This window comes from Paraburkholderia tagetis, from assembly GCF_022213065.1.
In the GTDB taxonomy this organism is placed as follows: domain Bacteria; phylum Pseudomonadota; class Gammaproteobacteria; order Burkholderiales; family Burkholderiaceae; genus Paraburkholderia; species Paraburkholderia tagetis.
The window spans coordinates 57,672-288,357 of record NZ_JAKLJA010000001.1; the positions used below are offsets into that span (position 1 = coordinate 57,672).

The 230,686-nt window shown below is 63.1% G+C and carries 197 protein-coding genes and 4 pseudogenes (2 of these 201 only partly in view); 107 read left to right on the top strand and 94 right to left on the bottom strand.

The features are described 5' to 3' along the window. From L5014_RS00225 to L5014_RS00235, 3 genes are all read left to right on the top strand, one after another. Window positions 1-290 carry the end of a LysR family transcriptional regulator gene (locus L5014_RS00225; protein WP_238461581.1) on the top strand. 712 nt of this gene lie to the left of the window's left edge, so the window shows 290 of its 1,002 coding nt (coding positions 713-1,002); its start codon lies off the left edge, out of view; its stop codon occupies window positions 288-290. Further along, window positions 268-1,683 carry an aspartate ammonia-lyase gene (locus tag L5014_RS00230; protein WP_238461582.1) on the top strand — a complete coding sequence of 472 codons (1,416 nt, stop codon included), beginning with the start codon at window positions 268-270 and terminating at the stop codon, window positions 1,681-1,683. Before L5014_RS00225 ends, L5014_RS00230 begins: the two co-directional genes overlap by 23 nt. A 64-nt stretch (window positions 1,684-1,747) precedes the next feature. Next, the gene (locus L5014_RS00235; RefSeq protein ID WP_238461583.1) at window positions 1,748-2,251 is read left to right on the top strand and encodes a prolyl-tRNA synthetase associated domain-containing protein; all 504 of its coding nucleotides are present in this window, start codon (window positions 1,748-1,750) and stop codon (window positions 2,249-2,251) included. A gap of 179 nt (window positions 2,252-2,430) precedes the next feature. On the opposite strand, the gene L5014_RS00240 is transcribed toward L5014_RS00235, so the two are convergent. Then, window positions 2,431-3,468 (bottom strand): acyl-CoA dehydrogenase family protein, encoded by a 1,038-nt coding sequence (locus L5014_RS00240; RefSeq protein WP_238461584.1) that lies wholly within the window; start codon window positions 3,466-3,468, stop codon window positions 2,431-2,433. A 715-nt stretch (window positions 3,469-4,183) separates the two neighbouring features. Between L5014_RS00240 and L5014_RS00245 the strand changes: the two genes are divergently transcribed. From L5014_RS00245 to L5014_RS00275, 7 genes are all read left to right on the top strand, one after another. Further along, a complete protein-coding gene (locus L5014_RS00245; protein WP_238461585.1) occupies window positions 4,184-5,431 on the top strand; it encodes an ABC transporter substrate-binding protein in 1,248 nt (415 codons plus the stop codon). Window positions 5,432-5,596: 165 nt separating this feature from the next. After that, entirely contained in the window at window positions 5,597-6,847 is a 1,251-nt protein-coding gene (locus tag L5014_RS00250; RefSeq protein WP_238461586.1) for an ABC transporter substrate-binding protein, read from the top strand. Between the two features lie 67 nt (window positions 6,848-6,914). Further along, window positions 6,915-7,787: a branched-chain amino acid ABC transporter permease gene (locus L5014_RS00255; protein ID WP_238461587.1), complete on the top strand. Its 873-nt coding sequence runs from the start codon at window positions 6,915-6,917 to the stop codon at window positions 7,785-7,787. 5 nt (window positions 7,788-7,792) lie between these two features. Continuing rightward, window positions 7,793-8,794 (top strand): branched-chain amino acid ABC transporter permease, encoded by a 1,002-nt coding sequence (locus tag L5014_RS00260; RefSeq protein ID WP_238461588.1) that lies wholly within the window; start codon window positions 7,793-7,795, stop codon window positions 8,792-8,794. Continuing rightward, window positions 8,781-9,521 (top strand): ABC transporter ATP-binding protein, encoded by a 741-nt coding sequence (locus L5014_RS00265; protein ID WP_238461589.1) that lies wholly within the window; start codon window positions 8,781-8,783, stop codon window positions 9,519-9,521. Before L5014_RS00260 ends, L5014_RS00265 begins: the two co-directional genes overlap by 14 nt. Then, entirely contained in the window at window positions 9,514-10,215 is a 702-nt protein-coding gene (locus L5014_RS00270; RefSeq protein ID WP_238461590.1) for an ABC transporter ATP-binding protein, read from the top strand. Before L5014_RS00265 ends, L5014_RS00270 begins: the two co-directional genes overlap by 8 nt. A gap of 270 nt (window positions 10,216-10,485) precedes the next feature. Then, complete coding sequence (locus L5014_RS00275) at window positions 10,486-11,130, top strand: FMN-binding negative transcriptional regulator (RefSeq protein WP_238461591.1); 645 nt, start codon at window positions 10,486-10,488, stop codon at window positions 11,128-11,130. Window positions 11,131-11,182: 52 nt separating this feature from the next. On the opposite strand, the gene L5014_RS00280 is transcribed toward L5014_RS00275, so the two are convergent. Together L5014_RS00280 and sbcD are read right to left on the bottom strand one after the other, a co-directional pair. Then, window positions 11,183-14,707 carry an AAA family ATPase gene (locus L5014_RS00280; protein WP_238461592.1) on the bottom strand — a complete coding sequence of 1,175 codons (3,525 nt, stop codon included), beginning with the start codon at window positions 14,705-14,707 and terminating at the stop codon, window positions 11,183-11,185. Continuing rightward, window positions 14,704-15,957, bottom strand: coding sequence for an exonuclease subunit SbcD (gene sbcD / locus L5014_RS00285; RefSeq protein ID WP_238461593.1), 1,254 nt, complete (start codon window positions 15,955-15,957; stop codon window positions 14,704-14,706). The genes L5014_RS00280 and sbcD overlap by 4 nt, the downstream gene beginning before the upstream one ends. 300 nt (window positions 15,958-16,257) lie before the next feature. Here sbcD and L5014_RS00290 point away from each other — a divergent pair, with 300 nt between their 5' ends. Beyond that, entirely contained in the window at window positions 16,258-17,292 is a 1,035-nt protein-coding gene (locus L5014_RS00290; RefSeq protein ID WP_238461594.1) for an IclR family transcriptional regulator, read from the top strand. Window positions 17,293-17,390: 98 nt separating this feature from the next. Here L5014_RS00290 and L5014_RS00295 read toward each other — a convergent pair whose 3' ends face one another. Continuing rightward, window positions 17,391-18,464, bottom strand: a complete 1,074-nt coding sequence (locus L5014_RS00295) for a porin (RefSeq protein ID WP_238461595.1) — start codon at window positions 18,462-18,464, stop codon at window positions 17,391-17,393. Between the two features lie 450 nt (window positions 18,465-18,914). Here L5014_RS00295 and L5014_RS00300 point away from each other — a divergent pair, with 450 nt between their 5' ends. From L5014_RS00300 to L5014_RS00370, 15 genes are all read left to right on the top strand, one after another. Next, window positions 18,915-19,229, top strand: coding sequence for a non-heme iron oxygenase ferredoxin subunit (locus L5014_RS00300; protein ID WP_238461596.1), 315 nt, complete (start codon window positions 18,915-18,917; stop codon window positions 19,227-19,229). A 1-nt stretch (window position 19,230) separates the two neighbouring features. Further along, the gene (locus L5014_RS00305; protein WP_238461597.1) at window positions 19,231-19,542 is read left to right on the top strand and encodes a recombinase-like helix-turn-helix domain-containing protein; all 312 of its coding nucleotides are present in this window, start codon (window positions 19,231-19,233) and stop codon (window positions 19,540-19,542) included. Window positions 19,543-19,586: 44 nt separating this feature from the next. Further along, window positions 19,587-20,672, top strand: a complete 1,086-nt coding sequence (locus L5014_RS00310; protein ID WP_238461598.1) for an aromatic ring-hydroxylating dioxygenase subunit alpha — start codon at window positions 19,587-19,589, stop codon at window positions 20,670-20,672. Further along, window positions 20,665-21,441 (top strand): SDR family oxidoreductase, encoded by a 777-nt coding sequence (locus tag L5014_RS00315; RefSeq protein ID WP_238461599.1) that lies wholly within the window; start codon window positions 20,665-20,667, stop codon window positions 21,439-21,441. The genes L5014_RS00310 and L5014_RS00315 overlap by 8 nt, the downstream gene beginning before the upstream one ends. A 41-nt stretch (window positions 21,442-21,482) precedes the next feature. Then, window positions 21,483-22,019: a cupin domain-containing protein gene (locus L5014_RS00320; RefSeq protein ID WP_238461600.1), complete on the top strand. Its 537-nt coding sequence runs from the start codon at window positions 21,483-21,485 to the stop codon at window positions 22,017-22,019. Between the two features lie 51 nt (window positions 22,020-22,070). Next, window positions 22,071-22,961 (top strand): alpha/beta fold hydrolase, encoded by an 891-nt coding sequence (locus L5014_RS00325; protein WP_238461601.1) that lies wholly within the window; start codon window positions 22,071-22,073, stop codon window positions 22,959-22,961. 19 nt (window positions 22,962-22,980) lie between these two features. Beyond that, on the top strand, window positions 22,981-23,856 hold the full coding sequence (locus tag L5014_RS00330; RefSeq protein WP_238461602.1) for an IclR family transcriptional regulator: 876 nt from the start codon (window positions 22,981-22,983) through the stop codon (window positions 23,854-23,856). Beyond that, window positions 23,853-24,680, top strand: coding sequence for an SDR family oxidoreductase (locus L5014_RS00335; protein WP_238461603.1), 828 nt, complete (start codon window positions 23,853-23,855; stop codon window positions 24,678-24,680). Before L5014_RS00330 ends, L5014_RS00335 begins: the two co-directional genes overlap by 4 nt. Then, window positions 24,673-26,331 (top strand): thiamine pyrophosphate-binding protein, encoded by a 1,659-nt coding sequence (locus L5014_RS00340; protein WP_238461604.1) that lies wholly within the window; start codon window positions 24,673-24,675, stop codon window positions 26,329-26,331. Before L5014_RS00335 ends, L5014_RS00340 begins: the two co-directional genes overlap by 8 nt. Next, a complete protein-coding gene (locus L5014_RS00345) occupies window positions 26,324-27,154 on the top strand; it encodes an aspartate dehydrogenase (RefSeq protein ID WP_238461605.1) in 831 nt (276 codons plus the stop codon). The genes L5014_RS00340 and L5014_RS00345 overlap by 8 nt, the downstream gene beginning before the upstream one ends. A 79-nt stretch (window positions 27,155-27,233) precedes the next feature. Next, entirely contained in the window at window positions 27,234-28,739 is a 1,506-nt protein-coding gene (locus tag L5014_RS00350) for an aldehyde dehydrogenase (RefSeq protein WP_238461606.1), read from the top strand. Between the two features lie 23 nt (window positions 28,740-28,762). Further along, window positions 28,763-29,725: a VOC family protein gene (locus L5014_RS00355; RefSeq protein WP_238461607.1), complete on the top strand. Its 963-nt coding sequence runs from the start codon at window positions 28,763-28,765 to the stop codon at window positions 29,723-29,725. Further along, window positions 29,722-30,978 carry an NAD(P)/FAD-dependent oxidoreductase gene (locus L5014_RS00360; protein WP_238461608.1) on the top strand — a complete coding sequence of 419 codons (1,257 nt, stop codon included), beginning with the start codon at window positions 29,722-29,724 and terminating at the stop codon, window positions 30,976-30,978. The genes L5014_RS00355 and L5014_RS00360 overlap by 4 nt, the downstream gene beginning before the upstream one ends. Before the next feature lie 40 nt (window positions 30,979-31,018). Further along, on the top strand, window positions 31,019-32,434 hold the full coding sequence (locus tag L5014_RS00365) for an MFS transporter (RefSeq protein WP_238461609.1): 1,416 nt from the start codon (window positions 31,019-31,021) through the stop codon (window positions 32,432-32,434). Window positions 32,435-32,673: 239 nt separating this feature from the next. After that, window positions 32,674-33,645, top strand: a complete 972-nt coding sequence (locus L5014_RS00370) for a helix-turn-helix transcriptional regulator (RefSeq protein WP_238461610.1) — start codon at window positions 32,674-32,676, stop codon at window positions 33,643-33,645. A 5-nt stretch (window positions 33,646-33,650) separates the two neighbouring features. Here L5014_RS00370 and L5014_RS00375 read toward each other — a convergent pair whose 3' ends face one another. The 7 genes from L5014_RS00375 to L5014_RS00405 form a co-directional block, all read right to left on the bottom strand. Continuing rightward, complete coding sequence (locus tag L5014_RS00375; protein WP_238461611.1) at window positions 33,651-34,433, bottom strand: alpha/beta fold hydrolase; 783 nt, start codon at window positions 34,431-34,433, stop codon at window positions 33,651-33,653. 76 nt (window positions 34,434-34,509) lie between these two features. Continuing rightward, window positions 34,510-36,555 (bottom strand): hypothetical protein, encoded by a 2,046-nt coding sequence (locus L5014_RS00380; protein ID WP_238461612.1) that lies wholly within the window; start codon window positions 36,553-36,555, stop codon window positions 34,510-34,512. Between the two features lie 278 nt (window positions 36,556-36,833). Beyond that, window positions 36,834-37,955: an alkene reductase gene (locus L5014_RS00385; RefSeq protein WP_238461613.1), complete on the bottom strand. Its 1,122-nt coding sequence runs from the start codon at window positions 37,953-37,955 to the stop codon at window positions 36,834-36,836. 723 nt (window positions 37,956-38,678) lie between these two features. Next, the gene (gene dkgB, locus L5014_RS00390; RefSeq protein ID WP_238461614.1) at window positions 38,679-39,485 is read right to left on the bottom strand and encodes a 2,5-didehydrogluconate reductase DkgB; all 807 of its coding nucleotides are present in this window, start codon (window positions 39,483-39,485) and stop codon (window positions 38,679-38,681) included. 106 nt (window positions 39,486-39,591) lie between these two features. Beyond that, on the bottom strand, window positions 39,592-40,830 hold the full coding sequence (locus L5014_RS00395) for an MFS transporter (RefSeq protein ID WP_238461615.1): 1,239 nt from the start codon (window positions 40,828-40,830) through the stop codon (window positions 39,592-39,594). Next, window positions 40,827-41,771, bottom strand: a complete 945-nt coding sequence (locus L5014_RS00400) for an LLM class oxidoreductase (RefSeq protein ID WP_238461616.1) — start codon at window positions 41,769-41,771, stop codon at window positions 40,827-40,829. Before L5014_RS00400 ends, L5014_RS00395 begins: the two co-directional genes overlap by 4 nt. A gap of 27 nt (window positions 41,772-41,798) precedes the next feature. Further along, entirely contained in the window at window positions 41,799-42,122 is a 324-nt protein-coding gene (locus L5014_RS00405) for a MoaF-related domain-containing protein (RefSeq protein WP_238461617.1), read from the bottom strand. 110 nt (window positions 42,123-42,232) lie between these two features. On the opposite strand from L5014_RS00405, the gene L5014_RS00410 reads away from it, so the two are divergent. The 5 genes from L5014_RS00410 to L5014_RS00430 all read left to right on the top strand — a co-directional run bounded on the left by L5014_RS00410 (window position 42,233) and on the right by L5014_RS00430 (window position 45,691). Beyond that, the gene (locus L5014_RS00410) at window positions 42,233-43,135 is read left to right on the top strand and encodes a LysR family transcriptional regulator (protein WP_238461618.1); all 903 of its coding nucleotides are present in this window, start codon (window positions 42,233-42,235) and stop codon (window positions 43,133-43,135) included. A 251-nt stretch (window positions 43,136-43,386) separates the two neighbouring features. After that, window positions 43,387-43,611, top strand: coding sequence for a hypothetical protein (locus L5014_RS00415; protein WP_238461619.1), 225 nt, complete (start codon window positions 43,387-43,389; stop codon window positions 43,609-43,611). A 24-nt stretch (window positions 43,612-43,635) separates the two neighbouring features. Beyond that, a complete protein-coding gene (gspG, locus tag L5014_RS00420; RefSeq protein ID WP_238462102.1) occupies window positions 43,636-44,022 on the top strand; it encodes a type II secretion system major pseudopilin GspG in 387 nt (128 codons plus the stop codon). A gap of 217 nt (window positions 44,023-44,239) precedes the next feature. Next, complete coding sequence (locus tag L5014_RS00425; protein ID WP_238461620.1) at window positions 44,240-44,509, top strand: hypothetical protein; 270 nt, start codon at window positions 44,240-44,242, stop codon at window positions 44,507-44,509. Window positions 44,510-44,641: 132 nt separating this feature from the next. Continuing rightward, on the top strand, window positions 44,642-45,691 hold the full coding sequence (locus L5014_RS00430; RefSeq protein ID WP_274389196.1) for a LysR family transcriptional regulator: 1,050 nt from the start codon (window positions 44,642-44,644) through the stop codon (window positions 45,689-45,691). Between the two features lie 8 nt (window positions 45,692-45,699). Here the strand turns inward: L5014_RS00430 and L5014_RS00435 are convergent, their stop codons facing one another. The 3 genes from L5014_RS00435 to L5014_RS00445 form a co-directional block, all read right to left on the bottom strand. Beyond that, window positions 45,700-46,875, bottom strand: a complete 1,176-nt coding sequence (locus L5014_RS00435) for a porin (protein ID WP_238461622.1) — start codon at window positions 46,873-46,875, stop codon at window positions 45,700-45,702. 245 nt (window positions 46,876-47,120) lie between these two features. Further along, window positions 47,121-48,323 carry a porin gene (locus tag L5014_RS00440; protein ID WP_238461623.1) on the bottom strand — a complete coding sequence of 401 codons (1,203 nt, stop codon included), beginning with the start codon at window positions 48,321-48,323 and terminating at the stop codon, window positions 47,121-47,123. Between the two features lie 316 nt (window positions 48,324-48,639). Next, on the bottom strand, window positions 48,640-48,951 hold the full coding sequence (locus L5014_RS00445) for a DUF4148 domain-containing protein (protein ID WP_238461624.1): 312 nt from the start codon (window positions 48,949-48,951) through the stop codon (window positions 48,640-48,642). 413 nt (window positions 48,952-49,364) lie between these two features. Here L5014_RS00445 and L5014_RS00450 point away from each other — a divergent pair, with 413 nt between their 5' ends. The 3 genes from L5014_RS00450 to L5014_RS00460 all read left to right on the top strand — a co-directional run bounded on the left by L5014_RS00450 (window position 49,365) and on the right by L5014_RS00460 (window position 53,044). Next, entirely contained in the window at window positions 49,365-50,390 is a 1,026-nt protein-coding gene (locus L5014_RS00450; RefSeq protein ID WP_238461625.1) for a LysR family transcriptional regulator, read from the top strand. 204 nt (window positions 50,391-50,594) lie between these two features. After that, entirely contained in the window at window positions 50,595-51,752 is a 1,158-nt protein-coding gene (locus tag L5014_RS00455) for a porin (protein ID WP_238461626.1), read from the top strand. A gap of 143 nt (window positions 51,753-51,895) precedes the next feature. Further along, the gene (locus tag L5014_RS00460) at window positions 51,896-53,044 is read left to right on the top strand and encodes a porin (RefSeq protein WP_238461627.1); all 1,149 of its coding nucleotides are present in this window, start codon (window positions 51,896-51,898) and stop codon (window positions 53,042-53,044) included. A gap of 91 nt (window positions 53,045-53,135) precedes the next feature. Here the strand turns inward: L5014_RS00460 and cynR (L5014_RS00465) are convergent, their stop codons facing one another. Together cynR (L5014_RS00465) and L5014_RS00470 are read right to left on the bottom strand one after the other, a co-directional pair. Continuing rightward, the gene (gene cynR, locus L5014_RS00465; RefSeq protein WP_238461628.1) at window positions 53,136-54,083 is read right to left on the bottom strand and encodes a transcriptional regulator CynR; all 948 of its coding nucleotides are present in this window, start codon (window positions 54,081-54,083) and stop codon (window positions 53,136-53,138) included. A gap of 115 nt (window positions 54,084-54,198) precedes the next feature. Then, on the bottom strand, window positions 54,199-54,423 hold the full coding sequence (locus tag L5014_RS00470) for a DUF1656 domain-containing protein (protein ID WP_238461629.1): 225 nt from the start codon (window positions 54,421-54,423) through the stop codon (window positions 54,199-54,201). A gap of 490 nt (window positions 54,424-54,913) precedes the next feature. Here L5014_RS00470 and L5014_RS00475 point away from each other — a divergent pair, with 490 nt between their 5' ends. Then, on the top strand, window positions 54,914-55,282 hold the full coding sequence (locus L5014_RS00475; RefSeq protein WP_238461630.1) for a hypothetical protein: 369 nt from the start codon (window positions 54,914-54,916) through the stop codon (window positions 55,280-55,282). Then, complete coding sequence (locus tag L5014_RS00480) at window positions 55,279-55,671, top strand: hypothetical protein (protein WP_238461631.1); 393 nt, start codon at window positions 55,279-55,281, stop codon at window positions 55,669-55,671. Before L5014_RS00475 ends, L5014_RS00480 begins: the two co-directional genes overlap by 4 nt. A gap of 136 nt (window positions 55,672-55,807) precedes the next feature. Here L5014_RS00480 and L5014_RS00485 read toward each other — a convergent pair whose 3' ends face one another. The 6 genes from L5014_RS00485 to L5014_RS00510 all read right to left on the bottom strand — a co-directional run bounded on the left by L5014_RS00485 (window position 55,808) and on the right by L5014_RS00510 (window position 63,704). Next, window positions 55,808-56,953 (bottom strand): porin, encoded by a 1,146-nt coding sequence (locus L5014_RS00485; RefSeq protein WP_274389176.1) that lies wholly within the window; start codon window positions 56,951-56,953, stop codon window positions 55,808-55,810. A 295-nt stretch (window positions 56,954-57,248) separates the two neighbouring features. Beyond that, entirely contained in the window at window positions 57,249-59,060 is a 1,812-nt protein-coding gene (locus L5014_RS00490) for an alkaline phosphatase D family protein (protein ID WP_238461632.1), read from the bottom strand. 232 nt (window positions 59,061-59,292) lie between these two features. Further along, entirely contained in the window at window positions 59,293-60,408 is a 1,116-nt protein-coding gene (locus tag L5014_RS00495) for a succinylglutamate desuccinylase/aspartoacylase family protein (RefSeq protein ID WP_238461633.1), read from the bottom strand. Between the two features lie 119 nt (window positions 60,409-60,527). Further along, entirely contained in the window at window positions 60,528-61,304 is a 777-nt protein-coding gene (locus tag L5014_RS00500) for an ABC transporter substrate-binding protein (protein ID WP_238461634.1), read from the bottom strand. 314 nt (window positions 61,305-61,618) lie between these two features. Further along, window positions 61,619-62,497, bottom strand: coding sequence for a MurR/RpiR family transcriptional regulator (locus L5014_RS00505; RefSeq protein WP_238461635.1), 879 nt, complete (start codon window positions 62,495-62,497; stop codon window positions 61,619-61,621). A 448-nt stretch (window positions 62,498-62,945) separates the two neighbouring features. Further along, on the bottom strand, window positions 62,946-63,704 hold the full coding sequence (locus tag L5014_RS00510) for an ABC transporter substrate-binding protein (RefSeq protein WP_238461636.1): 759 nt from the start codon (window positions 63,702-63,704) through the stop codon (window positions 62,946-62,948). Window positions 63,705-63,991: 287 nt separating this feature from the next. Between L5014_RS00510 and hutC the strand changes: the two genes are divergently transcribed. Further along, on the top strand, window positions 63,992-64,729 hold the full coding sequence (gene hutC / locus L5014_RS00515) for a histidine utilization repressor (RefSeq protein WP_238461637.1): 738 nt from the start codon (window positions 63,992-63,994) through the stop codon (window positions 64,727-64,729). Between the two features lie 9 nt (window positions 64,730-64,738). Here hutC and L5014_RS00520 read toward each other — a convergent pair whose 3' ends face one another. Continuing rightward, window positions 64,739-65,590: a phytanoyl-CoA dioxygenase family protein gene (locus tag L5014_RS00520; protein ID WP_238461638.1), complete on the bottom strand. Its 852-nt coding sequence runs from the start codon at window positions 65,588-65,590 to the stop codon at window positions 64,739-64,741. Between the two features lie 23 nt (window positions 65,591-65,613). Next, window positions 65,614-66,399 carry an ABC transporter substrate-binding protein gene (locus tag L5014_RS00525; protein ID WP_238461639.1) on the bottom strand — a complete coding sequence of 262 codons (786 nt, stop codon included), beginning with the start codon at window positions 66,397-66,399 and terminating at the stop codon, window positions 65,614-65,616. A 742-nt stretch (window positions 66,400-67,141) separates the two neighbouring features. Here L5014_RS00525 and L5014_RS00530 point away from each other — a divergent pair. Then, a complete protein-coding gene (locus L5014_RS00530) occupies window positions 67,142-67,882 on the top strand; it encodes a 3-ketoacyl-ACP reductase (protein ID WP_238461640.1) in 741 nt (246 codons plus the stop codon). A gap of 170 nt (window positions 67,883-68,052) precedes the next feature. Further along, window positions 68,053-69,288 (top strand): Zn-dependent hydrolase, encoded by a 1,236-nt coding sequence (locus L5014_RS00535; protein WP_238461641.1) that lies wholly within the window; start codon window positions 68,053-68,055, stop codon window positions 69,286-69,288. A gap of 227 nt (window positions 69,289-69,515) precedes the next feature. Here the strand turns inward: L5014_RS00535 and L5014_RS00540 are convergent, their stop codons facing one another. Then, window positions 69,516-70,628, bottom strand: coding sequence for a malate/lactate/ureidoglycolate dehydrogenase (locus L5014_RS00540; RefSeq protein ID WP_238461642.1), 1,113 nt, complete (start codon window positions 70,626-70,628; stop codon window positions 69,516-69,518). Window positions 70,629-70,825: 197 nt separating this feature from the next. Beyond that, window positions 70,826-71,743 carry a LysR substrate-binding domain-containing protein gene (locus L5014_RS00545; RefSeq protein WP_238461643.1) on the bottom strand — a complete coding sequence of 306 codons (918 nt, stop codon included), beginning with the start codon at window positions 71,741-71,743 and terminating at the stop codon, window positions 70,826-70,828. A gap of 118 nt (window positions 71,744-71,861) precedes the next feature. Between L5014_RS00545 and L5014_RS00550 the strand changes: the two genes are divergently transcribed. Next, complete coding sequence (locus tag L5014_RS00550) at window positions 71,862-72,944, top strand: tartrate dehydrogenase (protein WP_238461644.1); 1,083 nt, start codon at window positions 71,862-71,864, stop codon at window positions 72,942-72,944. A 64-nt stretch (window positions 72,945-73,008) separates the two neighbouring features. Continuing rightward, window positions 73,009-74,319 (top strand): MFS transporter, encoded by a 1,311-nt coding sequence (locus L5014_RS00555; protein WP_238461645.1) that lies wholly within the window; start codon window positions 73,009-73,011, stop codon window positions 74,317-74,319. Window positions 74,320-74,398: 79 nt separating this feature from the next. Here L5014_RS00555 and L5014_RS00560 read toward each other — a convergent pair whose 3' ends face one another. The 9 genes from L5014_RS00560 to L5014_RS00600 all read right to left on the bottom strand — a co-directional run bounded on the left by L5014_RS00560 (window position 74,399) and on the right by L5014_RS00600 (window position 86,351). Next, on the bottom strand, window positions 74,399-75,106 hold the full coding sequence (locus tag L5014_RS00560) for a DUF2894 domain-containing protein (protein WP_238462104.1): 708 nt from the start codon (window positions 75,104-75,106) through the stop codon (window positions 74,399-74,401). Next, a complete protein-coding gene (locus L5014_RS00565) occupies window positions 75,099-75,764 on the bottom strand; it encodes an OmpA family protein (RefSeq protein WP_238461646.1) in 666 nt (221 codons plus the stop codon). The genes L5014_RS00560 and L5014_RS00565 overlap by 8 nt, the downstream gene beginning before the upstream one ends. Next, window positions 75,761-78,622, bottom strand: a complete 2,862-nt coding sequence (locus tag L5014_RS00570; RefSeq protein ID WP_238461647.1) for a DUF802 domain-containing protein — start codon at window positions 78,620-78,622, stop codon at window positions 75,761-75,763. Before L5014_RS00570 ends, L5014_RS00565 begins: the two co-directional genes overlap by 4 nt. A 20-nt stretch (window positions 78,623-78,642) precedes the next feature. Continuing rightward, window positions 78,643-79,536, bottom strand: coding sequence for a DUF3348 domain-containing protein (locus tag L5014_RS00575; RefSeq protein WP_238461648.1), 894 nt, complete (start codon window positions 79,534-79,536; stop codon window positions 78,643-78,645). 240 nt (window positions 79,537-79,776) lie between these two features. Further along, window positions 79,777-80,628, bottom strand: a complete 852-nt coding sequence (locus tag L5014_RS00580; protein WP_238461649.1) for a carbohydrate ABC transporter permease — start codon at window positions 80,626-80,628, stop codon at window positions 79,777-79,779. A gap of 35 nt (window positions 80,629-80,663) precedes the next feature. Continuing rightward, entirely contained in the window at window positions 80,664-81,605 is a 942-nt protein-coding gene (locus tag L5014_RS00585; protein ID WP_238462105.1) for a carbohydrate ABC transporter permease, read from the bottom strand. A gap of 157 nt (window positions 81,606-81,762) precedes the next feature. Further along, a complete protein-coding gene (locus L5014_RS00590) occupies window positions 81,763-83,016 on the bottom strand; it encodes an ABC transporter substrate-binding protein (protein ID WP_238461650.1) in 1,254 nt (417 codons plus the stop codon). Between the two features lie 51 nt (window positions 83,017-83,067). Further along, entirely contained in the window at window positions 83,068-85,122 is a 2,055-nt protein-coding gene (locus tag L5014_RS00595) for a beta-galactosidase (protein ID WP_238461651.1), read from the bottom strand. Window positions 85,123-85,166: 44 nt separating this feature from the next. Beyond that, the gene (locus L5014_RS00600; RefSeq protein ID WP_238461652.1) at window positions 85,167-86,351 is read right to left on the bottom strand and encodes an ABC transporter ATP-binding protein; all 1,185 of its coding nucleotides are present in this window, start codon (window positions 86,349-86,351) and stop codon (window positions 85,167-85,169) included. 203 nt (window positions 86,352-86,554) lie between these two features. On the opposite strand from L5014_RS00600, the gene L5014_RS00605 reads away from it, so the two are divergent. After that, window positions 86,555-87,583 (top strand): LacI family DNA-binding transcriptional regulator, encoded by a 1,029-nt coding sequence (locus tag L5014_RS00605; protein ID WP_238461653.1) that lies wholly within the window; start codon window positions 86,555-86,557, stop codon window positions 87,581-87,583. A gap of 46 nt (window positions 87,584-87,629) precedes the next feature. Here L5014_RS00605 and L5014_RS38750 read toward each other — a convergent pair whose 3' ends face one another. Further along, window positions 87,630-88,454, bottom strand: a complete 825-nt coding sequence (locus L5014_RS38750; protein ID WP_338019251.1) for a TetR/AcrR family transcriptional regulator — start codon at window positions 88,452-88,454, stop codon at window positions 87,630-87,632. 52 nt (window positions 88,455-88,506) lie between these two features. On the opposite strand from L5014_RS38750, the gene shc reads away from it, so the two are divergent. The 3 genes from shc (at window position 88,507) to L5014_RS00625 (ending at window position 91,770) form a co-directional block, all read left to right on the top strand. Then, a complete protein-coding gene (gene shc, locus L5014_RS00615; protein ID WP_420799998.1) occupies window positions 88,507-90,582 on the top strand; it encodes a squalene--hopene cyclase in 2,076 nt (691 codons plus the stop codon). A gap of 400 nt (window positions 90,583-90,982) precedes the next feature. Next, the gene (locus L5014_RS00620; RefSeq protein WP_238461655.1) at window positions 90,983-91,513 is read left to right on the top strand and encodes a hypothetical protein; all 531 of its coding nucleotides are present in this window, start codon (window positions 90,983-90,985) and stop codon (window positions 91,511-91,513) included. After that, the gene (locus L5014_RS00625) at window positions 91,504-91,770 is read left to right on the top strand and encodes a hypothetical protein (RefSeq protein ID WP_238461656.1); all 267 of its coding nucleotides are present in this window, start codon (window positions 91,504-91,506) and stop codon (window positions 91,768-91,770) included. Before L5014_RS00620 ends, L5014_RS00625 begins: the two co-directional genes overlap by 10 nt. Window positions 91,771-91,926: 156 nt before the next feature. On the opposite strand, the gene L5014_RS00630 is transcribed toward L5014_RS00625, so the two are convergent. From L5014_RS00630 to chrA, 3 genes are all read right to left on the bottom strand, one after another. After that, window positions 91,927-93,216, bottom strand: a complete 1,290-nt coding sequence (locus L5014_RS00630) for a hypothetical protein (RefSeq protein WP_238461657.1) — start codon at window positions 93,214-93,216, stop codon at window positions 91,927-91,929. Window positions 93,217-93,232: 16 nt separating this feature from the next. Continuing rightward, on the bottom strand, window positions 93,233-94,051 hold the full coding sequence (locus L5014_RS00635) for a peptidoglycan-binding protein (RefSeq protein ID WP_238461658.1): 819 nt from the start codon (window positions 94,049-94,051) through the stop codon (window positions 93,233-93,235). Between the two features lie 852 nt (window positions 94,052-94,903). Beyond that, window positions 94,904-96,133 carry a chromate efflux transporter gene (gene chrA, locus L5014_RS00640; RefSeq protein ID WP_238461659.1) on the bottom strand — a complete coding sequence of 410 codons (1,230 nt, stop codon included), beginning with the start codon at window positions 96,131-96,133 and terminating at the stop codon, window positions 94,904-94,906. A 281-nt stretch (window positions 96,134-96,414) separates the two neighbouring features. On the opposite strand from chrA, the gene L5014_RS00645 reads away from it, so the two are divergent. From L5014_RS00645 to L5014_RS00655, 3 genes are all read left to right on the top strand, one after another. Then, window positions 96,415-97,059, top strand: a complete 645-nt coding sequence (locus tag L5014_RS00645) for a histidine phosphatase family protein (RefSeq protein WP_238461660.1) — start codon at window positions 96,415-96,417, stop codon at window positions 97,057-97,059. Between the two features lie 100 nt (window positions 97,060-97,159). Further along, window positions 97,160-97,645: a MerR family transcriptional regulator gene (locus L5014_RS00650; RefSeq protein WP_238461661.1), complete on the top strand. Its 486-nt coding sequence runs from the start codon at window positions 97,160-97,162 to the stop codon at window positions 97,643-97,645. Beyond that, window positions 97,629-98,009 carry a carboxymuconolactone decarboxylase family protein gene (locus L5014_RS00655; protein ID WP_238461662.1) on the top strand — a complete coding sequence of 127 codons (381 nt, stop codon included), beginning with the start codon at window positions 97,629-97,631 and terminating at the stop codon, window positions 98,007-98,009. The genes L5014_RS00650 and L5014_RS00655 overlap by 17 nt, the downstream gene beginning before the upstream one ends. Before the next feature lie 148 nt (window positions 98,010-98,157). On the opposite strand, the gene L5014_RS00660 is transcribed toward L5014_RS00655, so the two are convergent. After that, window positions 98,158-98,694, bottom strand: coding sequence for a hypothetical protein (locus tag L5014_RS00660; protein ID WP_238461663.1), 537 nt, complete (start codon window positions 98,692-98,694; stop codon window positions 98,158-98,160). Between the two features lie 500 nt (window positions 98,695-99,194). Here L5014_RS00660 and L5014_RS00665 point away from each other — a divergent pair, with 500 nt between their 5' ends. Next, window positions 99,195-100,592: an MFS transporter gene (locus tag L5014_RS00665; RefSeq protein ID WP_238461664.1), complete on the top strand. Its 1,398-nt coding sequence runs from the start codon at window positions 99,195-99,197 to the stop codon at window positions 100,590-100,592. Between the two features lie 267 nt (window positions 100,593-100,859). Beyond that, window positions 100,860-102,194, top strand: a complete 1,335-nt coding sequence (gene argG / locus L5014_RS00670; protein ID WP_238461665.1) for an argininosuccinate synthase — start codon at window positions 100,860-100,862, stop codon at window positions 102,192-102,194. 143 nt (window positions 102,195-102,337) lie between these two features. Here argG and L5014_RS00675 read toward each other — a convergent pair whose 3' ends face one another. The 14 genes and pseudogenes from L5014_RS00675 to L5014_RS00740 form a co-directional block, all read right to left on the bottom strand. Further along, complete coding sequence (locus L5014_RS00675) at window positions 102,338-102,850, bottom strand: dirigent protein (protein WP_238461666.1); 513 nt, start codon at window positions 102,848-102,850, stop codon at window positions 102,338-102,340. A gap of 46 nt (window positions 102,851-102,896) precedes the next feature. After that, window positions 102,897-105,779: an Hsp70 family protein gene (locus L5014_RS00680; RefSeq protein ID WP_238462107.1), complete on the bottom strand. Its 2,883-nt coding sequence runs from the start codon at window positions 105,777-105,779 to the stop codon at window positions 102,897-102,899. A 37-nt stretch (window positions 105,780-105,816) separates the two neighbouring features. Beyond that, complete coding sequence (locus L5014_RS00685; RefSeq protein WP_238461667.1) at window positions 105,817-107,670, bottom strand: Hsp70 family protein; 1,854 nt, start codon at window positions 107,668-107,670, stop codon at window positions 105,817-105,819. After that, window positions 107,667-108,266: a DUF2760 domain-containing protein gene (locus tag L5014_RS00690; protein ID WP_238461668.1), complete on the bottom strand. Its 600-nt coding sequence runs from the start codon at window positions 108,264-108,266 to the stop codon at window positions 107,667-107,669. Before L5014_RS00690 ends, L5014_RS00685 begins: the two co-directional genes overlap by 4 nt. Window positions 108,267-108,531: 265 nt before the next feature. Further along, window positions 108,532-108,861, bottom strand: coding sequence for a hypothetical protein (locus L5014_RS00695; RefSeq protein WP_238461669.1), 330 nt, complete (start codon window positions 108,859-108,861; stop codon window positions 108,532-108,534). Then, window positions 108,858-109,466: a hotdog family protein gene (locus L5014_RS00700; RefSeq protein WP_238461670.1), complete on the bottom strand. Its 609-nt coding sequence runs from the start codon at window positions 109,464-109,466 to the stop codon at window positions 108,858-108,860. Before L5014_RS00700 ends, L5014_RS00695 begins: the two co-directional genes overlap by 4 nt. Further along, window positions 109,463-110,332, bottom strand: coding sequence for a beta-ketoacyl synthase chain length factor (locus L5014_RS00705; RefSeq protein ID WP_238461671.1), 870 nt, complete (start codon window positions 110,330-110,332; stop codon window positions 109,463-109,465). Before L5014_RS00705 ends, L5014_RS00700 begins: the two co-directional genes overlap by 4 nt. Continuing rightward, entirely contained in the window at window positions 110,329-111,561 is a 1,233-nt protein-coding gene (locus L5014_RS00710; protein WP_238461672.1) for a beta-ketoacyl-[acyl-carrier-protein] synthase family protein, read from the bottom strand. Before L5014_RS00710 ends, L5014_RS00705 begins: the two co-directional genes overlap by 4 nt. Before the next feature lie 97 nt (window positions 111,562-111,658). After that, a complete protein-coding gene (locus L5014_RS00715; protein WP_420799990.1) occupies window positions 111,659-112,789 on the bottom strand; it encodes a polysaccharide deacetylase family protein in 1,131 nt (376 codons plus the stop codon). Between the two features lie 113 nt (window positions 112,790-112,902). Continuing rightward, window positions 112,903-115,734, bottom strand: a pseudogene (locus tag L5014_RS00720) (MMPL family transporter); the annotation flags it as partial. 25 nt (window positions 115,735-115,759) lie between these two features. Then, window positions 115,760-116,380 carry an outer membrane lipoprotein carrier protein LolA gene (locus L5014_RS00725; RefSeq protein WP_274389202.1) on the bottom strand — a complete coding sequence of 207 codons (621 nt, stop codon included), beginning with the start codon at window positions 116,378-116,380 and terminating at the stop codon, window positions 115,760-115,762. Window positions 116,381-116,871: 491 nt separating this feature from the next. Beyond that, window positions 116,872-117,786: pseudogene (locus tag L5014_RS00730) on the bottom strand (LpxL/LpxP family acyltransferase); the annotation flags it as partial. After that, window positions 117,783-119,918, bottom strand: a complete 2,136-nt coding sequence (locus tag L5014_RS00735; RefSeq protein ID WP_238461673.1) for an ApeI family dehydratase — start codon at window positions 119,916-119,918, stop codon at window positions 117,783-117,785. The gene L5014_RS00735 and the pseudogene L5014_RS00730, both read right to left, overlap by 4 nt. 241 nt (window positions 119,919-120,159) lie before the next feature. After that, a pseudogene (locus L5014_RS00740) lies at window positions 120,160-120,789 on the bottom strand (COG4648 family protein); the annotation flags it as partial. 709 nt (window positions 120,790-121,498) lie between these two features. On the opposite strand from L5014_RS00740, the gene L5014_RS00745 reads away from it, so the two are divergent. The 14 genes from L5014_RS00745 (at window position 121,499) to L5014_RS00810 (ending at window position 139,064) form a co-directional block, all read left to right on the top strand. Next, window positions 121,499-121,759, top strand: a complete 261-nt coding sequence (locus tag L5014_RS00745; protein WP_238462109.1) for a phosphopantetheine-binding protein — start codon at window positions 121,499-121,501, stop codon at window positions 121,757-121,759. Window positions 121,760-121,979: 220 nt separating this feature from the next. Continuing rightward, window positions 121,980-122,696 (top strand): 3-oxoacyl-ACP reductase FabG, encoded by a 717-nt coding sequence (gene fabG / locus L5014_RS00750; protein WP_238461675.1) that lies wholly within the window; start codon window positions 121,980-121,982, stop codon window positions 122,694-122,696. 53 nt (window positions 122,697-122,749) lie between these two features. Beyond that, entirely contained in the window at window positions 122,750-124,081 is a 1,332-nt protein-coding gene (locus L5014_RS00755) for a chorismate transformation FkbO/Hyg5 family protein (protein ID WP_238461676.1), read from the top strand. A gap of 129 nt (window positions 124,082-124,210) precedes the next feature. Further along, on the top strand, window positions 124,211-124,990 hold the full coding sequence (locus L5014_RS00760) for a glycosyltransferase family 2 protein (protein WP_238461677.1): 780 nt from the start codon (window positions 124,211-124,213) through the stop codon (window positions 124,988-124,990). A 350-nt stretch (window positions 124,991-125,340) separates the two neighbouring features. Next, window positions 125,341-127,713 carry a DUF2345 domain-containing protein gene (locus L5014_RS00765; RefSeq protein ID WP_238461678.1) on the top strand — a complete coding sequence of 791 codons (2,373 nt, stop codon included), beginning with the start codon at window positions 125,341-125,343 and terminating at the stop codon, window positions 127,711-127,713. Window positions 127,714-127,786: 73 nt separating this feature from the next. Next, the gene (locus L5014_RS00770) at window positions 127,787-130,174 is read left to right on the top strand and encodes a lysozyme family protein (RefSeq protein ID WP_238461679.1); all 2,388 of its coding nucleotides are present in this window, start codon (window positions 127,787-127,789) and stop codon (window positions 130,172-130,174) included. Between the two features lie 3 nt (window positions 130,175-130,177). Beyond that, window positions 130,178-130,660 carry a hypothetical protein gene (locus L5014_RS00775; protein ID WP_238461680.1) on the top strand — a complete coding sequence of 161 codons (483 nt, stop codon included), beginning with the start codon at window positions 130,178-130,180 and terminating at the stop codon, window positions 130,658-130,660. Then, window positions 130,641-131,240 carry a hypothetical protein gene (locus L5014_RS00780; RefSeq protein ID WP_238461681.1) on the top strand — a complete coding sequence of 200 codons (600 nt, stop codon included), beginning with the start codon at window positions 130,641-130,643 and terminating at the stop codon, window positions 131,238-131,240. The genes L5014_RS00775 and L5014_RS00780 overlap by 20 nt, the downstream gene beginning before the upstream one ends. Further along, a complete protein-coding gene (locus L5014_RS00785; protein ID WP_238461682.1) occupies window positions 131,237-131,707 on the top strand; it encodes a hypothetical protein in 471 nt (156 codons plus the stop codon). The genes L5014_RS00780 and L5014_RS00785 overlap by 4 nt, the downstream gene beginning before the upstream one ends. 629 nt (window positions 131,708-132,336) lie before the next feature. Further along, window positions 132,337-132,993 (top strand): hypothetical protein, encoded by a 657-nt coding sequence (locus L5014_RS00790; RefSeq protein WP_238461683.1) that lies wholly within the window; start codon window positions 132,337-132,339, stop codon window positions 132,991-132,993. Continuing rightward, window positions 132,990-133,253, top strand: coding sequence for a PAAR domain-containing protein (locus tag L5014_RS00795; protein ID WP_238461684.1), 264 nt, complete (start codon window positions 132,990-132,992; stop codon window positions 133,251-133,253). The genes L5014_RS00790 and L5014_RS00795 overlap by 4 nt, the downstream gene beginning before the upstream one ends. Before the next feature lie 50 nt (window positions 133,254-133,303). Next, window positions 133,304-134,533 (top strand): hypothetical protein, encoded by a 1,230-nt coding sequence (locus tag L5014_RS00800; protein ID WP_238461685.1) that lies wholly within the window; start codon window positions 133,304-133,306, stop codon window positions 134,531-134,533. Continuing rightward, window positions 134,514-138,179 carry an ImcF-related family protein gene (locus L5014_RS00805; protein WP_238461686.1) on the top strand — a complete coding sequence of 1,222 codons (3,666 nt, stop codon included), beginning with the start codon at window positions 134,514-134,516 and terminating at the stop codon, window positions 138,177-138,179. The genes L5014_RS00800 and L5014_RS00805 overlap by 20 nt, the downstream gene beginning before the upstream one ends. Window positions 138,180-138,281: 102 nt before the next feature. Then, window positions 138,282-139,064 carry an alpha/beta fold hydrolase gene (locus tag L5014_RS00810; RefSeq protein WP_238461687.1) on the top strand — a complete coding sequence of 261 codons (783 nt, stop codon included), beginning with the start codon at window positions 138,282-138,284 and terminating at the stop codon, window positions 139,062-139,064. Between the two features lie 16 nt (window positions 139,065-139,080). Here L5014_RS00810 and cobA read toward each other — a convergent pair whose 3' ends face one another. Further along, a complete protein-coding gene (gene cobA / locus L5014_RS00815; protein WP_238461688.1) occupies window positions 139,081-139,863 on the bottom strand; it encodes a uroporphyrinogen-III C-methyltransferase in 783 nt (260 codons plus the stop codon). Window positions 139,864-140,414: 551 nt separating this feature from the next. Between cobA and nirB the strand changes: the two genes are divergently transcribed. Genes nirB through L5014_RS00830 form a run of 3 tightly spaced genes read left to right on the top strand, consistent with a single transcriptional unit; the run spans window position 140,415 to window position 147,666 of the window. Next, entirely contained in the window at window positions 140,415-143,009 is a 2,595-nt protein-coding gene (gene nirB, locus L5014_RS00820; protein ID WP_238462110.1) for a nitrite reductase large subunit NirB, read from the top strand. Window positions 143,010-143,045: 36 nt separating this feature from the next. After that, on the top strand, window positions 143,046-143,405 hold the full coding sequence (nirD, locus tag L5014_RS00825; protein WP_238461689.1) for a nitrite reductase small subunit NirD: 360 nt from the start codon (window positions 143,046-143,048) through the stop codon (window positions 143,403-143,405). A gap of 40 nt (window positions 143,406-143,445) precedes the next feature. Continuing rightward, the gene (locus tag L5014_RS00830; RefSeq protein ID WP_238461690.1) at window positions 143,446-147,666 is read left to right on the top strand and encodes a bifunctional nitrate reductase/sulfite reductase flavoprotein subunit alpha; all 4,221 of its coding nucleotides are present in this window, start codon (window positions 143,446-143,448) and stop codon (window positions 147,664-147,666) included. Here the strand turns inward: L5014_RS00830 and L5014_RS00835 are convergent. After that, a complete protein-coding gene (locus L5014_RS00835; RefSeq protein WP_238461691.1) occupies window positions 147,645-147,971 on the bottom strand; it encodes a hypothetical protein in 327 nt (108 codons plus the stop codon). The genes L5014_RS00830 and L5014_RS00835 overlap by 22 nt on opposite strands. A 49-nt stretch (window positions 147,972-148,020) precedes the next feature. Between L5014_RS00835 and cynR (L5014_RS00840) the strand changes: the two genes are divergently transcribed. Next, complete coding sequence (gene cynR, locus L5014_RS00840) at window positions 148,021-148,920, top strand: transcriptional regulator CynR (RefSeq protein WP_238461692.1); 900 nt, start codon at window positions 148,021-148,023, stop codon at window positions 148,918-148,920. 73 nt (window positions 148,921-148,993) lie between these two features. Here cynR (L5014_RS00840) and L5014_RS00845 read toward each other — a convergent pair whose 3' ends face one another. Next, complete coding sequence (locus tag L5014_RS00845) at window positions 148,994-149,218, bottom strand: hypothetical protein (protein WP_238461693.1); 225 nt, start codon at window positions 149,216-149,218, stop codon at window positions 148,994-148,996. A gap of 225 nt (window positions 149,219-149,443) precedes the next feature. Continuing rightward, entirely contained in the window at window positions 149,444-150,358 is a 915-nt protein-coding gene (lhpI, locus tag L5014_RS00850; RefSeq protein WP_238461694.1) for a bifunctional Delta(1)-pyrroline-2-carboxylate/Delta(1)-piperideine-2-carboxylate reductase, read from the bottom strand. 205 nt (window positions 150,359-150,563) lie between these two features. On the opposite strand from lhpI, the gene L5014_RS00855 reads away from it, so the two are divergent. Continuing rightward, window positions 150,564-151,313 carry a FadR/GntR family transcriptional regulator gene (locus tag L5014_RS00855; RefSeq protein ID WP_238461695.1) on the top strand — a complete coding sequence of 250 codons (750 nt, stop codon included), beginning with the start codon at window positions 150,564-150,566 and terminating at the stop codon, window positions 151,311-151,313. A gap of 109 nt (window positions 151,314-151,422) precedes the next feature. On the opposite strand, the gene lhpH is transcribed toward L5014_RS00855, so the two are convergent. The 7 genes and pseudogenes from lhpH to L5014_RS00890 form a co-directional block, all read right to left on the bottom strand. Next, window positions 151,423-152,430: a trans-3-hydroxy-L-proline dehydratase gene (gene lhpH, locus L5014_RS00860; protein WP_238461696.1), complete on the bottom strand. Its 1,008-nt coding sequence runs from the start codon at window positions 152,428-152,430 to the stop codon at window positions 151,423-151,425. A gap of 143 nt (window positions 152,431-152,573) precedes the next feature. Next, window positions 152,574-152,699: pseudogene (locus L5014_RS00865) on the bottom strand (branched-chain amino acid ABC transporter substrate-binding protein); the annotation flags it as partial. Between the two features lie 238 nt (window positions 152,700-152,937). Further along, the gene (locus L5014_RS00870) at window positions 152,938-153,234 is read right to left on the bottom strand and encodes a hypothetical protein (RefSeq protein WP_238461697.1); all 297 of its coding nucleotides are present in this window, start codon (window positions 153,232-153,234) and stop codon (window positions 152,938-152,940) included. Then, window positions 153,231-153,713 carry a DUF2778 domain-containing protein gene (locus tag L5014_RS00875; protein ID WP_238461698.1) on the bottom strand — a complete coding sequence of 161 codons (483 nt, stop codon included), beginning with the start codon at window positions 153,711-153,713 and terminating at the stop codon, window positions 153,231-153,233. Before L5014_RS00875 ends, L5014_RS00870 begins: the two co-directional genes overlap by 4 nt. A 12-nt stretch (window positions 153,714-153,725) precedes the next feature. Continuing rightward, window positions 153,726-154,208 carry an Hcp family type VI secretion system effector gene (locus L5014_RS00880; RefSeq protein WP_238461699.1) on the bottom strand — a complete coding sequence of 161 codons (483 nt, stop codon included), beginning with the start codon at window positions 154,206-154,208 and terminating at the stop codon, window positions 153,726-153,728. 12 nt (window positions 154,209-154,220) lie between these two features. Beyond that, window positions 154,221-154,421: a hypothetical protein gene (locus tag L5014_RS00885; protein ID WP_238461700.1), complete on the bottom strand. Its 201-nt coding sequence runs from the start codon at window positions 154,419-154,421 to the stop codon at window positions 154,221-154,223. A gap of 77 nt (window positions 154,422-154,498) precedes the next feature. Beyond that, window positions 154,499-156,742: an NADP-dependent isocitrate dehydrogenase gene (locus L5014_RS00890; protein ID WP_238461701.1), complete on the bottom strand. Its 2,244-nt coding sequence runs from the start codon at window positions 156,740-156,742 to the stop codon at window positions 154,499-154,501. 558 nt (window positions 156,743-157,300) lie between these two features. On the opposite strand from L5014_RS00890, the gene L5014_RS00895 reads away from it, so the two are divergent. The 8 genes from L5014_RS00895 to L5014_RS00930 all read left to right on the top strand — a co-directional run bounded on the left by L5014_RS00895 (window position 157,301) and on the right by L5014_RS00930 (window position 163,360). Beyond that, on the top strand, window positions 157,301-158,329 hold the full coding sequence (locus L5014_RS00895) for a helix-turn-helix domain-containing protein (protein WP_238461702.1): 1,029 nt from the start codon (window positions 157,301-157,303) through the stop codon (window positions 158,327-158,329). Window positions 158,330-158,490: 161 nt separating this feature from the next. Beyond that, on the top strand, window positions 158,491-158,790 hold the full coding sequence (locus L5014_RS00900; RefSeq protein ID WP_238461703.1) for a hypothetical protein: 300 nt from the start codon (window positions 158,491-158,493) through the stop codon (window positions 158,788-158,790). Further along, a complete protein-coding gene (locus L5014_RS00905; RefSeq protein WP_238461704.1) occupies window positions 158,787-158,996 on the top strand; it encodes a hypothetical protein in 210 nt (69 codons plus the stop codon). The genes L5014_RS00900 and L5014_RS00905 overlap by 4 nt, the downstream gene beginning before the upstream one ends. Before the next feature lie 302 nt (window positions 158,997-159,298). Continuing rightward, a complete protein-coding gene (locus L5014_RS00910; RefSeq protein WP_420799999.1) occupies window positions 159,299-160,624 on the top strand; it encodes an MFS transporter in 1,326 nt (441 codons plus the stop codon). A gap of 250 nt (window positions 160,625-160,874) precedes the next feature. Then, window positions 160,875-161,186 (top strand): BufA1 family periplasmic bufferin-type metallophore, encoded by a 312-nt coding sequence (bufA1, locus tag L5014_RS00915; protein WP_238461706.1) that lies wholly within the window; start codon window positions 160,875-160,877, stop codon window positions 161,184-161,186. Window positions 161,187-161,200: 14 nt separating this feature from the next. After that, entirely contained in the window at window positions 161,201-162,091 is an 891-nt protein-coding gene (gene bufB / locus L5014_RS00920; RefSeq protein ID WP_238461707.1) for an MNIO family bufferin maturase, read from the top strand. Then, the gene (locus L5014_RS00925) at window positions 162,063-162,875 is read left to right on the top strand and encodes an HvfC/BufC N-terminal domain-containing protein (RefSeq protein WP_238461708.1); all 813 of its coding nucleotides are present in this window, start codon (window positions 162,063-162,065) and stop codon (window positions 162,873-162,875) included. Before bufB ends, L5014_RS00925 begins: the two co-directional genes overlap by 29 nt. Next, entirely contained in the window at window positions 162,872-163,360 is a 489-nt protein-coding gene (locus L5014_RS00930; protein WP_420799991.1) for a DoxX family protein, read from the top strand. The genes L5014_RS00925 and L5014_RS00930 overlap by 4 nt, the downstream gene beginning before the upstream one ends. Here the strand turns inward: L5014_RS00930 and L5014_RS00935 are convergent. The 8 genes from L5014_RS00935 to L5014_RS00970 all read right to left on the bottom strand — a co-directional run bounded on the left by L5014_RS00935 (window position 163,357) and on the right by L5014_RS00970 (window position 172,320). Next, the gene (locus L5014_RS00935) at window positions 163,357-164,877 is read right to left on the bottom strand and encodes an ATP-binding cassette domain-containing protein (RefSeq protein ID WP_238461709.1); all 1,521 of its coding nucleotides are present in this window, start codon (window positions 164,875-164,877) and stop codon (window positions 163,357-163,359) included. The two genes, L5014_RS00930 and L5014_RS00935, sit on opposite strands and share 4 nt — an antisense overlap. Further along, complete coding sequence (locus L5014_RS00940; RefSeq protein WP_238461710.1) at window positions 164,874-165,800, bottom strand: branched-chain amino acid ABC transporter permease; 927 nt, start codon at window positions 165,798-165,800, stop codon at window positions 164,874-164,876. The genes L5014_RS00935 and L5014_RS00940 overlap by 4 nt, the downstream gene beginning before the upstream one ends. Before the next feature lie 14 nt (window positions 165,801-165,814). After that, window positions 165,815-166,690 (bottom strand): branched-chain amino acid ABC transporter permease, encoded by an 876-nt coding sequence (locus L5014_RS00945; RefSeq protein ID WP_238461711.1) that lies wholly within the window; start codon window positions 166,688-166,690, stop codon window positions 165,815-165,817. 188 nt (window positions 166,691-166,878) lie between these two features. Beyond that, window positions 166,879-168,150, bottom strand: a complete 1,272-nt coding sequence (locus L5014_RS00950) for an ABC transporter substrate-binding protein (protein WP_238462112.1) — start codon at window positions 168,148-168,150, stop codon at window positions 166,879-166,881. Window positions 168,151-168,341: 191 nt separating this feature from the next. After that, on the bottom strand, window positions 168,342-169,121 hold the full coding sequence (locus tag L5014_RS00955; RefSeq protein ID WP_238461712.1) for an ABC transporter substrate-binding protein: 780 nt from the start codon (window positions 169,119-169,121) through the stop codon (window positions 168,342-168,344). 67 nt (window positions 169,122-169,188) lie between these two features. Next, entirely contained in the window at window positions 169,189-170,343 is a 1,155-nt protein-coding gene (locus L5014_RS00960) for a pyridoxal phosphate-dependent aminotransferase (RefSeq protein WP_238461713.1), read from the bottom strand. Window positions 170,344-170,449: 106 nt separating this feature from the next. Beyond that, the gene (gene gcvA / locus L5014_RS00965; RefSeq protein ID WP_238461714.1) at window positions 170,450-171,328 is read right to left on the bottom strand and encodes a transcriptional regulator GcvA; all 879 of its coding nucleotides are present in this window, start codon (window positions 171,326-171,328) and stop codon (window positions 170,450-170,452) included. A 32-nt stretch (window positions 171,329-171,360) separates the two neighbouring features. Continuing rightward, entirely contained in the window at window positions 171,361-172,320 is a 960-nt protein-coding gene (locus L5014_RS00970) for a substrate-binding domain-containing protein (protein ID WP_238461715.1), read from the bottom strand. 367 nt (window positions 172,321-172,687) lie between these two features. On the opposite strand from L5014_RS00970, the gene L5014_RS00975 reads away from it, so the two are divergent. Continuing rightward, a complete protein-coding gene (locus tag L5014_RS00975; RefSeq protein WP_238461716.1) occupies window positions 172,688-172,903 on the top strand; it encodes a DUF3079 domain-containing protein in 216 nt (71 codons plus the stop codon). A 70-nt stretch (window positions 172,904-172,973) separates the two neighbouring features. Here L5014_RS00975 and L5014_RS00980 read toward each other — a convergent pair whose 3' ends face one another. Next, window positions 172,974-173,363, bottom strand: coding sequence for an SRPBCC family protein (locus tag L5014_RS00980; RefSeq protein ID WP_238461717.1), 390 nt, complete (start codon window positions 173,361-173,363; stop codon window positions 172,974-172,976). Between the two features lie 451 nt (window positions 173,364-173,814). On the opposite strand from L5014_RS00980, the gene L5014_RS00985 reads away from it, so the two are divergent. Further along, window positions 173,815-175,179 (top strand): NAD(P)/FAD-dependent oxidoreductase, encoded by a 1,365-nt coding sequence (locus L5014_RS00985; protein WP_238461718.1) that lies wholly within the window; start codon window positions 173,815-173,817, stop codon window positions 175,177-175,179. Between the two features lie 74 nt (window positions 175,180-175,253). On the opposite strand, the gene L5014_RS00990 is transcribed toward L5014_RS00985, so the two are convergent. Then, a complete protein-coding gene (locus L5014_RS00990) occupies window positions 175,254-176,081 on the bottom strand; it encodes a cupin domain-containing protein (RefSeq protein ID WP_238461719.1) in 828 nt (275 codons plus the stop codon). A 244-nt stretch (window positions 176,082-176,325) separates the two neighbouring features. On the opposite strand from L5014_RS00990, the gene L5014_RS00995 reads away from it, so the two are divergent. The 3 genes from L5014_RS00995 to L5014_RS01005 all read left to right on the top strand — a co-directional run bounded on the left by L5014_RS00995 (window position 176,326) and on the right by L5014_RS01005 (window position 181,623). Next, a complete protein-coding gene (locus tag L5014_RS00995; protein ID WP_238461720.1) occupies window positions 176,326-179,856 on the top strand; it encodes an adenylate/guanylate cyclase domain-containing protein in 3,531 nt (1,176 codons plus the stop codon). Window positions 179,857-179,879: 23 nt separating this feature from the next. Then, a complete protein-coding gene (locus L5014_RS01000) occupies window positions 179,880-180,941 on the top strand; it encodes a patatin-like phospholipase family protein (protein ID WP_238461721.1) in 1,062 nt (353 codons plus the stop codon). A 61-nt stretch (window positions 180,942-181,002) separates the two neighbouring features. Further along, window positions 181,003-181,623: an HD domain-containing protein gene (locus tag L5014_RS01005; RefSeq protein WP_238461722.1), complete on the top strand. Its 621-nt coding sequence runs from the start codon at window positions 181,003-181,005 to the stop codon at window positions 181,621-181,623. A 52-nt stretch (window positions 181,624-181,675) separates the two neighbouring features. Here the strand turns inward: L5014_RS01005 and L5014_RS01010 are convergent, their stop codons facing one another. Further along, entirely contained in the window at window positions 181,676-182,554 is an 879-nt protein-coding gene (locus L5014_RS01010) for a LysR family transcriptional regulator (RefSeq protein WP_238461723.1), read from the bottom strand. A gap of 177 nt (window positions 182,555-182,731) precedes the next feature. Here L5014_RS01010 and L5014_RS01015 point away from each other — a divergent pair, with 177 nt between their 5' ends. From L5014_RS01015 to L5014_RS01035, 5 genes are all read left to right on the top strand, one after another. Further along, window positions 182,732-183,508, top strand: a complete 777-nt coding sequence (locus tag L5014_RS01015) for a glucose 1-dehydrogenase (protein ID WP_238461724.1) — start codon at window positions 182,732-182,734, stop codon at window positions 183,506-183,508. Window positions 183,509-183,584: 76 nt separating this feature from the next. Beyond that, complete coding sequence (locus L5014_RS01020) at window positions 183,585-184,772, top strand: YncE family protein (RefSeq protein ID WP_238461725.1); 1,188 nt, start codon at window positions 183,585-183,587, stop codon at window positions 184,770-184,772. Window positions 184,773-184,900: 128 nt separating this feature from the next. Beyond that, a complete protein-coding gene (locus L5014_RS01025) occupies window positions 184,901-185,884 on the top strand; it encodes a 2-hydroxyacid dehydrogenase (RefSeq protein ID WP_238461726.1) in 984 nt (327 codons plus the stop codon). A 13-nt stretch (window positions 185,885-185,897) separates the two neighbouring features. Beyond that, window positions 185,898-186,749: a shikimate dehydrogenase family protein gene (locus L5014_RS01030; protein ID WP_238461727.1), complete on the top strand. Its 852-nt coding sequence runs from the start codon at window positions 185,898-185,900 to the stop codon at window positions 186,747-186,749. 111 nt (window positions 186,750-186,860) lie between these two features. Further along, the gene (locus tag L5014_RS01035; RefSeq protein WP_238461728.1) at window positions 186,861-188,291 is read left to right on the top strand and encodes an MFS transporter; all 1,431 of its coding nucleotides are present in this window, start codon (window positions 186,861-186,863) and stop codon (window positions 188,289-188,291) included. A 228-nt stretch (window positions 188,292-188,519) separates the two neighbouring features. Here L5014_RS01035 and pqqE read toward each other — a convergent pair whose 3' ends face one another. The 5 genes from pqqE to pqqA all read right to left on the bottom strand — a co-directional run bounded on the left by pqqE (window position 188,520) and on the right by pqqA (window position 191,840). After that, the gene (gene pqqE / locus L5014_RS01040; protein ID WP_238462113.1) at window positions 188,520-189,674 is read right to left on the bottom strand and encodes a pyrroloquinoline quinone biosynthesis protein PqqE; all 1,155 of its coding nucleotides are present in this window, start codon (window positions 189,672-189,674) and stop codon (window positions 188,520-188,522) included. 16 nt (window positions 189,675-189,690) lie between these two features. Further along, window positions 189,691-189,966, bottom strand: a complete 276-nt coding sequence (gene pqqD, locus L5014_RS01045; RefSeq protein ID WP_420800000.1) for a pyrroloquinoline quinone biosynthesis peptide chaperone PqqD — start codon at window positions 189,964-189,966, stop codon at window positions 189,691-189,693. Continuing rightward, window positions 189,966-190,715 carry a pyrroloquinoline-quinone synthase PqqC gene (gene pqqC, locus L5014_RS01050; RefSeq protein WP_238461730.1) on the bottom strand — a complete coding sequence of 250 codons (750 nt, stop codon included), beginning with the start codon at window positions 190,713-190,715 and terminating at the stop codon, window positions 189,966-189,968. The genes pqqD and pqqC overlap by 1 nt, the downstream gene beginning before the upstream one ends. A 51-nt stretch (window positions 190,716-190,766) precedes the next feature. Further along, window positions 190,767-191,678: a pyrroloquinoline quinone biosynthesis protein PqqB gene (gene pqqB, locus L5014_RS01055; protein ID WP_238461731.1), complete on the bottom strand. Its 912-nt coding sequence runs from the start codon at window positions 191,676-191,678 to the stop codon at window positions 190,767-190,769. Between the two features lie 90 nt (window positions 191,679-191,768). Continuing rightward, window positions 191,769-191,840 carry a pyrroloquinoline quinone precursor peptide PqqA gene (gene pqqA / locus L5014_RS01060; RefSeq protein WP_110385066.1) on the bottom strand — a complete coding sequence of 24 codons (72 nt, stop codon included), beginning with the start codon at window positions 191,838-191,840 and terminating at the stop codon, window positions 191,769-191,771. A gap of 461 nt (window positions 191,841-192,301) precedes the next feature. Here pqqA and L5014_RS01065 point away from each other — a divergent pair, with 461 nt between their 5' ends. Both L5014_RS01065 and L5014_RS01070 read left to right on the top strand, forming a co-directional pair. Next, entirely contained in the window at window positions 192,302-193,408 is a 1,107-nt protein-coding gene (locus L5014_RS01065) for a porin (RefSeq protein ID WP_238461732.1), read from the top strand. 200 nt (window positions 193,409-193,608) lie between these two features. Next, window positions 193,609-195,186 (top strand): outer membrane protein assembly factor BamB family protein, encoded by a 1,578-nt coding sequence (locus L5014_RS01070; protein ID WP_238461733.1) that lies wholly within the window; start codon window positions 193,609-193,611, stop codon window positions 195,184-195,186. Window positions 195,187-195,298: 112 nt separating this feature from the next. On the opposite strand, the gene L5014_RS01075 is transcribed toward L5014_RS01070, so the two are convergent. Both L5014_RS01075 and L5014_RS01080 read right to left on the bottom strand, forming a co-directional pair. Further along, window positions 195,299-196,672, bottom strand: coding sequence for an MFS transporter (locus tag L5014_RS01075; protein ID WP_238461734.1), 1,374 nt, complete (start codon window positions 196,670-196,672; stop codon window positions 195,299-195,301). A 9-nt stretch (window positions 196,673-196,681) separates the two neighbouring features. Then, window positions 196,682-197,194, bottom strand: coding sequence for a MarR family winged helix-turn-helix transcriptional regulator (locus L5014_RS01080; protein ID WP_238461735.1), 513 nt, complete (start codon window positions 197,192-197,194; stop codon window positions 196,682-196,684). Between the two features lie 297 nt (window positions 197,195-197,491). Here L5014_RS01080 and L5014_RS01085 point away from each other — a divergent pair, with 297 nt between their 5' ends. After that, a complete protein-coding gene (locus L5014_RS01085; protein WP_238461736.1) occupies window positions 197,492-198,673 on the top strand; it encodes a porin in 1,182 nt (393 codons plus the stop codon). A 118-nt stretch (window positions 198,674-198,791) separates the two neighbouring features. Here L5014_RS01085 and L5014_RS01090 read toward each other — a convergent pair whose 3' ends face one another. From L5014_RS01090 to L5014_RS01100, 3 genes are read right to left on the bottom strand one after another with little or no spacing between them, the layout of a single operon-like run. Next, window positions 198,792-199,784: an ABC transporter substrate-binding protein gene (locus L5014_RS01090; protein WP_238461737.1), complete on the bottom strand. Its 993-nt coding sequence runs from the start codon at window positions 199,782-199,784 to the stop codon at window positions 198,792-198,794. A gap of 17 nt (window positions 199,785-199,801) precedes the next feature. Next, window positions 199,802-200,737 (bottom strand): PDR/VanB family oxidoreductase, encoded by a 936-nt coding sequence (locus L5014_RS01095; protein ID WP_420799992.1) that lies wholly within the window; start codon window positions 200,735-200,737, stop codon window positions 199,802-199,804. Between the two features lie 18 nt (window positions 200,738-200,755). Then, a complete protein-coding gene (locus tag L5014_RS01100) occupies window positions 200,756-201,988 on the bottom strand; it encodes a Gfo/Idh/MocA family protein (RefSeq protein WP_238461739.1) in 1,233 nt (410 codons plus the stop codon). A gap of 216 nt (window positions 201,989-202,204) precedes the next feature. Between L5014_RS01100 and L5014_RS01105 the strand changes: the two genes are divergently transcribed. From L5014_RS01105 to L5014_RS01125, 5 genes are all read left to right on the top strand, one after another. Continuing rightward, a complete protein-coding gene (locus tag L5014_RS01105; protein WP_238461740.1) occupies window positions 202,205-203,497 on the top strand; it encodes an aromatic ring-hydroxylating dioxygenase subunit alpha in 1,293 nt (430 codons plus the stop codon). An 86-nt stretch (window positions 203,498-203,583) separates the two neighbouring features. Beyond that, a complete protein-coding gene (locus L5014_RS01110; RefSeq protein WP_238461741.1) occupies window positions 203,584-204,633 on the top strand; it encodes a Bug family tripartite tricarboxylate transporter substrate binding protein in 1,050 nt (349 codons plus the stop codon). A gap of 91 nt (window positions 204,634-204,724) precedes the next feature. Then, on the top strand, window positions 204,725-205,426 hold the full coding sequence (locus L5014_RS01115) for a class II aldolase/adducin family protein (protein ID WP_238461742.1): 702 nt from the start codon (window positions 204,725-204,727) through the stop codon (window positions 205,424-205,426). A 165-nt stretch (window positions 205,427-205,591) separates the two neighbouring features. Beyond that, window positions 205,592-207,640: a tripartite tricarboxylate transporter permease gene (locus L5014_RS01120; RefSeq protein WP_238461743.1), complete on the top strand. Its 2,049-nt coding sequence runs from the start codon at window positions 205,592-205,594 to the stop codon at window positions 207,638-207,640. An 18-nt stretch (window positions 207,641-207,658) separates the two neighbouring features. Continuing rightward, window positions 207,659-208,138 carry a bacteriohemerythrin gene (locus L5014_RS01125; protein WP_238461744.1) on the top strand — a complete coding sequence of 160 codons (480 nt, stop codon included), beginning with the start codon at window positions 207,659-207,661 and terminating at the stop codon, window positions 208,136-208,138. A gap of 102 nt (window positions 208,139-208,240) precedes the next feature. On the opposite strand, the gene L5014_RS01130 is transcribed toward L5014_RS01125, so the two are convergent. Continuing rightward, entirely contained in the window at window positions 208,241-209,209 is a 969-nt protein-coding gene (locus tag L5014_RS01130; RefSeq protein ID WP_238461745.1) for a PDR/VanB family oxidoreductase, read from the bottom strand. Window positions 209,210-209,447: 238 nt separating this feature from the next. On the opposite strand from L5014_RS01130, the gene L5014_RS01135 reads away from it, so the two are divergent. The 4 genes from L5014_RS01135 (at window position 209,448) to nadC (ending at window position 213,587) form a co-directional block, all read left to right on the top strand. Beyond that, window positions 209,448-210,788 (top strand): MFS transporter, encoded by a 1,341-nt coding sequence (locus tag L5014_RS01135; RefSeq protein WP_238461746.1) that lies wholly within the window; start codon window positions 209,448-209,450, stop codon window positions 210,786-210,788. Window positions 210,789-210,832: 44 nt separating this feature from the next. Next, entirely contained in the window at window positions 210,833-211,825 is a 993-nt protein-coding gene (locus tag L5014_RS01140) for an ABC transporter substrate-binding protein (protein ID WP_238461747.1), read from the top strand. Between the two features lie 171 nt (window positions 211,826-211,996). Beyond that, a complete protein-coding gene (locus L5014_RS01145) occupies window positions 211,997-212,587 on the top strand; it encodes a MarR family winged helix-turn-helix transcriptional regulator (protein ID WP_238461748.1) in 591 nt (196 codons plus the stop codon). Window positions 212,588-212,741: 154 nt separating this feature from the next. Further along, entirely contained in the window at window positions 212,742-213,587 is an 846-nt protein-coding gene (nadC, locus tag L5014_RS01150; protein WP_238461749.1) for a carboxylating nicotinate-nucleotide diphosphorylase, read from the top strand. A 66-nt stretch (window positions 213,588-213,653) separates the two neighbouring features. Here the strand turns inward: nadC and L5014_RS01155 are convergent, their stop codons facing one another. The 3 genes from L5014_RS01155 to L5014_RS01165 all read right to left on the bottom strand — a co-directional run bounded on the left by L5014_RS01155 (window position 213,654) and on the right by L5014_RS01165 (window position 217,307). Continuing rightward, window positions 213,654-214,829, bottom strand: coding sequence for a Gfo/Idh/MocA family protein (locus L5014_RS01155; protein WP_238461750.1), 1,176 nt, complete (start codon window positions 214,827-214,829; stop codon window positions 213,654-213,656). A 16-nt stretch (window positions 214,830-214,845) separates the two neighbouring features. Further along, a complete protein-coding gene (locus L5014_RS01160) occupies window positions 214,846-216,177 on the bottom strand; it encodes a Rieske 2Fe-2S domain-containing protein (protein WP_238461751.1) in 1,332 nt (443 codons plus the stop codon). Window positions 216,178-216,659: 482 nt separating this feature from the next. Beyond that, window positions 216,660-217,307 carry a LysE family translocator gene (locus L5014_RS01165; protein WP_238461752.1) on the bottom strand — a complete coding sequence of 216 codons (648 nt, stop codon included), beginning with the start codon at window positions 217,305-217,307 and terminating at the stop codon, window positions 216,660-216,662. Between the two features lie 485 nt (window positions 217,308-217,792). Between L5014_RS01165 and L5014_RS01170 the strand changes: the two genes are divergently transcribed. The 5 genes from L5014_RS01170 to L5014_RS01190 all read left to right on the top strand — a co-directional run bounded on the left by L5014_RS01170 (window position 217,793) and on the right by L5014_RS01190 (window position 221,750). After that, window positions 217,793-218,023: a hypothetical protein gene (locus L5014_RS01170; protein WP_238461753.1), complete on the top strand. Its 231-nt coding sequence runs from the start codon at window positions 217,793-217,795 to the stop codon at window positions 218,021-218,023. A 255-nt stretch (window positions 218,024-218,278) separates the two neighbouring features. Further along, window positions 218,279-219,358, top strand: a complete 1,080-nt coding sequence (locus tag L5014_RS01175) for a tartrate dehydrogenase (RefSeq protein WP_238461754.1) — start codon at window positions 218,279-218,281, stop codon at window positions 219,356-219,358. A 461-nt stretch (window positions 219,359-219,819) separates the two neighbouring features. After that, window positions 219,820-220,392, top strand: a complete 573-nt coding sequence (locus L5014_RS01180; protein ID WP_238461755.1) for a PAAR domain-containing protein — start codon at window positions 219,820-219,822, stop codon at window positions 220,390-220,392. Window positions 220,393-220,598: 206 nt separating this feature from the next. Further along, window positions 220,599-221,255, top strand: coding sequence for a M35 family metalloendopeptidase (locus L5014_RS01185; RefSeq protein WP_238461756.1), 657 nt, complete (start codon window positions 220,599-220,601; stop codon window positions 221,253-221,255). 9 nt (window positions 221,256-221,264) lie between these two features. Further along, a complete protein-coding gene (locus L5014_RS01190) occupies window positions 221,265-221,750 on the top strand; it encodes a hypothetical protein (protein ID WP_238461757.1) in 486 nt (161 codons plus the stop codon). Between the two features lie 91 nt (window positions 221,751-221,841). Here L5014_RS01190 and L5014_RS01195 read toward each other — a convergent pair whose 3' ends face one another. The 4 genes from L5014_RS01195 to L5014_RS01210 all read right to left on the bottom strand — a co-directional run bounded on the left by L5014_RS01195 (window position 221,842) and on the right by L5014_RS01210 (window position 226,927). Beyond that, window positions 221,842-222,912 (bottom strand): PAS domain-containing protein, encoded by a 1,071-nt coding sequence (locus L5014_RS01195; protein WP_238461758.1) that lies wholly within the window; start codon window positions 222,910-222,912, stop codon window positions 221,842-221,844. Window positions 222,913-223,197: 285 nt separating this feature from the next. Then, entirely contained in the window at window positions 223,198-224,160 is a 963-nt protein-coding gene (locus L5014_RS01200) for a PDR/VanB family oxidoreductase (protein WP_238461759.1), read from the bottom strand. 156 nt (window positions 224,161-224,316) lie between these two features. Next, window positions 224,317-225,777, bottom strand: coding sequence for an NAD-dependent succinate-semialdehyde dehydrogenase (locus tag L5014_RS01205; protein WP_238461760.1), 1,461 nt, complete (start codon window positions 225,775-225,777; stop codon window positions 224,317-224,319). A gap of 1 nt (window position 225,778) precedes the next feature. After that, the gene (locus L5014_RS01210; protein WP_238461761.1) at window positions 225,779-226,927 is read right to left on the bottom strand and encodes an aromatic ring-hydroxylating oxygenase subunit alpha; all 1,149 of its coding nucleotides are present in this window, start codon (window positions 226,925-226,927) and stop codon (window positions 225,779-225,781) included. A 399-nt stretch (window positions 226,928-227,326) separates the two neighbouring features. Between L5014_RS01210 and L5014_RS01215 the strand changes: the two genes are divergently transcribed. The 3 genes from L5014_RS01215 to L5014_RS01225 form a co-directional block, all read left to right on the top strand. Then, complete coding sequence (locus L5014_RS01215) at window positions 227,327-228,772, top strand: purine-cytosine permease family protein (RefSeq protein WP_238461762.1); 1,446 nt, start codon at window positions 227,327-227,329, stop codon at window positions 228,770-228,772. 79 nt (window positions 228,773-228,851) lie between these two features. Beyond that, a complete protein-coding gene (locus tag L5014_RS01220) occupies window positions 228,852-229,958 on the top strand; it encodes a porin (RefSeq protein ID WP_238462114.1) in 1,107 nt (368 codons plus the stop codon). A gap of 152 nt (window positions 229,959-230,110) precedes the next feature. After that, on the top strand, window positions 230,111-230,686 hold the 5' portion of the coding sequence (locus tag L5014_RS01225) for a LysR family transcriptional regulator (RefSeq protein WP_274389178.1). The gene runs 354 nt beyond the window's last position; 576 of the gene's 930 nt are visible here — the first part of the coding sequence; it begins with the start codon at window positions 230,111-230,113; its stop codon lies beyond the right edge, outside the window.

Below are 230,686 nucleotides of genomic sequence, written 5' to 3' on the forward strand. Positions count from 1 at the left end.
CCGAAGGCATCGGATGGGCCGTGACCTCGCCGATGTGTCTGCTTCAGGGGGCGGCTTATGCAAATCAGGTGGCCACCCACGTTGTCGACAGGCTGGGCCTTGAGCGGTCGCTGTATCTGGTCGCGCGTCGGGACGAATACAGCGCTTTTTTTGAGGACGCGTGCGATATCGCATCGGAAGTTATCGAAACGTCGTTCCTGCCAAGAGTGAAAAAATCACTCGGTCAGGGACTTGAACAACTCATCGATTTTGGAAGCAGGAAATCAAATGAACAGTCAAACCAGAGCTGAAACGCGTACGGAACGCGACTATGTGGGTGAAGTTGAAATCCCGGGTGAGAAATTGTATGGCGTCAACTCGGTAAGGGGTGTCGACAATCTGACGGTTTCACCGCTCACCATCGCGCACTATCCGGCGTTCCCGGTGGCCTTTGCTCAGTGCAAATGGGCGGCGGCGCTCGCGAACCGCGACACCGATGCCATCACGCCGGAACAATGCGATGCCATCAGTCAGGCATGCCAGGAAATTATCGCAGGCAAGTTTGGTGACTCCTTGATTGTCGATCTGCTCGAGGGCTCGGGTGGAACCTCCACGAACATGAACTTCAATGAGGTGATCGCCAATCGGGCGCAGCAGCTTTTGGGCCATGCGCCAGGCTCTTACGAGGTGATCCATCCCAACGACCATGTCAACCGCTCGCAGTCCACGAATGATGTGTATCCTGCCGCACTGAAGATTGCGACGTACGCGATGCTCGGACCGCTCATTGCGGAAGTAGAAAAGCTGGCGATCCAGTTCGAGGGGAAGGCCATCGAATTCGCCGACGTCCTCCACCTCGGTCGTACCTGTCTGCAGGATGCGCAGCCGATGCGCCTCGGTCAGGTTTTCGGCGGTTACGCTTCGCTTGCACGACGTCTGGCGGAAGAATTGACGACAGTGCGCGACAAACTGCGGACACTGCCGCTCGGTGGTACGGCGATTGGTACGGGTTTTGGTGCGCCCGCTGGATACCGATCCGCGGTCTACAGGCACCTCTCGGACATTGCGGGCATCGACTATGTCGCGCCGGCAAACCCGTTCGACGCGATGCAGAATATGGATGTGTTCTCGCGCGTTTCGGGCGAACTGCGCACCTGCGCGGTATCCCTCGCGAAGATTGCATCGGACCTGACGGTTCTGTCCTCCGGACCCGTCGGTGGCCTGGGGGAACTGCGCCTTCCCGAAGCGCAGGCAGGCTCTTCGATCATGCCGGGCAAGGTGAACCCTGTGCTGCCGATGGCCATGATCCAGCTAAGTTTCGCCGTTTGCGGCAATGATGTCACGGTGGCCCAGGCCGTCCAGTATGGCGAGCTCGAAATCAATCACTTCGAGCCTGTGGTGGCGTCCCGCGTGTTCGACAGCATCATGCTGCTGACCAACGGCATCGAGAGGTTCACGCAGAAGTGTGTTGCCGGCATCACCGCAGACGTCGCATGCAATGAGCGACACCTGATGGATTCAATGGCTGTGGCCACGGCACTCGTGCCCAAACTTGGATACGCTCGTGTCAGCAAGCTGGCGCGCCAGTCGGTTGCGGAAGGTCGGCCACTCGTGGAGATTCTCGACGAATCTGGCCTGTTGTCGCGCGAGGACACCCTGTCGGCAATCGACACGGCCTCGTACCCGGTTTTTGACCCGCGTTGACCGGTTCCATGCCGGCCGCGCAAGGTCACGGCCGGCCTTGGCAACATTCAGGAGTGGATGGGAAATGATACAAAGGGACGGGCTGCTCAGGCTGCTCGAGCAGCAAGACGTGCCGTTTGAATACGAATGCCATGAGCAGGTGCTCAACATGGCGCAATCCGGGGCGCTCGAGCTTTCTCTCGATGGGGCTCGCTGCAAGAATCTTCTGCTACAGGACAAGCAAGGCAGCTTATACCTCGTCGTCACAACCGCACATAAATCGCTGGACCTGTCCGCAGTTGCGAAAACGCTGAACAGCAAACGTCTGTCGTTCGCTTCGGCCGATCGCCTTTTCGATCAGCTTGGCGTGCGGCCTGGATCGTTGAGCCCACTCGCTCTGGTCAATGACCATGCCCATAATATTCACCTCGTGATCGACAAAGACCTGGCGCACGAACCGGTCTTTTTGTTTCATCCGCTAGATAGTGCGGCGACGATCGCGTTGTCGAGGCGAAATCTCGAAGATTTTCTGCAGCGCATTGATCACGCGCCGTCGTGGCACGCCCTCGAAGCGAGACAGGCGGCTTGAAGCGCCAACTCATGCTGGCCGTGATCGGGATGCCGGGAAGCGCAAATCCCAAGCGTCGCGAGCTACTAATTGTCGACATGCAGATCGGCCTGTTCAGTGATAGGCGCAGCCCTACGAAGGCTCGCGCATTCCCACGAACATCAATGCGTTGATCGCGAAGGCGCGCGCGTAGCCGGCGGCTAGTGCCGCAACGTCGTTGGTCGCGCACGCGAGAACGCCGACGGCATCGCGGCCTCATCAAGCGCATCGAGAATGCCCGCCACGCCTTCGGCTACCCCATTCCATCGATCAAGCGCACGCGTCCCAACAATCTCATCCCAGAAGGATTCCGAACCATATTGCAGGCGCTGCGCATGCAGCCGCCGCGTATAAAGCTGCAAGTCGAACTTCGCCGCGATACCCATCGCGCCCACGACGCCATGCGCCCCATTCGCAACGAGCGGCGCCGCTCGACTCGCGCGCGCCTTGGCAATCGCGCTGGCGAGGCGCTGCTGGCCGCTGCGATGCGCGGCGCAGCCCATCTGCGCGGCCATGCGCGTGGCCGTGACGTGCCCGGCCATTACGCTCAACTGCTGCTGCACGGCCTCGAGTTTGCCGGGTGAGCGACCGGATTGCTGGCGCTCGTTCACATAGCCGGTCGTCATGTCGAGCACGCGCTGCATTGCGCCCGCCATTGTGGCCGCGGTCACGAGCGCGCCCAACTCGGCGATGCCGCGCGCGGGCAACGCGTGCGCCGTGCGCGTGTCGAATCTCACAGCGGCGTCCAGCCCGTCGCCATGCTTTTCCACGCAAGCCGTATCCAGCGACACGAGATACGTGCCCGCCGCAGTCTCGACCACGATCGCGTCGGCCACTTGCCCATAGGGCACGAAGGCCATGTTTTGCGTGGAGCCGGCAATCGCCAGCGCGATGGGGCCGCGCGGCGCCTCCACCTGAGCGGCGGCCAGCAGATGGCGCGCGAGCATCGTGTGCGCGGCGGGCAGCGGCAAGGCGTGCTGGCCGAACGCGAACAGCACGCCTGCGGCCTCGGCGAGCGGCAAGTCCGCGCCGCCCTGTGCCTCGGGCACGAGCGCGTCCAGCAATCCGAGTGCTTCGAGTTGCCGCCAAAGTTCGCGGCCCGCGCGGCGGTTGTGCGCCGCTTCCACGCCGCGCACGAATTGCGGTGTGCAGAGGTCGGCGAGCACGGTTTGCGCCGAAGCGGTCAGCATGTCGTCCATGTGTGTGTCTCCCCCATGTTTTTTTCTTGCGGGAGGCTTACGCGCGTGTGATGTGCAGGCTCGCAAGCACCGCTGAAGTCCGTCCCGATTCTAGGATCGCGGTCAAGACGAAGCAACCTCAAAAAATCGGCGCTGCTGCGATTCGCACTTTGTATAAGGCCTGGTTTCGTTGATTCGCAAAGGGAAATCGCGCGAGGCGCCCGAATCTTCGGGGTATACGCCAAGGGGCGCAGGGGTATTTCCGGGTCGTTTCCGGGTTATTTCGATTTGCGCATTTATCCATTTCAGAATTGGCGACGGCTTTACCCGCGCTTCTCGTGGCGACACTCGCAGACTGGTTGCATCTGCAATTATTTCGCGGCAACTCGCGAATCCCGGGCGTGAGCGTCGAACGCAGTCGAGGGTTTTCCCGTAGCTATCCAGCGCGTTGGCCCCGTGCCGTTCAACTTCAGCGGCTAGGGGCAATTGCCGACTTTCACCGAGCCGAACGCCGGCTTCTCCGAAAACAAATTGTTGGGGTGGCGGCGCTCGACCACACTGGCACCTGTTCAAAAGCGGTAAACCCGGGCGCAGCAGGCGTTTCAGCAGACAGTTCGTCTGGCTGGCGCGGGACCTGGCGGCAGGCCGCCGGGTTCGCTGGCGAATGATTCGACATGCGAACTAAAACGAGGCTGTAAACCTTCATACAAAAGGCCCACGAGGCGACGGAGGAGACATGACCCGATTGAAGCCGCGCGCCACGCAGGCGCGCTGTGCCGCGCTTTCGCCGCGCCATCGCGCGGGCGGCGGCGTAGCAACCATGGCGCTTGCCGCCGCACTCGCCGCATCAGGCGGACTCTGCGCACCCACGCCAGCCCACGCGACCGAGTGGAAGGTGGGCGTCGAGCTACCGCTCACCGGGCCGCTCGCGCAGGCCGGCACGGAGATGTATCGCGGCCTTCAGGTGGCCGCCGACATGTTCAACCGGCGCCATCCGCAGGACAAGATCACGCTCGTCACCGTCGACGACGAGTCGAATCCCGCCAAGGCCGTGGCGGCCGTCGAGCAGCTTGCCTCGCAGCACGTGGTGGCCATCGCGGGCGCGGCCAATTCGAACTGCGCGGGTCCGGCCTCGGAAGCCGCGAGCAAGGCGGGTCTCGTCTACGTGACTTCGGGCGGCACCAGCGACGACATGGTCACGCGCGGCCTCAAGAACTTCTTCCGCGTGAGCAATACGCCCGGGTACACGTCGGGCATGGCGGGCCTGTTCGAGACGCTCGGCGTGAAGTCGGTGGCCATCGTCTATTCGACGAAGGACGCGACCAGCGACCTCGCGCGCCAACTGGACGCCGCGCTCAAGGCCAAGGGCGTGAAGACTTACCTGCATGCCTACGATCCGTCGATCAGCGACTTCAAGCCGCTCATCAACAAGGTGAAACTGCAGGACAAGCCCGATGCCATGGCGATGCTCGGCTATGAGAACGACTACGTGGGCATCCTGCGCGCCTCGCGCGTGCTCAAGCCCGAGCTCAAGGCGATTGCCGCGCCGTGGGCGTTCGCGAGCCCGAAGATGGCGCAGTCCTTCCCCGACCTCGTGCCTAACGTGTATGGCGCGACGGTGCTGGCATCGCCGGCCGATTACCGCTCGGCGGATCAGCGCGACTTCTCGGACACTTATCAACGGCTCTTCAAGACCGTCTCGAACTACCAGTCGCAGACCTCGTTCGTCTACGCGCAATTGCTCTTCGACGCCATCGCGAATGCGCAGAAGGCCGGCACCCTCGACAAGGGCGGCCTCGCCAACACCTTGCGCGCCACGCAGCGCGACGACACGTTCCTCGGCAAAGTGAGCTTCGATGCGCGCGGCGACAACCCGAACTACGTCGCGCACATGGGCCAGTTCGCCGCGAACGGCAAGCTCGCGCTCGTCTGGCCTGCGCAGTACGCCACCGCGAAGCCCACCTATCCGGGCGTGCCGTGGTGAGCCCCGGCGATTCAGGCCGCGCCTGAATTTCCCGGCACGCGAAGCGCGCACGAAGACGCACCGCGTGCAAATCGTATGAAGCTCACGAAGCTCACGAAGCGTGCCCTCGCCACGAAGGCGCGGTGCGTGCACCACAACACCTTAAAAGACGGTTTGGAGAACTCGATGTCCCTCGGCATTTCTCGCAACGCTGATTGCAGCAAGGGGCGTGCGTTCACGCGCGCGATGATCAACCTCGGCGCCTGTGCGCTCGCGCTGCTCGCCGCGACGCCGTCCGCGTTCGCTGACGTGCTGCCGGTGGGCGTGGAGTTGCCGCTCACGGGTTCGATGGCGCGCGCGGGCAATGCGCAACTCGAAGGCATCAAGGTGGCCGCCGACATGTTCAATCGTGGCAACGGCGGTGGCAACGGCGGTGGCAACGGCGGCGGCAACGGCAAGCACAAGGTCGCGCTCACCGTGATCGACGACGAAGCGCAGCCGGCCAAGGCCGTCTCCGCCGTCGAGAAACTCGCCTCGCAGGGCGTGCTCGCGATTACCGGCGGCTACGGCTCGAATTCGGTGAGCCCGGCCTCGGAGGCCGCCGACAAAGCCGGCCTTGTCTACATCACCTCTGGCGCGGTGGACAGCGCGATGACTTCGCGCGGCCTCAAGCACTTCTTCCGCATCGGACCCGCATCGGGTTATTCGAAGGCCGTGGTGGGGCAGCTCGATGCCATGGGCGTGAAGTCGGTGTCGATCGTCGTTTCGACGAAGCAGGCGCCCACCGACCTGAGCAACGACGTCTCCACGAAACTGCGCGCGCAGGGCGTGACGGTGACCGTGCACGCGTTCGAGCCCACCATGACGGACTTCAAGCCGCTCGTGAACAAGATCCGCCTGCAGGACAAGCCCGAAGTCATGCTGATGCTCGGCTACGAAAACGACTACATCGGCATCCTGCGCGCGGCCAAGGTCCTCAAGCCGCAATTGAAGGCCGTGATGGGCGCATGGTCGGTCGTCACGCCGAAGATGGTTTCGGATTTCCCGGACCTCGTGAACAACGTGATCGGTTGCGCGATGCTGCCGCATCCGGCGCAGTTCGGCAGCGCGCAAGGCAAGGCGTTCGTCGATGCCTATGTGGCCGCGTACAAGAAAGAGCCCGACTACGTGGCCGAATTCGCGTTCGTGCAGTCGATGCTGCTCTTCAACGCGATGGCGCGCGCCGCCGACGCCGGCACGCTCAAGAAGGACGGCATTGCCGCCGAGCTGCGCGCGAAGCCGCAAGACACGCTCATCGGCAAGGTGAGCTTCGCCGCCAATGGCGACAACCCGGCGTTCCTCAACAACATGGCGCAGATCCAGGGCGATCGCATCGTGCTCGTGTGGCCGAAGGAGCGCGCCACTGGCAAGCTCAACTATCCGGCGTTGCCATGGTGAGCGTGCGGCGTTCATCGCTGCATCTGTTGTATTCGTCGCAATCGTTGTTCTGGAAGAGGAGGTCGCGATGACCGAACTCATATTGCAATCGCTGTACTCGGGCGTGCTCGTGGGCGGTGCCTATGCACTGGTCGCGCTCGGGCTCGCGCTTGTGTTCGGTTCGATGCGCATCATCAATCTCGCGCACGGCGAGCTCGTGCTGCTGGCGGCCTATATCGCCTACACGTTCGAGACGCGCCTGAACCTCAATCCCGTGTTCGCGATTCCCGTGGCGATTCCGGTGGTGTGCGTGGCGGCTGTGGCCGCGTGGTATCTGGTGAGCCGCATCAAGAGCGACCGTGAGCTGAATTCGCTGATCCTCACTTACGGCATCGGCATCGTGCTGACCAACGCCGTGCTGCTGGGCTGGGGCGCCGACGTGCGCTCGACCGGCAACGCCTGGTTGCAGGACAGCGTGATGCTCGGCGATCTGCTCTCGATGCGCAGCGAAGTGCTCTCGTTCGGCATCAGCGTCGTGCTGATGCTCGCGCTCTGGTGGTGGCTCTCGCGCTCGTGGTATGGGCGCGCCGTGCGAGCCATTTCCAGCAACCGCGACGCCGCGCGCCTCATGGGCATCGATCCGCGCAAGACCGAGCTGGTGTCGTTCATCGTGGCGGGCGTGCTGGCTTCGTGCGCCGGTGTTTCCATCTACGCGTCGAGCGCCGTGCAGCCCGCGATTGGCGAGGCGCTTACCGTGAAGGCGTTCATCATCACTGTACTGGCGGGCGTGGGCTCGATCCCGGGCGTGCTGGCGGGCGCGATGCTGCTGGGCATTACCGAAGCGCTAACCGTGACGCTCGCGAGCTCCGCCTTGCAGGAGCTGGCCGGCATGGTGCTGTTTCTGATCGTGCTGTATGTGCTGCCCAACGGCCTGTTCGGCGTGGCGAAGAGAAGGGGGTAAGGCCGATGACGACGACCTTGAATCCGCAGGCGAGCCGCCCAGCGTGGCCCGCGTCGCGTCTTGCCGCGCTGGCCGCAACGCTGGCCGTGCTCTATGTGGGCGTGCCGCTCGTGCTGGGCCACAACCTCTATCTGATGAGTCTGGCCGTGGCCTCGCTCACGATTGCGGGTATCGCGCTCGCGTGGGCGCTGCTCGGCAACCTGGGCGGCATGGTGAGCTTCGGGCATAGCGCGTTCTTCGGCGTGGGCTCGTACATCTCGGCGCTGCTTACGCTGAAGGCGGGTTGGCCCGTGTTTCCCGCCATCGTGGCGGGCGGCGTGGGCGCGGCGGTCGCCTCGTTCGCCATGGCGCCGGCATTGCGCCTGAAGGGTCCGTATTTCGCGCTGGCCATCCTCGCCTATGCGCAGATCTTTCGCATCGTCGCCACCGAATGGTCGGGGCTCACGGGCGGGGCGAGCGGTCTCTCCAGCATTCCCTCGCTGCCGAAAGTGGCGGGCTTCGACTTCGGCAGCAAGAGCGGCGGCTACCTGGTCATCCTGACTATCGTGCTCGTATTCGCCGTGGTCTACGCGAAGCTACGCGGCTCGCACGTGGGGCTCGCGCTGCGCGCGATGCACGAATCGGAGGACGCCACGCGCGTGGTGGGCGTGAACAGCGTGATGCTCAAGCTCGCGATGCTGATGCTCTCCGCGCTCATGACGGGCCTCGTGGGCGCCTTCAACGCGCACTACATCAACTTCCTCGAACCCGATTACGCATTCAACGCGAGCTGGGCCGTGGTGCCCATCATCGCGGCGATCTGCGGCGGCTATCGCACGATACTCGGGCCGCTGGTAGGCGCGGTGTCGGTGTACCTGATCGATCAGCTCGTGCTCAAGAGCCTCTTGCCCACCGGCCATCAGATCGTGCTGGGCATGCTGCTCATCGCGATGATCATCGTGAGTCCCGCAGGCTTGACCGCGCTGCGACTGAAACGTATCCGGCGAGGTGTCTATGCAGCAGGCTGAAGCGAAAGCCGAATTGCAATTGCAGGACGTGTCGATACGCTTTGGCGGCATCACGGCGGTAAGCGGCGTCTCGCTCACGCTCGGCACGCACGACGTGGTGGGCCTCGTGGGCCCCAATGGCGCGGGCAAGACCACGCTCTTCAACGCGGTTTCTGGGCTCGTGCGCCCCAGCAGCGGCTCGATCCGCTTCGCGGGCGTGGACCTGCTCAAGACGCCGCTATACCGTCGCGCGCGACTGGGCATCGGGCGCACCTTCCAAGTGCCGCAGCCCATGCACGAACTCACGGTGCGCGAGAACCTCGTGGTCTCGCAACGCTTTGGCGCAGGCCACGTGGATGAAGCGCGCATCGACGAAATCCTCGATTTTCTGGGGCTCGCGGGCAAGGCCCAGCGCAACGCGGCCACCGAACTGGCGCTCACGGAGCTCAAGGCGCTCGAAGTGGCGAAGGCGCTGGCGACGGGGCCGAAACTGCTGTTGCTCGACGAGGTGCTGGGTGGGCTGGAGACGGCAACCAAGCGGCGCTTCATGAAAACGCTGATCGACGTGCACGAGCGTTATAGCGTAGGCATCCTGATCATCGAGCACGATATCGAAACGGTGATGAACCTGTGCCGGCGCGTGGCCGTGCTCAACTTCGGCAAGCTGATCGCCGATGGGCCGCCGACCGAGGTATTCCGCGATCCGGAAGTGGTGCGCAGCTATACGGGGGAGGCCGCCCATGCTTGATATCAACAACGTGCGCGCGGGCTACGGCGCCATCAACGTGCTCTGGGACGTGACGCTGAACGTGGCGAGCGGCGAGGTGACCACCATTGTGGGCCCGAACGGCGCGGGCAAGACCACGCTGCTGCGCGCGATCATGGGGCTTGTGCCGATCGAGCACGGCCAGATCGTTTTCGAGGGTGCGGCGCTCGCGGGCGTACCCACGTGGGACATGGCGCAGCGCGGCATAGCGATGGTGCCCGAGGGCCGCATGATTTTCCGCGACATGTCGATCGAGGAAAACCTCATGCTGGGCGCGTTCGCGAAGACGCGCCGCGCCGGGGCCGCCCGGCAGCTCGAAGAAGTCTACGCGCTCTTTCCGCTGCTCAAGGAGCGCCGCGCGCTGCCGGCGGGCACGCTCTCGGGCGGCCAGGCACAGATGCTTGCGCTCGGGCGCGGCCTGATGTCCACGCCGCAATTGATGCTGATCGACGAGCCGTCGCTCGGGCTCGCGCCCGTGATGGTGCAGGAGGTGTTCGCGATTCTCGAACGGCTGAAGGCGGCGGGCCGCACGATCGTGCTGGTCGAGCAGAACACCCATATGGCGCTGCGGCTCGCCGATCAGGTCTATCTGATGCAGGGCGGCAAGGTCACGTTCGCGGCGCGCGCGAAGGAGGTGGATGTCGAGGCGCTGCACGATATGTACTTTGCGCGCTGAGGCGCCGCCGACGCCGCGTGGACCAGGCGTGCCGGCGCGCGCCGGGCCGCACGCGTGCGTTCGTGTAAGATCGCCGGATTCGCGGGCGCCGCACGAATGCGAGCGGACGCCCGTCTGAAAGCGGCGCGGCCACGGACGCCGCCGCTGGTTCCCCGCCCATGCCCGGCGCTGGCTCTACAGCCCGGGTCGATTTGGCGCGACAATAATCCAATTATTGTCAGCGGCGCGCGACCCGTTCGCCGTTAGCGCGCATCCCTACCTGGAGCCAGCATGTACGTCCCAGCCCATTTCGACGAGTCCCGCCCCGAAGTCCTGCATGCGCTCATCGCGCAGCATCCGTTCGGCACGCTCGTCACGCACGGCGCGAGTGGCCTGGACGCCAATCATATTCCGTTCGAACTCCTTGCCAATGAGGGCGCGCTCGGCACGCTGCATGCGCACGTCGCGCGCGCGAATCCGCTTTGGCAGGCGGTCGCCGACGGCGACGAGGTGCTCGCCATCTTCCGCGCCGGCGACGCCTATATTTCGCCCACCTGGTATCCGAGCAAGCACGAAACCCATCGCCAGGTGCCCACCTGGAATTATGTGGTGGTGCACGCGCACGGGCGCATCCGTATCCGCGACGACGAAAAATTCGTGCGTGGCGTGGTGGCACGCCTCACGCGCACGCACGAGGCGAACGAGGCGCAACCCTGGAAGATGGGCGACGCGCCGCAGGATTTTATCGACACCATGCTCAAGGCAATCGTCGGGATCGAGATCGAGATCACGCGTCTCGTTGGCAAGCGCAAGCTCAGCCAGAACAAGGAGGCGCGCGACATACGCGGCGCGGGCGAAGCGCTCGTGGCGCGCGAGCGCGACGACCTTGGCGCGCAGATGCTCGAGATTGCCGCGCGCAAGGCAGAACAGGGCTGAAGCGCGGCAACTTGAAACGCGCTACGGACCACGCGCCGCGTTGTCCGCTTGTCTAGATCACCAGCCGCGAATGGCCGATGCCGCCGCCCTTTTCCACGCGAATCTGCGTGGCGATGCGCTCCTTGAGACTGTCGACGTGGCTGATCACGCCAATCATCTTGCCGCTTGCATTGAGCGTGTCGAGCGCATCGAGCGCGATTTCCAGCGTATCGCCGTCGAGCGTGCCGAAGCCTTCGTCGAGGAACAGCGAATCGATCGAGGTCTTGTGGCTCACCAGATCCGAAAGTGCGAGCGCCAGCGCGAGGCTCACAAGAAAGCTCTCGCCGCCCGAGAGCGTGCGCGTGTCGCGCGTGGCGTCCGCCTGCCAGCCGTCGACGATTTCCAGTTCGAGTTCGCCCGTCGACTTGCGGCGCAGGAGATAGCGCGCGTGCAGGCGGTCGAGATGGCGGTTCGCGAGCGCGAGCAGATGGTCGAGCGTGAGCCCTTGCGCGAAGCGGCGGAATTTGTCGCCTTTCGCGGAGCCAATCAGCGCATCGAGCCGTTGCCAGAGATCGGCGTCATGGGTTTGCGTTTCGATCTGCTCGAACAGCGCGCGCTGGCTCTCGCGCTGCTGTGCGTCGCGCGTGAGCAGCCCGCGCTGATGGCCTAGCCGTTCGTTGAGCGCCGCGCTTTCCTTTTCCACCGCTTCGAGTTGCGCGTCCAGTGCGTCGAGCGTTGCATCCGTGAGCGCTTGCGTTTGCAGGCGCGCGAGTTTTTCGCGCGCGCCTTGCAGCAGTGCGCCCGCGGTCTGGTGCTCCTGCTCGCGTTGCTGCTTGAGTGCCTGGAGTTGCTTGCGCGTGTCGGCGGGCAAGAGCGCCGCGAGGAAGGCGGCCTGATCGGCGAAAGGGCTGCTGGCGAGCGCGGCTTGCCATGTTTGCGTGGCTGCGTCGAATGCAACCTGCTGCTGCGCAAGCGTGCGTTCGAGATGCGCGAGCTGGCCGTCGAGCGTGGCAAGCTCGCGCGTGAGTGCTTCGGCGCGCGCCACGCCGGCTTCGAATGCTTCCGGGTTGCCGTCGTCGTCGGGGCTATCGGTGAGATCGCCAATATCGTCTAACAGGGAAGCCGTTGGTTGGCTGCGTGCCGGATCAACTGATTCGGATTTCGAAGTTTCCACGCCGATGGCTTTGCAGCGCTCGCGCCACGCCTGGGCTTGTGCCTGGGTGGCATCGCATTGCCCGCGCTGGCGCACCAGCGCCTGTTCGAGTGCCTGCAGCCGGCGTTGCGTGTCTTGCCACGTGCGCCATTCGGCTTCGCGCGCTTGCAGCCACGCGGTGCTGTCCTCGGGAATGGCATTGACCGCGTAGCCGCCCGCGCGCACCGTTTCGAGCAAGGTGTTTGCTTCGCGTTCGAGGTCGGCTTGCAGCGTGTCGCGCTCACGCGCGACCTCGGCAAGACGCGCCTGCATGCCGTTGAGCGACTGCTCCAGCAACGCCGCCTGAGCGCGCGCCGCCTGCAAGGCGTCGGAACAACGGCCGTTCGCCTCGCGTGCGCGTGCAAGCGCTTGCTCCGCGTGCTCGACCGCGTCCAGATGCTGCTTGATCTGTTGCGCGGTTCGTCCCGCAGCGTCGCGCGCGGCTGCGATTGCTTCCGGACGCTGCCAGTCGGTGTCTTCGATGGCGGACTGCACGGGGAGCGTGGCGATGATCGCATCCCATTCTTCGCGGCCCTCGGCGACGCGCGTTGCAAGCCGCTCGTGCTGCGCACGTTGCTGGGCCTGCGTGGCGCGCAGCGCCGACAAGGCCTCCACGGCTTCGCGCAGACGCCGCTCCGAAGCCTGCAATTGCGAGCGGATGGCTTGCAGAGCGGCTTGCGTTGCCGAGACATCGAGTGCGCGATACGCCTCGATCGCCGGGTGCTCGTGCGAGCCGCAGAGCGGGCACGCCTCGCCTGGCCGCAACTGCTCGCGATGCTGCGCGAGGCTGCGGATGACCTGTTCCTGTTCGAGCAGCTTTTGCTTGTCGTCCGCGCGAGCCTGGCATTGCGCGTGCGCCTGCTGCAAGGTCTTGAGCGCTTCGTCTTGAGCGCCGATATCGTGCTCCACGCGCGCCAGATTGGCCGCGAGCGTGCGCGCTTCCTCGGCGAGCGCGCGACGGCGCGCGGCTACCGCTTCCAGTTGCTGCCAGCCGGCGAATGCCGCTTGCCCGGCTTGCCATGCGTCGCGCAGTTGCGCGAGCGTCTGGCCCGCGAGCCGCTGCTCCTGCGCGGCGTGCTGTGTTTGCAGGGCGGTATCGGACTCGGCTTTGGCGCGCTCGGCGGCGGCGAGCGTTGCGGCATGCCGTTCGCGTTGGGTGCGTTGCTCGCTTTGTTGCCGTTCCAGATCGGCGCGCTGTTTCACCCGCGCGGCAACATCGGCTTGCATGCGCCGGCGCTGCTCGAACTGCTGACGCCACGCGCCGATTCGCTCGCCAAGCTGCGCGAGATTTTCATTGGCCCGGCAAAAGGCATCGAGTTGCTGCCTTTGGGCGTCGAGCGTTTCGTGTTGCGCTTGCGCGTCGCGTGCGAGGCTTGCCGCAAGCGCGGCGGTCGTGCCGTATTCGCGCCGCTGCGCGGCGAGCCGCTCCGTGCGTTCGCGACGCAAGGCAACGAGGTCCGCGCTGGATTGCCGCCATGCGGCCTCGGTCTGCTGCAAGCCTTGAAACGCGGGGTGCAGCGCCTGAGCGGGCTCGCTTGCGGCGAGGCGCGCGAGTTCGGGCGCGGCGGCTTCAAGTGCGCCGGTTGCCGTGGCAAGGCGCGCCTCGCCCGACTGCGCATCCGTTTCGGCTTGCGCCAGATCGCGACGCCATTGGCGCTGGGCATGCAGCGTTTTTGCCTGCGCCGCGAGCGTGGTCAACTGCCCCGTGAACGCGCCGATCTCCTGCTCCATCGCCGCGCGCTGCTCGGCGCTCAGCAGTTCCATGCCTTCGGCCTTGGCGCGCAGGTGCTTGAGCGCGTCGCGCGCCTCGCCCGCGCGCTCGAACACCTTGCGCGAGAGCTCGCCGTAGATTTCGGTGCCGGTGAGCTCCTCGAGCAATTCCGCGCGGTCGTTCGCGGTGGCGTTGAGGAACGCCGCAAAGCCGCCTTGCGCGAGCAGCATCGAGCGCGTGAAGCGCGGGAAATCGAGCCGCGTGATTTCCGTTACGCGCTTGAGCTTCTCGTTGATATGCGTGGTGAGGATCTTGTCGCCACCGCCGCCACTATCAGCCACTTTCGCCAGTTCCACGCGCGGCGCCTGCAAGGCGCCATCGACCTTGTCGCGTGCGCGGCGCTGGCTCCAGAACGCGCGATAGACTTCGCCCTTCACTTCGAAGACCACTTCCGCGAGGCAGTCCGCGGTATGGCGCGTCATGATCTCGTTCGCCGACGCGGAAACCGTCTTCAGGCGCGGCGTCTCGTGATAGAGCGCGAGGCAGATCGCGTCGAGCAGCGTGGACTTGCCGGCCCCCGTGGGCCCGATGATGGCGAACAGGCCGTTCTCGGCGAACGGCGGCTTCGTGAAGTCGATATGCCACTCGCCCTTGAGCGAGTTCAGGTTCTTCAGGCGCAGACTGCGGATCTTCATGCTTCGCCCTCCACGGTGGCGGCGAGCACGCGCTTATAGCGCTCGGTGAGCGCGGCGCGCACCTCGTCGTCGAGGGCTTCGTGTGCGAGGCGGCGCGCGAACACGTCGAGCGGATCGAGTTCGTCGAGCGTGACGCCGGCATCGCCCGACAACTGCGCCACGGCGTTGCCGCGCTCGCGGCGAATGCGCAGCACTTCAAGCGGCAGACCTTCGGTCATCGTCTGGATGCGCGCGGGGAGGTCGGCCAGGTAGTCATCTTCGGCGACTGTCACTTCGAGCCAGACGGGCCGCTCCAGCGTGGCGTCGCGCGCGATTTGAGCGAAGGTGTCGGGCAGCGACTTCAAATTGCCCCGCAGCGCAACGAGCGGCTGAAATACCGGCACGGGCAGCGGCGTAACGGCTTCGAGACCCGTCTCGCCCAGATCGACGAGCAAGACTTCCTTTTGCTGCGCGGCCTCGTCGAAGCTCAGCGCGATGGGCGATCCGCTATAGCGGATATGCTCGTGACCGCCCACTTTCTGGGGTCTGTGGATATGCCCAAGCGCGAGATAGTCCACGCTCGGGAACGCGCTCGTGGGGAACGCGTCGAGCGCGCCCACGTAGATCTCGCGCACCGATTCGCTTGCGCTCGCGCCCACCGTGGTGAGATGGCCCGTGGCGATGAGCGGCACGTTGCGGCCTAGTTGCGCGCTCAACTTGTTGCGCTGCTCGTCCGCCTCCGCATAAACGTCTTGATAGTAGGCCTGAATCGCGAGTTGCAATGATTGCTGCTTCTGCTCGGCGCTCTGGCCGTATTCGCTCTGCATGACGTCGCGCGCGCGAATGAAGGGCACCGCACACACCACGCAGCCGGGTGCCGCGTCCGCGCCGTGCTGTGACTTCAGCGGCCGCAGCGGTAGTACGCACACCTGCGTCGCGGGCGCATCGGCGGCCGGCACCACGCGCGCCGAGAGCTGCTCCAGCAATGCGCTGCTTTCGCGCAGTGTCGCCACGGAGTCGTGATTGCCGCCGAGCAGCAGCAGCGCTACACCGGCCGTGTGCAGGCGCACGACGAGCTGGCTATACAGTTCGCGCGCGTAGCTGGGCGGCGTGCCGGTATCGAAGATGTCGCCGGCAATCAGGACGGCATCGACGGCGTGCGCATCGACCTGGGCCATGAGCCAGTCGATGAGCTGCTGATGCTCGGCCTGGCGGCTCTTGCCCATGAAGTTCTGGCCCAGATGCCAGTCTGAGGTGTGGAGGATGCGCATGGGGGCGGAGTTCGTTATGGAGGCGGCCCGCGCAAATGCGGTGCGAAGCGGGCACAAAGCGGGCTCGCGGGCACAAAGCGCGCTCGGAGCGTGCACAAAGCGGGCGCAAGTGGGGGATTGTAGTGCAGGTGCGGCGCGCGGGCGGCATTCGGAACCCGATGGCGTGCCGGCTGAGGGGGAGGGCGGGAAGAGCGCTTCGCGCTATCATTGCCTCCATTAGTGATGGATGAACTCCGGAGGACCGGGGTTTATCCGATACCAGCCGACTTTCAAGCAGACTCACGCCGATTCAAGCCAACAATGGCCACAAAGAACACCACAGGCACCGCGCGCCGCGGCGCGGCGCCAGGCAAGCGCGCTGCGCTGCCGCCCGAGGAGACGCACCCCGACGCCGATGTCGCCCAGGCCGGCGCCAATGCGGATACCAGCGCGGATACCAGCGCGGACACCAGCGGGGAAACCAGCGTAGAGGAAGAGGGTGCGCTCGCGTCCACCTATCTCGTGCCGGGCCTCGAGCGCGGGCTGCGCATCCTCGCTGAATTCTCGGCGCGCGAACCCGTGCTGGGCGCGCCTGAACTGTCGCGGCGCATCGGTATTCCGCGCACGACCACGTTTCGTCTCTTGCAGACCCTCGAAGCGCTCGGCTTCATCGAGCGCGCCAACGGCGACCGCCAGTACCGGCTCAGCGTGGCGGTGCTGCGCCTGGGCTTCGAATATCTGAGCTCGCTCGAACTGACCGACTTCGGCACACCGGTGCTGGAGCGCCTGCGCGACGCGACCGGCCTGAGCACCCATCTGCTGATTCGCGACGAGCGCGACGTGGTGTTCGTGGCGAAGGCGCAGACGCGCGAGCCGATGTTCAGCTCCGTGAAGGTCCATGTGGGCACGCGCCTGCCCGCGCATGCCACCGTGCACGGCCAGGTGCTGATGGGCGACCTCACGCTCGCCGAATTGCGCGCGCTCTATCCCGAGAAGCAGCTCGAGCGCTATACGGACCGCACGCCCGCGACCGTGGTCGATCTCCATGCGCGCGTGCGCGAGTTCGCAGAGCAAGGCTATGCAGTGAGCGAAGCGTCGTTCGAGACCGGCATTTCGGTGGTGACCGCGCCGGTGCGCGACCAGTCGGGCCGCATCGTGGCCGCGCTCACGGCGACGGTGCCGCGCTCGGACATCGGCGATGCCGAGCGCGTGCCGCTCGTGGCCGAGGTGTGCGCGGCGGCATTCGACTTGTCGACGCGGCTCAATTACCGCCCCGTGCCCGGCGATCCCACCGCGGCCCAGGCCGCGCAGGCGCCCGCCGCCGCCGCACGCGGCCGCGGCTTTCACGCGCTCTGAAACGCACCGATCTCTTCCCGCGCGCTTCGATGTGTTGCGTTGTGCTGCGTTGTGCTTCCATGTGCGCCGCGCGCAGTCATGCGCGGCGCACACGACCATCAGAATGAATGGTGGATGCCGGTGAGCACGATGGCCTGATTGCGTCCGCTCGACACGCCCGCAGTGAAGAAGGCGGCGTGCGCGTTCGAGTTGGCGTGCTCGTAGAGCGCGTTCACATAGACCTGCGTGCGCTTCGACAACGAGTACACGTCGCCGATCATCACCTGAGTCCAGCGGCGGCCGTCCAGCGTGGAGGTGGCCGCACCGCCCACGACGCTGTTGAACGCCGAGAACTGGTAGTTCGCGCCGGCGTCGTAGCTCTGGAACGTGTCCGAGTGGCCGTTGGACTCCAGCTTCGTGCGCGTATAGAGACCGTGTACGAGCACCTTGCCGAACGAATACGACGCGCCAAGGCCCATGTTCTCCACCTTGCCGGCCAGATACGTGGCCGAAGGCTGGCCCTGGAAGGTCGCGATGCCGGTGGTGGCCATCGACACCGTGCGATCGTGCTCGTTCGACCACGATGCGCCGGCCTTGAACGGGCCATTCGCATAACTAAGCGAAAAGCTCATCGTGCGGCCGGTCGAGAAGTTCGTGGTGTTGCCGAAGCCGAACATCGCGCCCGCCGTGAAGCCGTACCAGGTGGGCGAGCGGTATTTCACCGAGTTGTCGTAGGGCACGACGCCGGTATCCGCGAGTTCGTCGATGTTGCCGGGGTGGAAGGCATACCAGCTCGACCCCAGGTACGCCGTGCTGAACGGGCCGAGCACGTCGAATGAAAATGGCGTCTGATGGCCCAACGTGAGCGAGCCGAACTGATTCGAGGCGAGACCCACGAACGCCTGGCGATTGAACAGTGTGTTGGCCTTCGCCATCGCGCCCGTGTTCACATAAAAACCGTTTTCGAGCTGGAAGATCGCCTTGAGGCCGCCGCCCAGATCTTCCTGGCCGCGCAGGCCCCAACGGTCGGGCTGCGTATTGCCCTGCTCCTCCATCCACTTCGAATGGCCCCCGACGTTGCTGATGTAGGCCACACCCGCATCCAGACTGCCATATAGCGTGACGCTGCTTTGCGCCCATGCAGACGAGACGGCGCAGATACCCGTCAACCCCGCGGCAATGAAGTGTTTCAACTTTGTACTCCTGATCGTATGACGAAAGGCCGGCGTAATCGTCCGGCCGACCCAGTTCCTCGAGATGGCGCGATGTGCTTCTGGAAGCGACTCGCGTTCTTATTTGTTCCAAATATGGTTTGATGTGCTGCGGATGGAACGTTTTTGGAAGTATAGTGACTCTCGTGCGACGTCGAAATACTTTTTTGGGACGGTAGTTCCCCCAGGTGCGGTCCCGCCGATACTGGCGGGATACGCGCGTAAGTGCCTGCACCGTAAGCGTTTTGGCAAGCCGGGCGAGATCGTGGACAGCTGTGGACAACGTCAATCATGTCCCTTTCAGAGATGCGCTCGGTATTTTCCCCAGGAGCCGTGAATTTCTGTTTTCTCGCCGCCAGAACGTTCCTATAATTGACCATACACGAACTGATGTTCCGTATGTGGAACATAGTTGATCGGGAAAGGTGAGAAATGGCTGAAGAATGGCGTTGCGCCGGACATGCCGGCGATCTGTCCGACGACGCGCCGCTCGAGTACAAGCTCGACGGCACGGAGATCGGCATCTACAAGGTGGGCGACGCGCTCTATGCGCTCGAAAACGTCTGCCCTCATGCGTACGCGTTGCTGACGCAAGGCTTCGTCGACGGTGACACCGTCGAATGCCCGCTACACGAAGCCGTGTTCCATATCCCAACCGGGAAATGCCTCAAGGAGCCCGGCGGCCGCGATCTGAAGACGTACGCGGTGCGGCTCGCCGGCGAAGAAATTCAGATCAAGGTGGAATGACATGCGAGAAGTCCCCGTGAAATTCAATCCGTTGCTCAAGCCCTGGCTCGCGCCGCAACCGAACAACGTGGCCGGCAAGGGTGTGATCGAGCAGCCGGGCCAGACCGAAAACCTGGTCTGGCAAACGCGCAAGGCCGAACCCACGCAATACGAGAACGATTTCGGCGATGCGCTCGAACAGGTGTTCGAAGCGGGCGCCACCGAACTCGACGAAGTGGTGGCGGGCCTGAACCGCATCGGTTTTCGCACGCCCGAAGGCGCGGCCTGGAATGCCGAGCGCCTCGCCGCCGAATTCCGTCTGCTCGCCGACTGAGCCAGCGCCCGGAACTACGGAAACACTGAACACGGAGACCCCACATGACGTCCCCCACGCCTGAAGCCGCCGGCGGCGCCGACCCGATTCGCGCCTACCTCGACCGCGGCATCAAAAACTACTGGTATCCCGTTGCGCCGAGCTGGCAAGTGGGCAACGCGCCCATCGGCATCACGCGCCTTGGCGAGCAGATCGTGCTGTGGCGCGATCAGGACGGCCAGGTCCACGCGCTCGAAGACCGCTGCCCGCACCGTGGCGCGCGCCTTTCGCTCGGCTGGAATCTCGGCAACCGCGTGGCCTGCTGGTATCACGGCATCGAAGTCGATGGCAGCGGCACCGTGCAGAACGTGCCGGCCGTTTCGGCCTGCCCGCTCGAAGGCACCAAGTGCGTGAAGTCGTATCCGGCGCAAGAGCATGCCGGTGCGGTCTTCCTGTGGTTCGGCGATGAAGCGCACAAGGAACCCGCGCCGCTGCAACTGCCCGAAGAACTCGTGGGCGACGAGTATGCGAGCTTCCTGTGCATGTCCAACTGGAAGTGCAATTACCAGTACGCCATCGACAACGTGATGGACCCGATGCACGGCGCGTATCTGCACGCGACGTCGCACTCGATGGCCGAAGGCGACAAGCAGGCCGACATGCGTGTGCGCAAGACCGAGAGCGGGCTGATATTCGAGAAGGTCGGCCAGCGCGACGTGAACTTCGACTGGGTCGAACTGGGCGAAACCGGCTGCCTGTGGATGCGCCTCGCGATTCCGTACAAGAAGAAGTTCGGGCCGGGTGGCAACTTCGGCATCATCGGCTTCGCGGTGCCTGTGGACGGCGATAACTGCCAGGTCTATTTCTGGCGCACCCGCAAAGTGCAGGGCTGGCAGCGCGACGCATGGCGCTTCATGTATCGCAACCGCCTCGAAGGCCTGCACTGGGACGTGCTCGAGCAAGACCGCTACGTGCTGGAAAGCATGGCGCCGCACGCGCGCGATCACGAATTCCTCTATCAGCACGATGTGGGCATGACACGCGTGCGCCGCATGCTGCGCCAGCGTGCCCAGCAGCACTTCGCCGAACTCGACGCATTGCGCGCCCAGCAGGGCGGCGCCGAGCAACCCGCGGGACACAGCCATGCATGACGCCAAACTTGCGGCGCAGGCAACGCTTGCCGGCCGTCGCGTGATCGTCACGGGTGGTGCGCGGGGTTTGGGCGCGGCGTTCGTGAGCGCGCTGGCTGCGGCCGGCGCGCGCGTGAGCTTCGGCGACGTGCTGCACGAAGCGGGCGAAGCGCTGGCGAAGTCGCTCGCGGCAGCCGGCCATGACGTGGCGTTCGCACCGCTCGATCTCGCGCAGCCCGAGAGCATTACCGCATTCGTCGATGGCGCCGCGCAACGCATGGGCGGCGTGGACGCGCTCATCAACAACGCGGCCATCACGAATTCGGGCGGCAAGTTCGCGCACGAAATCAGCGTGGCAACGTGGGACGCCGTGATGGACGTGAACGTGCGCGGCACCTGGCTCATGTGCGCAGCGGCGCAGCGCTGGCTGCGCGAGTCGGGCCGTGGCGCCATCGTCAATATCGCTTCGGACACCGCACTATGGGGCGCGCCGAAACTGCTCGCCTACGTGGCGAGCAAGGGCGCCGTGATTGCCATGACGCATTCGCTCGCACGCGAATTCGGCGCGGACGGCATTACCGTCAACGCCATCGCGCCGGGCCTCACCGAAGTGGAAGCCACGGCCTACGTGCCCGCCGAGCGCCATGCGTATTACCTCGAAGGGCGCGCATTGCAGCGCGCCCAGGTGCCCGAGGATGTCTCGGGCCCGGTGTTGTTCCTCTTGTCCGACGCGGCACGTTTCGTGACCGGGCAACTGCTGCCGGTGAACGGCGGCTTCGTGATGAATTGAATACGTCGATGATGAGTTTGCAGGAATCCAAGGAGAAAACGATGGCCGATGTCGAAATCGAGAGCAAGTCGTGGGACCGTCCCGCCGAAGCGAGTTTTGACGACTGGATGAACAGCCGCGTGGCGCGCTACGAAACGCGCCGCTACGACTGGGATGCGCTGAAGTTCCAGGCCGATTACGACCCGAAGTACCGCCGCGCGCAAATGCGCTACGTGGGCACCGGCGGCACCGGCGTCGCGAAGGATACCAACACCGTGCCGGCTGGCGGCTTCACGTTCTCGACCATGGTGATCCCGGCCGGCAACATCGGCCCGAGCCATATTCATATGGACGTCGAAGAAATTTTCTTCGTGCTGCGCGGCAAGATGAAGGTGATCTGCGAGAAGGACGGCGAGACGTGGGAAGCCGTGCTCGGCGAGCGCGACCTGATCTCGGTGCCGCCGGGCGTGTACCGCACGGAAATCAATATCGGCGAGGAAGACGCGCTGATGTGCGTGATGCTTGGTTCGTCGAAGCCCATCACGCCGACTTACCCGCCGGATTCGCCGCTCGCGAAGATCAAGCGTGAAGCGAAGTAAGACGACGCAGTAAAGCAACCGGCCCACGAATCAGCAACGGATACCGAAGTCATGAACCAGGCGATCGACACTGCCGCCTCATCAGCCGCCGCGCTCGAAACGCGTCTCGCGCGCTTTGCGCTGCGCGACGTGCGGGCCGGCGAGGCGCGCGTGAGCTATCGCGAGGCAATCGATGAAAGCGGTCAAGCGGCACTGCCGCTCGTGCTCCTGCATGGCATTGGCTCCGGTGCGGCTTCGTGGGTGCAGCAGTTCGAAGCGCTGGGTGAAGCGTCAGGACGTTCGCGCCGCGTGCTCGCGTGGGATGCGCCCGGTTACGGCGCTTCCACGCCGGTGGCGAGTGCGTCGCCCGTTGCCGCCGACTATGCGCGCGTGCTGGCCGACTGGCTCGATGCGCTCGATATCGCGCGCTGCGTGCTGGTCGGGCATTCGCTGGGCGCGATCATCGCGGGCGCTTTCGCTGCCGCCTATCCGGCGCGTGTGAGCGGCTTGCTGCTGCTCTCGCCTGCCGGTGGCTATGGCGCGGCCGACGCCGCCGTGCGTGAAGAGAAGCGCGACGCGCGCCTCGCGATGCTGGCCGAACTCGGCCCGCAAGGTCTCGCGGAAAAACGCAGCGCCAACATGCTCTCTCCGCACGCCAGCGCGCAAGCGCGCGATTGGGTGCGCTGGAACATGTCGCGCGTCGTGCCGCACGGCTATGCACAAGCCACGCATCTGCTCGCGAACGCCGACCTCGCCGCCGACCTCGCGCGCTGCGTGGGCAAGGTGCCGATGGCCGTTGCCGTGGGCGCCGAAGACACGATTACGCCGCCGCCGGCCTGCGAGCGGCTTGCGCAAATTGCGCAGGCGCCGTTCCAGACCGTGCCGCGCGCCGGTCACGCAGGGTATATCGAGCGGCCTGATGCATACAGCGCGCTGATCGATACATTCTGCCTTGCACATTAAGTACTACGGAGCTTAAGGAATGACACCCGACGTCGCCAGCGCGTCCCCCGACGCCGACGCAGACCGCAACGACACGAGTTATCGCGTGCCGGGTCTGGAACGGGGCCTGCGCATTCTGACCGAATTCTCGCCGCGCGAGCCGGTGCTCGACGCGCCCGAACTGTCGCGGCGCCTCGGCATTCCGCGCACCACGGTGTTTCGTCTGTTGCAGACACTCGAATCGCTCGGCTTTCTCGAGCGCGCCGACCGCGACCGCAACTATCGCCTGGGCGTGGCCGTGCTGCGCCTCGGTTTCGAATATCTGAGCTCGCTCGAGCTGACCGATCTCGGCCTGCCGCTGATCGAGTCGCTGCGCGACGCAACCGGGCTGACCTCGCATATCGTGATTCGTGACGGACGCGACATCGTGTTCGTCGCCAAGGCGCAAAGCCATGCGCCCATTTTCAGCTCGGTGAAGGTGAACGTCGGCACGCGCCTCCCGGCGCACGCCACGACGCACGGCCAGGTGTTGATGGGCGATCTCACGCTGGAAGAACTGCGCGCGCTCTATCCGGAGCCCCAACTCGAACGCTATACGCCCTCCACGCCGGAAACGGTCGAAGCGCTCTACGAGCGCATTCGCGAGGACGCGGAGCGCGGCTACGCCGTGAGCGAGTCGTCGTTCGAGCGCGGTATTTCGGTGGTCTCGGCGCCGGTGCGCAACGACACGGGCCGCATCGCCGCCGTGGTGACGACGACCATTCCGCGCCCCGGCATCGACACGCAACTGCTCGACGGCGGCCTGATCGACCGCGTGCGCCACACCGCCGATGAACTCTCGAAACGCCTGAACTATCGTCCGCAGGCGTCGCGAGGCAAGAGCTCGCCTTATATGAAGGCATTGGGGATCAAATGATTCAACTCGATTTGACCGGCCAGGTTGCGGTGGTGACGGGCGGTTCGTCCGGCATCGGCCTCGCCGCCGCCGAACTCTTTCTGCGCGCGGGCGCAGCGGTCGCGATCTGCGGGCGCGACAACGACCGCCTCGCACGCGCCGAGCGCGAACTGCGCGAGCGCCATCCGCAAGCGCAATTGCTGGCCGCGCGCTGCGACGTGCTCGACGCTGACGACGTTGCCGCTTTTGCCGGCGAAGTCGAAAAGCGTTTCGGCCGCGCCGACATGCTCGTGAACAACGCAGGCCAGGGTCGCGTCTCGACCTTCGCCAATACCAGCGACGAAGCCTGGCGCGAAGAACTGGACCTCAAGTACTTCAGCATCATTCGCCCGACGCGCGCGTTTCTGCCGATGCTGCGCAACGCGGCGAAGCATGGAAACGGCGCGGGCAACGCGTCCATCGTCTGCGTGAACTCGCTGCTTGCGTTGCAGCCCGAGCCGCACATGGTGGCGACCTCTTCGGCGCGCGCGGGTGTGCTCAGCCTCATCAAGTCGCTCGCGGTGGAACTCGCGCCCGAGCACATTCGCGTGAACTCGATTCTGATCGGCATCGTGGAGTCGGGCCAATGGCGCCGCCGCTACGAAGCCGACAGCGAGGCGCAGGCCGCCGGTCAGAGCTGGGAAGACTGGACCCGCGAGCTCGCACGCAAGAAACATATTCCGCTCGGCCGCTTCGGCCGTCCCGAAGAAGCGGCCCAGGCGCTGTTTTATCTGGCCACGTCCCTGTCGTCCTATACGACGGGCAGTCATATCGATGTATCTGGAGGCGTTGCACGTCATGTCTAATCAAACCACCGTCGGCGAACTGATCGCTGCCTTCCTCGAACAATGCGGAGTCCAAACCGCTTTCGGCGTGATCTCGATTCATAACATGCCGATTCTCGACGCCATTGGCCGTCGCGGCAACATTCGCTATGTGGGTGCGCGCGGCGAAGCGGGCGCGCTCAATATGGCGGACGGGCTGGCGCGCGTCTCGGGCGGCCTCGGCGTGGCGTTCACGAGCACGGGCACGGCGGCGGGCAACGCAGCGGGCGCGATGGTCGAAGCGCTCACGGCAGGCACCGCGGTGCTGCACATCACCGGCCAGATCGAAACCGAATACCTCGATCAGGACCTCGCCTATATTCACGAGGCGCCCGATCAATTGTCGATGCTCCAGTCGATCTCGAAGGCCGCGTTCCGCGTGCGCTCGGTCGAAACGGCGCTGCCGACCATCCGCGAAGCCGTGCGCATCGCGCAAACCGCGCCGAGCGGCCCGGTGAGCGTGGAGATCCCCATCGACATTCAGGCCGCGCTGACCGAATGGCCCGCCGACCTGAGCGCTCCGCATCTCACGACGCTCACGCACGACGAAGCGCGCGTGGAGCAACTGGCGAACGAACTCGCGAAGGCGAAGCGTCCGCTGCTGTGGCTCGGCGGCGGCACGCGTCACGCGCGCGCTGCGGTGGAGCGTCTCGTCGCGCTGGGTTTTGGCGTGGTGACGAGCGTGCAGGGCCGTGGCGTGCTGCCCGAAGATCATCCGGCCACGCTGGGCGCGTTCAACGTGAGCCCTTCGGTCGAGCGCTTCTACAAGACTTGCGATGCGATGCTCGTGGTGGGTTCGCGCCTGCGCGGCAATGAAACGCTCAAGTACAAGCTCGGTCTGCCGCAGCCGCTTTATCGCGTGGACGCCGACGCGCTCGCCGACAACCGCGGCTATCGCAACGCGCTGTTCGTCCATGGCGATTCCGCCCGCGTGCTGGACGCGCTCGCGACGCGCCTCGAAAACCGCATCAAGGTCGATCCGCAATTCTCCGCCGATCTGGCCGAAGCGCGCGAGATCGCCGTGTCGGAAACGGCCAAGGGGCTCGGTCCGTATCGCCGCCTCGTGGAAGCGCTGCAACGCGCTGTGGGCCGCGACTATAACTGGGTGCGCGACGTCACGATCTCGAACAGCACGTGGGGCAACCGTCTGCTGAAGATCTTCTCGCCGCGTGCGGGCGTGCACGCGCTCGGCGGCGGTATCGGCCAAGGCATGCAGATGGCGATTGGCGCGGCGCTTGCGAACGCCGCCGCGAAGACCGTGTGCCTCGTGGGCGACGGCGGCCTGATGGTGAATGTGGGCGAACTCGCGACGGCCGTGCAGGAAAAGGCCAACGTGATGATCGTGCTGATGAACGATCAGTGCTACGGCGTGATCCGCAACATTCAGGACGCGCAGTACGGCGGCCGCCGCATGTTCGTCGATCTGCACCAGCCGGAGTTCTCGCAGTTTTGCGCGAGCCTGGGTCTCAAGCATTTCCGCCTTTCGTCGCTCGACGAAGCGGACGGCGTGATCAGCGAAGGCATGGCCTACGAAGGCCCGGTGCTGCTCGAAGTGGACATGAAGGCCGTGGGCAGCTTCGAGACGGTGTTTGCGGGCCCGCCGGTGCGCAAGCAGGAGCCGCAACATGCCTGATCACAAGGCCAACCACATGCACGCACCCATCGACATCGCAATGATCGGCTTCGGCGCGATCGGGCAGACGGTGTATCGCGCAGTCGCGGCGGACCCGCTCGTGCATGTCTCGCACGTGATCGTGCCTGAGAGTCACGCCGCCGCCGTGCGCGAGCAGGTGGACGGCGCGGTGGAAGTGGTGTCGTCGGTGCACGCGCTTTCGACCAGGCCGCAGTTCGCGCTCGAATGCGCGGGCCATGCGGCGCTGATCGATCACGTCGTGCCGCTGTTGCAAAGCGGCACCGACTGCGCGGTGAACTCGATCGGCGCGCTCTCCGACGTCGACTTGCTCGAGCGCCTCTCGCTCGCCGCCGATGAAGGCGGCGCCACGGTCACGCTGCTGTCCGGCGCGATTGGCGGCATCGATGCGCTTTCGGCGGCGAAGCTCGGCGGCCTCGACGAAGTGCTGTACACGGGCCGCAAGCCGCCGCTCGGCTGGCTCGATACGCCGGCGGAAAAGGTCTGCGATCTGCGTGCGCTCACGAGAGAGCAGGTGATCTTCGAAGGCAGCGCGCGCGAAGCGGCGCGGCTCTTTCCGAAGAACGCGAACGTGGCGGCCACCATCGCGATTGCGGGCCTCGGCCTCGACCAGACCACGGTGCGCCTGATTGCCGATCCGGCCGTCGAGCGCAACGTGCACCGCATCGTCGCGCGCGGCGCGTTTGGCGAGATGTCGCTGGAGATGTGCGGCAAGCCGCTGCCCGATAACCCGAAGACCTCGGCGCTCACCGCGTACAGCGCGATTCGCGCGCTGCGCAACCGGGCCGCGCGCTGCGTGATCTGACGAAGCGATTTTGAAGCGATCACCGGCGATGCGTGCATATGCACTGCATCGCTGGCACTGAAACAAAGAGACCTCTGACATGACTCCATTCGATACGAGCCTGGTTCGCGATCTGGTACCGACGGGCGATATCCTGATTGGCGGCGAGTGGCGCCAGGGCCGCGCCGCGCCTTTTGCGAGCCTTTATCCCGCCGACCAGTCGGTGAACATGGAGGTCTCGACGGCGAGCGCCGAAGACGCCAGCGAGGCGGTCGAAAAAGCGCACGCAGCGTGGAAGAACAGCGAATGGGCTGGGATGAAGCCGCATCTGCGCGCGCTGGTGCTTTATCGCATCGCCGACCTCATCATGCAGCGTCATGAAGCGCTCGCGCAGTTGCAGCGCCGCGACAACGGCAAGCCCGTCGGCGAAACGCGCGTGCTGGTGGCGAGCGCCGCCAACACGTTCCGCTACTTCGCGGCCTGCCTCGAAACGCTCGACGACGAACTCACGCCGCCGCGCGGCGACTATCTGACGATGAGTGTGCACGAGCCCATCGGCGTGATCGCGGCAATCACGCCGTGGAATTCGCCGATCGCCTCCGATGCACAGAAGCTCGCCCCCGCGCTCGCGGCCGGCAACGCGGTCGTGCTCAAGCCCGCCGAAGTCACGCCGCTCGTCTCGCTCGCGCTTGCACGCATTTGCGAGGAAGCGGGCGTGCCCAAGGGCATTTTGAGTGTGCTGCCCGGCAAGGGCTCGGTGATCGGCGATGTGCTGGTGCGCCATCCGCTCGTGAAGAAAGTCTCGTTCACGGGCGGCACCGAAGTGGGCCGGGGCATCGCGCGCATCGCGGCGGAAAAACTGATGCCGGTGTCGCTCGAACTGGGTGGCAAGTCGCCGACTATCGTGTTCGAAGACGCCGATCTCGATCATGCCGTGAATGGCGTGCTGTATGGCATCTTCAGTTCGTCGGGCGAGGCGTGTATCGCGGGTTCGCGTCTGTTCGTGCAGCGCTCGATTTACGACGCGTTCATGAAGCGACTCGTGGATGGCGCGCGCAAGCTGCGCGTGGGCGACCCGACGCGTGAGAACACGCAGATGGGTCCGCTCATCACGGCCAAACACCGCGAGTCGGTGGAGCGCTACGTGGCGATCGGTCTCGAAGAAGGTGGCCGTCTCCTGTGCGGCGGCGAGCGCCCCGTGGGTGACGGTCGTGAGAACGGCTTCTTCTATCAGCCGACCATTCTGGAAGGACTCCAGAACAGTGCGCGCATCTGCCAGGAAGAGATCTTCGGACCGGTGCTGGTGGCGATGCCTTTCGACGACGAAGCCGCACTGATCGAAGAAGCGAATGACAGCGTGTTTGGCCTGGCCGCCGGCATCTGGACGCGCGACTACAAGCGCGCGTGGCGCGTGGCCCGCAAGCTCGAAGCGGGCACGGTCTGGATCAATACGTACAAGCTGTTCTCGATTTCCACGCCGTTCTCGGGCTGGAAAGAGAGCGGCATGGGCCGCGAGAAAGGGCGCCTCGGCATTCGCGAATACATGCAGCAAAAGAGCCTCTACTGGGGCTTGAACGACGCGCCGCTGCCTTGGGCCAACGCCTGAGCGCGCGTAACGGAGCAATGAACATGACGATTCTCGGCATCGAACAGATTACCTACGGCGTGACCGACCTCGAAACCTGCCGGCGCTTTTTCGCCGACTGGGGTTTGAAGGAAACATCGCACGACGACGCGCGCGCGCGTTTCGAAACGCTCAACGGCTGCACGGTGTTGCTGGCCGACGCGAACGACGCAACACTGCCCGCCGCATTCGAAGCGGGCCCGACGCTGCGCGAAGTGACGTGGGGCGTGGCCACGCGTGAAGAACTCGACGCGCTGCGCGAGCGCCTGAAAGGCCAGCCCGGCTATTACAGCGAGCCGGCAGCGGTGGGCTGCTTCGACCCCGCAGGCATGGCGATTCGCGTGGAAGTGACGCGCCGCCGCGAGATCGATTTGAAGGGGTCACCCTCGAACGTGTGGGGCCAGACGCTGCGCGTGGATACGCCGTCGCCAATTTACGAGCGCGCGGAGCCCGTGGAAGTGGGCCATGTGGTGTTCTTCACGAACTGCCTCGCTGAGCAGGAGCAGTTCTATCACGCGCTGCTCGGCTTCGAGACGTCGGACCGCTACCCGAATCGCGGTGCGTTCATGCGCTGCGCGCCGCACGGCGGCCACCACGACCTGTTCCTGCTCGCGCTGCCCGACGGCAAGAAGGGCCTCAATCACGTGGCTTTCACCGTGCGTGATATTCACGAGGTGTTCGGCGGCGGCCTGCATATCAGCCGTTGCGGCTGGACCACGCAGCTCGGCCCGGGCCGGCATCCGGTTTCCTCGGCGTACTTCTGGTACTTCAAGAACCCGGCCGGCGGCCTGATCGAGTATTACGCAGACGAAGACGTGCTCACGCCCGAATGGCAGCCGCGCGAATTCGAGCCGGGCCCGACCGTGTTCGCGGAGTGGGCCATCGACGGCGGTCTCGACGGCAATACGCGCCGCCAGAAGAACGCCGATGCGCCGCAAGGCAAGTTCATGACGGAGCGTAAGCAATGAGCGCCGAAAACGAAAGCGCCGCAACGCAAGCGCCGCGCACCGTCGTCGTGATCGGCGGCGGCCAGGCCGCGGGCTGGGTCGTGAAGACGCTACGCAAGGAAGGCTTTGCCGGCCGTCTCGTGATGATCGCAGACGAAGCGCATCTGCCCTACGAGCGCCCGCCGCTTTCGAAGGCCGTGCTCGCGGGCGAGGCCGATATCGAAACGGTGCGCATCGCGAAGCCCGACGAATTCGCTGCGCTGAATGTCGAAGCCTGGCAGCCCGACTGCGCGACGTCGATCGACCGCGCGGCGCGCGTGGTCACGACGCGCGCGGGCCGCGAAGTGAAGTACGACCGCCTCGTGATTGCCACGGGCGGCGCGGCGCGCAAGCTGCCCGCGAGCATCGCGAAGAGCGCGCACGTGACCTATCTGCGCACGCTCGACGAGGCGATGGCGCTGGGCGAGCGGCTGCGCCGCAGCCAGCGCGTGCTGGTGGTGGGCGGCGGCTGGATCGGGCTCGAAGTGGCCGCGACGGCGCGCAAGCTCGGCGTGCAAGCGACGGTGGTGGAAGGCGCACCGCGTCTGTGCGCGCGCTCGCTGCCGCAGGACGTGTCGGACTTCCTGCTCGATCTGCATCGCGCGAATGGCGTGGACGTGCGCTTGAACGCGGCGCTGGTTTCGCTTGAAGACCGCGCTGAAGATGGCATACGCGCTGGCGGCGTGCGCGCGACTTTCGCGGACGGCAGCACGCTCGATGCGGATTTCGCCGTGGCCGGCATCGGTCTTGCACCGCATACGGCGCTTGCCGAAGCAGCGGGGCTCGCGGTGGAAGACGGCATCGTCGTGGACGAATTCGGTGAAACTTCGGATTCCAATGTATTCGCGTGCGGCGACGTCGCGAATCATCCGAACGCGTGGCTCAAGCGCCGCGTGCGCCTGGAATCGTGGGCCAATGCGCAGAATCAGGCGATTGCCGCGGCCAAGGCCGTGCTGGGCGTGAAGACGCCCTATGCGGAGATCCCGTGGTTCTGGTCCGATCAGTACGACGTGAATCTGCAGATCCTCGGCGACATTCCGGCCGGCGTCGCCCCGGCGCTGCGCGGCAGCCTCGAAGAAAAGCGCGCGACGCTCTTCTTCGTGGAAGAAGGGCATCTGCGCGGCGTCATCGCAATCAACTCGGCGCGCGATCTCAAGCTCGCACGCAAATGGATGAGCCAGGGGCGCGCAGTCGATATCGCGGCGCTCACGGACACCAGCAAGGCCCTCGCTTAAGGCCTTATACAAGAGACAACACGGAGACGGGACGACAGGCATGAGAACTTTCGACACCACCATCGGCCATGACGGTAGCGCCACAATCGTCGAGCCGTACAGCGGGCCGCTTACGCGCGGATCGATCATCGCGCGGCTCGAACGGCTGCCGGCCAACGCCATGCAGGTGCGCGCGCGCCTGTTGATCGGCCTTGCCACCTTCTTCGATGGTTTCGACGTGATCGCGATTGCCGCGACCCTGCCGATCCTGATCCAGAAGTGGCATCTCACGCCGTGGGAGATCGGTTTTCTGATCGCCTCGGGCTCGGTCGGCCAGTTGTTCGGCGCCTTCCTGTTTCCGTGGCTCGCGGAACGTCAGGGCCGCGTGCGTGCGATCGCGTGGAGTTCGGGCATCATCGGCGTGACGAGCATTGCTTGCGGTTTCGCGCCGTCGTTCATGGCGTTCGCCGCGCTGCGCGTGGTCCAGGGCCTGGGTCTGGGCGGCGAACTGCCCGTGGCCGCCACCTATATCAACGAGGTCAGCCGCGCTCATGGCCGTGGACGTTTCGTGCTCCTCTACGAAATTGTGTTCCCGGTTGGCCTGCTCGCGTCGAATGCGCTGGGCGCCTGGGTCGTGCCGCGCTTCGGCTGGCAGGCGATGTACTTCATCGGCGCGATGCCGCTCGTGCTGTTCTTCGTGCTGCGCAGGCTCGTGCCCGAGTCGCCGCGCTGGCTCGCCGAACGTGAGCGCCTGCAAGAGGCCCACGACGCGGTGAGCGCGTTCGAGCGCACCGCAAAGGGACCGCTCGATCCGGTCACGAACGCCGCTGAATTCGATACGCTCGTCAAGCGTCATCCGAAGCGCCGCGTGAAGGACTTGTTCGGGCCGGCTTACCTCAAGCGCACGCTCGCGGTCGCCATGCTGTGGATGACGTGCGGCTTTATCCAGTACGGGCTTTCCACCTGGTTGCCGACGATCTACCGCAACGTCTATCACGCGCCGCTGCAGCTCGCGCTCAATCTCGCGGTGGCCGCCTCGGTGCTCGGCGTGCTGGGCTCGCTTACCTGCGCGCTGCTGGTGGACAAAGTGGGCCGCAAGCCCATCATCAATGTCTCGTTCGTGCTGTGCGCGGTGTCGCTCGCGCTGGCCGGCATCTGCCACGCCATGTCGGTGTACGTGGTGGCGACGTTCTGCGCGTTGTCGCTCGGCCTGCTCGCCTGCGGCTTCATTACCGCCTACGTCTACACGCCCGAGCTTTATCCCACGAGCATCCGCGCGATGGGTTGCGGCATGGGCGGCGCGTGGCTCAAGGTGGCGGCCATCTTCGCGCCCACTATCGTTTCGAAGACGATGATTGGCGGGAATCTGGACGTGGCGTTTTATATCCTTGCCGCCGTGCCATTCCTTGCGGCTATAACGGTGCACTTTCTCGGTATTGAAACCAAGGGCAAGGTGCTCGAACAACTGGAAGCCTGAGCGCCAGCTTATATATGAGGAATCGCGTCGTGGCGATCGCGATTCCGTTCGAAATGTATGAAGAACCCGCCGAATATCCGCGTTATACGATGGATTGCGAGCCCACATATCAATCGCAATGTCCCTTGGATGCGTATCGATTCTGTGCTATCAACATAAAAACCAAGAAAAAGATTTGATTCTGCTGTTTTCCGTTTTTAGCTGGGGGTAATAAGCAAGAATTGAAAACGGAGGCAGCCATGCATGAGCTCAGTGGCTTTCTTCTTTCGTTGCATGGCGCGGCGCGTGAAGTGCCCTTCGAAGACTTTCAGGATCATGCGCTCAAGCTGCTCAGGCAGCTCGTGCCGTTCGACGCTGCACGCTGGGGCACGGCCCGCCACGACGCACGCGGCGCCCAGTTTCATGCGCCTTATCTCTATAACGACTCCCCCGAGTCGCTCAAGGACTACGAAACCATTCGCGAACACGATCGCTGTGCCACGTGGTGCCTTACGCATCTGGGCACCGTGGCCAATTTTCCGCTTTTCGCGCTGTTTGGAAAATCCAGCCATCCGGGGCTAGGGAACTATGTGCGCCGCTATCGCCATATGCACGGCCTGATCGTCGGCTGCAAGTCCGGCGAAGACGGCTTGCGTCAGGCGATCTCGCTGTATGGCGCATACGAAGACACGCCATTCGACGAGGCGCAGCGCAAAACGCTCGAAGTGGTGTTTCCGCACCTCACGGAGGCCTTGCAAACGAGCCTCGCGTTTCATATGGAGCGTCTCAGGCCGCATGGCGGCGCAGGCGTGTGGTCGCTGGCAGTCTGCGATGCGGCAGGAAACTTTCGTTTCGTCGAGCCCGCCTTTCGCGACCGGCTGCGTCAGGAATGGCCCGGCCTTGCGCACCGTGCATTGCCGCCGCATCTCACGCGCCTCGCCTGCACCGGGGCGCAGACGAGTTTTCAGGGGCGTGCCGCGTTGTTCTTCATCGAAGTCCTGCACGATACGGTTTTTGTTCGTGCCCGTGCGCGCCTGCCCGTGGACGCGCTTTCACGACGCGAGCTCGAAGTCGCGCAACTCGTGACCGAGGGCCTCACGCACAAGGAGATCGCACGGTCGCTGGACATCGCGCCCGCCACCGTTCGCAATCATCTGCAGGCAATACACGAGCGCGCCGGCGTGCATTCCAATGCCGAACTCGTGCAGCAGCTCAGGCGCGCGGGGCACTAGAGACCCTAAACCGCTTTCCACCAATGAGAGGCCGGGGCTTCGAGATGGATGAAATGGCCCGTTACGAGTTCGGTGTATTGCGCGCACGGAAATAGCTGCATCCAGATGCGCCGCTCGGCTTCGAGATCGATGAGCGGGTCCTCACGGCCGAATACCAGTTGCACCCTTTGCACGCCCGGCACGGGCTCGAGGGGCGGCAGCGGATCGGCCCAGAAGTCGCGCACGATGACCTCGAACGCGCTGGGGTCGATGACCTTATGGCGGGCAAGCAGATCCAGATACCAGCGCCGCCGCGTGTTCGCGCCCGCGCCCCAGTAAAGCTCGAACAGGTTTGCAAAGCTCGTGACCTGAACCGCGAGGCGCGCGAAGCGCTCGTAATCGCTCGTTGCCTTGAATTCCTCCAGTGCGGCGAGCAGCGGCTCCGACGACGGCGAGCGCGTCAGCAGCCGCGTCGCGAGCCGCACGAAGGCATCGCCGATGTCATAGACCGGCGCGAGCAGCCACAGCTTGCCGATATGGGCAGGCACACGCTCGATGAGCCGCAGCGCGAGGTGCGCGCCGAACGAATGCGCGAGCAGATCGACGGGCCGTCCGGTCGTGTCGGCAAGCATGCGGATTTCGTCCTCCGCCGCTTCGACGAGGGCGCCGAACGGCCGCGCAAACAGCACGACCGAGCGCGGCTGGTCCCACCAGTGAATGGGCAGCGTGCGCCCGTAGAGATCGCGCTCGGCAATCGACGAGAGCCCCGGGCCGCCATGGAGGAACAGCGTGGATAGGGGAGAGCTCATGCTCGCTCCGCAAGATGTGCGAGTGTTGCCCGCCCTGGCGCGGGCGGACGTTGCGTGGAGTGGACCCTAAGGCGAATTAATCGGCGTCCGGCGCGCTCGTGCCGCTGCGGTAGGTCTCGTTGAGATAGAACAGCACCCCCAGCGGGTTCTTGCTCTGCAACTGCACGATCCGGTACGCCTCGTTCGCGCTGTTGTTGATCGCGAGGAACTGATTGTTGCCGGCGGTCGTGCTGCAGGTGTTGGTGCCCGAGGCGGTCAGCGTGACCGAGGTCGTGCCCGGCGTCACGCCGCTCGCCTGCTGATAGCCGCAGCCTTGCTGACCTTCGCTCTGCACGCTCACGCCGGTGAGCGTCAATGACGAGGTCGCTGGCGGCCGCGTGAAGTCCACCGTCACCGAGCTTTGCGCGCCAGCCTGCGCACCGCTTGCGGAGAGCAAGCCGCTGATCACATCGGCGTTCACGCTCGGCCAGTCGCCGCTCATGAAGGTGGACTTGCCGAGCGAGGCATCGACGAACTGCGTCGTGCTCTCCACGTTGTAGGTGCCGATCACGCTGCCGTTCGCGCCATAGAGCGTGAATGCGTACGTTTTGCTGGCCGGCAGGCTGCTCACGTCGAGCTTGCTGGTCGCCCAGTAGCCTCGTTGCGGCGGGGTAAAGGCGCTGCCGTTCGGCGTGATCCAGTCCCAGCGAAATTCATTGGTGTTGCTGCCGGTCGTGAACGCGGTGGTGGGCGCAGAGGTGGGCTGCGTTACCGCGATCGACAGATAGTTGACGCCCGTGACGCTCGAGCGGGTCAACCATAACCCCGAAGCCGGCAAGCCGGGGCCCGTGACGAGCGCATAGCTGATCGCGCTGCCTGTGCCGTCCAGTTTGATATCGAGGGTCACGCCCGCGTCGAAGACCGATTGATCGGGGTTGCCGCTTGCGTTGACGAAGCTGTCGTGGAAGGAGCGATAGGTCGTGCGCGTCGAGACCGACATGTTGTACGGAAGCTGGTTGCCGACGATATTCCAGCTACCCGAGGCCGCTTGATGAACGGTCGTGTAGAGCGTGTACTGGCCCTGGCTGCCTTGCGCGCTCGACAGGCCATAGGGCACGGCCACCAATGCGCTCGTTCCGGCCTGGTTCACGCTTACGGTCGTGGGCGTCGAGCCATTCATGTTGAGGCTCGAAGAAGCGAGGCCCGGCGCGTACTTCGTGATGTTCGTGTAGCCGTTGTCCTGGTAGCTGGCGTCGATCAGGCCACTGCATGCCGATCCCGTGCCGCCGGCGGCCCCGCACGACTGCAGCGCGGCAGGCAGCGTGCCCAGGAAGTTCTGGAGTGACTCGATATTGGCGATCGTGCTCGCGCTCACGGCCGGCGCCACGGGCGCGTTGGCCGGCGTCGAGTTGTCGTTCAGCGCGAGGTAGGCCGCGCTTTGCGTCGTGGTGCTGCCGCTCGCCGGCGTCTTGTAGATCAGATAGGTCTTTGCACCTTCGGGGACGATGGCGAGCATGTCGATCAACGCGTCGGTACCCGTGTGGTTCGCGGTGAACGTGGTGGCCACGGGGTCGTACGTCGCCGGCAGTCCCACCGCGCCCAGCAGGTTGGCGAGATAGGCGTTGAGCGTCGCCTTGGCCGTCTCGGCGCCAACCACCGACACGCCGCTGAGCCCCATCGACGAGCCCTTCGTCACGAAGTCCATGGCGTTGCCGTCCGGCGTCAGCAGCGCGGCGACGGCCGTGGTCAAGGTCGTGACATTGGCCACGCCGGTCTGCCCGGCGGTCGGCAGGAGTGGCAGCACCGCGATCATCGGGCTGGCCTGGCCGCTCGGATCTGTCGCGACAAGCGCGATGGGCGCCGTGAGACCGCTCACCGCGAGCGAGTAGGTGCCGTCGCTGTGGGCCGTGGTCGTGGCGGTCGTGCCGTTGACGTCGGTGGCCGTGATGGTGGCCTGCGCAACGGCCTGGCCGTTCGCGACGGTGCCCGTCACCTGCGCGGGAGCGCTTGCGCTACCGCCTCCGCCCCCGCCATCGCCACCACCCCCGCCGCAGGCGGAAAGGGCCGCCAGTGCGAGGGTTGCCATCGCGGTGACACCCCGCCGCGATGCTTCGGATTGCCAGGATGCGTTTGTATTGTTCATGGCGATTCCTTTCGTTTGCATACGGTTCGACTCGATCCACGAGCGCGGGGTCATCCGTGCCTTGCGGTCGATGAACAAACGCAAGGCGCAGCGCCAGGCCGCGTGAGCATTTCAAGTAGAACTGGATTGCAGGCCGTCGGGAATGATGCAAATGAACCAGGCAAACAACAGACAAACTGCTGGCAAACGAATGTTGCAAACAACAGACGAATACAGGCGGCGATGCGTGGCGCGAGGGGAGCGCTCTGCTCCACGTCGCGTCAGCGCATGCGCGCTGCTCAGGCCGCAGCGGCGCTCTCGTCGAGCACGGGGTAATCCGTTAGACCTTTAGCGCCGCCACCGAACAGCGTTTCGCGCTGGTGTAGCGCGAGCGGTGCGCCAACGCGCAGGCGCTGCACGAGATCGGGGTTGGCGACGAACGGCCTGCCAAACGCGATCAGATCGGCCCAGCCCGCGTCGATGGCATCGCGTGCGCGCTCACCCGTATAGCGGCCCGCGTAAATCAGCACGCCCGGATAGGCGGCGCGCAGCTTGCGCTTGAATTCGAGCGGCATATGAGGCGCGTCGTCCCAGTCGGCTTCGGCGATATGAATATAGGCCACGCCGATCTCGCCGAGCTTTTGGGCCGCTGCGAGATAGGTCGTTTCCGGGTCGGCGTCTTCACAGCCGTTGAGCGTCGTGAGCGGCGCGAGGCGGATACCGACGCGCTGCGCGTCGCCCGTGCCTTCGACGAGCGCGCGCGTCACTTCGTCGAGGAAGCGCAGATGGTTTTTGAGCGAGCCGCCGTATTCATCAGTGCGCGTGTTCGCGTTGGAGTCGATGAACTGATTGACGAGATAGCCGTTCGCTGCATGCAGCTCGACGCCGTCGAAGCCCGCTTCGATGGCATTGCGCGCCGCCGTGCGGTACTGGCTCACGATTTCGCGAATCTCGTCGACGCTCAGCGCACGTGGTTCGGATGCCTGAACAAAGCCCGGCACGCCGTCGTCGCCGCTCGCGATGAACACGTTCACGCCCTTGGCTTGCAGCGCCGAAGACGACACCGGCTGCGCGCCGCCGAGCAGGCTCGTGTGGCTCAGACGGCCCACGTGCCAGAGCTGCGCGAAGATATGGCCACCTTTGGCATGAACCGCGGTCGTCACCTTGCGCCAACCCTCGATCTGACCGGCCGTGTGAATGCCGGGCGTCCACGCGTAGCCCTTGCCGAGCGGCGCGACATACGTGCCTTCGCTCACGATGAGTCCTGCGTCGGCGCGCTGCGCGTAGTACTCGGCCATCAGTGTATTGGCTTCGTCGCCGGGCTGGCTGGCGCGCGAGCGCGTCATCGGCGGCATCACGATGCGGTTGGGCAGTGTCAGTGCGCCGAGTTTGAGAGGCTGGAAAAGTGGATCATGATTCACGATGTATTTCCTGTTGGGGCGGCGTGTACGCCGCGAGTGTTCAAGGTCGGCGTTAGGTGGATTGGGGTTGTAGACTGGCTTTCGCGGGTCCTTTCGCGTTTTTTTCGCGTTTCCTTGTGTTCGTGTCGGTCTGCCTGGGTTGCCCCTGTGCGGGGCGGCACCTACTTTTCTTTGCAGCGGCAAAGAAAAGTAGGCAAAAGAAAGCCGCTCAAACCGCCAGTGTGACGCCGTCCACCTCTTGCCTGTGATCGAAGTGGTTCCGGGGCATCCGTCACCTCGCACCTTCAAACTGAGTGACAAAGGCCCCGCACATCCCGCTGCTCGCTACGCGCGCAGCGGTCGGGTCTGCATGGGAAACCACACGTACTGCGCGGGCACTCGAATACGCCCGCGCAGCATCGATTCGTATGCATTCCTCTGGTTTTGGGTTATGCCCCACGGGGCGCGCAGCGCCGCCGGAGGAATGAGCCCTTTGTCACTCCGTTATACGGCGCGTGGTGACAGACGCTCCGGAACCGCTCCGATTAACGGCAAGTGGTCCACTGCGTAACACTAGCGGTTTGAGCCGCTTTCTTTTGCCTACTTTTCTTTGCGGCTGCAAAGAAAAGTAGGTGCCGCCCCGCACAGGGGCAACGCTAATAGACCGACACGAAAACAAGGAAACGCGAAAAAAGCGAAAAAGCAAAAAACCCTATCGCACCGCAAGCCACCATACCCTGCGCTTTAGTCCCACTTCGCCGCGAGCCCCTCGGGGCTCACTTCACGGCCATTGCGTTCGAGCGCCGCGATCTCCGCCATGTCTTCGTCGCTCAGTTGCAGCGTCTGCGCAAGCAGATTGCTAGCGAGATTCTCACGCTTCGTCGACGAAGGAATAACCGAGTAACCGAGCCGCAGCGCCCAGGCGAGCGCCACCTGCGCCGGCGTCGCATGGCGTCGTTCCGCAATCGCGCGAATGACCGGGTCGCCGAGCACTTTGCCGTAAGCGAGCGTCATATACGACGTCACGTGAATACCTTCTTGCTGGAGAAAGCCCACGAGCTTGCGGCTTTGCAAATACGGGCTCAGTTCGATCTGATTGGTCGCGATGTTCTCTTTGCCGACCACGGCGATGGCCTGCTTCGTGAGTTCGATGTTGAAGTTCGACACACCGATCTGCTTCGTGAGGCCTTGCGACTTCGCTTCGGCCAGCGCGCTCATGAATTCCTCGAGCGAGACGCCGTTATTGGGCGCGGGCCAGTGGATCAGCGTGAGATCGACTTCGTCGGTGCGCAGTTTCTTGAGGCTGTCCTTGAGGCTCGGAATCAGCTTGTCGCGCGAATAGTTGTCGACCCAGATCTTGGTGGTCAGGAACAGGTCCTTGCGCGCGACGCCCGAGGCGGCGATGGCTTCGCCCACTTCGGCTTCGTTGCCGTAGATCTGTGCGGTGTCGATCGTGCGGTAGCCGAGTTCCAGGCCATTGCGCACCGAGTCGATGACAACCTGGCCTTGCAGGCGGAAGGTACCAAGGCCGAATGCGGGAATGTTGCTCATGAGGTTCTCCGGGGCTGTGATGGAAATGCGGTGTCGATGCAGGCATTGTGCCCACTTCGATCTATGCAAAAAACAGTAATAAACGCGAAATTCAATTGAATTGAAATCAAATATTGGTCGGCGGGAGATCGCGTGCCGAACTATGCTGTGGCTGCTGTCGCTGTAGCGCCATCTGCACGAACACCAGCGCCAGGCCCGAAGCGGCGATCATGGCGCCCACGATGGGCACCGCGGCATAGCTGAATCCCGCTGAAATCGCCGCGCCGCCGGCCGCCGCGCCCAGGGCATTGCCTAGATTGAAGGCGCCCACGTTGACCGAGGAAGCGAGCCCCGGCGCTTCCGAAGCGGCACGCATCACGCGCATCTGCAAGGGCGGCACCACGGCGAAGGTGGCGATGCCCCAGACCACGACGGCGGCAGCGGCTCCGATATGCGTTCTCGCCAGCAGCGGGAACGCGAGCATGATGGCCACGAGCAGGACCAGGAAGACGATCAGGCTGCCGTTGAGCGAGCGGTCCGCGAGCCGGCCACCCGCCACGTTGCCGATCGAAAAGCCCACGCCCACGAGCACGAGCATGGCCGTCACGAAGGTGGGCGATGCGCCGGTAAGGTGTTCGAGCGTTGGCGCGATATAGGTGTAGAGCGTGAACATCGCACCGGCGCCGAGCACGGTCGTGGCCATCGCCATCAACACGACGGGGCGGGTGAGCACCTTCAATTCGCCGCGCACGTGCGGCACTTTTCCGGCTTCGCCCTTCGGCAGCGCCATGCGCAGAATCAGCATCGTGATCACGCCGAGCGCCGCGGTCGCCGCGAACGACATGCGCCAGCCGATGGTCTGGCCGAGCCACGTCGCGGCGGGCACGCCGCCAATGTTCGCGATCGTCAGGCCCATGAACATGGTGGCGACCGCGCTGGCCTGTTTGTGACGGGGCACGACGCTCGCGGCGACGAGCGAGCCCAGCCCGAAGAATGCACCGTGATTGAGGCTCGTGACGAGGCGCGCGAGCAGCAGCGTCGTGTAGTTCGACGAGACCGCCGAGAGCAGATTGCCGATGGTGAAGATGCTCATCAGCGCGATGAGCGCCGTTCTGCGCGACCAGCGCGAAAAGGCGAGCGTCATCAGCGGCGCGCCGACCATCACGCCAATCGCGTAGGCGGTGATCAGCATGCCGGCGGTCGGGATGGAGACGTGCACGCCCTGAGCGATGACGGGCAGCAGCCCCATCGGAGAAAACTCGGTCGTGCCGATGCTGAACGCGCCCATCGCGAGCGCCAGCAACGAAAGCCATGCATGTCCGGATTGTTCAGACTGATCCGGCTTCGATAGTTGTGCCTGGTTCATGCGGGTTGCTCCGTCATGTCTTGATGGAATTGGGGAAGCACTTCACTGGCGATTTCGTTGAACGTCTCGTCGAGCGGCCTGCGATTGCGCCGGAAATGCAGGGCGATGTGATCGACGCCCGCGTGGCGCATTGCATCGAGTTCGCCGATAAGCGCATGGCGGCCCGCGCGCGCGCCGAAGCGATGGCGTTGCAGGGGCTCGTCGGGATCCTCGGCCAGATCGAGATGGATGAAGCTCACGTAGGGCTTCGCACCGGCCACTTCCCGCCATGCCGCGACGCGGCGCGCGTGGTCCGCTGGCGTGCCCGGGTACGCGAGGCAGCCGTCCATGTTCTTGCCGAGCCATTCCGGCTGCTGCTGCGCAAGCCCCGCGACGAACAGGGGCAGCGGCGTGCGCGTCTGCGGCAGCACTTCGATTCCAGCCGGCAGATAGCCGCGCGCGCCACTGCGCAAAAGCGCGATCTGCTCGCGGAAGGTGGCCCCACGGGATTCGTAGTCGCGGCCGAACAGCGGATACTCCACCGGCCGGTCGCCGCTCGCCACGCCCAGTATCAGGCGCTCGCGGCTCAAGGTCTGGATCGACGCGGCCGATTTGAGCGTGAGGAGCGGCTCGCGCAGCGGCAACACCACGGCGGCGGTGCCGAGCAGGATGTTGCGCGTGATGCCGGCGAGGTAGCCGAGATAGGAAAATGTTTCGAACACCTGAGCAGCGTCGCCGAATGACGGATCGTACAGCGGCACGTCGCGCACCCAGAGCGCGCGAAAGCCGAGCGTATCCGCGAGCTGCGCGAGTTCCGCGTGGCGCTCGATGTCAGGCACGCCGTGGTGGCGTCCGTCGCGTTGGCGCTTTGCGTCGCCGCCCGGCGACCAGTCGTTGTCGAGCGGCAGTTCGATGCCGATGCTCAAGCCGCCTTGCGTCAGTTTTTCGAGTGAAGTGGACATGATCGAATCGGGTTCGGAGTTTCGTGCTCAGACTGCGCGCAGACTGCCTTCGAGCCGGAAGAAGTCGAGCGAGGGCGCGGTGAAGAACGAGCGCGACGTGCCCGCCGCGAAGTCGTCGATATGCACGACGGTCGCGCGGTTGGCTTCCTGCCACGAGATCGCGTAGATCTCGCCGGCAACGTGCTGCCACGTATAGGCGACTTCGCCCTTCGCGCCGGTGAAATCGCCTTCGGTGATCTCGTAGCGCATGTGGATGCCGTCCTCGGCATAGGCATTGATTGCGGTGAGGCCGTCGTAGCGGACTTCGAATGTCTTGCCCGCGAAGGGGGGAAGATGGGTCGGTGCGTTCATGCTCGTGTGCTCCTGCTAACTGGGAAAAAGAGGACTGGACGAAGTGTGCGCCCTTTACTTTTGATTAAAAACTAGCCTATAAACGAATATGTTTTGATTTGAAATCAACAATGAAAATCACACTAGATGAGCTGCAAGCCTTTGTGAGCGTAGTCGACAGCGGATCCATCACGGCCGCTGCGCAACAACTCGGCCTCACGATCTCGGCGACGAGCCGCACCCTCGGCAGGCTGGAGGACAAGCTCAAGACCACGCTGCTGCGCCGCACGACGCGCCGTCTGGAGTTGACGGAGGAAGGGCGGGCGTTTCTGACCGATGCGCGGGCGATCATCGCATCGGTGGAGGGTGCGGAAGAGCAGATGGCCGCGCGCCGCGAGCGGCCCTCGGGGCGGCTGCGTGTGGATGCGGCCACGCCGTTCATGCTCCATGTGATCGTGCCCCTCGTGCAGGGCTACCGCGAGCGCTATCCTCAGGTCGAACTGGAACTCAACAGCAACGAAGGGATCATCGATCTGCTGGAGCGGCGCACGGATGTGGCGATCCGGATCGGCGCGCTCAAGGACTCCACGCTGCACGGCAGGCCCGTGGGCCGCAGCCGCGTGCGCATTCTCGCGAGCCCTGCGTATCTGGAAGCCCATGGGCACCCCAAACGCGTGGAGGATCTCGCGAAGCACGCGCTGCTGGGGTTCAATCAGCCCGAGACGCTCAATGTCTGGCCGATATCGGGACCGGACAACGAGCCGTACCGAATCGCGCCCACGATCTGGTCGTCGAGTGGCGAGACGCTGCGGCAGCTTGCGCTGGCGGGCGCCGGCATCGTGTGTCTTTCCGATTTCATGACGGCGCGCGACCGGCGCGACGGGACACTCGTGCCGCTTTTCACGCGTCAGACCCAGGATGTCCGGCAGCCGATCAATGCGGTTTATTACCGGAATACCGCGATCTCAGCGCGCATTGCCTCGTTTGTGGATTATTTGATCGAGGCGGTGCGCGGGACGGAGTTTGAGAGGTAAGGGCGGCAGAGAGCCGTCATCGATTCTACTTATGGCATTCACTATTGCGCGGACGAATATCAAATCAGAATAGCGCTTCACGTGCCGGGTTGAGCCAAAGGATTAGATACAGAGCTAACATGTCAATTCAAAGGCGCGATCATGAAATTATCGATTTGCCTAATGACCCGTATCTATATTTCTCCTTGGACTTCGCGCGCCGCGTAACACATGCTTCTTCGTGTCGGTTCGAAATCGGTGAGGAATCGAAATTGAAGAAGCAATCGATGCTGCGCCTTACGGCTATCGTTCTTGTATCTGTCGGGGTGGTCGCGGCCGTAACGGCGCAGACCAGCGCAAAGGCGGATAGTCTGCACGCAACATCCGATTGCGAACAGGTCGTCGCCTCCATTCTGGCTGGCCTATCGGATCTCGTGACAACAAGTGAACAGTGCTTCGGCCCATTGACTTTCTGCACGGTGTTTTTTGGAAGCTGACGCGTGAGCAATGTGCTAGCCCGGATGAAGGTCGTGGTTGCGATTCTGGCTCTTTCGACCGTGCTTATCGTCCTGAAGATCGTGAAGAGACCCGAGGAGGTCAAGAGCAACCTCGCGAAACAGGACATTGCCACACTCATGCAGGCGCTGAATCATTACCATCGGGACAAGGGCCGCTATCCGACGCAGGCGCAAGGTCTGCATGCGCTGATTGGAAAGCCCAACACCGATCCGCTGTCGAACATCGGGAAGGAAGGCGGCTATCTTGAGCGTTTGCCCGAGGACCCGTGGGGCAACGCGTATCAGTATCTCAATCCGGGTGTGCATGGCGAGATCGACGTATTCAGCTACGGCCAGGACACCCGGCATGGCGGCGAAGGCGACGACGCCGACTTGGGCTCATGGGAGTAGTCCGTGCGCCGCCGACGGAATCGCCGCAGCGTTGGCCTCCTTTCGAAGAAAAGAGTAATCGTTTCCCCTTATAGAAAAGATCGAAAATTCTGCTTGGACGTGATTCCTGATTTGCTCGACAATTCTATTGTCGCTCATGAGAAATAAACGCTGTTCTTGAGTTTGCATCCTGATTCAGCAGTTCGTGAGTTCCATGTTAATTATGTTGGAGTACGTAATGTTTAGAGTGCAATCGACCAAATTCATCTTGCTGCTTGTCACGGTATTTGGCTTTGGTGTCACTGCCTTCGCGCAGCAAAGTACCGCTGATCAGGAGCCAGCCGTCGAGGCCGGCCAGACACAGCCGGTGCAGGTTGCGGCAACGGAGGCGGTCCATCGCGAGCATGCGGTCATTGCGGTCACACCTGCGCCAATAGTACCGGCAAGCAACAAAGCGCCGAAATGCGTTGGCCCTGCAAGCTTCTGCAATATCTATTTCGGGAATTGATCCTTTCGCGCATGGCCTCTGTCCAGATATCGTACGCGACTGCGGGCAGACCAACGCGATATGTGCATTCAAAATGGGTGTCCCGCTTATCAATCGGATTTGAGTATCATTGTGAAACACCATATCGCAGCAATGCGCACTTTTCTGAAAGTTGTCGATTTGCACGGCTTCGCACGGGCAGCCGAGCAATTGCATCTCTCTCCGGCGCGAGTGACGCGGCTTGTCAGCGACCTCGAGTCACACCTCGGCGTGCGGCTTTTACAGCGTTCGACCCGCCGGGTCGTGTTGACGGATGTGGGCTCGCGCTATGCCGATGGTTGTCGTGCACTGCTATCCGACCTCGAAAGAATCGAATCGAGTGCGATGGCGGATTCGAGTCGAATTTCCGGTCGTCTGCATGTCGCAGTGCTCGGGAGCCTCATGTCACCTGAACTTGGCGCACTGTTTGCCGATTTCCAGGAGCGCCACGCTAATGTGTCGTTGAACATTACGCTAACTGAATCGGAAGTCGATCTACTCGGCGGCGGTTTTGACGTCGGTGTCGTGGCGGATAGAATGATCCATTCCACCACTCTGGTATCGCGCACGCTCGCACGCTCGCCACTGGTTGCCGTTGCGTCTCCTGCCTACCTGATGAGGGCACAGGCACCCCAGCGGCCGACCGACCTCGCAAAGCATCGCGTCATTACGCATGTGGCTCGTGGGAAGACATTTCTCTGGAGCGACGGAGGTGGAGCGAATCACGGCGTGCAACTCGACGCATGCGTGTCCGTAAACAGTTCATTGCTGCAAAGACAGATTGCCCTCGCGGGCGCCGGTATCGCTCTCTTACCCGAATTCACGGTCGCGAACGACGTGCGGATCGGCACGCTAACGCAGGTATTGGGCGAGTATCGTATCGAGAATGACGACGTAACCATCAAGTTGGTCTACCAGGAGCGTGAACTCCTGCCAGGCAAGGTGCGCGCATTCGTCGATTTCGCGGTTTCGCACTTTGACCTGCCTTTAATCCGCTCCGCGCCACAACACGCATTTCACTTCCATGGGAATCCTTCGCACGACCAGCAGTTTCTGCAAGCTCGTGGCCTGACTTCGCATTCGCGTGGCGAGGCCCCAATTCGGCTAAGTCCTCATCCGCGAGAGCAATCGGCAATCGTGGTGTATGCGGGCGGGACCGAATGATCGGATGATCAGAACTTGTGACGAATGCCGAGGCGCAAAGCGAGTTGGTTATTGGCGTTGCTGCCCGATGTTCCGAAGAAAGCGGTCTGGCTGGAACCTATCAACGCTTGCAACGGCTGTCCTCGAACGTGGCCCGACGCGATCTGATAGGCCATGAGCAAGTAGACGTCGGTTGTCTTGCTGGACGCGTAGTCGATGCTTCCGTCAAGCTGATTCCAGTGACCGGCCGTATTGTTGCCTCTGGTGTTCATGTAAATATATCCGAGGCCGGTCGTCATTGCCTGCGTGAACGCGTACTTCGCGCCAGCTTCATACGCATCGAACCTCGTTGCCTGACCGGAGACGGGCACGAAGCGCGTGTTTGTATACAGCGCCCAAATCGTCGTCGCACCAATCGTATAGTTGGTGCCAATACCAAATGTGCGCAAATCCTTGATTGTCGCGCCGGAAAGCCTGGCTGGCTGGACATTGGCGAAGGCAGTCGGCGACGGATAGCCACTGGTCGCAGGAAAACGAATGTCCAACCAGGTCATGCCCGCGCTAAACGGTCCCGCCGCATAGTACGTGCCGAAATTGTACGTTCGTCCCGAACCAGCGCGGGTATTCGATGCCGGCGAGCCGGAAAATTCCCCTGGCTGATTCGAGAAGCCGTACATGGCTCCAAACGTGAAGCCATAAGCATTCCTGCTTAGAAACTTGATCGCATTGTCTATACGGCTTGACGATATCTGGTCGACGTCGGCAATGTGGTACGCATAGTTTCCGGCTGGAGTCTGTCTGGCCGTCGTATAGTTGAGCAGAATATCCTTAGTCAACGAGTTCTGGCGACCGAAGGTCAGCGTACCAATACTTTTCTTTGAAAGCCCGATAAACGCCTGGCGACCGAACTCGCGTGAACCTTGGCCAGGTTTGCCATTGCCAAGGCTAATGCCGCTCTCGATGATAAAAATGGCCTTCAGCCCGTCTCCGAGATATTCGCTACCTTGCATACCCCATCGATTGCCTTGCGACACACCATCGTCGAACTTGGCCACACTATGTGAAGGACCTGCGCTTTGCAGGGTGCTATGGTTCGCGTAGCTGATGCCTGCATCAAAAAGGCCATAAAGCGCTATTTTGGTTTGCGCGTGCGCGGTGATTGCAATCCCGCCTAGCAGCATAATCCCCGGAATCTTCTTTTTCATTCTTGGTCTTACGGGATTATTATTTTGCTACGCACGGCAGGCCACGAGTGAGGCGGCTAGTGTATCACTCGATAAAGAAACGCATTCAATGCGAAAAATGAAATTATTAATTTTACGAATGCGGTGATGTATTCCCTGTCCGGAGGTGCGAACGTTGCGCACGCCGCTGCTTTGCAGCGCATGGAATCCACGCAACGTCGCACCACGATATCGGCCGCAATGTTGTCCGATGAACGACCTGTCGCTTAGAAGCGGTGCTTGAGGCCCACGGCCACCACCACCTGCTGGTTGTTCCTGGACGGCGTTAGCGTATAGACGCCGGCGTCGAACGCCGAGATGCCGTTACCTCCGCCAACGCGCTGGTAGACGCCTTCAAGATAGACGTCGGTGCGCTTCGAAAGCAGGTAATCGGCTTGCGCCATGACCTGGTTCCAGTGCGGATGTGCGTTGCCCTTTGACGATTCGAACGACGCCGTCGTGTACGTGTAGGACGCACCGAGACTAAAGTCCGAACGCACGAAGTAGCGGCCATTGATTTCGAAGTTGTCGAACTTGATGTAGTTGCCCGCGCCGTTCGAGCCTCCGGGCAGCGCACCATTGCCCGTGCTGCCGCCGAGCCAAAGGTTCGACACGCTATCGGTCGAAGTGTGCGTCCACAACACACCAACGGACGACTGGCCGAACATATACTGCGCGCCGAGGCCGTACATCCGTTGCAGACCACCCAATGTCAGCGCATTACCATCGCCAGTGCTATCCGCGCCCGTCGCGTTCTGCGCATTCGGGTTGCGATTGATCTGGAGGTAGGCCGCCGCGAGGTTGATCGGCCCGACGGAGTAGCTGAGGCCAGCGCTATAAGCGTTATTGTTGGAGACCTCGCCTGCCTGATTCGAAAACGCGTACATTGCGCCGACCTTCAATCCGCCGAAGGACGCGCTGCTGAACTTCACCGAATTGTTCAGGCGCATATCGTTATTCAGGTTGTCGTTGTCGTACGGGTGCTCGGCAATGTTGCCGCCAAAACCCGAACCCGTGGCGCTCAACGGCGCGAGGTACGTGACCAGGAAGTCATATTGACGGCCCAGCGTCAGCGTGTAGTTATGGTCCGAGCTCAGGCCGACCCACGCCTGGCGACCGAAGAGATCGCCACCGTTCTTGAATGTGCCGTTCGCCGAGTTGAAGCCATTTTCCAGCCAAAACACGGCTTTCAAGCCGTGACCCAGATCTTCGGAGCCACGCAGACCCCAGCGCGACGTATAGACGCTTCCTGAAAATACTTGCCACTGCGTGCCGCCACCTGCAGCGGGTTTTGCGGCGTTGGTGCGGGCGTTGCTGCTATAGGCCACGCTTGTATCGACTAACCCGAACAGCGTGACGCTGCTTTGTGCGTGTGCGGCGCCGGCAAACAGCGTCAATGCTGCTGCGGTGGTGAGACCCCGGTATTTCATTGAATTTCTCCGTCGTTAGATCTGATTTTTTGCCGCGAGAATGCAGCGTTTTCAGGCCGGACGGAGTATAGAAAGGACGCGGAATACGAAACACTTTAGTTTGATAAACAATAAATTTTGCTCATGAAATACCTTATTTCATAAAAAGTTCATCGTTTGCTAATTGGGCTCTATTCGGTGTGCAGCGAGGCAGGTGACGTCGCTCTGTTCGAGTCGGGAAAGCGTTGCGCTGACGCACTTTTCGGTTTCGATGGCGTTGTGACGGTGCAACGGCTCGCTCGGTCACGCCTGCCTGGGACTCGCCAATCGGTCTGAATTAGTGACCTGAATAGATCGGTCTCATGCCATCGTTGGCAGGGCGCGTTGCAACAGGAGCCCCCGAGTCAGTTGCGCCATTCGCGACGCCGCCAACCGCGCTGTTTTGTGCGGCAACTTTTGCTTCGGCCGCCTGAATGTCTTCCGGGTAGTGCGGATCTTCTCCGCGTGCCGGGTTATATCCCGCCTTCTCAAGCTGTACCAGTTCGGCGCGAACCTGCGCACGCGTAAGCGGCGCATTCGATTGGGCAAACGATGCAATCGGGACAACGACGGCTACAGCAACTGCGACGGCGCGAATAAGCGATTTCATTGTTGGAACCTCCAAGATGCTTTGGTACTCGGTGCGGCCCGTTGCCGTACCCGATGACCCAAGTCTAGGAGTTTCACGATCCACGGTTAACCGTCGTTTCAGCAAGGTACCCTTTCATCAAGCTTAATGATTGATCGTGTGCGGTCTGGAAGTTATCGGTTTATCTAATGAGGTGGATCGATATTTCCCCTTGGACTCTACAGGCCCGATGATTCATGATTCATAGGGTGACTTAGAGTGATCATTCTTGTATCTCTCGGTGCGGAGAATGAGAGTGAGTCAATCATCCTTCGTGGCCTTTGTGCGGGCCACAGTTTTTCGCGCTGCGGCCCCCCAAAAAAAAATACCTTGAGCTGCACAGGTCTGCCCGTGCGTCCATCGCGCATTTTCTCAAACGTCCACGTACTGTCATTGTGAATCATCTGTTTAGCGCGATGCAGGTCTTCCTCAAGGTTGTCGATACTCAGCAGTTTTGCGAAGCAGCCCAGCAACTTAGTATCTCTGCGTCGCGCGTTACCCGCTATATCGATGATCTCGAGGCGCATCTCGGTGTCAAGCTGCTTCAAAGGTCCACTCACAGAACCGCCTTGACCGATGTCGGTGCGCAATACGCACATGGATGCCGAACATTGCTGTCGGACCTGGCTACGGTTGAAGCTCGTGCAACGCGCGCGTCTACGAAGGTTGCCGGGGAACTGCGCGTGGCGATAATGAGTGGGCTTGATCAGCAGGGGTTTGCTGCGCTATTTGCTGAATACCGGACCCACCATCCTGACGTGTCGCTGCATGTCACGTCGACTGAAGCGGAGGTCGATCTGGTTGGAGGCCGGTTCGACGTGGGGATTCTGAGCGATGAAATGGTGACATCCGTGACACACATTTCGCATACGCTGATTCGCTCGCGCGTGATCCCAGTCGCTGCTCCTGCCTATCTGGCCCGATCGTCCGAACCGCTTCGGCCCGACGATTTGAGCGCTCATCGTTTGATTGGCTTTACCACGAGTGGCCGAGGAAAACGGTGGTATTTCGAAGGTGAGGGGGAGCAGAGCGTTCGCGTCAACAAGTCGTTCGTCGCCGACAGCCGGCTAATGCAAAAGCAATTGGCGCTGACCGGAGCAGGCATTGCGCTACTCCCCGAATGCCTGATCGCAAACGAAATACGGCAAGGTGATCTGGTTTGTCTGCTGGACGCATACCGCTTGATTGAAGATGATTTGACGATCTCACTGGTCTATCCGAGTCGAGACTTTCTCCCCGGTCGGGTTCGTGCGTTTGTTGACCTTGCTTCCAGATATGCCGCGCGCAGCGGGGCGAAAATAAGTCATGCGAATTATTCGACCACGATAAGGGGACGACGGATGCTGTCCCCGAAGCCGGGCGGCTTCATTGGTGCCTCCGTAGACCCACTTCCATGTCGCATGATTACCACAGAGAAATGACCACCCTGCGATCGCGTGGGTTGGCAAATTTCTTTTAAAACAGCGTGTTGAACGCCCGCTCTGCAAACATCCCATATTTAGAAAGTATCTCTTTCAGAACCAATGCACCCTCTCGAATGGATTTGGCGCTTAAATCTTATACGAGACATGGCTCCGAGATCCTCAGCCATTTCAGTGCAGCATGAACCTCAATACGGAGAGAACATGAAGAAAACATTGATCATCGCGGGCGTTCTGAGCGCGTTCGCAATTTCGGCTCATGCACAAAGCAGCGTCACGCTGTACGGTTCGCTCGATGCAGGCATCCTCTACGCGAACAACGCCGGTGGCCACTCGACATGGAACCAGGGCAGTGGTGCGCTATCCGACACGTACTTCGGCCTGAAGGGCAGCGAAGACCTGGGCGGCGGCCTGCATGCGATCTTCAAGCTGGAAAATGAATTCAACCTGAACAACGGCAGAGACACTGAAGCCGGTACGATGTTCAACCGTCAGGCCTACGTCGGTCTGCAAAGCAACTATTACGGCACGCTAACGCTTGGTCGCCAGTACGACTCGATGGTCGACTACGTGGCACCGCTGTCGGACACCGGTTCGGGCTTCGATAACAACCTGGCTGCTCATCCGTTCGACAACGACAACCTCGACCATTCGTTCTCGATCAAGAACTCGGTCAAGTACCAGAGCGCCAACTACGCCGGCTTCAAGTTCGGTGGCCTGTACGGTTTCAGCAACGACGCGGGTCAGTTCGCGAATAACCGTGCATGGAGCGTTGGCGCGGCGTATGGCGTCGGTCCGCTGAACTTCGCGGCGGCCTATTTGCAGATGAACAACTCGCGTTCGAACAGCAACGCAAGCGGCGCGAACTCGGCAGGCGCGGGCAACAACTTCAACCTGTCGGCTGAAACGCAGCGTACCTTTGGCGCAGGCGTGAACTACACCTACGGCCCGGCAACGGTCGGCTTCGTGTGGACCCACACGCAGTACGAAAACCTGATCGCCGGCGGCCAGGGCGGCAGCGTCTTCACGATCCCGGACGGCACCAACCTGCACATGGACAACTTCGAGCTGAACGGCCGCTACGCGCTGACGCCGGCCCTGAGCCTGGACGCGTCGTACACGTACACGGACGGCAAGATCAAGGGTTCGAACGGCTCGGGCGACCCGAAGTGGCACACGGTCTCGCTGCAGGCTGACTACTCGCTCTCGAAGCGCACCGACGTCTACGTCGAAGGCGTGTATCAGCATGCTTCGGGCGAAATGGGCAACCTCGGTCGGAACGTCGCCATGATCAACACCCTGTCGCCGTCGACCACGCAGAACCAGATCGCAGCAACAGTGGGTCTGCGTCACCGCTTCTGATCGAGGGCTGACGAGAGCCCGGTTGCCGCTCGAGCGGCGCTCAGGCCGTTTTCGCCGGTCTGAGCGCGTGCTCCGGGGTCCACAACTTTCGTCGTCTTCGTATTCGCTTCGAGTATCGGGTTTTATTTGGAGGAGACAAAAAAATGTCAAAGAAATTGTTTGTAGTGTCTGTGCTCGCTGTTTTCGCCGCAACCGCGCATGCACAAAGTTCGGTAACCCTCTATGGCGTCATCGACGAGGGTTTCGATTTCACCAATGATGTTGCAGGAAACAAGGTATACGAGCTTCAGAGCGGCTATGTGCAAGGCAGTAGATGGGGGCTGAAAGGGACGGAGGATCTTGGCGGTGGTCTGAAGGCGTTGTTCCAGTTGGAAAACGGCTTCGATGTTAACAGTGGCCATCTGAATCAAGGTGGCCTGATGTTCGGACGACAGGCGTATGTGGGACTGTCCAGCGCCACCTACGGCTCGATCACGCTGGGGCGCCAGTATGATTCCGTGGTCGACTATCTGGCGCAGACGACTGCCAACGGCAGTTGGGCTGGATATCTGTTCGCGCACCCATACGACAATGACAACACGGACGATAGTTTCCGGGTGAACAACACCGTGAAATACACCAGTCCGACGTTTGCGGGCTTTCAGTTTGGTGGCACGTACGGTTTTTCCAATGGCACGAATTTCGCCAATAATCGACAGTACAGCTTCGGCGCATCGTATACGAACGGCGGTCTCCTTGTTGCTGCGTCTTACCTTCAGGCGAATAATCCGTCTGCGACGGCAGGCGGTGCAATCACGAACGGCGGTGACGAGAATTTTGTGGGAACGCGTCTGCGCATTTTTGGTGCTGGCGTCAATTACACATTTGAAAACGCCACAGTTGGTTTTGCCTACTCGAACACGGACGTGGCAAATCCCGTCAGTTCTGTGTACGTCGGTGCAATTGCGCCGGCCGGCGGTGCACTCTCGAATCTGAGATTCCAGAACTTCGAGGCGAATGCCAAGTACCAGTTCACACCGTCCTTCTACGTGGGGGCGATGTACGTCTACACCCGGGCGACGCTTACGTCGGCAACAACGGGAGAATTGCATCCGAACTATCAGACGATTGGCTTGATGGGCGACTACAATATTTCCAAACGCACCGACTTCTACATCCAGGGCGCGTACCAGCGCGTTGGCGGCGATACTACCGGTTCGGTGCTGGACGTCGCATACGTCACCGGGGCAGACGGTGTCTCATCGACTGGCAATCAGCTCGTTGTGCGTGCCGCGGTTCGCCACCAGTTCTGATCTGCCGACTTCCGCGCTTCTTGTCGATGTCAGGAAGCGCAAGCGGGCCCCGGTGGTCGTAGATGCATCACCGGGGCTCTCGGCGCTCTTCTCAGGCGTTCGGGTTGTCGAAATGCTTCGTCAACGTGCGCAGCGACGCCAGGCATCCGTCGCTGAGCAGTTCGAGGACGGCCGTGGTAAAGGCTGTTGCGGCCGCGGACCGGTACGCTAGCCGGGATCGGAGGAGAGCGGCCGTACGCACCGGAAACGCCGGATTCAGCGAAACATACTGAAGATCCCGATGCTCGAATTCGATCGTGCTCGGCAGAATCGTCGCAATCTTCCCGCGACTCACGATCTTGAGCACCGCACTGATCGAGTTTGCCTGCAGAGCGACGCGGGGTTGCAAGTAGCAGGATTCGAAATAACTGTCGACATAGAAGCGCGATACAAAATTCGTCGTCAGGAGTGCGAGGGGTATTTCCGCCAACTGCTCCGGGGTAATCGGCACACACTGCTGTGCCAGAGGGTGGGTCTTGCCAACCACGAGCATCAATTGCTCCGGGAAAAGCGGCTCGGCTTCGATCTCCTGGGAGCGGACATCAGTGAAGCCGAATGCGAGATCGACCTGGTCGTTGATCAGCGCGCTTTCCACGGCGTCGAGCGACATTTCCTTCATTTCGATGACCACACCCGGATACTGCTCGTAGAAGTGCTCGATGACCGGCGCGACGAGGTACTCCGTGAACGTCGGCGTAAAAGCGGCACGCAACTGCCCGCGCGATAAATCGTGTACATCCTGCATGGCGCGCTGCGCGGTGAGCAAATCATTGTATGCCCGGCGCGCGTACTCGAGATAGACCGTGCCGAAATCGGTCCTGCGAACGACTCGCCCGCTGCGGTCGAACAATTGTGCTCCCAGTTCATCCTCCAGTTGCCGGACTTTCTGCGATAGCGCCGACTGTGAAACGCATAACGCATCCGCTGCGCGCGTAAAGTTGCGATGCTTGTCGATGGCTAGCAAATAGCTGATGTTTCTAAGTAGTGGACTGCGCTGCATTGGTTTCTGATTCTGTCGAGTAGAGTGTTGAGTCTTGGGTTAATGACGAGCACACCGCGCTGAATTCACTAGTGCTGCCGGAGCGGATCACTGTCATCCACTGGTCCGCTGCATATCACGAGAAGAAACCGTGGGGGAACCATACATCGGCGAGGCGCGTGATTCCCCACCAGAGCAGGAAGAAGGCCGCCAGGTCGAAGAGCGCGGGATGCCAGAGCATCTGGCGAAGGGGAACGCGCAGCAATAATCCGTGCGACAGGGACGTTACGGTCAGTGCGATGGCCGCCCAGAACAGGGCGGATGGCATATAGACGCCAAAGATGCGGATTTCTTCGATCATCGGGCAGCGTTTCCAGATGAATACGCGTGTGGGAAAAGATTGCAGCGCATTTGCAATTTCACTGAGCGTACGGGACGTGGACCAAAGCAGGCGCGCAAGCCGTGCAGAGAAAAAATATTCCGCACGAATCGCTCAATACTTGCTGGCACTTTCGGTAGCAGCACGCGGTTTGCGTTATTGATTCGTCTGCATCGCCACGCGCATTCGGGTGAAAAGCGGCCTGTAAAGACTTGGGCGAAGCCCTTACGCTAGCCCTCTACGAGAGAAATTGTGCCTCTTATTGACCACCGCGTCCAAGACGGATATCCGAAAGTATCTATCTATTTGTCTTATGAGCGATCATCATGCCGCCGCAGAAAGCGTTGTTGAGTGTATGTCATTCAGTCAATGCATTGTTATCCGTTTAACCATTGTGCGTGCGTTGGGTTGTTGATACCTTGACGGTAAGACTAAAAGAATTCTGATAAGTGGAAACATTATGCGTCACCCAATGCAATTGAATCTGACTGGAGAAGGACGGCAGCGTAAACTTCGCATCGCGATCGGCAATAAAACGATGTTACTTGACGGATTGGGTATTGACAGTTTCGTTGAGCAGCTTGCGTTGTTTCGCGCTTCGATGTTGCCCAGGGTACCCGATGCGATGATACCCACTCACGACTACCCCATCACTGTGGACCCCTGTTGGTATATCGAACCGAGTCTACTCATGGAGGCAATGACGATCTTTTTTCGCCACGAAGGGTTGGGATGGACGGGGTTCGCGCTCACGGATGCGGAATGCGAGGCGTGGATAGGTGAATTGCGCGCGGTCGCGCGAGGCATTGAGGCTAGTGCGTCTGTGGAGATGAGACAGTGACTGACAAAAGCGAGACGGGATCCATCCGCGACCTCGATATGGAGATCGTCAACGAATATGGAGCGAGCACGCTTCGAGTGGGATTGGGACAAGGCGACGTTCTTCTCAGCCCAAAGGAAATCGATGAGATCATTGAATTTCTCGGCTTTGCGCGCGTTGATATAACGCCGCCCGTGCCGTTCGAGGTCTTGCGCAATCATCAGTTTCCACTGGAAACGAAGGCTACCTGGAAAGTGATCACCGATCCGGGATTTCATGGCGCAGTGGTGTTCTTCCGGCATAGCGGATATGGCTGGACGGGATTCGCCATTCCGTATACGAGCCTTTTGAAGCTGCTGGCGCTGGAACTCAAAACGCCACAGCATTTCGTGACCCGCACTGTGAACTAGCCGGTACACCAATGCCCTCATTGGGCTTGCGGCAGATTCGCCAGTAGAGCCTCTGTTCGCGTGCTTACGAAATGCGGAGTTGCCGGTATTGCTGCACGACTCCGCATGATCTTTCGAAACGGTAGTGCCAGGTCGATCAGAATGAATGTGTGATCGCCACCCGGCCGATCACCTGGTGAGCGTTAGAGGAAACACCCGCTGACCCCGGGATAAATGCGTAGTCGAGCACGGTACCGGAGGTTCCTCCAGATGTTTTCTGATAGACACACTGGCCGTATATCGCAGTGCGCTTCGACAGGTTGTACTGCGCCATCAGTCCCACCTCGTTCCAGTGCGGCGCTGCGTTGCCGGCGGCCTGTTGCACCTCGGCTCGCGTATAGGTGTACATGCCGCCGAAGAAGAGAGCGGGCGTCACGTTATATTTGATGTTGAACTCTGCATTGTCGAAGCGTAGCCCTGCCACTGGAAGATCACCGACATAGCCCGATGCTGACGGCTGGTCGATATTCGTGTGCGTATAAACGGCACCCATCACCACCGGGCCGATGCCGTAGTTGGCACCTACGCCCCAGATCTTCTGACGCTGCGCGGAGAAGCCCATATCGTCGCCGGCCACGGAGCCCGCGGCGGTGGTGCCCGGGCCCGAAAGATCCTCATATGCCGCCCCAATTGTGAGCGTCTGATACGTGTAGTTCAGTCCCACGCTGTACACGCGGTTCTGCGCGAATGCACCGGCCTGATTGCTAAAGCCATAGAGCGCAGTGCCCGAGAGGCCGGCATAGGTGCCAGACGTGTACTTGATGGCGTTGCTGGTGTGAAAGGTCGCGTCTGTGTTGTCGTTGTCGAGCGGGTGGGCGAACAGGTAGCCAGCCCAGTTGCTGTTCGCCGTCAACGGCCCAAGAATATCGACCACGGTATCGAACTGACGCCCGAACGTCAGCGTGCCGAAACGGCTGTCCTGTAGACCGACATAGGACTGGTAGCCGAAAAGGCGACCTCCGTAGCCAGCGGTCCCGCTTTCCATGTTGAAACCGCTCTCAAGGTCGAAGATGGCGCTGAGGCCTCCGCCGAGGTCCTCGGTGCCTTTCATCCCCCAGCGGCTCGTTATCAGATCAATACTGGCCATTTGCCACGCGCTTTTGCCACCGGCGTTATTGGTGAAGTTAACGCCTTCGTCAAGCATACCGAAAAATGTCACGCTGCTTTGGGCGCGGCTTGAATCGGCAATGCCGGCCAATGCGAGTGCGATGCCGGTCAATGCTACTGATTTTAGTTTTTTCATGGATCGATATTTATTGTTTCGTGGTTGTTGCATGCACAATAACTACCCATATTTCCAGCCACGTAAACAAAGTCGACACGAATTGGTTTGTTTACGACAGTAGAGAGATTTCGACGAACGCTGTTTCCACTGCTAAAGAGAGTCGGGTACTTCAGCCAATCGTGCTGCGAATGCAATGGTTTACACAAATTCCGCCACGAGGAAAGCGATCAATGAAAAAAACAGTTTTTCAAAATTGTTGGCGCGGCGGCATGATCGCGAGTCGCCGCAATCACTCGCGCGCGTCCCTGGAGCGTCAACTCGACAAGCGTTCGACGTGGACCTCCACCGCATCTCGCGGCACAGTCAGCCGCGTGCGATCGAGCAGGGCGTCCGTGGGCGCGGTGCGGTCCGGGTTCAACGGCTTCACTTTGTTGAACACCACGACCAAGCGCTCGGGCGTCACGGTGACCGATGCGTAGCCGTGGGCGTCGTGGTCGGCGTGGCATAGATCGGGATTATTGGTCGAGAGAAATGTATCGAGTTTGGCCGGCGTGGACGCCAATGGCGCGAACGGCGTGCCGGACCAACCGTCCTTGACATAGGAATAAAAGGACGAGCTGCTGATGCCGGCGCAGACGAAATCCACGATCACGGGCGTGCCCTTTTCCGGGTCTGGGTCGTCCCGCACGACGCCGCACTGAAACGCATGGAGGTCGCCCGTGATTGCCACTACGTTGTGGATGCCCTGTTCCTTGAGCCATGAGAGCAGGTCGTGCTTGTGCGCCGGATAGCCGTCCCACGAATCGCAGTCGATCACGAGGCGTGCCGCCGGTGTCTTCGGCGCACCCGGCATCAGCGCCCACAGGCGGTTCAGCATCACTTCGTTGCCCCACACCTTCCACACCGCGGGCGAGCTTTTCATCGTGTCCTTCCACCATTGCGTCTGCTCCGGGCCCAGTATCGAAGGCGTGCGGCCGAAGTGCTCGGTATCCCAGGTCTCGAAGCGCTGGAGGACGTCCTGCTTGACGAAGTAGCGCGAGCCGGCGGCGTCGTTGCCATGGATCGGATCGTGCCCGTGCGCGCGGGCGATGGCCGCCTCGCTCACGACGTGATCGTCGCGGTAGAGTCGCTCGTCGGTCATCACGAGATGCATTAGCATTCCGAAGCGAAAGTCGCGGTAGATGCGGATGTTGGTGAACGACGGATTGTCCGGCTCGAAATGCACGTCACCCCAGTCCACCGGCATATACTCCGCCCACGCACGATTGGCGTTGCGGCGGCGCTGGGTCACCTGCTTTTCTTCGTTGGTGTAGACCTGATGATCTTGCCAGCAGTCGTCGGAGAATTCATGGTCGTCCCATATCGCGATCATCGGCAGGCGCTGGTGCAGCGTTTGCAGGCGCGGGTCGCCGCGGTAAGTGCGATAGAGCGTGCGATAGTCGTCGAGCGAGCTCGCATAGAGGGTGCCGTCGGCGAGCCGCTTGGCATCGGGGAGTTGCAGCGCGGGGTGTGCGGTCTCGACCGCGTCGGTTCTCGGCCCCCCGACCGTTTCGTAGATGTAGTCGCCCACGTGCACGACGAAATCAAGATCGCTTTCTTCTGCGAGCAGCGTCATGGCCTGCCAGTGGTTGACGCCCCAGTCCTGGCAGTTGAGCCACGCGAAGCGAATCCGGCCGTTGGCCTCGTTTGCGTTGGGCGCCGTGCGCGCGACGCCGTTGGCGCTCATATCGTCGCCGGCGATGAATCGGTAGTGATACGTAGTATTTGGCGAGAGCGCGGTGACCTTTGCGCGCACGGTGAAGTCATAGGTGGCCAGCGCCCTGAGCGGCACGTTGGCGACGATCGCGGAGAAGTCGGGTTGCGTCGACACTTCGAGCCGTAACGGGATCGTGCGCACCACGCGCTTTGCATGGTGCTGTGCGTCGCCGGGCGCTGCCACGCACCGTGTCCAGAACACCATGGAGCTATCGCGCGGATCGCCGCTGGCGACGCCCTGTGCGAATTGGTAGAGGCCTTTTCGCATGGCACTGGCGGATGACGACGGGCGCGAAGAAGCGCCCCGCGCGCCGGTCGCGGCCGCAATCGTGAAGAATGCCGACGACTTGAGGAAACTGCGGCGATCCATCGAGCCTGAACCTCCCGATCGACTTGCTGAAAATGCCGGAAACGCATCGCGGTGCAGCAGCACGCGATGTGTTTCCATGGCTCAGCAGTTTTGGCTCCCGCCGCTTGGCACGCGTGAGGAACCGTCGAACTACGAGGCCTGGGCCGCTCAGAAAAAAGCGTTGCAACCCTGTTTCACCCGGCTACGAGTGCAAGTGTGGAGCAAAAGACAGCGGAGCGATTGACCACCAACCTCAATCCGACAGTAGCGCACCGGTGCGAATGGGCTCTGCACCCGCGACGCACGCCACCTCCATCCCTGCCGTGGCAAAGCGCGCGCGCTGGCGCGCGTACAGCACGCCCAGAACGGAGCTCTTGATCGTGACGACGCGATCGGTCAGCGGGTCGACGATATCGGCGATGGCCTGGCCGGGCTCGACCCGCGCACCAACCTGCGCGCGGAACACGATCACGCCCGAGACGGGCGTAGTGAGCGACTCGGTGCCGGCGAACGGCGTGGGCCCGAATTCGAGCGGCGGCAAAGGCGCGGGCGTGCCTTCGATCACGCCGCGATGCGTCAGGTATTCGACGATCGCATTCGCGTCATGCTCGGCAAACGAGTAAGACACGTCCGCCTGACCGCGCAGCTCGATCGTTACGGATATCGAACCATTTGGAATGGGGTAGCGCTCACCGTAACGCGCGCGCAATTCGGACCAGCAGAAGCTGTGAATCTCGTCGAACGGATTGCCAATCGAATTGAGCGCGAGCAGCGACGCCTTCGCATCGAGATAGCGCGCGAGCGGCTCGACGTCGGGCCATAGGTCGGGGTTCGTGTAGAGATGCATCGCGGCTTCGAAGTCGCAATGCAGGTCGAGCACCACATCGGCGTCACAGGAGAGACGTTGCAGCGTAAGGCGCTGCGACTGAAGCTCGGTGGTCGGCGTTTGCTCCGCGAGTGCTTCGCGCATGGCGGCGCGCACGGCAAGCAGGTTCTGCCGCGCGTCGCCTGTCAGGCGCGACTCGATGCGCGGCATCACGAGTGCGGCGAGATCGTGGAAATTGCGATTGAAGTTCGAGGCGGTGCCGGTTTCGTAGCGGCCGAGCATCTGGCCGAGCAAGCGCTGGTTGAGGCCGATCGGATTGGGCACGGGAACCACGACGATTTCGCCGCGCAACTTGCCCGCCGCTTCGAGCGTGGCGAGACGCGCGCGCAGTGTCCAGGCGACCAGCATGCCCGGCAATTCGTCGGCATGCAGCGACGACTGGATATAGATCTTCTGCCCGCCAACGGGGCCGTAGTGGAAGCTCGTCAGGTGCCGCTCGGTGCCGAGCGCTGGGGAAATCAACGGGTGCGTCTGTGTTTGCATGATGGTATGGCTGCGCCGGATGCGGGTCCGGCGTGCGGGGTGAGGAAGTGCGTGCCGGCGCGATCCGGCAGGGCAGGGCGCGGCGAGCGCCGCGCACGCCGTATGCTCGCCGTGTGGTATTAGCCGCCGTACACGTCGAAGTCGAAGTACTTCGACTCAATCTTCTTGTACGTGCCGTCCTTGATCATGTCGGCGATGGCCTTGTCGATCTTCGCTTTCAGTTCGGTGTCTTCCTTGCGCAGCCCGATGGCGGCGCCGGCGCCGAGCGTGCCCTTCGGATCGTCGATGTCGCCGCCCGTGAACTGGAAGCCCGCGCCGCGCGGCGTCTTCAGAAAACCCTGTTCGGCTTGCACGGCGTCTTGCAGCGCCGCATCCAGACGACCCGAGGTCAGGTCCGCATAAACCTGGTCCTGGTTCTGGTAAGGCACGACCTGCACGCCCTTCGGTGCCCAATAGAGCTTTGCGTAGGTTTCCTGAATAGTGCCCTGCTCGACGCCCACCGACTTGCCCTTGAGCGAGTCGGCCGTCGGCTGGAGGCTCGATCCCTTCTTGGAGACCAGGCGCGTCGGCGTATGGAACAGCTTGGTCGAGAAGGCGATTTGCGCTTCGCGTTGCGGCGTCATCGACATCGACGAGAGCACACCGTCGAACTTCCGGGCCTTCAGCGCCGGGATCATGCCGTCGAACTCGTTTTCGACCCAGACGCACTTTGCGCTCAGGCGCTTGCAGATTTCATTGCCGAGATCGATGTCGAAGCCGACCAGCTTGCCGTCCGTGCTCTTCGATTCAAACGGGGGATAACTGGCGTCCACGCCAAACCGCATGGTGGATCCGTCCTTGGCAAAGGCGGAGGTGGCGATCGCCAGGATCGCGAGGGACAGGGCAAGTTTCTTCATGGACGTAAGGTCTCCAGTGTTGACATCGATACCGCCTTGAAAGCGGCGGCGTTTCCAGGCAGAGGGTCATCTGCAAAGTTGAATAGACAAGATAGCGAGTTGATGACGATCGGTTAAGTAGGGTTTTCGATGAGGATATCGAAATATTTCCGAACGGTTGTCTATTTAACTTGCGGATAAATAGAATCTATCAGGATGACTATCTATCCTGATGCGCAGCTACGGACTATCAGTGGTCCGTCCGCCGCAAGCGTGGCAATTCCGACGCCCGGCGAGCGCGGGGTGAGATGCGTCGCAGCCAGCTTTGGTGCCGCTTACTCGGGCAAATCGCGCTGGTTGGTGTCCTGCTCGATGCCGCCTGTATTCAGATATTCGATCTTTTCCATGCGCTGCTTCGCCAGTTCGGGATGCCGGTTCGTTACGCCAATCACCAGGGCTTCAGCGAGCGCAAGCGCCGGAACGTTGGTTTGCAGCATCGCGAAAGGGCGCCCCTGAATGCGGAGCACGATCTCGGCAAACTCGCTGATCGGCGACGTCCATTCGTCGGTGATCAGGAGGATTCGCGTGCCGAGCCGATGCGCGGCCTGTGCGAACCTGAGGCTGTCTTTCTGATAGCGCCGAAAATCGAAAATCACGAGAACGTCGTCGGGCCCCATGTCAGCCAGCACGAACCGGGCGAGATTGATATTCGGTTCGATATACTGAACATGAGGGCGTGCATAGGCCAGGGTGAAGGAGAACAGCGAAGCGAGTGGCGCCGTGTAGCGTCCACCGCCACAAAAAATGCGGATGTCGGGCTTGGCTAGCAGCGTCACGGCTTCATCGAAGGCAGTCGCATCGAGCCCGTCGATCGTGGTTGCCAGCGATCTCGAGAGCCGCTGAAAAATCGCCGAATGACTTTCGCGCGCCCCGGATTCGGGATGAAACGCGTCCATCCGGGCGAGCGGCGAATTCATTGCGGTGTCGATTTCGTCATACAGCGCTTGCTGGAACGACGAGTAATTGGGAAAGCCCATTCTGACGACAAAGCGGAACACAGTCGGGTCGCTGACCTCAGCCTGTTTCGCAACGTTTGCAATCGGTCCCAGGCCGAGGCTGGGATACCGGTCCAGCAACGCTTGGGCGACCTTCTGTTCCGAAGGCGTGAGGCTGTCCATCTGGGATAACAGCAACGCTCTAATGCTCGTCCCCATCGGGCACTCCAATACTCATATCTGAATGGACAGGCCGCGAGCCGGTGTCCGTTGCCGATCCCATGCGCGAAAATGTAATGCATCAAACATCAGGCTGAATTTTGCGCGAGTGTTCAGCGTAAAACATCAGTAATAACCCTTGGTATTTGCTGGAAAAACCGCGCAGAGCGGTTGCCTGTCTTGTCGGGATGTAATAAGTATTACGGCGTCATGCGATTTGAATTTGATGTGACTCGTTCAGGAACGGTCCCATCGGCATGAACAGGATTTCTGGGCGGAAGAATTCACGGAAGGAAGAAGCGCACCTTCAACCAGCGACCCTTGGGCGGGCCCTGTGACTCTTTGAGCGATGCGTCTATGAGCTACGAAAGTCGCAACGTTATTTGCGCTTCAATCAACCGGGCCGCGCCTTCACGCGGCGCCGGTTTTCAGGCGCTACATACAGCGTTTAGCTACCGTACACATCAAAGTCGAAGTACTTCGACTCGATCTTCTTGTATGTACCGTCCTTGATCATGTCGGCGATGGCCTTGTCGATCTTTTCCTTCAGGTCGGTGTCTTCCTTGCGCAGGCCGATGCCGGCCGCGTCCGACGGGATTTCCTCACCCGCGAACTGGAAGCCCGTGCCGCGCGGCGTCTTCAGAAAGCCCATTTCGGCTTGCACAGCATCCTGCAACGCGGCGTCGAGGCGGCCCGACATCAGGTCGGCGTAGACCTGGTCCTGGTTCTGATAAGGCACTACGTTCACGCCCTTCGGCGCCCAGTTCTTCTTTGCGTAGGTTTCCTGGATGGTGCCCTGTTCGACGCCCACCGACTTGCCCTTGAGCGAGTCGGCCGTCGGCAGGAGGTTGCTGCCCTTCTTGGCGACGAGGCGCGTGGGCGTGTTGAACAGCTTCGACGAGAAGGCGATCTGCTCCTTGCGCTGCGGCGTCATCGACATCGAGGAAAGTACGCCGTCGAACTTCTTCGCCTTCAGGCCCGGGATCATGCCGTCGAAATCCTGCTCGACCCACACGCATTTCGCGTTCAGGCGTTTGCAGATTTCGTTGCCCAGATCGATGTCGAAGCCGACCAGCTTGCCGTCCGCGGCCTTCGATTCAAACGGGGGGTAGCTCGCATCCACACCGAAGCGGATGGTGGACCAGTCCTTCGCGAAGGCCGAGGTCGCGATCGCGAGGATCGCCATGAACAGAGCAAGTTTTTTCATTGCTTTGGAGTCTCCAGTACCGATTTTGGGGGGGCGCCGCGAAAGCATGCGGCATTTTCTGGCCGACTCAGTTCGATTCGCCAGTTGGATAGCCAAAATAGACAATCGAAGAGGGGCGGTTAAGTAGGGTTTTCGCTGAAGCGAATAGTGGTGATTCGATTGCGACAGGATTTTATGTTTTTCCGGCCCATGCGGTGGTTACGCGAATCGACGCCAACGCCCACCCCAAAGCGTCGCATGGCCGTTATAGAATCCTTGGTTTCGCCGACCGCCTATCAGGACCCTCGATGATCAAAAAGGTCGATGCGCCTTTCCAGCAGATCAAAGCACTTGTTCGCAAGCGTATTCATTCCGGCGACTGGAAGATCGGGGAGCGGATTCCCTCCGAGCTCGATCTGGCCGCGGAATTCGGCGTCGCGCGAATGACGGTGAATCGGGCGCTGCGTGAATTGACCGACGAAGGGGCATTGCAGCGCATCCTGGGGGTGGGGACCTTCGTGGCCGAGGAAAAGCCGCAATCGAATCTGCTAATGATTGCGCACGTGCGCGACGAAATCCACGCGCGCGGGCATCAATATCGTTGCCACGTCATTAGCCAGACGCGCGGGCACGCATCGACCGAAGTCGCGGCGGCATTCGGCTTGCCGGTCGATGCGCCCGTGTTTCATGTGGTTTGCGTACATGAGGAGAATGGCCGGCCGATCCAGCTCGAGCAACGGTATGTGAATCCGGCCGCCGCGCCGGATTTCATCGATCAGGACTTTCAGGCGGAACCGCCGTCCGAGTATCTGTACAACAACGTGTCGCATTACGAACTGGAGATCGAGCATGTCGTGGACGCGACCATGCCAACTCCCGACGAAGCGAAACTGCTCGACATGTGCACCGACGAACCGTGCCTGACACTCACGCGCCGGACATGGACGAACGGGTTGCCCGTTACGTTCGTGCGCTTCGTGCACCCGGGCAACCGTTACCGGCTCGGCTCGCGTTTCAAGCCGGGCGCGACGCGTCATCAGATCTGATTGCGCGTATCAGAGCGTGCTCACCTGCCCATCGCTTCTCGACCACAGGACCGGAAACAGCGGGTGCACGAGCGGCGCACCGTCCGGCAACGCTTCGGCGAGTCCGGGGAAATCCGGTGAAGTTTTCCATCGGCGCGGTGCGTGGCGAACGTCATCGCCGACGAAGCGGATCGAGAACGCGCGCCTCCTGTTGCGCGTGCCGCCCGACGCATGCAGCGTCAGCATGCGGAAGCACACCATGTCGCCGGGTTCGAGCGCCCAGCTCCGGATCGGGAATGCCGCGCGATTTGCTTCGATGTCCGGAAGATCGGCGAGACTGCCTTCAGGGAACCACCTGGCTTCCTTGTCCATGAACGTGCGCGGCATCAACCAGGGGCCCAGATGCGAGCCCGCGACGAATTCAAGCGTGGATTCGAGCGGGACCGGATCGACCGGAATCCACATGCTGACGTTGTCGTTGCCTTCGATGTTGTAGTAGGGCTGGTCCTGATGCCACGGCGTGCGCTGCTGCGTGCCCGGCTCTTTCACGAGCAGATGGTCGTGATGCAGCCGGACCGTCTCGACGTTCATCAGCGCCGCCGCGACCGAAGGGGCGGGCGAGCGCGCGATGAACTCACGATACGCGGCGTTGTGCTCCCAGTTGCAGAAGTCTTCGAAGAACCAGCCCGGATCCTCGGGCCGGCTCGCGACCTTCGAGCGCGTGCTCGGATGAGCGAGATTGCTGTCGATGCCCGCCTTGAGCGCTTCGATCTCGTCCACCGAAAAAATGCCCTTGATGCATACGGCGCCGTCCTTGCGGAACGCTTCGATGAGCTCGGGCGTGACCGCCTTCTGTACGCGTTCGCGAATACTCATGGTCATGCTTGCACTCCCGGTAATTGAATTTATTGCTTTGCGCCGTAAATGTCGAAATCGAAATATTTCGCGGCGATCTTCTGGTAGGTACCGTTCGCGCGCATGGCGGCAATTGCGCCGTTCAGGCGATTCTTCAGGTCGGTATCGTTTTTGCGCAACCCCATGGCGACGCCATAACCGATGATGCGCGGGTCGGTCACGTCGCCGCCGGCGAATGCGAACGCCTTGCCGCGCGGGGTATTGAGGAACGCATAGCCGGCCTGCGTTTTGTCCTGGAAGGTTGCGTCGAGGCGGCCATTGACGAGGTCGTCGTAGACCTGATCCTGATTCTGGTACGTCACGATTGTGACGCCCTTCGGCGCCCATTCGGCCTTCGCATAAGTCTCTTGCGTCGTGCCCTGATCGATGCCGATACGCTTGCCGACCAGCGACGCAACGGTTGGCTGCAGCCTGGAGCCGACCGGCGCGACGAGCGCACCCGGCGACGAATAAAGCTTGTTCGAGAAGTCGACTTGCTTCAGACGTTCATCGGTGGCGGTCATCGCCGACATGATCACGTCGAACTTCTTCGCCTGCAGCGCGGGAATCATGCCGTCGAAACCCTGTTCGACCCATATGCATTTCGCGTGGAGTTGAGCACAGATCGCATTGCGCAGATCGATGTCGAAGCCGGCGAGCGAACCGTCCGGCTGCTTCGCCTCGAACGGCGGATAGGTGGGGTCGACGCCCCAGCGAATCGTCGATACGTCCTGGCCAAACGAAACGAGCGGCGCCGCGGCAAGCGAGACGGCGAGAAACTTGACGATCCGGTTCATGACTTGTTCCCCTGATGGTGTCGGCGCGCGAGGCAAGGCCAGCGCGGCCAGTTGGATGAACTACGGCAATTGACGTCTTTGCGCTGCGAATGGATTCGAGCTCTCGTTGAAACTGTGGAGCAGTCTAGACCACGCAAATTGGCCTGCGCAAGCGAGAACGGTGCGGTGAGTCCGGAGAGATTCCGGGGCGCGGGAGCGAGCTTCGGGAAAATTGCCTTGGTCGGCTGGAAATCGCCTGAGTTATGGGAAGTTATCGGCGGAAGGCGAGAAAAAATGGATCGGTAGGTATTTGCCCTGGCTCGAATCCCATGGGCGTGATGTCGGGTATCCCCCGATGGGGATGGTTCCAATATGTATAGTCAACTGAGCGTTGTTACGGCTGCACCGCGCATTGTGGGAGATCGAAGCAGTGCTGGAAATGCAGGGATTAATGCAGTCGCACTATTGCAGGCGCATTCGCGAAAGAGATGAGGCCGGCGATTGACCTTTCGCGAAACGCTTGTTCATCCATGGGCAGGATAATTGCCATGAATTATGATATCGGTGACACATCACCGTAACGGACCTATAAGCCGTTGCGGAAAAAAGATAAAGACAAAGCCGCTATTTATGCCGCCGCGGGGCCCGGTATTGCCATAAGGGATAGTGCCCATCGCTCGCGTATCGGATGCTGATGCAAACTACCTTTAATCCTCCTCTTCAAGCCGTTCGTATACAACCCAGAAATATGTTTGGAGGACTTATGGCACAGCGCATTGCCTATGTAACTGGCGGAATGGGTGGCATTGGAACCGCAATCTGCCAGCGGCTGCACAGTGATGGCTTTACAGTCGTCGCCGGTTGCGGCCCGAACTCACCTCGCCGCGCAAAGTGGATCGAAGATCAAAAGGCACTGGGTTTCAATTTTGTTGCTTCCGAGGGTAATGTCGCCGATTGGGAGTCGACAGCGAAGGCTTTCGAAAAAGTAAAGTCGGAAGTCGGCGAAGTTGACGTGCTAGTCAACAACGCTGGCATTACCCGGGATGTCGTATTTCGCAAGATGACGCGCGAAGAGTGGGATGCCGTGATCGATACCAATCTCACCAGTCTCTTCAATGTGACAAAGCAGGTGATTGACGGCATGGTCAATCGCGGCTGGGGGCGCATCATCAATATCTCGTCGGTCAACGGCCAGAAAGGCCAGTTTGGTCAGACGAATTATTCGACCGCCAAAGCCGGTATTCACGGCTTCACGATGGCGTTGGCCCAGGAAGTTGCCACGAAGGGCGTCACGGTCAATACCGTTTCGCCTGGGTACATTGGGACGGACATGGTGCGCGCGGTGAAGCCCGAGGTGCTGGAAAAAATCGTGGCCAGTATTCCGGTGCGGCGTTTAGGCGAGCCGCATGAAATCGCCTCCATATGCGCGTGGCTCGCTTCGGCCGAAGCGGGATTTTCGACCGGCGCCGACTTTTCGCTTAACGGCGGACTTCACATGAGCTGAGCCCCTGGGCTCGTATGCGGTTGAAGTGTTTCTTGCGGCGCAAGTCATTGCGCAATGACGGTCACCTGATCCCTGCCTGGCGAATCACGCCACGCAGGGATTTTTCATTTCACGCGTGTTCAGGCGGGCCGATTGATCTATATGCTCGATACTTTTCGGGAGCGACCGCGATGATCTTGGTGAACCAGCAAAGACTCTGGGATTCGCTGATGGAGATGGCGACGATAGGGGCGACCGCGCACGGCGGCAGTTGCCGGCTTGCGTTGACCGACGAGGACGTGCAGGGCCGGCGCCTATTCATTCGCTGGTGCGAGGAAGCCGGCTGCGAAATCCGCATCGATCCGATCGGCAACGTATTCGCGCGCCGGCCAGGCACGCAGCCCGATGCGCCAGCCGTGATGTGCGGCAGTCACCTGGACACGCAGCCGCTCGGTGGCCGCTTCGACGGTGTCTACGGCGTGCTCGCGGGTCTCGAGGCCATTCGCACGCTTAACGACCAGGGCATCGCGACCCGGCATCCGATCGACGTCGTTGCATGGACCAACGAAGAGGGCTCGCGTTTCACGCCGGGCATGATGGGCTCCGCAGTGTATGCCGGCACGCTGGATCTCGACGATGCACGCGCCCGGCCGTGCATGCAGACCGGTGTGCTGCTCGGCCAGGAGCTCGAGCGTACCGGCTTTGCCGGTCCCGAGCGCGAGCGCCAGATGCCGAAAGCCTATTTCGAAGCGCATATCGAGCAAGGCCCGGTGCTGGAGCATGCCGGCGTGCCGATTGGCGTCGTGACCGGCGTGCAGGGCATATACGAACTCGACGTCACGGTGACCGGTTTCGAATCGCATGCGGGCACGACGCCCATGCGCGTGCGCAAGGACGCGATGGGCGTGGCCGCTGCGATGATCGCGGCAATCGTCGAGCATGGTCATGGGTTCGATGCCGATGCTCGCGTGACCGTGGGTCATATTGCCTGCCAGCCCAACTCGCCGAGCACGATACCGGGCAAGGTCCGGTTCAGCGTCGATATTCGCCACCCTTCGCAGCCGGCGCTGCAACGGCTCGTGGCCGACATCGAGACCATTTGCCTGCAACGCACCGCGCTGCGCGGTACGAGCGTGCAGGTGGAGAAGATTGCCGAGTATGAGCCGGTGGTTTTCGATGCGCAGTGCATTGCGAGCGTGCGCGAAGCGACGGCCGCCGCCGGCTATCCGTATCTGGAGATGTTCAGCGGCGCGGGGCACGATGCAGTGAATCTCTCGTATGTGGCGCCGACCGCAATGGTGTTCGTCCCATGCAAGGCCGGACTCAGCCACAACGAGGCCGAAGATGCCGACCCGGTGCACCTCGCGCAAGGCGCATCGGTGCTTGCGAATCTGCTGGCCGTTTGCGCGCTCAGGCCTCAGGCCTGAGCAGCCAACCCCCGGTTCTGGAGCCCTTGCCGATACGCATTGGGTGCGGCGCCTGGCTTGCATTCGCATAGCCGCACGCCGTCGCAATATGCGCAAGCGGCAGGGCGGTCGAACTCGCGCACGGCGCCTGAAATCCCATGCAAGTCCACTGGCGATGGCTCGAGAGCAACGGCACAAGAGCAACGGCCACGTCCAGATCGTCAGCCGCCACCGCGCCTCGCCTCGCCCTAATGCGGCAAGAACGGGTGGATCGCCGCGTCGCTCATGCCCGCCGCGCGCGCCGCTTCCACGATCTGCGTCCAGCTTTCCTTGTCGACCGGAATGCCGCTCGCGCCGCGCACGCTGCGCGTGGCGTCCTCGCGTTCGCCGGGCAGCAGGATCTCGTCCACGCCGGCATCGCGGCGCGTGGCCTTGAGCCAGTCGACGAACGCATCGGCCTGCGCGTCGCGCGCGGGCGCATCGAAGGCCTCTGGGCTCACGATCACCGAAAACATGCAGTTGACGATGGCATGGGTGGTGACGAGCGTTTCGGCATGCGAAGTAAATCCGCCCGTGAGCGCGCCCGCGAAGATCTCGCACATCGCCGCCAGGCCCGAGCCCTTGTGCCCGGCCACCGCGCCGCCGAAGGCGAGCAGCGCGCCGTGCTGGCCTTCGCTGAAGAGCGCGCCGGGGTCGCGCGTGGGCGTGCCGTCATAGCCGATCAAGGCGCCGGCGGGTGTTTCCATGCCCTTGTTGAACGCCACGCGCACCTTGCCCGCTGCAATTGCACTGGTGGCGAAGTCGAGCACGAGCGGCGGGCGGCCCGGGCGCGGAAAGGCTGCACAGAACGGATTGGTGCCGAAGCGCCGGTCGATGCCGCCAAACGGCGCGACGAGCGGGTCGCCCGCCACGTTCACGAAATGGAACGAGACGAGCCCCGCCTGCGCGCATTGCTCGGCCCAGTGGCCGATGCGGCCGATATGGTGCGCGTTGCGCAGGCCGACCGCGCAGATGCCCAGTTCCTTCGCGCGCGCGATGCCGCGCTCGATGGCCTCGCACGCGACCACCTGGCCGAACGCGCGGCCCCCTTCGACGGTGAGCACGGCGCCGGCGTCGCGCACGAGTTCGGCGTGGCCGTTGAGCTTGAGCTCGCCTTGGCGGCACGCGCGCATATAACGCGGGATCATGCCCACGCCGTGCGAGTCGTGGCCCGCGAGATTGGCCGCGACGAGATGATCGGCGACGAGCTGGGCCTCGCGCGCTTCGCTGCCCGCGGCCTGCCAGATGGCGACCACGAACGCGTGCAGCGACTGTACGTCGACGAGGACTTCGGAGTACGGAGCGAGGTTCGATTCGGGCATGTCGAAAGGACTGGGAAAGCATCGCTGATGCGCAAAAACTTGCGCAAGGCAGACACGAGATAGCCGCTGTATTTGATCTGACGAAAGTAGACCAGTGCCGCGCGCCGGTCAAGCCGGTCTAGCCCGCATTGGGGGCCGCGAAAACGTTGCAGGCTTGCTGCGCGCAAGGCTTTTCGAAGTGCCGCGCCTCTGGCCGCTCAGGCCTTGCGCGCCTTGAGTTCGAGCGCGAGGAAGTCGACGAACGCGCGAATGCGCGTGGACATCTGATGCCGCTGCAAATACACGGCGTAGATGTCCGCGTTGGGCGTCTCGTACTCGGACAGCACCTGCACGAGCCGCCCATCGGCCAGATACTCGGCGATATCCCACTCGGCGCGCATCAGGATGCCGTGCCCCTCCAGCGCCCAGCGCACGGCGATCTCGCCGTCGTTGGTGGTGAGATTGCCGTTGATGCGCACCTGCTCGGTCTTGTGCGTCGCGCCGCGCCCCGAAATAAGGCGCCAGACGCCATAGGCTTCGTCGCCCTGGCGAATGCCGATGCAGTTGTGGCGCGTCAGCTCCTGCGGCGTCGCGGGCACGCCATGCTGCGCGAGATACGCGGGCGCCGCGCACAAGAGGCGCCGGTTGGCCGCGAGGCGGCGCGCCACCACGCGCGTATCGGGCGGCTCGCCGAAGCGGATGCAGACGTCGAAGGTGTCGTCGGTGAGCGGCGGCGGCGCGACCGAAAGCTGCAATTGCACCGTCACCTGAGGATGCTTCGCCACGAAGCGCGAGATGGCCGGGCCCACGTGGCTGCGCCCGAAGCCGAGCGTCGCGTTCACGCGCAACAGGCCCTTGGGGCTTTGCTTCGCGCTGCCGAGCAGTTCGGCCAGTTCGTCGATTTCGTCGAGAATGCGCCGCGCGCGCTCCAGATACAGCTCGCCCTCGGGCGTGAGCATCATGCGCCGCGTGGTGCGGTTCACGAGCGGCACGCCCGCGCGCTGCTCCATCTGCGTGAGGCGCTTGCTCACGGCGGCGGCGGTGAGCCCCAGCTCGCGCGCCGCCGCGCTCAGGCTGCCCGCCGACGAGAGCGTGGAGAAGAACGAGAGATCGGCGGGATGCACGGCGTCGGTCATGAATGATCCGCACTTGTGAATTAAAGTTAAGAATGCTTTGAGTCTAGCACCGGTTGCAGCGCTTCAGGTTAGGTAGAGTCGATCCCACATTCAATCGAAGGACGTGGAGACGGACACCATGAAGACGTATCGCATCGCAACCATTCCCGGCGACGGCATCGGCAAGGAGGTCGTGCCCGCGGGCAAGGCTGTACTGGAGGCGCTGGCGCGCACGAACCGCACGTTCGCCTTCGAGTTCGAGAACTTCGATTGGGGTGCCGACTACTACCGCGCCAACGGCGTGATGATGCCCGCCGACGGTCTGGAGAAGATCCGCGACAAGGATGCGATCCTGTTCGGCTCCGCGGGCGACCCCGACGTGCCTGATCACATCACGCTCTGGGGCCTGCGCCTGAAGATCTGCCAGGGCTTCGATCAATATGCGAACGTGCGCCCGACGCGCATCCTGCCCGGCATCGACGCGCCGCTCAAGCGCTGTGGCCCGCAAGACCTGAACTGGGTGATCGTGCGCGAGAACTCCGAAGGCGAATACGCGGGCGTGGGCGGGCGCGTGCACCAGGGGCATCCGATCGAAGCGGCCACTGATGTCTCGATCCTCACGCGCGCCGGCGTCGAGCGCATCATGCGTTTCGCGTTCCGCCTCGCGCAGTCGCGTCCGCGCAAGCTGCTCACGGTCATCACGAAGAGCAACGCACAGCGCCACGCGATGGTGATGTGGGACGAGATCGCCAACCAGATCGCCACCGAATTCCCGGACGTGAAGTGGGACAAGGAGCTCGTCGATGCCGCAACGGCTCGCATGGTGAACCGTCCCGCCACGCTCGACACCATCGTCGCGACCAATCTGCACGCGGATATCCTGAGCGATCTGGCCGCCGCGCTCGCGGGCAGCCTTGGTATCGCGCCCACGGGCAACATCGACCCCGAGCACCGCTATCCGTCGATGTTCGAGCCGATCCATGGTTCTGCATTCGACATCATGGGCAAGGGCCTGGCGAACCCGGTGGGCACGTTCTGGTCGGTGGTGATGATGCTCGAGCATCTGGGCGAGCAGGCCGCCGCGCAGCAGGTGATGGCCGCGATCGAGCGCGTGAGCGCCGACCCCGCGCTGCACACGGGCGATCTCGGCGGCAAGGCAACCACGGCGCAGGTGACCGAGGCCGTATGCGCGCTGATCGAAAAGGTGGCCGTGGCGGCTTGAGCCACGCGCCGCTTTGAAACCGTGGCCCGCGCCTCGCGCGGCACGGTCCCCAAGGAGGAGACACATGCATTCCGAACTCGAAAACCGAGTCTCGAAGAAACTCATGTGGCGCATCATTCCGTTTGTGATGCTGCTGTATTTCGTGAGCTTTCTCGACCGCGTCAACGTGGGCTTCGCCGCGATGTCGATGAACAAGGCCATTGGCCTTTCGTCGGCGGCATACGGCTTTGGCGGCGGCCTGTTCTTTATCGGCTATTTCATCTTCGAAGTGCCGTCGAATCTCATCTTGCATCGCGTGGGCGCGCGTGTGTGGATCGCACGCGTGATGGTCACGTGGGGCATCGTGAGCGCGGCTTCGGCATTCGTTAGTGGTCCTGCAAGTTTCTATACGCTGCGCTTCTTGCTGGGCATCGCGGAAGCCGGCTTCTTTCCCGGCATCATCCTGTATCTGAGCCAGTGGTTCCCCACGCGCCAGCGCGCCGTGGCCGCCGCGTGGTTCATGGCCGCCGCGCCTATTTCGACCGCTATCGGCTCGCCCATCTCGGGCGCGATCATGCAGATGAAGCCGATGTTCGGTCTCGCCGACTGGCAAATGCTCTACGTGCTCGAAGCGATTCCGGCGGTCGTGCTGGGCTTCGCGGTGCTGCGCTGCCTGACCGATGCGCCGGCCAAGGCCAAGTGGCTCGCCAGCGACGAAAAGGCGTGGCTCATGGGCAAGCTCGACGAAGAGGCGAGCGCACGCAGCGCGCAGCACGGTCACACGGGCGCGGTGCTGGCGGCGCTGTGCAATCCGCGCGTGCTCGCGCTGGCGCTGATTTACTTCGGCACCTCGGCGGGGCTTTATACGCTCGGCATCTGGGCGCCGCTGATCGTCAAGCAGTTCGGCTACAGCGCGTTCCAGACGGGCTTGCTCACGGGCATTCCGAGCGTGGCGGCGGTGGTGGCGATGGTGCTGTGGGCGCGCCATTCGGACCGCACGCAGGAGCGCACGTGGCACGTGGTGGTGCCGTGCCTGCTGGCCTGCGCCGGGTTCGTGCTGGCCGCCGGTGCGAGCGGCACGGGTGCCATCGTGGGGGCGCTCGTGCTGGCCAACGTGGGCATCAGCGCGGCCAAGGCGCCGCTGTGGGCGATGCCGAGCGCGTTCCTCTCGGGTGCGGGCGCCGCAGCGGGAATCGCGATGATCAACTCGCTCGGCAACCTGGGCGGCTTCGTCGGGCCTTCGGTGATTGGCTGGCTCAAGCACTCGACCGGCGGCTATGGCGCGGGGCTGTATGTGGTGGCGGGGACGCTTGCCGTTTCAGCCGTGGTGACGCTGGTGCTCGGGCGCAAGGCCGGCAGCGGCGAGCACAAGTCGCTCGCCCAGGCGCATCGTTGAAGTCGTGCGCGGCGCGGGCAAATCGAAGATGCCCCGCGCCGCTTTTCTGTGAACGCTGTGAATCGGCACTCGGCTGTGGTTATCGCGCGCGCTTGCGCGTTCCCTTTTTCGCGCCTTCCTTCGCCGCGCTCGCACGCGGCGTTTCCTTTGGCGCCGGCGCCGTGGCAATGCTCAGGTCTTCCAGCCACGACAGCGCGTCGGCATACGCGAGGAACTGGCGCAGATACCCCGGCGAGAGTTCGCGCATGAGCAACAGCGCGCGGTGCACGAGGCTGCTTGAATTGAGCGGCCCGGCGTTCTTCGGCACCTGATCGAGCGACTGCTGCACCTGCTGGTCGGCGCTCAATTTCGACCAGACTTCGCGGAAGTAATCGAGCAACTCCGCAGGCGGCCCGCTGCGTGCGAGATGGTCCGCATTGCCGATTTGCGCGGCGAGGTTTGCGTGCGCGGTTGCGTTTTGCTGTGAGGCGCTTTGCTGTGATGCGCTTTGCTGTGATGTGTCTTGCGTGGGCGTTTGTGTGTTCGATATCGCGTCTGACGTGGCGCGCTCGACTTCGGCGGCGTAGGCCGCGAGCAAGGCGTCGATGCGCGCATCGAGCACCCGGCGCGCCGCGCCCGCGTGCGGGCCGGCGCGCCGGTCCAATGCGTCGATCAGCGCATAGCGCACGGGATCGAGCCGGTCGGCGCCTTGCGCGCGCCAGGCGTCGAGCGTGGCACGCGCGCGCGTGGCTTCGGGCGCGTTCTCGCTCCCGTCCTCGCTCTCGCGGATGCGCGCGCCGTCACTCATGGCGCTCACGCGCTGCGCTCTGTGCATGTGCACTGCTGGTGGGCCTCGGCACCGCCGCGATTTCCACGCGGCGATTCTTCGCGCGGCCCGCCTCGTCGGCGTTCGAGCTTACCGGCTGCTCCGAGCCGAACGCCGCCGCGAACACCGACGCCGCCGGCACGCCCGCATCGATGAACGCACGCGTCACGGTGAGCGCGCGCTCGGCGGAGAGCTCCCAGTTGTCGGCGAAGCGGCGGTTGCCTGCGTGGACCTGCTGGTCGTCGGCGAAACCGCTCACCATCAGGATCTGGTCGCGGTCGCGCAGATACGCGGCGAGCGGCCCCGCAAGGCTCTTGAGCAACTCGCGCCCCTGCGGCTGGAGCTGGTCGGAGTTCAGCGCGAACAGCACGTTGCCGCTGATGCCGATGCGCCCGTTCACGAGCGTCACGCGCCCCGCCGCGAGCGGGCCGGCCAGCGCCTGTTCGAGCGTCTTGCGCCGCTGCGTTTCGATCTGGCGCTGCTTGACCTCGTTGGCGAGACGCGTGGACGCTTCGAGCTGCATGCCGATCACGCCGACCAGGATCAGCACGAACGCGCCCAGCAGCGCCGCCATCAGGTCGCCGAACGCGGCCCAGACCGGCGCGGTGGGCTCCACGCCGCCGTCGATTTCGTCGTTCATGCGGCTTCAGCCCCTGCCTGAACGCTGAAGCGCTGCAGGTTCTCGACGATCTGCTTCTGTGAAAGCAGGCTCAGGTCGATCACTTCCTTCGCCTGGGCGACGTAGTAGGCGAGCTGGTCGTCGCTGCGCGCGAGCGACTTGTCGAGTGCGGTTTCGATGCGCTGCAACTGCGTCATGAGCTTGTCGTTCGATGCGCCGAAGTGCTGGACGGCTGCGCCGAACGCATCGCCCAGGCTCGCCATCTCGACGGCGCTGCCCGTGACCTGGGCCGCCGCGCCTTCGAGCGTCTGCGCGCCGGTTTCCACCTGTTGGTCGAAGCGCGCGCCCACGCGCTCCATGAGGCCCGCCGAGGTCTGCACGAGCGCGTCGATGGCGGTGCGCTGCTCGGTGCTCGCGTGGTTCACGGCGTCGAGCAGCGTGGTGACGGTGGAGAGCAGACGGCCGCGCTCCTCGAGCATCGCGGTGTCCTGCACCATGCTCTCGGAGAGCTTGCGGCGCAGCTCGGCGACGACCTCGGCGGCCACGCGCGGCGCTTCCGATGCGGCATCGACGAGGCGCGCGAGCTCGGCAATGGTGCCGTTGGCGTGCGCCTCGGTTTGCGCGGAGATGTCGTTGGCGGTCTTCGCGAGGGCATCGCAGGTGGCTTGCTGATGCTCGGCCGCGTGCGTGCTGGCGGCTTGCCATGCCGCTGCGTTGGTTTGCGCGGCGCGCGCGATTTCGGCGATGGTGCCGCTGGCGTGCGCTTCGGTTTGCGTGGAGATGTCGCTTGCCGTTTTCGCGAGCGCATCGCAGATCGCCTGCTGGCGCTCCGCTGCCTGCGCGCTGGCGGCTTGCCATTCCGATGCATTGGCTTGCGCGGCGCGCGCGATTTCCGCGATCGTGCCGTTTGCATGCGCTTCGGTTTGCGTGGCGATATCGCTTGCCGTTTTTGCGAGCGCATCGCAGATCGTCTGCTGGCGCTCGGCAGCCTGCGCGCTTGCCGCCTGCCATGCCGCTGCATTGGCTTGCGCGGCGCGCGCGATTTCGGCGATGGTGCCGCGTGCATGCGCTTCGGTTTGCGCGGCGATATCGTTTGCGGTTTTGCTGAGCGCGTCGCAGATCGCCTGCTGGCGCGCTGCGGCCTGCTCGCTTGCCGTCTGCCACGCCGCCGATGACGCTTCGGCCACGCGCGTGATCTCGGCGATCGTGCTGTTCGTGTGCGTGCTGGCGTGCGCGGCGATATCGCTCGCGGTTTGAGTCAGCGTCTCGCACACGGCCTGCTGACGCTCGGCTGCCTGCGTGCTGGCCGTCTGCCATGCCGCCGTTGCCGCAACAGCAGCGCGCGAGATTTCCCCGAGCACGTCCTTCGCGTGCGTTTCGGTTTGTGCGGCGATGGTTTCGGCGGTTTGCGCGAGCGCCGCGCAGACGGTCTGCTGATGCTCCGCCGCCTGCACGCCGGTCGTGCGCCACTCGTCGCGCAACGTGGCGCCCATCGCACCGAGCGTTTCGCTCCATGTCGCGAGGCGCGCTTCGTCGCGCGCGACGAGCTGCGTTTGCAGATTCGCCTGCGCTTCGCTCACGGCGCGCAGGAGCGCGGCCGAGTGCTGCTCGAAGGTCGCGGCGGCCGAGGAGAGCGCCTGCTGGTTATCGCTCGCGAGCTTTTCGCCGGCGCGCTCCTGGCGCACGAGCGCCTCCTGCCATGCCTGCGAAACACCGGAAGCCGACGCCGCGAGACGCGCGTCGACGTCCTGCACCAGGTTGGCCGAGCGCTCCTCGAAAGTCGCCGTGAAGCGTTCGAGCGCGCCTTGCAGGTCGCGCGCGAGCACTTCGCCCGAGCGGCGCTGGTCCGCGAGCGCCTCGTTCCAGATGCCGGCCACTCGCGCGGTGTTGGCCTCGAAGCCCGAGGCGAGGCCATCGAGCTGCCGCTCCACGGCTTGCGTGAGCGTGCCGTGTAACGCGGCGCTTTCGCGCGCGAGGCCCGCCATGGTGGCTTCCACGACCGGCGCGAAAGCCGCGCCGGCGGCGCGGGCGCTTTCGGCGGCGCTTGCCTTGAGCGATTCGCCCACCGAGGAAGCCAGCCGCGCATAGGCGGCCTCGGCGTTGCCGAGAAAGGCCTGCTGGCTCGCGAGCTGGCGTTCGCCGAGCGCGGCGCCCTGGCGCTCGATGGCCGTCATCATCGCTTCGAGGCGCTCGACCAGTTTGGGCATCGACTCGGCCTGACGCTGCATCAGCGCGAAGCTCGATTCGCGCTGATGCGCGTGGGAGAACGGGCGCAGCGTGGTGGCGATCTGCGCGTCGAGGCGCTGGGCGGCCTCGATGCGCTCGCGGCGGCACAGCGCGGAAAGCAGGCCCAGCATCGCCGAACTCGCCACGCCCGCGATCGAGGTGCCGAACGCGAAGCCGAGCCCGCGAATCGGCCCGGAGAGCGCGGCGCGAATGCCGTCGAGATCGGTGGCGCCGTCGAGCGCCACGCCGGTGCCGCGCAGCGTCGTCACCATGCCGAGCAGCGTGCCCAGCATGCCGAGCAGCACGAGCATGCCAACCAGATAGGGCGTGAGCGACGGGCCGGGCAGCGCGACGCGCTCGCCTTCGACGCGCGCGCGCACGGCGCTGCGCAGGCTCGGATGCAACTGATCGAGCCAGCCGCCGAGCGAAGCGGCGGGCCTGGCCGCAGTGCTTCCGGCGCCCACGGCGCGCGCGAGCGTAGCGGTGGCCTGCGTGTAGCGATACAGCTCGAACGCGCCGGCCACATAGCAGGCGCCGATCAGCACGGTGACAGCGAGCGCGAGCGGATTCGAGCCGGCATAGCCGGCGGCGATCCAGCACACTGCTGCAAGGCCGGCGAGGAAAACAACGAGATCGATACGAAGTCTGGACATAGCGTTTGGGTTAGCAGGCGCTAGCGGGCACGAAGAGCCGCGAGCAGCCCTTCGACCGGTTGAAACCGAACATCCAGTTCGGCGAGCAAAACACTCTGTACATCCTTGCGGAACGCGTCGAGCCAGGCGCCCGGCGCGGTTGCGCCGATGGGGCTAGCTTGAGCCGTTGCTGCGAGGGTCGCGGCTTCGTGAGCCATCGCTTCACGAGCCGCTGCTTCACGAGCCGCCGCTTCACGAGCCGCCGCTTCACGAGCCGCCGCTTCACGAGCCCCTTTGCGCAGCCGCTCGAAATGCGCGCCCAGCAGGCCTGGCACCGCACCGAGCAGGCTGCGCTCGCGCGCGGCGAGCGAGCGCTCCATGGTGGCGTCGAGCGTCGCGAGCTTCGCCATGGCAGGCGACACCGCCGCGAGCCGGCTGCGCAGACGCCCGCGCAAGTCGCCGATATCGGTCTCCATTTTCTGCTGGAGCGCGATATAGCACTGACGAAAGACCGCGTAATCGGCGTCCGTTTCGTCAGTTTCGGGCGGCGGCGGAACCGGCGCCTGCTGCGATGCGCGTGCGAGACCGTAGGAGCCTGAGCGGCGCGCTTTCGCGGGCGCGAGCACGCCATCGAGGGCAATCGCCTTCGAGAGCGCGGAGCGCAGGCTCAGGCACCGCTGTGCCTCGTCTTCGCCGCTCGCGAGCGCGCCGCCCACCACGGCGGGCGCCGGCGCGGCAAGCACCGTGGAGAGCGCGATCGCATCGGTCCAGCCGAGCCACTGGCTCAGACGGTCCGCGAGCGGCTGCGGCGAGGCCTGTACTTCGGTCTCGCCAAGGCGCGACAGCAAGCGAACGAGGGCCGGACCGCTCAGTGACGTACGCGGTGACGTGCGCAGTGACGTGCGCGACGACGTGCGTTGCGGGGGATGGACCATACCACAAGAGGCAAAAAAGGCAGCAGTTTACACGGCGGCGCGGGGTGAGGCGCGGTTTTGCGTCCTGGGCGGTGGTTTGTGCGGGGGGCGCGCCAGTGAGTGGGCGGTTGATTGGGGCAACGCTGACTTGCTCTGTGCGCCGCTACCGCCGCTGCTGCGCCACAGCCGGTGCATCGAGCGGCACGACCTTCACGAGCGGCTTGCCAGCCTTCGCGATGATTCGAGCGGTTCGCACACCCCTCACCCCTTCGTCGCACCAAACGTGAGCCCGGCCACAAAATGCTTCTGCATCGCGAAGAACATCGCGACTGAAGGCAGCGCCGCGAGAATCGACCCCGCCGACACCAGATTCCACGCCGTCGTCCATTGTCCCTTGAGCGCCGCGACGCCCACGGTGATGGGCGCGGCGTCGTCGCCTTGCGTGAGGCACAGGGCCCAGAAGTAGTCGTTCCAGACGAACGTGAACACGAGAATCGCGAGCGCCGCGAGCGCAGGGCGGATCAGCGGCAGGATGATGCGAAAGAACACCGTCCATTCGTTCGCGCCCTCGATGCGCGCCGCTTCCACCAGTTCATAAGGCAACTGCTTGATGAAGTTGCGCAGGAACAGTGCGCAAAAGCCGGTCTGAAACGAGAGATGAAAGAGGATCAGTCCGCCCACCGTGTTATAGAGCCCGAGCTTGAGCGTGAGGTCGCGCACCGGAATCATCAGCACCTGAATGGGCACGAAGTTGCCCGCCACGAAGGTGGCGAAGAGCGCAGAGTTGCCCGGAAAGCGATAGATCGCGAGCGCAAATCCCGCCATGGCGGCCAGCGCGATGGCGCACACTACCGCCGGCACGGTAATAAGCACGCTATTCCAGAAGTAATGCAGCATGGGCGACGTGGTGAGCGCTTCGCGGTAGTTGTCGATGAGCGCGAAGTGCCGGGGCCAGCCCCAGTAGTTGCCTTCGCTGAGTTCGTCGTTCGAGCGCACCGAAGTCATCAGCACCGCGATCATCGGCAGGAGCCAGATGACGAGTGCGACCGGCAGCGAGAGCTTGTAGAGGCGGCGCGGTGCGGGCTTCCATTTGTCGACCGGGGTTGGAAACATGACGGAATCCTCAATGATTTTCCATGATCCTGCTTTCAATGCTCGCTGCTCAGCAAGCGCCGCAGGTGATAGACGATGTAGAGCAGCATGATCGCGAACAGCACGACCGCAATCGCGGCTGAATAGCCTAAACGGTAATATTTGATCGCCTGGTCGTACATGTAATAAGCGAGCACGGTCGAGCTTTCGAACGGGCCGCCGCCCGTCATGACCGATATCAGGTCGAAGCTGCGCAGCGCGCCAATCACCGTCACGACAACGGCCATGAAGGTCGTGGGCCGCAGTTGCGGCAGAATCACGTGCCACAGGAGTGTCCAGCCCCGCGCGCCTTCCATGCGTGCGGCTTCGATCTGTTCGCTGTTGAGCGTCGTGAGCCCGGTGAGATAAAGGATCATGCAATAGGCGGTTTGCGGCCACAGCGCCGCGAAAATAATGCCGGGCGTGGCGTAATGCGGGTCGCCGAGTACCGGAATGCCGTGGCCCATAATGAGCGCGAGCAGCCCGAAGGTCGGGTCGTAGAACCATGAGTAGATGAGCCCGACCACCACGCCCGAGAGCACGAACGGCGCGAAGAACAGCGACTTCACGAGGCGGATGCCGGCCACGGCCTGATTCAGATACAGCGCGATTGCGAGCCCCATGGGCGGTGCGAGCAGGAACAGCGCGAGCCAGATGACGTTGTTCTTGAGCGCCGTATAAAAAGTGGGCGCGTGAAAGAGCTCGATATAGTTGGCGAGGCCGACAAAGCTCGCGTCGCTCATGCCGTCCCAGTTATAGAACGAGAGGCGAATGGTCGAGAGTATCGGCCAGACCACGTAGATCGCGACCATGATGCAGGCGGGCGCGAGAAAGAGACATGCCGCGCGGCGCTGGCGGCGCGCGGTGGGCGAGGCGTGTCGGCGTGGCCGCTTGCGCGGGTTCGCGGCGCGCGGTGCGCTGGAGCGGTCATTGCCGGTACCGGAGGCGTCCGGGGTCATGTCGACGCGATGCGCCACAGCCTTGGCCACGAGCGGCTCAGCCGATTGAACCGATGAGGGCGTCACAGAACGTACCACGGCAAATCTCCGGATCGAACTGCATGGCGGCAGCGCGGCGCGAGTGCAGGGAACACGCGCCGCCGCCACCGTTGCGGATTTACTTCTTGTAGATGCGCTTGCGCGTCTCTTCGAGCTGCGCGAGGATCGAGTCGATCTTCGTCGGGTCGGCCACGAACTGCTGCATGCCCTTCATGCCTTCGTCGGCTATTTCCTTGGTCATGTCGCGATCATAGAACTGCGCGATGCCGCCTTTCGTGTTGGCGAGAATCTGGAAGCCGATTTTCGAAATGGCGTCGTCGGGTTCCGGCGACTTGCTGTTCGCCGAGAGCGAGCCCAGCCCCTTGGCAAGCAGTGCGCCAATCTCGGGCGTTTGGGTGAACGCGAGGAACGCGCGAGCGTCAGTCTTGTTCTTCGCTTTCGCCGGAATATGCAGCGACTCGACGGGGCCGTCTTCGGCGGTCGGCACGCCCGGGTCGATGATCGGGAACTGGAAGAAACCCATCTGCTGCTTCACCGTTGGGTTGAAGCCGCCCGTGATGAAGGTGCCCATCAGCATCATCGCGGCCTTGCCCTGGAACAGGAACGGCTGCGCCGCATCGAGATCGTAGGATAACGAATTATCGATGAAGTATCCCGCATCGAGCAGTTGCTTCCACGTGGTATAGACCTTCTTCACGCGCGGGTCGGTATAGGGCACGTCGCCGGCCATCAGTTGCTGGTGGAACTTGTTGCCGTTCAGGCGCAGGTCGAGATAGTCGAACCAGCCTGCAAGCGTCCACGCGTCGCGGCCGCCCACGGCGATCGGCGTGATGCCGGCGGCCTTGAGCTTCTTGCAGTCGTCGAGAAAATCGTTCCACGTCTTCGGCTCGTTCGCAATGCCGGTTTTCTGGAACAGGTCCTTGCGATAGAACATGCCCCACGCGTAGTAGACGGTTGGCGCCGCGTATTGCTTGCCCTTGTATGACGAAGCCTCTTTCGTGGAGGCATACATGCTGTCCCAGTTGTTCTTCTGCCAGTCGGGACTGAGGTCCGTGAACAGGCCGCGCTGTGCGTAGTAGGCCATGCGCTCGCCGTCGTGCCAGTTCACGATGTCGGGCGGCGCGGTCGTGAGCCAGTTCGGCAACTGCACTTTGTAGGCTTCCTCATCGACGAACGAAACCTTCACGTCCGTGCCCGGATGCGCTTTCTTGAACTCGTCGATCACCTGCGTCCAGACCGCGCGCTGGCTCGCGCCCTTGAACGCGATATTCACTTCTAGCGTGCCGGCCTGCGCCGGCGAGGCGAGCGCGCCCATGAGCGTGGCGGCCGCGAGCGCGACGGCAGCGAGCAGGGTGCGGGGTTTCGTGGTCATTGCCTGTCTCCTTGGTTTTACGTCGTTGTCAGTGCTGCGTCGGTGCCGGGGTCATGCCGTATGTGAAGGCGTGTCAAACGTGCGGGGCGTTCGATAAGCCACCACGCCTTGCGGCTCGATTTCGCGCGTGCCTATCACGAAGGCGTCGTCGGGAATCGTCGCGGCGATGTGGTGCGTGCCTGGGCCGTAGTTGAACACCCACGTCAGGCCGCCGCGCCGGCTCACGCGCACCGCGTCGCCGAGCGGCGTGGAGGCAAGGCCTGCTTCGCGTGCGATGCGGGCGAACAGCGCTTCGGTGGTGGCATCGTCGAAGAGGCTCGCCAGGTAATGGACAGCGCCATGCTGCACGTAGGCGGGATGACCGTCGCCGAAGGTCGCGCGAATCTCGCTCGCGGTGGCATCCAGATTCGTATCCGAGGGTGTATCGAGACCCGCATCGAGATCGATCAGGTCGCGCCAGTGCCGCGCACGGCCTTCGCGCTTTTGGCCCGAGGCATCGGCACTGAACGTCACGGGCTCGGTCATGTTCGGCCGCAGCGATTCCACGCGCCATACGCGCATGGGCAGCAGCGCGGCGAGCGGTCCGGGCGGCAGATTCGGCGGAATCTGGAGGTCGGTGGTTTTCGATCCGGTGCGCGGGCCGAGAATGATCTGTGCGCCCGAATCAGCGAGACGCTGTGCGAAGTCGTCGGGCACCACGGGCAAGGGCGGCACCACGATCAGCTTGTAGCCATCGAGCGGCGCATGCACCGGCACGATATCGACATCGAAGCCGAGCGCGCGCAATGCCGAGTAGTACTCCACAGCAAAGCGCGGATAGTGAAAGTCGGCACCCTGCGGCTGCACTTCGAAGAGCCACTTCGCTTCGTAATCGAACACGAGCGCAACGGGCGTTTCGATACTCGCATTCGCATCGGCTTGCGAATCGGCGAGCACTGCGCGGATCTCCTCGGCCACGCGCGCCGCTTCCGCGCCGCCGAGGTCGAGCCGATCGTCGGGCGTATTGAGGCCCGCATGCATCTGCTCCTGCGCGAACGGCGCCTGGCGCCAGCGGAAAAACGATACGCAGCCGGCGCCGTGCGCGAAGGCTTCCCAACTCCAGAGACGCACCATGCCGGGCAGGGGTGCGGGGTTCCAGTGCGCCCAGTTAACCGGGCCGGGCTGTTGCTCCATCACCCAGAAGGGCAGCTTCGACATGCCGCGATACACGTCATGATTGAACGAGGCGAAGTCGGGATGGCCCGTGCGCAGATAGCGCGCCTTGATTGCCGGAGCGAACCACTGCTCTTCGAGCGCGCCGAGCGGATAGCTGTCCCATGTCGCGACGTCGAGGTCGGCGGCCACCTTGTAGTGATCGAACTCGGTGAAAAGCTGCATGAAGTTGTGCGCGATGGGCCGCCCCGGCGAATGCGCGCGGATGATATCGACCTGCATGCGGTTGTAGCGCTGTACCTCGTCGGACGCGAAGCGGCGGTAGTCGAGCCGGTGCGAGGGATGCGCTTCCGTGACCGTGCCGATGGGCGCATCCACTTCGTCGAACGCGCGGTACTCCATGCTCCAGAACACCGTGCCCCATGCGGTGTTCAGCGCGCCAATGCTGCCGTAGCGCGCCTGGAGCCATTCGCGAAAGCGCTTCACTGCGGCCTCGGAATAGCTCACGACGGTGTTGTGGCAGCCGTATTCGTTATCGGTTTGCCAGTATGCGACGGCGGGGTGTTTGCCGTAACGTTGCGCGACGGCTTCGCAGATTCGCTTCGACGCCTCGTGATACGCGGGCGAAGAGAAGTCGTAATGGCGCCGCGAGCCGAATGCGCGCGGCCGGCCATCGGCGCCGGTGGGCAGGATCTCGGGATGGCGGTCGACGAGCCACTTGGGCGGTGTGGCCGTGGGCGTGCACATGACGACCTTCAGGCCTGCTGCGCCGAGTGTGTCGATAGCGCGGTCGAGCCAGCCCCAATCGAATTCGCCGGACGAGGGCTCGATGCGGCTCCATGCGAATTCGCCGATGCGCACCTGTTCGATGCCGAGCGCCTTCATGCGCGCGGCGTCGTCTTTCCACATGGCCTCGGGCCAGTGCTCCGGGTAATAGCAGACTCCAAGGCGCATGCCGGTGTCCTCGTTCGTTGGGATTCGTTGGGTGTTCGTTGAAATCAGGCGCGTTGCGCGGGGATTTCCGCCGGGGCGAGCGGTGCGAGTGCAAAACCGTCCTGCGCGAACAGATGGCACGCGGCGGCGTTGGCGCGCAATTGCACGGTGTCGCCTGGTGCGAGGCGCGTGTCGCCGGGAGCTTTGGCGATCAGCGCGGCGCCGCCGGGCTGATCGAGGTGCACGTAGCTGTGCTCGCCAAGCGCTTCAACCAGTGTGACCTTGCGCGAGAGCGTGAGCGATTCGTCCGCGCTTGCAGGCCTGTTTTCAGGCAGTTTTGCACCGGCAACCGGCTCCAGATGCTCGGGCCGCACACCGAACGTCACGGGCGCGCCGGCCGCGAGCGCATCGCCTTGCAGCGGCAAGCGCACCGTTTCTCCGTTGCCGTCGAGCGCGATGCGCACGCCATCGGCGTCCACGCTCGCCACTTTCGCCGCGAGGAAATTCATGCGCGGCGAGCCGATGAAGCCCGCCACGAAGCGGCTCGCGGGCCGGTGATAGAGCTCGAGCGGCGCGCCAACCTGGGCGATGCTGCCGTATCGTTCGGTATCCTGACCGCTGTGCAGCAGCACGATCTTGTCGGCGAGCGTCATCGCCTCGATCTGGTCGTGCGTGACATAGACCACGCTGGCCTCGGCGAACTGCTTGTGCAGGCGTGCGATTTCGATGCGCGTCTGCCCGCGCAGCGTGGCGTCGAGATTTGAAAGCGGTTCATCGAAGAGAAACACGCCGGGCTCGCGCACGATCGCGCGGCCGATGGCCACGCGCTGGCGCTGGCCGCCCGAGAGCGCCTTGGGATGGCGCTCCAGCAGCGCTTCGAGTTGCAGGATGCGCGCGGCTTCGCGCACCTTGCGATCGATCTCGGCTTTGGGGGTTTTCGCGAGCTTCAGGCCGAAGGCCATGTTCTCGTAGACCGTCATGTGCGGGAAGAGCGCGTAGCTCTGGAACACCATCGCCACACCGCGCTGCGCGGCGCTCACGTCGTTTACGAGCTTGCCGCCGATCGAGACGTCACCGTCGCTCACGTCTTCGAGGCCCGCGATCATGCGCAGCAAGGTGGATTTGCCACAGCCAGAAGGCCCGAGAAACACACAGAATTCGTTCTTGCCGATCTCCAGATCGACATTGCGGATCACCGGCGCATTGTCGCCGTAGGCCTTCTGCACACCTCGCAAGGAAATGCTCGCCATTCGTCCCGTCTCCATGTTTTAATCGGCACGAAGCGGAGATTAAGCGCTTAATCAAGCGACTGCGCAGGCAACCTGAATATCGATCGTGGGCGCGATCACTGGCTGCCGTGTCTCCGGGATTCGTTTTGAATGCGCGGCCAATGGTGCCGTCGCCACACGCGATCAGGCAAATGTTGAAACACGTTCCCAGATACTGAACATTGATGCCCACGCCCACACTTGCCGAAGTTGCCCGTCACGCTGGCGTCACGCCCGCGACCGTTTCAAACGTGCTGCGCGGCCGTGGCCGCGTGGGAGCGGTCACGCGAGAGCGGGTGCTCGATGCGATCGCGGCGCTCGGCTATCGTCCGCACTTACCCGCAAGGGCGCTGGCCGAAGGGCGCGCGCCCACCATCGCGTTGATGGTGACGAGCATCGCCAACCCGTTCTATCCGGAGTTCGCGCTCGCCGTGGAGAACGCATTGCGCCCCGCCGGGCAGTTCCTCATCATCTGCAACACCGCGGGCGACCCGGACACGGGGCGCGCCTATCTCGACCAGATCGCGGGCACACTTTCCGAAGGCGTGCTCGTGATGAACGCGAACCTCGATTTCGACGATCTGCGCGCGACCGAACTGCGCGGCGCGCCCGTGGTGCTGTGCATGTGGGAGCGGCCGCTCGATCCGCCTGGTTTGCCGTGCGTGGCCGTGGATTTCCGCCTCGCGGGCGAATTGGCGGCGCAGCATCTGATCGGGCTTGGGCACCGGCGCATCGGGGCGATTGTGGGCAGCAAGGCGCACGGCATTCACGCGGCGCGCCACGAGGGCTTCGTTGCGGCCATGCAGGCGGCGGGGCTCGATGCCGGCGCGGCGCCGCTGATTTATGCGCCCGACACCACCCAGGGCGGCTATGCGGCGGCGCGCGAGATGCTGACGCGGCGTCCCGATCTCACGGCGATCTTCGCGACCAACGATCTGCCGGCGCTCGGCGCGATGCAGGCGGCCGCCGATCTCGGGCTCGAGGTGCCGCGCCGGCTTTCCGTGGTCGGCATCACGGACATTCAACTGGCGCGAGAATCGCGCCCCGCGTTGACGAGCGTGGCCGTGCCCACGGTGGAGGCCGCGGAGCTTGCGGTGGCGTTGCTGCGCGAACTGATCGAAGACGGGGGAAGGGCGGCGGGCGAGGCGAAAATGTGCGTCACGTCGGCGCCGCATCTCGTTGTTCGCGCATCGACTTCGCGCGCGCCCGATTGAGCGGCGCCGAGGCAGAGATTACGCAAAGAGAAGCGTCACGAAAAAATCAGGAAGCCTTATCGATCGTCATGCGCTCGATCTGGCGCACGACCTCGTCGCGCATCTCGGGCGAGAGGTCTTGATAGCCGAGCAGATCCGAGATCCACAAGCCGTCCGCCGCGAGCCGGCAGATCATGAGCCGCGCCGCCTGTTCGAGTGGCAGCGGGTCGGGGCGTGTCCACTTGCGCATGGGCGCGGAATAGCGCTCGCGTATCTCGGGGTCGGTCATCATCGCGGCCACCAGCACGCGCAGCACGTTGGTGCTTGCGGCGGGGCTCGTTTCGTCGATGGTCGAGTGCAGGTAGGCGCGTGCGCTGGCGCCGTGCGGGTCGTTTCGATCGGCCGCGATCCGCGTCTCCATCTGCGACTCGAAGCGCTCCAGCGTCTGCTCGAAAAGGGCGTCGAGGAGTCCTTGCTTGTTGGCGAAGTGATATTGGAGTGCGCCTTTGGTCACGCCCGCGCGCTCGGCCACGGCGTCGAGCGTCACCGCCTGCACGCCGTGATCGGTGGCGATATCGGAGGCGGCTTGCAACAACTGCGCGCGCACTTGCACCGGCGCTTTCTTGCGGCGCGTGCCCGAAGTGGGGGCGCTGGGCTTTTCTACGTGCTTTGTACCCGGCGTTTCGTTGGGCGTTTCGCTGGGCTTCCCGCCAAGCTTTCCTGTGGATTTCGCCTCGGAACGCCGTGCGGCCGTTGCGCTGCGCGCTGACGGCTGCTGTGCTTCCTCGGGCGCCTGCGTGGCGTGTGGCGCGGGCCGCCGCGCCGCACTCGCGGCGCCTCCGGCAGCGTGTCCTGCCGCGCCGGCAGAGGCTTTGACGGGGGAATTCTTCATGGGCCGATCTTACCATCGCGAGCCTGAGCGCAAAACATTCCGTCCGGATGGTATTATTCGCGCCATGAAGAAATCCGACTTGCCAACCAACGTCCAGCATGCGGCGCTGCTCGACGCCGCCATCGTCCGGGGGCGCGATGCGCTCGCGCGCCGGCAGGCGCCCGACGGGAGCTGGTGTTTCGAGCTGGAATCCGATGCGACGATCACGGCCGAATACATCCTCATGATGCATTTCATGGCCAAAATCGACACGGTGCGCCAGGAGAAAATGGCGCGCTATCTGCGTGCGATCCAGCGCCTCGAAACGCACGGCGCGTGGGACCTGTATGTGGACGGCGCGCCCGATGTCTCGGCGAGCGTGAAGGCTTATTTTGCGCTCAAGGCAGCGGGCGACGCACCGGACGCACCGCATATGGTGCGCGCGCGCGAAGCCATTCTGAAGCTGGGCGGCGCGGCGAAGTCCAACGTCTTCACGCGCATCCTGCTGGCGACCTTCGGCCAGGTGCCGTGGCGGGCCACGCCGTTCATGCCGATCGAGTTCGTGCTGTTCCCCAAGTGGGTGCCCATCTCGATGTACAAGGTGGCGTACTGGGCGCGCACGACCATGGTGCCGCTGCTCGCACTCTGTTCGCTGAAGGCGCAGGCGCGTAATCCGCACAACGTATCGATTGCCGAGCTGTTCGTCACTCCGCCGGATGAGGAGCGCGAGTATTTCCCGCGCGGCAAGGGCGTGCGCAAGCTCTTTCTTGCCCTCGACCGCACGGTCCGCCATCTCGAGCCGCTAATTCCGCAGTCCTTGCGCAAGCGCGCGCTCAAGCACGCGCAAGCGTGGTGCGCGGAACGCATGAACGGCGAGGACGGCATGGGCGGCATCTTCCCGCCCATCGTTTACAGCTATCAGATGATGGAAGTGCTCGGCTATCACGAGAATCATCCGCTGCGGCGCGATTGTGAAAATGCGCTGGAGAAACTGCTCGTCGAGCGTCCCGATGGCAGCATGTACTGCCAGCCGTGTCTCTCGCCCGTATGGGACACCGCATGGAGCACGATGGCGCTCGAACAGGCGGTTGCGGTGCCTGACGTGTCGGGCGTCGCTACGTCGGACGCCGAATCGACATCCAACGCGCAATTGCAGCAGCAGATCGCGCGGGCCTACGACTGGCTTGCGACGCGCCAGGTGAACGATCTCAAGGGCGACTGGATCGAGAACGTGAGCCCCGACGTGCAGCCGGGCGGCTGGGCGTTCCAGTACGCGAACCCGTATTACCCCGACATCGACGACAGCGCGGTCGTGGCCGCGATGCTGCATCGCCGCGGCCGCTCGATGAAACGCGTCACGGGTGCGGACCCGTATGCCGCGCGCGTGACGCGTGCGCTCGACTGGATGCGCGGACTGCAATCGCGCAACGGCGGCTTTGCCGCGTTCGATGCCGATTGCGATCGAATCTATCTGAATGCGATTCCGTTCGCGGACCACGGCGCGCTGCTCGATCCGCCCACCGAGGACGTGTCGGGCCGCGTGCTGCTGTGTTTCGGCGTGACGGGCCGCGAGGAAGACAAGCCCGCGCTCGCGCGCGCTATCGAATACATCAAGGCGACGCAGCAAGCCGACGGCAGTTGGTGGGGCCGCTGGGGCACGAACTACATCTACGGCACGTGGAGCGTACTGGCGGGTCTCGCGCTGGCGGGCGAGGACCCGTCGCAGCCGTATATCGTGCGCGCGTTGGCCTGGCTCAGGTCGCGTCAGCACGCGGACGGCGGCTGGGGCGAGACCAACGACAGCTACATCGACGCGCGCCTCGCGGGCACGAACGGCGGCGAGAGCGCGTCGAACTTCACGGCGTGGGCGCTGCTCGCGCAGATGGCGTTCGGCGACTACGAGTCGGAGTCGGTGCAACGTGGCATCGCGTATCTGCTTTCGGTGCAGGACGGTGAGGGCTTCTGGTGGCATCGCTCGCATAACGCGCCGGGTTTTCCACGCATTTACTACTTGAAGTATCACGGCTACACCGCGTACTTCCCGCTCTGGGCGCTGGCGCGTTATCGCAGGCTGGTTGCGGATGGGGCGCGGGCCAGCGCGGCAACGCCAGTCGAGGCAAAGCCGGGCGAGGCGGTCATGTTGGCGTGAACGCCACGCCTGTGAACACGAACGCCACCTTTCGAGGTGGCGTTTTTTCAGGAATATCGGGGTTGGGGGCTGGGAGATCTACGCAGATGCGATGGTGATGTCATTGTAGTAATTTGGAATGCGAAATAAATGGTTATTGACTTATCCATCTGATCCGCATTCTGACGTATCCCGGCACCGTGTGTAGAGGACAACGGGCGAAACGCCATCACTATAGTTCTGCTGAACAATTCCGATGATGCGCGTGCGGTGCCGTGGCACATCGCTTGCGCGGTTTCTGGCGTACGCGCGGCGCGGCTTTGCGCGGGTGGCGACTTGCACGAGAAAGGGGGGACGATGAATCGATCAACCAAACAGACTGTGACATGGGTGTTGGCGGTGGCGCTGTCGAGTGCGGCTTATGCTGCGGGCGGTGCGGGCGCGGGCGGCGCAGGGTCAGGAAGCGCTGGCGCGGGCGCGGGCGGCGCAGGGTCAGGAAGCGCTGGCGCGGGTGCAGGCGGTGCAGGGTCAGGAAGTGCTGGTGCAGGTGCAGGCGGCGCAGGGTCAGGAAGCGCTGGCGCGGGTGCAGGCGGTGCAGGGTCAGGAAGTGCTGGTGCAGGTGCAGGCGGCGCAGGGTCAGGAAGTGCTGGTGCAGGTGCAAGCGGCGCAGGGTCCGGAAGTGCTGCTGCGGGCGGCGCAGGCACGGGTAGTGCAGGCGCGGGCGGCACCGGTAGTGCGGGTGCGGGCGGTACAGGAACAGGCAGCGCGGGCGCGGGTGCTGCGGGCACAGGCGCAGGTAGCACGGGCGCAGGCAGTACGGGCGCAGGCACCACGGGCGCGAATGGCACGGGGGGTAACCCGGGTGCAGGTGGCGGGCCTGGGGGACCGGCGGGCGGCGGCCCGGCAGGCGCGGGCGAAGCTTGGGGTTTACAGCCTGGTGCGGTGTATGTAGCGCCAGGCGCTGCGCCGGCCACGAACGACTACTACGGCCCACCGCCGGTTGCGCCCGGCGCGGACAGGGGGATGGGCGCCGGGGAGAATGCCGCCCCGGCCACGAGTGAATACTACGGCCCACCGGGCACCGCGCCGGCGACGAACGGCTACTACGACAGTTCGGGCGGCTATGCCCCGCCAAATGCACCGCCGGGGGCGAATGTGCCGAACTACAACAACGATGTGCACTCGGTTCCGTATGACCCCACGCAGTGACGCATCGACAGTCGTCCCGAACGCCCGTCGATCGCCGCATACGCAACGAAGCCTTCTTCGATGTCGTACGGCAATAGCTCGCGAACGAGCAGACCGAACTCGCGCTGCATCACCGTGGCCGACGCGGGTGACAGCAGGACAGCCTGCTCCACCAATTCACCGGGCCGGAGGGGACTTGTCGGCGCGGTCGAGGCTGAATACGCGCGTGATCATCATATCGATCATCCGGAAAAACCCGTCGGCGCCATAGCCGGCGAGAAACGCAATCGCCGATGCCGATAGTGTCAGCACGCCCGCCCCCGAACTCACCTGCGCCGAGACGGACGCAGGCGTGAAAAACAGCCCGACCGCAAGCCCGGCGATCGCTCCCAGAATCAGGCGCATGATGGCGACCGTTTCATCGTGTGGCGCGAGTATGCTGCCCGTAATCCGGTTGCTCACGTCGCGCAGGAAAGATGCAATCGTGCCGACCACACCAAACATCACCGGCAATACATAGCTTGCGTACGCAGAGAGCACCAGCGTGATCGACTGGATATTCTCCTGCCTGGCGACGTATTCGCCCTCCACCTTTTCCTTGAGCCCAGGAGAAGCCGGAAAAGGAGTCATCAACCAGCGCGATGGCGAGTGGTCGGCAAACGTCGCGACATCGCTGATCGATTTGTCGTAGCGCGCCTGAAAATAGGACCACTGATTGCATAACAGCCTGATCTGATTGCTTTGCTTATCGACCTGGCCCGCATGGCAACGTACCGGCACGCTGTCGTGGCTTTGCTGCGCGGCGGGTATTGCTGCGTTTTCCTTGTCGACTTGTGCATAGATCTGGGCCGTCACATCAGCCGCACTTCGTTGGTCGTCTTCGAATCGTGATGTCAATTGCACGCCATACGCCACCAGCCACAACAGAAGCGCTGCCAGCAGCGTGATGGCCGCGCCCGCCCACGCCACGCTCTTGTGAAAGCGGCGAAACCGCTTTGCGCTCACGACCAGGCCGGGATAGGCCGTTTTCGCGATCTGGGCGCGCGTCTGCGAATGCACGGGCAATGCACTTTGGCGCTTCGAATCCCCGGTCTCCTCGAGAAAAACGTATGTGTAGGCAACCGTCAGGCCGCAAGCCGGAAACGCGATCGTGTTCAATCTGTCTTTCACGTAGAGAAGAAGCGCCGCATTGTCCTCCTTGTCTTGCATGCTCTGAGCAGTCGGTGGCGGATAACGCAGTTCGCAAATACGCTCGATCACCTGATGGGTGGTCAGAACGGCGCCGTTCGCGCTACTCCGGTCCGGGAACTTGATGTCGCCGATATCCGATATATGAGAACCAGGCCGACCGGAAATAAAGTCGAGCAGCAAATGGACTTCATTCAAATCGCGTTTGAAAATGAGTTCGTCGAAAGTATTCGACGCGGATCCATCGTCCGGCACGACAGTGAGAACGGCAGAGTCCATCGTTTCGCTCCGCGTTCTAATCGCCAAAGGAATCGGGAATCAGTGCATTGCCGCGCTGATATGCGTCTTCGAAACGATCCAGGCCGTTCGTGCCGCCGTTGACGAGTTTGCGCGCCGTTGCCATATTCCCGGCAAGCAAGGCGCTCTTGATCGCAAGCTCTTTGTCCGCGAGGAATAGTGCAAGCAGATTTGCCGCGATATTCGGGTCGCAGGCGAGGTCCGGATCCGCGACCAGATCGACGGGTGGCATCAGCTTCGGTCCATACGTCGCGTAGTTCAGCCGGCCAGTGAGTTGAATGAATCCTCTTCCCTTGAAGATCGCGCCGTCTGGCGCGCCCAGGTTACCCAGGTCCTTGCGGTTATCGTAAAGATCGAATGGATGACCCGATGGCGACGTGTTATACCGGGACTGTCCTTCGCCGATGGGCTCGAAGCATTCCACCTCGGCGCGCACGGTGGAAAGCGCCATCAGGACCATGGGCTTGTCGGCCACCTGATGCTTGACCAGCGCCGAGAGTAGCGGTGGCAAATTGGCATTGACATTCCTTATTGGCGTAATGGGAAACATCCGGCTGACGATCTCGACGGTTACTGCGGGAATGGCCGATGGCAACGCATCCGAACTCACAAGGCCGAGTGCGCACAGGGTGCGCGGCCCGGCTACCCCGTCGGGCAATAGCCCTTCGCTTTTCTGAAAGGCGATGACCGCTGCGACTGTGCCTTGCCCATACATGCCGTCGATTGCTCCGGGGCTAAAGTGATGTTCGACGAGCGCATGCTGTAATTCGCTGACGTCGCTGCCGCTATCGCCTTGCTGAAGTACATTGCTTTGCATGCTCGTTCTCCCTTCTATTGCCGCGCCGGGTCAAACGTTAAATCGTGTGATTCAGTTAAGCAGACAGTAGGTGATACTTGGAGCGCCTCCAGAACAAAGGGATTTTTTATGTGGGCTGGCGCACAGTGAAAAATGAATGAATTCATCTAGCACATGCGAAATGAATACTCATCGAGCGATGGGAATCGCCATAAATGGCAAAAGGAATTCAAACAAGTTATTCGGTCCCATGTGAAAGGCTGGACAGTCAGCCTGGACCTGGAGTTTTGATTGGCCACTAGCGACTACTCAGGCTATGACCAGACCGCGCGTGCTGCGTGTTGTTCAGTCAGTCGAAGTGCCCTGGCAGTTGCCACACGAACGCGCCTGGCCCAATCGCAGGCGCCCGGCACTCACGGTCACCTCGGCACCGCAGTCGCATCGGCAAACCCACAGGCCATTGCCGGCGTATCGCTGCGTCGTCAGCTGGCCGAACACCTCGCCGCCCCGCAGCGCAGGCGAGCCCGGCCGGGACCGCCACACACGACGCTGCTCACGGCAGCCGCAATCCCGCGTTTGGCCGCTCTCCACCGCATCCAGCCTCGCAGTCACGTAGGCACCGCACCGGCACTTCCAGAGCCACACGTCGGCGCCGCGATATTGAAGCGCGACAAGGTCGCCGAAGGTACGGCCAGTGACGTCGCGACTCGGCGGAAAGGGCCATTCAGGCGGCAAGGGGGGACGGATACGCTGGTTCACGAACGGTAACTGGGATGCGGCTCTTACCCTCAAGCTTAAAGCATCTTCGATTCGTGATCATTTCTTGAACGCTGCGCCCCTCTATATTCCGGCCAAATTCAGCAAGGTGTTTTTTCACCGCAAAACGCTTTGCGCGACCCCCGCCGCGATACAGAAAACCACCACCACAAGCGGCGGCGCTTTCCATCGCGTCAACAGAAAAAAGCCAATGCACGCGATGGAGAAATCGGCTTGCGTCCCAACCGCGCTGGTCCACACCGGCGAGTAAAGCGCGGCGGCCAGTAGCCCGACGACGGCTGCGTTGACCCCCGCAAGAGCCGCAGACATCGCCGGACGGCTGCGCAACGCGTGCCACCACGGCAGCGCGGCCAGCACGAGCAATAGCCCCGGTAGAAAGATCCCCACGGTAGCCAGCAGCGCGCCGCTCCAATGATTGGGCGGGCCCGCCATCATCCAGCCGAGAAAAGCGGCAAACGTGAAGAGCGGCCCCGGCATGGCTTGCGCCGCGCCATAGCCGGCGAGAAAGTCGTTCGACGCGACCCAACCCGTTGCAACGGTTGCTCGCTGAAGCAAGGGAAGCACCACGTGTCCGCCGCCGAATACGAGCGCGCCGGAGCGATAAAACGCTTCGAATACGCGCACGCCTTGCGCGGCGGCGCTAATCAGCGGGAGCCCGAAAAGCAGCACGCAAAAGATAACCAATGCCGCAATGCCCACCTTGCGCGAGATGGGAAACGCGCCGGGATGCTGGACTGCGGCGCGCGTATCGCCAGCGTTCGTCGTGCGGCACAGTGCGAGCCCGAGCAGGGCGCCCGCGGCGATCGCAATGAGTTGCGCATATACGGTGCTCAGAAGGCTGAGCAGGGCGACGGAGGCGAGTGCGATGCCCGCGCGGCGGCGATCGGGGCACAGACGGCGCGCCATGTCCCAGACCGCCTGGGCCACCACGGCCACCGCAACGAGCTTCAGTCCGTGCACCACGCCGGCGCCCACGGGCCCGCCCAGGTCCGGCGCAATGGCCGCGAAGATCAGCATCGCGAACACCGAGGGCAGTGTGAAGCCGCACCACGCCGCGAGTCCGCCGGCCCATCCTGCCCGCAGCAGGCCAATCGAAAACCCCGTCTGACTGCTGGCGGGGCCTGGCAGGAACTGGCACAGCCCGACCAGATCGGTGAAGGCCTCGTCGTCGAGCCAACGGCGGCGCTCGACGAACTCGCGGCGGAAGTAGCCGAGGTGAGCAATCGGGCCACCAAAGCTCGTCACGCCCAGCCTGAGAAATACCAGCAGCACTTCGAGAGCGCGGCCTGCGGATGAAGCGCGCGGCGATGACATGTCCGTATGCATGGAAGATGGGTAAGGTTCGAGCGGGGCTCGATGTTAGCGGCGCATCATTCTAGACTCGATCGCCTGAGCGAGCCCGCACGCCTTGATGCCGGTATGCTCGTCGAGCCTGATAGATCCCTGAACGTGGCGTTAGTGTCCCTGGGACACCGGATGTCGGATGATCGTGCTGTCTGGTGCGTGCCGTCTGGTGCGCGCCGCTGCCTTAAAATGACTCCGCGAATTCGTTCTTGCGCCTTGCGGCCTATGTCGCGAGGCGGCAGCCCGTTACCGGAGTGACCCCGATGTCCGTCGATATGAAAGCAAGCGCCGCGACCGGCGAAGTCTGGCTGATCCGCCACGGCGAAACCGAGTGGAGCCGCAGTGGCCAGCACACGGGGCGCACGGACATCGCGTTGACCGATCATGGTCGCAAGCAGGCGCGTGCGCTCGCCGGGCCGCTCGCCGCGCTGCGCTTTAACGCGGTGCTCGCGAGCCCGATGTCGCGCGCCATCGAGACCTGCCAGCTGGCGGGCCTCGGCGAAGAGATGAGGGTGTCGGCCGATCTGCACGAATGGGATTACGGCATCTACGAGGGCCGCACGACCGCCGATATCCGCAAGACGGAGCCGGACTGGAGCATCTGGCATTCGCCGATCCCGCACGGCGAGAGCCTCACGCAGATCGAGGCGCGCGCTCGCGGCGTGGTCGAGAGCCTGCTCGCGATACTCGCTCAGGGCGGGTCCGGCGCGCGCGGCGGTGCGGGCCGGCGCATTGCCGTTTTCTCGCACGCGCATTTTCTGCGTGTGCTCGCGGGATACTGGATCGGCAATTCGGCGGCGCTCGGCGCGCATCTCTATCTGGACACGGCGACGATCAGCATCCTCGGCTTCGACCGCGAGAGCCGCGCGATCCGGCGCTGGAACGCGCGGCCCGAAGGGTGCGAGTAGCGTGTGAGCAAGGCGCCGCCGAACACAATTCGCAGAAATAAGCGCTTGACCTGGAGTGCACTCGAAGTCCCACCATCCAGCATGTCGTTGAGGGAAACACATGAAGATTGGCGATCTGGCAAGCCTGACGGGCCTCTCCGTCCATACGATCCGTTACTACGAGCGCATCGGGCTGATACCGTTCGCGCTGCGCGACGCGTCGGGGCAGCGTGCCTACGACCGGTCGATTCTCGAATGGCTCGGGTTTCTGGGCCGCCTGAAGAAGACCGGCATGCCGATCCAGGGCATGTTGCGCTACGCGGAGCTGCGCGCGCAGGGCGCCGCTACGCAAAGCGAGCGCTGCGAGCTGCTGGTGGCGCACCGCGAGGCCGTGCGCGAACATATTGCCGAGCTTCAATCGTGTCTTCTCGCACTCGATGCCAAGATCGAAGGCTATTCGACCGCCCCCCTATCTTTGCGAGGCAAGGCACATGCAGAACTTCACGAATCGGCAGAATCAGGTCAACGGACAACGCGAAGCGGACGCACACGGCGCGCCCCAGGAAAGCCGGCTCGCGCGCGGCCAGCGCATGCTCGCGGCGATTGACGGCAGCGCGGGCGAGCATGTGGTTGCCTCGCTCGCGGACATCGCGCCCGATTTCGCGCGCTATTTGCTGGAATTTCCGTTCGGCGATATTTACGCGCGGCCCGGGCTCGACCTGCGCTCGCGCGAGATCGCGACCATTGCGGCGCTCACCGCGCTAGGCCATGCGCAGCCGCAACTCAAGGTGCATGTCGCCGCCGGGCTGAATGTGGGCTTGAGCGAAGAGGAGATCGTCGAGACCATCATGCAGATGGCCGTTTATGCGGGCTTTCCCGCGGCGTTGAACGGCTTGTTTTCGGCGCGCGAGGTGTTTGCCGCGCAGCGTGCGGGTGGCGGCGAGGGCGTGACGGTAGAGGAGAATGCGTGAGGACGTGAGGGCGTTTTCGAAGTGCTAGTCTGGCAAGATCACGTCGATCGCGCCGGGCAGCAGCGGTTTTGCCGCTCATATCGAGCAGCCAGTAACGGTCGGGGCGCTAGCGGACGCGTAAATGTCGTGGAGCGGAGCGCGGCGGGCTTCAATGCCCCGGCCCGGTTTCGTGGACGCAGCTAAGCACGAGCGTGTCGCCAGGCGACGCGCCTGCGCTAAGCGCCGCGTCATGAAATTCGTGGCCGCCGCATCTCCATTGCGCGCGATAGTCGACGCGACACGCCCGGGATGCCTCGTTGCGTATTGAAGGCGGCATGCCCTGGACGCGTGACGATGGCGCACCCATCGCGCGCGCGTCGAGCACATAGCCGCAGGTCCGCAAACCGTTGCAGTGCCGCGCGAGATCGCGCGTGACGTTGCCGCGCGGTGCCCCGCAATTGGCGCCCCACGTGCCGGATACGATGGCGATCGTCGTTTGCGCCGCCGTTTGCGTGATCGTTTGTGCAGTCGTTTGCGCCGTCGTTTGCGCCGTCGTTTGCGCTGCCGTTCGCATAACCGGCATGCCTCGCGAGGGCGAGATCGGCGCCACAATGGGCTTCATGGTGTTCGCTGCAACGCTTTCCGACCACACGGCGAAAGCGACGAAGGCCAGCGTGCCCAGCAGGATCCAACCGGCGGGTTTCATGATGTGCCTCCCTCGCGGAGTGCTTTGGCACTGACTCCGTGCCCATCTGGAGCACTTCGCTTCTGTCAATAATAGGTCGCCTGACGACGCGCGCTGCACGCGGGACGCGCGCGCCCGGCTCTGGTGCGTGACTTCGCTGCGGTGCACCAACAGTTTTCATCGATCGCACATGATTGGTGGGGCGCGGCGCATGGCGTGTCATCAGACGTTTATCGAGCGCGCTGCCGCCAGAGCGGAGCCGCTTGCCGGCAGCCCTTATTGCAGGCTGTCGCGACCATCGAGTCACCTTCCCTTTTTATCGCTGGCATGTGTATTGCTTTTGATACGCCGCGAGGCCGACGCTGGCCTCGGCGATTTCAGTTCGCCCCGCAGACGCGCGGCGATTACCGCAAGCACGCCGCGTGAAGAGGCTTGGTTGAAACATCGGATTACGAAATAAACGAATCCACACGCCGCTGGTTGCAGAGATTCATTACCTGGAATGACCTGGAGAGAGCCTCGTGAAAGATCTTTTGAGTTCGCTGAAGAGCGGCAACTGGCGTGCGCTGGTTGCGTGCTTTCTGTATTTCGACACGGGATTTACGGTGTGGGTGATGTTCGGCCCGCTGGCGCCGTTCATCCAGAAGGATGTCGAGATGACGCCGGCCGAACTCGGCCTGCTCGTCGCGGTGCCGGTGCTGGGCGCGGCCATTCTGCGCGTGACGCTGGGCAACCTGTATCAGGCCTGCGACGGCCGCAAGGTCGCGCTGATGGGCATCGCGCTTTCCGCCGTTCCCGCGCTCGTGCTGCTGCTGATGCCGGGCGCGCCGTCCTATACGCTGCTGCTCGTGCTCGGCGTGCTGCTGGGCGTGGGCGGCGCGAGCTTCGCGGTGGCGCTGCCGATGGCGGGCAGCAACTATCCGCCGAAAGTGCAAGGCCTCGTGCTCGGGCTCGCGGCTGCCGGCAATATCGGCGCGGTGCTCGACGGTTTCCTGTTCCCGGGGCTTGCCAACAGCTACGGCTGGACGCGCGCCACGGGCGCGGCGCTGCCGCTGCTTGGCCTCGCTGCAATGGCCGTGTGCTTCTGGGCCCGCGACCTCGGCCAGAAGTCGGGCAGCGCGTCGCAGGCACTGCGCGCGTTCTGCATCGCGCTGGTGGGCCTGCTCGCGCTGGTGCTCGCCGTGCATGCGGGCGTGTTCGGGGCCGGCAAGACCGGCGTGCTGCTGCTGCCGGTGATGGGCGCGCTGCTCGCGATTGCCGTGCTGCCGCGCCACTATCGCGGCGTGCTCGCCGAAGGCGACACGTGGGTCGTCATGCTCGTGTACAGCATCACGTTTGGCGGCTTCGTGGGCATGTCGTCGTATGTGACGACGCTGCTGGTCTCGCTCTATCAGGTGCCCAAGCTGGAGGCTGGCGTGATCATGTCGCTGCTCGCGCTCACCGGCGCGATGGTGCGCCCGGTTGGCGGCCTGATCGCCGATCGCATCTCGGGCGTGCGCGCGCTCGTGCTGCTGCTCGCGGCTATCTCGCTGTGCGATTTCGCGTTCGCAGCCTGGATGCCGCCGCTCGGCGCAGGCATCGCGCTGCTCGCGCTTACCTATGTGTGCTTCGGTCTCGGCAACGGCGCGACGTTCCAGCTCGTGCCGCGCCGCTGGCATGGACGCACGGGGCTGATGTCGGGCATCGTGGGCGCGGCGGGCGGCATCGGCGGATTCTATCTGCCCGTGATCATGGGCATTGCGAAGGAAAGCACGGGCAGCTATCAGATGGGTTTTGCGACCTTCGGCGTGCTTGCGGCGCTGGCGTTCATGCTGGTGCTCGCGCATCGCGCGCGCTGGCTCGAATGGGCGCTGCCGCAGGAGGCCGGCGCGGCGCAGCCGGCGGTCGTGCAGCCTGTGGAGGCGCAGGCCGGGAATTGAGCGGCGAGACGTGGGAGCGCGAAAGAGCGGGATATGCACTGCAGTCAACAGTCACGCTCTGTCGCAACCTGTGAGTTTTTTGTACGAAGCCGCGAGCGCATGAATTTGGGGTGCGATGAAGATGATCCGCCGCTACCTCAGATTTGCCCCAAAACCACGGTCCAGGAACCATTTCCCGACACGATTTCTGTCGGACCCGGGGAGACAGCCGGCGCATCATGTAAACTATGCGCCTGGTCTATGTCCTCCATTCAACGGGTTTTGTCGATGAGTACGATTCTTGAAAGTGTTCCGGTTGGTCAAAAAGTAGGTATTGCGTTCTCGGGCGGCCTCGACACCAGCGCCGCGCTGCACTGGATGCGCAAGAAGGGCGCCGTGCCGTATGCCTATACCGCCAACCTCGGCCAGCCCGACGAAGACGACTACGATTCGATCCCGCGCCGCGCGACGGAATACGGCGCCGAAGGCGCCCGCCTGATCGACTGCCGCGCGCAGCTCGTGGCGGAAGGCATCGCCGCGCTGCAAAGCAGCGCGTTCCATGTCTCCACGGGTGGCGTCACCTACTTCAACACCACGCCGCTCGGGCGCGCCGTGACGGGCACAATGCTCGTCGCCGCGATGAAGGAAGACGGCGTCAACATCTGGGGCGACGGCTCGACCTACAAGGGCAACGATATCGAGCGCTTCTACCGCTACGGCCTGCTCGTCAATCCGGATCTGAAGATCTACAAGCCGTGGCTCGACCAGTTGTTCATCGACGAACTCGGCGGCCGCGCGGAAATGTCGGAGTTCATGCGCCAGTCGGGCTTCGCGTACAAGATGTCGGCGGAAAAGGCCTATTCGACGGACTCGAACCTGCTCGGCGCGACGCACGAGGCCAAGGATCTGGAGAGCCTGGAATCGGGCATCAAGATCGTCAACCCGATCATGGGCGTGGCGTTCTGGCGCGACGACGTCAAGGTCGACCGCGAAGAAGTCACGATCCGCTTCGAGGAAGGCCAGCCGGTCGCGCTGAACGGCAAGACGTTCCCGAACGCCGTGGAACTGCTGCTCGAAGCGAACCGCATCGGCGGCCGTCACGGTCTGGGCATGAGCGACCAGATCGAGAACCGCATCATCGAGGCGAAGAGCCGCGGCATCTACGAAGCTCCGGGCATGGCGCTGCTGCACATCGCCTATGAGCGTCTCGTCACCGGCATCCACAACGAAGACACCATCGAGCAGTACCGCGAGAACGGCCGCCGTCTGGGCCGCCTGCTGTACCAGGGCCGCTGGTTCGACCCGCAGGCGATCATGCTGCGCGAAACGGCCCAGCGCTGGGTCGCGCGTGCGATCACGGGCGAAGTGGCGCTCGAACTGCGCCGCGGCAACGACTACTCGATCCTGAGCACGAAGTCGCCGAACCTGACGTACCAGCCGGAACGCCTCTCGATGGAGAAGGTGGCTTCGACGTTCTCGCCGCGCGACCGTATCGGCCAACTGACGATGCGCAATCTCGACATCACCGACACGCGCGACAAGCTGCGCGTCTACTCGCAAGTCGGCCTGCTCACGCCGGGCGAGGCGTCGGCGCTGCCGCAGATCAAGGACGAGAAGAAGTAAATCGGCTGGCGGGCTGGGCGGCCTTCAGGAACAGGGCCGCCGTGGTTCGCGAGCTTTAAAAATCCCCGCGTTATCGGGCCGTTTGCAATGAACGGTCTGGGGCGCGGGGATTTTTTTGTCTGGGTTTTCGCACCCCGCTGCGGCTACTTCTCGAACCAGTATTCAAACTCGGTGTGGTTCTGGTTGAAGGCCTTGGTGTCGGACGTGGTTTCCGCGCGCACGATGCCGCGAATGCCGCGGAACTTGCCGGTGCCGCCGGTGATATCCAGTTCCGTGAGGTTCTTCAGACGGTTGCTGTCTGGCAGCTTGTGGTTGAGGAAGTATCCACGCGCAAAAATCTTGTCGCCGTTCTCCATGCGGTATTCGACATAGCTGCGTCCGAGCCCGTTCAGGTCGGTCAGATCGCTCGTGGCGCGAATGACGGCTTCCTTGAGAACGATGCCTTCGATCGTCTGGTCTTTGCCGCCGTAATTGCGCACTAGCTCATATAGCCGTAGCTTGTGCTCGGGCACATCACCGACTTCGAGGATGTATTGCTGCGTGTACTTGTTTCCGCTCGCTGGTGCATCGAATGCCGCGATATGCGTCTGTTGTGCGTTGGCGGTCGTCGAAACGAAAAGCACGCCGCATAGCGTCGCCAGCATTCCGGGTTGCATGGTCGTCTCCCAGCGGGGAACCTGCTGCACTCTAGCAAGAACCTTTTCACCCCACCATCAGCTTCAACCCCGCCGGCAACGCCTCCCCAAACACGCGGCCCGTATCGGCGTTATCGAGCGTCACGACTTCGCGCACCATCTCGATCCACGTATGCGGGGCGTTCGCGCTTTCGAGCCGCCGCAGAACCGCTTCACGCACGGCAGGCTCCAGATCGCGCGAGCGGTCGCCGGTCATGCGCGCGATCTGCGCGGCGGCGAACATGGCCGGCTCGACCTTCTTCCAGTCGAGCGCGAGGATCGCGTCGAGCCAGCGCGCGGCCACCTCGGGCGCCACGACGCCATGCGCGCTGCCGTAAAACGGCAGGCGCGCGCCGATGCGCCCCACGGCCCACCAGCTCTGATGATTCTCCGCGGGCTTTTGCAAACGCCCCAAAAGCTGCTCGCCGATTTCGATCTTGCGTTCAGCCGCGATGCGTTCGAGCGAAGCGTAGAGCCGCACCATGTCCGCGTGACCGAGCTTGGCGGGATCGAACGGCAGCTTGTGTTTTTTCGAGCTCGCCGCTTCTTCTAGCCAGCGCATCGCTTCGAGCACCTGCTCCTGTTCCTCTTCGCCGAGCCCGCCCGCCGTGCGCCGCCACAGCGTCCACCACTCGGACCACACCTGGCCTTCGTTGACGTGCTGGATGCCGTCGTCGAAGAGGGTCCAGAGCTGCTCGACACGCCACTCGTCGAGCGGATAGCCGAAGCCCGGGCGCACGCAGAAGCCCGCGAGATTGAGCCACAGCCGCTCGTGATCGGGCGAGCGGCGCCGCCGTCCTGCACGCTCCCATAGCGCGCCGAACAGCTCGCGCAGCAGCGGGCCGTCCCAGTTCTGGCGCGGCCCGAGACAGTGTTCGAGTTGCGCGCGCAGGCGCTTCACGTCCTTGTGGTCGACCTTCGCCGACTTCGGGCCGAATACGCGGTCGATCAGGGCGATGGCTTCGTCGAGGCCGGTGTGACGCGCGGCCTGGCCCGCCTGCGCGCCCGAGGCTTCGTCGCGACGAAGCTGGAATTCGAGCAGCCAGCGCTGTGCGTCGTCGTCGGTGGCGATGCAGCGGACTTCCAGCGTGCCCACCTCGGTTAGCTGCGCCGTGAGCCGTACCGGCCGCTCCTGTTCCGCGCGACTGCCCTGGGCGCCCTCGGCATGCTGGCGCTGCACCACGGTGGAGAGCGGCGGCAGGCGCACGAAGTCGGCCGACGCAATATCGGCGATCTCGCCGGGCCGCCAGGCCGTGTCCGCGACCGTCGAGACCAGGTGAAATTGCACGGGGTGGCCCAGACGCAGCGCGAACACGCGGTCGTCGAGACGCACCTCGTGGCCTTCCTCGGTGCCGCGCGGCAGCAGGCAGACGCCGCGCGTTTTCACGTCGTCGTCCGCGCTCCTGCCATTTTCTTCGTCGAGCACGAGGAAGTAGCTGCGCGGCGAGCCGCCGCCGATGCGCGGCGCGCGCCCCTTGCGCGCCAGTGCGAAGGCGACGGCGCCGCGCGCGACCGCCACATCGGGCTGGTCGTTTTGCAGCACCGTGAGCGGCTGCTGGCGCCAGGCGCCCAGCGTTTCGCGCAGCCGTCCGGAGAGCGCTTTTGCGCGAAACACGCCGCCGTTGAGCAGCAGCGTATCTGGCACAGGAAGGGGCGCGGGCAGCGCCGTTTCAAGGCCCGGCCTCGCCGTTTCATTGCCGCCCGCCACGCCCAGCGCCTCGCGCGACTGCGCGGCGAAGCGGTGCAGGAACGCCGCGATATGCCGCGTGATCGCGGCGTCGGCGGCGTAGGGCAAGCCGAATTCGACGATGGCCGCGCGCGAGCGGCGCGGCAGGTCGTCGGGGCCGCCCGAGGGGAAAAAGCCATCCACGACGATGCGCTCGGCCTCGTCGCGGGCAAGCTGGGTCGTGCGCGCGCCGCCGATCAGCCGCGCGCCCGCACCGAGCAGCGTCACGCCAACGGCATCGGGCGCGGCGTCGCCCAGCAATTGTTCTTTCGCGACGCGGCAGCGCTCGACGAGCTGCGAAAGGCTCGCGGCGCTCAGGCGCGCGTTTTCGCCCGCGAGCCGGCTTTCGGCCAGATGCGCGAGCGCGAGATCCATGTTGTCGCCGCCCAGCATCAGGTGGTTGCCCACGCCGATGCGGCTCAGTTGCGGCTCGCCGTTCTCGTCGACATGGACCTTGATGAGCGTGAGGTCGGTGGTGCCGCCGCCCACGTCGCACACCAGCACGAGGCGGGTTTGCGCGAGCTCGGCCTGCAACGACTCGCGATGGTGGAACAGCCAGTCGTAGAACGCGGCCTGCGGCTCTTCGAGCAGGCGCAGCGCGGGCAGCCGCGCGCGCCGTGCCGCTTCGAGCGTGAGCGCGCGTGCGCCGTCGTCGAACGAGGCGGGCACGGTGAGCACGACGTCCTGCTCTTCGAGCGGCGCGTGCGGAAAACGGTGATTCCACGCGGCGCGCACGTGCGCGAGGTAGCTCGCGCTCGCATCCACGGGCGAGACCTTGCCGACCTCGTCGGGCGCGCCCCACGGCAGGATGGGCGCGAGCCGGTCCACCGACGCATGCGAGAGCCAGCTCTTCGCACTGGCGACGAGCCGGCCCGGCACCTGTGCGCCGAGCGTGCGCGCGAGGCGGCCGACGACGGGCGGAACAGCGGTTGCATCGCCTGCATCAGCAGGGGCGCGTTGAGATGCGCCTTGAGGCGTGCCCCACGGCAATTGCAGCGCATCGGGCGCAAGCTCGCCCGGCGCGGGGTGATAGCGCGCCGAGGGCAGGAGCGGCTGCGCGCCCACCTCGCCGGGCGCGGTGAGCTGCTCGATATCGAAGACGCGGATCTCGTCCGCGCCCGCTTCGGCGTAGGCAACGACCGTGTTGCTCGTGCCGAGGTCGATCCCTACGACGTATCGCTTTATTTTGCTCAAGACGTGCTCAAGAGACGGTTGGGCAGTTTCAGGCGCTCGCGCCGCCGCGCACGTCGAATTCGACCTTCCAGCGCTCGTTGCTGCCGCTCGGCACGGCTTCGAGCTCCAGCGTCCCCGCTTCGGTCACGCGCGCGTGCAGCTTGACCGGCACGACTTCACCGGGCGTGCGGCCTTCGGAGGGCAGCGTGGCCTGGATCTCTTCGAGCTCTTGCAGTTCTTCCGGCGACCAGTAGTCGAGCAGCGTGCCCACCTGGTCCTGGCGGCGCACCGAAGAGCCGAAGAAGCGGAAGTGCACCGGCTCGCCCACCACGAGGCCGAACTCTTGCGCCGGCAGCGCGGCATCCGTGCCTTCCTCCATGCCGAACGGCGCGACGCAGAGCGCCGAGACCGGCGGCTCGAGCCCCGGCACCGCGGGCATGGCCGATTCGATCGCCACGTAGTACGCACGCGCCGTGCCTCCACGGATGCGCACGCCCTTGCCGCGCTTCACATAGCCGTAGTACGCCGCGCCGCGCGCGACCGCGAGGTCGAGGTCCGCGCCGCCCAGGAGGCGTGCGGCCGGCGCGCCTTCGGCCGCGAGCCAGCCGTTGAGGATATCGAGCACGCGCCCGGAAAGCAGCGGCGACTTGAACACGCCGCCGTTGAACAGCACCGCCGTGGGATGCAGGAAGCTCGCGCCCTCGGCGCTTGCCGCTGGCGCGCCGAAGCCTTCGAGTTCCGCAAGCGCGCCCACCTGGCGGCCGAGGAACGCCGCGAGGTGGCGCGTCACGCCCGCGTCCTGCGCGTAGGGCAGGCCAAGCTGCGTGAGGCCGGCACGGGCGCGCGTGACGGGGCGCGCCGCTGCGTCCACCTGCGGGAAGAAACCTTCGAGGATGATCTGCGTAAGCTCGGTGCGCGTGAGTTCGGTGCGGATCGAGCCGCCGATCAGCTTCGAGCCGCGGCTCGGCACGACGAGCGGCACGGTCTCCACGCTCGGATCGGAGAGCAGCGTCTCCTTGGCCGAGCGGCACGCGTAGGTGAGTGCGCGCAGTTGCCACGGATCGGCCTGGGTGCCCTGCGCCGCGAGCTTGCGCGCGACCACGTGGGCGAGCGCGAGATCCATGTTGTCGCCGCCGAGCAGGATGTGCTCGCCCACCGCCACGCGGTGCAGCTCCAGGTTGCCTTCGCGCTCGATCACGGCGATCAGCGAAAGATCGGTCGTGCCGCCGCCCACGTCCACCACGAGGATGATGTCGCCGACCTTCACTTCCTTGCGCCACGCGCCGCCGCTCTTCTGGATCCAGCTATAGAGCGCGGCCTGCGGCTCTTCCAGCAGCGTCATGCGCGTATAGCCGGCCGCCTGCGCGGCTTCGGCCGTGAGTTCGCGCGCGGCCGGATCGAACGAGGCGGGAATCGTGACGGTGATGTCCTGCTCGACGAACGGCGCGTCGGGGTTCGCGTAGTCCCAGGCCTCGCGCAGATGCGTGAGATAGCGGATCGAGCTTTCGAGCGGCGAAACCCGCGCGACTTCGGGCGGCGCGTCGTTGGGCAGGATCGCGGCGCGACGGTCCACGCCGGGATGGCAGAGCCAGCTCTTGGCGCTCGACACGAGACGGATGGGCGTGCCGGCGCCACGGCTGCGCGCCATTTCACCCACGGCGTATTCGCGCGAGGTGGTCCAGGGCAGCGTGAGGTCGCCCGGCGTCAGCTCGCCCTCATTGGGCAGGTAGAGGAACGAGGGCAGCAACTCGGGCGACTCGATCGCGCCGGGCGCGGTCAGTTGCGTGACGGGCAGCACGCCCTGAGTGGCCTTTTCGCCATCGCTGCCGGCGAGGTCCACGAAGGAGAGGGCGCAATGCGTGGTGCCGAGGTCGACACCGATGGAATAACGCGGTTCGCTCACAGTTCCACCTCTGCCGGTGCGAGCACCTTGGCGTCGTTCGACTTCACGAGCTTGGGCAGCTTGACGTCTTCGACGCGCCAGCCGCGATGGCTGATCGTGCCGTTGTACGGCGCCGCGCCCACCACGTTGCCGGTCAGGCGGATGGCGGTGGCGTCGAAGCCTTCGGCGATGGTCACGCGGCTGCCTTCGGCTTCCGTGCGCACCGGGCGGATCGTGAAGTGCTCGCGCAGCGTCGCGCGGCAGCCTTCGTGCACGAGGCGCGCGGCGGCGCCGATGTCGGCATCGCCATAGTTGGCGATGTCTTCTTCCACGAAATCCACGAAGCGGGCGTTGCGCTGGAGCAGGCCCAGCAACTGGAGCGCCGACTGCGGGCTGGCTTCCTCGATAGCGGCCACGGGTGCCGGCTTGGCGACGGGCGCTGCGGCGGGAGCCGGAGGCTGGGGCGCGGCAGGCGCGGCAGGTGCGACAGGTGCGATGGTTTCGCCGTTGCGCAGACGGCGCACGCCGGCGGCCAGCTCGGCGTTGCCGAGAATGGCGAAGAACGATCCGAAGGCAAGCGAAAGCCTGCCCGCGAAAGAAATCCTGGGTTCGGTCATCAAAACAGCTCCAATGGGCCCGCCCGTCTGGGCGAGCGGTCCGGCCGGCCTCGCGTCGAGGCGCTCACACTACGTCATGGGGACGTCCATCGTGTGACGGTGGGAGCCGTGTTCGGGCCCCACGGGCGGCAGCCGGCAGGAAAAACATGAGCCCGGCGCGGGCTCAAAACCCGTATTTTGCCTTGTCGCGGGCGCGAGACGGGTATTTTGGCCGTTCGGCAGAGGGAAATAGGGGATTCGAGGGGGATCGCAACAACCGGATCCATCACGCCGCGTTCTTCGGCGTTTCCCGGCTGCTGCTTTCGTCCTTGTGGAACACGCGCTTGGTGGCGCGCTTCGTGCCGTCCCAGCCTTCGCGCGAGACGCGCTTGGTGCCCTCCCAACCCTCGCGCGAGGCGTGCGCGATGCCGTGGCCGACCGTCTTCGCCGCATCGGCGGTGGCGTGGCCGAAGTCGCGCGCGGCGTGACCGGTCTTCGTTGCGGCCTCTTTCGAGTCGTGCTTGATGTTCTCTTTCACTTCGTGGATGTCGGCGTAGGCGGCCGAGCTCGCCAGGCCGAGCAGCAGCGCGGCCAGAACGAATTGACGTGTTTTCACGTTGGTCCTCCCTTGAGTGCGTCGGTGTTATCGGTCGTCCGGGCAAGCGCGCCGGACGCGTCGAGCATCACGGCCGCGCGCCCGCGGAGCAGCACCTCGTCGCCGCAACGAACCGTGAAGCCGTAGAGGACGGTGTTGCCGTCCCCGCCCATGCGTTCGGCCTCCACGGTGAGGGGAGCATCGAACGTGTCGAGGCGCGCGACGCGGGCTTCCACGTTGCGCACGCTCGCGAGATAGCCTACGCGCGGCCGGCTCGCTGTAACCGCAGCGACCGTTTCAACCGGGTCGCGCATGCCGTCGCCCGTGCCGTCGCCCGTGCCGTCGCCCGTGCCGGCGAGCGCGCCGTGCACGGCCATCGCCTGGGCTGCGTATTCGATGCCGCAGACCGAGGCGAGCCGGCCCTGTGAGCGCAGCGGATTGTGCGCGTCGCGGTGGCTCGTGGCCGTGCAGCGGATGTGCGTGTCGTCCCATGCGTCGACGGTGTCGAGCAGGCACATCGCGCCGCTGTGCGGAATGCGCGCGGCGATCCACGCGCGATCGAGCGGCACGGCATGCGGCGCGGCGTGCGGTGCGGGGGGCGCGCCATGCAAAACGTCTTGCGTCATGGCGAGCGCTCCCCATGCGAACCCGGTGGCGTCACGTCGATGCGCACGCGTGTCTCGGGCAGATAGTCGATCACCACGCTCGCCGCGCGTCCCGTCGCGATGGCTTCGAGCAGCGGCAGCCCGCGCGCGGCGGGATTGCCGGCGCGCAGGGCTTCGAGCTCGGGAGCGGCGAGCGTCGTGGCCGGCGCGTCGGTGAGCTTCACTTCGATGCACGCCAGTGCTTTCGCCGGCGCGTGGGCGCCGCTCGTGCTGGTGTCGTTTTTCGCCGGAGCAGCGTCGTCGGCCGCCGGCGCGAGCAGGAGCGCCACGCCGAACGCATCGGCGATCGGGCGCACCGCGTGCAGCGGCTCGGGATAGGCGGTCTCGTAGGCGATCAGGAGGCTGGGCACGCCATCCACGGCAATCTGGCACAGGCTCTCCAGCAGGCCCGCCGCGAAGCTGGCGTCGTGCGCGCATAGCACGTTCGAGGTGGCCCGCGCTTGCGCTGCGATGCTCCAGTAGCCGGCCGCCGCGTTGTGCACCGAGTTGTGAAAGCGCGTGGGCGAGATCTGGCGGTCGTCGCCCGCGAGCATTTCGCAGATTGCGTGGCAGTTCAGGCCGTCGCCGCCCGACGCGGCGAACACGGTGGCGAGCGTCGTGGCGTCGCGGCTGCTCGCGGCCACGGCTTCGTGGGCCACGGCCAGCGCGGTTTTCACGACCGGCGCGGCGCGGCGCCGCTCGGCGCCCGGCAGGCCCGCGGGCGGCGGCAGCTCGGTCGGCGCGCTCGTCCAGGGCGCGCGGCCCGCGAGCACGTCGGCGGCGTGCGGCCAGTCGGCGAGGCCGGGTCCGATCAGGCCAATGCTTTCGATGGAGGCGCGCAATTTCATGATGGCTTCACGCTCGCGGTTCGCGTGGCGCGGTCCGCGCGGCCGAAAATCAGGCTGCAATTCGTGCCGCCGAAGCCGAACGAATTGCTCAGGACCGCGTGCAAATCGGCGTCGCGGCTCTGCAACACGTAGTCGATGCCGAGCGCCGGATCGGGCTGCGTCGTGTTCACGCCCGCGGGCACGAAGCGGTGGCGCAGCGCGAGCGCGGCCACCACGGCTTCCAGTGCGCCCGCCGCGCCCAGCGTGTGGCCGGTCGCCCCCTTGGTCGAGCTGCACGGCGTGCCGTCGAAGAGGGCGCGTACCGCGAGGCTTTCGGCGGTGTCGTTGCTCGGCGTCGCGGTGCCGTGCAGGTTGATGTAGCCGATCTCGTCCGGCGCGACGCCCGCCGTCGCGAGCGCCTGCTCGATGGCCGTGCGCGCGCCGAGCCCTTCCGGATGCGGCGACGACATGTGATGCGCGTCGCTCGATTCGCCCACGCCGAGCAGCAGCACGGCATCGCCATCTAGCGCACCGCGCTGCTCGGGCACGCGCTCGACGAACGCGAACGCCGCTGCCTCGCCAATCGAGATGCCGTTGCGCGCCACGTCGAACGGCCGGCACGGCTCGCGCGAGAGCAGTTCGAGCGAGTTGAAGCCGTACAGCGTGGTGAGGCACAGCGAATCGACGCCGCCCACGACTGCCGCGTCGATCAGCCCGGCTTCGATCATGCGGCGCGCGGAGCCGAACACCTTCGCCCCCGACGAGCACGCCGAGGAGATCGCCGTGGCCGGGCCGCGCAGCGCGAAATACGCGCGCACGAATGCGGCCACGGAGTACGGGTTGTGCGTTTGCGCGTAGCGGAACCCGGCGGGCAGCGCCCCCGTGTGCGGGTCGCGCTGGCGGTAGGCTTGCTCGGTTTCGAGAATCCCGCTCGTGCTCGTGCCGACAAATACGCCGACGCGCTCCGCCCCATATCGCGCGATAGCCGCCTCGACGTGCGCGGCGAAGCCGTCCTGCGTGAGGCCGAGTTGCGCGAGACGGTTGTTGCGGCAGGCGTAATCGGCGAGATCGGCGCGCATCGGCTCGGCGTCGACGCCCTCTACCGAGCCGATCCACGTGTCGAGCTCCGCGCGCTCGAAATCGCACGGCGCGAGGCCGCCGCGCTGGCGGCGCAGCGCGTCGAGCGTCGCGTCGAGCCCGCGCCCGAGGCAGCTGGTGGCGGTGAAGTGCGAGAGCAGAAGAGGTTTCACGAAAATCGAATCCGGTGACTGAAGCGCACGTTGCGAGGGGAACTCGAACCGGGGGGCGAAACGGGGGCCCGGGGGCCCGATCGCGCGTTGATCCTTATCAAATTTTATCAAATGGGGGGCGGCTGGCTCCGTTTCGGCCGGAAAGCCCTGCTGGTGGGCTGACCAGTGGGCTGGCCGGCGGACTGGCTGATGGGCTGGCTGACTGGCCGGCGCTTTCGGCTGGCGGGGCGTTGCGCGCGGTCGCGGGCGCCGCAACGAGTGCGTCGCGCAGCGTCGTCCAGCGCAATTGCGCGTTCGCGGCGGCGCGCAGCACCTCGGGCAGCGCATCCAGCACCACGGGCCGGCCGTTCGGGCCGCGTGCGGCGTGACCGTCGTGCACGAGCAGGATGTCGCGCGGCGCGAGACCGTGCAGCAGGCGCTGTGCGACCCTGCGGGCGTCCTGCTCGCGCGTGTCGAAGCCGCGCCGCGTCCAACTCGCGAGTTGCAGGCCGAGCCCGCAAAGCACCGGCTCGAGAAACGGATTGCGCAGGCCCGCCGGGGCGCGGAAAAAGAGCGGGCGCGTGCCGCTGATCTCGGTGAGCGTGCGCTGCGCGGCTTCGATCTCGCGCCGCAGCGCGCCCGGCCCCGAGAGCGAGAAGGTGTGCCGGTGCTGCTGGCTGTGGTTCTCGACCGCGTGGCCGCGCGCGACGATCTCCTCCACGCAACGCGGGTGCCGCCGCGCCAGATCGCCGATGCAGAAGAACGTCGCGCGTGCGCCGTACTGGTCGAGCAGGTCGAGCACGCGCGGCGTGACCTCGGGGTCGGGGCCGTCGTCGATGGTGAGCGCGATGCGGCGGTCGGTGCCGTCATTCGTTTTATCGGGCTGGCGCGGCGTCTCTGGCGCCGATGCGCTCGCCGGATTGCTCGCTTGATTGTCCGCCTGATTGCCTGCCTGATTGCCTGCCTGATTGCCTGCCTGATCGGGCCGCCCGGACATTTCGGGCAGGCGCGTCCAGTTGGGGCCGAGCAGCGCGCTCTTCGGCCAGAGTCCCGCCGCCGTGAGCGCGAGGTGCGAGGCGACCACGCCGCCCGCCGCCCACGGCCACGTCGACGGCTGGGCCAGCAGCGCCGCCGCCGCGCCCGCGTGCAGCGCCACCGAGCCTGCGATCAGCGGCGTGGGCTTCCAGCGGCGCTCGGCGCCCGGCTCGGAAGCACCGGTTTGCGATGCAAGCGACGAAGGCGTGTTCATGCGCGCCCTCCCTTGTGGCCGGGCAGGGCGGTATCGGTGGTGCCTGGCTGCGGTGCAGGCCGTGCCTGCGTGTTCATAGGCGTCTTTCCTTGTGGCTGAGGAGGCGCGTCGTCGGCGGCGGCGCTTGTGCTCGCGTGCGCGGCACGCGATGCACGCGGTGCACGCGGTGCAAGAATCGCGGCGAAGGCGAGCGCGAGCATCGCGCCCGGGCCGACCGTGAGCCCGAAGGTTTCGAGCAGCGGCACGCGCGAGAGCGCGAGCAGGCCGAAGCCCGCGACCGTGGCGAGATTGGCGACAAGCAGCGAGACGAGCGTCTGGGGCGTGATCTGCGGTGCGTCCGTCTGCTTGCCCGTCCGTTCGTCCGCCGGTTTGTCCGTTGATTTGTTCGCCGATTTGTCCGCTGACTTGTCCGCCGCGCCGGCTCCGGGCTTGCAGAAGAACAGCGCATAGTTCGAGCCTACCGCCACGATCAGCAGCATGCCGACCAGATGCAGGATCGTCATCGGCACGCCCGCGAGCGCGAAGCCCGCGGCCACCACCAGCACCGCCGCGACGAGCGGCGCGAGCGCGCGCGCCGCGAGCAGCGGCGAGCGCAGCGCGATCGTCAGCAGCACGGCGATAGCAGCGAATCCCGCAAGCGAGAGGCGGATGTCCTCGCGGACGTAGTTCACGTAGAGGCGGTCGGCCTCGGCTTTCAGGTCGACGAACAGCGCGCCGGGCACGCCCGCGCGCGCGACGGCGGCGCTGATTGGCTCGGTGTCGAGGCTCGGACCGCTGGCGGACGCGACGCTGGCTGCCTGGGGCGCCGAGAGATTCGCTGCGCGATTTGCTTCATGAGTCGCTTCATGGGTCGCTCCATGATTCGCGTCGGGGCCGGACGCCGCAGCGGGGCTATCCGCAGCCTGCGCCGCTTGCGGAGTCGCCGTCGCACCGGCGCCCGCAGGCGCGCGCAGCGCGAGCATCGCGCTCCAGCGGCCGTCCCGCCTGGTCAGCAGGGCGTCGACGGCCAGCGCCATCGAGGTGCCGCGCAGGTCCGCGCGCGTGATCAAGGGCGCCTTGCGCGCCGCTTCGACATCGGCGACGAACGGCGCGAAGACCTCGGGCTTGATGCCGACAGGCTGATCGGCGACGGCCTTGTCCATGCGCGCAGTAAGCTCGGCGGCGTCGGGCAGGCTCGCGAGGCGCGCGCGCTGCGCGGCGTCGCTCGGCAGATAGCGCGCGGGGCTTTCGAAGCCCGCGAGCACGCCCTGATCGACGAGCGGCTGTAGCTGCGCGCCGACCTTCTCCGCGCCTTCGAGCGCGGCTTGCTCATTCGCGGCGGGAATCTCCACCAGATAGCGCACGTCGGGCGCGCCCACATCGGCGCGCAGCCGCGCGTCCAGCGCCTGGCTGGCCGCCGGGACCGGGCTCAGCGAGGACAGCTCGCGGCTCCACAGGCCGCCCCGATGCAGCGCGAGCACCGCGACGGCGGTCAGCGCCAGTGCCGCGAGCGGCCAGCGCAGACGCGGCGCGGCCTGGGCGGCCCGGGCGAGCCAGGCGCCGATGCGCGAGACGTCGCGAATCGCCACGGCGCCGCCTTGCAGGCGCGGCAGCACGAAGCGCGTGACGAGCGCCGCCGTCACGAGGCCCGCGATCGAATAGGCGCCCAGTTGCACGAGACCCGGGAAGCCCGAGAACAGCATCGAGGCGAAACCGCATACCGAAGTGAGCACGCCGAGGCGGATCGTCGGCCACCACGCGGCGACCCAGGCGCGCACGGTGTCGCGCGCGGGCGAGTTGCGGGAGTCGAGCGGGCCGAGCGCGTTGGAACAGGCCGGCGCGGATTGCACGAACAGATAGATCGAGTAATCGACCGCCTCGCCGATCAGCGTCGTGCCGAAGCCGAGCGTGAGCCCCTGGACCGTGCCGAACACGAGACTCACCGCCGCGATGCCCGCGGCCACGCCCGAGAGCACGGGCACGAGGCCGAGCGCGAGTGTGCGCGGCGAGCGGTAGAGCGTGAGCAGCAGCGCGACGATCAGTACGAGGCTCAAGGCCGAAATGCGCTCGACGTCGTGGCGGATCGCGTCGCGCGTGTCCACCGAGAACACGCCGGGGCCGGTCATCTCCAGCCGATATGTCGTGGCGGCGGACGCCTTGGGCAGCGCGCGCGTGGCCGCGTCGAAGGCGTGGCGTATGGCGTCGATGGCGCGCGCCTGGGCGTCGGTATCAGAGCCCGCGGCGGCCGTCTGCGCGACCAGCACGGCGCGCGTGCCGTCGCGCGAGGCCCAGACGCCGTCGATGCTCTGTGGCTGTGCGGCGCTGTCCAGTTCGCCGACCAGGGCGGCGACTTCGCCGGTCGGATCGTGCGGCAGCAAGTCCTTGGCGACGAGGCCCGCCGACGAACTCAGCAAATCGAGGCTCTCGCCCAGCGCCTCATGCAGGCCCGCAGCCGTGAAGCGCTGCGGCGTGACCGACGGACTCAGCGCGTAGCGATGCGCGAACACGAATTGCTGGTCGCGCGCGTCGTTCACGGCCTCGCCGTTGTGGACCGCAGCGAACTGCGGGTCGGCGCGCAGCGTGGCCGCGACTTGCCGCGAGAGTTGCGCGCGTGTGGCCGTCTCGCCGCTGTTGTTCGCGTGGTTGTCGGCGTGGTTGTTGGCGTTGTTATTGGCGTTGTTATTGGCGCCGGTGTTGCTGCCGGCGTTAGGGCCGTCCCCGGCGATGGCGACGAGAATCAGCCGCGAGACGAGGCCGTCGCGCAGTTGATCGACGAGCACACGCTGGCCGGCGCTTGGCGAGCGCGGCAGGAAGGCGGAGAGGTCGGTGCTGAAATGGGCGCGCGCGATGGTTCCCGCGCACGCGACGAGGAACAGCAGCCATACGAGCACGGCGTGGCGCTGCAGCGCATGGGCGAGCGCGCGCAAGCCTCGGGTTGGCGGCGTGGGCCGGGTCGGGTCGTTCATGCGCGCTGCTACCCGCGTGGACGGCTCAGTTCGCCGCTGCCGATGCAGCCAGCGGGCGCAGGCGCATCAGCGAGTGATCGCCGCTCGCCTGCTGGATCGCCACGCTGCGCAGCGCGTCGCCCGTGCCTTCGAGCGTGATCGCGCTCACCGACTTGAGCATGCGCGAATCGCGCGGCGTGAGCGTGAGCGTCCAGTTCTGCCCGCTGCCGGCGAGCGCGACCTGATACGTCTCTTCGAGCGCGAGCCGGTTGCCCGTGAGCGTCGCGCGGATGCTCTCGATGAACGCGCCCAGCTCCGGATAGCGCGCGAGCGCGAGCGTGTACTTGTGGTTGTTGCGCTCGACGGTGAGCATGTCGCCGTCCACCACGAGGTGCTCGGGCTTGGGCTTGAGCGTGTTTTTCTCGAGATGGTCGGGCGCGACGAACACCAGTTCGCCCGACGACTCGATGGGCTGCGAGGCGATCGCGAGGTACTTGGTTTCCGTGAACGCGGCGCGGCCCGACTTGTGCTGGGCGAGCGTGGCCATGAGGCGCTCGAGCGTCCAGGCGGCGGCGGGCGTGGCCGCAGGCGCGGCGGTTTCGGCGGCTTGCGCCTCGGCGCTGGGTGCGAGCGCGAGCGCGAACGTGATCAGGGCGCAGGCGCTCAGCGTGCATGCGGCGATGGAGCGGGAAACAGTGAGAGAAGCGGCGCGTGCGACGGGGCGAACAGCGGGGCGAACAGCGGCGCGAACCACGGCGCGAACCACGGCGCGAACCACGGCGCGAACCACGGCGCGAACCACGGCGCGAACCACGGCGCGAACCACGGCGCGGCGCGAAGGCCGCTCACCGCCGGACAGGCAAGCGATCGTGCGAGTGAAACGGCGGATGGCGCTCATGCGTCGGAAGTCTCCCGGGCAGTAAGGCTGGCGTGCGGCGCCTCGCTGCGGCGCGCGCGGGCTGCATCGGCGCGTTTCGTCGCGTAGGCATTCCTTGCGACGCGCGCGGCGAGGTCCGCGTGCTGCGGCGCACGTGCTGCTTCTGCCGCTTCTGCCGTCTGTGCCGTCTGTGCCGTTTGTGCCGTTTGTGCCGTCTGTGCCGGTCCGGCCGCCTGCGCGGTTTGTGCTGTTCGTGCCGTTTGTGCCGTCTGCACAGTTTGTGCGGCTCGCGCGGTCTGCCAGAAGTCGAAGTAGTTGAACCAGTTGTACGGCGCCACGCGGCAATGCCTGTCGAGCAGCGCCACATAGCGCGCGAGCGCCGCGTCGATGGCGGCCTGGCGCGACTCGCGCGGCGTGTGCGTGAAGTCGGCGACCATCTCGAAGTGCACGTCGTAGCGGTTGCCGCCGCGATACAGGCCCGTCATGAAGATCACCGGGCGCTTGAGCATGGCGGCCATATAGAGCGGCCCGAGCGGGAAGGCGGCGGGCTCGCCGAGAAACGCCATGCGGCGCATCGAGCCGGCGGAGCCGGCGAGCAGCGTGCGGTCGGCGAGCATGCCCACCATGCAGTTCTCGTCGAGCCGTTCGTTCACGCGCAGCATCGAGTCGATCTGCCCGAGCGGGATCACCTCGGGCTGCGCGGCCGGGTTCACGGCGGCGATCGTCGCGTTGATCTTGCGTGCGTTCTCCTCGAACATCGTCACGACCACGCGCATGTCGGGTCGCGTGCGGCCGAGCGCGCGCACCACTTCGAAGCTGCCCAGGTGGCCGCCCATCAGGAACGCGCCGCGTCCGTTCGCGAGCGCTTCGTCGACGAGCGTCTGCCCCTTCGGGCGAATGTCGAACAGATCGAAGCGATCGTTCATCAGATAGATGCGGTCGTGGATCGTCGTCGCGAAGGTGAGTACGTGCCGGTAGAGGTCGCTCCAGCCGGCGGGCCGGCCCAGCACGCGGCGCAAGTAGTCGCGCGAGGCGGTCCGCGCGCGCGGCGAGAACAGCACGTAGTAGATGGCGATCAGATGCAGCAGGCCGCGCGCGGCGGGGCGGCCGAGGCGCAGCGAAAGCCAGGTCATGGCGCGCAGCAGCCGCGCGCTGCCGCGCTCTTGACGCTGGGCCCAGTCGGTGCGCCTGGTCATGGTTGCGGCCCTTCCTGCGAGAGTGCGCGAGCGGTGGCTGCGGTGGATTCAGCCGCCGTGGAGACGGCCGCCGTGGACATGGCCGCCGTGGAGACGGCCGACTCGGCGCTCGACTGCGCGCTCGACTGCGTGGAAGACTGCGCAACCGATGTCGCGATCGACAGCGTGCCGCTCGCGACGTTGCGCTCGCCTGCGCGCACGGTGAAACGGATCGCTCCGCCCGCCGCCGCGTCGAAGGCGAGGTCGAGCGCCTCGCCGGGCCGGGCCGGGCTCAGGAACTTCGCGGCGCTCAGGCGCCAGGCTTGCAGCGGGCGGTTCATGGCCGCGCCGATGGCGTCGATGGCGTGGTCGAGCAGCACGACGCCAGGCACGACCGGATGACCCGGAAAGTGACCCGGCAGCGCGGGGTGATCGGCGGGAATCGTGAAGGAAAGCGCGGCTGCCATGTTGCCGGCTTCCGCCGTGGCTGGCTTCTGCGTTGCGCGGTCGCCGCTTGCTTGCGCAGCCGCAGGGGTCTCGGGCGCACCCTGCGTATGCTGCGCGACCAGCGCGGCGAGCACCTCGTGCGGGAGCTTGCCGGTCTCGTTGCGCGGCAGCGACTCGACGAAGACGAGCGGGCGCGGCATGAACGCGGCGTCGATGCGCTCGCGCAGTGCGCGCTGCACGCTGGCGGCGCTGAGCGTGGGGGCGACCACGAGCGCGACGAGGCGCGTGACCGTTCCCATGCCTGCATGATCGGGGTGATCGGCGTGATCCCCGCCCTCGGCCGCATGGGCGCCGCCGTTGGCGGGCGCGGCAAGGCCAGGCACAACGCCGGGCACAACGCCTGGCATGAAGAACACGCCGTCGGTCACGCCGGGGATCGCGTTGAGCTGATGATTCAGGTATGCGAGCGAGGTCCGCTTGCCCGCGATGTTGATGAGATCCGCCTTGCGCCCGTGCAGCAGGAAGCGGTGCGCGTCGAGCAGTTCGAGCGCGTCGCCCATCGGCACCGGCTCTTCCACGTGACCGCCCGAGACCCAGACCGTTGGTCCTTCGTCGCTATCGTCGCTATCGTGACTATCGTTGCCGGCGGGCGCGCGCGCCTCCATGCGGATGCGCGGGAACAGCGCCCAGGTCGCGCCCAGCGCGGTGCGGCGCGTCGCGATCTGGCCCGTTTCGGTGCTGCCGTAGATCTCCACGAGCGGCGCGTGCAGGCGCGCCTCGGCCTCGCACGCGAGCTTTTCCGCGAGCGGCGCGGTTGCGCAGAGCACGAGCGCCGCGTCCGGCAGCGCCACATCGGTCGCGAGCAGCGCGCGCAGGTGGATGGGCGAGGTCACGAGCACGCGCGGCTGCGGCACGGCCTCCAGCTCGGCGCGGATGTCGACGGGATAGAACGGCTGGCGGTTGCTGAACGCGAGACCGCCGATCAGCGCGAGCAGCACCGTCGATTCGAAACCGTACATGTGCTGCGCGGGCACCGTGCCGATCAGCGTATGCGGGCTGGCGGGCGCATCGGCCTTGGCCCTGGCTTCTTCGGCTTCGGGGCGTGCTTTGGCATCGCCTTCGGCGGACGTATCGAGCAGCCCGAGGCGCTCGGCCGCCGCGCGCACGTTGGCCACGAGAAAGCCCCAGGTCTTGCGATGCGGCACCGGCGCGCCGGTCGAGCCCGAGGTGAAGACGTAGGCCATGATGCGCGCCGCGTCGATCTGCGGCACTTCGAAGGGGGCGTCGTCGTCGACGTTGTCGCTGGAATCGGCGCTGCAATTGTCGCCAGAATCGGCGCTTCGCCGGGCGTTGGCTGCAGTGGCCGGCTCAGCCTCGGGATAGCGAAAGCGCGGCAGGTCGATCGTGCAATCGGCGGTGTCGTGCAGGCAGAACGCGTCGGGCGCGAACGAGGCGAGCTGGCGGACCATCTCCGGCGTATGCGTGGACGGCAGCAGGCTGATGCGGCCCGCGACGAGCGCCGCGCACAGGCTCACCGCGAAGCGGTAGCGGTCGCGGCAGACGTTGAACACGTGGCCGCCCGGCGGCAGCGCGGCCGCGACCCGCGCGACCTCGGCGAGGAACGCGCGCACCGTGACCGGCGAGCCGTCGCGCCAGGCAATGACCTGGCGGGGCGAAGCGTGAAAAACCAGCGGATGAGTCGACATAACTTCAGTTGAAACGGAATCAGGGGGCGGCGATGCAGCGCGCCGCCAGTCATGCATGGCTTCACTCATGGCACACGTTGGCCGTCCGGCTCGTGGCCCGGCTCACGTGGCTCACGTGGCCTACGTGGCCTACGTGGCTCACCTTCGCGCGATCGTTCGGTGCAACCGCAATCGCAGCCGGGCAGCACGCACCGTTCGTATGGCTGGCGTGGCCGGCTGGCGCGCTCGCGTGGTCCTGAGCCGACGACTGCCGGTACGCGCGGACCGCAGCGAGAATGCCGGCGCGCGGTTCGTCGGGCAGCGCAAAGCGGCGGCACACGTACTCGGCGACGAACATCGCGCCCACCAGCGGCAGCGCCAGATAATTGGCGAAGGTCGCCCACGCGACGATCGGCGCGACGGCGAACAACAGCGTCGAAACCGCGGCGATGGCGACGAAGAACGCCGTCCACGCCACAGTGACCTGCCGCGTGTAGCGCGCGATGGCCGGCGTGAGCGAGCGGTGGATCATCGTCGCGAACTGCGTACAGAGCGGCACGTGCGGACTCGCGAGCGTGCGGCCGAACACCAGCGCCATGCCGAGGTTGAAGCTCACATGCTCGACGTACAGGCCCCATTCGAAATGACGAGCAAGCGGCGTGCGCGCGGCCCAGAGCGCGGCGAGCACGAGCGCCCAGAGCGGCAGCAGCCAGCCCCGGCGCGGCGAACGGGCTGCCGCGGCCAGCGCAATGGCCAGCGGCGGCAGCAGCGCCATGACCAGACCGAGGCCGTGCTCGTTGGGTGTGGCTACCGCGTGATGGGCCAGCATCTGGTACGTGGTCACCGTTGCGAGCGCAAGCGCTGCGCGCGCGAAGCCTGCGAGCGTGCTCATCGCGGTCCTCCTCCGGGCAGGCGCCGGACGCCGTTTGCACCGCCTGCTGGCCGAATGCTCCAGGTGGAGGCGGGCCGCACGCCCCGCACGCCGGCCTCGCCGAGGGCCGCGAGGCGGACCGGCGATTCTACCGGAGTGCAGCAGTCCGGCGTGAGGCAAAGGTGGCAGGGCAGGTATGGCACGGCGAGTCGAGGCTCCGTTGGCTTGGGTCGGTTCAGGCGGCTTGCGTGTGCGGGGTGGCGGGGCAGGCATTCTGGCACTCTGGCGCCTCTGCGTCACCCCTCGCGCAACCCATACATCACATGAATAACAGGCCGCAAGATCGCATCAGGCATATTTTAAGATGGCGACGGACCATCGCTGGAATGCCGCGCCCCCGGTTTGTAACCGTTTGTATGCCCTCGCGCCGGGCCTCGCTGGCGTCCGAACCAATTGCGCCCAATGCCGCGCAGGCGTCTCGCGCGTTCGCGTCCCAAAATGCGCGCGCCGCGTGCGGGACCCCTTGTAACCATTCGGCGGCGCTCACCGTATACGCACCGATACCCATCGTCTAGAATCCGCGTAACTTTTACTAAACGAACCCCAAAATCAGACAGGTGGGCAGCAGGCCGGCGCCGGGAGGGACGGCGGGGAGCACGTGCGATGCGTGCGCCAGGTCGTCGGTTGCGCCGGTTGCGCGCCGCGCTCGCGCCGTCTGAACGTACGCATGATGAACGCACTGGAAAAAGAGCTTGCCGCGCTGATCGTCGGCGAACTGAATCTCGAAGACGTCTCGCTCGACGACGTGAGCCCCGAGACCCCGCTCTATGGCGAGGGCTTCGGGCTCGACTCCATCGACATTCTGGAGATCGCGCTGCTGATCTCGAAGAAGTACGGCTTCGAGCTGCGCTCCGACAATCCAGATAACGAAAAGATCTTCGCGTCGCTGGGCGCGCTGGCCGCCCACGTGGAAGCGCATCGCGTGCGCTGAATCTGCGTGCGATGCGTGCGATGCGTGCGATGCGTGCGATGCGTGCGATGCGTGCGATGCGTGCGATGCGTGCGATGCGTGCGATGCGATGACCCGCGTGACGTACCAACGTGACGTACCAGCGTGACGTGGCGGCACGCACAGGATCGCGGAGCCGCCGTCCCGATCGTCCTGATGGAGGGGATGCGCGAATGAAAGGAGAACGAAAAGGAGCCAGCCGATGCGCGCGCTCGTGACAGGCGGCAGCGGCGCGCTCGGGCAAGCCATCTGCGTCGCGCTGGCCGAGGCGGGCCACGAAGTGTGGGTGCATGCGAACCGCCATCTCGAAGAGGCCGAGCGCGTGGTGCGGCGCATCGTCGATGCGGGGGGCGCCGCGCATGCGATCGCCTTCGACGTGACCGACGCCGATGCCGCGCAGGCCGCGCTCGAACGTCTGATCGAAGACGCGCCGGTGCAGATCCTTGTGAACAACGCGGGCATTCACGACGACGCGCCGCTCGCCGGCATGACGCGCGAGCAATGGCGCCGCGTGATCGACGTCTCGCTCAATGGCTTTTTCAACGTCACGCAGCCGCTCCTGCTGCCGATGATCCGCACGCGCCATGGGCGCATCGTCAATATCGCCTCGCTCGCGGGCGTCATGGGCAATCGCGGGCAGGTCAACTACTCGGCCGCGAAGGCCGGCTTGATTGGCGCGACCAAGGCGCTCTCGCTGGAAGTCGCCTCGCGCGGCATCACGGTGAACGCGATTGCGCCGGGCGTGATCGCATCGGCCATGGCCGAGCGCGCGTTTCCCGCCGAGCGCATCAAGCAGCTCGTGCCGGCACAGCGCGCCGGCCAGCCGGAAGAAGTGGCTGGCATGGTCGCGTATCTCGTGTCCGACGCAGCCGCGTATGTGACCGGGCAAGTCCTGTCGATCAACGGTGGGCTCGCGTAGACGCGCTCGCGACTAGGCATGTCGATCGTTGACGGCTACCTGAGGAATTTCGAGTGTTTGTGCAAACTGTCGACGCCGACTGGCGTTCGCAATCGATGACGTCCGCGCCCGTGGCGCCGCATGGCCGCGCGCGGCACAGTGCGCTGCGGCTCGTGCAGATCGATCATGCGCGCCTTGCCGCGTTGCTGGATGGCGCGCCCGGTGTTGCGAAGCCACACGCAGCCGAGGCGTTCGAGCGCGCGTTTCCGGGCGCGATCGGCGCGGCGTGCTTTGGTGCGGCCCGCGTTGGCTCGGTGGGGCACTGGGCGCGGCTGGCCGACGCCGTGCCCGACTTGCCGCTCGCGCCCGTGCACATGGCGCGCCTCGCGCCGCATCACACGGGCCACGCAACGGCTGCCACGCGTACCGAGGAACTCGACGCATCCTGTTACGAGATTTGGCAATGTGCTGCCGACGATCTGCGCAGCGAGCGGCGCGGTGCGCTGCATTACCGCTATAGCGAGGCGGCAGGGCTCGTGTTCGGCAGCATCGTGATGAACGAGGCCGATTTCGCGGCGCGGCCCGGAACGCACGCGCAGATCCAAACGCAGACCCAAACGCCGATTCAAACGCAGATTCAAGCGCCGCTCGAACGTGCGACCGATGCAGCCTATCGCATGCTGTTCGAGTTGCTCGACGCGCTCGGCATGCCGCATCCGCTGCGCATCTGGAACACCGTGCCCGCGATCAACGTGGAGCAGCACGGCACCGAGCGTTATCGTCAGTTCAACGCGGGCCGCCAGCGCGCGTTCGAAGCGTGCCGCCGCGCGCTCACCGGCAGCGTGCCGGCCGCATGCGCGCTCGGCTCGGTCGGTCCGCTATCGGCGCAGGGCGTGCCGCGCGAACCGCTCGCGGTGTATTTCCTTGCGAGCCGCACGCCCGCCGAGGCCATCGAGAATCCGCGCCAGGTGAGCGCGTTCCATTACCCTGCGCAATACGGCGCGCGTGCCCCGACGTTCGCGCGCGCCGCGGCGTGGTCCGGCGCGCCCGCGGCGTTCCAGGCGCCGGTGCTGTTCATTTCCGGCACGGCGAGCATTGTCGGGCACCGCACCGTGCACCACGGCGACGTGCTGGCCCAGACGCGCGAGACGCTCGCGAATCTTGCCGCCGTGCTGGAGCAGGCCGCGCGGCAGGGCTACGGGCCGTTCGCGCTGGCGGATCTCACGTTCAAGGTCTACGTGCGCGACGGCGCCGATGCAGCCATGCTCGCCGCCATCGACAGCCTGCTGCGCGAGGCCATCGGAGCGCAGGTGCGCCCGCTTTATCTGCACGCGGACGTGTGCCGCTCGGACCTGCTGATCGAGATCGAGGCGAGCGCGGGTCATGCCGTGGCGGGTTTCGCCTGATGCACAAGAAGGGCACCGTAGAGACGCCTTATATTGCCGCGCACGCACGATGTCGACGAGACATGTGCAGGGTCGTCGGCGAGTCATAAAATTTTGTCAGTATCCCGTTTCATGCAATCGGTCGCATCCATGTCTACGCCAATCGCTTCGTCCACGCACATCGTCCTGATTCCGAGCTACAACCCGGGCCTCAAGGTCGACGAAACCGTGCGCGCCGCGCGTGCGCACTGGAACCCCGTGTGGGTGGTGGTGGACGGCAGCACGGATGGCAGCGCCGAGCGCCTGCAGGCGATGGCCGCGAACGATCCAGGGCTGCACGTGATGGTGCTGCCCACCAATCGCGGCAAGGGCGGCGCGGTGCTCGCGGGCATCGAGGCCGCTGCGGGGCGCGGCTTCACGCACGTGCTCACGATGGACTCCGACGGCCAGCATCCGGCCGACCTGATTCCGCGTTTCATGGCCGCTTCGCAGGCGGCGCCCGATGCGATGGTGCTGGGCCGGCCGAAATTCGACGCGAGCGCGCCGATGATTCGCGTGCAGGGGCGACGCGTGTCGAACCTGCTCGCGGACATCGAGACGCTATGGGCCGGCATCGGCGATTCGCTCTATGGTTTTCGCGTTTATCCGATCGGGCCGCTCAAGACGATCATGCGCAGCCAGCCCTGGATGCGCCGTTTCGACTTCGATCCCGAAGCGGCTGTGCGTCTGTGCTGGGCCGGCGTGCGGCCGATCCAGATCGAGGCGCCGGTGCGCTATTTCGGTGCGCACGAGGGCGGTGTGTCGCATTTCAATTACGCGCGCGATAACCTGCTGCTTTCGTGGATGCATTTGCGGCTCGTGGCCGGTTTCGGCGTGCGGTTGCCGTTGCTTGCGGCGCGGCGGGTGTTGGGGCGTAACGACGTGGTGTGACGCCGATTGCCGGCGCCGCCGGAATTGCATGCGCGGGAAGCTCGCTGCATGACGTAAAAATACGCGTCGTATATTCAGAAATCCGAAATAAATTATAGCGGTCGTAATAACGATCGATTCCGCCTGTAGCCGTCCCGCAAGCAATATTCAATTTGCATATTTTCTCCCTTGGCGACAAACCTTTATCACGTCAGGGAGCGTTGGATATATACGTACATTCTGAATCCTCCACCTTTCTGCAATTTGATTGAGCATGCAGAAAACCCAGTTCATCGCGTCTGGTCTGTCGCGCTGAAAGTTGCTATCACAACGGCTTTGCATCGTCCACTCCAACGGGATAAGGATGGCGTATGAATGCTGTGACGAAGCGCTTTATGGACACGCTGCGGTACCCGGGATCGCGGCTCACCCAGCACCTCAACCTCTGGATCGGTAAGAAAAAGCACGATCTCGACGTGCTCGACTTCAAGGTGAAAGGCGGGTTCTGCAAGGACTATCAGGTCGATATCACGGTTACGTCGCCGCAACTCGATATCGACGGCAACGATTACGTCGGGTGGCGCGCGGGCCTGCAGATCGACGAGCGGGTTGCGGTGCCCATGGCAAGCTACGTCGATCCAGTCCTCTACGAAGCCGCTACTTTCAACGGAGTTGTCACGCGCTGGAAGCGAATCCGCACGAGCCGCGAGGAGTCTGCTTACCAGTTGCGCATTGAACCGCGGTTTGTCGCCCTCTGCAAACGAGTCATCAAATCTGATGTCTTCAGGGACGTGACGCTTCAGGAGTTGATCACCCGGGCGCTGGTCGACCGGAAGAACTTTGACCCCTTCGACGTGGAGTTCCAGATAGAAGGGCTGCAAGAAAAGATGGAACAGGTGGTGATGTATGAGGAATCCTTATGGAGTTTCATCGCGCGTCACTGCCGCCGCCTCGGCGTTTTCTGGTTCTACAAGCAAGGGCGCGGCAAGGCCGGCAAGCTCGACACCATCGTATTCGCCAACAATCCGCGTGCGTATATCCGCTCGATCGACCTGCCACTACTGGCTGACTCGGGCCTGCACAGCAACTGGCACGAGGCGGCGCAGATGGTTCACGCGCAGCGCAGACTGGTGCCGGCCACGGTCGAGCTATGGGAGCGCAACTATCGCACGCCGGAGGACCCGCTGCGGGCCATGGCGAACATCGCTGCCGAGTCGGGTGAGCGCTCGGTGTTCGGGCGGATCAGCCGCAGCGCGGAAGGCCATCTGACGCGGGCGCAAGGGCAGGCGTTCGTGCAGACACGGCGCGACGAGCAGATCGCGCGGCAGGTCACGCTGGCCGGTGCGAGCGATGCGAAGGGTATTGCGGCGGGTGTCGTCATCAAGCTGACCAACACGAAGCTCGCAAGCGCCAGGTACGGCTTCGTGGTCACGTCGTTCAGGATGAAGGGTAGCCGCACGAAGCCGGCCTATACGCGCTTCAAGGCGATGCCCGCGCATTTGGCCTACCACCCGAAGTTCGACTATGAGCGCGACTGGAGATTTTTGAGCGGCCCCGTTGGCGGCGTGGTTACCACGCTCCATTCGCCGCCTTACGGGGACATGGACGCGCACGGACGCTATCCGGTTTTGCCGAAGTTTCTTCAAGGCTCGGGAAACACCGACAACAAGCTGCTGAATCTGCGTCTGCTGCGTCCATCATCGTCTTCGCAAGGCGGCTTCCATTCGCCCCTGCTCCCGGGGACCGAAGTGCTGCTCGACGGCGAAAACCGCGACGTGGACCGCATGCACATCAGCGGTGCCTTGCACGATTTTTCGCATCAGGATCCGGTACGCGGAACCGATGCACTGTTCAGTTATGCCATCTGGCGTTCGCCATTACTCGGCGCGGAAGTGGTTTTCAATGACCTGCGAGGGAAGGAGAGCGCGCGCATCGCGACCGTGTACAGCCAGACGGCTTTCAACCAGGGCTATCTGCTCGACAGTAAACATCTCCCGCGCGGAACCGGGTACGAAGCGACGACCCAGGCTTGGGCGACACTGCGCGCGGCGAAGGGGCTGTTCTTTTCGGCGGATGCGGCGGCCGGGCCGGATACACCGCACCTTGAGATGCCTGCCGCCGTTGCGCAACTCCAAGCCGCGCTGCGGCGCGTAACGGATCTCGCGGCGGCGACTTCGCAGGCCGGAGCTGATCCTGCTGACCGCGCCACGCAGGCGGCGTTGCTCGATGCCCTGAACCAGCTTCGGGAGGCGGGGCTGCTCGCGAGCGCGCCAGGCGGCATGGCGTTCGTGACGCCGAAATCGGTGCAGCACTCGGCGGGCCAGAACGTGATTGTCACGGCGGGCCAGGATATGGATGTGAGCATTGCCAAACGCCTGCGCATGGCGGCGGGCGGCATGATCTCGCTGTGCGCGCACGGGCTCGGGCTGAAATTCATAGCGGCAAAGGGGAAGATCCTGATGGCGGCGCTTACGGACGGTATGGACCTGTTCGCACAGAAGCAGTTGCGCGTTGCGAGCGAGAGTGCGGACGTCGAGGTATCGGCGAAAACGAAGCTCACGCTCAATTGTGGTGGCGCTTCGGTGGTCATCGAGGGCGGCAACATCACGTTCCATTGTCCCGGCGCATACACCATCAAGGCCGCGTCGTTCACGTTTGTTGGACCTGACACCGTCGCAACGACGTTACCGTCCCTGCCGAAGAGCAGCCTGAAAATTTCCGACCAGTACTCGTCGTCCCACTGAAGCCATGATCATCAGCCCTCCCTTTCTGCCCGTATCGGGCGTGACGCCCAGCGATGCGTCCAGACCGGACCCCATGATGGACCTGGTCGACCAGTTCGAGATCGGCCATCACGGGGTCTATCCGGTCACCTTCGACCGGCGTTTTCACTGCGGTATTCATCTGAATCCGGGCACTCATGGCCCGGGCCAGGCGGAGCCGGTGCGCGCAATCGCCGATGGTGAGGTCGTGGCGTACCGGGTCTGCAAGAATGCAATATCGGACGGCGCGACCGATCCCCAAACGGGGCAGCCACTGCTGAACTCGAATGCGGGTTTCGTCCTGCTCAGACACAAGACGGACACGGGTGACGGGCGCGCGATCACGTATTACTCGCTTTACATGCACCTGCTGGACATGACCGGTCAGGAGAACATGGCTCCGCAGCCGAATGATCCGCCTGAGACCGGAACGCCGAATGCCCTGCCCAGATGGCTGCTCGATACGGCCGGCGGCAAGGATGGGGTGGCACAGCCGGGCGGCACGAAGAAGGTGTACCGCAAGGACATGCTCGGCTATGTCGGCAAGCATCAGGACGTGCAGCATCTGCACTTCGAAGTCTTCATGGCGGATGCCGATTTCACGGCCTGGTTCGACCAGGCCGGCCACAAAGTTCAGATCGGTGAAAAAGACCCGGCCCAGCCTCAATCGGGTGACTACTGGGGGCACAGCTATTTCATTATCAAGGGGCCGCTGGACTTGTCTCCGAAGCCGGCAGGAATGAGCGACACCTGGTTTCCCCGGTTGCCGGGCGGATCGATTGGCGCAAATGACACGCTCTATGTCGAGGCGTGGTTCAACAAGGGGCGGCGCTATACGCGCGCGTGGATCGATCGCGGCAATAGCGGCAATGTCGTTCTGCTTACACCTGATCCCGTCGCGGATCCATATGACAACGGCACAAAGCACTATGAGTATGATCTGTACCAGCGTGCGATGGCGTTGTATCCGGCGTGCCCGAGTGACGGCTATGAAATGCTGCGGTTTGGACGCATTCTTTCACGGACTCATCAAGGTGAAGCCCCGGCTACATGGATTGCGGTGCCGTTCGACGAGAGCGGCAAGCAGGGCTACGTCAACATTGCGCCGGATGCAGTCAAGAAACTCTCTGATGCGGATTTCCCGTTCTTTACGGGCTGGCAAAAGGTCGATGAGGAAAACACGCCGTTCAATCATGACGGGCTTTGTGGATACGATTCGCTTTGTCGTCTGACCGGCGTGGAAGATCCGCAGGCGACTTCAGGCATTGTGCAGCCACTCGAATATGACAAGAACAACGACAACAGTCACAACCAGCAGCTTGCTGGCTACATTCAGATTGCCCGAGGTGTGCGCGAAAAGCTCCGGGGGCTGGTGTGCATGGCGCGCAGCGAATGGGATCCGTCGAACAATGATGATCGGTACAAGAATTTGAACGATCCGGATGGTTTCTTTGGAAGACAGAAGGATACCAACCCCGACGGGTACAGAAAATTCATCGATTTTCTGGGCAAATTCCAGTTTCTGGACAAGACGCCGCTCGCCGGGCAGAAACTGTGGTTTTTCCATCCGTTGGCGTTTATCCGGCATTTCAGGAGGTGCGGTTGGCTGACCGTAAGCGAATTGGCTGCAACGTTCCCTCGCTATCCGTTTTATACGCAAAGCGGTAGCCCTCGAAGAGCCATTGCTACAGATAACGATACATATAGGGTTACACATCAAATCGCTTGTCAGCGCGTCAAGAAACACGTGATTCAGTTGAATAAATGTATTAGAAAATATATTGGAAGTGATTCAAAGAGAATTGGTTTGTTTTTGGCGCAAGTGCTTTTGGAAACCGCTCAATGGCGTGATCTTGGTGGTGCGAAGCGACTTATGCATGAATGGGGATTTGGCCACTACTCTGCCGCCAATCCAGCAACTCAATATTATGGCCCATTTTACGGTCGTGGAATCATGCAGCTCACGTGGGCTGGCAATTTCGATGCCTATGGGAAATACCGCGCTATACCTGACAACAATGGCGGTTCCTATGTCGAGCGATTGCCAAGTGTAGTCCATCGTATCACGACAATTTCGCGCCACTATACGGCGAATCCGGCTGATGGTGGACATTTGATGCTTTGGTTTCCTCGATATGATCCGGATATTATTGCGGAAGATGCTGAGTATGCATGTGACTCTGGTGGATTTTATTGGGTATCGAAACGTTATTCCAGGGGCGGTAATATTAACAGGGTTTCCGATGATAATTTTCTCGCGCTAAACGTTGGTTTGATAAGTCGCCTGGTAAATGGAGGTGGGAACGGATACTACGAAAGGCAGGCATATTCGATGTTTGCGTTGCGTGTTTTGGATGACGGAGTGGATACGAGTGAATCGGTGATGATTGCGCTTCCCCATCCAAAAAATCCAATCTTGGCTAATTTGCTAAAACCGGAGTGATTTATGGGGAAAATATTTTTATTTCTGGCATATCTTTTTTTGGCATTTTCAGTATGTGCGGCTGAAAATTCGGAATCGTTCTCGCCAGCTCCCGGAGTTAAGGCAGTAGTTGAAATTAAAGGTAATCATTTGATGTGGAAAACGTACTACCGAAACGGTAGCGCACAAGGTGACGTGAGTATTGATACGGAAAAGGTGATCCACATTAACGTGGATAGTTACGATTTTAGCGGGAAATATGGATTTTCGGTGTGGCATGTAGATGATGGAATGGGTGTGTATTCAATTTATAGAATTTTTACATTTTCATCATCGGACAATAAATTTGTGGAACGAAATCCGTCGTCAATGTGCGGAGATGAATTTATTAATCTAAAGGTCGATAAAAAAAGACGTCGTCTCGTCAGCACTTATTGGAATAATGGTGTGCCTAAATTATGTGTCACACGTTTCCGGTCAGGAGAACATGGCTCCACAGCCGAATGATCCGCCTGAGACCGGAACGCCGAATGCCCTGCCCAGATGGCTGCTCGATACGGCCGGCGGCAAGGATGGGGTGGCGCAGCCGGGCGGCACGAAGAAGGTGTACCGCAAGGACATGCTCGGCTATGTCGGCAAGCATCAGGACGTGCAGCATCTGCACTTCGAAGTCTTCATGGCGGATGCCGATTTCACGGCCTGGTTCGACCAGGCCGGCCACAAGGTTCAGATCGGTGAAAAAGACCCGGCCCTGAATACTCTCAAAACGACTGATGCGGGTGAAGTGCAAATTGAGGCGGTAATTCAGGCATCCAAATCTACTAACGGCAATGTGGCGAATCAAAACATAAATGGCCTGGACCATCGATTGCAATCATTCGTATACATTAAATGCGTTTTGCTTGATTTGATTGATGGAGACTCTTCGGAGAAAATTTCTTTTGTTTGGCGAAGAAATACGGCGCAGGAACCTGTGCTTGATGCGAGTGGTCAACCAGTATTGGATCCACATACGCATCACCCGAAGAGGAAATATTTTCCGACAACTTATACTATTCAAGTGTCATTGGAGAAGCAGCGACCATGAGAAGGTTTTTTATTTTTGTTTCATTGCTTTTCTCTTCCGGGTTGGTATTCGCCTGCGGAACTGATATTCAGCGGGAAAGGATGGCTGAGAGGCTACATGCAGATATCGATATGCAGAAATTTGTTTGTGCTGCTGACTCGTGCCCAATATCCGAGTTTGAGAAGGGGTTGAAGTTTTATAAATATAAAGAATCGTTTCGCGGGAAAGTAATTTTAATTTGCGTGATTGAGTCTGCTTTGAATGCGAAAAATTCGTATACCGGCATATTTGCAGCCAAAAGCGGTGAATTCGAATTTCAGTTCATTTCTTATGGATCTGGCATTAAAGTTGGCGCCAACAAGGCCGGAGTGCCTATGATTATGGAGTATGGCGTTAGTGATCCAGATGGTTCTGAATATTCGTTGAATCAATACTTGTGGAATGGTGAGGGATTTATTTCTTATCAAAATGTGCCATTGTGTAACTGAAAATCTCAAACAGAATTTGAAAGGTCGGCGCGTGCAGTGAATACTGGCGATCCGAATAGCACTGGACGTCTTAATGGATTGGTGCCGCGAACGAACGTTTTCCTTGCTTCTGTGGCCAAATTAACGGATATGTTAATCGACTATGCTGATGCGTATTCCCAGAAAAAATGAAATCGCCTGGTAACGTGTGATTACTATAGAGAGGCATAAGATTGGGAAAATATTTTTTTCAGCGTTCTTTGTTTTGATCGGATTTTCAGTGCTAGCTGCGGATTTCCCGTCTGTGGTTATACATAATGGTCGCGCATACGTCACAACTAACGAGTTGTGGAAAATCAGAGCGATCCTGCAATCAGTAGAATTTGTTGACGAGCAGCCCACCAACCCGGCAAGCGGCTCAACGTCTGCCCTCAAGCAATAGCGATAACGTCGATAAGCGAATCCGCCGCAAAGGACGGCCTATTCGTGAACTGAGGTGAAACCTATGATATTCAAGGGATGTGGTTGATTGAGTCAAAAGGAGATGCCCCAATTCATTCCGGCCTTTGTTATCAGGAAGCCAGAATCGCACAACTCAAATCATCAGGGCGTCTGAGAACAACTAGGCGTGCGACTGTCTGGATTTTTGCTTGAGCGATCTCAAGAAGGATGGTTTTATGAGGTGTATTCTACTGGCCGGTATTTTATTATTTTCATTGATTTTTGGTGGAAATGCGGGCGCGAAAGATCGTGGGTCAGGTGATTTGGTCGGCAATGTTTCGTTGCTGGCGGACCAGTGTGGATATGTCATCAATAAGCCTATTTTAAATAAAATTTCGAGATTGGCTTTAAAGATAAATGATCGAATAACATCATTTGATTTTTATGTTTTGCTGAGGTCTGTAAATGGGCCAATTGATGGAAAACTTTCGTTCGGATGCGTTACGGCTAGATCTGGTGCGCCGAAACCAGATTTGGCGAAAAGACAAACTTCAGCCGATGAAATTGCCCAGGCTGATTCAGGTGGACGGTACACGCGCGGAATTATTTGGCAGAGAAAGTATGAAGGGGACGGTTGGACTGGAACTATCGAATACGTAAACTCAGTTTTCGGTGATCAGGAAAGGTTGAATGCTCCAGATTATTTTTTGATATGCCCGGATAGAGGGAGGTTGGCATGTTTTTCGTTTGAAATTCAGAATGGGAAGCTTGAAAATCAAGAGAGCGATCGAATTCCAGAGTTGCTGCGTGGAGTTACGATTGTTGGTCATTTTAATGCATTTAAAAATTCTTCGAATAAGCAATGACAAAATCCCCCATCCGCAAAGGCGACGAACTAGAACACGGTGGCGAAGTTACCGGCGGTTCGGAATGGACCAACTTCATGGGCAGGCCGCTTGCCCGCAAGGGTGACGATGCGAATTGTGCCTTGCACGGACCGACCACGATTGACGAGGGTTACGACAGATTCCCCGATCGCGACGGCAAGCCCGTCGCCATGCATCACTACCGCTGCGCCTGCGGGTGCCGGCTGATCTCGTCACTGCAGAACGTCAACATCGAATAATGCCGGTCGATCTTTCTCCCGCCGGGCGCCCGAGCCCATATCCAGCACCGATGCGCTTCTGGCCATGGGCGTTTACCTGGTTCGTCTTTAATGTGCTCGGACCGGTAATCGTATTGCTCGCGTGGCAGAAGGGCGAGCCTGCAAGCGGCCTCAAGTTCTGGATCTGCATGGTGGGTGTGCCGAACGGGCTGTTCCTGGTCCTGCTTGGCTTTGCTCGTGCCGTCTACGAGGTGTTGTGGTATTGCGCGCACTGGCTCAACCATCATCGTGACCGTTGGCTCGCGCAGAGGATCCGGTTCGCGCAGCGACCGCTGCATGTACTCGACGCAGGCTACTGCCTGCCGCTGGCGGGCCAATCCTTGGCCGACGTTCTTGCCCGGAAAAAATCGATCCTGAAGGCGCAGGCACCGCGGCACGGCTCGGGCAAGGTTCTGTGCAACCGCTTTGGTGACCACGACCCGTTACTCATTGGCCCGAGCATGACGGGTGAAGGCGAAGTAGAGGGCAGCGACGCAGGCGCGCTGATGAATGCCGATTCCGCTGTCCAGATGATCCGTGTTGCGCTTGAGCCGTTGGTCGGAAGCATCCAGGCGCTGACCCGATACGAAAAAGCATACTGGCCACAAGTGCGCGTACTGGTCGAGCAGGAAATTGCGGGCCTGCGTTTGGCTCAGGTCCGCGATGCGTTGCGGCTGGCGGCGCTGCCGCCACTTGAGGTTCAAGCCGTCCCGGCAACTGACGGGTTGCTGGTGGCCGATGCGTGGCTCGATGCACGCGAACGACGTCCGCTTCTCGCTGTCGCGGCAGCATGGTACGACGACAAGATCGATGAAGGTCGCGCCGAAGGGTGTGCTGCCGTGCTTTTCGATGCCGGCTATTTCAGGCTTCCGCCAGATGTCAGCCCGAAAGCGGTGCTGCACAGACCTGTCGAAAGTATGAACGGCGAAGCCGAGGATGGCTTCGTAAATGCCGCTATTTGGGGCGGGGTCGATGCCGCCACTGTGACGCGCGCATGGATCACCCGCCCGGTTGAGCACTGCGACTTGGCGCTCGATGCCGCTGGTTTTCGGGCTGCGGCCAAAGATGCCGGGCAGTTCCGGCTGGATCGTATTGTCGGCGACGCATGCGCCGGCAACGGCCTGCTGGAGATCGGCGCTGCAATCGAAGCTGCTGCTACGGACGGCCCGCAACTGATTGTCGATGGGCTGCAGTCGGCCATCCTTCATGTCATATCCGCAGATCAAAAAGACACTTCTACGCATGACGACGCCCAAAAATAACTTGCAGATCCTGGCGCCCCAAGCCGTGGCCGGCAATGCGGCCACGGGCCTTATCGCAATCTGGGGCTTGCCTCTTGCCGCCCTCGTCGTTGCCATCGCCGCTCTCCTGTTGGTGTGGTTTCAAGGCGATCGTCTTGGCATTCCGAATGGTGTTCCTCGCACGCTGACAGTCGTGACAATTCCGCCGTTACTTGTCGTCGTCGTGGCCGCCCACTTGTTCTCCGTATCGACTGGCGCATATGCTGCGGCAGCCAGACTTTTTCGTTTCAAAACCGGCGACCAGACGAAGGTAGCCAAATCCCTGAAACGCGACGCACGTCTGCAACGCATGGTCGAGGAGTTGCGCGTCGCGCACGGCTGGTTCTGGCAGCGCCGTCTGCGCTGGCTGCTGGTGAACGGCACGGACGAGCGCGTCGAACAGGTCGCGCCTGGGCTCAAGCAGGCAGGCATCCTGCACGTGGACGAAACCATTCTTGTCCATGCCGCGCCGGATGGCATCGAGGCGGCGAAGTGGCTCGGCCAGATCCGCCGGCTACGCCACGGCCGGCCAGTCGATGGCGTGGTGCATGTCGCGTGTGCGGAGGATCGGGATACCGAACTGCCACGCACGCTCTCGGGCATCGCCACGGCACTCGGCTGGGCCGCGCCCGTTACGTTCCTGCATCCAGTGGAGGCGCAGGGTAGCCCGTCCGAACGCTTCGACGCGATCGGCGCCTTCCTGCCGAACGATTCGCGCAGGCAGGCGCAGGGAGCGGCCGCCGCATTGCCAGAGCTTCTGAACGAAGTCGAGCAGACGACCGCGGGCGCAGGCGTGGAATTGTGTACCCGGAATAGCCTTCGGGTGACCTGGATGATGGAAGTCTCGAAGTATGCCGGCGACCATGCCGGACGCATCGCGGCGAGCGTGGCCGCGCTTGCCGCGTCGAACTGGCTGCGCTCGCCACTTGCCGGTGTCCTGTTCGCGCCGGTCTTCCCTGGCACCTCTGCTGTGCCGGTGCCGGTTGCCAACGGGGGCGAAGGGAGTGTCGATGGAGGCGCTTCGTCTGGCGAGGCGGCCGAAGCGCCGCCGATGGTAACCGTCATTCGCGAGCAACCCGCCGCCCTGCTGCCGGTCTGGCGCGAGATCGCCGCAGGCTCGCCAAACTACCGTGGCCGCCGCACGAAGCTGTACTGGCCGCACGCGCTCGCGTGGTGCACGATGGCCGGGGCCATTGTGTGGATCGTGCTGCTGATGATCTCGGGCATCGGCAACCGCTCACTTGTCAAGGATGACGAAGCAATTGCTGACGCAGCGCTTGCTGCCACACCCGGCACGCCGCCCGCGCTACGCGCGCAGCTGGCTTTGCAGCAGGAGATCGAGACGCTCGAATACCGCCGCGAGCACGGCGCTCCGTGGTACCTGTGCGCGGGCCTTTCGCGCAACGATGACCTGCTCGCCGCGCTGTGGCAGCCCTACAGCATCGTGGCCGCGCGCAACCTGCGGCAGCCAATAGTGCAGGCGATTGAAGGTCAACTCGGCGCATTCTCGCAGGTCCGTGCCGACGAACAGCAGAGTCACGACACGCAGCAACAGGCGTACAACCGCCTGAAGGCATATCTCATGCTGGCCACTCCGGCGCGCACCGATGCACCGTTCGTGAAGGCGCAATTGCTGGCGGCGTGGCCCGCGCCGGTCGACATGCGCGCGGGCGAATGGCTCGACATCTCGCAGCGGCTCGCGGGCTTCTGGGCCGACCATCTGAAGGCCCATCCCGAGTGGCGCATCAGCACATCGATGCCGCTTGTCACGCAGATGCGCTCGACGCTCGTGAACCAGATCGGCCTGGCGGCAAGTGACGACGTGCTCTATCAGCGCGTGCTCGATGAGGCGCGCGGTAAATATGCAGACATTTCGCTCGCTACGCTGCTCGCCGGCGCGGACGCACACGGCATGTTCACAACCACGCAGACGGTGCCGGGCATCTTCACGCGCGCCGCGTGGGAGGGCGTCATCGAAAAGTCCATCGACACGGCTGCAAAGGCGCCGCATGTCGAGGGCGACTGGGTACTGACCGGCGGCCAGCCGACGGCCCAGATCAGCGCCACCGCCGTGGAAGGCGCGGTCGACTCCGCGCGTACCGCGCTCGACGCGAAGCGCGACGCCGACGATCTTCGCGAACGGCTGCGCACGCGCTACTTCACCGACTACGCCGCTGCGTGGGCAACCCTGCTCAACAGTTTCCGGTGGCTCCCGGCCACGAGCTTCTCCGGTGTGATCGACCAGCTTACGCGGCTGACCGATGCACAGACCTCGCCGCTGCTGGCGGTCATGAAGTCGGTGCAGTACCAGGGCGAAGCGGGGCGTCCCTCGCAGGCGCTAACCGACGCGCTCGTGCGCAAGGCACAGGGGCTGCTGGGCGGGAGCGGCAGTGACACAATGCAGGCGCCCGTGGTTAATCCGCTAGACCGCTCGTTCGGCCCGTTGCTGGCGTTGATGGGCGACGCGAACCTGGCTCCGGACCGCAGCAAAGCAGCCAACGGCAACGCCCCGAATGCCGCCGCGTTCAACGGCGTGAGCCTCTCGCGCGTGCTGACCGCCGATACGACCGTGCGCCTGAAGTTGCAGCAGATCCAGTCGAGCCCGGATGCTCAGTCGATGGCGCGGGCGCTCGCGCAGGCGGTGTTCCAGGGCAAGCTCTCCGATCTGACTCAGGCGCGCGACGACGCGGCGTTGACCGCTGCGAGCCTGGGCGCGCAGTGGGCGGGCTTCGGCCAGGCGATGTTCGTACAGCCACTCGACGCGGCCTGGCAGGCCGTCCTGCAACCGGCTGCTGCCAGCCTGAACGATGCGTGGCGCTCGGGCGTGGCCGCACCGTTCCAGTCGTCGTTCGCTTCGCGCTATCCGTTCTCGCCAACGACTGCTGATGCGTCTTTCGCCGAGTTTGGTCGCTACGTGCGGCCCGACACGGGCCTGATCAGCCGCTTCATCGCGGGCGAACTCTCTGGCGTGCTCAAGCGTCAGGGCGACCAGTGGGTGCCGAACGAACTCGCGCCGCAGTCGCTGCAGTTCGACCCGAAGTTTCTCGCCATGCTGCGGCTCATCGGGCCGATGGGGGCTCGCCTCTATGCCCGGGGCGAGGCGGGTTACCACTTCGAGATCATGCCGCAGCCGACACCGGAAGTGACGCGCACGGAACTGACCGTGGATGGCAGTCAGGTCATCTACTTCAACCAGCGCGAAACCTGGACACCGCTTGCGTGGCCGGGTAACGGCCTGAACGGCCATGCGTCGCTGAACTGGCAGTCGCTGAACGGAGGGCTGCGTCTCGCTTTCGATGCCACGGGAGACTGGGCCTTCCTGCGGATGCTGGAGAAGGCCCGCGTGAAGGCGCTCGACGATACGCGCTACGAACTGGTTTGGACTGGGGGCGGGACCAGCGACGAAGCGAAGGCCGCGTCCGCTACGGGCGGAGCGACAGGCGCCACAAACGGCGATGCGGCAGCACCACTGCGCTACATCATGCGCGTGCAGGCGGGGGCGGGGCCGCTGGACTTGTTGAAGTTGCGCGGCTTCAAGATGCCGGAGCGCGTCTTCGTGACGGGCCGCGCTGGCGTAATCACCGGATTGCCGTCCCTGCCACCCTTGCCCGCGGATTTACAGCCATGACGGTACCCTGGAAACCGTGACAGGAAGTGAGGCGCCAGATGACACATTGACTCTGGCGGACTATCGAACCGCTCGATCAGCATGAGCTTTTAAGGAGCAGATATGAATACATTTCCTGTCGACGATAGAGCCAACATTCTTCGCTACTTGGATCTGTACTCCGGAGAAGATACGTTTGATCCGCTGTTTTATATCCACGGGCTGGGATGCGCATCGAGCAGCGATTATCCACCAGTAGTCATCTCCGATTCATACTCGAAATGCAGATCGTTTCTGGTCGATCTCATGGGATCGGGCTTTAGCGACAAGCCGCAGGACGGGGAATACATCTCCGATGCGCAGGCAACCGTCTTGTCGAACTTCGTGGTGAGCCAGGGCTTCTCGAGCGTGAACCTGTTCGGCCATAGCGCAGGCGCATTCATTGCGCTGAAACTGGCGCGGCAACTACCGATTCAGGTCGGCATGCTTGTCCTGTGCCAGCCAGGACTGACCAATTACGGTGTCGCCATGTTGTCCGAGATGACCTCGCAGACCGAAGCACAATTCGTCAACGGAGGCTTTGCGCAATTGCTGGCGCAATTGAAAGCCCAAGGCGGCAATGATGCCTGGCTGGGGCCATTCTCCGTGGCTTCTCCTTATGCCATTTACCAATGGGCCAGATCGGCCATCGACGATAATTCGAGCAATTGGCTCAATGATCTGGCTAATCTGAACGCCATAAAAGGGGTAATTCTCTCGGATACGGCAACGAGCGACGAAATTGCAAAGTTCGAGCAGGCCGGCTGTACCGTGGAACTCGTTGCCAACGCCGAACATATGGTTGCGTACGATAACCCCGATGGTCTGGCGTCGGCCATTTCGAATATTCTCAACCCGAGCCAATAGAACGCATTCTCTCAGGCTACGCGCTTCGCAACACCGGCATCCCCGCCGCAAGCGCGCGAGCATCCTCATCGAACGCGGCCAGCGTGACGGCTTCTCCAATCGCATCGCCCACGAGAATGATGGCCGGGCTGCCGAACCCGGCTTGCGTCGCCATGGCGGCGAGGGTGCCGAGCGTGCCCGTCACGCGGCGCTCGTTCGCACTCCCGGCCCATTGCACCACGGCGGCCGGCGTCTCATTCGTAAGCGCTTGCGCGAGCGTCGCGCACAGCCCCTCGATGCGGCTCATCCCCATATAGATGGCGAGCGTCATGCGCGTGGCCGCGAGCGCCTGCCAGTCCGGCTCGCTATGGTCGCGCAGATGCGCCGTCACGAAGATCACGCCCTGGCAATGGTCGCGATGCGTGAGCGAGACCCCCAGGCCTGCTGCCGCCGCGAACGCCGACGACACGCCGTTGATGATCTCCACCGGAATTTGCGCGCGCCGCAGCGCCGCGAGTTCTTCGCCCGCGCGGCCGAAGAGCAGGGCGTCGCCGCCTTTCACGCGCACCACATCGAGGCCCTTGCGCGCATAGCGCTGCATGAGCCGCTCGATGAACGCCTGCGGCGTGGAGCGGCAGCCGCCGCGCTTGCCCACCTTGATCACGCGCGCCTGCGGGGCGAGCGAGGCGATCTCGGGATTCACGAGGTCGTCGAGCAGCACGACGTCGGCGCGGGCGAGCGCCCTGGCCGCCTTCAGCGTGAGCAGGTCGAGGTCGCCCGGACCCGCGCTCAATAAGGTGACCTTGCCCGTTGCGTTCATGTTTGTCCTTTCGCGTTCATTCGTTTGCTGCGTGGCGCGCGTGTGGCAGTCGCCAGCGCGTTCGCTGCGGCAGCGTTGCCGCTCGTGTCCCGTTATGCAAGTTCCAGACCAGCGCGTAATACGTCGATTAAAAGTCGCTCGATGCACCACCTTCGCCGGTTCCGGCGGGGCGAGTGCATCGCCATGGGGCATCGAAAGCGCACAGCGAGCGTGCTGCGGGGCACCAAACTTGTGCCGGGCTACATCGCGACGCACCGATGCATCGCGCTAGCCCGGTTGCCGGGAAATTCGTGCAGGCCCCCGCTGCGCAGGGCTCTCAGCGATTTCTCGCGAATTGGCACGGTGCTTGCGTAACCCTTAGCGAACAGGATCAACGGCGATCCGGCGGCCGGCGATCCGGCTGCGATGTTGCAGTGTGGCAGTGCAAATCGATGAATCTCAGGACAACGGCGTCCCACGAGTCTGGCTCCTCGCGAGCTGGATCCGCGGGACGCCTTTTTTATTTAGCAGGGTGTACAGGCATGACGCAATCAACGCTCGCAGTGGACGGTCTGGACGTCGTCGTCATTGGTCACGGCATGGTGGGCCACAAATTTCTGGAGTGCGTGCTCGCGGACGCCGCGCAAAGCGCGCTCAATGTGCGCGTAACGGTGCTCTGCGAAGAGCCGCGTCCCGCTTACGACCGCGTGCATCTCTCCGAATTCTTCGCCGGCAAGTCCGCCGAGGATCTCTCGCTCGTGAGCGAGGGCTTCTTCGAGCGCGACGACGTTCGCCAGCGCGTGCGCCTCGTGCTCGACGCGAAGGCCGTCTCGATCGACCGCGCCGCGCGTACCGTGAGCGTGTCCAATGGCGAGACGCTTTCGTACGACAAGCTCGTGATCGCCACCGGGTCGTCGCCGTTCGTGCCGCCCATCGCGGGCAACGATCGTGCGGACTGCTTCGTTTATCGCACCATCGAAGATCTCGAAGCGATGCAGGCACGCGGTGCCAGCGCGAAGTCGGGCGTGGTGGTGGGCGGCGGCCTGCTCGGCCTCGAATGCGCGAAGGCCCTGCGCGATCTGGGGCTCGACACGCACGTGGTCGAATTCGCGCCGCGCCTGATGACCGTGCAGGTCGACGAAGACGGCGGCCGCATGCTGCGCGGCAAGATCGAAGCGCTGGGCGTGAGCGTGCATACGCACAAGAACACCACGTCGATCGTGGATGGCGAAAGCGCGGCGAACCGCATGGTGTTCGCCGATGGCACGCATCTCGAAGCCGACATGATCGTGTTCTCCGCCGGCATTCGCCCGCGTGACGAAATCGCGCGCGCCTGCGGCCTCGAAGTGGGCGCACGCGGCGGCATCGTCATCGACGACGCCTGCCGCACCAGCGACCCCGACATCTACGCGATTGGCGAATGTGCGCTGTGGCAAGGCCAGATTTTCGGGCTCGTGGCGCCGGGCTACGACATGGCGCGCCTCGTCGCGAAGACGCTCGTTGGCGCCGCGAACGAAGCGGCACGCTTCGAGGGCGCGGACATGAGCACGAAGCTCAAGCTGATGGGCGTGGACGTGGCGAGCATCGGCGACGCGCACGGCAAGACGCCGGGCAGCCGCTCGTATCGCTTCGCCGACGAACGCCGCGAGGTCTACAAGAAGATCGTGGTGTCCGAATGCGGCAAGCAATTGCTCGGCGCGGTGATGGTGGGCGACGCGGGCGAATACGGCACGCTGCTGCAGATGATGCTCAACGGCATCGAGTTGCCGGAATCGCCCGAATTCCTGATCCTTCCACAAGCCGATGGCAAGGCGAAGCCCGCGCTTGGCGTGGAGGCGCTGCCCGAGGGCGCGCAGATCTGTTCGTGCAACAACGTCTCGAAGGCGCAGATCTGCTCGGCGGTGCGCGAAGGCGCCACGAGCATCGGCGCGATGAAGGCCGCCACCTGTGCGGGTGCGTCGTGCGGCGGTTGCGTGCCGCTCGTCACGCAGATCATGAAGTCGGAGATGCAGCGCCAGGGCGTGGCCGTCAACAATCACCTCTGCGAGCATTTCCCGTATTCGCGCCAGGAGCTTTATCACCTCGTGCGCGTGGAAAACATCAAGACCTTCGGCGATCTGCTCGCGAAGCACGGTCGCGGGCTCGGCTGCGATATCTGCAAGCCTGCGGTGGGCGGCATTCTGGCTTCGTGCTGGAACGAGTTCGTGCTCAAGAAGGAGCACGCGAGCCTGCAGGATTCGAACGACTACTACCTCGCCAACATCCAGCGCGACGGCACCTATTCGGTCGTGCCGCGCATGCCGGGCGGCGAGGTCACGCCCGAAGGTCTCATCGCCGTGGGCATGGTGGCGAAGAAGTATGGCCTCTATACGAAGATCACGGGCGGCCAGCGGGTGGATCTGTTCGGTGCGCGCGTCGAGCAGTTGCCGTTCATCTGGGAAGCGCTGATCGATGCGGGCTTCGAGTCGGGGCACGCGTATGGCAAGGCCGTGCGTACCGTGAAGTCGTGCGTGGGCTCGACGTGGTGCCGTTACGGCGTGGGCGATTCGGTCGGGCTCGCGATCGAAGTGGAGAACCGCTACAAGGGTCTGCGCGCGCCGCACAAGATCAAGTTCGGCGTCTCGGGCTGCACGCGCGAATGTGCGGAGGCGCAGGGCAAGGACATCGGCATCATCGCCACGGAGCGGGGCTGGAATCTCTACGTGTGCGGCAATGGCGGCATGAAGCCGCGTCACGCCGAACTGCTCGCGTCCGATCTCGACCGCGCCACGCTGATCCGCTACATCGACCGCTTCCTGATGCTCTACGTGCGCACGGCGGATCGCCTGCAGCGCACGAGCGTGTGGCGCGACAACCTCGAAGGCGGTCTCGACTATCTGATCGACGTGGTCGTGCACGACAAGCTGGGTCTCGCCGCCGAGCTCGAAGCGGAGATGCAGCTCGTGGTGGACACCTACGAGTGCGAGTGGAAGAAGGCCGTAACCGATCCGCTGACGCGCCGGCGTTTCCGCCACTTCGTCAACAGCGATGCGGGCGACCAGCACGTGACGTTCGTCGAGGAGCGCGGCCAGATTCGTCCGGCCACGCCCGAGGAACGCGAGCAGATTCCGGTGCGCGCGCAGCACGAGGCGCTTGCTGAAATTCCAGTCGTCGTCGAAGCCGTTTGAATCTTCTTGAATCCGTTCACATACCAGGAGTACGAAATGAGCCACGTCGCTAGCAATGCCATCGCGCAAGACACTTGGGTGCCTGTGTGCAAGCTCGATGAGATCGTGCCCAATACGGGCGTGTGCGCGCTCGTGAAAGGCGAGCAGATCGCGGTGTTCCATATCGACGACGGCGACGCGCGCGTGTTCGCCATCGGCAACTACGACCCGAACTCGCAGGCGGCCGTGCTCTCGCGCGGGCTCGTGGGCAGTCTCGGCGAGCGCATCGTCGTGGCGTCGCCGATCTACAAGCATCACTTCGATCTTTCGACCGGCGAGTGCCTCGAAGATCCCGTGCGCTCGGTGAATGCGTTCTCCGCGCGTGTGGAGGATGGGCACGTCTGGGTTTCGGCCTGATTTTTCCGGTGTTTTCTCTGGCTACGAGTTCGAATCGCGCATGATCGAAAAGAGCGTCAAGACCGTTTGTCCGTACTGCGGCGTGGGCTGTGGAATGGTGCTGCACGTCCAGGACGGCGAGGTCACGAAGATCTCGGGCGACACCGAGCACCCGAGCAACTTCGGGCGCTTGTGCACCAAGGGCTCTTCGGCGCACGTGGCGCTGCGCAAGTCCGGGCGGCTCGAACGCGCATTCGTGCGCCACGCACGCGACGAAGATCCCGTGCCGCTGCCGCTCGCGCAGGCGATCGCCGACACGGCGCGGCGCCTGCGCGAGACGCTCGACGCGCACGGCCCGGATGCGCTCTCGTTCTATGTGTCGGGCCAGATGTCGATCGAGGCGCAGTACCTCGTGAACAAGCTCGCGAAGGGCTTTGTCGGCACCAACAACATCGAATCGAATTCGCGGTTGTGCATGGCGAGCGCGGGCAGTGGCTACAAGCTTTCGCTGGGTGCGGACGGGCCACCCGGCTCGTATCAGGATTTCGACAAGGCCAACCTGTTCTTCGTGATCGGCTCGAACATGGCGGACTGCCATCCGATCCTGTTCCTGCGCATGATGGACCGCGTGAAGGCCGGCGCGAAACTGATCGTGGTGGACCCGCGCCGTAGCGCGACGGCCGAAAAGGCTTCGCTGTTTTTGCAGATCAAGGCGGGCACGGATCTCGCCCTGCTCAATGGCCTGCTGTACCTGCTGCACGAGAACGGCCACACCGACGCGGCCTTCATCGCGCAGCACACCCACGGTTGGGACGCGATGCCGGGCTTTCTTGGCGACTACACGCCGGAAAAAGTCGCGGCCATCACGGGGCTCGCAGAGGCCGATATCCGCCGCGCGGCGCAGATGATTGGCGAAGCGCCCGAGTGGATGAGCTGCTGGACCATGGGCCTGAACCAGAGCACGCACGGCACGTGGAACACGAATGCCATCTGCAATCTGCATCTGGCGACGGGCAAGATCTGCCGCCCCGGCAGCGGACCGTTCTCGCTCACGGGCCAACCCAATGCGATGGGCGGGCGCGAAATGGGCTATATGGGGCCCGGCTTGCCGGGCCAGCGCTCGGTGCTCTCCGAAGAAGACCGCGCCTTTGTGGAAGATCTCTGGCGCGTGCCGCCGGGCACGCTCACGACTCGGCTCGGCGGCGGCACGATCGACATGTTCTCGCGCATGGCGGCGGGGGAGATCAAGGCATGCTGGATCATCTGCACGAATCCGGTGGCCTCGGTCGCGAACCGGCAGACCGTGATGGCGGGCTTGCGCGCGGCCGAGCTTGTGATCGCGCAGGACGCTTTTCTGGACACCGAAACGAATTCGTTCGCCGATGTCCTGCTGCCGGGCGCGCTCTGGGCCGAGGCCGAGGGCGTGATGATCAATTCCGAGCGCAACATGACGCTCATGCAGCAGGCGGTCGAGCCGCCCGGCGAGGCTTTGCCTGACTGGCAGATCATCGCGCGCGTGGCCCGTGCGATGGGCTTTGAGGCGGCGTTTGATTATGCGAGCGCGGCGGAAGTGTTCGAGGAGATCGTGGCGTTCTCGAACCCGAAGACGGGCTACGATCTGCGCGGCGCGAATCACGCGAAGCTGCGCGAGACGCCGCTGCAATGGCCCTGTCCGCCGGAGCCACGCGACGCGCAGGGTGACCGCAATCCCATTCGCTATCTGAACGATGGCGTGAGCCAGATTCTGCGCGAAGACGAGGACGGCAGCCGCCCCCGTATCGCTTTTCCCACGGCGCATGGCAAGGGCGTGTTCTTCGCGCGGCCGCACGTGGCGCCCGCCGAATTGCCCGATGGCACGTTCCCCATCGTCTTCAATACGGGGCGCGTGCAGCATCAATGGCACACCATGACGAAGACCGGCAAGGTGGCCATGCTCAACAAGCTCAATCCGGCACCGTTCATCGAGATCCATCCCGAGGATGCGAGCGCGCTCGGTGTCGCGGCGAAGGACCGTGTGGAGGTGCGTTCGCGGCGCGGGCGCGTGGTGCTGCCCGCCGTGGTGACCGATCGCGTGCAACCCGGCAACTGCTTCGCGCCGATGCACTGGAACGACGTATTCGGCGACGACCTGTGCGTGAACGCGGTCACGAGCGATGCGATCGACGAATTTTCTCAGCAACCCGAACTGAAATTCTGTGCCGTTGCGCTTGCGCGCGTGGCGCCTGAGCCAGACCTTCTCCTGTCCGACGCGCCTGACGCGCGCGACCAGCGCGAGGTCGGCGTGGCTCATCCGTCCCTGGAACTCGACATGTCCCGAATCGATGCGTTTGCGAATCTACTCGACCTCGGCGAGGTGGCCGCGCCGGAACTCAACGACACGGAGCGGCTTTACCTCGCGGGCTTCGTCGGCGGGCTGCGTTCGTCGAAGGGCGAGGCGCGGGGCAGCGCCGTTGCGGTGCCCATGCTCCCCGCGCACGCACCGTTTCCCGCGAGCACGCGCGCCTGGCTCGACGGGCTGCTGGCCGGGCTGTTCAGCCGTGGCGAGGCACACATGGCGCCTGCGCTCGAAGCGGGGCATCTTCAGAACGATAAGCAGGACGAAAAGCAGGACGAAAAGCCAGGCATCGTGCGCATCGCCCATACGCGTCCGAAGGTGGTTCTGCTGTGGGCGTCGCAGACGGGCAACGCGGAGTCGCTCGTCGAACGCTACGCCATGCAACTGATGGAGTCGGGCTTCGAGATCCGCACCGCGTGCATGGCCGACTACGCGCTTACGAATCTCGAGAAGGCGCAATACGTGCTGCTCATGACGAGCACCTTCGGCGACGGCGATGCGCCCGACAACGGCGAGCCGTTCTGGACCGCGCTCAAGGCGGAGCATGCGCCGCGCCTGCCCGGGCTGCGCTATGCCGTGCTCGCGCTCGGCGACCGCAACTACGACCAGTTCTGCGGCCACGGCCGCAATCTCGACGCGCGGCTCGAAGCGCTCGGTGCGCAACGGCTGATGGCACGCGTGGAGTGCGACACGGACTACCAGAACGATGCCGACGCCTGGCTCGACCGCGTGGTCGTGCGCATCAAGGAAGAAGACGCCGCGCTGCACGCCGTGCCAGCCGGCGGCTCGATTCCCGAAGTGCTGCCGGGCTGCGCGGCGACCAAAGCGCGCCCGGCGGCATCGCGCCTCATTCACAACGTGCGCCTGAACATGACGGGCGCAGTGAAGGACACGCGCTACTTCTCGCTCGCGACGGGCGACGGCGGCGGCGATGGCATGGGGCTCGAATACGAGGTAGGGGACGCGCTCGGCGTATGGCCGACGAATTGCCCCGCGCTCGTGGACGAATTGCTCGCGCTGACGCGTCTGTCCGCCGATGCGGCCGTCGAAGTGCCGGGCGTGGGCGATATGCGTCTGGCGGATGCGCTCGGCAAGCACTACGAGATCGCGCGGCCCGGCCCCGACGCGCTCGCCTTCATTGCTTCGCGCTCACGCGGGCAGGGCTTGAGCGAACTGCTGCGCGAGGACCGCAAGGGCGATCTCAAGAACTGGTTGTGGGGGCAACAACTTGCCGACGTGCTGCACGAATTCCCCATCGAGCTTTCGTCACACGAATTGACGGGCATGCTCAAGCGCCTGCAACCACGGCTCTATTCGATCTCGTCGAGCCCGAAGGCGCACGCGGGAGAAGTGCATCTGACCGTCTCGGCGGTGCGCTACAACAATGGCCGGCGCGAGCGCAAGGGCGTGGCCTCCACGTTCCTCGCCGACCGCGCGGCGGCCGGCAGCGTGCCCGTATTCGTGCAGAAGAGCAGCCATTTCCGGCCGCCGCGCCACGGCGACACGCCCATGATCATGGTGGGCCCAGGCACGGGCGTCGCGCCGTTCCGCGCCTTTCTGCACGAGCGGCGCGCGCACGGCGACGCGGGCCGCAACTGGCTCTTCTTCGGCGAGCAGCACGCGGCCACCGACTTCTACTATCGCGAGGAACTCGAGCACATGCAGAAGGACGGCTTGCTCAGCCGGCTCGATCTCGCGTTCTCGCGCGACCAGAAGGAGAAGGTCTACGTGCAGGACCGCATGCGCGAGCAGGGCGCGCAGCTATGGGCATGGCTGGAGGAGGGGGCGCACTTCTACGTGTGCGGCGATGCAAGCCGCATGGCCAAGGATGTGGATGCCGCCTTGAGAACGGTCGTCGCACACCATGGCGGGTTGAGCGACGAAGCGGCCGGAGAGTACGTCGGCCAGATGGCGCGCGAGCGGCGTTATGTACGAGACGTGTATTGACCTGCGCGCCGTACACGGCGTGGGTGCCGCGCACGGGCGACCCGCTGGGGCATGGGCGTGGCGCCCAGTCCGGCGAACATCCCGCCTTCGACGCTCTTCTTGACGAATGCATCGGGCATCAGAATCGCGCAGAGAAACGTCAGGCTGGCGCCTGCCGTGACGGCAACGACGGACATCGCGCAGGCCTCGAACATCGTGTCCTCCAACGGTAGAATGATGGCGCGCCGGCCCGCGGTGTTGCCATGCCGGTATTCGCGCAACTTTGACACGATTCCATTCTGCGCATCGCGCGCGTGCGAGTCCAAGACGATATTGCGATCGTCGCTATAAGTGCGCCTTATGGAGGCAGCCGCCTTGTTGCTCCGTCCGATCCGCTACGTGCTCACCGTGGCCGAGCTGAAGAATTTCACGCGAGCGGCCGAAGTGCTGCACGTTTCGCAGCCGGCGCTTTCGCAGCAGATTCGTCAGCTCGAAGCGGAACTAGGCGGCGCACTCTTCGACCGCAGCGGACGCACGATCAGCCTCACGGATTTCGGACGGGTCTATATCGAGCATGCACGCAAGGCGCTCGAGCATCTCGACGCGGGCAAGCGGGCGCTCCAGGACGTGAATGGGCTTAGGCGCGGCCTGCTGCGGCTGGCCCACGCGCCCACCTTTGCCGAATATCTGATCGGCCCCGCGCTGCGCCGCTTCCACGCGGCGCATCCGGCCATTGCCGTGGAAGTGAGCGAGCGGCCGCTCGAAGAGATCGAAGCGGGCCTCGAGCACGATGCGCTCGATCTGGGCATTGGCTTTACCGACGTGCGCTCGGAGCATATCCAGGTTCAGCCGCTGTTCGCAGAGCACATTGCACTGCTCGTTGCGACCGGGCATCCGCTGGCACGGCGGCGCAACCCGGTCACGGCAGAGCAGCTCGACGAAATTCCGCTCGCATTGCTGAGCCCGGATTTCGTGGTGCGAAAGTTCGCCGATGCCTACTTCCACGCTCATCAATTGCGCCCGCCCGTCATGGTGCAGGCCAATGCAGTCGGCACGGTACTCAAGCTCGTGAAGGCCGGCTCGCTCGCGACCCTGCTGCCCTCGACGGTGCTGCGCGAGCACAAGGGTCTCACGAGTGTGCCCGTGACCCCCGCGTTGCCGCAGCGCACCGTGGCGCTGCTCGCGCGGCGCCGCGCATCGCGCACGGTGGCCGCGCATGCCTTCGAGACGCTGCTGTTCGAGATGATCGAGGGGGAAGGGTTCGCGACGGCATGAGCCGCAGCGTCGCCCACGGCGCGCCGCGCGAGGCGGGCGCCGGGAAGGGGGGGCGCGCTTTTGACGTCGCTTTCTAGCGCATCTTGCGGCGCCAGAGTTCGTGGCCGGCGCAGATCGCGAGAAAGACGCCGAACAGGATTGCGGCCACCGAGGCCGACTGATCGCCGGCGCCGGCATTGACACCGGATTGCGCCGCGTGGAGCCAGAGCCCCGCGCCCGCTACCACTGCCACGAGGCCCAGCACAACACCCAGCGCCAGCACCGCAAACGGCGCGTGCATACGTTGCCGAATAGTCATATCGCTCCCCGACGAGCGTGTCCTTGCTCGTGCGGGCGGCGTTGTGCGCCACCCGCATGAGGTAACGATACGCCGCTGTGCGCAGCACGTCATCATGAATCGATGATGCGTGGCGGGCAGACATGTGCGTACGGTGCGCTTTCATGGAACCCCGCCCGTGTGCATCAGGGAAGGACTATTCGCCAGTTGCAGGGTGGCGTTTGGCGCGTGTTCTCAAACACGCGTTTAACCAATATGCGCCTGCGCCACCCGACAAGCAGCAAGGTCCCACGCAGCGCAACCAACGCTTTTGAAAAACACCGGCTTCATAGGCTTGAGATTTCCCTTGATTGCATCGGCCAGCGCATTCACGTTCGCCCAATCGACGCCGGCCTGAATCAGATCGCCCGCTTCGTGTTTCGCACCGGCAGGGTCGTCGACGATGATGAAACTGCTATCCACCGTCGCCTTGCCGACTTCCGCCGCCGCCGGCGTGAAGGCGCCGACGCCAACCACGAAACGCCCCGCTCGCGCGAGCGCGGAATACACCGGCGTTTGACTTGTCGTGACAGTCACGACGACATCGACCGAGTCGGGGACCTCGCCATCGAGGGCGCTGAGATTGGGTGCAATCGCACGCAACGCTTCGACGAAGCGTTGCGTGCGCTCTTGCGTCGAACCCTTGACGAGCATCCGCGCTTGCGGAAATAGCGCCGCGAACGCCTCCACATGATTGACGGCCTGCTTGCCCGTTCCGATGATCAGGATCTCCTTCGGCGCACCCGCATGCAGGCACATGATGCCGAGCGCGCTGACCGCCGCCGTCCGTCGCCCGGTCACCGTGGGACCATCGAGCACGAACAGCATCTCGCCCGTGAACGCATCGCACGCAATGACTTGCCCGTGAATGGTGGGGAGTTGGCGCTTGCCGTTTCCGGGGCACACGTTGACCAGCTTGTGGATCGCGATGTCGCTTGCGCTCGAAGGCATCGAGAGCATCACGCCGCCTTCCTGCAACGGAATGACCAAACGTTCAGGACTCACGATCTTCCCGGCGGCGTACTCCACGATGGTTTCGCGCAGCGTCTGCACGAGCGTCGAATAGTCCAGCAGCGCGGCCGTGGCTTGCGCATCGAAAGTTTTGACTGGCGGAGTGCTCATGGCTTGGGGCTCGCTTGAAAAAAATCGCTTAAGTGGATTCAATTTAAACCACATTTGGCTGGTTATCAATCCATGAATTCAGCATTTTCCCAGATTTGGCGTTCATATGAGCCACATTGGCACCGTCGAGCGGGCCGGTGACCCGTTTGGTATTTTCTGTGCGCGGAAGTGGTATATTGCAAACCATCGCTTCGAAAGATCCCATATGGCTTCCGCACGCATCGATTTCTCCGCGAACTTCCGCCCCCTCCAGATTTACGAGCAGGTCTCCGAAAAGATCCGCGCGGAGATTCGGGCCGGCAGATATCTTCCCGAGTCGCGCCTGCCTTCCGAGCGCGAACTGGCCGCCTTGTTCGGCGTCGGGCGTCCCGCCGTGCGCGAGGCGATCGGGGCGCTCCAGAATGAAGGCCTGGTCGTCACGCGCCGAAACTCCGGCACGTATGTCTCGGCGAATGCCCCCGAGGCGCTCGCGCGGGGCAGTGCACCATCTGGTACGGCCGAGGCGGATTTCGTCGAAGCAGACTATAGTCCGTCGGCAACGCTGGACGTCCGCCTGATTCTCGAACCCGCTATCGCACGGCGGGCAGCGGCCCACAAGAAGCGCGACGCGCTCGCGGAGCACTATCTCGCGCAGATGGAAACGCTGACCGATGTTTCGGATCCCGAACAACGTGCGCTCTGGAACAACAGCGACCGCCTGTTTCATCGCCAGCTAGCCGTAATGACCGGCGATGCACTACTGGTGAAGCTCGCCCAGGAGATTGCCGATACGATGGACCAGTCCTTGTGGAAGCGTCTCAAGGACGACGGCATTTACGATCCCGCACGCATTCGCCTTTACGTTGCTGAGCACCGGCTCATTTACGAAGCCATCGTGACCGGCGACGCGGATGCCGCCGCGTTCTACGTGGAACAGCACATTCATCGCGTCCAGCGCGATATCGCGCCTATCTGATTCAACTGATCCACCTGATTCACGCGAATACTGCCTCGATTGCAGAAAAAAGGCGCACGCCGGATGACCCGGTCGTGCGCCGCAAACCCCGTGTACGGGGGAATGGGTTTTAACGCACGAGGAAGCCATAAGTGAGCGGGTCGCGCTCGTCGATGATCCACTGCGCGAAGCCACAAATATAGGCTTCGCCCTCGACTTCGGGAATCACGGCGGGAATGCCCTTGACCGAGGTTTCCTGCAAAACTCGGCCTTTGAATACCGTGCCGACGATGGATTCGTTCACGAGCGTCTCGCCCGCCTTGAGTTCGCCGCGCTGATAGAGCTGCGCCACGCGTCCGCCGGTTCCGGAGCCCGTGGGCGAGCGGTCGACTTCGCGGTCGGCGAACACGCAGCAATTGGCCTGAGTCGACCCTTCATGGCGCGGCTGGTTGGCGATGATCGTGCCGTAGATGTGATTGATCTCGGGAATCTCGGGATGCTGCACCGGAAACGCCTTGTTGGCGGCTTCCTTGACCTCGGCGCCGAAACGAATGAGCTTCTCGACCGCCGATTCGCGCATGGGCAGATCGAAAGGCGCACCGTCGACGTAGAAATAAAACGCGCCGCCGTAGGCGATATCCCCCGTGACCTTGCCGAAGCTCGGCGTTTCCACCGTCACGTCGCGTTTCCACAGGAATGACGGCACGTTCACGAAGCGCACGCCGCCGGCGTGCTCGCCGTCCCACTTGACGAAGGCCTCGATGAAGCCGCAAGGCGCGTCGATGCCGACCCGCGTTTCAGGCATCGTCCGCTGCACCCAGCCCAGCTCGACGGCCGCGGTCGAGAGCGCAATGACGCCGTGGCCGCAGTGGTCGCTATAGCCTTCGTTGTGCAGAAAGATCACGCCGAAGTCGGCGCCCGGCGACACCGGCTCGGTGAGATAGCCGCCATACATGTCAGCGTGGCCGCGCGGCTCGAACATCAACGCGCGGCGAATGTCGTCGGCGTTTTCCTTGAGCCATGCACGGCGCTGGACGATGGTGTCGCCAGGCAGGCGCGGCAGACCGCTCGTGACGATGCGGAAGGCCTCGCCGCCGGTGTGGACTTCGACGGTCGAAATAGTGCGTGTCGGTTTCATGGGAATCGAATGGTCAAGCGGATGAGTGACTTACTTCGCATACGGCACGGGGAGGCCGTTGCGAATGACATAAACCGTAGTGGGGGCGCCTACCGGATCACTTGGCCGCGAATTCGGCCATGGTTCCGCCCAGTTGCTTGTAGGGGGCCGATGACGGCGGCCACGTTGTGATCGACCAGATTCTGGGCGACCTGCACGCCCACCTTCGGGGCGGCCTGGTCGTCCTGCGAGTCCAGTTTGAAGGTGACCGCCTTGCCCGCCACGGTGACGTGCTGCGTTCGGATGGGAAGACGCATGATGGTCTAGCGAAATTGGTTTCGAAGAGACCAATGTATTGCAGTGGTGGTGCTATGGCAAGCACTTTTCAAAAAAGAGCGTCGACCGTGGTCCTGAGAGGAACCAAATGTCCGGCGTTGATTAATGCGTTGTGCCGTGCCCCGGTGGCATCAAGTTCGACCCCTTTTGCATTTTGGGACACACAAGAGAACGGTTCTTTGAATGACAACCTTATCGTAAGAAAAATGAAATGGTGCGTCGCCATAAAAAAATGCCCACAACTCCAATCATTGCACCCGAAATTGCCATTGATATAGAGAAGTAAATTAGCAATGCGATCACACCCATATCGTCAGGATCCGGCATGTTGTTATTCAGGAAAAAACTGAAACCGAAGCGGATTGCCATATCAACCCAATACGGCATGTCGGTCGGCATGGTGAGATATAACGCGGTCAGATAGTATGCGCCGGTGATGGCCAGCGCTACGCAGAAAACGGACCATATAACTACCGCTAATCGCTTCATCGAACATCAACAGTACCGTAAGCACGCAATTTCGAACCTGGAATCGGCAAGTCGGGCTTATGCGAACGAATGTATCGCCGAAGATTTTCGAACGCGAATGGGCTAACGACGGTAATGCAACCTTCACTTAGCTGCAGCTGTCCTTCAGGATGAAGCCTGAAATGCCCTCGCTTGATGCCGTTAATCACCGTCGTGTCTCCTCCGTTCGCATTCCATAGCATAAACCACTTTGTGTGGTCGGTTGAACCGTATCCGTGTGCGTCATACCAATCCCAGAACCAGCCAAGTCGTCCGCCTGACTGTCGGTCAACGATGTAGTACGTTCCAGCAGGCAAGGGGCCGATATCGGACATTGCTGTATCGTGTGGATTATTGCGTCCGTGCTTTTGTCCAGAGTATGCCTCGACTGACCCGAAGCCCGAACATTGCAATGCTGAAGTCGATTTATTGTTTAATAAAAACGTGCATCTAAGCGGCATCGTATTATCTCTTCAAAAATAATTCCACGCGTCTTTGAATGTCACGTTTCCATCTGCATATCTCCACGTAATTTCTTCATAACGTAATTCAATAATCTCAAAATGATTTCGATGCTGGCTTGGCGCTTCCTTTATATTGAGTACTCGCGGGGAAATTCCGACTACTTTCACGTTCTTCATGTAGATGGTGAAATAAGCTTGCTCGATTCCTGCATCGTTTGTGCGGTAAAAGCTCAACTCGCCTGATTGCAGCGTCGACCCACATGCAACGGCCCGGTAAAGTAACGCCGATGAACGATCAACTTCCTTCTCGATGGTTAATGGGCGATGGATTCGCGTGCCCATGAGTTTCCCTGTGCTACCGTCTGTGGGCGTATGCACGCCGTGACTGAGGCTGAGAACTTCGATGCTTCCTTCCCGTCCGATGACTTCGCTAGAACCACGAATGTCTGCGCCACCTTCGTCTTTCAACCATAGATGCAAGGGAACTGCCATTGCGAGATCTCCTTAAAGTCGATTGCCGTTCAGGCTGTGGATGCCTGGCACTCGGGCGATGATTTCGGCAGGGGCCTGAAATGTTCGCCCGGTCAGGCGATATTCGACCGAGTTCGTGGAGTGACCAATGGGACTAGTCCGAAACACGCCACTTCCCGCCGCACCAAAAAAAACCGCCCTTGCAGCGACAAACGCTGCAAGGGCGGTTTTCATGAGGCAAGGCGCCTCTCATGCCAGAGGAGCAGAGCAGGGTGTAGATCCCAGCCCGGTCCCCCGGCTTCGAGTGTGGCTTACTTCGCCACGGCTTCGAGTGCGGCGTTGAACGTCGTGCTCGGGCGCATGACTGCGGCGAGCTTCGCGACGTCCGGCATATAGTAGCCGCCAATGTCGGCCGGCTTGCCCTGAACAGCGGCCAGCTCGCCAACGATCTTCTGCTCGTTTTCGGCCAGTGCCTTCGCGAGCGGCGCGAAGTGAGCGGCCAGTTCCGCGTCGTCCTTCTGTGCGGCCAGTTCCTGCGCCCAGTACATCGAGAGGTAGAACTGGCTGCCGCGGTTGTCCAGCTCGCCGGTCTTCGGCGACGGGCCCTTGCTGTTGTCGAGCAGCTTGCCGGTGGCGGCGTCGAGCGTCTTCGCGAGCAGCTTGGCGCGCGCGTTGTTCGTCTTGATGCCGAGGTCTTCCAGCGACACGGCCAGCGCGAGGAATTCGCCGAGCGAGTCCCAGCGCAGGTGGTCTTCCTGAACCAGCTGCTGCACGTGCTTCGGCGCCGAACCGCCCGCGCCCGTTTCGTACATGCCGCCGCCCGCCATCAGCGGAACGATCGAGAGCATCTTCGCGCTCGTGCCCAGCTCCATGATCGGGAACAGGTCGGTCAGGTAGTCGCGCAGGATGTTGCCCGTGACCGAGATCGTGTCCAGGCCGCGGATCACGCGCTCGAGCGTGTAACGCATTGCGCGAACCTGCGACATGATCTGGATGTCGAGGCCGTTCGTGTCGTAGTCCTTCAGGTACGTTTCGACCTTCTTGATCAGCTCGTTTTCGTGCGGACGGTACGGGTCGAGCCAGAACACGGCCGGCATGCCCGAGTTGCGCGCACGCGTGACGGCGAGCTTGACCCAGTCGCGGATCGGCGCGTCCTTCACGAGGCACATGCGCCAGATGTCGCCTTGCTCGACTTCCTGCGTGAGCGCGTCGAGCACTTCGCCCGTGGCGTTGTCGACGATGCGCGCCGTGCCGTCTTGCGTGATTTCGTAGGTCTTGTCGTGCGAGCCGTACTCTTCGGCCTTCTGCGCCATCAGGCCGACGTTGGGCACCGTGCCCATCGTGCGCGGGTCGAATGCGCCGTTGGTCTTGCAGAAGTTGATGATTTCCTGGTAGATGCGCGCGAACGTGCTTTCCGGAATCAGGCACTTCGTGTCGGCCGGGCGGCCGTCGGCGCCCCACATCTTGCCGCCGGCGCGGATCATCGCGGGCATCGAGGCGTCGACGATCACGTCGTTCGGCGCGTGCAGGTTCGAGATGCCCTTGGCCGAGTCGACCATCGCGAGCGACGGACGGTGCTCGTGGCACGCGTGCAGGTCGCGGATCACTTCTTCGCGCTTCGATTCCGGCAGCGCTTCGATCTTCGTGTAGAGATCGACCATGCCGTTGTTGACGTTCACGCCGAGTTCTTCGAAGAGCTTCGCGTGCTTCGCGAACGCGTCCTTATAGAACGTGCGCACGGCGTGGCCGAACACGATGGGGTGCGAAACCTTCATCATGGTCGCCTTCACGTGCAGCGAGAGCATGACGCCGGTCTTGCGCGCGTCTTCCATCTGCTCTTCATAGAAGGCGAGCAGCGCCTTCTTGCTCATGAACATGCTGTCGGCGATTTCGCCAGCCTGGAGCGAGAGCTTCGGCTTGAGCACGATGGTTTCGCCGCTCTTCGTCACGAGTTCCATGCGCACTTCGCGCGCGCGGTCGAGCGTGATCGACTTTTCGCCGTGGTAGAAGTCGCCGTGCTTCATGTGCGCGACGTGAGTGCGCGAAGCCATGCTCCACTCGCTCATGCTGTGCGGGTGCTTCTTCGCGTAGTTCTTCACGGCGAGCGGCGCGCGGCGGTCCGAGTTGCCTTCGCGCAGCACCGGGTTCACCGCCGAGCCGAGGCACTTCGAGTAGCGCTTCTGGATAGCCTTTTCTTCATCGGTCTTCGGGTCTTCCGGATAGTCGGGGACCTTGAAGCCCTTGCCCTGCAGTTCCTTGATCGCGGCAACGAGCTGAGGAACCGATGCGCTGATATTGGGCAGCTTGATGATGTTCGTGTCCGGGAGCTGCGTGAGGCGGCCCAACTCGGCCAGATTGTCAGGCACGCGTTGTTCTTCGCTCAGGAATTCGGGGAATTCACCGAGGATACGGCTCGCCACGGAAATATCGCTGGTCTCGACGTTCACGCCGGCCGGCGCAGCGAAGGTGCGGATGATCGGCAGAAACGCACTGGTGGCGAGCAGCGGCGCTTCATCGGTCAGGGTGTAGATGATGGTGGGTTGCTGGGTACTCATCGGCTTCTTGGCGGGGTCCAAAAACGGGGTGATAAGACCACCGGCTGCGCGCAGTCGGCGAAACACTCGGATTTTGCCTCAATTTGAGGTCGCTTGGGGGCTCACTGTCCATCAATTTCATATTATGGAAAGCTGTTGCGCGATGCTGTTTGGCCTCGAAATCGGTCTGTCTGCCCCGCGCGGAAGGCCATCCGCGCCAAGCGCAGTCGCTCAGGAGGCCCGTCAGACAAGGCTTTGCGGGGTGTGGGAGGCGATCTGCTCACGCCAAGGGTGGTTTCATGTTTCTTATCGTTTATATTCTGTCAAGCTGGTAAAGACCCTTGTAAAAAGGGGTGTGAATCGGGCAGTCTTATAGAAGAATTTCTTGCCGCCTGGGATGTCGCGCAGGCGATTTTCGCTACCCGCGCGAAAACCTAAAGTATCGGCTTCATGTGTCCGATATCCCGGCTGTCGAGTGGATGAATTCGACGCAGCGCTGCCAGCGGCGAATTCATCGAGCGCCGGCATCGACTCAATCCAGAAGTCGCTTCCCCGACCGCGGGGACCCCGAGGTGATCCATGAGCCAGGCGCCGGACTCCCTGCTTCATTCGCAATTCGATACCAGCGGCTTGCCGCGTTCCCAGCAGTTCGCCGCGTGGCGCGAGGCGATCAACGTCATTTTCGACACGCAAGCCACCGAGGCGCGAGACACCGGCTTCCAGACCAGCGTGAACGCGTATCTGTTTCCGGAAGTGGTGCTGGGGTCGATACGCACGGGTGCGCAGCGCTACGACCGCTCGAACGCGAAGATCGGCCGCGATGGTCACGACCAGTATGTGTTGCAGTTCTATCTGGGCGGCAACTGCCGCGTGCGTGACGGCGGGCCCGAGTCATGCACGCAGCCCGGCGATATGTTCATCGTCGATGCGGCCCAGCCGCTCGCGACCGAAACCACGCGCAGCGAATTCCTGAATCTGGCGGTGCCGCGGCGCATGCTCGCCCCGCTGCTCAACGCGCCGGACCCGCACAGCATGCGGGTGTTGCGCGGCACGCAGCCCATGGTCGCGCTGCTGCGCGATCATCTGGGCGCGCTCTACCGTCATGCCCCTCAGATGACGCATGCGGACGCTCAGGCCGTGCTGCCCGCGACGCTCCAACTCGCGGCTTCGGCAATCAATGCGAGCGTGAGCCCGGAACATATGCCGGCCGTTCAGCAGTGCGTTTTTGTGTCGATCTGCCGTTATCTGGAGCAGCACTTGAGCGACCGGCAATTGAGCGCGGAGCAGGTTGCATTCGCATTCGGCATCTCGCGCGCCACGCTATATCGGCTGTTCGAAAAGGAGGGCGGTTTCGCGACCTACGTGCGCGAGCGACGCTTGCGCCGCTGCCGCGAGTTGCTCGCCGATCCGGCGCGAGGCGGCGTGTCGATTGCCGATATCGCAGCCGAGCACGGATTCTCGAACGCCGCGAACTTTGCGCGTGCGTTTCGCCGCTCGATCGGGTTGTCTCCTCGCGCGGTGCGCATGCTGGCGCTGAGCGGCAGCGCTGCGCGCGTGCAAAACGCTTCAGTGGACGACTGGCGCGACTGGATGAGCTTGATGCGTTGAGCCCGGCCGCCGTTCACTCCGCTGTTCACACGTGAGACGTTGCAACAAGTATTTGAGACGTATGGACAGTTTTTGCCGCCAACCCCTCGCAGTCATTGCTCCCGCGTGCCGCCACCTGCAAAGATGCCGGCATCTGCGAGAAAGAGCAGAACGGGGGAAGAATGAAAAAGAACCTGAGAAAGCCGCCGCACGGCGGTTTGTACCAGTACGAGTCGGCCTGGCTGATCGAACTCGCACGCGGCGCTTCGCATATCGCCAGCGTGCTTTCGGCGGCGACCCTCGAGGCCGCCGTGCATGAAGTCATGCAGGAGTTCGTGGCGGCACAGGGCAGCGCGGAACTGGATGCATTTTGCTGGCTATTGGCCGAGCGGCTCGAAAAACGCGGGTGCGTGGCGGGCGCGGCCAAGGCCAGGGCATTCGATGCGTCCAGTCTCGCGCGCGAACTGGTTGGCGAGGCGTGAGCCAGAAAAATCATAAAAGCGCCAGTAAAGACGAAAAAGCGGAAGACAAAAAACGACAAGACAAAAGGACGGAAAAGCGAAAAGACAAAGCCCGATTCGGCGAAACGAAAATGTATGGCGTCGGCCCATATTGGCCGCACATGCTGCGCAAAAAAAAGCGCGAATTTGGGTTTCAACCAGGTGTCTCGATGCTCCGGTGCAAATAAGCTGCAAGCTGTGTCGCGTATTCACGCGTCCGGCGGCGGCGTGCTGCGCTTCGCGAGCGCGCGCCGTAGCGCGAGAACGATGACGACGCAAGGATCTGCGCCGGGGAGACTACGTGCGTTCTTGTGTACGCTTTTGCGTACGCATTCACAGTGCACGCAATACGCGCAGTGCGCGCAATTCACCGGCTTTTCGCGTCCCCTCTGCTTACAAAATGTAATGAGGTAATTCGATGTCAATAGAAAAATCCGCGGAAATCGCCGCACGATTCGACCGGCTACCGCCGTCGCGCACGGTCTGGTCGATGGTGATCCTGCTCTCGCTCGGCGGAGTGTTCGAGTTCTACGACCTGTTCTTCACCGGCTACGTCGCGCCTGGCATGGTGCATTCGGGCCTCTTCACGCCCGAGTCGCTCGGCTTCTTTTCCGCGCTCGGGCCGCTCAAGGTCGCGGGCTTCGGCACCTTTGTGTTCTCGACTTTCGCGGGGCTGTGGGTGGGCGCGCTCGTGTTCGGCCAGGTGGCCGACCGGTTCGGGCGCCGCATGATCTTTACGTGGTCGCTGATCTGGTACATCGCGTGCACGGCCATCATGGCGTTCCAGACGACCGGCCTCGGACTCAATATCTGGCGCTTCATCGCCGGCATCGGCATCGGCATCGAACTGGTCACGATCGACACGTATATCTCCGAGCTGATCCCGAGCGCCGAGCGCGGGCGCGCCTACGCGGTCAACCAGTTCATCACGTTCAGCGTGGTGCCGGTGGTGGCGTTTCTCGCGTACATCCTGAAGGACACGCAGCCGTTCGGCCTCGATTACTGGCGCGTCGTGATCCTCATCGGCTCGGTGGGCGCGGTGGTGGTGTGGTTCCTGCGCCGCAGCATTCCGGAAAGCCCGCGCTGGCTTGCGCGCCACGGGCACGTGGATGAAGCGGAGCGCATCGTCGCCGACATCGAGCGCCGCGTGGTCGCCGAGAAGGGGATCGAGCTGCCGCCGCCCGGCGCCATTCAGCTCGAAAAGGGCGGACGTGGCTCGCTTGGCGAAGTGCTGCGCCCGCCTTACCTGCGCCGCACGGTGATTCTTTCGATCTTCAACATGGCGCAGGTGATCGGCTTCTACGGATTCGCGGCGTGGGTGCCGACGCTGCTGATCGATCGCGGCATTCATGTGACGCATAGCCTGGCCTATGCTTTCGTGATCGCCATCGCGAATCCGTTTGGGCCGCTCATTGGCGTATGGTTCGCCGACAAGCTCGAGCGCAAGACACAGATCATCGGCGGCCTTTTGATCATGGCGGTCGTCATCGTGCTCTTCTCCCAGGCCTCGCAGCCTGCGGTGCTGATCGTGCTGGGCGTGCTCTTCACGCTGGCGTCGAACGTGATGTCGTATGCCTACCATGGCTACCAGGCCGAGCTCTATCCCACTCGCGTGCGTGCCCGCGCGGTGGGCTTCGTGTACTCGTGGAGCCGGATTGCGGCCGCGTTCGCGGGGCTGGCCATCGGCATTTTGCTGCATCACTACGGCGTGCCGGGCGTGGCGATCTTTATCGGCGTGGCGATGTTCGTGGGTATCGTGATGATTCTGCTCGGGCCGAACACGCGCGGCCTCTCGCTCGAAGATATCAGCCACTGAGCGCGCAAGAGCCGCCGCGCGCCGCGGCGGCCCCCCTTTCCTCTTCAACCCCCTTTCCTTCGATTCGAGCCCCGGGCCGCGCTGCGCTGCCCGGGGCGTTGGCACGTCTGGTGCTCTGTCGTGTGCTGCGCCGCGCGGTGTGCAGAGTCCGCAGAAAAAAATCTTCTACGCCGCGTAACCGTTGGCCGGGCCAGACCGAACTTGCTTATGAGGTCGCATGATCGCGACCCCAACCCTCGGAGAAAATACGATGAGCAAGTCCGCTTTGACCATTTCGTCGCTGTCCGCCGCATTCGGCATGGCGCTCGCCATGCAGGCACTGCCTGCTCAGGCAGAGGGTATGGGCAACCCGCCGCAAGTCGTGAAGGACAACATGGCGAGAATGGCGCAGAACCATCTCGAGAAGTGCTACGGCGTCAATGCGGTAGCGAAGAACGACTGCGCCGAGGGCGCCCATTCGTGCGCCGGTCAGGCCACCCAGGCGCGCGATCCGAAGTCGTTCGTGCTGCTGCCCGCGGGCGATTGCGGCAAGATCGCGGGCGGTCATATGAAGGCCGGCTGAGCGGCGGCGCAGCCATGAACGCAACCGTCACCATGACGCGCGCGCCAGCCGGCCCGATTCCCGTCAGGGCCGGCGTGGGCCTGCGCTTTCGCCACCATCGGGCCGTGCTCGACGAGCGCCCGGCGCTGGCGTGGTTCGAGGTGCATACCGAGAACTACATGGGCGGCGGCCCCGCAACGCAGTATCTGGATGCCATTCGGCGCGACTATCCGGTTTCGCTGCACGGCGTGGGTTTGTCGCTCGGCAGCGCCGAAGGGCTGGACACGATGCACCTGGCCCGCGTGTGCGAGGTGGCGGCGCGCGTGCAGCCCGGCCTCGTTTCCGAGCATCTGGCGTGGAGCGTGGCGGGTGGCACGTACCTCGCCGACTTGTTGCCATTGCCGATGACCGAGGAAGCACTCGACGTGGTTTGCCGTCATGTCGATCAGGTGCAGACGGCGCTTGGCCGCCAGATGCTGGTGGAAAACCCGTCCACCTATCTTCGCTTCGCGCACTCGACCATACCGGAATGGGACTTTCTCGCCCAGGTCGCGCAACGGACCGGATGCGCAATTCTGTGCGATGTAAACAATATCTACGTGAGCGCCTGCAATCACGGCTGGAATCCGCACACGTATCTGGCGGCGCTGCCGCCGGCGGCCATCGGCGAAATCCATCTGGCCGGGCATAGCGTGAGGCAACTCGAAAACGGCCGCACGCTGCGCATCGACGATCACGGCTCGTGCGTCGCGCCCGAAGTCTGGGCGCTCTACGAAGCGGCGTTGAAGCGCTTCGGGCCGGTGCCGACGTTGATCGAATGGGACACCGATGTGCCGCCGCTCGACATCCTCGCCGGGCAGGCGGCAATCGCGCAAGCGGCACTGGAGGCGATTCGACATGAACGCGCGCACGCCCTCGTTGATTGAACTGCAACAGGCCATGCGCCGCAGCCTGCTGCATCACGCCGATGAAGAAGCGGCTGCTGCCGTGCTGGCGGACGGCATCGATTCTCAAGCACGCCTGAGCATTTACCGGAACACGGCATCGGGCGTGCTGGCGAATGCACTTCGGCTTGCGTTTCCTGCCGTGCGGCGTCTGGTTGGCGATGAATTTTTCGAAGGGGCGGCGCATCTTTTTTGCAGCGCCGAGCCGCCACAGAGCGCGTGGCTCGACGAATACGGCGCGGCGTTTCCGGCTTTCCTCGCACGGATGCCGCAAATGGCCGCGATGTCGTATGTGGCCGATGTCGCGCGGCTCGAATGGCAAGTGAACGGTGTGCTGCATGCGCCGGATATCGCGCCGCTCGATCTCGCGCGCCTCGCGCAACTCGACGAGGCTGCGCTGGGGACGCTGCGATTGGCGCCCCATCCGGCGGCGCGGCTTTTGCGCTGCGAGTCTCCCGCCGACAGGGTCTGGCGCGCCGTGCTCGAACAGGACGACGCTGCACTGCATTCGATCGATCTCTCGGACGGTCCCGTCCATCTGCTCGTGCAACGCGTGGCAGAAGGCGTGGATACGCTGCGTTTGAACGAGGGCGAGTGGCGTATCGGCAGGGCGCTGTTTGCGGGCGAACCGGTCAGCGCGGCGCTGGCGCACGCGCCCGAAGCGCAAGGCTATGCGCTGCTTGGCGCATGCCTTGCACGCGGATGCTTCGTTCGAGCGTCGCAACCGCCGGCATACGATATCTCCGACGAAGGATTCCCATCATGACCCACCTGACTCACACCGCCGCCACCCCGGCGGCTGCCGCCAACGGGTATTTGCGCGCATTGCGGATGCTCGAGCGCGTGCCTTACTGGCTGCTCGCCATTCCATTGCGCCTGGCGGTGGCAACGGTCTTCTGGAATTCGGCGATGACCAAGCTCGCCAACTGGGACGCCGCGCTGCAACTCTTTCGCGAGGAATACCGGCTGCCGCTGTTGCCGCCCGATGTCGCGGCGCACCTCGCCGTGTCGATCGAGTTGAGCATGCCCGTGTTGCTGCTGCTGGGTCTCGGTGTGAGGCCGGCGGCGCTGGTGTTGCTCGGCATGACTTCGGTAATCGAAATATTCGTCTACCCGCAGGCGTGGCCGACGCACATTCAATGGGCGGCCATGCTGCTCGTGTTGTTGTGCCGGGGCGCGGGTGCTGTATCGCTGGATCATTTGATACGCCAGCGGTGGTCGAAGGCACCCGCATCCGGCCAGGGCGGCTAACCTTGATTGACGAGTGGCATGCCGTTCGGGTCGCGCGGCGGCACCGCCTCCAGAAACCCTCGCCCCATTTCCTGCTCGAAGCGCGGCGCGCTGCCTTCCCAGATGATGCGCGCGTGCTCGAGCACATAGACACGGTCGGCGTGCGGCAGCGCGAAGCGGACGTTCTGCTCGCCCAGCAGCACGGTGATCGGCGTCGATTTTTGCAGCGCATCCAGCGCTTTCGACAGTTGTTCGAGAATCACGGGGGCGAGTCCGAGCGTGGGCTCGTCGAGGATCAAGAGCTTTGGCTGGGTCATCAACGCGCGCGCGATGGCGAGCATTTGCTGCTCGCCGCCCGATAGCGTTCGCGCGGTCTGGTTCTGGCGCGATTCGAGTATGGGGAAAAGCTCGAACAACCACGCAAGTCGTTGTGTGCGCACCGAGTCTGAGACATGGTATCCGCCCAGATCGAGATTCTCCCGCACCGTCATGTCGCCAAATAGCTCGCGCGTTTCAGGGCATTGCACGAGTCCGGCGCGCGAGATGGCCGCGCCGCTCATGCCGCGCAGATCCCGTCCGTCGAAGCGGATCGTCCCTTTGTAAGGCACGAGGCCCGAAAGGGCGTTGAAGAGTGTCGTCTTGCCCGCGCCGTTGAGCCCGACCACCGAAACGAACTCGCCCTCGCGCACCTGCAAACTCACGCCATCGAGCGCGCATGCCTTGTCGTAGAGCACGCGCACATCGGAGACTTCGAGAATGGTCGGCTTCGCATTCGCAGCGTCGCTGGTCCGCTGGTGCAGTTCGAGCTTGCCGCCAAGATAAACGCGGCGCACCGTCTCGTTGCGCATGACTTCTTCGGCCGTGCCTTCGGCAACGTATTCGCCCAGGTACATGGCGAGCACACGGTCGGCCAGCGCGGAGAGGCTCTTGACGTTGTGATCGACCAGCAGCACGGCGCGGCCTTCGTCGCGAAAGCCGCGAATCAGTTCGGAGAATGCGCCCGATTCGTCGACGGTCAGCCCGGCAAACGGCTCGTCGACGAGCACGACCTTGGGGTCGCGCGCAATCGCTTTGGCCATTTCCATGCGCCGCAGGTCGGCGAACGGCAGCGTCGCAGGATGCCGGTGCATGACGGCGGCAAGTCCCACGCGTTCGGCAATCTCGCGCGCACGCTGATGCACGTGTGGTTCGGCGGCGAGCTTGACGAGCGAATCGGGAAGCAGCGCGAGCTTGATGTGTTCGAGCACCGTCTGGCGATGCAGCGGGCGCGAATGCTGGAACACGATGCCCACGCCCGCGCGTGCGATGCGGTGCGGCGCCCAGCCCGCCATCTCGACGCCATCGACCTTGACGGACCCCGCATTGGGCCGCTCGATGCCCATGATCAGTTTCATGACGGTCGACTTGCCCGAGCCATTGGGGCCGATCAGGCCGAGGATCTCGCCGGGCCGGATATCGAAGCCAATGTTCTTGACGGCGACGAGACCGCCGAAGCGCTTGGTCAACCCGCGTACCGAGAGAAGCGGGGTGTCTTTCATGGGCGCTCCTTCACGCGCAGCAGATTGCCGAGCAATCCATCGGGAAAGAAGAGGAGGGCGGCGAGCGCGACCGCGGCGACGACGAACGTATTGAGCTGACCGAGCGGGCGCAGGAATTCGCCGGCGACGATCAGGAAGATCGAGCCGAGCACGGCGCCGAGTATGGTGCGCCGCCCGCCGAGCACGGCCGCGATGATGATCTGGATTCCTACGCCAAGATCGACCACCGTGCTCACCGACGCGGTGCCCTGGTAAAACACCAGCATCGCGCCTGCCACGCCCGAGAACAGGGCGCTGATGCAGAACGCCACGAGCTTGTGACGGGTCACGTCGAAACCCAGCGCTTGCGCACCGATGGCGTCCTGACCGCTCGCCTGCAGGATCAAGCCGATTGCCGAGCGCGACAGGCCGAACAGCAGGATCGCGCAAATAATGAGGAATACGAGTGCGATCCAGTAGTTATGCTTTGCATCGACCGACATCACATCCGGCACCATCATGCCGATCTCGCCGCCCGTAATGCCCGCGAAAATCACAATCGCGTTTTGAAGCAGCAGCACGGCAACCAGCGTGACGAGACCGAAGTAGGGGCCGCGCAGCCGCAGTGCGGGCACCGCGAGCAGCAGGCCGCCGACCAGCGCGACGAGGCCGCCCGCCACGACGCAAACGGGTATGGACAAGCTCCATCTCGCATCGAGTATCGCCGCTGTATAGGCGCCCAGGCCGATCAGGAACGTCGGGCCGAAGTTGACCTCGCCGGCGAAACCGAACAGCAAGTCCCACGACATGGCGAAGACGCCGAAATAAAACGCGACCGTGAGCACGCCGAGCAGATAACCCGACACCCCCAATGGCAACACCGCCGCTATGGCGGCCAGCAGGACGGCCACCCAGAACACACGCGAACGCATAAGAACGGTCATGGGGCTTTGCTCCGCTAACGCCGCCCAAGAAAGCCCTGAGGCCGGACATACACGACGAGCACCAGCAGCAGCAACGCGGGCAGCGGCCGCAGGGTCGGCGCAACGAGATAGGCGGTGATGGTCTCCAGATAGCCCACGACGTAAGCCGCCATGAGCGAGCCGGACACGCTGCCGAGCCCGCCCAGCACGACGATCGAGAACGCGCTGGCCGTGAGCTGGCCCGCGTTGTTGGTGCTCACGCCAAGGAACGACGCGAGCAGTACCCCCGCCATGCCGGCCAGTACGCCGTAGATGCTCCATGCGAGCAGGTAAATGCGCGAAAGCTCGAATCCGAGCAGCGTGAGCCCGCGCGGATTCATCGACGCCGCGGTCAGCGCCTTGCCCGCGCGCGTGCGGTTCACGAATAGCCATAGCAGGCCGATCACCGCCCAGCAAACCACGGCGATCATGATTTCGTTGTACGGTACGCGCACGCCTGCGATGGTGGCCACGCCACGGATAAGCGGGCGCATCGTCACCGGGTTATCGGAAAAGAGCCACGCCATGCCCTGCTGAATCATGATGCCCCACAGCAGCGTGCCCGTGAGCACGAAGATCTCTTTCTCTTCGCCGGGAATGGCGGCGGAGCGCTGAATGGGCCGCACGACCATCAGGTAGGTGATGTAGGCCGTCACCAGACCGGCGAGCACGCCGAGCAGCGTGCCGAGATACGTTCCGAGACCGGCCTCTCCCGCGAGCATCCAGCCCATCAGCGCCGCGACCAGCATCACGCCGCCGTGCGCGAGGTTCAATATGCCGGAGACGCCGAAAATCAGCGTGAAGCCGATGGCGCCCAGCGCGTAGAGCGAGCTGATCGCAAAGCCGTCGACGAGGATCTGCAGGAGCAGCATGTCGGGCCTTTCAGGTGAGTTGGGGTGTCGATACACGCGCTGTCCGGCCCTTTGCGGCGCGAGGGGCCGGACAGCATGAGGCAACATCAGGCAATCTCAGGCAAACATCGTGCAAACATCGGACAACATCGGTCGTCATTGCGGCGCGAACGAGTGTTTCGTCGCGCCGCCGTGCAGGGTCGTGCCAGCTAGTTCGCGCTTGCGTGCTGCACCTTGACGAAGGACGGAAACTTGACGGTGCCGTTGGCAATGGACTTGGGCCAGATCGCGACCTGCTTGCCGTTTTGCCATTGCAGGTCGATCCCCGTGATGTAGCCAGGGCCGTATTTCAGCGCATGGGTGAACGGGTCGCTCTTGCCGTAGAACTGCCAGCGCCCAATCGTGCCCACGTAGTCGGTCTTCTCCAGCGCATCGACCATCTGGTCGGGATCTGTCGAGCCCTTGTTACGCTTGATCGCGTCCGCGAGGATGTAGACGAGGTCGTAGGTCGAGAAGCCGCAATACGCGGGCGACACGCTGAACTTCTTCTGATAGGCCTCGGTAAAGGGCACGGTCTTCGGCGTGATCGCCACGCCAGGCGCCGCGGCGGAAGCCGTGATCACCCCTTCCGTCGCCCCGTTGGTGTCCTTCCAGAAGCTCGTGGTCGTCGCTTGCGAGCTTTGCCCCGTCATGGGAACCGGCACTTGCTGGTCGTGCCATTGCACGGTGGGTTGCACGCCAACGTGGCTGATGCCCGTGGTGATCGTATCGGGGTGCTTGGCCTCGATCTGATTGAAGATGGGTGTGAAGTCGGTGGTATCCGGATTGAAGCGGATATGGTCGAGCACCTGAAGGCCGGCTTTGGGCAGGCACTCCATGAAGCGCTCGTCAAGCGGCTTGGTCCACGCTGCGTCCTCGCTCATGATGGACGTCGTTTTCATCTTGAACTGGCCGACCAGGATGTCGTGCGAAAAGTCGCAGATCGACTGGGCGATGAACGCCGACGTCATCCAGCCGTGGAAGGTGTATTTGTAGTGATCGTAGTCGTCGTGGACGTGCTTCGAAATATCGTTGCTCGCCGCGCCGGGCGTAATGAAAGGCATTTTCAGCCGGGCCGACCACGGCTCCATCGCGAGCGCCACTTCGCTGATATAGCTGCCGATGATGGCGACGACCTTGTCCTGAGTCGCGGCGCGCTGAAATGCGCGCACGCCGTCCGAGGCCGAGGAATGGTCGTCATACGCGATGATCTGGATGGGCCGGCCATCGACCCCGCCATGAGCGTTGATTTCATCGGCGGCGAGCTGGGCCGCCTTGCTGATCGAGGCGCCGGCTACCGCGGATTCCTCGCTGATCACACCGATCTTGATCGGTTCCCCTGCTGCATGGGCGCCGGTAGTCGGCCCCAAGGTTAGCCCCGCTACCGCCGTACCTGCCGCGACGACGCGATACAGGTTGTGCCACGCTCCGTTCCTGGACATCATGCATCTCCGATTCTATGGGATCGTTGTGCAACAGTTGCCCGCTACCTTGCAGCTTTGAAGGGTGCACTGACAACAATATCATTGGTTTTCATGCGTGCTACATCGGTACAAACGATGATGCGAGGATGATGCGAGCCGCCCCAATTTCATTGTGCAAAGCGGAAAAACCGCCATTCGCGGGCTGCGTCTTACTTTGGCGAGACGTCGATATCGCCGAAGTATTTGCGCGCGAGCGACGCCACGGTGCCATCGGCTTCGAGCTTCGCAATGGCGGCGTTCAGGCGTTCGCGCAGCGCGGTGTCGCCTTTGCGCAGACCGAGCGCCACGCCGTTGCCGAGGATCGTGTCGTCGCGTACCGGCGCGCCGACGAACGCAAAGTCCTTGCCATCGGGCTTGGAGAGAAAGCCCGTCTGTCCTGCGGGTGCGAGCAGTAGCGTTGCGTCGAGGCGTCCCGCCGTGAGATCGGCATAGATCTGGTTCTGGTCCTGGTACGGCACGACGTTGACGCCTTCCGGCTCCCAATGCGCCTTTGCATAGGTTTCCTGAATAGACGATTGCAGCACGCCCACGCGCTTGCCCTTGAGCGACGCCGCGGTGGCCGTGAGGCCGCTGTCGCTGCGGGCGATCAGACGGGAGGGGACGCGATAGATCACGGTGGTGAAATCAATCGCCTCGCGGCGTTTTGCGGTGGCGTTCATCGCCGAGTTGATGGCGTCGAACTTGCGCCCGTTCAGCGCGGGAATCAGCCCGTCGAACGAGGTCTCGACCCACTTGCAGGCGAGATGCGTCTGGGCGCACACGGCCTTGCCGATGTCGATGTCGAAGCCTTGCAGGCTGCCGTCGGCGGCCTTCGATTCGAAGGGCGGATATTGCGCCTCCACGCCGAAGCGCAGCGTCGTCGTATCCGCGAGAGCCGGTAGCGCGGCGCCGGCGCAGGCCAGTGCGAGCAGCATCTTGCGTAGCTTCATGGTGATCTCCTTGCGATAGTTGTCGTGTGATGAGTGCATGACGGATGGCATCCGGGATGGCGTCTGTTCAGATTGCGCATAGCCTGCGCGCGCCTTCGAGCAGCGTGGCGTCGTCTTTCGAAAAGCTCAGGCGGATGAGGCCGTCGTCGGTGCCATCCGTGTAGAACGCAGAGAGCGGAATGGTCGCCACGCGCGCGTCGCGAATCAGGCGCAGCACGAAATCGCTGTCGCGCTCGCTGGAAAATGCGCGAAAGCGGGCGAGCATGAAGAAGCTGCCGGCGCTCGGCAGCAGCTCGAAACGCGAGCCGGCCAGCGCGTTCGCGAGCAGATCGCGCTTGCCTTGATAAAACGCGTCGAGGCCGAGATACGTCGCCGGCTCGGCCAGCGCTTCGGCAAACGCGTATTGCATCGGCGTATCGGCGGAGAACATCATGAATTGATGGACCTTGCGGATCTCGTTCATCAGCGCGGCGGGCGCGAGGCAATAGCCGACGCGCCAGCCCGTCACGTGATACGACTTGCCGAACGACGAAACGATCACGCTGCGCTCGGCCAGTTCGCGGTGGCGCGCCATGCTCTGATGCTGGGCGCCGTCGAACACCACATGCTCGTAGACCTCGTCGGAAAGAATCACGATATCGGTGTTGCGCGTGAGCGCCGTGAGGCGCGCGATGTCGTTTTCGCCGAAGATCGTCGCCGTGGGGTTGTGCGGCGTGTTCACGATGATCATGCGCGTTCTCGGGTTGATCGCGGCGGCGACCTCGTCCCAGTTCACGCGAAAATCCGGCTGTGCGAGCTTGATGGCCACGGGCGTCGCGCCTTGCAGGCGGACGATGGGCGCATAGCTGTCGAACGACGGCTCGAAATAGATGACCTCGTCGCCCGCATGAACGAGCGCGCTGATTGCGGAGTAGAGGCCCTCGCTCGCGCTTGCCGTCACCGTGATTTCGCTGGCGGGGTCGTAATGCGCGCCGTGCAGCGTTTCGACCTTGGCGGCGAGCGCTTCGCGCAGCGTGTGGATGCCCGCCATCGGCGCGTACTGGTTGTGGCCCGCGCGCATGGCGGCGGCCACGTTGTCGACGAGCCGCGCGTCGGGCGCGAAATTGGGCGCGCCTTGCGAGAGATTCAGCGCGTCATGCTCGGCGGCGAGCTGACCGATGACTGTGAAGATCGTCGTGCCCACGTTGGGCAGCTTCGAGCGTGTGCGGGCGGCGCTCTGCATGAGTGTTTCTTCCTCGGGCTGGCGGCGCCATGGTGGGCGCCGCGATAGAAAGCGTCCATTTAGCCCAAACCGCGCGGCCGCGACAATCGAATAATTCTCATGGCGGTCATGCATTTGCCTCATGGCGCGCGATCCACTCGCTAAAGCGCTGCACCTTCTGTTGCTGCGCGACGCACTCGGGGTAGACGAAGTAGTAGCGCCAGCCCGTTGCCACGGCCAGATCGAACGGCATCACGAGCCGGTTCGCGGCGAGGTCCTCGCTCGCGAGCGTGCGGTCGCCAATGGCCACGCCGAAGCCTTGCATCGCGGCGCTCGTGGCCAGGTCGAGCGACTCGAACGTGGGGCCTGCGTGGGCATTCACGTGCTGCGCGCCCGCGTGCGCGAGCCAGAGCTTCCAGTCGCGGTGGTCGCGGGTCGGGTGCAACAGGGTTTGATGCGCGAGGTCGTCGGCGTGCGCCATGGGACGCCTCTCCAGCAGCTCCGGCGCGCATACGGGTGTGAGGTATTCGTCGAAGAGCGCAATTGAATGCACGCCCGTGCCGGGCGCCGGCGCATAAACAATCGCGGCATCGAATGGCTCGGCCTGGAAATCTGCTTCGTGCTGCCAGGTAGTCGTGATCTGCACCTGAAGATCGGGATGTTCGGCCTGGAAGCGCATGATGCGCGGCAGCATCCAGCGCATCACGCAGGTAGGCACCTTCAAGGCCAGCTCGGTGCGCTGGCGTGTGAGGCGCATCGAGGCTTCTTCGATGCGCGCAAAGCCGTCGCGCACCGCGGGCAGCAACTGTTCGCCCTCGGGCGTGAGCGTGAGCCCCTTGGGCGAGCGGCGGAACAGCGGCAGCCGGTAGTACTCTTCGAGCGCGAGAATCTGCCGGCTTACCGCGCCTTGCGTGAGGCACAGGTGTTCCGCCGCGCGCGTGAAGCTGCCGTAGCGGGCCACCGTTTCGAAGATCTGCAGGGCGTTCAGGGGTGGGAGGTGTCTCATTGCGCAAGCGGCTGGGGCGGTAGAGGCGGGCGTTAGACGTTGTCTTTCACCACAAGGACAACAGGCGTTTCGATGAAATCGGACAGATCGTCCTGGCTGCGTTGTTCGACGAGTGCCTGGAGCGCCACGTCGAGGCCGTAGACGGCCTGCCTGGCGGCAAACTGGTTGAGCGTGGCGAGCACCAGGCCTTTCATGATCAGCGGCTTGATGGCGTCGTCGTCGTTGAAGCCCGTGACGAGGACGCGCCCGCTCAGTTGCGCGTTGCGCACGGCGTCTACGGCGCCGCGCGCCATGTTGTCGTTCGCGCAGAGGAGCGCGCGGATGCCGGGCTGCGATGAGAGCATCGCGGCGGCTGCGAGGCGGCCTTTGCCGTACCCCCAGTCGCCGGGCGCGATGGCCGCGATCTCCACATGCGCGGCCTGCATCGCCTCGCGAAAGCCGGCGTTGCGCTCCTGCGCGTTGCGCGCGCTGGTCACGCCTTCGATGATGCCGACCCGGTCCCCCGGCCGCAGACGATGCGCGAGATAGTCGCCCACGAGCCGCGCGGCGCGCCGGTCGTCCGGGCCGACATAAGGCACGCGGATGCCTGCCGCGCGCAGCGCGTCGGCGTCGAGCGGATTGTCGATCGCGAGCGTGAGAATGCCCTTGCGGATGCTGCGGCGCGCGGCGGGCACGAGCGCGCGCGAGTCGGCGGGCGCGAGCACGATGGCGTTCACGCGCTGGCCGATCAAAGCGTCGATGAGGCGGATCTGGCCGGCCGAGTCGGTTTCCGTCGTGACGCCTTGCACCAGCAGCTTGAACGGGTAGGGTGAGTGCGCCTGAAAGACCTTGGCGGCGGCGATCATCGTTTCCGTGAAGGCATCCGGGAGGCCCTTGAGCACCAGCGCGATGGTGAAGTTGCGCGTTGCGCCGTGGCTGGCGCGCGACTGCGCGGCGCCGATTGCGGCAAAGAGGCCTGCGGCTACGACACGGCGGCGTTTTTCGTCAGGCATGGCAAAGGCGGCTTGGGGGCGCGCAAGGCGCGATGAGGCGTCGAGCAAGAAATGCTGAAAGTGTAAACGACCCACGGCGCATCGGCGCGGCACCCTCGCCACGGACGATGCATCCGGCGCACATCGGGATGCGGCCACAGTCAGGCTGTGTACGTTTTAAAGTGCAACTAACTGCCAGTCCAGCACGACCACAACGAATTGGGGGACGCAGCGCGACTTCATCCGCATGTAGCAATTCATGGCCTGATTTGCGGCGTTATGCACGTCGGTTTCGTGCGCTGGCGGAATGCGGCAATGCGTCTCTGGATCGTTCGGCCGCGTATCCTAGAATAAATTTCGTTGCCTACTCATCGTTTCACGCACCGACATGGCCAAGAAGATTCCGCTGCATCCGAAGCATCCTGAACGCATTTGCTGGGGCTGCGACCGCTATTGCCCCGCCAGTTCGCTTAGTTGTGGGAACGGTTCATCGCGCACCCAGCACCCCATTGAATTGCTCGGCGAAGACTGGCTCGACTACGGAGACTGGGGCTTCGATACATCCGGAGAGGACGTGTCGGCCAGCAAGAGCGGCCAGCACTGACGCCACTGACGCAACACACACACACTGAAACGCGGGCGCTTGCGCTCGCGTTTTTTGTTTCCGCACCCCTTCACCCCGCCAAATTCCGCGCGGCGGCCGCGCAGCCCGCATCCATCAGCGGCTCGACCATGACGCGCCGGTCGTCCGGCAGAAAATCGCTAATCCACACGAGGCGGCAGCCTCCGCCCGATTCGGCCACGATTTGCATCGAAGCGGCGTGCTGCTCGAAGTTCGTCCCGCAGACGGTGTAGGCCACGCGCATGCGCGCATCATCCACGCCGACCACCCGCTCTTGCACCACGAGGCCGTTAGTAAACGTCACGGTGCGCAGGTCGCCCTCCACATGAACGTCAGTCAGCACGCCCGCGAATACCCGCGCGAGATTGCGCGAATCGCGCAACGTTTCCCACGCCCGGGACGCATCGATTTCAAGGGGAATTTCACGGTAGAGCGAAACCATCGCGTTGTCTCCTTCATTCGTGCCTGCCTGCAGGCAGGCGTTGTGAGGGGATTGTGCGCGCCTGCCCACTGGCGCACCTGGGGAAAATTGCTGCGCTTCGTTAGGTCTTGGCCGCAGACGTTTCAGCGCAGTGGCCGCAGTTAATGTTGTCAATTAATGTCGTCAATTTCGTCAACGCCGTCAATGCGAATGCCGATGATGCCCATCCGGATAACGCGCGTGCGTGTGCGGCACGTGGTGATGCGCCGAACCGGATAAACCCTGGTTTTCTCGCCAGGAAAATCCCCCTATCGTTCGACCTACAGAAAATATGCAGCATTTTTGCGGGCCCAAGGATTAGAGCGATCCACAGTCTTCTCACGAAAAAACCAGACCATTAGGGGTTAGGGGCTGTATGGAAGTTTCGATTTCTTCGCGGCGGCAGGTCACGCCCCTCCAACGAAGTTTCTGGATGCTCGAAGCCGAGCCGCAGCTGGACGTAGCCGCGCCGCTATCCACATCCGAAGACGCCGATGTCGTTGTCGTGGGAGGCGGGTTTGTCGGGCTCTGGACGGCGCTGACTATTCGCGAGCTTAGCCCGGCGTCGAAGGTCGTCGTGCTGGAGCGCGACGTTTGCGGTGGGGGTGCGTCGGGGCGTAACGGCGGTTTCGTGATGTCGTGGTGGCCCAAAATCGCCTCGCTGCTGGCGTTCATGGATGCTGAACACGCGTTGTTTTTGGCGCGTGCGTCAGAAAGCGCGATACAGGAACTCGAAGCGTTCTGCAAGCAACACGCGATCGATGCGCATTTCCAGCGCGCTGGCTGGCTGTGGACTTCGACCTCGCAAGCGCAGGGCGACTCATGGACCGCCACGGTAGAAGCGTGCGCAAAACTGGGCGTACACCCGTTCGAACGCATTGCCTCGGACGAAGTCGCTCGCAGAACGGGTTCCCGTATTCATCGGGCCGCCGTGTTCGAGCGCAGCAACGCCACGGTGCAGCCGGCGGCGCTGGTGAGGGGGATGCGCAAGGTCGCATTGAAGCGGGGCATTCACATTTACGAGAACACGTCCGTTCTTGAAGTCAGCCAGGATTGCCCGTCCATCGTGCGGACCGAAAAAGGTCAGGTACGCGCGCGGGCCGTTGTCCTCGCAACCAATGCCTGGGCAACGGCAATTCCGGAAATTGCACGCTTGATCGTTCCGGTCAACAGTTCCATCGTCGTGACCGAGCCGATTCCGGAACAACTGCGTTCAATTGGCTGGACCGGGGGCGAGGCGATCACCGATTCGCAGTTGATGGTGGACTACTACCGGACGACGCGCGACGGGCGCATTGCCTTTGGCAAGGGCACTGGGGCGCTCTCCAGGGGAGGGGTCATTGACGAAACGTTCAGCTACCACGCCGAGAGTTGCTCGATGACAGAGCAAGACTTCAGGCGCACCTACCCCATGCTTGCCGACGCGCGTCTCACGCACGCGTGGTCAGGGCCGATCGATCGCACCTACGACAGTCTGCCGGTCTTTGGCACGCTCTGCGGCACGAAGCATATTCATTATGGTGTTGGCTGGAGCGGTAATGGCGTCGGTCCGAGCCGAATTGGAGGAAGAATTCTCGCGAGTCTTGCGCTTGAGCGCAAAGACGAATGGAGCGGTTGTGCACTCGTCGGGCGCCGGGCGCGGACGTTCCCTCCGGAGCCGATCAAGTACTTCGGCGGGGCGCTGGTACGTGGCGCGGTGCGCAGAAAAGAACGCCGTGAAGCCGTGGGTGCGGTGCCAAGCCTGTTCGACGTCACACTGGCAAAACTCGCCCCGTCTGGCCTGGAAGACAAGGCATAAGGGTGAACCGAATTCTTAACATAACTAAGCGACACATTGAGCGCGATTGGCGGCCAGCGAATCCTTACTCCTGCCTAGAAACTCTTGGGGGTGTTGACCCAGATGAGCACCGTTGGCTCGTCACCCGTTGCCCTCCAGCTATGCGGATGCTGGCTTGGAAAGGCAATACTGTCGCCAGGTCCAAGGACGTGTTGCACGTCATCCACGGCGATACGAAACATCCCGGATAGAACGTGGATGAATTCTTCGCCTTCGTGCGAATAAAACCCACTACTTTCCGCGCCGGGCTGAAGTACCCATTTCTGGCAGTCGAGCAGGCTGAGCGACTCGGCAAGTTGAAGGATGCGGATGTTCTTCCCGAAGCCCGCAATACGGCGCTCTTCACCGCGTCGCACGACCTCGCGCCGACGCTTGCGGCGTGACGGTTGAGAAAGGTCGGTTACCGTCGTGCCGTAGCACAGCGCCAGCGCCTGCATGCTCGCGACAGTGGCGCCCTGCGAAGTGCGTTCAAAGGTCGAAATAAAAGAAACGGGGAGTCCCGTCAATTCTCCTGCTTCGCGCAAAGACAGCCCCGCTTTTCGTCTGGCCAATCTAAAGCGGCTGCCCATCTCGTTCTGTCCGCTTTCGTCGGGTCCCTCCGCTTCTGGTTCTCGCTCAAGGGATTCAGGCGCGATGTCGAAGTGCTTCTCTGCAAGCGCCTTGCGGATCGCGGACATATTCAGCCCTTCGACTTTGCGCATGTGCTGTATTGCCCGGATCTTCTCGATATCGGCCGAATCGAAAACACGCTGCCCGACTGCCGAGCGTTTCGGTGTTACTAGCCCGTGTTGCTCCCACAATCGGAGCGTCGATGCATTCGTTCCTGTCAGGCGGGCTACATCGGTAATACGGTGCAGTGTCACTAGTGAACCTCGGCTGTCGCAGCGTGCCCTTAGCAGGCTAACGTCCGGTCGGCAAATGCCATGCGCGAGTATTTTACAGATTTCTCCTGCATCGAAAAGATGCCGCCCTATTATCGCGAGAACCCGTTGTTCTCCAGGCGCTCGAGCGGCGGCTAAAGCTGATGCTTGCGCTGATTGGCCCTGTTTCGTCAGTGAATGCGGCGCATAATTGGCCCATGTTAGTTCCCCGCCGCGACGAGGTGCTATGCGCTGCACAAACTGCGGATTCGAGAATCTCGCCAAGGCCAGATTCTGCGAAGCGTGCGGGACGCTGCTCGCGCGCGCATGCCCCCGTTGCGGGCACGAGGTCGCTGCAGCCGCCCGATTCTGCAGTGAATGCGGGGCGCAGCTAGCCGAAGCGCCTGAGCCGGTCCAACCGGTACAACAGGCGCAACCGGTACAACCGGCGCAACCAGCGCAACCAGCGCAACCGGTACAACCGGCGCCGGAGTCACCGCCCGCGCCGATTCATTACACGCCCCATCATCTTGCCGAGCGTATCCGTGCCGAGCACGTCGCCATGGAAGCAAGAGGCGAGACCGCAGGCGAACGCAAGACGATCACCGCGCTGTTCGCGGACATGGCCGGTTCCACGGCCTTGATTCATGGTCTCGACCCGGAAGAAGCCCATCACCTGATCGAACCCGTCGTGGCGCTGATGATGGAGGCTGTCCACTATTACGAGGGTTACGTCGCGAAGTCGTTGGGTGACGGCATCCTCGCGCTGTTTGGCGCGCCGATCGCCCACGAAGACCATCCGCAACGCGCGCTGTTCGCCGCGCTGCGCATGCAGCAGGCAATGCGCTGGCACGGCGATCGTATTCGGCTGGAGAAAGGCATTCCGCTGCAGATTCGCGTGGGCATTCACACCGGCGAGGTCGTCGTGCGCTCGATCCGCACCGACGATTTGCATACCGATTACGACCCGGTCGGCCACACGATTCACATCGCCTCGCGCATGGAAGGCATCGCCACGCCCACGTCGATCCTCGTGAGCGAGTCGACCCACAAACTGGCCGAGGGCTATTTCGAGTTCAAGCCGTTGGGCGCAGCCCAGGTCAAAGGCATTCCCGAGGCACTGCCCGTGTATGAGGTGCTGGGCCCCGGTGTGCTGCGCACGCGATTGCAACTGGCGGCCCATCGCGGCCTCGCGCGCTTCGTCGGGCGCGGGGCCGAAATGGCCCATCTCGATCGGGCGCTGGAAAAGGTGCGGGCGGGGCGGGGGCAGATCGTCGCCGTGGTCGGCGAAGCGGGCGTCGGGAAGTCGCGCCTTTTCCATGAATTCAAGGAGCGTTCGCGGCGAGGGAATCTGGTGCTGGAAACGTTTTCGGTTTCACATGGCAAGGCGTTTGCCAATTTGCCGCTGATCGAGCTGATGAAGAGCTATTTTCAGATCAACGCGCCAGATGATGAGCGACGTCGCCGTGAGAAAGTCGTCGGCAAGGTGTTGACGCTCGAGCGCAGTTTCGAGGATCTGGTGCCTTACCTGCTCTATCTGCTTGGCACGGGCGAATCCGCTTCGGCGCTGGCGGACATGGATCCCAAGATTCGGCGCGACCGGACCTTCGACGCGATCACGCAGATTCTGACGCGCGAGAGCCAAAACCAGCCGATCGAGTTGCTCTTCGAAGACCTGCAATGGCTGGACCGGGAAACCGAGGCGTTCCTCGTGTATCTGGTCGAGCGCGTGCCGGGCACCCGTGTCCTGCTGCTCGTGAACTACCGGCCGGAGTATCAGCCCGCGTGGAATAGCAGCCAGAGCAGCCAGCTCCGGCTGGAGCCGCTTGGGCCGGCGGAGGCCGAGGGACTTCTTGCAGCCCTGCTCGGGGAGCATGCCTCGCTGTTGCCGCTCAAGCAGCGCATCCTCGAAAAGACCGAGGGCAACCCGTTCTTCATGGAGGAAGTGGTGCAAACGCTCGTGGAGGAGCGCGCCTTGCACGGCGAGCCCGGGCGTTATCGCATCGAAAAGACACCCTCCGCGCTGCATATCCCGACCACCGTGCAAGGCGTGCTCGCCGCACGTATCGACCGCCTCCCGCTCACGCAGAAGGAGTTGCTGCAAACGCTCGCGGTGATCGGCAAGGAGTTTCCGTTCAGCCTCGTCCAGCGTATTTGCGACGGACAGCTCGCACGCACCGACGACGATCTGCGCGCGCTGCTCGCGCACCTGGAAGCCGCGGAGTTCATCTACGAGCGGCCCGCCTACCCGGAGGTCGAATATTCGTTCAAACACGCGCTGACGCAGGAAGTGGCGGGCCACTCGCTGCTCACGGAGCGGCGCAGCGTGTTGCACGAGCGAACCGCGAAGGCGATCGAGGCGCTGTTCCCCGCGCGCATCGCGGACTACTGCAGCGAACTGGCGCATCACTACAGCCTGAGCGGCAATATTCCCAAGGCGGTGGAATACCTGCACCGCGCCGGGCAGCAAGCGCTCAGGCATGCCGCCCATCCGGATGCCATGCACCATCTCGGCGCCGCTCTCGGTCTGCTCGAGCGATTGCCCGATACGCCTGCGCGCGCGTCCCGCGAACTGATGCTGCTGCTCTCGCTGGGTCCAGCGTTGATGAACGTGCGCGGTTATGGGGCGCCCGAGGTGGCGGCGACCTACACGCGGGCCCGGCAGTTGGGTGAACAGCTCGGCGAGGTGTCGCAGCTTTTTGCAGCGCTCCTTGGCTTGCGAATCCATAACATGGCGCGTGCGCAGTACGCGGTTGCGCGCGATCTGGGCGAGCAGTTGCTGCGCATGGCGCAGCATGCAAACGATCTGGACTGGCTCATGGAGGCACACGGCGCACTCGGCGCCTGCCTGTTCCTCCAGGGCGAACTGGACGCCGCCGCAGCGCACCTGGAGCAGGCGCTGACCCTCTATGATCCCGAGCGGCATCAGGCACATGCGGTCTCACATGGCGTGGACCCCGGCAGCCGGGCGTTGAATTTCCTGTCCTTGATACGTTGGCTTCAGGGCTATCCCGATCAGGCGCTCAAGCGAAGCATGGAGGCGCTCGTGCTCGCGCAGAAGCTCGCCTACGGACCGACATTGGCATTCACGCTGGCTTACGCAGCGGAACTGCATCAGCTTCGGCGCGAGACTGCGCTGGTCAAGGAGCGAGCCGAAGCGACGATCGCCGTCTCGACCGAGCACGATTTGCCGTACTGGTTGGCGTGGGGCACCATTTTGTCGGGCTGGGCGCGCATCGAACCTGGAAGCCTGCAGGAGGGCATCGCCCAGTTGCGCCAGGGGTTGGACGCCGAACAGTCCGCCGGCGGCGAGGAGCATCGCTCCTACTTTTTCGCCTTGCTCGCCGAGTGTCAGTGGCGGGCCGGCGACGTGGAGGGCGGCCTGCACACGCTCGACGCGGCCATGGCGATCACGGACGCAACCGGCGAGCGTTTCTACGAGGCTGAATTGCATCGGCTCAAGGGAACCATGCTGCTCGGGGTGTTGAGCGAGGACGAACGCGTGCCTTCGTCCAACGAGGGCGCGCAAGCGTGTTTTCTCAAGGCGATTGCCGTGGCGCGCGCGCAGGGCGCCCAGTCACTGGAGCTGCGTGCGGCGTCGAGTCTGGCACGTCTGTGGCAGCGTGCAGGCAGATCTGACGAGGCAAGGCAGTTGCTGTCCGAGACCATCGGCAATTTCACGGAGGGTTTCGACACCGGCGATCTGCGAGAAGCCAGGGCGTTGCTCGACGCGTTAGCATCGAGTCACGCGCGAACCATCGACGACGGACGTGGCTAACCCTACCTACAAGAAGGCGAACCATGGCGACGAAGCAGACAGGACGCCGTGAAAGAGGCAACGACCCCGCAGCGCCAAGGCAGATCGCGCTGGCATTGCAGGGCGGCGGGATGCACGGCGCGTTCACATGGGGCGTGCTCGACCGCCTGCTCGAAGACAACAGAATCGCGATCGAAGGCGTGAGCGCGACCAGCGCTGGCGCAATGAACGGCGCCGTGCTGGCATACGGGCTGTTAAAGGGCGGCGAGAGCGGCGCGCGCGAGGCACTGCAAGACTTCTGGCATGCGGTTGCCGAGTCGGCGGAACGCTATAACCCGCTGCGCTGGGTGCCGTGGCTCAAGGGGTCGCACAGCTTCGGGCTCGACCATTCGCCGCTCTATGCGTTCGCCGACATGATGCTGCGTATGTTCTCCCCGTACCAGTTCAATCCGCACAACCTGAATCCGCTGCGGGAGGTCCTTGAACGCCAGGTCGATTTTGCGGCGCTGCGCAAGGCGTGCCCGATACTGTTGTACCTCTGCGCGACCAACGTGGAGACGGGCAAGATACGCCTTTTCACTGGCGAGGACGTCTGCGCGGACGCCGTGCTCGCCTCCGCATGTGTGCCGACGCTGTTCCAGGCGGTCACCATTGCAGGCTCGCACTACTGGGATGGCGGCTATATGGGCAACCCGGCCATCTATCCGCTGATCTATCACTGCAAAACGCGCGACGTGGTGATCGTTCATATCAACCCGCTCGTGCGCCCCGGGGTGCCGGTCACGGCGGCCGACATTCTTAACCGGATCAGCGAAATCAGTTTCAATTCATCGTTGATGCGCGAAATGCGCGCGATTGCGTTCGTGACCGAGCTGATCCAGCAAGGCAAATTCGCTCGCGACGAGATGAAGGAAATGCTGATCCATTCGATCCGCTCCGACGCGGCAATGTGCGCGCTCAGCGTATCGAGCAAGTACAACGCGGATTGGGATTTCCTGTGCGAACTGCGGGACAACGGCCGAAGGGAAGCCGATGCGTGGCTTGCCCAGCACTATGACGATATCGGTCAGCGCTCGAGCATCGATATCCGCGAGGAATTTCTCTGATGTTGTCGATGGCGGCAGCGCAAGACAGGCGCGCAGGCGTGCAGTGTGCAAAGGAGGCAGGGTGAACCCGACGCAGGAGCGCTTCGTCGAGTTGTGGTCGCGCAACGGGGGGCGGCACGCCGACGCCGTGTATGCCGATCTCGCGCGTCGTTATGGGGAACCGGGCCGCCACTATCACACGTTGCGTCACGTTCGCCGCTGCCTGCGCTATTTCGATCTGGCGCGCCATGCCATTGAACGTCGCGATGTCGTGGAGCTGGCCCTCTGGTGCCACGACGTCATATACGTTCCCGGTGCTCAGGATAACGAACAGTGCAGCGCGGACTGGGTGCAGCGCTGGGCCGACGGTCGCCTCGTGATGCGCGAGCGCATTTGCGAAGCGATTCTCGCGACCCGGCACACCCGTGTTCCGGACGAACCGGATTCGCGCTTCGCGTGCGATATCGATCTCGCCGCGCTCGGCGCTCCGCGTCGCCGGTTTCAGGAAGACGGCATGCGCCTGAGAGCCGAACGCCCGGACCTCGACGACCATGCCTACGCCCTGCAGGAGAGCAAGATCCTGCAAGGCTTGCTCGCGCGGCCACGCATCTACCTGACCGATTACTTCCATTCACGCTGCGAGGCGCGCGCGCGCGGAAATATCGCATGGCGGCTGGGGGGAGAGAGGCTGGAACAGGAATGACGCAATGGCGCACCGGTGCGCTGCTTTCCTGCATCGGGCGGGTCCGGGAACGTTAATCGATGCAAGTCTCGATCAAATCGGCAAACGCACGCTTGAGCGCACTGTCCAGATGTACGTAGGCAAGTCCAATACCGGTACGGGGACTGTCAAGGTCGAGTGGCCTTGCCGTGACGTTGGGCGGCAGGGCGATTGCCGCTTGCGCCGGAATCACGCCAATTCCGAGCCCTGCCGCAACAAGCGCAAGCATCGTGGTGAATTCCCCGAGTTCCCTTTCGATCTGAAGGGTCACGCCTTGCTGACTGAAGGCCACAAGAATCTCGTCATGAAAGCCAGGCGCATATCGGCGTGCAAGCATGAAGACGGGGCGCCCGTGCAGGTCGCCAGGACGTATGAGCTTCAAGCGTGAGAGCGCATGACGTGCAGGCACGGCCACGACGAAGGACTCCTCCAGCACCATGCGCGTTACAACGCCTCCACCCTGTGTGGGGAGCCGTATCAGGCCGAAATCGAGCTTGTTGTCGTGCAGCGCTGCAACCTGATCGGGCGTGGGCATGTCCTTCAGTTCCAGCGTGACGCGTGGATAGCGCTCATGCATTGCGCGCATGAGGGCGGGCAGCAGCTTCGGCAGCACGGAGGATACGAACGCAATCCGCAGCGTGCCGATTTCACCCTGGGCCGCGAGGCGCGCCGTCTGCTCCGCACGTTGTGCCTGATGAAGTGTCGCGCGTGCTTCGGGCAGGAATAACACGCCCGTCTCCGAGAGTGCGACCTTGTGGCGGTCGCGCTCAAACAGACGAACCTGAAGTTCTTCTTCAAGCGCTTTGATCTGCATGCTGAGCGCGGGCTGCACGATGCACAGCCGCTCTGCCGCGCGGCCGAAATGCAACTCTTCCGCCAGCGCGACGAATGCGCGTAGATGTTTCAGCTCCATAGTCATCCCTAACCGTCTGCCCGGATCGCGTGACCGGACTTGCGTGCAGTTTCCCCGTAATCACGTTTCATGATAACAGCGTCACGAAAGACTATTGGCACGCTTTCTGGCATTGCGGTGAAGTACATGTCATGGAGGAACGGCGTGAATTCGATAATTTCGTGCGCCGCATATGTCATGACGAATGGACCACTCGAACTATTCAATCTGGCCGGCCGGCGCGCATTGATTACCGGATCGGGCCGCGGCATCGGGCTGGCGCTCGCGCGTGGGCTCGCCCGCGCGGGGGCAGCCGTCGTCATCAATGCCCGCGATCACGAAAGTGCCGGAGCGGCCCTTAGCCTTTTGCGCGAAGAAGGGCTCGACGCGACGGCCGCGCTCTTCGACGTGACGCAAGCCAACGATGTCGCGGCCGCGGTCGATGCACTCGAGGCGCAAACCGGTCCCATCGACATTCTGGTGAACAACGCAGGCATCCAGCGCCGCGCACTGCTCGAGTCATTTGCAGCGCGCGACTGGAGCGAACTCATGAGCGTGAATCTGGACGGCGTATTCCATGTCTCGCAGGCCGTCGCGCGTCACATGCTGCAGCGTGCGCGCGGCAAGATCATCAACATCTGCTCGGTGCAAAGCGAACTGGCAAGGCCGACCATCGCGCCCTATGCCGCCACCAAAGGCGCGGTGCGCATGCTGACCAAAGGAATGTGCGCCGACTGGGCACGCCACGGCATTCAGGTCAACGCCATTGCGCCAGGCTACTTTGCGACCGACCTCAATCGCACGCTCGTCGACGATCGCGAGTTCTCGGCGTGGCTGTGCAAGCGGACGCCAGCCGGACGCTGGGGCGACGTCGATGAGCTGTGCGGCGCTGCCGTTTTTCTTGCCTCCGACGCTTCGAGCTTCGTGAATGGGCAGACACTCTTTGTCGACGGCGGCCTGACCAGCGTGGTCTGACGAGCGCGCTAAGCGACATAAACCCGCGACAAAGATGAAGATCATCGACGAACAATAGAGACAGGAGACATCAGACATGCATTCTTGCGTGACGCGTAGCCGCCATATCCGCGCGCTGACCGGTATTGCTTTCACACTCGCCACCTGTTGCGCCCATGCCTCCGACTGGATCGTGTCGGGCAATGACGGCAAATATCAGCGCGTGGAAGGGCGCGATACCTATCCCCCCGATCCTCGTCCGGATACGCTGACGTTGCTCGATGCCAGTCGCTTTCCGCCGAAGGTGACTGCCGAGGTCGAGGTCGAGAACGGCATTCAAGGGCCGCCGCAGGCCGTCGCCATCACGCCGGATGCCGCGCTCGCGCTCGTTGGCGCGCCAACGCGCTACGACCGGGACGCGAAGAAACTGCTGATGGACACGTTCGTGCAGGTCGTCGATCTGCGGGCATCGCCGCCCTCCGTCACCCGGCTCGATATCGGAAGCCACCCGCAAGGCATCGCGATCGACCGCAGCGGCCATCGCGCACTCATAGCCTGTGTCGATGGCAGCGTGGTGGTGCTCGGCATCGAAGGCAATCGCGCAACGATCGTCGAGACGCTGAAGATCGCCAAAAAGCGACTGGCGGGTGTGAGCTTCACGCACGACGGACGACACGCGCTTGTTTCGTTGCGAGACGAACAGGGCGTGGCCGTGCTCGACGTCGCCCAAGACCACGTGACCGACAGTGGCGTGCGGCTCGCGAGCGGCGTGGCGCCTTATACCGTCGACGTGTCCAGTGACGGCAAGTGGGCCGTCGTGAGCGATGTCGGTCTCGCGGGACTGCCGTCATACGCGGGCAAGCTGGCAGGCGATGCCGACACCATCACGCTCATCGACGTATCCCACGAACCGTTTCGCGCCGTTCAGCATGTGAGCGTCCCGTCGCTGCCGGAAGGCGTCTCGATCTCGCCAGACGGCAAGTGGATCGGTGTGCAGGCGATGGACGGCTCGAATCTCACGCCCGACAACCCCGGTCGTCATGCGCGCGGCAAGGTCCTGCTGTTCGCGATCCGCGACGGGCAGGCGGTGAAAGTGTCGGAGGCACCCGGCGGCGAAGCGGCACAAGGCATTGTGTTCACGGCGGACAGCAAGCATCTGATCGTCCAGTTCAACGTCGAGAAGCAACTTGCACTGTATGCGGTGAACGGCGGACATCTGCGCGACACGGGGGCGCGAATCGCACTCACGGGCGGTCCGTCGTCGCTTCGCACGACTCCGCGCTAATCCTTCATCGACCTCACTAACGACAGAATGAACATGTATATGGCCATTTCGATAAACGAATGGCGTGGCGCACGCCGATGCCTTTGCGACGCGCTGAGAGCCGTCCCACAATCGACGGAGGATGGACGATGAACGCCGCACGAAAACACGTGGTCGTGTTTCGCAAGATTCCCGACGCTCTGCTCGAGCGTATCGTCGCGCGTCACGACGTAGTGATCGCCGACCCGAGACGTGCCGACGAGTTGCCCCGGTTTCGCGATGCGCTGCGTGACGCAAGCGGCCTGATCGGGTCGAGCTTCAAGCTCGGCGCTTCCGAGCTCCGCGAAGCCCACAACTTGCGGGTCATTTCGAGCATTTCGGTAGGCGTCGACAACTATGAACTGCCTTTCCTCAAGCAACGTGGCATCACGCTGTGCCATACGCCAGGCGTGCTGACGGAAACGACAGCCGACACGATATTCGCACTCGTCATGGCGGCATCGCGGCGGCTTGTCGAACTGTCGAATCATGTACGCGAAGGCCACTGGACCCGCAACATTGGAGACGACCTGTTCGGATGGGATGTCCACGGCAAGACGCTCGGCATACTGGGCTTTGGCCGGATCGGCCAGGCCGTGGCGCGGCGCGCCGCGCTTGGCTTCAACATGCCCGTGATTTTTCACGATCCGTTCGACGTGGCCGTGCCCGAAGCCCTCGCAGGACGCGCGCAGCGTGCGTCGTTCGACGATGTGCTGGCGCGCGCCGATATCGTGGCGCTGACGCTACCGCTCTCCGAGGAGACACGCGGTCTCATGGACGCCCAGGCGTTCGCGAAGATGAAGTCTGGTGCGATCTTCGTCAACGGCTCGCGCGGCCCGATCGTGCGTGAGGACGCGCTCCTTGCGGCGCTCGATAGCGCTCACTTGCGTGCAGCAGCGCTCGACGTGTTTGCCGTTGAACCGCTGCCGCTCGATTCACCGCTTCGCAACCATCCGAAGGTCACGCCGCTGCCGCATATTGGCTCGGCGACTCACGAGACGCGTCGTGCGATGGCAGAACTCGCGACTGAAAACTTGCTGCGCGTGCTCGATGGCGCCGCGCCGGTGTCGGCATTCGACCTGTCGAAAATCTGACTGAATACCCATCATGTCTCATTCGATTCCCACACTGTGCGGCTCGCTCGCGGGCCAGCCATTTACCTTCAATGTGAAGGTGCATAACGCAGCCTATCGTGCGCTTGGCGTCGACTACACGTTCGTGAGCTTCGGCGTGGATGACGCGGCGCTCGGCGTTCAGGCGATACGCACGCTCGGCATACGCGGCATGAATGTGACGATGCCGCACAAGCAGGCGGTCATCGCTCACCTCGATGCCCTCGATGAGACCGCGCGCGAGATCGGTGCGGTCAATACGATCGATAACCGCAACGGCTATCTCACCGGCTACAACACGGATTGCACGGGTGCCGTGCGCGCGCTTGAAGAAGCGACGCCGCTTGCAGGCCAGCGTATCGCGTTGCTCGGCGCGGGCGGTGCTGCGCGCGCGATCGCATGGGGTGCGAAACGCGCGGGTGCCGTGGTGACGGTGTTCAACCGGACAGCGTCCCGTGGCGAGGCGCTCGCCAGTGACTTCGGCATTGCATTCGGCGGCAGCCTTGCCGACTTCGAGCCCGGCGATTTCGACGGTGTGGTCAACGCGACGGCGGCGGGTTTTCGCGCGCCGGACGTCAACCCATTGGTGGCGCGGCAACTTCAATCCCATCTCTTCGTGATGGACGCTGCGTTTTTACCGGTGCGCACGAAATTGATTCGCGATGCAGCCGCGATCGGATGCCGTGTCGTCGACGGCACACGAATGTTGCTGCATCAGTTCTGCGGACAGATCGAGCTGTACACGGGCAAGCCGGCGCCGCTCGATGTCATGAGCGTCGCCCTGCTCGACGAGATAGAGCGGGTGGAAGCACTCGCAGCGTCGCAGAGCGCAACAAGCGAAGCATAAAGAGGGGATGCAACCGGAGCCTCACGTCAGAGGAGGCTGGTCAACGGCATCGACGACAACCCGCGCCGTGCGCATGGCACGGTCGCGGCCTGGAGATTTGAAGGAGACGAAATGAAGCATCAGCATTCCATTGCGGCCGAACCGGCCATCAGCGCGCGCCCGTCAATGGCCGGCGAAAGCGCAAGCCGCTATGACGTTACGACTGCCGATCTGTATCGGGCTGCGTGGGCGGCCTCGATCGGCAGCGCGCTCGAGTACTACGACTTCGCGCTGTACAACCTCGCGTCCGCATTGATATTTGGCCGCTTGTTCTTTCCGTCGAGCGATCCTGCGATGGGGCTGATTGCAAGTTTTGGCGCGTATTTTCTCGGCTTTGCCGTCCGGCCTGTTGGCGGGGTCATATTCGGCGCGCTCGGCGACCGTTACGGACGCAAATTCGTGCTGATGGCGACGATCTTGATAATGGGCATCGCCAGTACGTTGATCGGCGTTCTGCCCACCTACGCGAGTGCGGGCATCTGGGCGCCGCTCCTGCTCATCGGCTGCCGTCTGTTGCAGGGGCTCGGCGCTGGCGCGGAGCAGGCGGGTGCCGCCGTACTGATGGCGGAATACGCACCCGCGAAGCGCCGTGGCTACTTCGCTGCGCTGCCGTTCATGGGCGTGCTGCTCGGCACCGTGATGGCGGCGGCGATTTACTTCGCACTGGTGCGCGTCGAAGACCTTTCGCAATCGTGGCTGTGGCGCGTCCCATTCCTGTTGAGCGCCGTCATCATTGTGGTTGCGATCTGGATCCGCCTGCGGCTCAAGGAGTCGCCGTCGTTCTCGAAACTCGAAGCCCGTCACCAGGTGAAGGACAGCCCGTTGACACATCTGATGCGGCACTCGAAGCCGATGGTGCTGAAAGTGATCGGCCTGCGCATGGCGGAGAATGGCGGCTCGTCGATTTACCAGTCGCTTGCGATCAGCTATATCGCCACTGCGACCGGCCTGCACGGACAGATTGGCGCCGTCGCGCTGCTGCTGGCCGGTGTGTCGGGCGCGATCATCATCCCATTGGCGGGCATGCTGAGTGACCGCTTCGGTCGCGTGCGCGTCTATCGTGCCTTCGCGCTCTATCAACTGTTTCTCGCGTTTCCGACCTGGTGGGTGCTGAGCCTGGGCAATGCAGCCGCGAGCATCACGATGCTATGTGTCGCTCTCGCCGGTGTGTGGGGTATGTTCGCTACGCAGGGCGCGTTTCTTCCCGAGCTCTTTGGTGCGCAGCATCGCTATGCAGGCGTGGCCGTCGGACGCGAGTTGTCGGCTGTTGTCGCGGGCGGCGTGGCGCCGCTCATCGGCGCGTCGATTATCGCGTGGGCGACGACCCATTGGGGTGGAAAGGAAGGGACGATTCTTGCATGGATTCCGCTCGCCGCGTACGTCGCGATTCTGAGCCTGATCGGCGTGGTTACGACTTACTACCTGCCGGAAACGCGGGGACGTGATCTCGATGACCTCCACGATGCCGTGCCTGCCACGGCCGCTACGCCTGCACATCAATGACGGATACGCTGGCCGCGAGGCCAGCGTTGAACACCTGGCCGCGTTCGACTGGGACCGGATGGCGGGCAGCCAACGAGTCGCCATATCCTGGACTTTCATGCGAGCGGCGTCAGCGCTGTCGAAAAGGCTGACGTTTTCAAGCTTCGCCGAATTGCATAGCGGAGTTGCAAGTGGGCTCGTTTCAGCCGCTGCCTGAACCCATCCAGGCCGGTCGTCGATAAAGACGATTCAGACACCGGAAACACGGCGGGAATTCCTTTCGTTGCGAAACACCAGTTGCTGCACGGCGGGGGGCAAGCCCAGTGCTTCTGTGCGAGCATTGACGATGACACCGTGATGCGGGGATTTTCCGCATACGGGATCGGCATTGGCGGCATTGCCCGTTAGCATGAAGGCCTGGCAACGGCAGCCGCCGAAGTCCTCGTCCTTTTCGCTACACGACCGACATGGCTCGGGCATCCAGTCGCGCCCACGGTAACGGTTGAAGCCGAACGACTCGTACCAGATGTGGCGCAGATCGTGATCGCGCACGTTGGGGAATGTGATCGGCAACTGCCTCGCGCCGTGGCACGGCAATGCGGTCCCGTCTGGCGTGACGGTCAGAAACAGACTGCCCCAGCCGCTCATGCACGGTTTGGGTCGTTCCTCATAATAGTCGGGCATCACGAAGATGAGCTTGCACGGATGGCCCTCGGCCGCGAGCCGTGCACGGTATTCGTTCGTTATACGCTCGGCGCGCGCGAGTTGTTCGCGGGTCGGCAGGAGGCCGGCGCGGTTCAGGTAGGCCCAGCCATAGAACTGGCAGGTGGCCAGCTCCACGAAATCGGCGTCGAGTGCGATGCATAACTCAATGATTCGCTCGATATGATCGATGTTGTGCCGATGGATCACGAAGTTCAGCACCATCGGATAGCCATGCGCCTTGACGGCGCGGGCCATTGCGAGTTTTTGTGCAAACGCTTTGTGCGAGTTGGCGAGCATGTTGTTGATCTGCTCGTCGCTCGACTGGAAGCTAATCTGGATATGATCGAGCCCGGCACGCTGAAAGTCCGCGATCTTTTGCTCCGTCAAGCCGATGCCGGAGGTGATCAGGTTGGTGTAGTAGCCGAGCCGTCGCGCCTCGCCGATCAATTCAGGAAGATCTGTGCGTACCAGTGGCTCTCCGCCCGAAAAGCCGATTTGCGCAGCCCCTAGCTGCCGCCCTTCAGTGATAACACCCAACCATTCGTCTGTGGTGAGTTCGGCGCCTTGAAGTGCGAAATCCAGTGGGTTCGAGCAGTACGGGCATTGCAGCGGACAGCGGTAGGTTAGCTCTGCGAGTAGCCAGAGTGGCAACCCGACGGTTTCGCTGGGCGACGGCGGCTGTTGCGGCGTTTGCCGCATTTTTGCGGCTGCGTCGTCAAGCGAATTCGATCCAGTGCTTTGCATGGGCAACCTCCATGAACTGCTCGACATCCTCGGCGAGTTCGGGGACGCCAGGGTATTGCTGGCTGAGCTGCGCGATAATTTCAACGACGCTGCGCAGGCCGTTGATCAGAGAGCCGATTGCAGCGGCACTTTCATTGAGTTTGACCATGCCCTCGGGGTACAGCACGACGTGGGCGTTCTGCGCCGGCTCAAACTGAAAACGATAGCCGCGTCGCCAATCCGGGATTCGGGTGCGATCGAAACTCATCATGCGATCCCTCCGTGCCAGACCCGTTGATCCGTCACGGTGTGGTAAGGGGGGCGGTGCAGTTCGTAAGCCATCGACATGGCGTCCAGCATTGTCCACAGGACGTCGAGCTTGAATTGCAGGATCTCCAGCGCGCGTTGCTGGCTTTCGTACGTCGTGTAGTGGGCGAGCGTGATCTGCAGGCCGTGTTCAACGTCGCGGCGGGCCTGGCCGAGTCTCGTGCGGAAGTACTCGTATCCATGCGGGTCGATCCATGGGTAGTGCTGCGGCCAGGTATCGAGCCGCGACTGGTGAATCTGCGGCGCGAATAGTTCCGTAAGTGAGCTGCTAGCCGCCTCCTGCCACGTCGCTCGCCGCGCGAAGTTGACATAGGCATCCACGGCGAAGCGCACGCCGGGCAGCACCAGTTCCTCTGAACGGAGTTGGTCAGCATCAAGGCCAACGGCGTCGCCGAGCCGTAGCCACGCCTGAATGCCGCCGTCGTGGCCAGCTACGCCGTCGTGGTCGAGCAGGCGCTGGACCCACTTGCGGCGCACGTCGCGGTCCCCGCAGTTAGCGAGAATCGCCGCGTCCTTCAGCGGGATATTGGTCTGGTAGTAGAAGCGATTGGCGACCCACCCCTGGATCTGCTCGCGTGTTGCGCGTCCTTCGTACATCGCGACGTGATACGGGTGGTGGATATGGTAGTACGCGCCCTTGGCACGCAATGCCTGTTCGAACTGCTCGGGAGAAAGGGCCGATGGGTTCATCGAAAGGCTCCGGAAGATTCAATATCGCAGATCGAGCGATTGCTGCCGCTTTCAAAGGGTAATGCTCATGCCGTCGAATGCGACTTCGATACCGCGGCGTTTCAGTTCGGCCCGCTCGGGCGAATCCTCGTCGAGGATCGGATTGGTGTTGTTGATGTGAATGAGCACCTTGCGCGGCCGAGGGACATGTTCGAGCACTTCCAGCATGCCGCCCGCGCCACGCTGCGCGAGATGGCCCATTTCTCGTCCGGTGCGCGTGCCGACGCCGCGCTGCTGCATCTCGTCGTCGGTCCAGAGCGTGCCATCCACCAGGAGGCAATCAGCGTCCTCCATATGGCGCAGCAGCGCCATATCCACTTCGCCGAGGCCGGGCGCATAGAAGAGTTTGCCGCCAGAGCGCTGGTCCTCGACGAGCAGGCCAATGTTGTCACCTGGATGCGGTTTGCTGCGATGCGGCGAGTAGGGCGGCGCCGAACTGTGCAGCGTCAGCGGCTGGAAGACCAGGCTGGCGCACGCGGGAATTGTGAAGCTGCGCCCAAGCTCGATCCGATGCCGCCGTAGGCCGCCATTCCAGTGCTCCAATATGTTGAAGAGTGGGAAACCGGTTGTCAGGTCTTCGTAGACCATATCGGTACACCAGACGTCGAGCGGACAGCCTTCGCGCAAGCTGAGAAGACCTGCTGTATGGTCGATCTGGCTGTCCATCAGCACGATCGCGCCGATGCCCGTGTCGCGCGGCGCACGGCCAGGCTGCATCGGCGTGAATCCGTGCAACTGGGCGCGAATATCCGGGGACGCGTTGCATATTATCCACGTCGCGCCGTCGTCCGACAGCGCGATCGACGATTGAGTCCGAGGGAGCGCATTGACGCTGCCATTGCGAAAGCCGGCGCAGTTTGCGCAGTTGCAGTTCCATTGTGGGAAGCCGCCGCCTGCGGCCGACCCGAGAATTTGAATGTGCATGCGTATCCGGGGATGGTGTATGAACTCCATGTGCGGAAGAAAAAAGCCCCGGTAGACCGAGGCTTTGGGGCAGATCGCGTGCAACTGGCATCAGCGGTTTGCGATGTACATCGTGATCTCAAAACCGAGGCGCAGATCAGTATAGGCAGGTTTGGTCCACACAGGCAATTCTCCTTTCAACTTTCAGACAGCGGGTTGGAAAGCGGGAGTCAAAGCACGGTTGCCGTACTCAAAACAGCGAACGTGAATGCTGTTCGCCTGCTGTGCTGTTAGCCGGCTCACCGTTCCGTTCGCGTCGACCGAAACGGACGACGACTTTATCGTAGCAAAATTCTGCCCATTGCATCGTCTCCTGTAAGCCTGCCTGACGTTACCGGGAAGATCAAGCTGAACTCAATATGTCAGGAAACCTAAGTTACAACCGGACCACGAAAGACTGCGACATGAGAATGATTGGAAGGTCGATGTAAAAAATGGAATGGATCAATTTCTGAAAATTGCATTTAAGTCCAAATCTTAAATCCAGATCGGTTGTCAGCTTGAGTTTTTGATAAATGAAATGCTATTCTGACAAGAAAGAGCCGCAAACATGACCAATGGGGCAGCTGTCGTTGGAGAGATCGATGAGAAAGAGAATCTCTGTTGCCGTGTTGTTGGGGTTAATCGCGCCCGTGGCTTGGGCGCAGACTAGCGTGACACTGTACGGCCGCGTCGACGCCGGCTTCGAGTACCTGCAACACGTCACCACAGCCCAGGATCAGACCCGCACGCGCTGGAGCGCAGAGGGTGGCGACTGGGGCACGAGTATGCTCGGGCTGCGCGGCAACGAGGACCTGGGCGGCGGACTGGCTACGGTGTTCAATCTCGAAACCGCGCTGCAGGTGATGAACGGCACCACCGGCGGCGGGCGGCTCTTTTCGAGGCGTGCATATGTGGGCCTGAAGGACGATACCTGGGGGCAGTTGCAGGCCGGGCGCAACCTGTTCATCGATAGCGACGGCGTATGGGCGTTCGACCCGTTCGTGCAGCAGGCGGTGTCGTCGGCGTCGCTCGTGCGCGGGCGCAACTGGCAGCAGACCAGCAATAACGTGGAGTACCACAGCCCGGTTTTTCACGGCTTCGACGTGCAAGCGCAGTACGCGTTCGGCAACCAGGCGAGCGGCTTCAACAAGGGTGCGTCGGGCGAGTTCGGCCGCTCGGACGGCATCATGCTCACGTACCGCTCACCGTATTTCGATGCGCGTGGCATCTACGACGAGTTGCGCGATTCGAGCGGGCAGTTTAGCAATATCTTCACGAGCTCTCGTGAATATTTCGTTGGCGGCAACGTGCGTGTCGCCAGGTTCACGATTCAGACGGCATGGACGCACTATGCCGCGCCGGACACGCCCGCCGGCCTCGCGGATAGCGCGGACCACTTCTGGCTCGGCGTGACGTGGCAGGCAACGCCGCGCTGGGCGGCGACGGGCGCAGCCTACTACGTTCGCGTGCGCGGTGGCGACGGCGACGCCACCCACGACCCAGGCGGCCATGCGACTTTGTATGCGCTGGGCTCGACTTACAACCTGAGCAAGCGTACCTTCCTGTACGGTACGGTCGGCTATGTGCGCAACGGGAGTCGCTCGAATTTCTCGGTATTCGCGACGCCGCTGGGCGAAACGCCAACCACGAATCCGCTCGTCGGCGAATCGCAGGTCACGACATACGTCGGCATGATGCATACGTTCTGAAATAAAAACTGAATACCGCAGGATGGTCGGGAACAGACAGCGACAGGACCGTCGGCGGTGTCCGCTCAATTATCGTGCGTTGCTGTTGCTCGCGACTGGTATTCGACATTTTCCATGCACACACAGCCAGTCAGGGCTTTTTTGTCAGGTGGCCGAAATGGTGTCGGTCGCATCGTCAACCGTCTCATGGAGAGCGAAAAATGCAACACGCGTTCAACAGGAAAGGCACATATCGGCCTTCGCAGTTACGCTGGCGCAATCCAGCTATCGTGGCGGCCATCGCACTGATCGCAGGCCTCACGACCGCTGCGCCCGCTGCAGCGCAAAGCGTGGGGGACTGGCCGATGGGCGGGCAGAATCCGCACGATACGCGCAGCGCCCTAGGCGAGCATGCGATCGGACCGAACGACGTAGCGAAGCTGGCGCCGCGATGGTCACTCGAGACGGATGGCAACGTGTCCGCAACGCCGACGGTAGTCGACGGGGTCGTCTATGTTCCCGACTTCGGCGGCTCGCTGTGGGCCGTCGATGCCTCGACAGGGCAGGTAAAGTGGCACAAGAAGATCAGCGACTATAGTGGCATTCCCAACGACGCTTCGCGCACGAGCCCGGCGTACTGGAAGGGTACGCTGGTGATCGGGCAGGGCACGCAGATCGCCAACAATCCGACCGGCGCGTACATGCTGGGCATCAAGGCCGACGATGGCTCGCCGCTGTGGCGCACCCAGATCGATTCCGATCCGACCGCCATCGTCACCAGTTCGCCGGTCGTCGACAACGGCGTCGTCTACGTCGGGGTATCGTCGCGGTCCGAGGCGATCGACGCCCCGACCAAGTACCGGGGCAGCGTCGTGGCGCTCGACGCAACGGCCGGCAAGCTGCTGTGGAAAACGTACATGGTGCCCGATGGCTATACCGGCGGTTCGGTCTGGAGCAATACCCCGGTTGTCGATCGCGAGACCGGTCTCCTGTATGTCACGACCGGCAATAACTTTTCCGTCCCGAGTGGTGTCTGCAGGGCCCCGACGCAAAAGGACTGCAAGAAGCCGGTGGCCGACAATTACATCGACAGCTTCGTTGCACTTAATCTGAAGACCGGAAAGATCGCGTGGGCCACCTCCACGCTGCCTGCCGACATGTCGACGAATTTCGACCACAACGATGGTCCGGATTACGACTTCGGCTCGGGGCCCAACCTGTATACGACGACCATCGCCGGCCATAAGCGCACGCTGCTTGGCGCTGGCGCGAAGAGCGGCGTCTATTGGGCGCTCGATCCGAAGACGGGCAAGGTCGTGTGGCATACCCAGGTCGGTCCCGGCAGTCTGCTGGGCGGCATGCTCTGGGGCACGGCCGCCGACGGCAAGCGCATTTATGTGTCGATCGGCAATCTGAATCACGAGTCCATCGCTGTGAACTCGCCTCCGGGCAAGACGACGACCAAGGGCGGCATATGGGCGGCGGTTGATGCCGCAACGGGCAAGGTGCTCTGGCGCACGGCCGATCCGCAGGAGATGATGGACACCATGGCGATGTCCGAGGCTAACGGCGTGGTCTATGCCGGGTCGCTCGCGGGCAGTGGCGCGAACATGTATGCGCTCGATGCGTCGACCGGCGAAATCAAATGGAGCTTCGAGAGCGGCGGTGCCGTCGTGTCTGGTGCGGCGATCGTTGACGGCACAGTCTACTGGGGCTCCGGTTATCACACCAAGGTTCTCGGGCTGCCGTATGCAGGCGATAACCACAAGCTTTATGCATTCGCGGTAGCGAAACAGTAAGCACGCCTTGCTAGACGTCTCGCACCACCCGCACGGCTGGATAGCGCTCAGGTATGGGCGGCATCCTGGCGGCGGGTGGGGCCGACGCGTGCATCGTGTGATATGGCGTTTCTCAAATCGGGCGGCGCCGCACCAGGCGGGAAAGGCTGAGCATCGCGGCAGCCGTGGCGAAGATGGCTCCAGCAGTCAAAGCGATCGGACCTGCGTGACCCGGTGCAATCATCAGGATAAGCGCGGTCAGTACAGCGCCGAGGGTCTGGCCGAGCGTGCGTGACGTGCCGATCATGCCGCTCGCATTGCCCGTGCGACCCGGCGGCGCGGCTGCCAGAATCGCCCGGTTGTTCGGCGTCTGAAACAATCCGAAACCGATCCCGCACACCGCCATGCGCCAGCCGATATCGACCGAAGTCGGGTGAGCAGGCAACATCGCGAGCAGCGCCAGACCGACGGCCAGAATGGCAAGTCCAACACCCCCGAGCGCGCCCGCCTCGTAACGGTTCGACAGCGTGCCTGCGAGGGGGGCCACGATAATGATGGCGAGCGGCCACGGCGTAATCAGCGCGCCCGTTTCCATTGCGCTATGCCCAAGCGCGTCCTGCAGCATAAAAGGCAGTGACACGAACGCCAGCATCTGCGCGGTGAAAGAGCAGATCGAAGTGAGCACGGCGAGAAGAAATGCTGGCCTGAGCAGCAGGTCCACTGGGAGCAGCGGTTGTGGACGGCCCCTCTCGCGACGCACGAGCAGCCACGCGCAAAGTGCCGCTACGGCAAGCTGGACTACGACGCCTGCGCTGATACCATTGCTGTGACCCATGCGATCCACGCCGAGCACGAGCAGGCCGAACGCTGCCGCATTCAGCAGGGCGCTGCCATAGTCATAGGGTGTTTGGGTTATAGGTGGACGGGGTAGCGCCGAGAAACTGACGAAGAGCGTGATAAGCCCAAGCGGGACGTTGATTGCGAATAACCACGGCCAGGGCGCAACGGACAGAATCGCCGCCGCAATCGTGGGGCCGGCAGCGGTAGAAATCGAGACGATCGAAGCATTGATGCCTACACCACGACCGAGCAGCCGCGACGGATAAATCGTCTTGACGAGTGCGGTGTTAACACTGCTGATACCTGCTGCACCAAAGCCCTGCAAGACGCGTGCGAAGATAAGCGCATCAAGCGACTGCGACATCGCGCACATCAGCGATGAACACGTGAAAAGCGCAAGGCCTCCGATATAGATGCGCGCGTAGCCCACACGGTCACCCAGCGACGACAGCGGCAGCAGCGACATGACGATCGAAAGCTGGTACGCGTTGACGATCCACACTGACTCGGACGGGCTGGTGTGAATCGTCTTCGTGATGGTCGGCAATGCCACGTTTGCAATCACGCTGTCGAGCATGCCAAGCGCAGTCGCAAGTGAAATGGCAAGTACGCCGAAATAAAGCCGGCCGCCGGTCAATCCATCCTGCGCTGTCGCGGACTGTTGCATGGGGAGGTGCTATGCGGTGGGTTCGTCGCTTTGCGCATCGTTCTGTGCAAAGGCGTTGGCGCGCGCAAGGTTGTCGATGATCGCAAGCAGTGTCTCGCGCATGACGGCAACATTTTTTACCGGAATGCCGGCAAGTGCGATCTCGTTGACCTCCTCCGCGGCAGGGACCAGCAACGCACGCAACGATGCGCCCTTGGGCGTGAGAAACACCCTGACCTGCTTGCGGTTGTCCGGCATTTTTTGGCGCGTGACGTAGCCGAGCTTCTCCATCGACTGCAGTGCCGAGAAAGTCGTGGGTTCCTTGACGCCTGCCTGCTCGCTCAATTGCCGCTGCGTAATGCCGTCCGTCTGCCAGAGGATGCGCAGGAACGTCCAGTGGCCATACATCACACCATGCACCCTCAGGCGGGTTTGTAGCGCACTCGACAAGCCACGGTAAGCGTCCTTGATCAGATGCGCGATGCGCTCGTCATTGACCACGCGCGATGCGGATTTCGGTGCCTCGAGTCTGGCTGAGTTCATCTGGTGCACTCCGTGAGTTAGGTACGCCATCGTAATAGTTACCTAAGCAAAAAATTGTTTCTGATAAACCGAGGCCGTGATTGCATGGGCTGTGTATTTGAGTTAACCCTAGCAGTCATGTGTTTTGTGAAGATGGTAGTATTGGAGAATTATAACTTAGGTAGCTAAGTAAAACAAGGTGAGCCAGCGGGGGCGCGTCCAAAAGTTGAGGCGTGCCGTTCTTGCGTCGCCTGCGGTGTATCGAAGTTCCTGTCTTGACAGGAATGCGGCGAGACGAATATCAACGAAGGAGACCTTATGAAGAAGTGGATTGTTCTGGGTGCCGGGCTAGGCGTTGCCGGTACAGCATTCGCGCAAAGCAGCGTGACACTGTATGGCTTGCTCGACGTAGGTGTGAACTACACGAGCAACGCAGGCGGCAAACAGCTTGTCAACATGACCTCGGGCATGTTGAACGGCAGTCGCTTCGGGTTGCTGGGCAGGGAAGACCTGGGCGGCGGGCTGGCTGCGGTATTCCGGCTTGAGAACGGATTCGACATAACGAACGGCAAGCTCGGACAGGGTGGTTTGATGTTCGGTCGTCAGGCTTACGTCGGACTGGCGGACAAGCACTACGGCACCGTGACGCTGGGCCGCCAGTACGATTCGATTGTGGAATTTGTCAATCCGTTTGCCGTTGCCAATACGTGGGGCGGACCGCCTCTTGCGCACCCCGGCGACGTTGACCAGATGGCGCACACCAATCGTACCAACAGTTCGATCAAGTACACCAGTCCAGAATTTTACGGCTTTCGTGTCGGCGGTCTGTATGGGATCGGCGGAGTGCCGGGCGACATCTCGCGCAACCAGATTTATTCGCTCGGCGCAAGCTATGAGCACGGTCCTTTTACCGCTGGCGTTGGCTACCTGAACGTGCGTCAGCCCAATGTCTCGTTCTGGGGGGATACCGGTGCGCCCGCTGCTGTATCGCGTGGCGTACCGGGTGCGAATTTCGCAGGCTCGCCCGTGACGACAGGATTTGCATCTGCGAATTCGTTGCAGGCAATCGCGGTCGGCGCGGCGTACCAGATAGAATCGGTGAAGCTCGGCGCGAACTACTCGAATACGCAGTTCCGGGGCCTCGGTGATCATTCGGCCGGACCGGTTCCCGCAGGCGGCATCAGCGGAACCGCAACCTTCAATACGGGTGAAATCAACGTCACGTGGCAGGCAACGCCTGCTTTCACGCTCGGTGCCGTGTACGAGTACACGAAGACGTCCGGCGTGAGCGGTCACACGGGGGCATCGTACAATCAGGCCGCACTTGGCGCGCAATACGCACTCTCCAGGACGACGCTGGTTTATCTGCTTGGTGTCTATCAGAAGGCAAGCGGTACGGATTCAACCGGGCATGATGCTGTTGCGTCGATCTACAACATCACGCCGTCTGCAACGAATCACCAGGCTTACGTGCGCCTCGGACTCGAAAAACGTTTCTGATGCAATGAAACAGGAGCGACTCCCGGCGCCCAAACCGCGCCGAAAGCGCTCCCCAGGTCGCCGGCCCGTCGGGAATCGGGCCGCGCACAACGCAGCCCTGTTCCTGATTGAAACGGGATTAAATGCCGAAATTTTCCAGGCTGGCGGGATGGAACAATTCCTTCGCGTCGAGCAGACGACTGGACAAACCTTCTTCATGATGACGCTTCAGGAAGCGGTTCATCGCGTGTTCGTTCGCGGCGAACCCGTATGACCAGAAGTCTTCACCCATCAGCTTGCGGGCAGCGCGCAACTGGTCTTCGATGAACGGCAGCGTGACTTTGGTAGCGGACGTGTCGGACAGGCGCGCGAGCGCAACCGCTTTCGACTTCTCGAATGCCTTCGTCACCGACATCGGTAGCCACGGGTGCTGTTCAACGAGGGTGCGGCGGATGCCGAGCGTGTGCATGATCGGGAACAGCTTCGTGCGCCGATACCAGTCGGCGGCCACTGCCTGCGGGTTGTCGAATAAATACTTCACGTTCGGGGCGCCGCGATCGAAACACGACGGCGCACGCGGGCCGATCAACGCATCGATTTCACCGGCTTCGAGCATGCCGGAAATCGTCTTGCCTTCGGGTGCGTGCTCCAGCTTCACGTCCGCAGGCAGATTCAGCGTGATCTTCTCGACACGCGCCGGGTCCTCGTAGCCACCGCGCACCCAGGTCACGTCAGACGGTTTTACACCGTACTCCTCTTCAAGAAAGAGGCGCACCCAGACATTCGCGGTCAGTTGATATTCGGGCACGCCGATGCGCTTGCCCTTCAAGTCCTCCGGCTTGTTGATGCCGGCGTTCGTGTTGACGTACACGGACGTGTGACGGAACGCGCGCGACGGGAAGACGGGCACGGCGACATACTGCGACGTGCCCGCTGCGGTCTTGACGCAATAGCTGCTCAGCGACAGCTCGCAGATATCGTAATCGGCATGGCGGAACGCACGGAAAAAGATTTCCTCAGGCTCCTGCAGCATGAACGTCGGATCGACGCCTTCAATCTGCACGTCTCCATCAACCAGGGGGCGCATGCGGTCGTAGGGTCCGACCGCAACCGAAAGTGGCAACTTGCTCACACTGTCTCCTTCAGGAATTAAAGATCAAGGACCAGTTCATCCGACTTCGCGCGCGAAACGCAAATCATGATGGCGCTGTCGTGTTCGTCATCATCAAGCACAAAATCGCGATGATCGGCCTCTCCGGAACAAAGTGTCGTCCGGCAGGCTCCGCAAGTTCCCGCCTCGCAAGAGCTGGGCGTCTCGATGCCTGACTCACGCAACGCTGCCAGGATGCTTTGTCCCGGCGCGACCTGCACGCGGATACCGCTGCGCTGTAGCGTGATGGTGAAGCCGCTCGATGCATCGCCAGTAGAACCGCTGGTGCCGAAATCCTCGAAGTGCACCGCTGACGATGGCCAGCCCGACGCGCCGTCACGGACAGCCTGCATGAGTGGGCGGGGGCCGCAGCAATACAGGTGCGTATTGCCTTCACGCGTTGCGAGCAGCTTCGCAAAATCGAGTGACTGTTCAGGGTTGCCGTAGTCGTGGTGAACCTGCACGCGACACGACGGCAGGGATGAAAACTCGCCGAGAAAGGCGGTCGTCTGGGGCGAGCGCGTGCAGTACACAAGGCGGTAGCGTGCACCTCGTGCATCCAGTTCGGCCATCATGGCACGCATGGGCGTGATGCCAATACCGCCCGCGATTAGCAGGTAGTCGGACGCCTCGTCTGTGAGCGCGAAATAGTTTTCCGGTACCGATACCTTCATCCGCATGCCGACTTTCGCGTCATTGATCATGCTGAGGGAGCCGCCCCGGCTGTTCGGATCGAGTTTGACCGCGACAATATAGCGGTCGCGCTCGGACGGGGCGTTGCACAGCGAGTAGCGGCGGCCGATACCCGACGGCGTTTGGATCAGCACATGCGCGCCGGCAGTGAATGACGGTAGCGGTTTGCCGTCAGGCGAGCGGAATTCGAATTGGTAAATGCCGTCAGCAAGCGCCGCCTTGCCGGTAACATTGAGCAGCATTGTGTCATTCATATTTCTTTAGACCGGTCTTGCCGGTGTCTCCCTGGAATAAAAGGATTTGGGCGCACACTGGTGCGTCAATGAAATTTCGCAGCCATTGCGTGACGAATGCAGTGCGGCCAGGCAGATCTCGAGGTTGGCCAGTCCCCATTGACCATCGTGCAGCGCTGGCCGGCGCCCGATGATGGCGTCGTAAAACTCCGCGATCACACGCTCACGCGGCGACGTGTCCGTGCGCAGCTTGAGCGGGGACACGCCCTCATCCGTATAGACGAGCAGCCCATCCGGTGACTGACGAATTTCTCCGCGCTCGCAACTGACGAGCGTGAGGCCGAAATGCGGTTGATAGGGCGCGCGGCCGGGAATGGCGTGTTTTGCGCGTTCCTGTTTCGCGCGCAGTTCGTCCTCGGGCGCGGCGGCCGTGCGTGAGCGTGCAGGGGCATGCGCAGGTGCTTCAAACCCCCATTCGCCAATGCCGCCGACTAGCTCGGTACTGGCAAAGCGGCCGTAGCCGTTATAAACAGCCGTTGCCGCCGCACCGTTCGCGAATTCGATAAACACAATATGCGCGCCGGTCGCGCTGCGCTGCGGGTCAAAATCGAACGCCTTTGCACGCACGGTGCGCGCTTGGCCGCCACACAACAGCCGGATGATGTCGAACTGGTGTGCGCCTTGACGAATCGTTACGCCACCGCCTTCACTGTCGTCCAGTTCATCCGGGCGTCGCGGACGATAAATCCAGTCGCTGTAGCACCAGGTGTTCACCATCCGTACTTCACCCAGGTCGCCGCCCGCGATCAGGTTATGCATCACGTGAATGGGTTCATCGTAGCTGTGCGAATGGCCGACTAGCAGCACAACCCCCGAAATAGTTGCGGTCTCAACCATCGATTGCGCATCGGCCAGGCTGGCCGCCATGGGTTTCTCTACGAGGACATGCTTTCGGGCACGGCATGCCAGTTCCACGTGCTCGCGATGCAACTGCGTAGGCGAGCCCACATACACGCAATCAAGACCAGGATGCAGCAACAGTTCTTCGATCCGGGCGTAGGTCGCAATGCCGAATTCGGCAGCGGCTTGCGCGCGGATCTGCTCGACAGGATCGACGATGGCGGCCAGTTCGAATTCAGGATGACGGGAGACGGCGGGCAGGAAGGCGCGTGCTGCCGTACCGAATCCGACCATGCCAAGGCGCACACGCCCTGAAGGTTTCGAGTTTGAGTTCATGGATTCTCCGGGTGCGAGTGCCATAAACTTAGCTAACTAAGTTTCCGTTGTCAATTAATCCGTGTTGCTTGCCTCATGAATCCTGGCGAAGCCGAACCAATGTAGCGCGTGTTCCGGGAATCGTCGGGCTGAAACGTCTGGTAGGTGTTTACCAGCATTGTTACTTAGGCACCTAAGTTTAAGATGCACAGAAAGTTAGCCGTCGAATCATTTCACCGCAACACATTGAGGGAAACCTGTATGTTGACCGCAGAGCAGAATGAAGAACTGACGCGCGTGGGGCGCGGCACGCCGATGGGCGACCTGATGCGCCGTTACTGGCACCCGTTCGCCGCGTTGTCGGAAATGGATGGCAAGTGGACAAAGAGCGTGCGCCTGCTGGGCGAAGACCTCGTGCTGTTCCGCGATCGTCAGGGCAAACTCGGTCTGATCGCGGCACAGTGTCCGCACCGCCGCGCATCCTTCCTGCACGGTATTCCGACGGAAAATGGCATTCGCTGCCCCTATCACGGCTGGGAATTCAACGGCGCCGGTGAGTGCCTGAACCAGCCCAATGAGAAGGACAGTTCGGAATTCCGCAAATCCATTGCAACGGACTCCTACCCGATCGAGGAACTGGGCGGCCTGCTGTTTGCGTACATGGGGCCGCCCGAACTGAAACCGTTGCTGCCGAAATTCGACGGTTTCGTTGCGAAGGGTGCAATCCGCATGATGGGCCGTGTGGTGCTGCCGATCAACTGGTTGCAGATCATGGAGAACTCGCTCGATCCCGTTCACACCGAGTGGCTGCACGGTCACCACTATGAATTCCTGAAGGAGCAGGAAGGCATCAAGGTCGCAATCAGCACGCACCACGAGAAGATCGACTTCAAGGAATTCGAGTACGGCATGACCAAGCACCGTCTGTTGCAAGGTCACTCGGAACAGTCAGACGACTGGCAGGTCGGTCACCCGATCGTGTTCCCGAACATGCTGGCAGTGGGCAACGGCAACGAGGCGACGCGCTACTACTCGTTCCAGATTCGCGTGCCGGTTGATGACGAGAACACACTGCACCTTTGGTACAACGCGTATGTACCGCCGAAGACCGCCGAAGTGCCGGGGTATCTGTACGACAAGGTGTACACGTATAACGTCCCGTACAAGGATGCGGACGGCGAATTCATCGTGGACAACGTCGACGGTCAAGACATGATGGCCTGGATCACCCAGGGCACGATTGCCGATCGTACAGCGGAGAACCTGGGTTCGACCGATATCGGCATTGCAATGTACCGAAAGATGCTGCGTCGCGAGATCCGCAACGTGGCGGGCGGAAAAGACCCCAAGGGCATCGTGCGCGACGCGGCGAAGAACGAGTGCATCGTGCTGCCGAATGAGAAGGACAAGCATCACAACAGTGACGGCTTCTCCAGCTTCATGCTGCGCACGCATGCGAAGTATTCGCCAATCGCGCGGGATGTCGTGAAGGTGTTCGAAGGGCGCAACGTGGAAGGCAACGCGAAGGCAGCGGTCCCAGGCTTCCAGTATTAAAAACAGCGGGTGCCCGGAAGTTTTTGAAAGCGTCCGGGCACTTTCTCAGACATCGTATGCATGAGACAAGCGGCAGGAGACAAGCGATGAAAGGGCAAACAAGGCGGAGTCGTAACCGCTGGCGCTGGATTATTCCGGCGGCACTGGCAGTATCTACCGGATGGCTCGGTACCGCGCACGCCGAGAGTGTGCAGGACTTCTACAGCGGCCGCACGGTGAACATGGACATCGGCTACTCGGTTGGGGGCGGCTATGACATGTACGCACGGCTGCTCGCTAAACACCTCGGGGATCACCTGCCCGGCAACCCGACCATCACGCCACAAAACATGCCGGGCGCGGGCAGTCTGAAGGCGGCAAATTATCTCTACAGCGTTGCGCCCAAGGATGGCGCAACGATTGGCACGTTCGGTCGCACGATGCCGGAAGAGCCGCTGCTCGGCGAAGCAGACTACGACGCACGCAAGCTGGTCTGGCTCGGTAGCATGGACAGCGATGTGTCGTTGTGCGTGACGTGGCATACGTCGCCCATCAAGACGTTCCAGGACATGCTCACCAAGCCCTCGCGCTTCGGCGGTCAGGGTGCGGGTTCCGATCCGGACGTGATGGCGAATACCATCAGGAATCTCTTTCACGCAAAACTGCAACTCGTGACTGGCTATCCCGGCAGTAACGAAAGTGCGCTCGCGATGCAGCGTGGCGAAATCGACGGTGAATGCGGCACGTCGTGGAGCACGTTGCGCATGCGTCACCCGGACTGGCTGCGGGACCACAAGGTCAATCTGATTGTGCAGATGGCGCTTGAGAAGCACCCGGATCTGCCAGACGTGCCGCTGTTGTCCGATCTTGCATCCGACGCAGAAACGAAAAAGGTGCTGATGGTTATCGCCGCAAGCCAGGCGCTCGCCCGTCCGTTCGCCGCGCCTCCCGGCATTCCTGCTGATCGTGCTGACGCGCTGCGCAAGGCGTTCGCGGACACGATGAAAGACCCGGCATTCCTTGCCGATGCGAAGAGCCTCGGTGTCGAAGTCCGTTACGTTTCGCCGCAACAGATCAGCACCGTGCTCAAGGACGTTTACGCGACTTCGCCGGATCAGATCGCCAAGGCCAAGGCCGCAGTTGGCGGGCGGATGTAACGCAACAGACACATGAACGGGGCGGTGCCGCCCCGTTGTTCAATTGAGCAATCCATCAACTCATCAGTTCATCCATTGCACGAGGGATTTTATGACGCTTGAAGAAGCGCAACAGAAGCTCATCGACGCCGGCCGCATCCTCGAAACAAACGGTCAGGGAGATTTCACGCGCGGACACGTGTCGGTGCGCTTGCCGGGTGACGCGTCGAAGTTCATCATGAAGCCGCACAGCTACGGTTTCGATGAAATCACGCCGGAGAATATCGTCGTGTGCAACCTGGACGGCGAGAAGATCGGCGGTGCAGGGCGGCGTCACAGCGAGGTGTTCATTCACTCTGAAATCTACAAGGCGCGGCCTGACGTGATGAGCGTGATTCACACGCACCCGATTCACGCCGTTGCACTGTCTGCCACGGGCAAGCCGTTGAAGATGGTCAGTCAGCCTGCCTGCACCTTCGCGGATGGCGTGCCCTACTACACCGACACGATGAACCTGATTCGCACCGAGGACATGGGGCGCGGCGTGGCGATGGCGCTCGGCAATTCGAAAGCGGTGCTGATGCGCAATCACGGTGTAGCGGTTGCCGGTCGCACGATCGAGGAAGCGGTGATACTCGCGCTTGCGCTCGATGAGGCCTGCCATATCCAGCTTCTGATGGAAGCGGCAGGCGGTGAAGGCGCCGTGTTTCCGGACGAGGACGTGCGGCGCCTGCATGATCAGGTGACGCGACCGGAGCAATTCACTATCAATTTCGACTACCTGCGCCGCAAGGTGAATCGCGCTGTGGGCTGAACGCGGACGGCAACACAAGGACTGGCAGCGCTGCAACTCGCCGATTCCGGCAAACGCAGCGCTGCTCTGCCATGGGTCATACAGTAACAACGGAGACGACAACATGTCCGTTCGTCATGATTTGGCGCGTTCACTGCACGCGTATATTCAACAGGAGCGGCATTCATGCTAAACGCTGCGCTTCATGCGTTCGTCATCGTGATGGACCCGATGCGGCTGCTCACGATGCTGGGCGGCGTGATACTCGGTCTCGCACTCGGTGTCGTGCCGGGCCTTGGCGGCATCGTCGGACTCGCGTTGCTGATTCCGTTCACTTACCATATCGACGGCTACACCGCATTTGCGCTGCTGCTCGGCATGGCGGCAGTGACTACCGTATCAGACCTGATTCCCGCTGTTCTATTCGGCGTGCCCGGCACGGTCGGTGCGGCGGCCACCGTGATCGACGGTCACCAGATGGCCCGCAAGGGGCAGGCGGCACGTGCGTTCGGTGCAGGGTATATGTCCTCGCTTTCGGGCGGCATTTTTGGTGCGCTGCTGCTCGCGCTGCTGTTGCCATTTCTGCGCACGCTCGTGATGTACGTAGGCTCCGCTGAGTTACTGGCTTTTTGCATTTTCGGCCTTTCGATGATTGCGGTGCTCAGTGGCAAGGCGCCACTCAAGGGACTGGCTGTCGCGTCGTTCGGGCTGATGCTGTCACTCGTTGGTTCCGATCCGCAGACCGGTACGCTTCGCTGGACCTTCGGGTCATTTTATCTGTGGGACCATTTACCGCTTGTGCCGGTCGCACTCGGCATCTTCGCGATTCCCGAACTGGCAGATATGGCAATCGAGCGCACAAGTATCGCGCGCCATACGGATACGCCAGCCGTCAGCGGTAGCCAGTGGGATGGAATTCGCGACGCCATGCGCCACTGGTGGCTTGTCCTGCGTTGCAGCGGATTAGGTGCTGTGCTGGGCGCAGTGCCTGGTGTCGGTTCGGCGGTGATCGACTGGATGGCGTACGCGCACGCGCTGCGCACAGAGAAGAACCCTGAATCATTCGGGCGGGGCGACATTCGCGGGGTGATTGCAGCGGAAAGCTCGAACAACGCGAAGGAAGGCGGTCACCTGATTCCAACCATTGCGTTCGGCATGCCTGCAGGCGCCTCGATGGCGTTGTTGTTGAGCGCGTTCATGATGCACGGTTTCACGCCCGGCCCGGAAATGCTGACGAAGCACCTCAGCGTCACCTACGCGATCATCTGGACCTTGGCAATTGCGCACATGATGGGTGCCGTAATCTGTTTGTTGGGGAGCCGCCTGTTCGCGAAGCTCGCAACCGTGCGCGTAGGTGTGCTGTTGCCGCTGATCCTTGCGATTCTCTTTCTCGGTGCGTTCAACGCAAGCATGAGCTGGGGTGACATCTGCTCACTCGTACTGTCCGGTGCATTCGGCTGGATAATGAAGCGTCTCGACTGGCCGCGTCCGCCGCTGATTCTCGGTCTGGTGCTCGGTAGCATGTGCGAGCGCTACTATTTCATTTCGACCGAGGTCTACGGTACGGGCTTCTTTACGCGTCCGATCGTGCTGGTGGTGTTGCTGGCCGCGCTGTGGGTTGTGATCGGCCCGACCGTACGCGGTGGGTATCGACGCCTGAAAAACCGCAATGGGGCAGACGTGGCGCCGCGCACGAAAGCGAGATGGGCCGTGCGCCGTTTCGATCATCGATCGCTGTTTGCGTTCGTGATGATGCTGATTCCAGCCGCTGCGATCTGGTCCGCGCGGGGTTGGAACTTCGGCGCGAGACTGATGCCGATGACGGCCGCATCAGCCGCGTTGCTGTTCTGCGTGTTGATCTTCCTGCGACAGCTCGTGACGATCGAGGGCGGCGCGGTAGCTGCCGCAACGTCGAACGCGCACGACCTGCCGCAGCACGCTGAGCCGGTACCGGCACACCTGGTACGTAGCCGGGGCCTGCGCTTCTTCCTCTGGATTACCGGTGGACTGGCGCTGGGTTATGGCATCGGCCTGATACCGGCGCTGTTCGTTCTCGTGATGATGCTCGCGCGTTTCGAGTTTGCCGAACGCTGGCGGACGTCCATACTCATGTCGGTGGTGGCGAGCGTTATCCTGTGGGCCGTCTTCGATCGAATTTTTGCAGTTACCTGGTCCCCGTCTATACTCGGCAACATGGTGCCGGCGCTGAGGGGTGCGACCGGTGGATTACTCTAACGCAGTGGGAACAAAGCAATGAGCACAATGGAGCGAGCAAGAAACCTTGAAGCCCCGGAGCGGACCAGCGATAACAGCATGGTCTGGTCCGACGCGCGGCTGCTGGGCTTCACGCCAATGGATGATGTGCATAAAGAATTCTACGATGTGGCGCGCGCAATGGTGACCTGCTCGGACGCTACCGCCTTGGCTGCCATCGAGGCATTCGAGGTGCACGCGGTCAGCCATTTTGATCAGGAAGACGAATGGATGCGCGCGACGAACTTCCCGCCACGCGACTGCCACATCGACGAACATGCGGCGGTGCTGAAGTCGGTCGGTGAGGTGAAGGCGGCAATCGCGGAAGGCCGGGCCGGCGCAGAACTGGCACGAGATCTCGGCCTGCATCTTTTCGAGTGGTTTCCCGGTCACGCGGACTACCTGGACTCGGCGCTGGCGGCATGGATGACGAAGCAGGCGATGGGCGGCAAGCCTGTCGTGTTCAGACGATCGATCTGATTGCGCGTGAAAGCCCGGCTGGACCCACTGGCCGGGAATGCTGCAAATGCAAAAAAACGCGGCGAGCGATGCTCGACGCGTTGGTAATTCGCCCCGCGAAACTCAAAGATCGAGAACTAGCTCCGCGGACTTCGCACGCGACACGCAGACCATGATCTGCGTTTCTTTCTCGTCGTCGCGCAATACGAGATCCCGATGATCCGCCTCGCCCGCACACAGCCCCGTCCTGCACGAGCCGCAGGTGCCGCTTTCGCACGAACTCGGTACGTGCACGCTCGCGTCGCGCAGCACCTCGAGGATCGAGCGACTGGCGGGAATGTCGAACGACGCGCCGCTGCGTGACAGCCGCACAGTGAACGGCGTGTTTTCGCGCGAATTCGCATTGCTTGCACCGAAGCTCTCGAAGTGAACCGTGCCCGACGGCCAGTGGCCAGTCATGTCACGCACGGTGTCCATCAGCGCCTGCGGGCCACAGCAATACACGTGTTGTGCCGACTTCGACTTCTCGAATACGGGCCAGAAGTCGAATGCTTGCGCCGGGTCGCCGTGATCGTGATGAATCTTCACGTCCGAACGCCATTCGTCGCTGGTGAGTTCATCGAAGAACGCCGTGCCTTCCGGATCGCGCGCGAGATAGTACAGCTTGAACGAGCGCAGGCCTTGCGCGCGTAACTGCCGCGCCATCGACAGCATCGGCGTAATGCCGATACCGCCCGCAACGAGAATGAATGACTTGGCACGCTCATCGAGGGGAAATTCGTTGCGAGGCAAAGAGACGTTCACGACGTCGCCCTCGGCCGTATCGTCGATGAAGCTCATCGAGCCGCCGCGTCCGTTGCTGTCACGCTTCACCGCGATGACATAGCGATTGCGCTCCTGCGAGTCATTGCACAGCGAATAACTGCGGCGCGAGCCGTTGGGCACCACGACGGTCAAGTTCGCGCCCGCCTCGAATGGCGGCAACGGCGCGCCGTGCGGGTCGGTCAGTTCAAAGCGCCAGATGTCACGGGCGATCTTCTGCTTGCCTGCAATCTTCAGACAAAGAAAGCCGTCTTCCTGGGGTGTCGTCATGTCTGTCTCCTTCTGACCGATCCGGTTGGTGTATGCCTCAACACGCATTGCATCATATTGCTAGATATCTAATAATGCAAGTCGAGAATCGTGATACTTCGCGATCTTGCTCTCGGTATAAACCCGTGCTTGCCAGCGGCATAAAGCCGCCGTAACCTGAATATTAGAGGTCTAATTATATGGCGAGAGGAACACTGTTCCAGCCGGTATCCAGAGTGAAATTCGGAGAGATTCAGACATGGCACATTCAACGTTGCACTCCGGGGACATATCCCTGCCTGGCGTAGCCGATTCAGCGGCTGAGGAGGCGACTTACCGCAAGATCACGCTGAGGTTGATGACCTTCCTGTTCTTGTGCTGGGTCCTCAACTATCTCGACCGCGTCAACGTCAGCTTCGCCCAGTTGCAACTGAAGCACGATCTCGGTTTGAGCGACGCCGCGTATGGCCTCGGCGTGAGTCTGTTTTTTATCGGCTACATCCTGCTCGAAGTGCCGAGCACGCTGTTGCTGCGGCGCATTGGCGCCCGCAAGACTGTCACGCGGATCATGCTGCTGTGGGGCGGCATTTCCACTGCCATGGCGTTCATGAGCGCGCCATGGCAGTTCTATCTCGCCCGCACGCTCCTCGGCGCGGCCGAGGCGGGCTTTTGGCCTGGCATCATCCTCTACCTCTCCTACTGGTATCCGTCGAAGCGCCGTGCGCGTATCACGTCGCGGTTCCTGCTGGCGATCGCGGTTGCGGGGATCGTCGGCGGTCCGCTTTCCGGGTATATCCTGCAAAACTTCATGGGCGTCTGGGGCTTTCGTAACTGGCAGTGGCTGTTCTTCCTCGAAGGATTGCCTGCCGTGGTCGCCGGCGTCGTCGCCTACTTTTATCTGATCGACCGGCCGCAAGATGCGAAGTGGCTGACCGAGGATCAAAAGCGCATTGTCATTGGCGCGCTGGATGAGGAAGGTCGCGGCAAGCCGCACAACTCGCCGAGCACGCTCCTCGCCGCGCTGCGCGATCCGCGCGTCTACGTGATCGCCGCAGGCTGGGCCACGGTGCCCATTTGCGGAACCATCCTTAACTACTGGACGCCCACGATCATCAAACAGGCGGGCGTTTCCAACCTGTTGCAGATCGGCTTCATGTCGGCGCTGCCTTATATCGTCGGCGCCATTGCGATGCTGTTCATCGCGCGCAGCTCGGACCTGCGGCTGGAGCGCCGCTGGCACTTCGTCACGGTGACGACGGCGGGTGCCGCGGGCGCCGTTCTCCTCACCCTCGTCGCGAAGCACTGGCCGGCTGCAATCGGTTGCCTGAGCCTCGTCTCGATCAGCTATTTCGCCGCTGCGGCCATTATCTGGACCATCCCGCCGACCTACCTCAAAGGCACGGCAGCCGCCGGCGGTATTGGCGTAATCAGCAGCCTTGGACAGGTGGGCGCTTTTTTCGCGCCTATCGTCCTCGGCTGGGTAAAAAGCGTGAGCGGCAGTTTCTCGGCGGGCATCCTGCTGGTGGCCTTGTTGACATTTGCCGGCGGTGTGGCCGTGTTGATCGGCGTGCCTCGAGAACAGCAAAAACGCAACGCGTGACGCCGGATGCGGCATCAAGCAATTTCATTGTGAAAGGAACAGAAATGAGCAAGCTTCAACTCTCTATCGCCGTGGGCAACTACGACCGGATGCGCCCGCTGATCGACGGGGACGTGCAGATCGACGGCGTGGATCCCGTGTTCATGCTGCAGGATCCAGAAGAGATCTTCTTCCGGGCATTCCGCCATGCCGACTATGATATTTGCGAGCTTTCGCTCAGCAGCTATTCGGTGAAGACGGCAGCGGGCACGTCGCCGTATATTGCTGTGCCCATCTTTCCGTCGCGTGCGTTTCGCCACAGCTCGGTCTATGTGCGCGCGGATCGCGGCATCGATCGGCCAGAAGATCTCAAGGGCAAACGCATTGGCGTGCCCGAGTATCAGCTCACGGCCAACGTGTGGGTGCGGATGTTTCTCGAGCAAGAGTACGGCGTGAAGGCCTCGGATATCCGCTGGGTACGCGGCGGTTACGAAGATCCGACGCGCGTGGAAAAAATCTCGCTCAAGCTGCCCGAGGGCGTCGTGCTGGAAAACGCGCCGGAAGGCCGCACGATTTCGAACCTGCTCGCCGAGGGGGAGATCGACGGCGTGATCGGCCCGCGCGCGCCTTCGTGTTTCGAGCGCGGACACCCGCAGGTGAAATACCTGTTTGACGATCCGCAGAAGGCCGCGGCCGAGTGGTACGAGCGCCGCAAGCTCTTTCCGATCATGCATACGCTCGGCATCCGCAAGACACTTGCCGAGCAGCATCCGTGGTTGCCCGGCGCGATCGTCAAGGCATTCGAGAAGTCGAAGGAGGTCGCACTCGCACGTCTGTCCGACACCTCGGCGACCAAGGTGACGCTGCCGTTCATTGAAGACCAGTTGCGCAACGCGCGACGGCTGATGGGCCAGGACTTCTGGTCGTACGGTTTCGCCGGGAACGAGCACGTGATCGACCGCTTCCTCGCCCAGCACCATGCGGAAGGGCTGTCGGCCAGGCGCGTGGAGCCCGCCGAACTGTTCCATCCGGCCAGTCTGGAGAGCTTCAAGATCTGATGGTCTGGAATCAGACCGGCGTGAGCGCCGGCATTCACCATACGTTCCGAGCGGCGAATCGCGACGAATCGCGGCGGGTGCGAGGCGCTGGCGCGCCTTGCGGGCAGTGGCTCAGCCACCCGTTTAGGCGATAATTGTCGGCACTTCAGTCATAACGGCGGTGAGGAATGTATGGCAACAACACGTTCTACGGGCAAGTCCGGTGAGCAGAACACGGACCCCATTTTGCGGCACTGGCGCGAGGCGGTGCCCGACGATCGTCTCGCCCACCTGGTGAAGGATGCAGCCCGCGCGATGGTGCGCGGGCTGCAGATGCGTCTCGCGCAGCATGAGGTGTCGTTCGGCCACTGGGCGTTCCTGCGGGTGCTGTGGGTCAAAGACGGGCTTACGCAAAAAGAGTTGAGCGACGAGACCGGAACCACAACGCCCACTACGTTCAGCGCGGTGCAGGCGATGGAAAAGCTCGGCTACGTCGAGCGTCGTTATGCCCCCGGCAACCGCAAGAACACGCATGTGTATCTCACCGCGCGCGGCCGGAGCCTGAAAAAAAAGCTTGTGCCGCTGGCTGAAGAAGTCAACGAGATCAGTGTCGCTGGCTTGAAAAGCACCGAGATCAGTGTCGCGCGGAAGGTGCTGCTAACGATCATCGAGAACATGGCACGCGACGAATCCGAGTCGGACGACCCGGCGCTGCGCATGCCGTCGACACGCGAAGTCGGCCACCTGATCGCGGCACGCGGGGAAGAAGTCGATCAGGATTGAGGGGCAGCGCGGCGTTTCAGGTCATTCCCGGGTGCAATCCCGAGTGGTATTTTAATTACAGATCTAATAATATTGACGGGCGTGCCCAATCCACCACGGGCACGACGGCAGGCCACTGCATGCCGCTTTCCCGCTTAAAAAATACGGATCTGAAATGGATGCAATGACCCGCGCGGCGATGACGCGCAACGTCCGCGATGCACTCGCGGAAGATGTCGGCGAGGCCGACTGGACGTCGCTACTGATCGACCCCGACGCTTCAGCCGAAGCCGTCCTGACCGTGCGCGAGCCTGCCTTGCTGTGCGGCAGGCCGTGGTTCGACGAAACACTCCAGCAGGTCGACCCGCGCATCGCGATTGAATGGTTTGTCGGCGAAGGCGAACGGATGCTCGAAGGGCAGGCCGTGTGCCGGATCGCTGGCCCGGCGCGCGGTCTACTCACCGCCGAGCGCACCGCGCTCAACTTCATTCAGTTGCTTTCTGGCGTGGCCACCGAGACGAACGTGATGACGCGGATCGTCGAAGGCACGTCCGCGCGGATTCTCGACACGCGAAAAACGCTTCCCGGCTTGCGCCTCGCGCAAAAGTACGCAGTGCGTATTGGCGGCGGCGAAAACCATCGTCGCGGGCTGTACGATGGCATCCTGATCAAGGAAAACCATATCGCGGCAGGCGGCGGGATTGCATCGACGCTTCGTGCCACCGAAGCATTGGGTGCGGGTGTGCCCGTCCAGGTCGAGGTGGAGACACTCGATGAGTTAAATGAGGCGTTGGCTGCGGGCGCCACGGCGATTCTGCTCGACAATTTCTCGATCGAGGCGATGCGCGAGGCGGTGCGTGCCACCGCAAGGCGTGCTGAGCTGGAAGTCTCGGGCGGTGTGACCGAGGCAACGTTGCGCACCATCGCCGAGACCGGCGTGGACCGCATTTCGTTAGGTAAGCTGACGAAGAACGTCAGGGCAATTGATTTTTCGCTGCGCTTTGCAGCATTCGCCGGGTAACGAGAGAAGGGAGAGGAGGGAGAGGAGGCGCATGGGTATGCGCCTCCTGGAAGTTGGGCGCTGCGATCAAAGCACGATATCGGCGCCCGTTTCGCTCGACTTCAGAATCGCGATGCAGATTTCCAGCGTGCCTTTTGCCCATTCGCCATCGTGAAGCGGTGCGCGTCCGTCGACGACCGCGCCATACAACTCGTCGATGACTTCGGCGCGCGGTACGGCCGGTGAGGGCAGTGGCAGCGTTTCGCGCCGCTCGTCGCCGTAGATGACGATCGAGTCTGGCAGTGGGCGCAGGTCGGCGTGTTCGCAAGACACGATCACCGGGCCGAAATGCTGATGAAATCGCCGAGGCTCATCGGCCGCAGACGAAGGCGGGTTGTATGCCGAGCCGCCGTATGTGCCGGCCGCCTTGAGCCTGGCTTCATCGCCCGACGACGCCAGGTTCTCCAAACGGCGTCGGGCGCTGCCATACGTGTCGGGGCTCGTGCGCTCGCCCATCTCGCCGATCCAGCCGCTCCACTCTTCAGTGTTGAAGTGGCCGTATCCGTTGTACGAGAGCGAGGCATAGGCGCCGTTCTCGAACCAGATCAGCGCCGAGTAGGCGCCCTCGGTCGGGCGCGATGGGTCCCACCGGCCGACGCTCGCCCGCAGCCGTGTCGCGCGCGAACCGGCGAGCATGCGCACGATATCGACCTGGTGTGCCGCCTGACTGAAGACGGCGCCGCCGCCTTCGGTTGTCGCCAGTTCCTCCGGCCGGCGAGGGCGGTACAGGTAGTCGGTATAGTTGACCGCCTGAATCATTTTCACCGCGCCGAAATCGCGGAGGTCGATCAACTCGCGCGTACGCAGGTACGGCGTATCGAAACTGTGGCAATGGCCGACGATCAGATGCACGTTCGCCGCGCGGCATGCTCCGATCATGCGATCGCAGTCCGCAGCGGCGAGTGCCATCGGCTTTTCAACCAGCACGTGTTTGCCTTTGGCCGCGGCAATTTCCGTATGCCGCGCGTGGAACTGGTGCGGACTCGCAACGTAGATGATTTCGACGTTGGGGTCGTCCGCCAGATCCGCCACGTCCGCATAGGTGGGCGCTGCGAAATCGGCTGCGAACTGCCGCCGCGCTTCCTCGCGCGGATCGCACGCGGCGACGAGCTGGATTCTGGGGTCGCGCAGGAAGGTCGGCAGCATCAGCGAGAATGCCCGTCCCAATCCTGCGACCCCGACGCGCAAACGACGGTGCTCCATGGCCGTGTGCCTCCCGTTATTGCTTGACCTGATAGTCCGTTGCGAGCGCGGACGGCTGGTCGGCTGGCTCCGGGTTCTTCTTGCTGACGTAACGCGCGGCATAGGTGCGCCAGTCGATTTCCTTCGGCACGACAGCCTGGTACGAGCACACGTCCTGGGGAATGGCCTTCGCACCGGTGCCAATGGCTTCGCCGTCGTTCTGGAATTCGGCGAGCGCGTCGATCATGCGGCGGCGGAATTCGACGATCGCGAGATCGCTTGCGCCGAGTCGCTCGTCAGAGCGGTTCGCAATCGGGCCCATCGTGACCCACATCGCAATGTCCTGGTTCGGGAAACCCGAAATACCCGTGAAATTGCCGGCCTTCATTGCCTCGCGGTCCTGCCAGAAGCGATTGTCGTGATTGCGAAGCGGGCGATAGTAAGCGTCGAGATCGACACCGACCTGCTGACGCAGGAACTTGCGCCACGTTTCGTTTTCCGGCGTCGTCTCCGGATCGCCCCAGGCGATGAAATAGAACGCCGTGTTCGTGTCGTCCATCGGCACGTTGATGTTCGCGACGTTGTAGAGATTGTTCGGTGGAATCAGCACCGTTCCCGGCGCCACGAACACCGTGGAGCGCACGTAGTCGTGCGAGTTGGCGTTGAAGATCGGGCGGCGCAACGCGGCGTAACGGAAGCCGTAGTCGGTGCGCTCGACCTGCAGGCGCGGCGCCTTGTCGGTGGAGGGGCGCAGCCAGTTCTTTCCGGTCGCTTCGGCGCCGCCCACGCGCGCGGGCACGAAATCCGACGAATGCAGGCTGGAGCTGTGCGCGGAGTCGATCGCGCCTTCGAGGATTTGCGCCCAGTTGCATGGCAGCAGCGCCTTCGCGATGCTCACGCGGGTGTCGGCGCTCGGCGCCCAGGCCGGCGGCACGAACGCGGGGATGGCGTCCTGCGGGCCCATGTACGCCCACACCATGCCGCCCCATTCCTGCACCGGATAGGCCTTGTGTTTGACTTTGTCGGTCATGCAGCTCGCTGCCGGCTCGGAAACCATTTCGAGCACGTTGCCTGCGACGTCGAACTTCCAGCCGTGATACAGGCAGCGCAGGCCGGCGTCTTCATTGCGACCGTAGACGAGCGACGCGCGACGGTGCGGGCAGTACTCGTCCAGCACACCAACGCGGCCTTCCGAGTCGCGGAATACGACGAGGTCCTCGCCCAATACGCGTGCTTTCACCGGCGCGCCATCGGGCTCGCTGACTTCTTCGATCAGGCAAACCGGCATCCAGTGCCGGCGCATCAGTTGGCCCATCGGGGCATCGCCCTCGACGCGGCACAGCAATTCGTTTTCTTGGTGGGTCAGCATGTCATGTCTCCCGGCGACGGCGCGCCTTCATCAACAGGTGGTGCCTCCACTATATTAGATATCTAGTAAAATTGGCAATGGCCTTTCCAGGGGTACCCGGGAAAGTACCCACGCCGAGCGTGCCGCTGATCCGGAAATATTCGATCCCTAATATAAAGAGACCGGATTCTGCCGATAAATGAGCGCACGTTAATCGTCAAATGACCGCCGTCGTGAACGACAGTGGCGGGGCGGGCGGCGCGTGACGGAGGTGGATTGGTGGCGGCTGAGGCTGTCCGCGGGCGGCGGCGCGGCGGTGATCGACATCGTCTCCGCACGGTGGAAGGCATGACAAGCACCGGTCAGCAGATGTTTCGGTATCCTATCTTCCGTTTAGGCGCCAAGGCCAAACTGAATACTCATCTACCCAATGAAGCCTGTCACGCGGCGGCGACAGGCTGTGCAGCAGTCGAAAGCGGGCACGACCCCCGCGTGTATCTCGTTTACTGCCGCATGAGCGCCATCATCGCGCCGAAGCCAACGAATACGCCCCCCGTCACGCGGTTGAACGCCTTCGCCACGCGGCGGCTCTTGAGCGTCGCGCCGATGCGCGTGCCAAAGCCCGCGTAGACCAGATACCAACTCACTTCGCACACGGCGAAGGTCGCCACCAGCACGCCGAACTGCGGCAGCGTGGGGCGGCTCGCGTCGATGAACTGCGGCAGCAGCGCTGCCGCGAACAGGATCGCCTTGGGGTTGCTGCTCGCCACCAGAAAGCCGTTGCGGAACAGCGCGCCCGGCGAACGCCCGGCACGAACCGCGAGCGCCCCGGTCATGGCATTACCGGCATCGGCGCCGCTTTCGCGCACGGGCGAGCGCCACGCCTTCACACCCAGATAGACCAGATACGCCGCGCCCACGAAGCGCAGCACGTTGAACATGGTCGGCCACGCCTGGAGGAACACGCCAAGGCCGGCGGCCGAGACGGCCAGCATCAGCACGAGCGCGGAGAGGCAGCCGCCCATGGTCGCGCTGGTGCGGCGCATGCCGTATTGCGCGCCGTGCGACATGATGAGCAGCATATTGGGGCCAGGAATGGCGCAAACGACGAAGACCGTGGCAAGGAACAGCCACCAGGTATGGAGATTCATTGCGGCAGCGCGTTGAAAGATAAAACGTGAATTATGCCAGCCCGCGCGGGACGTGGAGTGGGCGAGAGCGCAGAGCGGAGTTGCGGTGCGGGGCGGCGGAGTCGCTGCACGTTTGACGTGCGTTTGCCGAGGTTTTGCCGGGAGGGGTGCCGAATGGCGCGCGGAGGAAAAGAAAAAGCCCGCCAAAAAAATTCGCTGATATGACCAGCGGAGGCGGGCTTAAACCATGTCGATGGAGACATGGAGGAGACAAGTTCAGTATAAGCACGCCAATGAGGTATCGCAAGAATCGTAAGCCTTTTGAACCGTTAACCATTGTCAATTTTTGAGAGATATGATTGCCGTGCGTACCGCGTACGCCCAGAATGCATCAACGCTCACCGCTCTGGGCGAGCAGTATGGGTGGTGAGGCCAGAGCGCGGCAGCAGCGGCCTATATTCAGGCAAGTTTCAGGCAAACGATCTGCAATCAACCGGAGGGATCAAATGGGTATTCTGGACGAAGTGGGCAAGGTCGCAGGCGCGATTGCCGCAGTGGAAGCGACGGAAAAGGTCGACGCGGACGCCGGCTTCCTGACGAAAGCGGCCGCAGCGGTCGCGGGCTTCGAGGGCGCCGGGGCGCTCGAGAAGCTGGTCGAAAAGAAAGAGGACGAGAAGCAGGCCGACGACGGCACCCAGCAAGCCGACGATGGAACGGCGCAGGATTCGCAGACCTGATCTGCGAGATCCGCAACGCTTGATGTGATTCCCGCCCGTGCCGCTTGAGGGAGCGGCGCAGGCGGTCGATAAGCGTGGTAGAACCCTGTCAACGCGGTCTTCGGGCCGCGTTTTTTTACGTCCGCGCCCCGATTATTCACAGTTCGTGTTCAATGTCTCCACGCCACGGGGGCTTATTTCCGGCGTCCTTTGAGGCATCCTTGCAGTCATCGAGCGCACGCCAATCCAGGCGTGCGAGGCAACGGAGAACAGGACATGAGCAAGACCTTCAAGATCGCGGCGATTCCGGGCGACGGCATTGGCGTGGAAGTGATGCCCGAGGGCGTGCGCGTGGTGGAGGCAGCGGCCGCGAAGTTCGGCCTGAAGATCGAATTCACGCACTTCGAGTGGGCGAGCTGCGACTACTACCTCGAACACGGCAAGATGATGCCGGACGACTGGTTCGCCACGCTCAAGGGCTTCGACGCCATTTACTTCGGCGCGGTGGGCTGGCCCGACAAGGTGCCCGACCACATCTCGCTGTGGGGGTCGCTGCTCAAGTTCCGCCGCGAATTCGACCAGTACGTGAACCTGCGCCCGGTGCGCCTGTTGCCCGGCGTGCCGTGCCCGCTCGCCAACCGCAAGCCCGGCGACATCGACTTCTTCGTGGTGCGCGAGAACACCGAAGGCGAATACAGTTCGGTGGGCGGCAAGATGTTCGAGGGCACCGAGCGCGAGTTCGTGCTGCAGGAGTCGGTGTTCACGCGTCACGGCGTGGACCGCATTCTCAAATACGCATTCGAACTCGCGAACCAGCGCGGCCGCAAGAAGCTCACGGCGGCCACGAAGTCCAACGGCATCTCGATCAGCATGCCGTACTGGGACGAGCGCGTGGCCGCGATGGCCGAAGCGTACCCGGACGTGAAGTGGGACAAGCAGCACATCGACATCCTGAGCGCACGCTTCGTGCTGCAACCGGACCGCTTCGACGTGGTGGTGGCGTCGAACCTTTTCGGCGACATTCTTTCCGACCTCGGCCCCGCGTGCACGGGCACGATCGGCCTTGCGGCATCGGCGAACCTGAACCCGGAGCGCAAGTTTCCGTCGCTGTTCGAGCCGGTGCACGGCTCGGCGCCGGACATCTTCGGCAAAGAAATCGCCAATCCGATCGCGATGATCTGGTCGGGTGCGATGATGCTCGAATTCCTCGGCAACGGCGACGCGCAGTTCAAGGCCGCTCACGATGCGATCATGCAGGCGATCGAGAAGGTGCTCGTGGACGGCCCGCGCACGCCGGACATGGGCGGCGCGGCGAAGACCGCAGAGGTGGGCAAGGCAGTGGCCGCCGCACTGTGAGATTGAATCGAGCCCGCGATGGGCTCGGATCGGGCTTGATTCGGGCTTGATTCGACCAGGCTTTACATCCGGCCTCGTGTGTTTTCTGAAATCATCCTGTTTAGCCCGCAGGCACAATCGCCGCGAATTTCAAACAGATTTGTTCGATACTGAAACCCGCCCCGTGCGGGTTTTTTGTTACCTGTTGTTCAGGGTACCCTCGCGCAGACAGGGACTCGGCATTAGCGCAATAGTGCCTAAAACGAACAAAACCCTCGCTTCCTGTTTTCGGACAAATCCTATATTGCGCTTCACGGCATCGCGTGAATATCGCCCGAATGACAAACCATAAGCCCATTTAGCTCACCGGCCGCAGCGCCGTGTCGGTCGTGATGCCCGATATTCGATCGGAAACGGGTGAGTAGCATTTTGTCGATTTGAATGAACGAGCATGAGTCTATTCGGGTTCAAGGGAGGTCGGTATGGTTGGCATCTATTACGCCGCAGTCGAAGATGATCCATTGACAAGTGGCCCAGGAAGTCACGTGTATGCAAGCAAGCGATGCGCAACGATCCAGGGCGAAGACGGCAAGCGCCGGCGCCTGGCTTTTATCGGAGACAAGGCATATTGCTCCAGATGCGATAGCGTTGGCCTTATTACTTACGGTGCGGGGTTAAACGAACGCAGACGCCTGAATGATCTTGCCAACGGCGGGCGGCGTCAGGCAGTGGGCGACGATATTGTTCTATGCAAGTGCGCCGAGCCACCACGAATCATCGCGGTGTACGGGCGCGATTGGAAGATTCACGACCGGGGCGAAGAAAATACCGCATCGTTCACCAAAACGCCCGCGCAAAGTGCTGTGTATAACGAAAAATTTGTGGTCAAGGACTCGGGCGGTTCACCGCTCGCGAATGTGCGCTATCGCGTGCGTATCGGGGAAAGTGTCGTGGCAGAAGGCACCACGAACGCATATGGCCACGTATCGAGAATCACAACGGACGCGGCACAGCGTCTCATTTTCGAGGTTGCCCAGCATCATGAGGGCACGTAAATGAGCGGAAGATCGGTTGAAAGCGTTCGAAGCCGTAAGCGGCGATATTGTGCTCTGCAAATGCGAGCGATACCCGCGCGTTGTTGCGGTGTACGCGCGTAGCTGCACTTATGAAGATTACAGGGGCGATGTGTCAGCAGTCCCAGCGCCAATCAGTCCGGCATCTGGGTCGCACGCTATCTATGACTTCAACTGGAGAAATGAGAATGACAGACAAGACGGAATGGGTAATTGCTCACGATACCGCATGCACAAACACAAACCCAGATTCGTGCGTCGAAGTTATTCTTGACCCAACGCCGATTTGCTCGAACATGAGCAACAAGGAGTTCCGGAATTCAATTATAAAATCTCGGGACGAGGCTGTAATATTGATTCAATCGCGTATCGCTGCGTTGGCAAGATGGGACGCAAGCGAGCAAGCACGGGCGAAGAAGTGGCTGGGTCGTTCCGATAGCACTACGCGCAGCATCTTGACGGCTGGATTGCCGAAGCTTCTGGACGTCATGCGGAACTTGAAGCCGGAAAACATCATTCGTTGGGACCAACAGAAGCAACGAAACATTACTTGCACCATTTTTCCTGACAACGGTGCAACCGACGCAGCGGTCTGCAAACCGGATACCGAAAAGCGTATCATTGCGATCTACCCGCACTTTTGCACTTCTCCGAGGTCGCAATTGTGGCATGGTTGCCAGGTATTAACGCTGATTCACGAATGCACACACTTTACAGACGTGTTCAACTCAACCGACGATATGTACGGCGTTACGGTCGGGTTGTCTTTCTGGGCGCAAGACAACCCAGATAAGGCAATTCGGAACGCGGATAGTTTGGCGTGTTACGTGGGATTCAAGGATTGAGGAAAAATCATGCTCAAGAAGTGCATTCTATCCCGGGTGGTTCGCGCATTCATTGCGTTATTCTTCGTTGCACGCGCGGCTAGCGCGAACGCCTGCACTATCTCGGAGGATATGACAAGCAGCCTGCCGCTTAACTCGGTGAATATTCAGAATTCCGACCGCCTCAAGATCGCAAATATGATGCTTGCGGCGAAGCAATGGCCGAATGTCGAGATTCGCGGAATTGTCTATTCGGGCGGCTATATCAAAGAAAAAAACCCGGTACATCTAGCGGATCAGCGCGCATCAATTCTTAAATACTATCTAGTCCAGCTTGGCGTCAAGGAAGAAAATATCTGGGTGGACAAGCGCATCATTAAAGAGCCTGATGTTGATGACAGGGGTAACGCGACGCTCAATCAGATATCAGTAACGCTCGTCCCAATCTGCAAAGACGGGTGCGAACGCCTCTGCAACGATCCAGGCATGACGCCCAACAGTAAAGCTATCAAGTAACGACACGGCCCCGCTTTGGCGGGGCTTTGCCAAGAGAAACCCACGAGGCCCACCGAGCCCGCACTAAAGACAATCGGCCCGACCTGAACCCTCAATCCCCCGCAGCCGGCTGCACTGCCGCCGTGCCATTGGGCACCATATCGGCGGGTTGTGCCGCGCGGCACAGCGCCGTGAGCCACACGTCTTCGCCATGCGGCGCCACGCGCGCGTGGCCTTGCTCCACCACGAGCCGCCACGTATCGTCGGGAAGAGAAGCGCGATACAGCACGCGATAATCCGTACGGTGTGCGAGCGCGTCGTTGACCGCCGCCTCGCGCGCCGCGCGGTCGTCGGGATGAATGTGCCGCGAAAGTTCGACGTAATGGCGCGGCGCCTCGGCGGGATCGACACCGAAGAGACGGCACCATTCGTCCGAGACGATCAGCTCGTCCTGCGCGCGCAGCCAGCGCCATGCACCGAAGCCCGCAATGCGCGCGGCGTCGTTGAGCAATTGCAGATTCCGCTGTAGCACAAAGTCTGCTTGCTTGCGCGCGCTGATGTCGATGGTGGTGCCCACCACGCGCACGGGACGCCCCGCATCGTCGAGCAGCGTGGCGAGGCGCGATTCGATCCAGCGGATCTGCCCGTCCGGCAAAATGATGCGAAAGTCCCACACGCGCGGCGCCTTGCTGGCGACCACTTCTTTCAGCGCTTCGTCGTTCAGCCACGCCGAGTCTTCGGGATGCAGGATTTCCCAGAACTCTTCGTTGCTGTGGATCTCGCGGCCGTAGACCTGTGCGCAGTTGCTCGAATAGATGAGCTCATCGGTAACGAGATTCCATTCCCACGTGACGATGCCGGTCGACTCCTGGGCTTGCTTCATGCGCGCTTCGTTCGACATGATCTCGGCCGTGTAGCGGCGGCGCAGGTCGGTCATGGGCAGCTCGGTCGTGCCCGCGAGGCCGAGATCTTTCACGGCATCGTCGCCGTAGCGCAGCCAGACCCAGTTCACGTCGAGGAACGCCGCGAGGCGGCGCAGGTTCGAGTAGTCGATCTCGCCGCCGCGCGTCCATTTGTGCACGGCAGGGCGCGAAATGCCGACGGCGTCGGCCACTTGCTGCAAACTCAGCTTCTTGTGCTCGAGCAGCACTTTCAGGCGAAACGCGAACGTATCCTCGGACATCCATTCCCCTCTATGACGAATCGCGCGGTCAAACGGATCAAGCGAAAATCAGGCGACAAGTAAACAACGCACGGCAAACGAAAACGAAACGAAACGAAAACGAAAAGGGCGGCATACGCCGCGGGCCGCCGATCGGGCCGCGACGTATGCCGCCGGTGATGCGCGTATTCCTGCCTATCCTGCGTATTGGCTGCTAGTTTAACGGATCGGCGCTGTAGCCGTTTCATGGGGCGCCATCACGGCCTCGCTGGAGGCCTTCCTGCCGGTCCCGATTTTCAGTTCGATTTACAGATCGATCACGAGGCGCGGCGTGCGCGAGCGCGAGACGCACAGCAACAGGGTCTTTTGCGCGGCCTTTTCGTCGTCGTCGAGATACTGGTCGCGATGGTCGGCTTCGCCTTCGAGGATCGCCACTTCGCAGGTGCCGCACACGCCTTCGCGGCACAGCGACTCCACCGTCACGCCGGCGCGCTCGATGGCCTTGAGAATGGTCTCGTCTTCGCCCACTTCGAGCTCGATGCCGCTCTTTGCGAGCACCACCGTAAAGGCCTTGCCGGCGGTGTCGGTGGCGGCGAACTGCTCCGAGTGCAGTTGCGCCTTCGGCCAGCCGAGCAGCGCGGCGTTCGCGTAGACGGCGTCGTTCAGGCCCTGCGGGCCGCACACGTACACATGCGCGTCGGCGGGCAGGCTCTTGAAGAGTTGGAGCAGGTCGAGGCGCTGGCCTTCGCTATCCACGTAGCAGTGCACGTTGGCCGTGTGCGGGCCGGCCTTCAGTTCGTCGACGAAGGCGGCGTGCTCGGGGCTGCGGTACGCGTAATGCAGTTCGAGTTCGAGATCCTCGGGGCGATGCTCGGCGAGCTGCGCAAGAAACGGCGTGATGCCGATGCCGCCCGCGATGAACACATGGCGCTTCGCGCCGGGCGCCAGCTCGAACAGGTTGGCGGGCGAGCCGATGGCGAGGCGCGTGCCGGCCGCCACCTTGTCGTGCATGAACGCCGAGCCGCCGCGCGACGCGTCCTCGCGGCGCACGGCAATCTGATACTGGCGCGTGTCGTGCGGCGAGCTCAGCAGCGAATAGGCGTTGTGGTGCCACGCATCGCCGTCCTGCATCGAGACCAGCACGTGGGCGCCGCCGTTGAACGACGGCATCGGTGCGCCATCGGGCAGCGCGAGCGTGAAGCGCTTGATGAGCGGGGTGAGTTGCTCGACGGCGACAACGTCGACAGTGATCGATTCGCGGGCGTTCATGGTGCCTTCCTTTGCCACAGGCCGTGCTGGTCCGAAGATGGGCGCGGCCTGGGTTGCTTCGTTATTGCCCGTCTGGATTGGGCGGGCGGTTGATTCTGAATCTGGAAAAACGAGCGGATGCGGCGCGCACCGCACCCGCCCGAACGTCAGCGCGTGTTATCGCGCGACGCCTGCCATGCAGAGGTACTTGATCGACAGAAAGTCTTCGATGCCGTACTTCGAGCCTTCGCGGCCGATGCCCGACTGCTTCACGCCGCCGAACGGCGCGACTTCGTTGGAGATCAGGCCCGTGTTGATGCCGACGATGCCGTACTCCAGTTGCTCGGCCACGCGCCAGATGCGGCCGATGTCGCGGCTGTAGAAGTACGCCGCGAGTCCGTAGATCGAATCGTTGGCGAGCTGCACGACTTCGGCGTCGCTCGAAAAGCGCACGATGGGCGCGACCGGCCCGAAGATTTCTTCGGAGAGCACGGCCATGCCGGGCTTCGCGTCGGCGAGCACGGTGGGCGCGTAGAAGTTGCCGCCGCGTGCGTGCGGCGTGCCGCCCGTGACCACGCGTGCGCCTTGCGCCACGGCGTCGCGCACGAGGCCGTCGACCTTGTTGCGCGCTGCTTCGGTGATGAGCGGCCCGATGTTCACGCCCTCGGCAAAACCGTCGTCCACCTTGAAGGCGGCCACGCGCGCGGCGAAGCGACGGCAGAACTCGTCGTAGACCGAGTCGTGCACGTAGAAGCGGTTCGCACAGACACAGGTTTGACCCGCGTTCCGATACTTCGAGACCAGTGCGCCTTCGATGGCGGCATCCAGATCCGCGTCGTCGAACACGATGAACGGCGCGTTGCCGCCCAGCTCCAGCGAGACCTTCTTGACCGTGTCCGAGCACTGGCGCATCAGGAGGCGGCCCACTTCGGTCGAACCCGTGAACGTGAGCTTCTTGACGAGCGGGCTCGACGTCATTTCGAGGCCGATCTCGCGCGACTTGCCCGTGACGATGTTGATCACGCCGGCCGGAATGCCGGCTTGCTCGGCGAGCGCCGCCAGTGCGAACGCGGAAAACGGCGTTTCGTTGGCGGGCTTGATGACGATGGTGCAGCCCGCTGCCAGCGCCGGCGCGGCCTTGCGGGTGATCATCGCGGCCGGGAAGTTCCACGGCGTGATGGCGGCGCACACGCCGATGGGCTCCTTCGTCACGACGAGGCGCTGGTCGGGGTTCGGGCTCGGGATCACGTCGCCGTCGATGCGCTTGCCCTGCTCGGCAAACCACTCGATGAACGAGGCGGCGTAGGCGATCTCGCCACGCGCTTCCGCAACCGGTTTGCCCTGCTCACGCGTCATCAGCTCGGCCAGCGTTTGCTGGTTCGCCATGATGAGCTCGAACCAGTTGCGCAGCAGGCGCGCACGCTCCTTGGCGGTGGTCGCGCGCCAGGCGGGAAAGGCACGGTGCGCGGCCTCGATGGCCGCGCGCGCTTCGCTCGCGCCCATGTTCGGCACGCTCGCGATGTGCTCGCCGGTCGAGGGATTGGTGACGTCGAGCGTGGCGCCGTCGTCGGCGTTGCGCCATTGGCCGTCGATATACGCCTGCTGCCGGAACAGGCCGGGATTTTGCGGTGCGTTCATGTCAGTCCTGATACTGTTGAGCGAGCAGGTTATGGAAGTGCGCAATGCCGTGCTCGCTGACGCCGCTGCGCTGCTTGTCGACCATGATGCGGCCCTGGCCGCGATAGCCGCGCGACTTCAGGCCCTTCTGCACGCTCTCCACGAGGCGCAGGTCTTCCGGACGGAACACGGTGCGATACCACTCGATCAGCTTTTGCTGCTCTTCGGTCGGCTCGTCGTTCAGGAAGTAGATGTCGTAGTGCTGGAGCGTGACTTCGGCGCTCATCGGGAATTCATAGATGACCGTCATGAAGTCGCTGCCCGGCGGCACGTTGAACATCGTGCACGGCCATGCCCAGTAGCCGCTGAAGCTCGGGTCCTTGACGGACGGATCGAGCTTGAACGAGCGCTCGGACGACTGCGCGTGACCGAACTGCACCGTCCAGTTGCCATGCAACGTGTGCGTGTACTGGTCGATCTTCACGGAGTCCGAGAAGCCAGGGTGCGCCGGGCCGCAGTGGTAGCACTCGAGGTAGTTATCGACGATCGACTTCCAGTTGGCGGGCGTTTCGGTCACGAAGCGCGCGGCGAGCTTGAGGTCGTCGATGACCGGGCACGCCTTGCGCAGGCTCGCTTCGAGGCCGGGCAGTTGGGCTTCCACGCCTTCGGCGTCCGGGTTCAGGTTGATGAACACGAAGCCTGCGTATTCCTCCACGCGCACCGGCACGAGCGTGGAATTCTCCTTGTCGAACGACTCCACGTGATCGCAGTTGTTGGCGTGCGCGAGCGCGCCGTCGAGCTTGAACGCCCAGGCGTGGTACGGGCAGGTGATAACGTTCTTCGCCTTGCCGCTGCCTTCGAGCAACTGGTGGCCGCGGTGCGGGCAGACGTTATAGAAGGCGCGCAGGACCTTGTCCTTGCCGCGCACGAGCAGGATGCTTTCGCCCACCACCTCGCGCGTCACGTAGGCGTTCGCCTCGGCCAGCTCGCTGCGGTGCGCGACACAGATCCACGCGTTTTCGAAGATTTTCTTTTCTTCGGCCTTGTAGACCGACTCGGAGTTGTAATAGCTGGCCGGGATGGTCCAGGCCAGCTCCGGGTTGGCGCAGAAGTCGGCCGGCAGCTTGGGAAGTTCGGGTTTCTTGTGGAATTCGATCGGGAGGTAGGTCATGGGGTCCGCCGCACTGGAAGTGATTAACTGACAGTTACAACAAAACTATGGGTTAACGGAAATATAGGGGAAATTTCGCCGGCAGTGGATCAGGGTTATCCCTCGATGCGGTACCAAAAGAATGAAGGTTTGATGCGAAACGCCTATTCTCACTGTTTGAAATCAATGAAAATTGATCGAGCGCATTGCAAACGCATTTTTGGCGTCGGCGTCAATAGGAGGATGCGATAGTGAGACGAAATCCCTCAGGCTGCGTACTATTGTTAACTGATGGTTTGATGTTAACCATAGGATAACCGCGCCGTGTCAGGGAACTGGAACCTCTGGTATCGGGACCGGCGTGGGAGGCGGAGCCGCGTGGTGCGGGACCGCTCGAGCCACCCCACAACTGGAGGAGACATGTCACAAGAGGCAATCGCCGAGGCGCTGGCCAAGGAGCCGTCGCGCAGCAAATCGCGGATCGAATCGCGTTCGATCGATTACGTGCCGCTTGCCGAACGCAAGGGCAAGGCCTGGCACCTGTGGCCCGTATGGTTTACGGGCGATGCGAACCTCGCGACCATCGCGGCGGGCGCAATCGGTATCAGCATGGGCGGCAACCTGTTGTGGAGCGCGATCGCCATCGTGCTCGGCAACGTGCTGGGCACTTTCTTCATGGCGTTCCATTCGAGCCAGGGGCCGCAGCTCGGGCTGCCGCAGATGATCCAGTCGCGCCCGCAGTTCGGCTACATGGGCGCGCTGCTCGTGTGGGTGGTCGCTCTCGTCACCTATATCGGCTACAACTCGTTCAACCAGCTCATGGCGGGGCAGACCGCGCATCACCTGCTCGGCACCGAGCCGCACCTGAGCTACATCGTCTTCACCGTGGTTTCGGTCGTGCTCGCGGTGTTCGGCTATGACCTGATCCACAAGGCGCAGCGCTGGCTCGCGTTCGCGCTGCTTGCCGCGCTCACGATCTTCAGCATCGGCATGTGCATGAAGGTGCAGTTCCCCGCAGGCCAACTGAGCCTCGCCGGCTTCAAGACCACGCCGTTCCTCGTGCAGCTCTTCTCGGCAGCGGCCTATCAGCTCTCGTGGTCCATCTACGTTTCGGACTACTCGCGGTATCTGCCGCCCAATACCGGCGTGCGCGCCACCTTCTGGTGGACTTTCCTTGGCGCGCTCATCGGCGGCGTCTGGATGATGCTGGTGGGCACGGCGGCGGCGGCGCTCAACTCGCAGATCGAAATCTCGGACGCCGTTCAGCGTGCGGGCGACATGATCTATCCGGGCTTCGGCACGGTCACGCTGCTGCTCTCGTTGCTGGGGTTGCTCGCCATCACGGGCCTGAATTTTTACGGTGCCTCGCTCACGCTGCTGAGCATCACCGACTCGTTCAAGCCGCTCAAGTCGAGCGCGACCAAGCGTATCGTGAGCCTCGTCATCGTGGCGATCGTGGCGACTTCGCTCGCGTTCTCGGCCTCGGATAACTTCATGGGCAAGTTCGGCGACTTCCTTGGCATCCTCGGCTATCTGTTCACGCCGTGGACCGCGATCAACCTGATCGACTTCTTCGTCGTGCGCCACTCGAGCTACTCAGTGCGCGAGATCTTCAACCCGCGCGGCATTTACGGGCGCTGGAGCTGGCGCGGCCTGAGCGCGTACGCAGTGGGCTTCGTCGCGATGATTCCGTTCTTCAAGACGGAGATGTACACCGGACCGGTCGCTCGCATGCTGGGCGGCACCGACATCGCGATGCTCGTGGGCCTGCCCGTGGCCGCGCTGGTCTACCTGTGGACCTGCCGCTCGCTCGACCTCGAAAAGGAACGCCAGCTCGTGCGCGAAGCCGACCGTGGCCTGAACTGATCCCGCTTACTCCCATAACATCATGAATACGACGCATAAAATGCGGAAAACAGTACTCCTTACGGCATTGCAGGCGGCGATGCTCTCGCTCGCCGCGCTCCCGATGGCCTCGCATGCGCAAAGCAGCGTGACGCTGTACGGCATCATCGACGGCGGCGTCACCTACGTCTCCAACGCGGGTGGTTCGCACCAGGTGAAGTTCGACGACGGTGTTTCGTATGGCAACCGCTGGGGCGTGAAGGGCACCGAAGACCTCGGCGGCGGGCTCAAGGCCGTGTTCAAGCTGGAAAGCGGCTTTCACCTCGGCAATGGACAGATCTCGAACGGCGGCTCGCTGTTTGGCCGTCAGGCTTATGTAGGTCTGCAAAGCGACTGGGGCACGCTCACCTTCGGCAACCAGATCGACATGACGCAGGAGATGCTCTACTCGTACAACGTGAGCGCATGGGCGAGCGGCTACGCCATCAACCAGGGCGACTTCGACCGCATGAACGGCGACCATCTGCAGAACGCCGTGAAGTTCATGTCGAACACCTATGGCGGCTTCCAGTTCGGCGGCATGTACTCGTTCAGCAATACGCCGGGCCAATTCCACACGGGCAGTGCATGGAGCGTGGGCGCGCAGTATCAGAACGGCGCGTTCTCGATGGGCACGGCGTACACGCAGTTGAACAACCCGTCGGGCATCTATGCGTTCGACCCCTACGCAATGATCGGCACGCGCACGTTCTTCGGCCGGCCCACCGTGAGCGTCGATCCCGCCTCGGGCGCGATCACGGACCTCTATGCGAATACGGCGTTCCCGGTGGACAAGCAGGGCGCGTTCGGTGTGGGTGCGAGCTATGTGATGGGACCCGTCACGCTGATGGGCGACTTCACCTACACGCAGCTCAAGGCGTTCGGGCAGAGCGAGCACATGCAGGTGGCCGAGGGCGGCGCGGACTGGCAGATCACCCCGGCGGCGAGCCTGATTGGCGGCTATCAGTACACGCACTTCGACGGGCACCACTGGAACATGCTGTCGGCAGGCTTCCATTACCTGCTTTCGAAGAGCACGGACGTCTACATCTCGGGCGACTGGTTGAAGGCTTCGCAAGGCGTGGACGCGGTGATCGGCTATAGTTTTACGCCATCCACCACGACCACGCAGGCTGACGTGCGCATCGGCATGCGGCATTCGTTCTAAGCGCGCGCTCTGATGCCGCGATGCAGCGGGCGTGAGCGAAGGGGCCAACGCGGACCAACGCGGGCCACCGTGCCGTGCCTCACGCTCACGCCCGCGCGTCGGCCCGCGCATCTGCCTGCGCATTTGTCTGCGCGTTGCCTGATTGACCCGCCATGAAACTGCCCACCTCTCCCGAACTCGACGACCTGCGTGTGTTCTGCATGGTCGCCCGCCAGTCCAGCTTCAGCGGGGCGGCCGAGGCGCTCAGCGCGTCGGCCGCCTACGTCAGCAAGCGCGTGGGCGTGCTCGAAGCGAGCCTCGGCACGCGTTTGCTGCACCGCTCGACGCGCCGCGTGGCGATGACGGCGGCGGGCGAGCGCGTGTTCGCCTGGGCGGAAAAAATCCTCGACGACGTGGATCAGCTCGTCGAAGACGTCTCCAGCACGCGCCGCATGCCGCGCGGCACGCTGCGCGTGTCGAGCAGCTTCGGCTTTGGCCGCAAGTTCGTCGCGCCCGCGCTGGCGGACTTGCAGGACCAGTATCCGCAACTGAACGTGCGGCTCGATCTGTTCGATCGCGTGGTGGACGTGGCGGGCGAGGGCTTCGATCTGGACGTGCGCATCGGCGACGAGATCGCGGGCCATCTGATTGCGAGGCGCCTCGCGACGAACTATCGGGTGCTGTGCGCCGCGCCTGCGTATCTCGAGGCGCACGGCGCGCCGCAGTGCATCGCGGATCTTGAATCGCAC

Bases quoted from the DNA above. Each gene is read 5' to 3' on its own strand.
- L5014_RS00265 (WP_238461589.1), top strand. From the start codon at position 8,781: ATGCAGCAGGCTGAAGCGAAAGCCGAATTGCAATTGCAGGACGTGTCG.
- L5014_RS00960 (WP_238461713.1), bottom strand. From the start codon at position 170,343: ATGCAGAGCGCCGCCCGCACACGCTCGAAGCTGCCCAACGTGGGCACG.
- L5014_RS00880 (WP_238461699.1), bottom strand. From the start codon at position 154,208: ATGGCAGTTCCCTTGCATCTATGGTTGAAAGACGAAGGTGGCGCAGAC.
- lhpI (WP_238461694.1), bottom strand. From the start codon at position 150,358: ATGAGCACTCCGCCAGTCAAAACTTTCGATGCGCAAGCCACGGCCGCG.
- L5014_RS00930 (WP_420799991.1), top strand. From the start codon at position 162,872: ATGACCCACCTGACTCACACCGCCGCCACCCCGGCGGCTGCCGCCAAC.
- L5014_RS01025 (WP_238461726.1), top strand. From the start codon at position 184,901: ATGAACGCCGCACGAAAACACGTGGTCGTGTTTCGCAAGATTCCCGAC.
- L5014_RS00240 (WP_238461584.1), bottom strand. From the start codon at position 3,468: ATGGACGACATGCTGACCGCTTCGGCGCAAACCGTGCTCGCCGACCTC.
- sbcD (WP_238461593.1), bottom strand. From the start codon at position 15,957: ATGCGCATCCTCCACACCTCAGACTGGCATCTGGGCCAGAACTTCATG.
- L5014_RS01220 (WP_238462114.1), top strand. From the start codon at position 228,852: ATGCTCTCGCTCGCCGCGCTCCCGATGGCCTCGCATGCGCAAAGCAGC.
- L5014_RS00290 (WP_238461594.1), top strand. From the start codon at position 16,258: ATGGCCACAAAGAACACCACAGGCACCGCGCGCCGCGGCGCGGCGCCA.
- L5014_RS00655 (WP_238461662.1), top strand. From the start codon at position 97,629: ATGCTCGCGGCGATTGACGGCAGCGCGGGCGAGCATGTGGTTGCCTCG.
- L5014_RS00305 (WP_238461597.1), top strand. From the start codon at position 19,231: ATGCGAGAAGTCCCCGTGAAATTCAATCCGTTGCTCAAGCCCTGGCTC.
- L5014_RS00940 (WP_238461710.1), bottom strand. From the start codon at position 165,800: ATGACCGTTCTTATGCGTTCGCGTGTGTTCTGGGTGGCCGTCCTGCTG.
- L5014_RS00500 (WP_238461634.1), bottom strand. From the start codon at position 61,304: ATGAAGAAACTTGCCCTGTCCCTCGCGATCCTGGCGATCGCCACCTCC.
- L5014_RS01130 (WP_238461745.1), bottom strand. From the start codon at position 209,209: ATGACGACACCCCAGGAAGACGGCTTTCTTTGTCTGAAGATTGCAGGC.
- L5014_RS00260 (WP_238461588.1), top strand. From the start codon at position 7,793: ATGACGACGACCTTGAATCCGCAGGCGAGCCGCCCAGCGTGGCCCGCG.
- L5014_RS01020 (WP_238461725.1), top strand. From the start codon at position 183,585: ATGCATTCTTGCGTGACGCGTAGCCGCCATATCCGCGCGCTGACCGGT.
- L5014_RS00565 (WP_238461646.1), bottom strand. From the start codon at position 75,764: ATGAACGACGAAATCGACGGCGGCGTGGAGCCCACCGCGCCGGTCTGG.
- L5014_RS00555 (WP_238461645.1), top strand. From the start codon at position 73,009: ATGCATTCCGAACTCGAAAACCGAGTCTCGAAGAAACTCATGTGGCGC.
- L5014_RS00375 (WP_238461611.1), bottom strand. From the start codon at position 34,433: ATGAGCTCTCCCCTATCCACGCTGTTCCTCCATGGCGGCCCGGGGCTC.
- L5014_RS00355 (WP_238461607.1), top strand. From the start codon at position 28,763: ATGACGATTCTCGGCATCGAACAGATTACCTACGGCGTGACCGACCTC.
- L5014_RS00560 (WP_238462104.1), bottom strand. From the start codon at position 75,106: ATGAGTGACGGCGCGCGCATCCGCGAGAGCGAGGACGGGAGCGAGAAC.
- L5014_RS00585 (WP_238462105.1), bottom strand. From the start codon at position 81,605: ATGACCCCGGACGCCTCCGGTACCGGCAATGACCGCTCCAGCGCACCG.
- L5014_RS00775 (WP_238461680.1), top strand. From the start codon at position 130,178: ATGGGGAAAATATTTTTATTTCTGGCATATCTTTTTTTGGCATTTTCA.
- L5014_RS01120 (WP_238461743.1), top strand. From the start codon at position 205,592: ATGCTAAACGCTGCGCTTCATGCGTTCGTCATCGTGATGGACCCGATG.
- L5014_RS00435 (WP_238461622.1), bottom strand. From the start codon at position 46,875: ATGAAAAAGAAGATTCCGGGGATTATGCTGCTAGGCGGGATTGCAATC.
- L5014_RS00980 (WP_238461717.1), bottom strand. From the start codon at position 173,363: ATGGTTTCGCTCTACCGTGAAATTCCCCTTGAAATCGATGCGTCCCGG.
- argG (WP_238461665.1), top strand. From the start codon at position 100,860: ATGAGTACGATTCTTGAAAGTGTTCCGGTTGGTCAAAAAGTAGGTATT.
- L5014_RS00650 (WP_238461661.1), top strand. From the start codon at position 97,160: ATGAAGATTGGCGATCTGGCAAGCCTGACGGGCCTCTCCGTCCATACG.
- L5014_RS00550 (WP_238461644.1), top strand. From the start codon at position 71,862: ATGAAGACGTATCGCATCGCAACCATTCCCGGCGACGGCATCGGCAAG.
- L5014_RS00520 (WP_238461638.1), bottom strand. From the start codon at position 65,590: ATGACCATGAGTATTCGCGAACGCGTACAGAAGGCGGTCACGCCCGAG.
- L5014_RS00830 (WP_238461690.1), top strand. From the start codon at position 143,446: ATGATCGAAAAGAGCGTCAAGACCGTTTGTCCGTACTGCGGCGTGGGC.
- L5014_RS00275 (WP_238461591.1), top strand. From the start codon at position 10,486: ATGTACGTCCCAGCCCATTTCGACGAGTCCCGCCCCGAAGTCCTGCAT.
- L5014_RS00700 (WP_238461670.1), bottom strand. From the start codon at position 109,466: ATGACGCAAGACGTTTTGCATGGCGCGCCCCCCGCACCGCACGCCGCG.
- L5014_RS00460 (WP_238461627.1), top strand. From the start codon at position 51,896: ATGTCAAAGAAATTGTTTGTAGTGTCTGTGCTCGCTGTTTTCGCCGCA.
- L5014_RS00325 (WP_238461601.1), top strand. From the start codon at position 22,071: ATGAACCAGGCGATCGACACTGCCGCCTCATCAGCCGCCGCGCTCGAA.
- L5014_RS00890 (WP_238461701.1), bottom strand. From the start codon at position 156,742: ATGAGTACCCAGCAACCCACCATCATCTACACCCTGACCGATGAAGCG.
- L5014_RS00440 (WP_238461623.1), bottom strand. From the start codon at position 48,323: ATGAAATACCGGGGTCTCACCACCGCAGCAGCATTGACGCTGTTTGCC.
- L5014_RS01105 (WP_238461740.1), top strand. From the start codon at position 202,205: ATGTTGACCGCAGAGCAGAATGAAGAACTGACGCGCGTGGGGCGCGGC.
- L5014_RS00535 (WP_238461641.1), top strand. From the start codon at position 68,053: ATGATCTTGGTGAACCAGCAAAGACTCTGGGATTCGCTGATGGAGATG.
- L5014_RS00705 (WP_238461671.1), bottom strand. From the start codon at position 110,332: ATGAAATTGCGCGCCTCCATCGAAAGCATTGGCCTGATCGGACCCGGC.
- L5014_RS38750 (WP_338019251.1), bottom strand. From the start codon at position 88,454: ATGAAGAATTCCCCCGTCAAAGCCTCTGCCGGCGCGGCAGGACACGCT.
- L5014_RS01100 (WP_238461739.1), bottom strand. From the start codon at position 201,988: ATGGCACTCGCACCCGGAGAATCCATGAACTCAAACTCGAAACCTTCA.
- L5014_RS00570 (WP_238461647.1), bottom strand. From the start codon at position 78,622: ATGTCCAGACTTCGTATCGATCTCGTTGTTTTCCTCGCCGGCCTTGCA.
- L5014_RS00765 (WP_238461678.1), top strand. From the start codon at position 125,341: ATGAATGCTGTGACGAAGCGCTTTATGGACACGCTGCGGTACCCGGGA.
- L5014_RS00365 (WP_238461609.1), top strand. From the start codon at position 31,019: ATGAGAACTTTCGACACCACCATCGGCCATGACGGTAGCGCCACAATC.
- L5014_RS00315 (WP_238461599.1), top strand. From the start codon at position 20,665: ATGCATGACGCCAAACTTGCGGCGCAGGCAACGCTTGCCGGCCGTCGC.
- L5014_RS00690 (WP_238461668.1), bottom strand. From the start codon at position 108,266: ATGACCGAACCCAGGATTTCTTTCGCGGGCAGGCTTTCGCTTGCCTTC.
- L5014_RS00795 (WP_238461684.1), top strand. From the start codon at position 132,990: ATGACAAAATCCCCCATCCGCAAAGGCGACGAACTAGAACACGGTGGC.
- L5014_RS00805 (WP_238461686.1), top strand. From the start codon at position 134,514: ATGACGACGCCCAAAAATAACTTGCAGATCCTGGCGCCCCAAGCCGTG.
- L5014_RS01085 (WP_238461736.1), top strand. From the start codon at position 197,492: ATGAAGAAGTGGATTGTTCTGGGTGCCGGGCTAGGCGTTGCCGGTACA.
- L5014_RS00430 (WP_274389196.1), top strand. From the start codon at position 44,642: ATGCGCACTTTTCTGAAAGTTGTCGATTTGCACGGCTTCGCACGGGCA.
- L5014_RS00975 (WP_238461716.1), top strand. From the start codon at position 172,688: ATGGCCAAGAAGATTCCGCTGCATCCGAAGCATCCTGAACGCATTTGC.
- L5014_RS00955 (WP_238461712.1), bottom strand. From the start codon at position 169,121: ATGAAGCTACGCAAGATGCTGCTCGCACTGGCCTGCGCCGGCGCCGCG.
- L5014_RS00675 (WP_238461666.1), bottom strand. From the start codon at position 102,850: ATGCAACCCGGAATGCTGGCGACGCTATGCGGCGTGCTTTTCGTTTCG.
- L5014_RS00235 (WP_238461583.1), top strand. From the start codon at position 1,748: ATGATACAAAGGGACGGGCTGCTCAGGCTGCTCGAGCAGCAAGACGTG.
- L5014_RS01065 (WP_238461732.1), top strand. From the start codon at position 192,302: ATGAGAAAGAGAATCTCTGTTGCCGTGTTGTTGGGGTTAATCGCGCCC.
- L5014_RS00530 (WP_238461640.1), top strand. From the start codon at position 67,142: ATGGCACAGCGCATTGCCTATGTAACTGGCGGAATGGGTGGCATTGGA.
- L5014_RS01010 (WP_238461723.1), bottom strand. From the start codon at position 182,554: ATGGAGCTGAAACATCTACGCGCATTCGTCGCGCTGGCGGAAGAGTTG.
- L5014_RS00345 (WP_238461605.1), top strand. From the start codon at position 26,324: ATGCCTGATCACAAGGCCAACCACATGCACGCACCCATCGACATCGCA.
- L5014_RS00895 (WP_238461702.1), top strand. From the start codon at position 157,301: ATGAGCCAGGCGCCGGACTCCCTGCTTCATTCGCAATTCGATACCAGC.
- L5014_RS01205 (WP_238461760.1), bottom strand. From the start codon at position 225,777: ATGAACGCACCGCAAAATCCCGGCCTGTTCCGGCAGCAGGCGTATATC.
- nadC (WP_238461749.1), top strand. From the start codon at position 212,742: ATGGATGCAATGACCCGCGCGGCGATGACGCGCAACGTCCGCGATGCA.
- L5014_RS00485 (WP_274389176.1), bottom strand. From the start codon at position 56,953: ATGAAAAAACTAAAATCAGTAGCATTGACCGGCATCGCACTCGCATTG.
- L5014_RS00245 (WP_238461585.1), top strand. From the start codon at position 4,184: ATGACCCGATTGAAGCCGCGCGCCACGCAGGCGCGCTGTGCCGCGCTT.
- L5014_RS00270 (WP_238461590.1), top strand. From the start codon at position 9,514: ATGCTTGATATCAACAACGTGCGCGCGGGCTACGGCGCCATCAACGTG.
- L5014_RS01135 (WP_238461746.1), top strand. From the start codon at position 209,448: ATGGCACATTCAACGTTGCACTCCGGGGACATATCCCTGCCTGGCGTA.
- L5014_RS00845 (WP_238461693.1), bottom strand. From the start codon at position 149,218: ATGACTATTCGGCAACGTATGCACGCGCCGTTTGCGGTGCTGGCGCTG.
- L5014_RS00575 (WP_238461648.1), bottom strand. From the start codon at position 79,536: ATGGTCCATCCCCCGCAACGCACGTCGTCGCGCACGTCACTGCGCACG.
- L5014_RS00785 (WP_238461682.1), top strand. From the start codon at position 131,237: ATGAGAAGGTTTTTTATTTTTGTTTCATTGCTTTTCTCTTCCGGGTTG.
- L5014_RS00970 (WP_238461715.1), bottom strand. From the start codon at position 172,320: ATGCCTGACGAAAAACGCCGCCGTGTCGTAGCCGCAGGCCTCTTTGCC.
- gspG (WP_238462102.1), top strand. From the start codon at position 43,636: ATGAAGGTCGTGGTTGCGATTCTGGCTCTTTCGACCGTGCTTATCGTC.
- L5014_RS01170 (WP_238461753.1), top strand. From the start codon at position 217,793: ATGGGTATTCTGGACGAAGTGGGCAAGGTCGCAGGCGCGATTGCCGCA.
- L5014_RS00780 (WP_238461681.1), top strand. From the start codon at position 130,641: ATGGCTCCACAGCCGAATGATCCGCCTGAGACCGGAACGCCGAATGCC.
- L5014_RS01185 (WP_238461756.1), top strand. From the start codon at position 220,599: ATGACAGACAAGACGGAATGGGTAATTGCTCACGATACCGCATGCACA.
- L5014_RS01195 (WP_238461758.1), bottom strand. From the start codon at position 222,912: ATGTCCGAGGATACGTTCGCGTTTCGCCTGAAAGTGCTGCTCGAGCAC.
- L5014_RS01140 (WP_238461747.1), top strand. From the start codon at position 210,833: ATGAGCAAGCTTCAACTCTCTATCGCCGTGGGCAACTACGACCGGATG.
- L5014_RS01210 (WP_238461761.1), bottom strand. From the start codon at position 226,927: ATGACCTACCTCCCGATCGAATTCCACAAGAAACCCGAACTTCCCAAG.
- L5014_RS01200 (WP_238461759.1), bottom strand. From the start codon at position 224,160: ATGAACGCCCGCGAATCGATCACTGTCGACGTTGTCGCCGTCGAGCAA.
- L5014_RS00770 (WP_238461679.1), top strand. From the start codon at position 127,787: ATGATGGACCTGGTCGACCAGTTCGAGATCGGCCATCACGGGGTCTAT.
- L5014_RS00320 (WP_238461600.1), top strand. From the start codon at position 21,483: ATGGCCGATGTCGAAATCGAGAGCAAGTCGTGGGACCGTCCCGCCGAA.
- L5014_RS00595 (WP_238461651.1), bottom strand. From the start codon at position 85,122: ATGCGCCTTGGAGTCTGCTATTACCCGGAGCACTGGCCCGAGGCCATG.
- pqqD (WP_420800000.1), bottom strand. From the start codon at position 189,966: ATGAGTTTCGATCGCACCCGAATCCCGGATTGGCGACGCGGCTATCGT.
- L5014_RS01075 (WP_238461734.1), bottom strand. From the start codon at position 196,672: ATGCAACAGTCCGCGACAGCGCAGGATGGATTGACCGGCGGCCGGCTT.
- L5014_RS00540 (WP_238461642.1), bottom strand. From the start codon at position 70,628: ATGCCCGAATCGAACCTCGCTCCGTACTCCGAAGTCCTCGTCGACGTA.
- L5014_RS01125 (WP_238461744.1), top strand. From the start codon at position 207,659: ATGAGCACAATGGAGCGAGCAAGAAACCTTGAAGCCCCGGAGCGGACC.
- L5014_RS01165 (WP_238461752.1), bottom strand. From the start codon at position 217,307: ATGAATCTCCATACCTGGTGGCTGTTCCTTGCCACGGTCTTCGTCGTT.
- L5014_RS00810 (WP_238461687.1), top strand. From the start codon at position 138,282: ATGAATACATTTCCTGTCGACGATAGAGCCAACATTCTTCGCTACTTG.
- L5014_RS00495 (WP_238461633.1), bottom strand. From the start codon at position 60,408: ATGCAAACACAGACGCACCCGTTGATTTCCCCAGCGCTCGGCACCGAG.
- L5014_RS01080 (WP_238461735.1), bottom strand. From the start codon at position 197,194: ATGAACTCAGCCAGACTCGAGGCACCGAAATCCGCATCGCGCGTGGTC.
- L5014_RS00470 (WP_238461629.1), bottom strand. From the start codon at position 54,423: ATGATCGAAGAAATCCGCATCTTTGGCGTCTATATGCCATCCGCCCTG.
- L5014_RS00405 (WP_238461617.1), bottom strand. From the start codon at position 42,122: ATGAACGCACCGACCCATCTTCCCCCCTTCGCGGGCAAGACATTCGAA.
- L5014_RS00985 (WP_238461718.1), top strand. From the start codon at position 173,815: ATGCTCGAAGCCGAGCCGCAGCTGGACGTAGCCGCGCCGCTATCCACA.
- L5014_RS00945 (WP_238461711.1), bottom strand. From the start codon at position 166,690: ATGCTGCTCCTGCAGATCCTCGTCGACGGCTTTGCGATCAGCTCGCTC.
- L5014_RS00400 (WP_238461616.1), bottom strand. From the start codon at position 41,771: ATGTCCACTTCACTCGAAAAACTGACGCAAGGCGGCTTGAGCATCGGC.
- L5014_RS00735 (WP_238461673.1), bottom strand. From the start codon at position 119,918: ATGTCGACTCATCCGCTGGTTTTTCACGCTTCGCCCCGCCAGGTCATT.
- cobA (WP_238461688.1), bottom strand. From the start codon at position 139,863: ATGAACGCAACGGGCAAGGTCACCTTATTGAGCGCGGGTCCGGGCGAC.
- gcvA (WP_238461714.1), bottom strand. From the start codon at position 171,328: ATGAGACACCTCCCACCCCTGAACGCCCTGCAGATCTTCGAAACGGTG.
- L5014_RS00335 (WP_238461603.1), top strand. From the start codon at position 23,853: ATGATTCAACTCGATTTGACCGGCCAGGTTGCGGTGGTGACGGGCGGT.
- L5014_RS00590 (WP_238461650.1), bottom strand. From the start codon at position 83,016: ATGACCACGAAACCCCGCACCCTGCTCGCTGCCGTCGCGCTCGCGGCC.
- L5014_RS00455 (WP_238461626.1), top strand. From the start codon at position 50,595: ATGAAGAAAACATTGATCATCGCGGGCGTTCTGAGCGCGTTCGCAATT.
- chrA (WP_238461659.1), bottom strand. From the start codon at position 96,133: ATGCATACGGACATGTCATCGCCGCGCGCTTCATCCGCAGGCCGCGCT.
- L5014_RS00995 (WP_238461720.1), top strand. From the start codon at position 176,326: ATGCGCTGCACAAACTGCGGATTCGAGAATCTCGCCAAGGCCAGATTC.
- fabG (WP_238461675.1), top strand. From the start codon at position 121,980: ATGCGCGCGCTCGTGACAGGCGGCAGCGGCGCGCTCGGGCAAGCCATC.
- L5014_RS00620 (WP_238461655.1), top strand. From the start codon at position 90,983: ATGCTGCGGGCGGTGCGGGCGCGGGCGGCGCAGGGTCAGGAAGCGCTG.
- L5014_RS01215 (WP_238461762.1), top strand. From the start codon at position 227,327: ATGTCACAAGAGGCAATCGCCGAGGCGCTGGCCAAGGAGCCGTCGCGC.
- L5014_RS00925 (WP_238461708.1), top strand. From the start codon at position 162,063: ATGAACGCGCGCACGCCCTCGTTGATTGAACTGCAACAGGCCATGCGC.
- L5014_RS00855 (WP_238461695.1), top strand. From the start codon at position 150,564: ATGGCTTCCGCACGCATCGATTTCTCCGCGAACTTCCGCCCCCTCCAG.
- L5014_RS00330 (WP_238461602.1), top strand. From the start codon at position 22,981: ATGACACCCGACGTCGCCAGCGCGTCCCCCGACGCCGACGCAGACCGC.
- L5014_RS00380 (WP_238461612.1), bottom strand. From the start codon at position 36,555: ATGAACAATACAAACGCATCCTGGCAATCCGAAGCATCGCGGCGGGGT.
- L5014_RS01155 (WP_238461750.1), bottom strand. From the start codon at position 214,829: ATGGAGCACCGTCGTTTGCGCGTCGGGGTCGCAGGATTGGGACGGGCA.
- L5014_RS00505 (WP_238461635.1), bottom strand. From the start codon at position 62,497: ATGGGGACGAGCATTAGAGCGTTGCTGTTATCCCAGATGGACAGCCTC.
- L5014_RS01160 (WP_238461751.1), bottom strand. From the start codon at position 216,177: ATGCTGACCCACCAAGAAAACGAATTGCTGTGCCGCGTCGAGGGCGAT.
- L5014_RS00425 (WP_238461620.1), top strand. From the start codon at position 44,240: ATGTTTAGAGTGCAATCGACCAAATTCATCTTGCTGCTTGTCACGGTA.
- L5014_RS01035 (WP_238461728.1), top strand. From the start codon at position 186,861: ATGAAGCATCAGCATTCCATTGCGGCCGAACCGGCCATCAGCGCGCGC.
- cynR (WP_238461628.1), bottom strand. From the start codon at position 54,083: ATGCAGCGCAGTCCACTACTTAGAAACATCAGCTATTTGCTAGCCATC.
- L5014_RS01095 (WP_420799992.1), bottom strand. From the start codon at position 200,737: ATGCTGCTCAATGTTACCGGCAAGGCGGCGCTTGCTGACGGCATTTAC.
- L5014_RS00250 (WP_238461586.1), top strand. From the start codon at position 5,597: ATGTCCCTCGGCATTTCTCGCAACGCTGATTGCAGCAAGGGGCGTGCG.
- L5014_RS00635 (WP_238461658.1), bottom strand. From the start codon at position 94,051: ATGCAAAGCAATGTACTTCAGCAAGGCGATAGCGGCAGCGACGTCAGC.
- L5014_RS01070 (WP_238461733.1), top strand. From the start codon at position 193,609: ATGCAACACGCGTTCAACAGGAAAGGCACATATCGGCCTTCGCAGTTA.
- L5014_RS00230 (WP_238461582.1), top strand. From the start codon at position 268: ATGAACAGTCAAACCAGAGCTGAAACGCGTACGGAACGCGACTATGTG.
- L5014_RS00605 (WP_238461653.1), top strand. From the start codon at position 86,555: ATGCCCACGCCCACACTTGCCGAAGTTGCCCGTCACGCTGGCGTCACG.
- L5014_RS01175 (WP_238461754.1), top strand. From the start codon at position 218,279: ATGAGCAAGACCTTCAAGATCGCGGCGATTCCGGGCGACGGCATTGGC.
- L5014_RS00870 (WP_238461697.1), bottom strand. From the start codon at position 153,234: ATGAAGCGATTAGCGGTAGTTATATGGTCCGTTTTCTGCGTAGCGCTG.
- L5014_RS01110 (WP_238461741.1), top strand. From the start codon at position 203,584: ATGAAAGGGCAAACAAGGCGGAGTCGTAACCGCTGGCGCTGGATTATT.
- L5014_RS01190 (WP_238461757.1), top strand. From the start codon at position 221,265: ATGCTCAAGAAGTGCATTCTATCCCGGGTGGTTCGCGCATTCATTGCG.
- L5014_RS00645 (WP_238461660.1), top strand. From the start codon at position 96,415: ATGTCCGTCGATATGAAAGCAAGCGCCGCGACCGGCGAAGTCTGGCTG.
- L5014_RS00395 (WP_238461615.1), bottom strand. From the start codon at position 40,830: ATGAACCAGGCACAACTATCGAAGCCGGATCAGTCTGAACAATCCGGA.
- L5014_RS00525 (WP_238461639.1), bottom strand. From the start codon at position 66,399: ATGAACCGGATCGTCAAGTTTCTCGCCGTCTCGCTTGCCGCGGCGCCG.
- L5014_RS01000 (WP_238461721.1), top strand. From the start codon at position 179,880: ATGGCGACGAAGCAGACAGGACGCCGTGAAAGAGGCAACGACCCCGCA.
- bufB (WP_238461707.1), top strand. From the start codon at position 161,201: ATGAACGCAACCGTCACCATGACGCGCGCGCCAGCCGGCCCGATTCCC.
- L5014_RS00875 (WP_238461698.1), bottom strand. From the start codon at position 153,713: ATGCCGCTTAGATGCACGTTTTTATTAAACAATAAATCGACTTCAGCA.
- L5014_RS00300 (WP_238461596.1), top strand. From the start codon at position 18,915: ATGGCTGAAGAATGGCGTTGCGCCGGACATGCCGGCGATCTGTCCGAC.
- L5014_RS00410 (WP_238461618.1), top strand. From the start codon at position 42,233: ATGAAAATCACACTAGATGAGCTGCAAGCCTTTGTGAGCGTAGTCGAC.
- L5014_RS00255 (WP_238461587.1), top strand. From the start codon at position 6,915: ATGACCGAACTCATATTGCAATCGCTGTACTCGGGCGTGCTCGTGGGC.
- L5014_RS00760 (WP_238461677.1), top strand. From the start codon at position 124,211: ATGTCTACGCCAATCGCTTCGTCCACGCACATCGTCCTGATTCCGAGC.
- pqqB (WP_238461731.1), bottom strand. From the start codon at position 191,678: ATGCACATTCAAATTCTCGGGTCGGCCGCAGGCGGCGGCTTCCCACAA.
- L5014_RS01030 (WP_238461727.1), top strand. From the start codon at position 185,898: ATGTCTCATTCGATTCCCACACTGTGCGGCTCGCTCGCGGGCCAGCCA.
- hutC (WP_238461637.1), top strand. From the start codon at position 63,992: ATGATCAAAAAGGTCGATGCGCCTTTCCAGCAGATCAAAGCACTTGTT.
- L5014_RS00370 (WP_238461610.1), top strand. From the start codon at position 32,674: ATGCATGAGCTCAGTGGCTTTCTTCTTTCGTTGCATGGCGCGGCGCGT.
- L5014_RS00510 (WP_238461636.1), bottom strand. From the start codon at position 63,704: ATGAAAAAACTTGCTCTGTTCATGGCGATCCTCGCGATCGCGACCTCG.
- L5014_RS00490 (WP_238461632.1), bottom strand. From the start codon at position 59,060: ATGGATCGCCGCAGTTTCCTCAAGTCGTCGGCATTCTTCACGATTGCG.
- bufA1 (WP_238461706.1), top strand. From the start codon at position 160,875: ATGAGCAAGTCCGCTTTGACCATTTCGTCGCTGTCCGCCGCATTCGGC.
- L5014_RS01180 (WP_238461755.1), top strand. From the start codon at position 219,820: ATGGTTGGCATCTATTACGCCGCAGTCGAAGATGATCCATTGACAAGT.
- L5014_RS00900 (WP_238461703.1), top strand. From the start codon at position 158,491: ATGAAAAAGAACCTGAGAAAGCCGCCGCACGGCGGTTTGTACCAGTAC.
- pqqC (WP_238461730.1), bottom strand. From the start codon at position 190,715: ATGAACCCATCGGCCCTTTCTCCCGAGCAGTTCGAACAGGCATTGCGT.
- dkgB (WP_238461614.1), bottom strand. From the start codon at position 39,485: ATGAGCAACATTCCCGCATTCGGCCTTGGTACCTTCCGCCTGCAAGGC.
- L5014_RS00910 (WP_420799999.1), top strand. From the start codon at position 159,299: ATGGTGATCCTGCTCTCGCTCGGCGGAGTGTTCGAGTTCTACGACCTG.
- lhpH (WP_238461696.1), bottom strand. From the start codon at position 152,430: ATGAAACCGACACGCACTATTTCGACCGTCGAAGTCCACACCGGCGGC.
- L5014_RS01015 (WP_238461724.1), top strand. From the start codon at position 182,732: ATGACGAATGGACCACTCGAACTATTCAATCTGGCCGGCCGGCGCGCA.
- L5014_RS00545 (WP_238461643.1), bottom strand. From the start codon at position 71,743: ATGACCGACGCCGTGCATCCCGCCGATCTCTCGTTCTTCTCCACGCTC.
- L5014_RS00745 (WP_238462109.1), top strand. From the start codon at position 121,499: ATGAACGCACTGGAAAAAGAGCTTGCCGCGCTGATCGTCGGCGAACTG.
- L5014_RS01145 (WP_238461748.1), top strand. From the start codon at position 211,997: ATGGCAACAACACGTTCTACGGGCAAGTCCGGTGAGCAGAACACGGAC.
- L5014_RS01115 (WP_238461742.1), top strand. From the start codon at position 204,725: ATGACGCTTGAAGAAGCGCAACAGAAGCTCATCGACGCCGGCCGCATC.
- L5014_RS00280 (WP_238461592.1), bottom strand. From the start codon at position 14,707: ATGAAGATCCGCAGTCTGCGCCTGAAGAACCTGAACTCGCTCAAGGGC.
- L5014_RS00600 (WP_238461652.1), bottom strand. From the start codon at position 86,351: ATGGCGAGCATTTCCTTGCGAGGTGTGCAGAAGGCCTACGGCGACAAT.
- L5014_RS00350 (WP_238461606.1), top strand. From the start codon at position 27,234: ATGACTCCATTCGATACGAGCCTGGTTCGCGATCTGGTACCGACGGGC.
- L5014_RS00885 (WP_238461700.1), bottom strand. From the start codon at position 154,421: ATGAAAACCGCCCTTGCAGCGTTTGTCGCTGCAAGGGCGGTTTTTTTT.
- L5014_RS00800 (WP_238461685.1), top strand. From the start codon at position 133,304: ATGCGCTTCTGGCCATGGGCGTTTACCTGGTTCGTCTTTAATGTGCTC.
- L5014_RS00360 (WP_238461608.1), top strand. From the start codon at position 29,722: ATGAGCGCCGAAAACGAAAGCGCCGCAACGCAAGCGCCGCGCACCGTC.
- L5014_RS00310 (WP_238461598.1), top strand. From the start codon at position 19,587: ATGACGTCCCCCACGCCTGAAGCCGCCGGCGGCGCCGACCCGATTCGC.
- L5014_RS00715 (WP_420799990.1), bottom strand. From the start codon at position 112,789: ATGAACACGCCTTCGTCGCTTGCATCGCAAACCGGTGCTTCCGAGCCG.
- L5014_RS00580 (WP_238461649.1), bottom strand. From the start codon at position 80,628: ATGTTTCCAACCCCGGTCGACAAATGGAAGCCCGCACCGCGCCGCCTC.
- L5014_RS00630 (WP_238461657.1), bottom strand. From the start codon at position 93,216: ATGGACTCTGCCGTTCTCACTGTCGTGCCGGACGATGGATCCGCGTCG.
- L5014_RS00660 (WP_238461663.1), bottom strand. From the start codon at position 98,694: ATGAAACCCGCCGGTTGGATCCTGCTGGGCACGCTGGCCTTCGTCGCT.
- L5014_RS00445 (WP_238461624.1), bottom strand. From the start codon at position 48,951: ATGAAATCGCTTATTCGCGCCGTCGCAGTTGCTGTAGCCGTCGTTGTC.
- nirD (WP_238461689.1), top strand. From the start codon at position 143,046: ATGAGCCACGTCGCTAGCAATGCCATCGCGCAAGACACTTGGGTGCCT.
- L5014_RS00950 (WP_238462112.1), bottom strand. From the start codon at position 168,150: ATGTCCAGGAACGGAGCGTGGCACAACCTGTATCGCGTCGTCGCGGCA.
- pqqE (WP_238462113.1), bottom strand. From the start codon at position 189,674: ATGCGGCAAACGCCGCAACAGCCGCCGTCGCCCAGCGAAACCGTCGGG.
- L5014_RS00935 (WP_238461709.1), bottom strand. From the start codon at position 164,877: ATGAAAGACACCCCGCTTCTCTCGGTACGCGGGTTGACCAAGCGCTTC.
- L5014_RS00340 (WP_238461604.1), top strand. From the start codon at position 24,673: ATGTCTAATCAAACCACCGTCGGCGAACTGATCGCTGCCTTCCTCGAA.
- L5014_RS00475 (WP_238461630.1), top strand. From the start codon at position 54,914: ATGCAATTGAATCTGACTGGAGAAGGACGGCAGCGTAAACTTCGCATC.